Here is a 230,686-nt window from a genome sequence, read left to right as displayed (position 1 = left end):
CACACAGAATGGCGCCTGCGAGAATTGTCGCAACGCCGCCAGGCTGAAGGTCGCCTGATTCCTGTGCGATCCAACGCTCCAAATCCTCTTGGGGTAGTCCGATCCGCGACAAGTGTGATCCGACGACCCAAGGTTCCCCCTGCCCGGTCGCAAGCGCTAACACACCCGCCCAACGCTGCGCATTGAAAATCTCACGGAGTGCAGCGCGCGCCATCCCCGTCCGCTGTCGACCTTCTTCCTCGAAATCATCACCACGCGTGCGGATCGGCAGATCGACCCAGCTGTTGCGGAAAAGCCAAGCGTGCCGGACGATCAGATCCTCAGGCTCGACCGAGGCATAAATGACATCGAGTGGGTCGAGCAATGCACCCAGCGCCGCCTCGTCGCGCACCTCGTCGTAATTGCGATGCCAGTGGAGTGTATAGCGGAGCTCTCGGCGGATGTTCTCCTTCTCGAAATCACTAGCGTCGCGGCAGCCAGCAAGAAGTTCGAGAATTCTGCGCTGGCGCGGTTCGTCGAGCATCGCATATTTGCCAATCAACCTTGCAATCCGGCCGGGCTCACCTCTCGACATTTCGATTTGCCGGTCAATTGCTGCGACCATCATTTTGTGCCGCTCTGGCCCGGTCGCGCCGTAACCTGCACCGGCGTCGTCGCCACGCCATTTTGGCCGGGCGATGTGACTGGCGGAATCTGGTCCGGGACCGGTCAGGTCGTCGAGAAGCTCATAGGCGTGTCCTGGCGCTTTCTCGATGAGAAAATCCAGCGCATCGATCCGTTGTTCGATCGCAGCGGCGGTCTGGGGGAACCAGGAACGGTAGAGGTCGTGCAAAGAACTCTTCGGGTTGTTACCCCAATTTCCCTCGATCCTGACGTCGCAGAGCCACGCGAGAATCAGCGAGACCCGCTTCAGCCGGTGGGGTGCCCAAGCCAGCGTTTCGAGCGCCCATAGCATGCCGGCATGCCAGCAGCGCTGGCCGAAGTCTGTGCCTTTGCTCTCGATGAAGAGCGCACAGACACCGCCGTTAGGATCGCCAATGCCTTTCTCCACAGCCACGAGAAATTCATGAGGGCTCGCTTCGGCGAGCGCAGGCAGTTGGTCCGCAAGTGACATCCAGCGCACGCGATCCGCGCCGCGTAGCAGGCTGCGCACCAGCCGATCGATACGGAGTGAGATGTTGTTTGCCGCTAGGGAAGGGACTTCAGGCCCACGCACGGCGAGCTTCACAAGTGTGTCGCAAAGCGCCTCGAGCAAGAGAGCGCTGATCGGCCGGGTCTTGTTGTGGATTGCAGCAGCATAGCGCTGCTCTTCCGGCAGTCCTAGCTGCGGATCGGGCGCAACAAGGATGCCCTCAACTTCGCGGATGTAGCGATCAAGTGCGCTTTTGCCGATCTGGTCGCCGAAGATTGCAAGTAGCTCCAGCGCCGACTTTGCCTTCCAGACCGAGCCGATGTGAAGCAGCGGGGAATCGTCGAGGCGTTCGAGTTCGAGTAGGTCGGCCTCAATTTCCGCATAGGGCCTGCCCGCGATGCGCGAAACGAGCTCCATATCGGCCTCGTGCCCCGACGACCAATTGCCCACTAGGCAGACCGCCCCGAGCGCGCTGGATGCCGGATGATCAAGCCAGGCGGGACGTCGGATCGCCGGATTGGTGGCATGCTGCCGTCGGAAAACCGACCAGGAGCGGCCACACAAAACCGACAGACGCCTCGTCTCGTTTTCATCGAGACCGATCAGTTGGAGCGCTTTCTCGAACTCGGAATGCATCGCGCGCTCAAGCTGCAGTTCGTTGTCGTCGGGCTGACCGGCAACACCCCTGAACTGCCGCGCCATATCGCCAGACGCATATGGTATGATGATCACCAACTTCGGGCGGGAGGTTGGCGCTTCGGCAATCATGGGTGTGGCAGCGATTGCAATGCGTATGTTGGGATTTGCCTCCACGAAGCGCCAACCGTCGATCCCAGTGACCACGATCGCGGATGCTGCTAAAGCTGCGTTGCCAAGAAGTGACGCAGCCGCGAAAGCGGCTGCTTCTTGCACGCTGTCTGCCTTAATTGCCAATGGATCCCGCGATCCTCGGTCCAGCACGCGGCTAATTCGTTCTACGAGCTTAGCTGAATGTTCGGCGCGCCCGGCCTGCAACGCTTCAGGCGTGATCCTTGGAAAGGATTGCACGCACCATTTTTCAAGAAAGGTCGCGAGGCTTTCCACGCCCGGGCCGTAAATCCCTAATTCTTCTGCAAACCTAAGTGCGACAGCAGGACACTGTTCGAGCCACTGCTCGAGATCGTCTGCGTCATAGGCCCTGACATCTTTCCAGAGACCGCTTCCAATTTTGTCATGCTTCCAGCGCGATTTGCCAGACCAGCGACGCGCCGTGAGGGCGACATAGGTCCGATCGCTACGCGTATCGGCAGAAATGCCAAAAGCGCGCTTCTCGAAATCTTCGTTTGCCTTCACGGTCGTGTCCGCGCGGCAACTCATTTCCCAGCAGGAATAGCCAGCAGGAACCCAGGCATTTCCATGTTTGCTGTGCAGTTCACCGTCAAGTCCCGGGAGAAAAATAGAATCGCCGGCTGGAATTGCGATCTGTGTCACGCTAGTGGCGGCATGAACAAGCCGTCGGATCAATCTGGGTAGTCCGGCCTGAGCTTGGATAGTGTTTGCCCAGGTAGCGATCTGCGTGGCTGTTATCATGCTCCCTACACCGGTCAGATGCCTTGCGGAACGAAGTAAGAACGGAGTTTCGGAAAATGCCACGCAGAATGACATTTAGGCAATAGCGTTCTGATGTGCTTGTCACAGTGCGCACAGCTAGCGTCGTTAGTCCGTTTCGGGTGAAACTCGGTCGTAAGCAGGGTAGAGTTTCGACCGGCGCTACTCAGCATCATGCGTTCGTTTTGCCGCCACGCCACCAAAGAGGGCTTGCAGTAACTTTCTAAACAGCACCGACAGCTTCGGATCGGTTCCGTTTGACGACTTGCGGATCGCACCGATGATCTCCTGCTCGTTTTCGGAGAACTCGCCCACGATTTGCTGAAAAGCCGCCCGGTCTTTTTCATTGCCGTCCTGCGTCAGCGCCAAGATGAAAAGCTTTCGAGGATCGGTCTCTAGCGCCTTGGCGATGCTCACGACGCGATGAAGCGGCACCTTGGTTCTCCCGCTCTTGAGCATGGCTACAACGTTGTCGTTCACAAAACCGATCTCTCTGGCTATGTCCCGTTGGCTCTTACGATGGCTCAACTCGTAGATGCGCTTGTCCAGGAATTTAGCGATTTCGGATTTGTGGGACGTGCCGCTGGTATGGCTTTTCATGTGTTTTGCTCTTTTCTATAACTCATTGATATTGCTTTAAATATATCAATGATTGCTAGGGGAAATTCATTTCCCGTCAGCAACTGACATTCATGCATGGTTATCCAAGTCGCCGATCTGAAGCGCTCAAATTCGCGCGACACGTCGCGTCGCCGTTACGACTCGGATAATGGCCATCCGGTGTGGTCAGTCGGCCGCTCGATGGGTGGCCGCCACAAATGAACTACTCGACCAACGTCGTCCTTAGGGGCATCAAAGACCCGACGCGCCAGGTCGTGCTGGGATACAGCGCGGCTCCCACAACAGCGAAGCAGCGGCGGGTGGCCGGGAAGATAATCGTTCACCCGGTGATCGATTTAGCCGACTACACGTGCAGAGCGGTCATTGATTGGATCGACATCACCTTCTGGTTCGAACGCTCAACCCAGCTCCAATTCGTCCAAGAGGTTGTCGGGCCGATCATAGGTCGGACACCTTACGTAGAGCCGATTGACCCGGCACCTGGAAAAGTCAGCAACGAGTTTCGGATACGTTTCCAAGAGCCGCGGCTGGAAAAGCTGGTGAAGTGTGAAGAAGCTCTGGACAAGAAGTTCACACTGGAGATGCACGGCGTAGTCCGCTCCATCGAAATCAGCGTCGATTTCAAACCCCTCACGCCGTCGGCCGACAAGACTGGGAGGATGGTCGGCGTCCTGGCTCGGCATCTGTTTCCGGACCGGGATTTCATGACTGACAGCCTGGAGAGACCACGCTTTCTTTGGAGCCGTGAGGAGAAGCCCACCTTCTTAATTGGAGCGAACAACCTGCTCTCGTCCGATGCTGACAGACGTGCTCCCATCGACGCGACGTTCTGGGTTGGCAGAAAAGATGGACCGGTCAGTTGGCGTGTGATGGAAAAGACAATCGACAATCAGAACATTGAAGCCGACACGTGGGATGATCTACCAGTCAGTGAGCATCGAGCCAGGATCGAAGTGACCCTAGATCGGCAGGAGCTGATCGACCTCGGGGTGAACCACCTAAATCATCTCCAAGCCTTCAATTTCGCCAGGCTCCAGGGCCGATACTTTCAGTTCATGGTTCCGACGTTCGAGAACCGGTTCGGCAAGCACCCAGGTCATCGGGCGCTCGAGGCCGATCGATGGAAAAGGTTCGTCAACGCCGGCATCGTTGGTGTGGTTGCCATGGAGGGCGCCAGGCGGTCGTTCAGACAGGCCGCGAGGCCAGCGCTTAGGAACTTACTGCGAGCTAAGAAGCAGAAGATCCGCGCCCCATCCAGGCTCGGCACCGGGGCGTCAGGTAGCTTCCTCGCCTACGAGGCTCTCAATGGGCGGGCGGCGATGGCACTGGAAGACCTAAAGGACAGGAAAGGTGGATGAGGGTGAGGAACGCTACTCACTAGTGATCAAGTTATTAGGTGGCCAGAACCACTGATTGTGTCGAACCCTTGCGCCCAAAGCATCTGCTCACATCCGGATCCGACGATGAATAGAGTTTCCGGTGGGAAAAACCTGCCAAATCGGAATCGACGACGATTGATCCTCGGGTGGGTTTCAGACCAACCTGTGCTTCGCCATCAGGCCGGCTAAAGTCGCGCTCTCGGTGACCGCACTTTCTGGCACGATCGCATAGCCCCAGGCCTTCGACGCGGTGTCCGTCGATATCTGATTGGCGTGCTTGACCCATTCACAGGCCGCGCGAGATTTCTCCTGGACTGTCTGATCACTCATCTCGCCATCGGCCTTGATCTCGACGATCAATTTATGCGCCGAAAGCTCAATAACGAAATCCGGCTCATAGGCCTTGCCTGATCGATATTCGATCTGGAATTGCCCGGGACCTGGCTTTACCCAGCGCAGCACGTCTTTCTCGAATTCGTTGTCGATCAGTGCAGCGAAGCGGCGTTCGGTATCAGACTGGAACTTGTGAAAGTTGTAGGGACTCTTGCGTGTTCCCTTGAACACGTAGCTTCTGGTGTCCGACAGGGGCTTTGCGGCGGAGTTTATGTCGAGCATCTTCGCGATGCTGGTTATGCTGATGCTCAGCGGTTTCAGCGACCGAAACGACCTGACAAGCTTTGCCTGATAGTCCGCCGGCGTTTCGCGATAGTGGTCCTTCATCTGCGCAAAGATGAACTCTGCAATCGCCTTTCCGTGCGCGAGCGCGACATTCTCTACGTCGTCCTCGGTTAAGAGGTATGTTCGCAGGTGTGACACTGACTGACCGGCGAGCCTATAGAGAAGATCGGATTGCGAGTCATAGTCGACCTGGTCGTAGTCGATCAGATGCTTGACGACATAGTTTTCGAGCAGACCTTCTTTCGGCCCGGACATCGAACGGGCTAATTCGCGCTGGTTCTGGTCCCGTAGGTTGCGGATTAGGATCCGATCAGACAGCGGCTGATAGCGGATTGTCTGCAGGCCCGTCAGGTCGAAGGTGTCGAACCAGAAATTCACCTCCCGGCTCGGTATGACGACGATCTCAGGAATATCTATCGTATTCTCGGCAACGCTGGCGGTGACGATGCCGACGATCTCCTCGACTCTCAGTTGAGGGACTATGCCCTCCAGCGAGCCCTGGGCGGGCTGCAGGGCGCGTTTGATGTCCGCAGCGAGTTCCTTTCTCACCTCCGGCGTCAAAAGCTGCTGAACGCCACCCTTGAGCTGCCGCTCATACTTGCGGGTAATGAAATCGAGCGCGGACTCAACGACCTTGCGGTCGTCGACGTGATCGAAGGTCACGGCGCCTTCCTGCATCCCCGCGAACGCAGAACCATTACCAAGCAGGGTAGCCTCGAACGAGACAGGAATATCGACCACTCGCTCGGTTTCAGCCGGAACGTCCCCGCCTTTGCCGATCGTCAGCGTCTTGATCTGCACAAGCGAGTCAACTTCCCTTGCGCGCTTGATCACCTCATCGAAACGGTCATGCGCGATTACGGTCAGGGTATCGACCGACTCGACACCGGTGCGCTCGCCGTAGGGCAGGCGAAGCCCGCGGCCGAGCGTCTGCTCGGTGAGGATGTCAGAAGCAGACGCGCGAAGTGGGATGATCGTGTAGAGATTGTTGACGTCCCACCCTTCCTTCAGTTTGTTCACATGGATGACGATCTCGGTGAGATTGTCGGTTTCTAGACCAACCAGCCGCTGGATTGCCTCGTCGCTTTCGTCGCCCCGCAGATTTGAATGAACCTCTGCGACACGGCCCTTGTAGGCGCCCTTGAAGAATTCATCGCTTTCGATCCGGGTGCGCAGTGCGCTCGCGTGGGTCGTGTCCTGGGCGACGACTAGCACGAACGGATGCACCCGGTTCCGGCCTGATTGGCGGGCGTAGAGGTCGAGCTCAACCTTCACATGCTCATGATAATGGATGCCGTCTTCGAGCATGATGAGTTCGAGCTGGTGGTCGTCGAAATCATCCCGATTGAAATCCGCCCGGGTCGCCACAGCGGGTTCTTTCACCATCCCGTCGGCCATTGCGTTGCCGAGCCCATATTCGAAAACGACATTGCGAAACGCCGTCGATTTGGCCCCGACGGATTTCGGCGTCGCGGTCAGTTCGAGGCCGAGTGCCGGCTTCAATTCGTTTACTGCCCTCATGCCAGCGCTTGCGCGATAGCGGTGGGCTTCATCCATCAGCAGCACAAGATCGGGGAGGGCCGCCAGGTAATCAAAATAGGACTCGCCTATGGTCTCGCGCATTGTGCGGATGCGCCCTTTGTCCTTGTTGATTTTGTCGACGTTGAAGATATTAACGATGGCCTCGCTGCCGAAGAGGTCGGAGCCGCGCACACCCCGCCCCTCTTCCCAGGTATCGCCGGTGACGATGACCGGTGGAGTTTGGGCAAACTGAGCGATGCCGCGAAACACATACTTCAACGACGCCTGTTTCGAGAAATCGGCAACCAGCTTGTCGTAGATCGTCGTGTTGGGTGCCAGGACAAAGAAGTTCTTCGACCGACCGGCAAGGTAAAGCCAGGCAATAAAGGCACCCATCAACCGGGTCTTGCCTACGCCCGTTGCTATAGCGAAGCAGATCGAGGGAAAGTCGCGCTCGAAATCCAGCACGGAAGGATATGAGCCCTGGATTGCATCCAGCGCCGCGACTGGGTCTCCGCCCTTCGCCAGGCCAATGCGGCCGACTATGTTAGCCAAGATTTCAAGCGACTGCTCTTGCGGCGCGCGCAGTGAAAGGCGCTGTGCGATCTGACGGCGGATGCGATCCTCGCTCATCTTAGACCTCACCTTCGTCGGCGCTGAGGTTGAAAAGCGGCAGGTCTAAATCCTTCTTGCGCTTTCCACTTGAGATCCGCGGTTCTTCAGCTTCATCGGGCGCCAGCGGGAGGTTCTGGACGTTCAGTGAATAGTCGTCGCGGCCCCATTCGCATTTCGACAGGATCGCAGTCGGGATCTTCACAAGGGTCAGATTTTCAAACGAGTCCGGGTTCGCGTTGAAAGCCTTGCAGCAAATTAGAAGCGAGCGGTCCGGCCCTACGTCTTCCGAAATCTTGCGGCACGCGTCATGGGTCAGATTCTGCGTCGTGACGTATATAAAGTCGGTCTCTGTGGAAAAGCCGTGGTTCCAATATTCATCGGGGTTCTGGGAAGGGGCGTAGGTGAAATTCATGTGCCTGCACAACGCCTCAGCGAGCATTGCCGCGTTGTAGTCTTTCGCAATGACCCAATTGCTGTATTTGTCGTGGACAAGCAGCGACGGGGCGAGGCGGTAGTAACGGAACCCCCCGCCACCCTCCCACCCCACCGTTTCGGTAATGCCGCCGGCGTCGTCGCCGTCGATAACTTTCTTCAGGCGTGGCACGACATGGGTCTCGGCATGATCGCCGAGCTCGACCATTATCCAACGACGGCCCATCTTGTGCGCAACTGCGCCAGTGGTGCCAGAGCCGCCAAAGGAGTCGAGCACGAGATCGCCAGGGTTAGACGCGATATGAATAATGCGATGGAGCAAGCCTTCGGGCTTCGGTGTCGCAAAAGGTTCAATTCCGGGCAAGAGTTTGTTGAGATGATCCCGCTTTGCGCCTTGGTTGGTTCCAACTTCGTCCGCTGTCCACCACGTTCGAGGCGCCACGCCATCTCGAACTTCCGACAAATACCGCTTAATGATTGGGAGCCGGTCGCCGTCGGTGCCAAAATATGCACGGCCCTCGTTTCGAGCGGTTTCCAAAGTCTCTGGTGCAAATGCCCAGTAGCGTCCGGGCGGCGGGGTCACTTTTCTGCCAGATGGGAGTTCAACGGCAAACCGTTGCTTTTCAGTGCCGCTTTTCGCCGTGCCGTCGTCACCCTGCCTCCAGGGGCCGCGTGGATCTTGATCAGGATTTTTGAATTTACCCAGCTGTGTCTCAGTCCTAGGCAGGAGATTTCGGGCCGTAGCCCATCGCTCGCGATCTCTTGAGAATACGAGAATGTTGTCATGTGAAAGTGAGATGTCGGCGTCGCCACGACCGCCTTTGTCTTTCTCCCAAACGCATGTGGCGACAAAATTTGTCCGCCCGAAGATTTCGTCCGCCAAGACTTTAAGATAGTGACCCTCCGTGTCGTCGATGGTGATCCAAAGTGAACCATCATCTGACAGCAGCGTCCTGATCATCTCCAATCGATCGCGCATCAGGCTAAGCCACAGCGAATGCTCCAGCCCGTCATCATAGTGGGTAAAAGCGCTTCCAGTGTTGTAGGGCGGATCGATGAAGACGCATTTGACCTTACCCGCAAAATCCGCTTCCAACGCCTTCAACGCGAGCAAGTTGTCACCATGAATCAGCATGTTGTCGAAAATGTCCGCGTCCGACTTGCGTGCCGTCGCGTGATACGACAGCGACGTATCTTCGATCAGAATGCGCGGCTCGAGCTTCGGTCGCTCGTCCTTGCCGATCCAGGTCAGTTCAAGCTTGGTTTTCTTTGACATTGGGCTCAGTCTGCTTGAGATTTGCGATGGCGGATGCATCGATCTTCCTCGTCCTCCGCACGCCACCTCGCAAGCACTTCCTCTCGTTCGTCCGTGGAAAGGCGACCTGCCGACAGCTGCGATCTGACTTGCCCGTCTGACGTGGCATGGACAGGTGATCGGTCTGTAGCCACCTTGACGTCCATTGCCGTTTTCAGTTCGTCAGCAAGCCGAGCCCTTCTTTTCTCTGCTTGGCGTCGGCTTCGTTCGCGATGCCTCAAGGCTATTGCACGTTTCCGTTCCATTTCTGCAAGGAATTCCTCCGAATTGCCGTTCTCCGCATGCGTGCTGATGAGCAGTGCATGACCCGCAACGTCATCGTCGCGTGCTAGTTTGGCGCCAACATCGTCGACGCGCTGCCCCGGCGCGGATTCTTTCGGAATAGCTTTGGCACTCCTGACGATCACGGCCAATTTCTCGTCCCGTCGTTCTTTGAATGGAATGCGATCCACCTGTTTGCTACCAATCGTGTCACTGGCATCCTGTGATCGCCAACGCAGCCGCCTATGGGCGCAAACATCTCCATCAACATGAGCTTGGCGAAGATGGTCGGTCGGCGAAAGAAAAGAAGGCATGGACCGCGGCACCGATTCCCGAACATCCCGGCCATGCCGGACGTTCCAATGCATTGTATAGAGATGCTCGATTTCTCCGTGGTAACGTAGAGCTTCCATAACCTCAGTTTCAAAGGCGTCCCGAGCCTCTCGGATTTTGATCACCCTACTTTGCATCCACTGCTGAGCATCCATCTGCTTTCTCTCTAGCAGGTCGATTTGCGCGTTCACTCGCGCCTTTTGCTCTCCATCACGACGCTCGACCCGCAGCCAACGCCGGAGGTCTGCGACGTAATCATCAACCTCCTTTAGGCTATCGCGACCACGGTCTTCCAGCCTTCGAACAGCGCGGTCGATATCCGCTTCGCGCTGTTCAAGCATGGACAGATGCTCGAGGTCGCAAGCGCCTAAGAAATCCCAATAGAGCGCTTCAGACACCCATTCGAGTTCAACTGGAGGCGAGTCTTCGGGATCTCTTGGAAGTGAGCATCCCAATTCAAAGAATTTGGCGGTCAGCCATGGTGAGATTGGCTCACCATTGTCGTCGATACAAGCGACTAAGGGAGCAGTCCAAGTGCTGAATGAGGTCTCCATCGTAGCTCTCGACACCATCAGCCAGCCCGAACGATACCGAAGAGACCGGACCTCCCAGGCGGGACCTGAAAAAGTGTCAAGATACAAGTCACAAGCAATCGGCAGGTTTGCGAACTCACTATAACTTGAGCTCGACGCCCTTCTCATGTGAGCTACTCGACCGTCCAGCGGACAGTGAAAAGCAGGTTCTTCCTTGGCTGTCGGTTCAGACTCTCCGCCACGTCGTCGAGCATGTCAGACACTTGCTTGCGCACCTCGCGACGCCGCTCGTGTTTGGAGAGCTTCATATCGTCCATTTGGCCCTCCAGCCTCTTTATGGTGCGTCCAAGATCGAGCTTCTGCTCCATTGTGGCGTCCGGCGAACGCCGCTCTTTACGCAGCGCTTTGATCTCGGCGTCCACCACACCGATCTGCGCATCGAGTTCGATTTCGATGTCCTTTGCGTAGTTGTCCAAGCGTGTTTCCTCTTCCTCGAGCCAGCGGAAGTTCTGTTTCTTCACTCGGTCCGAGAAAGCCGCAAACTGGTTATCTTCGATGCCCTGAAGGCCAGAAGCATCAATGGGGTCCTGCAGTTCTTGAGCTCTTGACGGAACCATGAGCATGCGGTCGGCTGTTTCCGGGGGGATCGCAACTCCATCATCCGTCACGCACGAAAGCAGGAGCTCCTCCCGTGCTGAGTTGCGCGTTTGAATTTGCGCCTTTGAGACACGTAGCAGACCTGATTTTCCTACCAAATTCCTGACGTCGGCGAGCTGTCCGGGAAACGCATAATCTGACAGGTTGAACAGAACTGATGTAGGGCTAGATGGCTCAGCTCGCGCCTTTGCCTTTTCGACGATCTCGGTCGCGAGATTGCCGTCCGAGAGTTGAAAGAACTGCCAGTCATGGTCATCGGCGTCGGGCCATTTAGTCGTCCAAGTTTTGCCTTCGTAGTCAAACCTGAAGATCGCGTCGCGGTGGAACCTGGCACCCGGCAACTCGGCATGGGCAACAATGATAAGACGCCGCGTGAAGTCGTTTACGGCGTTATCCAGCTCGCCCTTACGACCCTTCAGTCGAGCGACGACATCTTGATCGAGATGCTCCAGCACCTTGGCTCGGGCTGATTGCATGTCGGAATCGATACGGTCCTGAAGGGTGGCGGTGAGCGCATCGAACTGCTGAACAATCTCGGCTTCAGTTCGGCTTGACTGGACAATCCCCAGGACGCGCTGCTCGAAATCGACGCCGCGCTCGATCGTGCCTAGAACTTCGTCGCTTGACCCGAACACGCCACTGAAGAGCTTGAATTTTTGGTCCAGTAGTTCGTAGATCCGTTGCTCGGCCTGGTTCTTGCGGTTCAGCATGTTGACCACAGTGACGTCGATCTTCTGGCCGTAGCGATGGCAGCGACCAATGCGCTGTTCGACGCGCTGCGGATTCCATGGAAGATCGAAATTGATCACGAGCGAGCAAAATTGGAGGTTGATGCCTTCGGCGCCGCTCTCCGTCGCTATGAGGATCGTCTTGTCCTTGCCGCGGAAGGCATCGACAACGGCGGCTTTCATGTCCGCAGTCCGAGACCCGGAAACCCGGTCCGTGCCGGCATGTTCGTCGCGCCAAGCCTGGTAGAGAGATTTGCTGACTGGGTCGTTATTCGATCCGTTGAGAAGAACGATCTGGCCGTCGTAACCGTTGGCCGAAAGCAGTTCGCTCAGGTATTTCTGTGTGCGAACGCTCTCCGTGAAAACTACGGCTTTGCGCTGGCCTCCTTTGCCTGAGATCGCATCGAGTATGCCAGGCAGCTGTGTGAGGAGCTTTTCGCCCTTCGCATTCTGGCCTATCGACTCTGCTAGGGCCAGGAACGACTTCAGCTCGTCCAACTCGACAGCCAACAAAGCTGCGTCAATCACCTGTTCTTCATCATCCTCTTTGTCCTCGAGCTCCTCCGCAATCTCCGCGATCGTCTCGATGTCGTCGGTAACGGTCTCGTCGACACGTTGGCGTTTCTCCAGACGCTCGATCAGCGATCGGAGGTAGCCTGTAACGGCAAAAGTCGATGACCCGAGGATTTTGCGGACCTGAAGCACTACGAGTTGATTGGCACGGTCGCCATAGGAAATGGTGTCCTTACGCTGCAGAAAGGTCGACACCTTCTCGTAGAGCTGGACCTCGCGGCTCGGCGGTTCAAAATCGAAGATCACTGCGTTCCGCTTGGTGAAGTTGATGTGACCGGCCTCTTGAACCTGCCGTCGCAGCGTGCGGTAGCAAACTGGTATAAGGCGCTCGCGTAGCGCCTCGAGAGAGGCTGGCGTGGCGCGAGCGCCGGTGTAAAGGGTCTTGAAGGCTTCCTCGCCGCCAAAATGATTGTCGTCAATCATGGACACGATCCCAAAGAGCTCCATAAGGGAATTCTGCAGCGGTGTGGCCGTTAGCAGCACCTTGAACGGATCCTTCAGGGCGTCTTTCAAGAGCTTCGATCGGAGAGCACCTGGTTTGTAGACATTACGCAACCGATGCGCTTCGTCGAACACCACCAAGTCCCACTTGGTCAACGCAAGTTCATCGGCACATCGCGCCGCGAACTCATAGCTCGAGATGATGATGCCAGGAGCATCGCGGAACGGCTTGGCGCGGCCCTCCTTTTTTAAGATCTTGTAGGTAGCCGACTCCAAAATCGTTGCCGGCAGCGAAAACTTTTCCCGCAGCTCCTGCTCCCACTGCTTGCGCAGCGAAGCAGGGACAATCAGAAGGATGCGGCGTCTCTGCTCGGCCCATTTCTGGCCCATAACGAGCCCAGCTTCGATCGTCTTGCCGAGACCCACCTCATCGGCAAGCAGCACGCCTTTCGAGAGCGGTGACTTCAAGGCGAACAAGGAGGCTTCGACTTGGTGCGGATTCATTTCGACCCGCGCTGCGGTCAGAGACCGTGTGAATGCGTCCTGCTCAAAGCCATCTAAAGTTATGCGATGGCTGTGATAGTGGCCTTGGATCTGCGAGTAAGAACCCAAAATTCCCCCAAATTGATTTCAATCGAAACCAGACTGCCAAGTCGGCTCGAGAATGCCCCAGCAATTTCTACTAAGCCGCTCAAAATATCGCAACGTAGTGATGCAGAATTCGATCCCCTTATTTTGCTCGCAGTCTTATTCGGCGCCGTTGGGCGTGCTTGGTGTGTATTTGGTTCAGCCGTGGCACATGGGAGCCGTCGAGGGGGGAGCCGTCACACCGTGGCTATTTTAGAATTCATACCTCGGCAGCCGCGCAATCGCTAACGCCTTCGCGGTGATGGTCACGTCCCCGTAGTCGTCGCCTGCAGTTCGGCCTGCGTGGCCCTGAATTGCATCAAGGGTCCTGTCAGCAATACCGATCTCACGACCGACCGTCTTGAACCGATGGCGCCAGCCGTGGCTAGGGCTCACGCCCTCAGGGATGACCTTCTTTGCCTGAAGCCATTGACTGACTCGGCCGGCCACGGTTTGCGCCGGAAGCGTTCCCTCCTTCTTCTTGGAGGGCGGATAGAATAGGGGACCGTCGGAAGCCGCGTTCACAAATTCTACAAAGCCCAGATCGATCAGTTGCTGATGCAACGGAACATCGCGATAATTGCCTGCCTTTACGGAACCGGCGTCAGGCGCAATCCGAAGCACCGGCACACCATTTTCATAGCGGAAGTCTTGTTTTCGAAGCTGAGTGATCTCGGTGATCCGCGAGCCCGTATGCGCGCAAAGGATCGGCGACCATCGCTTTGCGGCAGTTGTCTGCGGTGCTTCCCGCGTCTGCGGATTGGCAGAATGTTTCGGCTGATGATCGCGAGCGACCTTCAAAACCTCAACCGCCTCATCCAGGGTAAAGCCCTGCTCGCGCGACCGCTGCTTTTTCGAGACCTTGATGCGAACGTTTTCCGCCACGTTGGTTTCGAGCCGATCGTTGTTGACCGCCCACTTCAAGACCGTCCGCACCGAGGCCAAATACACGTCAGAGACGGTCTTGCTGGCGAGCGTCTTCAGGCTCGCATCTTTCCAATCGAGAAGGTTCTGCTTGGTGAGCTTACGGGCGTCGTTGTGGCCGATGAACTTGGACAGGTTGGCGAAAACAGGCGTCCAGCGCTTGCGTGCCTCCCGGCCCTTCCCGTCGGCAGCGCGTTCATCTAGGCAGGCGGCAAGCAAACCTTTCAGAGGAACCGGCTGGCGGTCTTCCTCGGTGGGCTGAGCCGTCGTTAGCAACGGATGCGAGGGATTGCCGTTGAAATCACCGTCGTTTCGTTCGTCTTGTCTCGCCATAGCCTCGTAGGCGGAGACGCAAAGCGCCTGCGCAATCAGGCGCCACTTCAGACTCCCCTTCGCCTCAGTGTGATTGCCAAGAGACCTAAAACGTTCGATACGATCGCCGACAAGCTGATCAAGGTCGTCATCGGACAGCGCTCCGGCATATCCCTTACGCAAACGCTCGCCCTTCTCATAGTCGACCTCAAAGCCCGCATATTGATGATAATGTGCCCGGATCTCTGCATCAAAGGCGAGAAGACCTTGATAGTCTCGGCTGGCGATTTGGGTTGGGGAAAGTGGATAGCGGCCAATGGTTATCGTCTGGTCGCCGGCTGCGAGTGCGCGGCGCTCGCCGAGTGCTATCTTGTGCTGGAGCGCGGCGACAGCACCAGGCAGCGTCTTCAAGGCTGTCCGGTAGTCGGGGCCGAGCGCTGTTCTTAGCTCGCTCTTCCCGTCCATATAGGGCCGAAGCTCTTTCGGGATGACAAGGCGGGCGAAATATCGACCGTCTCGGTTGAGTAGATTACGAATTCGGCCGGCCATCCGCTCCACCGATTTTGTTACGAAATTTGTAACATCAGAATGGACGGAAGACCGAAAAAGTCAACCGTTTCAATCGATTCAATGGTTTAAGTCGGAGGAATCTGGTGCTGCGAGAGAGGATTGAACTCTCGACCTCTCCCTTACCAAGGGAGTGCTCTACCACTGAGCTACCGCAGCCGCTGATGGCGGGGCTTCTGCCATATAGAACCGGCAAGCGCAAGGCGTCTGTGAAAGGCTTTGCCAGACAAGTTTCGCTGACATGGCGGCGCCACAATGCTAGCTATCCCTTGAACGGCAGGCCCTGCCAGTTGCGGGCGGGACGGAACGATGGACGAGAAGACAATTCCACCGAAAAAGGCTGATCCGGAAAAAAAGGACGGGACTGACCGCAAGGACCGTCTGGCCGAGCAGCTGCGCGCCAATCTCATGAAGCGCAAGACGCAAGCGCGCTCGCGGCGCACCGGTGATCCTGACCAGCGGCCCGAAGGACTGCCGGCTGCTGAAAAAATGCACAAGGACTGACCGATATCAGCCACACTGGCCGGTCACCTTGGCCAAAGGGGCTCAGAAATCCTATTTCTTGAACCAAGCCGGCCAATGGTCTAGACGGGCCGATACTCAAACTGACGAAAACCGGCCTTTCGGGCCGAGGGGACATTCTCTCATGGATCGCATCAGAATTGTCGGCGGCAACAAGCTCGCCGGAAGCATTCCGATTTCGGGCGCGAAAAACGCCGCTTTGCCGCTGATGATCGCCTCGCTGCTCACCGACGACACGCTGACGCTGGAAAACGTGCCGCATCTGGCCGATGTCGAGCAGCTGATCCGCATCCTCGGCAATCACGGCGTCGACTATTCGGTCAACGGCCGCCGCGAGAAGCAGAATGAAGGCTATTCGCGCACCATCAATTTCTCGGCCCGCAACATCGTCGACACGACCGCGCCTTACGAGCTGGTGTCGAAGATGCGGGCATCGTTCTGGGTGATCGGCCCGCTGCTGGCCCGCATGGGCGAGGCGAAAGTGTCGCTTCCCGGCGGTTGCGCCATCGGCACGCGGCCGGTCGACCTGTTCCTTGAAGGCCTGCAGGCGCTGGGCGCCGACATCGATGTCGACACTGGTTATGTGCTGGCCAAGACCAGGAACGGCCGCCTCGTCGGCAATCGCTATGTGTTCCCGAAAGTCTCCGTCGGCGCCACCCATGTGCTGATGATGGCGGCGGCGCTCGCCAAGGGCGAGACGGTGCTGGAAAACGCCGCCTGCGAGCCCGAAATCGTCAACCTCGCCGAATGCCTCAACGCCATGGGCGCAAAAATTTCCGGCGCCGGCACTCCAACCATCACCATCGATGGCGTCGAATCGCTGTCGGGCGCGCGCGTGCGCGTCATCCCCGACCGCATCGAGACCGGGACCTATGCCATGGCTGTGGCCATGACCGGCGGCGATGTCGTGCTCGAAGGCGCCCGCCCCGAGCTGCTACAGACCGCGTTGGATGTGATTGCCCAGACCGGTACCGAGATCACGCCGACCAACTCCGGCATTCGCGTTAAGCGCAACGGCGCCGGCATTTCGCCGGTCGACGTCACGACGGCGCCCTTTCCGGCCTTCCCGACCGATCTGCAGGCGCAGTTCATGGGCCTGATGACCATGGCCAAGGGCAAGTCGCGCATCACCGAGACCATCTTTGAAAACCGCTTCATGCATGTGCAGGAACTGGCCCGGCTCGGCGCCCACATCACGCTGTCCGGCCAAACGGCGATCGTCGACGGCGTCGCCAAGCTGAAGGGCGCACCCGTCATGGCGACCGATCTGCGCGCCTCGGTGTCGCTGGTCATCGCCGGTCTGGCGGCCGAAGGCGAAACGACGGTCAACCGCGTCTACCACCTCGACCGGGGTTTTGAGCGGCTGGAAGAAAAGCTCTCCAATTGCGGCGCGGTGATCGAGCGGATTTCGGCTTGACCGCACGGCAGTTGCTTCAGACAGACAGGCGTCTGGTGCTGCCTCCATTCACCGCCAACACTTCAAACCCGAGGCGCTAGCCTCGGGTTGAATTTGTGTCGCGGTTGCACCGACCGGAAAGACCGCCTAACAGAAGGCTGAAACCAACTTTCAGGTGTGCATTCGGCATGGCAGCCCTCAAACTCATTGCGCTCGACGATCAGGATCTGAGCATCGTCTCGGCTCACGTCCAGGACGCCGTGATGAAGGTCTCGGATCTCGAATACCTGCCTTCGGCCAAGCGTTTCATATTGACCATGAACCGCTTCGTCTGGGAGGCGAAGTCCGGGCTGTTCAGCAAGCACAATGAGCGGCGCCAGGCGGTGTTGCATTTCGACCGCGTGCTCGGCGCCAAGACCAGCGGCATTGCCCGCGATCGGCCGGCCGAGGTGCTGTCGCTTCTGGCAATCAGCTTTATCGAAATCAGCAAGCCGGCCGGCATCGTCGAATTGGTCTTTTCCGGCGGCGGCGCGATCATGCTCGACGTCGAATGCATCGAGGCGCGGCTTGCCGACATAGGCGGCGCCTGGGAAGCGACCTCGCGTCCGGTGCACAGGGTGTAGAGCATGATCCCAAAAAGTGGGTGCCGGTTTTTGTTGGACAAAACGGGAATCGTTTGTCCAGAGATCATGCTCCAACAAAGGGTTAGATCGTGATGAGATTTCAACCAAGTCTCATCACGATCTAGACGCAGCCGATGGCCATTACGCTTATCCAGTCCGATGCCGGTTTCGAGCAGCGTTTCGCCGCCTTCCTGACCACCAAGCGGGAGGTATCGGAGGACGTCGACACTGCCGTGCGCGCCATCATTGCGCGGGTTCGTGCCGAGGGCGACGCTGCCCTGGTCGACTACACGCTGAAATTCGACAAGGCCGACCTCAATAGCCTCGGCATCGCCGTGTCGAAGGACGACATCGCGCAGGCCTACAAAGACGCCGATCCGCAGACGGTCGAGGCGCTGAAATTTGCCCGTGACCGCATCCGATCCCATCACGAGCGACAAATGCCCAAGGACGATCGCTATACCGATGCCGCCGGGGTCGAGTTGGGTTCGCGCTGGACGGCGATCGAGGCGGTCGGGCTCTATGTGCCGGGCGGCACGGCAAGCTATCCAAGCTCGGTGCTGATGAACGCCGTGCCGGCCAGGGTGGCGGGCGTCGAGCGCATCGTCATCGTCGTGCCGGCGCCGGGCGGCATCATCAATCCGCTGGTGCTGGTGGCCGCCGATATATCAGGCGTTTCAGAGATTTACCGCGTCGGCGGCGCGCAGGCGATCGCCGCCCTTGCCTATGGCACCGAAACGATCCGGCCGGTCGCCAAGATCGTCGGGCCCGGCAATGCCTATGTCGCCGCCGCCAAGCGCCAGGTGTTCGGCACGGTCGGCATCGACATGATTGCCGGACCGTCTGAAGTGCTGGTCGTGGCCGACGGCAGCAACGATCCCGACTGGATCGCCGCCGATCTTCTGGCGCAGGCCGAGCACGACGTGTCGGCGCAATCGATCCTGATCACGAACGATCCTGCGTTCGGAAAAGCAGTCGAACAGGCGGTCGAGCGCCAATTGCTGAGCCTGCCGCGCGCCGAGACGGCGGCTGCCAGCTGGCGCGATTTCGGCGCGGTGATCCTGGTGGAGACCATCGAAGCCGCGCTGCCGCTGGTCGACCGCATCGCCGCGGAACATGTCGAGCTTGCTATCGACGATGCCGAAGGCTTCCTGGCCAGGATGCGCAATGCAGGTGCTGTGTTTCTGGGACGCCATACGCCCGAAGTCATCGGCGACTATGTCGGCGGCTCCAACCACGTGCTGCCGACGGCGCGTTCGGCGCGCTTCTCTTCGGGCCTGTCGGTGCTCGATTTCGTCAAGCGCACCTCGATCCTGAAGCTCGGGCCGGAGCAGCTGAGAGCACTTGCGCCGGCGGCGATTGCGCTGGCCAAGGCGGAAGGCCTCGACGCGCATGGCCGCTCCGTCGCCATCCGGCTGAACATGTAGGCGGCGATGGCGGACGGCGATCAAACCCGCGCAAGGCTGATCGATGTCGAGCTCGACGAGTCGATCGGCCGTTCGACGCCCGATGTCGAACATGAGCGCGCGGTGGCGATCTTCGACCTGATCGAGGAGAACAGCTTTCAGCCGGTCAATGATGACGGCGCCGGGCCTTATCGGCTGAAGCTGTCGCTGGCCGAATCCCGGCTGGTGTTTGCGGTCGCCCGAGAGGATGGTGCTGATGTCGTCACCCATATCCTGTCGCTGACGCCGCTCAGGCGCATCGTCAAGGACTACTACCTGATCTGCGAAAGCTATTACGACGCCATCCGCTCCTCGACGCCAAGCCATATCGAGGCGATCGACATGGGCCGGCGCGGCCTACACAATGAAGGCTCGCAGACGTTGATGGACCGGCTTGCCGGCAAGATCGACATCGACTTCGACACGGCGCGGCGGCTGTTCACGCTGGTCTGCGTGCTGCACTGGCGGGGTTAGACCTGACTGGGGCGCCCCGCTCGATCCTGTTTTTGTGCGGCATGAACGCCGTGCGCTCACCGATGGCCGAGCAGCTGGCGCGGCGCATGCTGCCGCCGGCCACTTTCGTCGCCTCTGCCGGCGTGCACAGGGGCGAGCGCGATCCGTTCGTCGACGCGGTGCTGGCCGAAGAGGGCCTGACGCTGGGCGAGCGCCAGCCGCGCTCGATGGACGATCTCGAGGACGATTATTTCGACCTGATCGTCACCCTGGCGCCGGAAGCCCACCACGCCGCGCTCGAACTCACCCGCTCGCTTGCCGTCGACGTCGAATACTGGCCGATGCCGGATCCGACCGATGTCGGCGGCAGGCGCGAGCAGATCATGGCCAGCTATCGCGACGTGAGAGAACGGCTGAGAGCGCGCATCAGCCGACGTTTTCTGCTTCCGGAGGTAAAAAACGCGGCGGATTGATGCATGTCGCTCAAAAGCGGTCCCGGTTTTGAGACAACGACATGCATAAAACGAAAGCTTGGAGCGCGTCGCATATGACGCGATCTAAGCGTGTTCACAAGCGCACGATTATCATATAGGTTCCGCCGAAATTCCGGCCTGGGCGCTCCAGGGCGCCGGAACTGCAATCCAAGCAAAGGTATCGAATGCCGAAGGAAGAAGTCCTCGAGTTTCCGGGTGTCGTGACGGAATTGTTGCCCAACGCGATGTTCCGGGTGAAGCTCGAAAACGAACACGAGATCATCGCCCATACGGCCGGCCGCATGCGCAAGAACCGCATCCGTGTGCTGACCGGCGACAAGGTCCTGGTCGAGATGACGCCCTATGACCTGACCAAGGGCCGCATCACCTACCGTTTCAAGTAACAGTCCGGCGCGAACCGCGATGAGCATCCTGCAGAAGCTCGTGCTTGCCTCTGGTTCGCCGCGCCGGATCGAACTGTTGCAACAGGCCGGCATCGAGCCGGACCGCGTGCTGCCGGCCGATGTCGACGAAACGCCGCTGCGCGCCGAACATCCGCGCTCGCTGGCCAAGCGGCTGTCGAAGGAAAAGGCCGAGAAGGCTCTGGCCTCGCTGAAAAGCGAGGAAGACTATGCGCCGGGCTTCGTGCTGGCCGCCGATACGGTGGTCGCGGTCGGACGCCGTATCCTGCCCAAGGCCGAGACGCTGGACGACGCCGCCAATTGCCTTGGACTGCTTTCGGGCCGTTCGCACCGGGTCTATTCCGGCATCTGCCTGATTACGCCGGGCGGCAAGCTGCGCCAAAGGCTGGTTGAATCCAGGGTTCGCTTCAAGCGGCTGCCGCGCGAGGAGATCGACGCCTATGTAGCCTCCGGCGAATGGCGCGGCAAGGCCGGCGGCTATGCCGTCCAGGGTCTCGCCGGGTCGTTCGTCGTCAAGCTGGTCGGCTCCTACACCAACATTGTCGGCCTGCCGCTCTACGAGACAGTGGCGCTGCTTTCGGGCGAAGGCTTCAAGGTCCACACCAGCTGGCATACCGCGCGGCCATGAGCCTGGACGATAAGGTCACACCACTGCGCCCGAAGCGCCCCTGCCCCGAATGCGGCAAGCCGTCGGCGCGCGAGACCTATCCGTTCTGTTCGAAGCGCTGCAAGGACATCGACCTCAACCGCTGGCTGAAGGGCGCCTATGTCATCACCGCGCGGGATGACGAGGACGAGAGCGACGAGCCGAAGTAGGGTTTGGGCGGTGCCGGCCGCGCAATTCCACTTCGCCGACCTTACGCAATTGCTGCTTTGCCGGCGTCGGTATTGTCTGCGACAATTGCCCCGGAAAATCAGCGCTTAGGCGCTGGACAGGCCGAATTCCCGTGCTATAACCCACGCGCTTTCAAGGGGTGCCCCACGGCGCTTTCCTGAAATCCGGTCGGGCGATGTCTCGTTTGCCGGCGAGGCCCAGATAGCTCAGTTGGTAGAGCAGCGGACTGAAAATCCGCGTGTCGGTGGTTCGAATCCGCCTCTGGGCACCATCCCCCCTTCTCCCGGCACTCCCTTTCACCGAACCTTCTACGCTGCAGCTTCTGCAACCGCTTGGAATTGTTGGTCTTTTGCAGTCGCATTGCGCGGTTAAGCGGGACACGGAGCGCTTCAGGAGCATTTGGTCCAACGAGGCGGGGGGATGGTATTTCCGTTGGTATTCGACATCCTGATGGTATCGAAACAGCCAAGGGAGACCTGACGAATGCCCCTCTCCGACGTGAAATGTCGAAATGCCCGCCCTGCTTCCAAGCTTGTGAAATTATCTGATGGGGGCGGGCTGCAGCTATGGGTACAGCCCACGGGCTCTCGCCTCTGGCGGCTCGCCTACCGCTTTGACGGCAAGCAGAAACTGCTCGCGCTGGGCAGCTATCCCCTTATCTCTCTCGCCGAGGCACGGGAGGCGCGCGATGACGCTAAAAGGCTTCTGCTAGCTGGCGTCGACCCTGGAAAGGAACGCAGCTTGCGGAAGGCCGATTCGGCAAAGGATACCTTTCGCTCAATCGCGGACGAATATGTTGACAAACTAAAGAAGGAGGGACGTGCTGACCGGACGATCAGCAAGGTCAAATGGCTGCTCGACTTTGCCTATCCGATAATTGGCGACAAGTGCATTCGGGAGATCGACCCGGCCACCATCCTTACCGCCCTCCGCCGCGTGGAGGTTCGCGGTCGATACGAGTCGGCCAGGCGACTGCGCTCCACGATCGGCAGCGTGTTTCGATACGCAATCGCGACCGCACGCGCCGAGACAGATCCGACCTTCGCCCTCAGAGGCGCACTCATCAGTCCGACGGTAACGTCTCGCGCCGCGATTACCGATCCGAAGGCCTTGGGCGGTTTGCTGAGGGCGATCGATGCATTTGACGGACAGCCTACAACCCGGGCCGGTCTGATGCTGATAGCGCTGCTGTTTCCCCGCCCCGGGGAGCTTCGCGTCGCTGAATGGGAAGAGTTCGATTTTGAAAGCTCGGTGTGGACCATCCCTGAAGCACGCATGAAAATGCGACGGCCGCACCGCATACCCCTATCAAAGCAGGCGATCAGCGTCCTGACTTCACTCAGGGAAATTTCTGGTGGTGGATCGCTGCTGTTTCCTAGTGTTCGATCGGCTTCACGTCCGATTTCCGACAATACGCTAAACGCCGCACTGCGTCGTATGGGTTACGGCAAGGAAGAAGCTACCGCGCACGGCTTTCGAGCAACGGCATCAACTTTGCTGAACGAATGCGGCGAGTGGCATCCGGACGCGATAGAGCGGCAGCTGGCCCACATTGAGAACAACGACGTTCGGCGCGCCTATGCCCGGGCAGAGCACTGGGAGGAGCGCATCAACATGATGCAGTGGTGGGCCGATTATCTGGATGAACTTAAGAGCAAAAACCCGCGGGTGAACTCAACCGAGGGACGCCGCAAGCCTGCTGTCCATACGATAACGCGACCATCCACTTTGAACCCAACAGCGGCCGTTCATCAAAGGCCGATACAAATCTCCAACCGCCGGAAATCATACTGACCGTCGAAAAACGCCGAAACTCGTCGCCAAGTCGTAGGCCCGGAGGGGGCAACTTTCTTTCCAGGACACTATTAAGGTTACCGGATGATGACGGTTGGTTTGGGGCCGAAAGCGGAAGGTCCGTTTTCGGGATTCCTGGGTCAAATTAACCCCTCAGGCCTCGAGCTTTTCGCCGTCAAAACGGCTGTGGAGGGATTGGCAGGCTATACCGCTGACGAAGCGCACATGTGAAGACCCGAGGATAAGTAACGCGCTTGGTCACGCGGGCGCTGCCGACCGGTTGGTCGAAACTGGCGCTGGTACTCGCTATTCACGAAATTGCCGATCACCCTGACGAGGTCCACTAAGCAATGGTGAACGTCATTTCTGAAGTCGCAAGCAACTCGGCCGCCCTGCTCCATTGAGGTCAGCCATGCCTTCGCGGAGCCGGCGCAATCTCTGCTGGAGCCTGCATGCTTCTTCAGGCGCAAGCGCTGTGTCTCAGTGCGGCATGAATCCTTTTCTCAGCCAAGCCAATATCTTGCTCCCATTGAGGACCCTGCGGACACGCCCGGCGGCCCAGCCAGCCTGCATGGTGGCGCCGGTGTGGCAACTGCAGACGATCTCATGCAACTGCCAATCGGAGAGTTCGAAGAAGCGTCTGGCTTCCCCGTAGGTATCCGATTGCATGCCCGATGCACGCAGCAGTGGATCGTCAAAGGCGACACTGATCGCCGATCCGACCGCGCGCGCTTCTCCGCGGACAGAGGGATGCAGATGCTCAGTCCCGGTGAGAGCCACAAGGGAGCGCGTCGGATTTCGATAGAGCAGTTCCGCCCACCGCTCTATCCGTTGCGTCCTTGTAGCCAGCAGAGCCGGCGATAGTGGACTGATGTCCGCGACTGACTGGAGTTGATCGAGTGTCTGGTGCTTCATGACTGCCTCCTGTTGGTCGTTCCAATCCCTAGGCCTTTGCTGCAGGATTGGCTCACACGCTAAGCCGCCTCGTAAAGGAGCGGCGGCCGATCAGGTGTTGCCACCAATCGCCCACAGGCACCGCGCGGCGGCATCTGCAGCGACACCAACTGCATTCCTTCGCCAATGTTCAGCGGGATGAAAAACTGTGCGGCCGGCCGACCCGACGGTCCCGGCTGGCGCACGCAGATCCTGGACTGCTGGACGATGATGACGCAGGCCTGGAAAGGCGGCTAGGTTGGACCTTGCTTTTCAGGCTTGACCATGATGTTTCACTACCCGCTCGGTCATCGCGGGAAGGCCAGGAGCAGAGCCGCTGGCGGCAACGATGAGTTGCGGACGAGGTCGGGCCGTGGAGGACGACGCCCTTGGGCCGCCAGGTCACTGAAGGACCAACCGAAGCGGCGCTTCGGGCGTAAAAGCGACGTCCTTGTAGGTCTGCAATGTCTGCTTATGGAGGAACGGCGGGCAAGGTCTCTTTGACCGGCATGAGGCGCATTTCTGACCGGCAGTTTTGGGGCCGATTCCAGACGGTCTGCTCTTGGATCATTGCTGGAGGATAGCTGTCGTTGAGCGTAACCTGGTTTCAACGGCGACTTCCAACCCCCGAAGCGGTCGTTCACTAGCTCGCATTAGCGACTGACTAAAATCTCGTCGTAGTTCTAAATCGCGATTCGAGATTTCAACTGTACTTCGCGACAGGTTCAAGCGCGGCGGCACCCTTGGAGCTCGCCCCGCGAGTAAATTGTTCCAGCCGGCGGTTTAAGCGGCTATGGTACTGACATCGCCAACAATCAGCATCTGCAGAGACCTCCGAGGCCGTACTTGATCCAACAGCGTGCAGCACTTGTCATTGGAAATGCCAACTATACCGGCCAGAACACAAAGAAGCTGAGAAACCCCGTCAATGACGCGACGGCGATCGCGAGGAAGTTAAAAAAATACGGGTTTGGTCTAACATCGGTTTCTGATGGCTCATTTGTCCAAATGCGCACCGCGCTGAGCACATTCCAAGGCACGATACAGCCGGGCGGCGTAGCTCTGGTCTTCTTTGCAGGTCACGGCATCCAGATTGACGGCGAGAACTTCCTTTTCGCCTGTGATACGGATGCAGGAGGTGAAAACCAGGCGAAATATTCGTCCCTTTCGCTCAACCAAGTCATCGATGTCCTCGACCGATCGAAGGCGGACACGAAGATCATCATTCTCGATGCGTGTCGTGAAAACCCGTTCGAGGCTGCGTGGCATCGATCGGGCGCAAATCGAGGGCTTGCCTCAGTTTTCGCTCCGCGCGGGACGATCATTGCCTATGCGACGTCGCCGGGTCATATAGCGGCCGATGGGTTGTCCAGCAATGGCGTGTATACCGGCGCGCTGCTGCAACATATTGACGTGCCGGATACTCCGATCGAGACTGTCTTCAAGCGCGTGCGCAACACCGTCGCCGCCGATACCGACGGGAAGCAAATTACCTGGGAACACACTTCCTTGGCCGGGGATTTCTATTTCAACACGAGCGCCATGAGCTTCGTAACCACCTATGCGTCGTCATCACTCGCGGACAGCCTTTTCGTGCTCGATCCAGGCAAAACCTCACACCAAATCATCCGAGGCCTGAAGAGCGTGGACTGGTACACGCAAAACCCTGCGATGGACCGTCTGACGCCGACCTTCGCGAACACGGTCAAGGACGAGACGCTCTTCGTCTTGGGCCGCAACATCTATCAGGCTGCGCATGGCGGCGCCCGATCGGCAGAAGCCTATATCCGGAATTTCTTAGGCAAGACTAGCGGGATGAAGCCTGAAAAAATCCGTCCGCTGCTCGATGGCATCCTTTACGAGATTTTCTTCGACTCGAGAGGTGAACTCCGTGAAGCCATTAAAGGCAATATGTTCAGCGATGCGTTCGAGCTAGAGAAATTCCCGCAGTTCAAGGACAGCTTCGAGTTCATCGCCGAAACCCTGATCGGAGCGCACGGTGATTTCTACAGGGTGCCTGGCAAAGGCCATATGCTATCCGCGTCGGTCGTCACGAAGGCCGAGAAGCGCGGCCGTCTGGTCACGGGCGTGTTCGTCGACACGGTGAACGTCTTTAGCCTGAGCGATCCTGAATATGCAGTGGAGGAAGGCGAACCGACGCCGGCGCGAAGCGTAAGCCAAGACGCTTTCGAGGAGGAACTCGCAAAGGAGCTGATCGTCCCGAAGGGATTGCTGCAGGTGAGATACACACCGGCGCTTCAACCCATCGATCCAATCCGGTATCCCTATGGCTGGGGCGTCTCAAAAAAATAGCCTGAGGAGCTGTGAAATCGTGTCAGCGAGCGCAGAACCCCAGTCCCGACAACTATGTCAGCAAACCACCCCGCGCTGGCCGTTGGCGTCGATCTGACCGATCGGCGCCAGGATGTGGATTTCCCGAGGCAGATTTGGGCCGGAAGCCGCCAGTCTGCTCCCGGGCGATATCTACGATAAGCTGCCTTGCAACACACGATCGTTCCCAATCGCATGGACCGTCCAGCGCGCACTCCGGAAGCGCGTTGAGGCCCCAATCTCGACGCGGCACGACTGCCCTGCTTGACATGAGCGATGCAGGCGCGCAGATCGCCGATTGTTAAGGCATCACGTCCGTCGACCATTTTCGCAAGGTCGCGGAGCGCCCCTGATCATTATATGTTCGCCGCGATGTCACAGGGGGAGTTAGCCAGCGTGGCCAGCCAGATCGAAGAACTGATGCGGCGGGGCACCAATCGGGCTCGAGACGAGCGCCTGGCGGTCGCGCGCTACCGCAAGCGCGCCAGGCGAGGCGTGAGTGTGTTGGTGCATGACATTGAGCCGCAGTCAAAGAGGATGCGGGACGCCGATCGAGACCGGTTCCAGACAGCGGTGTCTGAACAGATGGCGACCTTCTCGCGGGCACCGTTCAATGGACCCGTCGCGCTGAAGATCGACCTAGCGACCACCAGCCGAACTGCGCCGCAGGCGCACACGATCGCGAAGAACCTGCTGGATCTCCTCGGGAAACGGCGGGCGGGGGTGCCGGGAATGCGTCGGCACCTCCTCTACAAGAACGATGCTCAGATCCAGGCGCTCTCCGTCAGCTGCCGGCACGGCGAAGATTATCCGATGATCCATGTGGCCGGCCGGCCCTTGTCGGCGCTGCTCGACGATATGGAGCTTGCGGCCGAAGCGATCCGTGTCGACGAGATGGAGAATTATGGAGACGTCTACCGGTGGGACCAAGAGGAAGAGGCTATGGAGGATCTTCGCAACCTGATCCGCGATGAGCGTGGGCAGCGCGAGCGGCTGGGTGACGACTTCTACGACGCGTACTTCAAGATGCTTCGCTGGAGCGCGCAACGCGCTCTGCTCGGGTGTAGCGGCATCGACATCCCTGTCCTCGGTTGGATGTACGGGCGTCCGGAAGGGTCGACGCCGATTCTGCCGCCCGATCAATGGGCGCTGCTGATCGGCCGGTCCAAGCTGCGCCTTCAGCTGGGCGACCTTCCGATCACCCCGGGCAGCTCAGGGGCCTTCAAGCGCAGGGTTGAGGAAGAGATCGCAGCCTTCAAGCAGCGGTGGGACTGGGTCATCAGTCCGCTGGTGATCGCCGTCGCTCTCCAGGTGGTGGTACGTCCGAGCGCAGCGACCCCCGCAGCAGTGCTTCACGACCTGGACAACATCGTCCGCGATTACCTCCTGCCCCGGATCATCCCGTCATTCGGCACGGTGACCGATCATCGTTGGACGATCGACTTCGACGAACTGCGCCGACGTGATCCCGTTCTCGCGGACCGATGGGGTCCGAACCCAACGCCGCCTCCGGGCACGAAACAGGGTGTGACGCGGTACGAGGCGTGGCGGCTTCCACCGGTCGAGGGCGAACCCGGTTTCGTCAGCGTCGCGCTCGTAGCGGATATGGACGGACGCGGCGATACGTTCGACCGTATCGACGAGTGCTCGCGCAAGTGGGCTGATGCACAGTCGAGCACGTCTGGTAAGCGACAGCGATGGTGATGATCCGGGACAAGGACGACAAGCTTGGTTGATTTGTTCTGTCTCGGGCCCGGCCATGGATCGCGGTCTATGAGACCTTCGCCGACCCAAACTTCGTCGGCGAGTACGCGCGGGAGCCGGATACACGCTTCTGGGGGATGTATGTCGCCTGCCGGCTGCTCGATCCCGGCAAGACGCTTCTGCCAACTGCAGGTTCACATGCCGAGGCGACCGGGCACTACGTCAACCACATATTCCTCAGCGATACGGTGGACGGTGTAGTGAAGTGTGCGCCGACATAGTGTCTGAACCATAGTGCTACACGTTGACGGCTGCTCTTAGGATAATTAACCGATCATCGGAGCGGCCGAACTGAGGCTGCCGTTCAGACCGTAGAGAACTCGGGAGGAGATGCTGACGCCCGCGGAATACGTGCCAGAAGTCGATGCCTTCCGCACTATCAAAAGCCGAATCTAGTATCCTACTTTGTCCATAAGCACCCGCAACTCGGGCTGAGGCGCGACCCAGAAAGTTCGAAAAGCTTCCAGGAAACCCCAGCCCAAACTGGATGCCTTCTAGGCAGCCTTGCTCCGCGACCATTTTCGGTCGGCGCTTATCTCCCGTTTCTCCCAAGTTGAGCAGCGTCCGGGGATCTATGATCGACGTACCGATGACGCCAGCCTGGATGAGAAGCCATCAACTGTAGTCGACCCTTTGGGCGTCTGCTTCCTCCTAACCGCCGGAGGAGAAGCCGCAACACGAGGAATGGGCGGAGAACGTATCCAGACCCTCAATCGCCTGGGGCGGGTTCATGATTCGCTGAGCGATCGGATCGTCTCTCAGCGCCGGATCCGACGCGACAGCCAATTTCAACGCATTTACCGTATCCTTGGGAAGAAGGATCTCTAAGCTGCCGCCCGGGCCGTTTTTGTCCAACCAATCGCGAAAAACCTGTTCCTTGCCATGTCTGCGATACATATCGAGAACTTGAAATATATCCCGCGCCGCAAACGACACAGGCTCGTCAGCCGTCATGAACGTGACAAGATTGCGTGGATCCGATTGGTCGGACATGGAGATACCTTCCTAGTTAGTGTTTATCTGGACAACCGTCTGGAAAGCCTTTCTCGCAATCGAGCGGTCAACAGCGCGCGCGGCGTTTAGTGAAGTTGGGTCACCCGTTGCTGACAAGAACTGCCCCTCGTATTGGCCTCGGGCGTCCCGGAAATCACTGTTAGCAGACTCGGGTATCGACAAGCCGATGATAACTTTATGCGTGTCGATGCGCTTTGTTTCCGCAACAAGTCCTGCCTCTGCGAGCCGGAAGCTGCGTTCTGGCAGGGGATTGAACACCACCTTCGGGGAGGCCGTCCCGCTAATCGTCGTTTCGAAATTCAGGGTCTCAGTAATAGTCGGTGCACTTCCTGTTGCGTCTTTCTTAGCTGCCAAGTTGCCGAGCAGGCTTAGGTAGACAAAATTGTGCAGCATGCCCTCGACGCCTATTTGACCCGCGATCGGGTAAATGTAGTTGGGTCCGACGATCTTGCCTCGACAGCCCCCGTAGGGCGGATGAGCGATTAAGTTATCAACTTTGTCAGTGACGGTAAATTCTCGCGTGTTCTGACGGGAACGATCCAAACTGGCATCAACTCCGAGCTCGAACAATCTTGCGGGAAATTTATCGAGAAACGATGTAGATGCCGATAATTGGTTGTCCAATTTCATATCAAGTTCAAAGTTGTACGCGATACCACTTGACCAAAATAGAGACACCAGTTTTCTGGCATTGCCGGTAAGCGCCGAGGGGGAGAAGCGAGTAATTTCGTCGGGAGAGGCCTTCAGTTGGCGTCCGATTTGCCGCGAAGGATCGTCGACCCCCTCCCCGCCAGTCAAATAGTCGACAAGAGTATTGCGAATGCTCTGGCGCATTTCACAACGGATTTGATTCACGATTCCAAACGTATCAACGCCCGTCACCTCTTCCGGCAACGGTCTTATAGCACATCCGGAAACCATAGTTTGTGCTGCTATGACAGCCGTCAATATCCTTTTCAAGATAACGCCCGCCCTTGATTCGCCCTACATGATTGAATGAGGCATCAGGACATCTTATGGGCTCAGGAAACACTCTCTCTCTTTCTTTTCCACAGAACAGTTTGCTATACTGGCGATCAGGCTATCGATGTTCCATTCTGGCAGACGACGAAGTATGGGATAAAAATTGACCCATTGACATGCGAAAGCCCCGACCTACCGTTCGCATCTGGCATTCACACCGACATGCGCAAAGGGCACGATGGCCTCGCCACGCTGATCCAAGAACATCTGAAGAAGGATCCGTTCTCGGGGCATCCGTTCGTGTTCCGCGGCAAGAATACCTCGCTCCTGAAGATCCCTTTTGGGATGGCACGGGGCTTTGCCTGTTCACCAAGCGAATCGACCGTGGAAACTTCTGGTGGCCGGGTTGGCGGAGCCAGGTGGCTAGGTGCCGCTGTCGCCGGCGCAACTCGCGACGCTGCTCGAAGCGATCGATTGGCGTACGCCGGAGCGCTTCTGGCGACCGCATCTGGCCAGGTGAAATTCGCAGCAAAGACGCAGCAAATCGAGGGAAGTTGCTGCTCAGACACGGCTGATGTCGTCGAGGATCGCGACGGTGAGATCGAGCGTCTTCACTCGATCATCAAGCAGCTGCAGCGCGCGCAGGTCGGCTACCGTTCTGTGAATCGGCTTGGAAAATTGGAGGCGCCGATCGGGAGGGAGTTTTGGAAACCGTTTTACAGGGTAGCTGGCCTGCAGCGATCGTCACCACGGCAAGTTTGAGACTCGGCGCGGTCGCTAAAAAAGCAGTGGCTTGCCGGCTATCTCAACGAGGTCAACGAGGTCCGAAAGATCCGACCGTTGGGGATTGGTAGCAATAGTGCCCGAGGCGATAGGAACCTCGACACCGAGCTCTCTCCTAAACACTTGGGCGTCTGCCTCCACACTGACTCCGATGCGGCCGATTCTCAGTACCTTGAAACCACTTTGTTTCAATACGTCCGCAGCCAGTTTCATCCGCACTGGCTGGGAGCCAGTTTGTCCCGGCGGCATTCGAACACGTACCGTGGCCCTCGTTTTCATGACCAGTCACCTTTCATGGCGACCAAGCATACACGGTTGTCAGCCATATGGCAGGCGATTGGTTATCAAACTTGTGCGAGGGCTTTGGCCGCGTCGACGAGACCGTATCCAACCGCGTTGTTGGGCTGGCCTACGGCCGGGAATCCCATTGCATTGCGTCCTTGAGAAATCGGTGTGCATGACCCGGTAAGCATGGCTTTGACTTCGCTGGGCGACAGGGTGCGCCCCTTTGCCTTGGCTCGCTCAAGCATCAAAGCGACAACCCCAGCAATTTGCGGTGTCGCCGAGCTCGTCCCTGATGCGCCGACCCACATGGCGCTGCCTTGGCAGGCGGATTTCTTCGACTGTCGTGGTAACTGGTGGCCATCGCAGCGCCCCGATACCGTGCGAATTTCCGCATCGTCTCCGACTACGTTGCAGTGGGCGCGCGGGGTCACCAGCCACCTTGAAATGGTACACAATTTCTCAAAGTTGGGATTTGTCACTGCGCAAGTGGATCCGGCTGGCAACGTCGTATTCATCGAGACCCAGCGATCCGATCCAAACCTGTTCGCATGAGCAGAGAGCCGGAACTCAACCTCGATGCCCTGATCATCGGTGGCGGCCCGGCCGGCAGTGCCTGCGCAAATCGGCTGGCACGAGGCGGAGCTCGCGTCGCCATCGTCGAGTCAACGGATTATTCGGCCTTCCGTATCGGAGAAGTCATAGACTCTTCAGCCCAGTCGCACCTGTCATCTCTCGGTCTTGAAGCGCTGGAAACCCAAGCGTGGGCCTCTCGCTGCAGCGGCGTCATGGCCACGTGGGGAAGCGTGGCGAGCGAACCGCGGGTCCCGATGCTGGAGCTCCAAGGTCGAAGCTACCGTGTGGATCGCAATCGGTTCGACCAAGCTTTGTTCAATTCAGCAGTGCAGGCTGGCGCAGCAGGGTTTACGCGCAGCAGGGTAACAAATCTCGAAATCGACCAGCGCAAATGGAAATTTGCGCTGCAATCCGGCGAAGGCTTGGCTCAGGGTCGAACAGAATGGGTAGTGGCCGCTACCGGCCGAAATCGCCGGGCTCCCGGTACTCCGTCGCAGTCCAAACACCGGCTGGACCGTCTTATCGCAATCGCGATGATCGGCGGGGGCGAGAACTCGGGGGCGCATATCTTGCAAGAAGCACTGCATCTTCAAGCCGCGTCGAGCGGCTGGTGGTATTCGATAACAACTCCCAGCGGTCGTATCGTCGTGGTTTTTTTGACCGACGCAGACCTGCTCCCCGCGGGAAAACGAGCACAGTCCGAGTTCATGCTGACCCAATTGTCTCAGGTTGCGCTGCCGGTGCGTACAACGAAAATTGCCGAGACATGCTTGTTGGAGTACAGGTGGTCTGGGTTTGGCGCGGGATCCGGTATCCGAACTATCGGAATGGCGCAAAATTGGATAGCTACTGGTGACGCGCTCACCGCCTATGATCCGCTTTGCGGCAAGGGAATAGCATGCGCGCTTGGATCAGGCATTGAAACAGCCGACTTGATACTGGATTCCGGCTCACACGACGGCACGGCACGATCGAAGTGGGCGGATCGCGTCATGCGGGAATACAATACGCATGCAGTTGAACGACTCGCCAACTACGGGCTGGAGCGCAGATTTTCCGAATCGACGTTCTGGCGACGCCGGCAAGACTGAATTGTGGTGTGCAACGCTTGCGGGATGCGGCAGGGGCGCGACTTGCGGCAGATCTGAGCAAAAGTCGCGGGTGTCGGCCCCACCCAAATCTCCCATACCGAACACATTGCAAGTCTCAGCCAATGTGGCGAGCATGGCTGCTTCGGCTTGGCTGCTTGGCTTGTCCGCGAAACCGCGTTATTTGACGCGAGCCGATTGAAACGCAACATTTGCTACGGAAGTTTGGGGTAACTGCCTGTCACGCTTTAATCCACATTTCCCTAACGCGGGACAAGTGTTCGACGCGGACGCCCTTTGAATGTCCGCAGGAAATGGACTCCTGAGTCAGGGGAAATGAATGCATATACGTGCCGCCGCATCTGTTCAGCGCGCACACGACACGGGTTTGGTTGACACGGACTACCCAGTTCGCCGCAACACATACGGTTGGAAACGCGAGGTCGGTGCACGTCAGCCGGTCAATACGAGCGCTGTCGCCCAATCCGGGAAATCGATCAGCGGATTGCGGTTGCCTTGCATTTCGGAAATAGCCGCGTTGCGATGCAACTCCCATTCGTCTGGCGCCTCGTTCGTATGCCAAGCCAGCAGTGTCTTGAACCTACCGCCATCGTAGCGCCGGCCGATAACGCCCGGATAGCGCAGCATGAAATAGTGCGTCGCGCGCGCGACCGCGCCCTTGCCACCCTTTGGCTCGAATGTCTCCTCTTCAACACGGCCGCAGTCCTGCATCGTCCGTTCGAGTGTGTGCTGCACGAGAGGGAAGTTTGATCGGAAGCTGTTGCATCGTGTTTCGCAGGAGAACAGGTGGATGCAAATCGCCGCGCATCGGCTCCTTCTTCTCGAACCAGCTTTGTGGCACCACGTGCTCGCAATTGTACGGGAACTCGGCTTCGATCGTCGCCTCCAGCCCGGATGACTCCAACAAGCCTCGCTCAAGCAGCGCTTTTTTGGCTTCGAGCCGGTGGCGTTCGACTTCGATGTCCGCTTGTATGAAGATTTCGGGATCGGCTTCGAAGCCGGAGTAGATGCTTCGAACTTTGCCGTTCGGCCTGAGATCGACCCAAGGGTAGACGTACTTGGAGGGCTGGTAGTTCAGTGGCCTGGTGTGCGTCTGCGCAAGAAGCTCGACGACAGCCTCCGTGAAGTTTGGCAGTTCTGGCCTGACTCTCCCCCAATAGGCCACTCTCGCAACCTTGTCCGCAGCGCTGTCGTAGTACGGCCGGTCAATGTCATGCGGTGCAACGGAAGACCGAGCTGGCGTCTCTAGCCCGCGCGAAAGACGAGCACGCTCGTTGTCGGTGAGCTGGGAAGCAACCTCGGTATCCACGAGTTGAGGCGTCGATCCTCCCGAAAGCCTGACAAGGATCGGCCTGTGGTCCGATATCTCCAGAAACCTCTCCATCGTCCGGTCGAGTGCGATGATCATGAAATCGTCGTCGCTTGGAACCAAATTTGGCGATAGGAAAAGGTGGTCTATGAGGGATTTGAAAGGCGCCTTGATGTACGTGATTTGATTGTCAGCCGCATCCTTGGCAGTCAGCGGCACCAAGCCGGCACCAAGCAAATCATTCAAGTCCCCCGACTCGAGCGACGCGTTTGCGTCGCCCCCGATCAACCAATCGGTATCGTGACTCTCGTCATTAGCGAGTTCGGCCACAGCCGCAGCCAGCAGCCGCGACGCCATACGGCGGCGCAGGCTTCCCTCGTCCTTTGCCTTGAGGTGGATTGGGACGAAATTGAAACGTGACGCTGCATCGGGCAGCCTGGTGTTGACCTGAAAGAGAGCCGGAAACCTGTCGAATACTTTGCCATGCACCGCTTCGAGGCCGAGCGAACCGAAATCCCGGCTGGAAACATTAAACCAATGGTGGACTTTCTCGGGCCAGGCTAGCTGCGAGACCTCGACTGTCGCCGAATTCCACATGACCGTCGTGATTTGCAGCTCTGGTGCCGCGTCTTGGCTCGCGAATACTCGCCAGGTTGACACATTGTATTTTTCGGCGAGATGCCGGGCCAAAGCATCGGTCGCTTCCTGGCCCGATTCAACGAAAACCCAGACGTCGAGGTTCATCTCGACGACTATGCGCGCGACGCTGTCGAGCTTCTCCTCCGAGGGCTTGTTGAACCACTCGATATTCCAGAAGCCGATGTCGACGTCCTGATCCTCGCCGGAATATGCACTGACGACCCGCTCCATTCCACCGTTGCCGGAAACAGCCCTGCCAAGTGAGCCGAAGAACCCCATGAGTTCGTCAGCGCCGCGAAACAGCGTCATAAGTTGCCGAGCATTCTTGTCGCCATTTTGAGAATCCTGTTCGATGGCGGTCGCAAGCGCCGAGAATTTGATACCCTCATTCGACTTTTCTTGCGCCGCGTGGTGAAGCGCTACCGGCTCCCAAGCATCGTTGAAACCGGTGCCCCCGAGCTTCCCGCCTCGGTGTCCGATTCGTAACGAACGACACGAGCATCCTGCCAAGTTACCGTATTGTCCCTGATGGCGACTTCCTTCAGCCGGCCACTCGGATGCTAAATGATGTTTAGCTTGTCCTTGTCGCCAACGCTGAACGTTTGCCGTAACAGCGACATGTGGCCGAAGGTTGTGCCGGGATCACCGTCCACCGCGACAAGGCGTCAAGTCCACCGCTTCCATCCTCGGCTACTACTGGGCTTGTCCAAAACAACTTGTCCGGCCGTAACCTGACGGTTGACACTTGTCGCACGCTGCCGTCGGGAAGTGCCGCGAAGTCAAACAATCCTCGGCTCCGCGCCGCGACGTCGCGGTTGTTGATGACGTGATGGTTTGTGCAGAGAATTCCCGGCGCGACAAGAAAGCCCGTGCCACTCCACGAGCCAGAATTGCCCTCGTAGTCGATACCCCAAGCTTCGATCTTGCAAACCGCACGTGACCGCGCCGCCCCCTCTTCCAACCAATATGCCGGCCGCAAGTCGTTCGAGCCGAGTATTTGCTCAAGTTTCTCGAACATCGTGCTCGCCGTTTCCGTCAAGCCTTCGAATTTCTTCGGCCGTTTCTGACGGCTGTCTTCAATCAGCTTTGGGTCATGGGCGAGGTTGTCCAACCCCCAATTCTTGCTCGTAGCCACGCTTTTCGCCGCGGCCATAAGCGGCTGTACCATTTTCTGCTTCCGTGAAATGTTCTCACTGCTGCCCGACATTGTCCCTGCCCCCTGATAGTGTTGGATGGAGATGGTGGCCGCCATAATCGGCGACCAAACGTTGCTCGATGTGCTGGCTCACAACTCGGTGGTTGAAGGGCGTATTCGCCTTACGCAATTTCCCTGAGCGAATTCCACTGAGGAACCTGGGACGGTGCGCACTGTTGTCAGCCCTGCCCTCCGGAATAGCGTCGATAGCCGCCCCCATGCGTGGACCGTCGGAATATATGCGTTGCGTATGTCGCGGCGGTGTTGTCGATGTGGATGATCGTGGCATGGCCGCGGCCTCTGTCGGCTGTATTCAGCCGAACCAGCGCGGCATAAATCGCGCTCGTTTTCTTCGCGCCATACTTCGCGTCGAGCGCTGTGCGGTTGCTGACAATGACCTTGTCCACATTCGGCGTCAGCATTTTCAAGCCTCCTCGATACGAGACATTCTCATTTGCTGGTGACTACATGGCTTGACCGCCGGCGTCCCCTCGCGCCGCGCGTACAGGTTACGATCGACGTCATTTCGTGAATACTTTCGTGAGTGCCTTGGCGGTCCCCACGAACGCCGCCGCATCGTCCTCTGCCATGGAATCCGCCCCGAGCTTTCGAGCGCTGTTTCGGGCCTGAAAGAGTTTCGAGACGCCGTCGAGCAATTCCGCATCGTAGCCCCCCGCATCTCGAAGGATCTCGAGGTTTGTGTTGATCCGGCGCAAATCCTCGACCCCGCCGTGCCCGACCGCGGTTGCCGTCACGGCCGTCGCTAGTTCTCGCCACGCGTCCATCACTTGATCGTAGGGGGGCAGCCCTCGCCCGGGCGCAACCTCGATCGCGTCCGTTACTTCGATATTGGCGTTTTGTGTGGATTGCTTGGCTGCGTATGTCTGGACTTTGAATCCAGCCCCTTCGATCAGTCCGCCGTTCGGCATGACCTTGGTCAGCAAACCGGATTTGAGTTCCCGGAGACAGATCAATCCAAGCAGGATCGCGGTCGCTGGCCACGCCAAATGGCCGATGATGGCGGTCAAGTGTTCCATGGCTCACCGTTTTCAAACGACACCAGTTTCCTTGCTCGCCCCGCGCTAAACCAGGAGCAGCGGCTCGCGGTGACACGGTCAAAACGCATTTGAAGGGCTGGGGGTGCGGCGAGACGTGGGTTTGAAAATGGGAACCGAGCATTGAGCGGTGATTTGACCGGGCTCATCGAAATCCCCTCGTCCCGCGCTAGTTGTCGCCGACAATGCCAACCGTGACGTCAGCACTGTCCTGCTTGGTCTGGTTAACATTGCCGCCAACCGATGCACTGAGTTGAATTCTTGTCTCGATTCTGTAGACGCCGGGGCCATCGACTCGGACGTCGGCAACACCGTTTCCCGAAGCCGCGATCGGTCCGACTTCGCTGTCTCCCTTGGCGTCGCGCAACGACTTATTCTTCCAATCGACGATGCGTATTTCGCCGCCCGAACTTGGCATCCGCCGCCAATCAACCCGCAATATCGGGTTCCCCTCGGAACGAACCGTCACGAGGATTGTGCCAATCAAATCAGCGGACGCCGTCGCGGCGTTGTCATGACCGGTCTTGCCAATGACGCGGCCGGCCGCGCACGCTGCGGCCGTGACGTAATGCCCCCCGGTCGTGGCGATATCGTAGCTGAGCTTGAGCTTTCCATCCGCCACGGGGATGACGCTCGCCGTCGCTTTTGCAGATGAAATCTTGCGCTCAAAGTCATCGTCGCATTCGCTCGCCTCGGTGCCCGTGGCGAGCAACTCGGCGACTTGACCAATTGGCGCGCGGTGTGATGGCAGCGCCGGAATTTGGCCCCGTCCACCACCGCCGCCAACCGTAACGGTCGCGTTTCCGTCGGCCGCGAACAGTATGGTGTCCTCGCAGATCGGCTTTCCTTCGAAAACATCAACCGGCAGAAGCGTGACGCCGACAACGCGCGGTTCGGTCGACACTAGCGTGGCGCCGGTTGTTTGCTTGATATTTGAGCCGCCACCGATGGACGCGTCGAAAATGCCGCCCTTGGTGCCGGCGTCGAGCGTTATCACCGCGTTGTTGCTGTCGTAGAATTTGTAACTCAGTCCTTTCGCAACAAGCGAAGACGCGACGACCCTGTATTGCTTCGCCTTGATGCGCTCGACGCACAGTTCACGGAACGAGCAACTCCTCACCGCAGTCACCGCCAGGTTTTCGTCGAGATTGGTGAGCCATGCTTCGTCGATGGTCAGGTCGACCTTCTGGACGTCCGACCAGTCGGGTCCGGCTTTGATCGTGGCGCCGTCAAGTTGGGGAAGTTCGACCGCCGCGCCAACTTTCAGCCCGCCGTTTACTTCATACGACAAGCTCGGAATCGACACGCCGGATTTTTGCTCGGCTGTTTCCTTAAGCCCATTCGCGCCTGGCACCAAACAGCTGACGCCGGTTATGTCGGAGATTGGAAGCGGGAGCTTGTCGGAGCTGGGATTTGGGCTTGGTTGGTAGTTGATAATGGAGCCGGGGTGGACGAAGCTATCGACAGCCAAGCTGACCAAGCAGTCCATGCCCTGGGAGCGAACGTGGTCGCAGAGCCTGTCGGCAATGACAGTTGGTTTGCGCTCGTGGAAAAAATACCAGTAAGCGATTCCTGCCGCGGCTACGGCGATCACGCCAACGATGGCTGCTTGAGTTCGATTTGTCATCATTCACCCGCTTTGACCCGCGATTTCACGGTCACCGGCTTTAGTGATCGCGATGTTCGATTTGCTGCTTCGGGGCATCATTTTAAGTTGCGGCCGTCACATTGCGGCGACGTGAGTTTTCATTGGCCCCCAAAATCCAATCGGCAAGCGCGTCGCGCCGGCCGTCATGTAGGCGTGAGAACCCCGCTTTCTACAAAAGCGTCATTCGCCATAGTGCGCTTTTGTGCCGTCCACCCCTCATCCATTCTCCATCGCTCGCTTTCGGCTGGCGTTCATGTAACTGCCGAGCAACTCCGAAATCGCGGTGATCGCACTCGTGCCGCCGGCAAGCAGCCCGGCGGTCAAAAGCACGTCGACTGCCTTGAACGCGGCCAATTGGCAGCCGCTCGGCATTGGCGCGAACATTGGCGCCAGTATCCGTACGCCGACAAGGCTGACCGCCAACGAAATCAAAAACGACAACGCCAATCTCTCGAGATCAATCTTGCTCTCGGTAACCGCCAGATCAACATTGACGGTTTCCAATACTTTACCATGGTGATTGATTTGTTCCCGCGCTTCCGCGAGCATTGTATCCGGCCCAACGACAATGTCCTTAGCATGGGCCATCGCCGCAGGCTTACTTGACCGGAAAGCTTCCTTGATGACCTCTTCGCGAGTGTTGAGCGCCTTCTCCAAGGCGACGCGGTTGGCATTAAAAACCTTGCCGGCCACCCTGACCCTTTCCTCTTGCTGCTTGCGCTCCTCTCCAAACCAAATCTCACTCAGGACGGCCGTTGCTCGTTCCGTGACGGCCGCGATCGCAAGAAAACTGGCAAGGAGGTTCGGGATGACGCTGGTCAGGAGGTCGGCTTTGAAACCAACGCTTTGAAAACCGACATTCGTCGCCACCAAAACAGCCACCAACGCGGCTGCCGACGCACCCCATTTGCCAAGCAAAAAGCCCTTCATTCACCCCTCCATTTTTCGATATCGCCATCCCACGGCTGGCCGGTGGCGGGGCGCTGACGGGACAAGCGACGTTGCAACGCCCCGGACGACCGACCGACACCCCAATCGGCCTCGCATCACCAAGCCCCGCCTTGTCGCTGGTACTTGAGAAGCTGGCGAAACTTATTCGTGGGGGCGTCATCGCTCCCGAACTTATCGCGCTCCGCTCGCTCTATTTCTCCGACAATCGCCCTTGCGATCAGCGTAAGTTGGCGATCAAACGCGCTTGAACTGCCGCCTTCCTTCTCGATAGACCCGGTCCAAAGCAATTGTCCGGAAAGACGCGAAGATGGCTCGCTCCGTTGTCGTGGATTGACCATGCTGAGCCAGAAGCCAAGCTGTGTTGTCGTTCGAGGCGCAACGTGGAATGCGTACGCTTCGGCCGCGCTCGAGTGCGTGGGCCAGTTCCCTGCGCCGAACTCCACAATATTAAAGGCCCGATAGTTGGAGAGCGAGAAAACGATCCTCTCGTAGAGAGACGCGTCGACGGTATCCAGCCCGAACCCATTCAGCGCTCGCGTCAGCAGCAGGAGCGGTCGCTCGACCTTCCTTTTTGTCGTCGAATCTCCACAGTGTGACGCGGAAACGATGTCCGGCCGACCAGACAGGCGCGAGCGTGCCAGCTTGTCCCTCAGTTCTTCGAGTTGCGGTGGCGGAAAGCGCCCTCTCTCTCCTCGGTAGGCTTTGAGGCAGCGTGCATAGGTTAGCTCGGGCGTGTTGTTTCCACGGTTGGCTAGCGCATCCTTGAGTTTGTGGGTCCAAGCGGGCTCGTCCGCGGGATCATCATCAAGCAGTCGTTCGGCAATCGCGTCAGCCAACAACATCGGCAAGGTTGCTGTCGCCAAGATACGGCGCAAGGCGTTTAGAACCTGCTTCTTATACCACGCGCGTTCTATTGAAACCCATTCCACCAACTCTTCTTCGAGGCCACCCCCAAACTCAATGCCTTCAAGAAGCTCTTCGCGGTAGGTTTCGAGAAAAAGATTTGCATTCTCTTCCGCTCGATTCTCAATATGATTTGTGATCCCAACCAATTTCAAATTTTGCCGCAAACTGACAACGTCCAGAGAAATCTCGGAAAGCGCCAAGGACCGCATGGACCCGGCTGCTGGCACGATGTCTACCCCAGCAGTTTGCCGGCGAATACGAACTGATAGTTGCCGGAGCGCAGCCGCGGAAGCTCGTTCCGTGGACTGCGGCCAAAGGACGGACCTGATTTCCTGAACCTGCGCTGTAAAATTTCGGGTGGATGAAAGTAGGGCAATCAGAGCGTATCCCTTTGCCGGAATGCTGATCGAGCGGCCACCGATGCTAGCGGCAGGACGGCCCATAATTTTTACTTCGACAGCCAAGCAACAAGCCCCACATAATATTTAACCCGATGGCAAACATTACGCAACGTCAACCAATTTGCAAGAAATGATTCTATCACCTTCAAAATCTGGCTCAGAATAGCCAGCAATCAGATTTCCAGGTTGCAATTCGCCGCGTCCTGCCGACTATTTCAATAGTCACTCGCAACAACGACTAGCTGAGCGTGGGACTGCTCCTCCTGCGCGTGGATTGAGAATGACTTCAGGCCGTTTGCACTGCGGTCGCCACCTGCGGAAGCCATCGATAACTCTATCGATCCACCAACTCTGTTTCAGGTGCCGATTGCCCGCGCGTAGCCCTATTGGCTGTTATCGCATTTCTTCTCTGGATCGGGTTTCCATTCCGCAGCTTTGAGCAAGGTGCCCTGCTGGCAGGTGTCGGCGTCACCGCTCACAGTGCCCGTCACGATGCCGTACGTGCCAGGAACTGGCTTCGGGCTGGCATGCGTAATGTTGTAAAGCTTGTCCTTATCTTTCAGCACGACACAACCGCTTTCAACACCCTTCTCCGCACATCCTGAGACATTCACCTGCTGGGCTTGAGAACCGAATGTAAGCGCCGCCAACGCCGTGGTTGTGAAGATAGTTAGAGCGAGCTTTTTCATCTCATCCTCCTAAGGTCAGTTTTTGCTAAGCACATGCGCGTCGTTTGCCTTCAAGTGCCTGCATTCCTTCGATAAACGGTAGCTGCGTTCCGCGCCGGACCAGTAGCGAATAATCGATACCAAGGATCTTGCGGACGCTGGCAAGTGCGGCCTCATTCACCTCGATGTAGGCGACGATGTACCATTCGCCATTTTCTTCCCTGGCCATGCCCAGGGGCTCGGCTCGCCACTTCAGCGCGCCGTGGTGAGGCATGAAGTAGGTTTCCTGGACGCCGCCCACGGCGCCGAGGCCCTCGTCGAGCGCGTACTCCATCACCGCGCAGCACAGCTGTGTCAGCGTGCCTCTCAAGCCTGTTGAACGCTTGCCAGGAACGACGAAGGTGCGCGTCCACTCAGCCCAATCGGGACGTCGGGGAACACCCGACCTTTCACACATGTGAGGAAAGACCTCCGAGACCATGTGCGGCTCGCTCGTTGGGATCAATCGAGCTGAGGTCACCACACGACCATCTTCGAGACCCAGCAGGTACGTCGCCGCGTCCGTATCGAACTGGTCCAGCTCCCGACCGTCGGGGCTTGGAGGGCGCCAGCGCTTCTGATGCACGAAGAAGTCGTGCCGGCGGCGCAAAAACTCGTCGAACTCGCTTTCATAGAGGTGCTTATTAAGCGCATTGACGACATGAACAGCAATCATCGCGCGATCCCCTATCCTTCCCCAGAAGGATAGTTGCAGCCGCGCTAAAGTACGTCACCTGTCCGATCGGACAGTTGACAGGCCTATGGGTGGATTAGCCGCCTGCGAACCGCCTCAACGACCGCTTGCGTGGTTGTGCCGACGCCAAAGGCGTCACGTGCCTGCATTGCATGCCATTTAACCGTGCGCTCGGTCATGCCGAGGATTTGGGACGTCTCCGACAAGGTTTTGCCGGCCGCTGCCCACAGGAGCACTTCCTTTTCCCGCTCTGTAAGTACGCTATCAAACTCGCCATCGACGTGCGCCAACGCCTGGATTGACATGCCGGCGTAGACCGCCATCGTTACCAGTTGCACCTGTTGGCGGGGCGACAGACTGCACGCCTTTTGCGAAGAGGCGAAGGACAGCACTGATTGCCAATGATGGACGCTAAGCATCGGCACAGCGAAGCCGCTCCAGATGCCGAACTCCGTCGCCTCGCCTGCAACGCGTCGGGAAGCCTCTGTGTCAGACCATTTTGCCGGCACTTCGGCCCAGAGGAATGGCTTCAAAGTTTTTGCCGAGTAGATGCAGACGCCGTCAACTGCTGCATGCTCTGCCTCGATATAACGTTCGAACCAACCCTCAGGCCAGCCGTTCAGTTCAACCATTGGGGCAAGCTTTTGGCCGCCAAGGGGAACACCGCTCAGGATCAGGTGCTCGAAGCCCAGGTTTCGCACGGTATCGAGAAGATCGCTCAATAGCGGCCCGGTTGCCGTGTGCTTCCGGCAGCGTTCGACAAAGTCGAATACATCTGAATCGATCATCGAATAGACGCCCCAATTCGTATGCCCCGATGCAATTATGCGCCAACTTTGGCAGCTTGTAATATCTTATTAAAAAAGGGTAGTGGTGTTTCAAACTCACCCACTACGTTACATTGCGCCAAAATGACGCTCGAAGAACGCAAATATCCTGGTGAGCTTGCATCCGCACAGCAGGTTCACACCCTGGCGGAAGAATACCGTAGAGCAGCATGCCATCTCCTTCAACTCGGCCGACCCGGCAAGCCGCTTTCCCGAGCGCCGTTCAGAATGGCGGCAATCCATGCGATTGAACTCTATCTGACTGCGCTTTTGCTCCACTTTGGGCTCAATCCCAACCAGATCCGTAGGATGCAGCACGACCTGTCGGCGCGGACGGAACATGCTTTGGAGTCGGGGCTGCGACTTCGCGCAAAAACGGCCAAGCATCTTCAGTCCCTCAGCCAGAACCGAGAATATCTCGTTACCCGTTACTGCCCGGAACTCGCAGCAACCGCCTCGCAGTTAAACCGTCTGACCGCTACCCTCGAAGAGGTGGCGACAAAGGTCACTGTATTGATCACGCTGCCGCCGAGAAGGCCCAAGCAAGCACACTCGGCTATCGACGAGCTTGAAGGCCAGTATCCAGCCACCCTGTTGCAAGAACCGAAACCCAAGGACACGACAAGTGCGCGCCAGTAGCAACGGATCACACTGCAGCGGCAAATGGCATGCCACCGATGGGACACGCCAGCGTGCAATTCAACGTTGCTTTCCACGGTGATTTGAACATCTCAATCTCTCCGTGATAGGTCGGCGTCGGGATCTCTTATTTGCCGAGCGTATCGAGTGTGGCCTTGACAAGATTGCTATCTGGCCGCTTGCGCACCTACCGCCCTGGCTTCTTTGCGCGGTTGTTTTCGGCGGGAAAATGGAAGCTGACCCTGGACCCGAAACTGTCGGGACATTTCCGGCTGGCTCAAGATAGGGAAGTCGAGTTTAGCTGCCTTGACATTGTGGCGATTTCGACCGGCAAGGCCCTCTTGTGGCATACAGTCGAGATACGAGCTCGCGGCAGAGCAGTCACGCTGTCGGGCACTATCGGGTGACGCGGCCGCACAACTGCCCGCAGACCTTCACGCCTTCATCAACACTCATATCTTTGGTCTGATCGATAACGAGAGAGAGTGCTTCCTCGATGTCGACGACAGACTTCGGGGAGATCACCGAAGGCAATAGGCAGTATGTTGCCCAGGCCGATCTCGGCAGAGCCATTGCCAGCGTCCCTGGCGCCGCGGCAGGCGCCCTCTCTCACCCGCTTCTCAACCCAAACTTAATGCCTGCGGGGCTCAAAGCATCCCTCCCTGCCTCATTCGCCATGCTAACCGATCCGGCTGTTCGCCACGCTTACAATGAAGCGTTCGTCAGATCTGAATTGCCAAAGTTCCAGACATTCTTCGACGACCTCGACGGGGGTTCGTTTTCCCGCCAGCAGCGCGAGGCCTGCATCCGCCTGGAAGACAACAACCTGCTCGTTGCCTCCGCAGGGTCCGGCAAATCCGCGACGATGGTCGGCAAGGTCGCTGTTCTGGAGAAGAAGCTCTATCGGCCTGACGAGATCCTGCTTCTGGCCTACAACAAGAGCGCAGCCGATGAACTCAAACGAGGGTCATTGAGGCAATCGTCCAAAGCCTCGTCGATAGTGATCCGGAATTCGCCCGACTGTGGAGCGACCTTCTCGTGGTTCATCCCAAGGCCGACATCCCAGTCGAGTTTTTTGACGCCCAGGCCGACTACCGCCGCTATGTGTCGGATAGCCTCAGGAAGGGTAAGGCCACTATCGGCTCCCTGCCGGGCGTGATTGTAAAGTCGCTGCAGGAACAGAAGATCGCCAACTGGCTTTGGCAGCATTCCGTCAGCTTCGCGTATGAGCGGCAGATCGCGGTAGAGGACGATGACGGCACGGTCCGCCATCTACATCCCGATTTCTATTATCCGCAGACCGAAACCGTGCATGAGGATTTCGCGCTCAACGCCGACGGAACGTCGCCCTTTGCGGACTATGCCCTGCACGCCGAGCAAAAACGGCAGGCATATCGCCGCAAGGAGATCGATTTCTTCGAGACGAGCAGCCCAGGCCAGTAACGAGACGCTGCTTAGTACGCTTGAATCAGAACTGGCGCAGCGCTCCATGCCTTTTCGAGCGCAAGACCTACGCCGAAATCACCAAGGCACTCGACCCCGTCGTGATCAAGCACTACCACCAGCTGATATCCACCTGCCTGAAGTTTATCGAGTTTTAAATGGTAGTTGGAAGTTTCAACAACACCCAACCAAAACCGTAACGTGTTTCGCGTAGCGGCCATTGAATCACCGAAATTGGGCGGAGGCTGACTGGTACCTGAAACTGTGCAAGTTAGCTCCTTGCCAGAGTTTCAGTTGATCGATTTCTTGCAGACAACGCGCGCCGTGACGGTCAGATTGTCGGCCACCCGCATGATAGAACATGATCGGTGTATCCTTGACTGTTAGCAGGCAAGTTCACGTTAGTAACATTCCTTGAAATTCCTTCCGACTGAATATTCACGTCTTCATCGCTGGTTTCGCCATCGCTTTTTCTTAGCAGACGTGGAATTCTCCCTACATCGCAAGGGATTGCTCGCTCCGCCAAAATCATTCCGACTGGTGGCCGTCTTCGCGATTTGGAGGATCCTCAATGTCCGACGAGACGCAGCACGATCCAGAACAGGCGCCCTTCGAAGTTACCGACGTCTTGGGAGGTCCGAAGCTCGAACACGGCATCGGACTGTGTCTATCGGGCGGCGGTTTTCGCGCAATGCTGTTTCACCTTGGAAGCCTGATCCGATTGAACGAAGTCGGCTTGTTACCCGCCATCAACCGGATATCGAGCGTTTCGGGCGGATCGCTCGCCGCAGGCATCCTGGCTGCGGGTTGGTCAGAGTTGGGTTTTGCTAATGGCGTCGCCACTAACTTCAACGCGAAGGTTTCGGAGCCCCTACTCCGGCTCGCCAGGAAGCATGTCGACGTGCCGGCGATCCTGTTGGGCTTCATTCCGTTCGTGCACGCCGCCAACGTGGCCGCAGGCGCCTATGAGCGGACAGTGTTTCATTCGAAGACGCTGAGGGACCTTCCCGATCACCCCCAATTCGTCTTCACCTCCACGAGCCTGCAGACCGGCGTGCTGTGGCGTTTCGCTAAGGAATACGCGGCGGAATGGCGGGTCGGAAAATGGACTGAGCCCAATCTGAAGCTGACTCTTGCCGTGGCAGCCTCGGCCGGTTTTCCTCCGTTGCTTTCGCCCACGAGGATCAAGCCCCCCAAGTCCAGTATCAAATCGTGGGGCGAACCTTCAACGTTGACGGCGTCGGCCTTCACCAAACGACTGTTCCTGACCGACGGGGGTGTATACGACAATCTCGGTCTCGAACCGATTTGGAAACGTTATCGGACGCTCTTAGTCAGCGATGGCGGAGCGGCTACGCAACCGATCGCCCGACCGTTCACGAACTGGTACTCACAATTTCGCAGGGTGCTAGATGTCTCGCTTCAACAAGGTATCAACACCCGGGTTCGCATCTTGCATGGTCTTGAAAAATCGCAGGCCAGAACGGTGGCCTATTGGGGGATCGGCAAGACGGTAGACAGCTATGGCAAGGGCAATCCGCTGGAGTTTACGCCGCAGATGACCGCTGAAGCGGCCAGGGTACCGACGAGATTGACGAAGTTTCCGAGGGAGACACGGCAACTGCTGGTCCGTGCTGGGTACGCGCACACCGCAGCAGCGCTCGCGGCCAGCCGGATTCAGATACCCAATCCTCTCGCCCCGAATTTCGACCGGCTCCCAAACGTCGCTTAGCGGACAATCGATGTCTTTCGTCAAGCAGAATACCGCATACGAAGACTGGATGCGGACGGCGGCCGAAATCCCTTACGCATCGGACGTCCTGAGGCTCGCGGTCAGCGTGCGTCTAGCCGACTTCCGCATCCAAGACCACGAAGCCGCAACCGCGATTTTCGAGGGCTACCGTGCGGGACTGCTAGATCCTGGTCCGACGCTGCTCGACGAGAGGGAGATGTGGATGCGGGACTATGTCATGGTCAGCGACCAGGAGCGAAAGTCGTTCTGGGAAGAGATCGACAGGCGTCCCGACGCAGAACCTTCGGAGGATGCGGGGTCGGCGCTGCTCGCAGGTTTTCCCGTTGGTTCTTCGATCGAGCGTTACGCACGCATCACCAAGGGCGGAGGTAGCCTAGGCCGACCACGCTTCGTCGCCGTGGCGAGATGGCGCGGGGGACGCATCGCTCGCGAAGCCAAGGCGCTTCTTCCATCCGGATGGGATTTGGCAGTGGGGAACGCCGGCAGAGCGAACAGGTTCGACGACATCGTTAACGCCCCTACGCGCGCGCCGGATCCCTTTCTGCACACGGCACACGGATTCATAGTCAGGCGGATCGCCCCCGACACACGCAAGATCGAACGCGGCTCAGACTTCGCCCGCAGGCTCGACACGAAGCTCCTAAGAGCCATGGGTTCGGAGATCGGTTCGATTCACGCTTCGACGCCACGTCTCGTCGAAGCCATCCTCGACGATCTCGAACGCAGGGACGCAGATTGGCTACAGGCCGCGAAGGTCGCGGCTTCGGTCGTTGAAGCGGACTTCGCGAATGGAAGGCGCCGGCCGGCAGTGGCAAATCGACAAAGGGGGATTGATCTTCCCGGGAACAAGCATAGAATGCCTTTCTATTTAGAATGGCATATGATTATTTTTCCACGTCCAGTATGTTCTGGGACGGTGTTTTGCTCAATTGTTCGGTCATGCGGGTGTCGCGAAGGGCAGCGATCATGAACGGCCAAATTCAAGGGGGGGGATATGGTTCAGGTCGATTTCGCACGCTTGAAGAAGGTCGCTGATCAGGTCGACGCACTTCAGCAAGGCCAGTTGCTAGGGAAATTCCAGCCGACCCGCATTCCAAAGATCGATTTTCCAACCACCCCCCTCAGCGTCTCGTCATTCGAGGCGGGCGTGAGCCCCGATTGCACGTACCGATTGATCTCTGCGGCGCTAGAAGAGGCCAAGCATACGTTGCTTGTATACGTCTATGAGATTCATGCCGACTACATGGTCGAGCTCGTCAAGAAGGCACACGAAAAGGGTGCCAAAATTCGTCTCATGTACGACCGCGGGGGCACCCATCCCGAAGAACGCGAGGTGCTTGATGCGCTCGAGGACGACGGCTTCGAGGTCAGGCCGGCGCCGTCGAGCGGCGGGCGTGGTGTCTTTACGGTCTGCCACCAAAAATTCGTCGTGATCGACGGCAAGACCGTTGTCGTCGAGAGCGCGAACTGGGCCAAAACTTCGATACCACTCATTGAGCAGGGGGACCCTTTCAAGAAGGGAAATCGCGAATGGATGCTCCGCATGGACGACGCGGAAATTTCCAAGTTCTTTACCTCCGTGTTCGACGCCGACTGGAACATCCCCGATCTTGGTGGGCCCGGCGCACTAGTATCGGTCGACGAGGACGACATTGTCGAGGCGCTAATGGTGCCCGCAGAGCTTGTTTCCTATCCGCAGAAAGTTTTCGAGATCGACAAGTTCGACGGCTCCGTAGACGTCATGCCGATATTTTCCCCCGATAACTACTTCGATGTCATCTCGGATCGCCTGGAGAAGGCCGAAGAAAGCATCATTCTGCAACAACAATACATCCTGGCGGGCGACAAGGTCGACGATCTGCTCCAAATCGTGGCGGAGCGCCGCGACAAAGGAGTCGACGTGCGGATAATGGCGAGCGCCACGTTCCCGAAGAACTGGAATCTTACGGTGGAGACCTTGGACGCGGTCGGGCTCAAGGACTGTCTGAAGGCGCTGAACCTCAAATTCTTTACACACCTCCACAACAAGGGGGTCATAGTCGACCGCACACATGTGGCGGTCTCCTCGACAAATTGGAGCGCCAATTCGATTACGAAGGCGCGTGAGGCGGGCGTACTCCTGACGTCAAAGCACCTAGCCGGCTACTACGCCAAGGTCTTCGACGAGGATTGGGACGAAGGCATCGCTGCGGACGACGTCAAGAAGAAGCTGCTAGAAGTGAGCGGCGGGGAGATCGTCTGAACATGGACCTTCTGCGCCTGAGAAGGCGGGAGCTCGAGCGGCGAACAAAGGAACTGCCGGCGGAAGTCGCGGAGTGGAAGACTCTCGCCGAGACCGATCTCGACTCGAACTTGCACTGGAGCCAGATGGAGGCGATCGCCGATTTGATTGCCGCCTTTAGCAGCAGGTACGACACGCTGCTCGGCAACCTACCATCTGAAAACGACCAGTCCTTATACGAATCCGGTCTGTACGACATTTTGATGGCGATTGGGTCGGCGCAACGGGCCTGGGATTTCTTCCGCAGGAAGTTCGACCAGCGCAGGTCCGACCGCTTCCGCAAGCGTCTGCGGGCGGCCGACATAATCGCGATCGACTGCTATGACGCCGCGATCGGGGCTGCGAAGGCCAAGGGATGGATCGCCGCGGAAGACGTGAGAGAGCCGCCCCTCACCTACCTCAGTCCAGAACTTTCTGCGATGACCTGGGCTCGCGGTACCCGTCCGAATGACGGGCAAAGCGAGGAACTCGCAGGCAGTACCCTTCCGATTCCCGTGGTGGAAGTGCCTTATGACCAGACGGCAAACGTGTGGGAATTCCTCTCTATCTGTCACGAGGTCGGCCACGAGATCGATGCCGATCTGAAACTGCTCTCGGCGATCAAGACGAATCTTTCCAAGGCGTTCGAAGGCACCGCGTTGCCGCAGCCTCGCCAGAGGCGTTGGCTGGGGTGGGCCTCGGAGATATTTCCTGATCTGCTCGCGCTGCATTTTTCGGGTCCCGCCTTCGCGTACATGCTGCGCAATATACTGATCCTTCCTCCTAACCAGGTGATGCAGATCATCCCGGGTGACGCACACCCAAACCATTATATCCGAGTAATGCTGTGCACCCAATACATCAGGACTATGGGCGCGGCCTCGCCGGACGCGACCTTCCGCAGCGCACTCGAACAGCATGCCGACGCGCTGGAAGCCGATTGGAAGCCGCTGTATGAAGATTCCGCGGCCCTGAACGACTACCTGGCCGACATCCCGCTGGTCATCGCTGGAGTGATGGATTCGGCGATACCCGCCATGGAGGGCGCGACGTTGCGTTCCCTGGTGGAGTACTCGAAGGAGCACGAGGACGCGATCACGAAGGGCGCCACCTCGCTAAGGCAACTCAACTCCCAGTTCGGCATCGCCCCCCGCCACGCCGTTTCGGTGGTGAGGATCGCAATCAACGACGCGATCGTGAACAACTCCCTGGACAAGGAAATAGATGCCCTCTCGACCAACGCTATCCAGCTTCTCGAGCACAATGCTCCCAAGGGCAAACGCAGCATAAATGATCCCCTCGCCTCTTCCCCCTCAGCACGCAAATCCAGGATTGATCGTTTCGTATCGCAAGAGTTGAGTAGGTCGCTGCAACAATAGAAAGGATGACCAACATGGACCTGATCGTCCGCTTCACTCGCGAAAGCAGCCTGCCAAACGCGAGAGGCTCCTCCATATCTCCCGAGCAGGTTTTTGGCTCGGAAGAAGCCTATTTTGTCGCATGGGCCGCCTCAGAGGAGGAGATGTCCGCCCTGCCGGCATCGGAAGGAATGCTTGTCAGCCTGCCGCCGTGGTCGAGCGATCCGTCGTCGGGGCTGGCCTCAGACTGGCTGTGGGGATTGGTGCCACCGGAGGCCCAGCAAAAGGTCGCGATGGCGAATGAGCCGGTCCAACTCATGATCCAGAGTGGTAACGTGGGTGTCGACCTCCTACCTTGGGAATCGCTTCTGCGCTTGAATCTGAACCCGGTGGGATTCTCGGTCGCTCGTCTAGTGCCGTCGTCGCTCAGACCACCGCCGCTCACGGTCGTGCCGCCGCTCCGCATGCTGCTTGTTTCGTCTAATGCGCACGACGATATCGCCTTCAATGAGCGCGACAGGTCCATTCTGCGGGAATCTGCGGATTCGCAATTCTACGACGTGAGGGAAGCCAGGCGTGCGACCGGAACGAGCGTGATGGAAGTCGTGCAAGAATTCGATCCGCATATCATTCACTTCATGGGTCACGGAGGCATCGTGGGCGGCGAAGGCGCCGTAGTTCTCCGTGACGAGACAACCGGGCTGACGAACTGGATCCGCGCCTCGCAGGTCTCCCGCGGTCTGCCGGTATCGACCAGGCTGCTGTGCATCAGCACCGGTTTTTCGCAGCGCAACTACGACATATCCGGCCTAGTTGGCTTTGCGCATGCACCCCAGTCCGTTCGCCTGCCCACCAGCATCGTCAACCGGTCGGACGTCGACGAGAGCGGTGTCGCTGCGTTCTGGGGCGAATTCTATTCCGAGTTGATAGCCGAACGTGGAAACGTTCTCAGGGCATACAACACCGCCGTCGCCCGGCTTGCGCGCGCTGGGACGTTGACCCCAACAGAGAGTTTCTCGCTGGTGATTCGCGAGGACGGATACAGACCCCTGAGACTCGGAAGTACGATCGACCCGATGCAGCATGCGGCCGAGGTTCAGGCCCAGCTGGCTGCCAGGCTGGCGACCGACTTGCAGGAAAAATTGAAAACGTTCGGGGATACCGAGATGGGGAAGGCTTTGGGGGAAAGCTATGACGAAGAGCGGTCGCGCTTCTCCGACTTATCCTCGACTGCCGAGAGCTTTAAATCGGAGTGACTACAGATGCCGTATGACGAGTTCAGGCTGCAGATAACGCCAGGCATCGACGGACAGTTGGCGCTTCAGATACTCGAAACACCCATAGCCGCATCCGCTGGACCGAAGGGGCGGCCCGAAGCTGTGTTCGCGGCAGCGGACCTGGCAGCGATCCGCGACAAGGCAAACTTCGGCAATGGGGGCAATTTGGGGGAAATGCAACGTATCGGTGAAGCGGTCTACAAATCCGTCACCAATCCTGCCGTGCAGGCAGCTCTCGACGCAGCGCTTCAGATATCTTCCGACAACAATCGGACCCTTCGCATCGTATTTTCCACTCTTTCGCTAGACGGACCGCAGCAGGGCGTTCGCCTGTCCGAAATTCCCTTCGAGACCATCTACACACCCGGAAGCGGGTTCTACGCATCAGCCATGCGGACGCCTGTAAGCAGGACCCTCGTTGCCAAGCCGGATCGAAAGACCGTTCCGCTCTCACCGCCACTGCGCATCTTGGTGGTTGCGGCAAGCCCACAAGGGTGGCCGCCGGCCGACGTCGCGAAAGAAACTGCAACCGTCAGGGAGGCGTTGAAGGAACTGGACGCGAACCGCCTTGTGTCGATCGATCAGTGTACCCCACCGACGCGTGGCGAATTGAACAAGCGGCTGTTGAGTGGCGGCTACCACGTCCTGCACTTCGCAGGGCACGGGGGCGTCGGGCAGATTGGCGGTGATCCTACGCCGCGTGCGTTTCTTTGCCTCCAGGCGGAGGATGGAGGCCTGGATCCTCTCGACGCATTCACGTTCGACTCGATGTTAAAGAATTGCCCTTCTGTAAATCTTGTCGTCATCACCGGATGTTCGACAGCGGCGCTTCCGCCTCAGATTGCAGGAGCTCCGTATGCAACCACGGCATTCAACGGAATAGCGCAGCGGTTGGTCAGCCCGGGAAGTCTCTCGAATGTGTCGGCGGTCGTCGCGATGCAGTTCGATTTGGAATCGGCGGCGGCAGTATCTTTCAGCGGCAGATTTTACGGGGCGCTGCTCAATCCCGGTACCACTATCGACGAGGCTGTCACTGAAGCCCGATCGCAGATCGCCGCAACGACGTCGATAGGATCTCCTGGGTGGGCGAACCCGGTCCTTTACTGGCGTTGCAATGACGGTCGTCCTTTCGAGGTGCGAACCTATCAAGACGAAACACTTTCGCCGGACGATGAGAAGAAGATCATGGCGCTCAAAATCCAGGTGGAGGCCTATCTGAGCAGCCTGCAGGATCTCAGGATGCAGCCCGCGGCGGTACAGGCAGTCGCCTCGGACTTTCGGCAGTCGATCGTCGCGAAGATTGACGGCTTCCTGGCGCAGATCAGCGACGTTATGGGGAATGCGATAAGGTTGAAGGGCGGTCGGCCGGACGCGAACGACGAAATTGGGTTTGGTCTTTCCGCGAGGCTCAGCGCCGCAGCGCGAATCGATAAGGTGCGGGCAAAGATCAGCTTCGAGGAGGAGGCCTTCGACTTCACATCTGCGGCAAAGGGTGACAATGTGTCAAAGGCGCCGCTCTCCAACGCTGCGGCTGGCGTGCTGGAGATATTGATCGAGAACGTATCGGCCGGCGCCATATGGCCGGCGGGTGAGTACGAGATTGCGCGGTTCCGCATGAAGGTCAAGGACCGCACTCAGAGTGCCCGCGTCCTGACGGTCTTCGAATTGGATATCGAAGCAGACCCTGTTCGTTTCTATTCTAGCCTTGATGGGTATGCCTTTCTGACGTGAGCCGATTGAGCCGGCCGATGGCGCACCGCGGCTAACCGCTTGCCGAGGACGACAAGGTCAACCGCTCCCACCCATTTATGACCTCTTCGACCAGTGGGCTAACCAGCCGATCCTTGTCATCGGCGCCGCCTCGCCGCCATATTGTCCGCGTCAGGGCTTCGTATCTGCCGCCGCTGTAGAGGACCGTCCGGTCTGGGCGACGCTGCTTTGAGGGCTGCTATGGCCTGGGAGACTGACCGCGGCCCAGGCGAGGTGGGGACTGGCGAAGGCTATCCCGTGGTCGCCCTGAACTATTCGGCCGCCTGATAAGCGCTGGTAAAATCGTTAGCTTGGGAAGGAAGGCTGCTCCGGCCAAGAAACCTACCTCAACGCGTAAAGCGAAAGCCTGATCTCAATTTTGCGAAGCGCTCGCTGGGACCGGCCGCAACGCGGTCAGGATCAAGAACCTAGCGTGCGACCAAGCGACACCAAGCGCTACCCGTTGTCCAGCTTGGAAGATGATTGCCGTCGTGGTTTCTCCGACACGCCAGCGCCCGGCAGACCTTCTTTTCTGGCCTTGGCAAACGCCCGGTCGCCTTCCAGGAACCCGACCAGCATAAAGGGAATCAGTTCAGCCACGGTTTCGGACTCGCCATAGGTCTGACGGTAAAGTGCGGCATAGTCGTTGAGTGCTTGGCTCAAGTCGGCGCCAACGGTGATGGTGATCTTCGAAGGCGTCCGGTCCGGAAGTTTTCCGAGTTTCAAATTAGCCATCAAGTCCTCCTGTTCACCCCGTATATGGCCGCAACACGAGGTCCTTGTGCACGACGACGCGCAACGGCCAACCAGGGCGGACGGTGATCGTGGGTTGGACGTTCAGGTTCTTTTCCGTGATCCGTTGGCCGGCTTGACTGACGTTCTGCTGGGCGGATTCACGAATTGCCTTGACCAAGTCGCTTTCATTTTCCCCAAAGCTCAACTCGGTACCAACCCCCAGCAATGTGGCCACCGCGACGCCCTTGATCAGCTGCCAAGTATGGAAATCCACTTTGTCCTTGAGCCCGGCATAGCCGGCCGCGTCGGTCACGGGCAGATTGTCGATTTCGATAGATGAGCCGTCCGGCATCACGATGCGTTGCCACACCAACAGAGCGCGCCTTTGCCCAAAGGCTACAACGCTGTCGTAGGTGCCGATCAGCCGTGAGCCCTGCGGGATGAGCAGGATGCTGCCGGTGACGCTGTCGTGCACATTCTCGGTGATCTGGGCGACGACAAGGCCGGGCAGATCGGAATTGATGCCGGTGATCAGGCTTGCAGCGATCACGCTACCGGCCATGATCTGATAGGGCGAAGCCGGCGTCTGCAGTGTATGCGGGTTGTAGATCCCGCCGGTGTTCCGTTGATCGATGAAATCGAGCTTGCGCTGTTGATTGTTCGGGTCGCCCTCGGCCGGCGCGACGGAAGCTCGCTGGCCTTCTGTATTTGGCTGCGGAGACGCCGTCTCGAAAGGCGAACGTCCGCCCTGCCCATTGCCAAAAGCTTCCGTCTGCTGGGGCCGGTTTTCGATGCGGAAGAGGACTTGCGACTCGCGCGCCTCAACCGCTTGTTGTGCAAGCCGCTGGGCCTCGGCGGAAACGTCTTGCCCTGGTGCGATGCCAAGCTGGCGCTGGTGCTCGAGAATAGGACGGCCGAGATCCCCAGGCAGCGGCGGTCCAAGCACCGGAGCCTTCGGCTTGCTCCCGGAATAGTCCTTGGGCAGCGTTTCAAGTCCCTCGGCGGTCGGCTTGCGGTCCGTGCTGTAGAGCTCTTCGGCCTGCTGTTTCAGGCGCAATGCGGGTCCCCGCAGCGCCATCATCGTGACGCCAAAAACAGCGCCGGAACCAACAGCAGCGATCGCGACGATTATGCCGCGCCTGAACCGCACCGCTCGGCGGGGCGAGGCTCTCAGCTGCAGCTGTTCGGGATTGAGCTTCGGCAGAGCATTCGGATGGGAAGTATCGTTCATGAGCCTCCCCTTACCTGCCAAAACGCGAAAACAGCCAAACCCGCCGCGGCGGTTGCCGACCGTCGGTTCTCGTAATGCGCACCACCTGCTGTTGCTTGGTGCCAAGCCGCAGCTCGGCCGCAGCAAAGAGGCGATCGACGATGTAGTAGTTGCCGCGCATGCGATAGTTGACGAGGTGGTTGTCCCCGTCGGCTCCGACGATGAAGAGCGGCGGCGCCTCCCCTTGGTCGATACGGCTCGGAAATTCGATATAGACCCTGCTGCCATCATCAAAGGCGCGCGTCGGTCTCCACGGTGGCGTGTCGCCGGCGATCGAATACCGGAAGCGGATGTTTTCGAGTGCTACGTTCGAGGCCGCGGGCATTTCAGCCTCGGCCTGAGCGTTGCGCCGCCGAAGCGCCATGAGTTGGTCTTCGCTGTAAATCCAGGAGAGCGCCGCCATGGCAGTTTTCTCAGTGCTTTGAAGTTGCAGGTGATAGGATCGCCTGTCCGTCGTGATGACCAGATTGGTGGCAAGCCCCGGCGCGAATGGCTTCACCAGCACATGAGTGCGCTGGTCATCGCCTGAGCCACTAACGGTGTCACCGATCACCCAACGGACCGTGTCCCCGGCTGAGACCGAGGTCAGCTTCTCGCCCCTCTGCAATGAGATATCGGTGACGCGCTCCGGCGCGGCGTAGAGCTGGTAGAGCGCGCCGTCGGCAAAGGGGTAAACCTGCACCGCATTGACATAGCCAAACTTGGTGGGTTGTTGCGTCGCCGCCTTGTTGGCATCGGCGACCTGTTCTTCCGGCGAGCGCTTATCTGAGGCGGGCTTGCCGGGTGCGAGCATCAACTGACCAGGCAACGGCAACGGCTTCGGCACTTCCACGACCTTGACCGGCTTCTCCGGCGCCTTCTCGATCGCGGCTGGTTTGAAATCCTCGTGGTCATAGGGAATCTGAGGCGGCGGCACTGGCTTCGAGGCACAGGCCGAAAGAACCGCAGCAGACGCCGACAGCATGAAGGCAGCACGAAACGATGGGGCTCTATTTGTCATTGGCGGGCTCCTGAGGGGAAACGGGGGTTGGCGCGGCGCTGTCGAGCTCGCGCGACCAGTCGATGGCGTTGATGAAGACGCCGAGAGGGTTCTTGCGCAGCTGGTCAGTGTTCGTCGGCGAGCGGATCACTATGGTGAGGATACCTGTCCAGCGCGTCGTGCTCGCAAGGCTACCACGCTCAAAAATCTGCTCGGTCCATTTGACCTGGAATGAACTGTCGGAAGCCCTGACGACGCTGGTCACCTGCACCGACACGCTGCGCGTGCCGATCTGACTGAACGGGTCGTTCGCCTTGGCATGCTCGTTGAGGAAAAGCGCCGCGCGGTCGGTGGCGAAATCGTAGGCCGACAGCCAGTTCTGCCGCACCAGCACCGGATCGGTGGAGATGGAGCGGACATTCTGGATGAAGCGGCCGAGATGCCAGGCGATCTGGGCATCGTCAGGCTGGTAGTCCTGAATTGCCGGCGCGACGGCGCGCGCCTCACCAAAACGGTCGACCTCAACGACGTAAGGCGCAAAGCGGCCCTGCGCCGACTGCCATAGAAGCCCGCCAGAAAGCCCCGCGGCCAAGGCCAGGCAGCCAAAGGCCATCAGGCGCCAGTTCCTCGCCTGCACGCGCGCTGTGCCGATGCGTTCGTCCCAGAGCTGACCGGCCTTTTGATAAGGTGTTTCAGGCTCGGACGTCTTTCCGTAACGCTGAACGGGTCGCTTGAAGAGCATCTAATCTTCCTTGTCGTTGAGAGAGGGGTTGGCGCCGCTTCCGCCCCGATCGCCATCGCGCACCACCTGCGTGGCAGCATGGCGATGGGCGCGCGCGGCCTGTTCGGAGCGCAGACGCCTTGCCCATGGAGGCGCCGCGGTTGGATCCGCAGCGGGCGAACTTCCGCTCATCGAGCTGATCGGCGTGCCACCGGTCGCTGTCCAGCCGGCATCGCGGCCGGCGTCGGCGCTGCGTCGGAAAGGCTCTGAAGCAGATCGCATTCCCTGCATCGCGGCGCCGCCAGCGGCATTCGCAACACCCTGCAGCCCAGCAGCTACCCCGGAGAGGACGGAGCCAGGCGCTGTTGCACGGCCCATATGCCAGGCCGTGGAAGCAGCCGATCCCAAAGCTGTGCCGGCACGGATTGCACCAAGACTACCGCCGGCCGCCATGCGCGTGCCGGCAAACGCGGCGCCTCCGGCAACGAGCGTTGATCCGGCTGCGGCCCCCGTTGTTCCAAGTGCTGCGCCAGCACCGAGCTGCGGCGCGCCGGAAACAAGACCCGACGCAATCCCGGGGCCGAAAATGCCGAGCCCAAGCAGCGCAAGTGCACCCAACACCTGCGACATCGCCGCGGCCAGGTCCGGCTCCTGGCCCTGCAGGGCGGAAGCGAACTCGCCAAAGAGCGTGGAGCCGATGCCGACGATGACGGCAAGCACCATCACCTTGATGCCCGACGAAATCACATTGCCGAGCACGCGCTCGGCCAGGAACGCCGAGCGGTTCCAGAGCGCGAAGGGCACCAGGACGAAGCCGGCCAGCGTGGTGAGCTTGAACTCGAGGATGGTGATGAAGAGCTGGATGGAAAGAATGAAGAAGGCGATGAGGACCAAGAACCAGGCCAGAAGCAGCACGAAGATGGTGAGCGCGTTACCGAAAATCTCGGGGAAGCCTACTAGCTGGCTCGCTTGATTGAGGAGCGGCCAGGCGCCCTCGAAGCCGGCTGCGGCAATCCGGCCTGGCCGCAGGAGACTTTCGGCGGACAGATTGCCGGCGGACGCATTGATGCCGAGCCCGGCAAAGGAACGGTAGATGATGTCGGCGAGGTTCTTGAAGTTGTTGAGCATGAAGGCGAAGGCGCCGACATAGAGCACTTTGCGGACAAGCCGGCCAAAAACGTTGGGTTCGCCGCCGAAAGCCCAGACCAAGCCCGCGAGCGTGATGTCAATGCCGATCAGAATTGTGGTGAGAAAGGCGACGTCGCCCGAAAGCAGACCGAACCCGCTATCGATATAGCGGGTAAAGGTCTCCATGAAGCGATCGATGACTCCGAGGTCGTTCATGTAGCCGCCTTCCTCGTTGTCTTAAAAGAACTGCCGATCAGTTGCCGGGATAGGCCGTGCCGGTGCCCAGGAAACGCTTCGTCGTCTCGCGAGCGGCTTCCTCAGACTGCGCCTTGCGCGCCGCATCCTCGGCCTCGGCCCGGAACTGGGTCGCAAGCAGCGTCTGGATCTGCATCTGCTGCTTGGTCGAAAGCGCGATCAGCTGATTGGTAGCCTGGCTTGCCTCGAGGGCACCTGCCGCGCCCTGACTACGATTGACGAGATCGGTAAGTAGGTCGCCATCGGCCTGCACGTTCTCGACGATCTGCGACTGCGCGCTCATGGTCTGGCGGAACGCCTGCATGGCGCTCTGCCAGCGCTCGCGCGCAGCGCTCGCCACATCGCTGACCTTGATGGTGGCGTCGTAGCTTTCCGGATATTGCTGGCGCCACTGGTCCTGCAGCTTGTCGAGATCGAAGCTCAGGCCGCTCGCCTGGGTCATCAGACCGTCAATCCGTTGGAGCGAGCCGGTAAGCTGGCCCACGGAAGAGAAATCCAGGCGCTGAAGGTTGCGCGCCATGTTCTGCAGCATGGTCGCCTGATTCTGAAGCGACTGGATTTGGTTGTTGATCTGCTCCAATGCGCGTGCTGCCGACAGCACATTTTGCGTATAGTTGGACGGGTCAAACACGATCAGCGCATAGGCCGGCTGGACGTAGTCAGCCATCGGTTTGGCGATCAGGGAAACGGTGACCAGGCTAGTAAAAAGGCGGCGTCCGATCATGACGATTGCTCCTTGTTAGGTTGAGGAAATTGCAGGAGAAGCTCGGCAGCCCACTGAAGGCCGCGCGCATTGAAGAAACGGGCGGCAAAGCTGCCCTGCCCTTCTTCGGAAAGAACATTGTCGATCAAGGTCTGCGCGGCCGGGTCGGAGGCGCCGCAAAGCGCAAGAGCGATCGGGCCGAGTCCGAGCTCGAAAAGCCGGTTGCCGCGGCGCGACTGAAGATAGTAGTGGCGCTTCGGCGTGGCGCGGGCGACCAATTCGATCTGTCGCTCATTAAGACCGAAGCGCTCATAGGCTGCCCGTGCGTGCGGCTCCACCGCACGATCATTGGGGAGAAAAATGCGCTGCGGGCAGCTCTCGATGATTGCGGGTGCGATAGAAGAGCCGGCGATGTCGGCAAGCGACTGCGTAGCGAAGATCACCGACACATTCTTCTTGCGCATCACCTTCAGCCATTCGCGGATGCGGGCGGCAAAGAGCGGGTGGTCGAGATAGACCCAGGCCTCGTCGAGCATGAGCAGCGTCGGCCGCCCGTCAAATCGGTCCTCGAGGCGGTGGAACAGATAAGTGAGCACCGGCAGCACAGCGCCTCGGCTGTGCATCAGATCCTCGGTCTCGAAACACTGCACATCCGAGATGGCCAGCCGGTCGTCATCGGCATCGAGCAGCCGGCCGAATGGACCGTCGAGCGTGTAGGGCATCAACGCCGATTTGAGCGCATTGGACTGAAGCAGGACCGACAGGCCAGTCAGCGTGCGTTCCTGCGCCGGCGCGGTGGCGAGACTGGTGAGCGCCGACCAGATTGCCTCCTTCACCTCCGGGGTGACGGTGACATTCTCGTGGGCAATGAGGCCGGCGATCCATTCGGCCGCCCAGCTCTGTGTGGCCTGGTCGTCGATGTGGCGCAGCGGCTGGAAAGCAAGCCCACCATTCGCACCCAACGCATGGTGGTCGCCGCCCATGGCAAGCGCGGCGGCGCGGGCCGAATTGCCTTTGTCGAAGACATAGATTTGCGCGCCAGCGTAGCGCCGGAACTGCAAAGCGATCAGGGCAAGCAGAACCGACTTGCCGGCACCGGTCGGCCCGACAATCAGCATGTGGCCGACATCGCCGATATGGGTCGAAAGCCGAAACGGCGTCGAGCCGCCGGTTTCGGCGAAAAGAAGCGGCGGAGCGTAATCGCCGGTGACCTCGGCAAGATGCTCGTTCTCCGCTGGACCTGCCCACACGGACGACAGCGGCATGAGATGGGCAAGGTTAAGCGTGTGAACGAGCGGCTGGCGAACGTTGGCGTAGACATGACCCGGCAATGAACCAAGCCACGCTTCGACGGCATTGATGCTTTCGCGAATGGTGGTGAAGCCGAGCCCGTTGACGATCCGCTCGACGGCGCGAAGCTTTTCCGCGGCGGCTTTACGGTTCTGATCCCACACCGTCACCGTCGTGGTGAGATAGCCGAAGCCGACGTGATCGCCGCCCAATGCCTGCAGTGCTGCATCGGCATCGAGCGCCTTGTTGTCGGCGTCGCTGTCGAGGAGAGGCACAGGTTCGTTGGTCACCACCTCGCGCAGAATAGCCGCGACCGACTTTCGCTTGGCAAACCACTGCCGGCGCAACCGCGTCAACGTCTTGGTGGCTTCGAGTTTGTTGAGAGGGATGAAGCGCGTCACCCAGCGGTAGGCGAAATCCTGGTGATTGAGGGCATCGAGGATTCCGGGCCGGGTCACGTTCGGAAAACCGAGGATTGTGAGCGTGCGCAGATGCTGGTCACCCAGCATCGGCTCTAGGCCGCCGGTCAGCGGCGCGTCAACCAGGACGCCGTCGAGATACATTGGCGTTTCAGGCACGGCGACCGGATGGCGGCGGGTCGAGATCGTGCCGTGCAGATAAGTTAGCGTCTCGGCGTCATCCATCGCACGTACTTCAGGAATGAAGCCCGACAGAAGATCGAGAACCCGGTCAGTCTCATCGCCAAACCACGCCAGTTCCTCGCGCCAGTTTCTCGCGGCTCCCGAATGATGCGACTCGACCAAGGCGCTTTCCGCCCGCGCCTGGCCATCCGGTGGCGGCATGAAGACCAAGGTCAGATGATAGACGCTCTCGAAATGCGCGACCTTGCCCTCGAAGGCGCCGCGCCGTTCCTCGTCGACAAGCCAAGAGGCGGCGTCGGGAAACATCGAGCTCGGATAACCCAGCGCCACAACGCGCTCGGCCTCGAAGAACAGCGCCCAGCCAGAGCCCAACCTCCTCAGCGCATTGTTTGCCCGGGCGCAAACGCCGATGAGCTCAGCTTCCGTCGCGCTTTCAAGGTCTGGGCCACGAAACCGCAACGTCCGCTGAAAACTGCCGTCCTTGTTGAGCACGATCCCAGGCGCAACCAGTGCTGCCCAGGGAAGATGGTCGGCAAGCCGGTCGGCTTTGCCGCGGTATTCGGAAATATTCAGCATTCGAGCCAGCCCTTCTGGCGAACATGGCGGATAAGCACGCTGGCAAAGTCCGGGTCGCGCCGTGCGGCAAAAACCGCGAGCGTGTGTCCCGCCACCCAAACCACCAAACCGCTAATCCACTGCTGCAGGCCAAGGCCGACTGCCGCCGCCACCGTGCCGTTGAGGATCGCCACCGCCCGCGGCGCACCGCCGAGCAGGATCGGCTGAGTCAGAGCCCGGTGGACGGGCACCTCCAATCCTTCGGTATGCTGCTCTCCGACGGCCATCAGACGAGCGCCCCGCCACCAAAGGAGAAGAAGGAGAGAAAGAAGCTTGAGGCCGCGAAGGCGATCGACAGGCCAAAGACGATCTGGATGAGCCGGCGGAAACCGCCGGCCGTGTCGCCGAAGGCAAGGGTGAGGCCAGTGGTTATGATGATGATCACGGCAACGATCTTGGCCACCGGCCCCTGCACCGATTCCAGGATCTGCTGAAGCGGCTGTTCCCAGGGCATGCCGGAGCCGGCAGCGTGAGCCTGAGCCGTGAGAAGAAGCGCGACGACGGCGGACGAAAGAAAGCGAATTTTCCTGCGCATGAGATGACCTTTCAAAGCTGCTGGAGTTGCGGAAGGGTGAGCGGGGTGACGGCGTAATCGCCGCTGCCGTCGAGACCTGTGACCTCGGCGATCGCGTCAACGCGGCGCGCGGGTCCTCTTCCGGCAATAAAGATGACCAAGTCGACGGCATCGGCGATCAGCCGGCGGGGAACGGTGACAACGGCTTCCTGGGCGAGCTGCTCAATACGATAGAGTGCGGAGCGTGCCGAATTGGCGTGTACCGTGGCAATGCCGCCGGGATGTCCGGTGTTCCATGCCTTCAACATATCCAGGGCTTCCGCGCCTCTGACTTCGCCGACGATGATGCGGTCGGGCCTCAGCCGCAACGTGGAGCGTATGAGATCGGCGAGTGTGACGGAGCCCCGCCTCGTCCTCATGGCAACGCAGTCCTTGGCCGCGCATTGCAGCTCGCGGGTGTCCTCAATCAGGATCACCCGCTCATCGCATTCGGCGACTTCTGCCAGTAGAGCATTGGCAAGTGTCGTTTTGCCCGACGATGTGCCGCCGGCGACCAGGATGTTGCGCCGCTCGCGCACCGCCTTCCTCAGGGCATCAGCCTGCAGCGGGAGCATGACGCGATCCGCGACATAGTTGGCCAGCGTGTAGAGTTTTGCCGCCGGTTTGCGGATGGCGAAGCATGGCGCCAGCACGACCGGCGGTAGCAGACCCTCGAAGCGCTCGCCTGATGGCAATTCGGCACTGACAATCGGACTGTCTGCATGCGCCTCGGCGCGTACATGGGAGGCGACGAGCCGGATGATGCGTTCCGCCTCGGAAGGAAGCATATGCACGCCTGTATCGACCCGGCCTTCTCCCAAGCGGTCGAGCCTCAGCGTGCCGTCGGGATTGACCATCACCTCGATGACTTTCGAATCGGAAAGGGCCTCGGTGATCGCGGCGCCCATGGCTGTGCGCAGCATGGCTCGGCGGCGGTGATCCGCTGCGGGATGAGAGTTCATCCTTCGCCTCCGTTGCCCTTGCAGTAACCAAGAGAGCGCTTTCCGGAGGCTATCTGGCGACCGACCTGCTCGACGAATTTGTCAAAGCGATCTTGGGCGATCGCCTGTGTCGCCCGATCCGGAATTGGCGTGTGGGCATGAAGCGTGATTGAAAAGCGGATTAAGAGCGCCAGGCTCTCCAGAGTTATTTCGGCGTCGCGCCTGACATGGTCGAGATCGCGGGAAAGACGGTCCAGCCGCTTGCCGTAGCGCTGGTCGAGCTCGTTTTCGCCACGCCGTTCGATGAAGGCCTCGACCGCTTTCGCGACGATCGCCGATTTCGTGGTCGACGGGTTGCGGCTGAGGGTTTCCAGCTTCTCGCTCAATTCGGGTTCGAGCAGAAACTGGTGGCGAATGCGATGGGGCTTCATGCGTCTCGTTCCGACTGGCCGGCGCTGATGCGCCGGCGGTGCGGACGAACATCGCCGAGATCCGCAAAATCGCTTATGGGCGTTATCTACGCCGAGCTACGCCTCAGTTGCGGAAGGCGTTCAGAAGCCGGGGATGATGTCCTTGTCGTCGCCCCTTCCCTCGTTGATACCGTAGGCGCTCGCCGCGGTAGAAACCCGGTCCATGACACGCTTGTCTGCGAGTGCCTCGGCGTCATCGTCCGCCAGATTGAAGAGGTCGTCTTGATCAGGCTCCTGAGAGACGACGACGTGTTCTTCAGGCAGGCCGGGATGACGCTGCTGTTGCACGCCGCCCTCTTCTTCGATTGCCGCGCCGGCGTTTTCGTCATCGGCAGCGAGACGGCGGTCAACATTGCGGACTTGTCCGCTCCAATCGTCGGGGCGCGACGCAGGACAGTCCGCGTACACACCCTCCCGCAACACCGGCGCCGGCAGCACCCGTTCGGTGAAATTGGGATCCTGGTAGTAGCGCAACTTCTGGGCGCGGATCGGCGGCAACCCCGAAACAAGGATTAATTCGTCAGCTTGCGGCAACTGCATCACCTCGCCAGGCGTCAGCAGCGGGCGAGCGGTCTCCTGGCGACTGACCATGACGTGCGAGAGCCAGGGCGCCAGCCGGTGGCCGGCGTAGTTGCGCATGGACCTGAGTTCCGTCGCCGTACCGAGCGCATCCGAGATGCGTTTGGCCGTGCGCTCGTCGTTGGAGGAAAAGGCAATGCGCACATGGCAATTGTCGAGAATGGCGTTGTTCTCGCCATAGGCTTTGGAGATCTGGTTCAAGGATTGCGCGATCAGATAGGCGCGGATGCCGTAACCCGCCATGAAGGCGAGCGCGGTCTCGAAGAAGTCGAGGCGGCCAAGAGCCGGAAATTCGTCCAGCATCATGAGCAGTTGGTACTTGCGGCTCTTCTTCGGATCACCTTCCAGCCGCTCCGTCAGTCGCCTGCCGATCTGATTGAGCACCAGTCGCACCAGTGGCTTGGTGCGCGAGATATCCGATGGCGGCACCACTAGATAGAGCGACATCGGTCGTTCCGCATCCATGAGGTCGGCAATGCGCCAGTCGCAGGCCGATGTTGCCGCGGCCACGGTCGGGTCACGATAGAGACCGAGAAACGACATGGCGGTCGAGAGAACGCCTGAGCGCTCGTTCTCTGATTTGTTAAGCACCTCGCGAGCCGCCGAGGCCACGACGGGATGAACCCGAGGTTTGTCCGCCGTGCCGAGGTGGTTGGTGGTCATCATCCGCAGCAGTGTCGTGGCAAACGAGCGTTGCGGATCCGACAGGAAAGTGGCGACGCGGGCGAGCGTCTTTTCTTCTTCGGCGTAGAGCACGTGCAAGATGGCCCCGACCAAGAGTGAATGACTAGTCTTCTCCCAATGATTCCGCCGCTCCAGCGCGCCTTCCGGATCGACGAGAATGTCGGCGATGTTCTGAACGTCGCGGACCTCATCTGAGCCCCTGCGCACTTCCAGCAGCGGGTTGTACCGCGCCGACCTTGGATCGGTCGGGTTGAACAAAAGGGAGTACGAGAACTTCGACCGCCAGCCGGAGGTCAGCTGCCAGTTCTCGCCTTTGATGTCGTGAATGACGGCCGAGCCGGTCCAGGAAAGAAGAGTTGGAACGACCAATCCGACGCCCTTGCCCGAACGTGTCGGCGCAAAGGCCATGACATGTTCCGGCCCGTCATGTCGCAGATAGTGATCCTTCAGTTTGCCAAGGAAAACGCCGGCCGGCTCAAACAGGCCTGCCTTCTCGATTTCCCGAGCCGCGGCCCATCGTGAGGAACCGTAGGTGGTGACCAACCCCCTCTGCCGCGCGCGCCAGAGGGAGCCAGCTATTGCGGCCGCACACCCCAGGAATCCGCTGGCTCCGGCAAGCATGCCGGCCTTGTCGAAGACCTCAGGGGCGTAGGCGTCGAATTGAAACCACCATTCGAACAGTTTCCACGGCTTGTAGATCGGCCAGGCCGCCGCGACAAACCATGGCGCGCCAAGCTGCAGCTGATTATCCAGCATGTGGGCGCACCATTGAGTCGCTGTCCATACGCCGAGGATGACGATGGCGAATACAACTACGATCTGACCGACAAGGAGCTTCGTCGGTGTCATGGGCGCAGCCTCCGAGGTATTGTTAAACGGAAGCAGCATGGCGTGACGTTTCAGAGTATCGAAGATACCCAATATACGCGCCCGTGCGATCCAGCGACCGTTGCAGGCTTGGAAGACTGGGGCGCCAAGAAGTGTCATCGCGAAGGGCGACGAGCGAATGACTTGTATGGGGCCGTATCCGGAAGGTCTGCTTCTAAGAAGCGCTCGTCGGTAGGTGGCCGATCTATACGCCGTCGCGGACCTACCGCCTATTGTTGCATAAGGGAGGGTCCAACGTAAGCACGTCCGGGGTGGACGGATCTGCCATCCTGAGCAGCCCGTAGCCTATTCCCGCCAAACCCGTCATCAGGCCTGGCCTGAACGTATGGGTAGCGTTTGACGAAAATCGTCGCCAGGCCATGGAGTCCACTTGAGGTTTCCCGCCCATGTTCATCGCGCCAGCGGCAATGGCAATGTCCATAAGTCCCATGCTTCCGTGACAAAGTCCAGGCTCAAGCATGTCGTTCAATCGGACGAGATCGGTGGCGACGAGAGCCTGGCGTGCCCCATCGACCAACATCTCGGAGGGGATCGCTCGAGCTGCCGCAATACGGCAAAGGGCAATCCCGGGAGCGCCGTGACACCATGTTGCCTGATCACGATGGGCATCGTCCTCGGGATCAATCCAGCGGTCATTGGATGTGATATCGAGATCGATCGATGCGACCGCCTCGACAACCTCCCGAGGCATCAGCTTCGGCAGAGCCGAAGAAAGGCGCGCCGAGGCGAGCAGGACACCGCTCCAGCCATGCGCCGCGCCACGCGAGAACGGGAGTTTCGAACCGACCCGTGGATCCTCGCAATGCTCGATCGCATGACGCAGATGCCTTGCCGTAGCGTCGAGAAGACGCTCGCTCGCGGAAGAACTGCGGACTGCGTGCAGCGACATTCCAGCCAATACTAGTCCGGCCGTACCCGAAACCAGATCGGCGGTAAGCCGTGCACGGCCCAAGTGCAGCGTGATCTTTTCCGCTGCCTGCTCGGCCTGGTCGACAAGCTTGTCGTCGCCAAGCAGGCAGGCGAGATGCGGTAGTGCGTATACCACACCTCCCAGCCCGTCGAAGACCCCGATCCCCCCTTGGTCCACTGTTCTGCTTCGTGTTTCGCGAAGCGCCTTGTTCGCCAGCGTCGCAAAGCGACTTTCCCCCGTTACAGCGTGCAGTCGGCCCAGGAAGAGGGCGATGCCGAGGAGCCCGTCGTAGAGGCTTCCTTCGACTGGCTCGATGGCCCTGTGTGCGCCATCGTTCCCTGGTGAGAGGTGAAGCCAGCTCGCCGCATCGGAAGTCGTGATCGCCTCCGAAAGCAATCTCTCGCCGATCAGTCTTGCTTCATCCACCGCGCGCGACCGCAGCACGGAGTCGATGACGGTGCTAGGCCGGACGCCGAATGTCGCACGGATAAGACCAACCTGACGTTCAAGATCGTTCGCACCCATGTCCCCCAGCCGCTTCGCAGCGGCGTTCCTGCCGGAGCGCGCGAACCTTAAGCGAGCTCGGCCGAAGCCGATAGCAGTACTGGCTCCCCGAACGCTGAAGTACGGTATGTCTGCGGCGCGTAGTTGTCGCAATTCAGAAGGCGCCGCGGCGAGCCGAAGCGCATCCGGAGCGTCGGTCCAGGATGCCGCGAGAACATGGTCGGCCTGAACGGCATCGTTGAGCGCAGATGGATGGGTGCTCTCGCGAAGCATATCCGCGTAATAGGCGGTCGGCCTCAGCACCAACCGTACAACCTGTGCACCGAGCCGATCCAAGATACCTCCCGGAGCCGCGAGTGGTTGACGGATTCGTTGGAGAGCGAAATAGCCATCCGAATATCCGGATTCGATCTCAGCCACATAGTCGATAGCTGGCACCCGGACCCTCCCGCGGCGAGGCAGGCTGGCCACGTCGCCGAGTTGCCACGCGACGCGTTCGACTCTCGCTTCGGGCAAACCGGCGTCCATCAGCGCGAGAGTCATCAGCCGGGTACTCTGTCCCGGAGTGGCGGCCAAGGCCCCAAGTTCCGTACCGTCGATGGAAGGTAGCATGCCGACGCCGAGCACTGAGCTGTCCCTGACGGTTTCAGCGGTCGCTGATGCGGATCGGTCGGCGGTTTTGAGTTGAGGTGCCAGTAGGGTCTCCAGATCGACCACGATGGGCTGTTCACCGGCGGCTATGACATTCTCGAAGTGGCAGTCGCTGCCGCCCATGACGTGTAGAGCCGCGAGCAGGGAGCCTGTGCGACGGAAGTATCTGGATACCGCGCCGTCGCTTCGGCAAGAGTTGGAACGAACATGCTCCATCCAACCATAACTTGTTCGATCAACGACCCTTACGGTGCGTAACGAGGCTGGCAGACCAGCGCGGTTCATCGCCCCGATAAGGTCTTGGAAGACTTTCGTCGAGCCGACCGGTCGTGGTTTGTAGATCAACTCCGCTCCACTGGCGAAGCGAAGCCGAGTCGCCCTCCGTCCGCCGGAATGCGGGTCGCCTGACGTGGCGTGTGCCGCAACGAGGCGATCCGCGGCGGCTATCCCGAATTCCTCTTCGATACAGCCACGGTCGTCCTGGAGCCGTCGGACCACTTCCAAGCTCGCCGCAAACCACCGGTCGCAACGCAGATGCAACTGGCGGAGGAGCGCCGGGTAATTCTCGAAGAACTCTAGCTGAGAACCTCGATCGTCTAGGTGGTCGCGGAAATCGGCGTGCGCCCAATTCGTTCCTCGTCCCTCCAGATCCGCTATTCGCCTTTCCAGCGTCAGAGGTCTGAACAACAATTCATCGAGTTCATCGCCAAGCGCCTTGGCGAGTGAAGCCGAAACCTTCTCTGCCGAAAGGTTTGCGCTGATGATATGTCGATGAAAAGCTGCCGACACTTGGCATCGGAACGATCGGACTATGCTCTTGATCAACCCTCCGGTCGATCGGCCGATGATCCATCCTGGACTGGCCCAAGTCGGCGCACACGTCTGCTTGAGAATTCGGACGACCTCAGCGGTATGCGGCAAAAACGGAACATCTTCCGTCGCACAACCTTCCGTCTCCAGGAAACCGGGCGGAAAAGCGCGGTCTGCTCGATCGTTGCGTGGCAAAAATTCTTTCGCCGCGCTGGCGAGGAGCGTCCGTCGTTCACCGGTGCCGAGCGCTGCCGGCCAGCGATCGATGGATCGAGGTCCAACTGCAGGCTCGACATCGCTCAGCGTCTGCGCCCACGTGGGCGACAATCGGCTGCGACAGTCGAGCAACTGGTGGCTACCGTGCTGCACTTCGTCGAGACGGTGCTGCACGTGGTGGCAACGGTAGAACAGCTGCTAGACACACTGCTGCAAGACGTCGCAACGGTCGAGCAGGTTGTCGCCACCGTGGAGCAGGTCGGCGCGACCGTGGAGCATGCCGTCGCCACGGTGGAGCATTTGGTGGAAACGGTGGAGCACGTTGTGGCGACCGTTGAGCATGTGGCGGCGACAGTCCCCGCTTGGCGCTCGAAGGTGCCGGTTGTGCCAGGGCTGGTACGCAGCCAGCCGACCGGGTGTGCCGGGAGGGAAGCCAGTTCCTCTTCGCTCAACGAGGCAAGGAAATCGGCGTCACGCCAGGCGCGGATCACGAGAGCGGCAGGGAGCTCGAGTCTGCCACCATGGTTTCCAGCATGCTCCAAAGGAACCTCCCGATATCCACTTGCCAAGGCACGAGGCTTGATCCCCGTGCTCTGCAGCAAAACCCGTCCGTGGCACGAAGTCAAATACAATAATTATCGACGTGTTATTGTCGCCTACCGCTTGCATCGAAGTCGAACGAGATATACTGGCTGCCCTGATCGCGCTCGAACGAGTTGATGGATCGCTACGGCGGCAAGGAAGTGCCGACATCGCTCACATTCGGACCCACGTCTAAATCGGCTTTGGCCATACCTGCGCGCATGCTAAGCGTTGAAGCGCTACCGCCTCTGTTTATGGGACTTCGAAATAGCTTGCGGCAAATCATCGCTAGAATCGTTAACTTTCTTTGCCCCTCAAACGACGCGGTCGATGTACGATCAAAGTTTATCGATCTTGCCCCAACCGAGAAGGCAGACGAGGCAGGAGTATATTCCGATGCGCTTCTGTACGCGACGAGCAATCCCAGAGTTTCGAACATCGCTCTGACCGGGCCTTATGGTTCGGGAAAAAGCAGCATCATTAGGGCCTTTCTAAAAAAATACCGGCATCCAATTCTGCAGATATCGCTCGCCGCGTTCCTTCCTGAGGCAACCGCCCCCGGTGGCGCTGTGAGCAAACAGGAGATCGAGAGAAGCATTCTTCAGCAGATGCTCTATGGCGCGGACGCAAACCGGCTGCCACTCTCGCGCTTTAAGCGAATTAAGTCACCCAGTAGATGGTCGATCTTCCTTTCTCTGTACGTGATTCTTGGCGTTGTGGCCTGTTGGCATCTTTTCCAAAAGCGCGATGACGTCATCAGTGGCAGCTTTTTCCTGCCTCTTTCAATAAGTAACTGGCCCAATTTCATGTGGTTTGTCATGGGAGCATCGTTCCTCTGGCTGACAGTCTACCACTTCCACAAGCTTAGCTTCGGCCTGTCTCTCAAGAGTATTTCGCTAAGCGATATTGAGATCACACCTATCGCGGCCAGCCAGGAATCGATTCTTAATCGGCATTTGGACGAGATTATATACTTCTTTCAGTCGACAAAGTATGATCTCGTCATTATCGAAGATCTCGACAGGTTCAACAATTCCGAGATATTCATTACTCTCCGCGAGATAAATAGCCTCATAAATGCGAATGCTGGCGTGAAACGGACGATACGCTTCCTTTACGCATTGCGCGATGACATGTTCGCGAACACGGACAGAACGAAGTTCTTTGAGTTCATTATCCCAGTTATACCAGTCATCAACAGCTCTAACTCGATCGATAAAGTCCTGGAGCAGGGCAAGCGGCTTTCGCTGGACAGCCGACTTGATCGCCAGTTTCTGCGTGAGGTTTCACGATATCTGAACGACCTAAGGCTCATACAAAACATCTTCAATGAGTATGCCATCTATGTCGCTAATCTGGAGACGGATGGCGACAATGTGCTGGACGCAAACAAGCTCCTAGCGGTTCTGATATATAAGAATGTATTTCCGAGTGACTTCGAGAACCTTCATCGCGGCAAGGGAAATCTCGCGCAGATCCTTGAAAAGCATGATGAGTTTATCGCCCGCGGTGAAGCAGAACATAAGGCCGCTATTGAGCGCATCGAGCATGAGGTCGACATTGCTGAACGGCAAATTCCAGCCGACCTGCTCGATCTCCGCCGAATTTATGCGATGGCGTTGTTTGAGAAGCTATCTGCTCAAGCGACTCACGTCGGTCAGAGTGGTCAGAATCTGATCGAAATTAGCACACTCGCGAGAAGTGAAAATTTTGACCAGGTCATCAATAGCCAGACTATTAACTATCGTAATATCAACGGGTATCACCAGAACATCAACATCTCGGGCTTGCAGTCCGAGGTCGATAGTCTGAGGACGTTTGCGCAGCGCAAGGAAGAGGTTGAGCAGCGGGCCGCTGGGTCTAGGAGCTCTGCCTCTACAAGGCTGCGAGCGCTGCGCGAGAAGATCGCCACTCTGCGCTCTGCTAAATTCAATGAGGTAATTCGCCTGAACGCGAAAGAACTGAGCGGTCTTTTTGGCGCGTTTGGCGAAAATGGCGAGCTAGCTCGCTTTCTAGTAATGGAAGGCTATATCGACGACACCTATTACCAGTATACATCGCTGTTCCATGCGGGTCGACTGTCGCCCAACGACAACAAATTTCTCATTCAGATACGCGGCTTCATAAACCCGGACCCCAACTTCCCGATCGACAATGCGAAGGAAGTCGTGGCGGCTATGCGCGGCGAGGATTTCCGTCAACACTACGTCCTCAACGTCAAGATCGTCGATTGCCTCCTGGGTGACGACGCCGCTTATGCGGGACAAGGTGTCAAGATGTTTGAGTATCTGGCTTCTGAGTTCGAGAATTGCGACGCCTTCTTCACTAGTTACTACGCTGCGGGAAAGGAAGTGCCCAAGTTGGTTGCAGGGTTGCGAGCGGCTTGGGCAGGCTTCATTCCGGCTGTTCTTGCCAGTTCCGGGCATCTCCGTCATGTTGGTCAGATCATCGCCCATTTGCCTGAGCCGGCCCTCAACGCGCTGCCGGCCGCATATCCCGAGATCTCGCCATTCGTCTCCGAAAAACTAGCTCAGATTCTCGCGCTCGGGACCAACATCGATCCGTCTCGTCTAAAGGCCCTTGGGATCGAGCTGGATGACTTCAGAAGTATAGAAGGCTTTCCTGGAATTGCGCGCTTCCTCTTCGAAGAGGGCTTCTACACGCTCTCCGTTGAGAACCTAGAGTTCATCTTCCAAACCGTTCTAGGAATTGACGATCTCGAGCCCTTTCGCACGCGGAATTACACGACGGTCACGGGAGTCGGTAATGCGGTCCTGAGTTTCAGGATCGAGCGCGGCTTCGTTGACTATCTAAAGAACGTGCTCCTGCGGCTTGAGGACAATTCGCGCGAGAGCGTGGCCACCGTTCTGTCCATTATCGGTCGAGAGGATGCCGATTTTGACGATCTGAGTCGGTTCCTCGAAAGGCAGTCGGCGACTATCTCTTCCTTCGGCGATGTGCCAGTCCGTTTTCACTCCCTCGTTTTCCAGCTGAGCAGAATTGAACCTTCGTGGGAGAATTGCCTTGCCTTCATGGGCAGCGAGGCCTTCGATGCGGCAACTTTGACCAGTTTTCTCGAGACGAAGGCAGCGCTGGCGGCACTGCCACAGCAGGCCATTCCCTCCGACGATAAGGCAGCCGTCCTGCGCCAGTTCCTGATCAACGACGACGCCCTGGAAGACACTACGTATCGAATCTATGTCCAAAGGCTACCGAGGACCTTCATTAAATTTCCGAGCAATCTTGGCCCTGGTAAATTGCGGGTATTGATCGAGGAAGCGAGGGTCAATTTTACGAAAGAGAATGTGGATGCTCTTCAAGAGCAAATTGACCTCCAAGTCCTATTCGTGGTCGGAAACATTGATGCATATTTGAAAGACGAGGCGACGTTCGCGCTCGAAGACGATTTCCGTGAGTTGCTCCTAGGCGAGGATATCGGTGACACCCGTAAACTGGCGATCATCCGGTCAATGGATCTCACCTTGCTCGGTGGCCTGCAATCTCGGGCGGGCAAAGTGGGCGCGATCTTGGAGAGGAATGGGGCGGACGTGAGCGCCCTGAATGTCGAAGCCGCGCGCGCGGTTATCCTGAACTCGGCACCAATCCGGGTCCAGATATCACTGTTCACCAAATGCCAGAAAATCTTGAGCGACGGTGACGTGCGCGAAATCCTCGCTGCCCTTCCAGACCCGTTCTCCGAAATCAAGACCGGTTATCATTCCCCAAGGATCGACAAGACGGACATCAACATCGAACTCGCAAAGTGGCTCGATGAGCGCAACATCATTTCGTCGTGGGGCGATACGTTCTTTGGCGATGCCATCCGTATCAATCTCTATCGCCGTGACGCCAGTTCGTGAGTTTCGTGGACAATAGTCAACTAATTGACGCCCTTGCGCGCGAATCCAACGCAGCCTGCGAACGAACGGCAGCTCTTAGGACAAAGTAGGAGTGCAGCGAACGGCACAAATGCTGAAGATCCTATGGGGATGGAAGGCGACCCGCGCTCTGCCGGAGTGAAGTTGCCAAACATCACCTGGAGGTCAGCATGCAAGCCAACACCACCAAAGCCCCGGCCGCTATCCGCGTCGATCTTGCCGCAATATTTGTCTCGTTAGAACTGTCTCGTTCAAAATGGCTCGTGACTTCGCTTTCGCCAGGTGGGGGCGAGAGAATGTCGAGACACCTCGTGTCTGGGGGCGCCATTCCGGGTTTGCTCGATCACGTCGCAGAGCTGCAACGAAAGGCGGAAGTGCGGACTGGGCAGAGCTTCCGGGTCATATCAATCCAGGAAGCTGGTCTGGATGGATTCTGGATACACCGGGTTCTCGAACGCGAAGGCATCGAGAGTTATGTTGTCGACCCGGCATCCATTGCCACATCGCGTCGCCGCCGGCGGGCCAAGACCGACAGGATTGACGGGGAAGCACTGGTTCGAGCGTTGTTGGCCTACAACCGCGGCGAGCCTCGGGTTTGCGCGATGTTGCGAGTGCCAAGGCCCGACGGTCAGTCAGGTGCGCCATCGATCCGAAGAAGGCGAACCGACCGGCGTCGTGCAGCGCGACCAGCCGGGTCAGGAACAGACGCCGGAACAGCTTGCCCAGTACTCTGACCGGGAGAAGGAAGGCCGGCCGCGACGATATCCAGCGTGACCCGTCCGGCGCGATGCCGCCGCCCGGCACGATCATGTGGACATGAGGATGGTGCGTCATCGCCGATCCCCATGTGTGAAGCACGGCCGTGATGCCGATGCGTGCGCCGAGGTGCTTGGGATCGGCGGCGATCGTCAGCATCGTCTCCGATGCCGCCGTCGTAGACGAGCGCCTTGTTCTGGAACGCGATGTCGGCGACCTCGGCGGGCAGCGTGAACACGACATGGAATAGCCGACCGGCAGCAGGTCGGCTTCGCGCTCGGCGAGCCATGTACGTGCGGCCGCGCCATGGCATCTGGGACAGTGCCGGTTGCGGCAGGAGTTATAGGCGATCCGCCATTGCCCGCAGTCCTCGCAGGCCTCGACGTGACCGCCGAGCGCCGCGGTGCGGCAATGCTCGATCGCCGACATCACCTTGAGCTGGATGAGGCTCAGGTGACCTGCATGGGCGGCCCGATAGGCGGGGCCGGCAGCACGGAAGATATCGGCGACCTCGATCGAGGCGCGCACGGCTCAACCGGGCGGCGTCTTGCCTTCCATCAGCGCCATCAACCGATCGAGCGGCCCTGCGACCGCATGGATCGTCCGCGTCGAGACCTTGATGTAGAGCGCAGTCGTATCGAGTTTGCTGTGACCAAGCAGCACCTGGATGACGCGGATGTGGACATCCTGTTCGAGCAGGTGGGTGGCGAAGCTGTGGCGTAGCGTGTGCGGGCTGACGCGTTTGCGGATGCCGGCGACCTCGGCAGCCTCCTGGACTGCGCGGTGCAATTGCCGCGACGAGATCGGCGCCGTGCAGCTGCGCCCCGGGAACAGCCAGCCATGCGGGAGCATCACCCCGCGCCGCCTGCCTTCGCGCCACCATAGCCGCAGCAGCTCAAGCAGTTGCGGCGAGAGCATCGCATTACAGTCCCTACGGCCCTTGCCCTGCTCGACGCGGATCAGCATGCGTGTGCTATCGACATCGTCGACCTTGAGATGTGCGACCTCGGACACGCGCAGACCAGCGCCATAGGCGACGCCGAGCGGGGCCTTGTACTTGATGCCTGGTGCGGCTTCGAGCAGCCGCGCCGCTTCCTCCATGCTCAGCACGTAGGGAAGCTTGCGCTCATGCCTCATGATCACCAGCGCACGCGCCAGATCCCGCCGCTTCAGCGTCACGAGGAACAGGAACCGCAATGCCGAGACCGCGCCATTGATCGTCGCAGGGCCGACGCCGCTCTCATGCTGATGCAACTGGAATCGACGGATGTCCTCAGCGGTCGCAGTGTTGGGCGAGCGGCCAAGGAACGCAGCGAAGCGCCGGACGTGACGAACGTAGTCCTGCTGGGTATGGGAGCCCAGGCCACGCATGAGCATGTCGTGCTGCATGCGCTGGCGAAGCGGAGAGATTGGTGCATCGGTCGACAGAGTAGCCATGGCGAGTTCCTCTCGTTGAAGGGAACTCCATGGTCAGGTCGACGCCTCTACCCGCTCAAGTCAAATGCCTGTCGCTCCATCACAGGCCGAGGCGCCCCTCCCGCGAAGCGGGTTCGTGCATGAGGCGCCAAGCTGCCCGACAGCCTTGTGGCCGCCTGCTGATGGTCTGGTTTCGGGCCACGGCCGAGAGAAACCTGCCGTTTCGCCACGCGACTCCGACTTAGCCGCTTATTGGCATATCGCGGACTCTCATGAGCCGACCATGAGTTGGACAGAGGCAGCGTGTCAAACACGACCCCATCGAGGCTGATTGGGCGCCAGCAAGGAACCCACCGAAGTATTGACAGAGGGGCCCGCGGCGGTGCTGGGCTGGTGAGTTGCTAATCAGAGAGCTGTTGTGGGCGTAACAAACTCTTCCAGGATAGTCGGAGGATTACTGACATTCGGATGCCCACGAGCACCTGATGTTCCTTCCAGCGTTGGGCAGTGATTCCGATCAAGCGCGGCACCGGAGCGATCTCCTCTCGGAACACTCGCAAGTCGGATGGGCGGCCTGCGTCGATGATTGCGCCGCCGCTCAAGCCGCGGAGATGTACGGATCAGACCTTGATTACCTTCGTCCGACCGGGAGTGCTTCTTATAACCCAGGAAGACGTGGTGCTCGCCCTTGCCTTGGCCTGCCAACCGCTTCGCGATTTGGTCGTCGAACCGCCAGGTGCTGGAGTAGCTCAAGACCTTCGCCACCGTCTTTCTCGTTGTCGGATCGGACCAGCGATTCTTCGAGCTGGGGAAGCCGACCGCGGTGTAGAGATGGCCCGCCTGCACCTCGGTTGTTATGTCACCCTCAGTCACGTACCCGGTCCCGAGTTGCGCGATCATCTCTTCAGGCAGACGGCAGACCGCAAAGTCGTATTGGTCCTTGTCCCGGTCGCCATTCGGTTTTGACGTCGTTCGGACGGTTCCGCCGACGTAAACGGTGGTGGCCATCTCCTCGTTCGCGTCTATGACGTGGGCGGCGGTCAGCAGCAGCTTCATGCCGCGGATAGCGAAAAGGACCGCAGATCCGATGTGATTAGGGGTGCCGTTCTCTGTGGCTCCGTAGATCGGCCGAACAGCGCTGCGGAACCGCTCTGCCGCGCCCTTGGCTAGTTCGTTCATCCGGGCCCGCAGTTGATGCCGTTAGGCAGCGGATAGCTGGCGTGAAACATCTGGCTCTAGGTACATGTTACTTCCATAGCACATAGTGAACCGGAAGTTGCTCATCGACGGTACCGCACCATCCCTGCAATGGAGACCCGCTACGCGCCTCCCTTTGCATCCCTCCCGACTTCTCTGAACTTGCCAGGCATTAAGCTCATCTGCGAAGCGGACCGATGGCCCGCTCGACCAGCGACAGGTTGACGGCCGTGAGCAGCTGGTCGCAAAAGCACTCGACCGACTGCAGGTGATGAAGCCTGACGTCGAGCGGTTGCCCGGCCTCGAAATCGAAGGTCAGTGAGTTCTGCGTGTTGCTCAATGCCGCCAGCCGGTCGGACACCACGGCCGCGCCATGAACGACCAGGTGCCGGAGCTCGGTAATCATCTCGAGTGTACTCGCCCAATCGGCGACTTCGGGCGAGCGCCGGCGATCTGCACCCGCGAGCCGATCTCGCGAGCGAGCGCCTAGGCGACGTCGCCAGGAGAGGGCGAGAGCGGGCCCAACCCCAGGCGCGTTATTCCAAAGGAGCAGGGACAACTTGCGGGGGTATTGCCGACTTCCACGTTGGATACTGCGGCATGGGTCCATTTTGCATGTTGCCAACTGAATCACCAAGTGCCCGAGTTGCACGCGGCCAGTCGAATGAGCAAGCTGCGGCGGGTTCATGAATAGGTATGGGGCCGGTATTTCGCCAATGCTCTAATCGATTATAGTTGTGAAGAGCAGTTTCGGCGGTTTACTTGCCCCACAAGTCCCCATAAAAGGAGACAGCATCGATTCGATGTTATCCCTTGTCTTTCGCGCACTCGCGGTCCGTGGCGCCGAGTGGACGATTGAGGACCGCCAGCCCGCTCACCAGCAGGTCTGCACTGGCGGCTTGGGGCCCGTTGGTAAGCCACAGGAGTAGGACAATGTCGAAGGATTTGGGCAAGGGCGAAAATCACGGCGGCGGCCCCGGGAAGATCGAGATCACGGTGGTGGTGAACGGCCAGCCCACCCAGGTCGAAGCCAATCCCAACCAGCCGCTTCACGTCGTTCGCACCAAAGCACTTGAGAATACGCAGAACGTCGCCCAACCGGCCGAGAATTGGGAATTCAAGGATGAGGCCGGCACCTTGCTCGACGTCGACAAAAAAGTTGGCGATTTCGGTTTCGCGACCCCTGTGACCCTGTTCCTCAGCCTGAAGGCGGGTGTCGCAGGTGCCTGAACTCCAAACTGTGGACCCAGGGGTGTCCCGAGCGAAGTTCGATCGGCAGATCGGCTGGTTCCAAACACAAGCAGGTATTTACCGAGCTCAGGGTTGCTTCCTGATCGAGGCGAGCTTCCCGACGGCCTTCTTCATCTTCGCACCACCGAAGATAAAGCCACAGTTCATCGGTGCAGCTGTCGAGATCGACTTCTCCAATTACGACCTCCGACCTCCGTCGGTGGTCTTCGTCGACCCCCTTATACGCCGGCCGATTGCCCGGAAAGATTTGCTGCTTAGGATGCAGAGACGGCCGCATCTACCCGGAACCCCACCGGATATGATTTTGGTCCTCATGCAGCAGAACGCTCTGTCGCTGTCGGACTTCATCCAGGCCAACAGTGCGGAACACACGCCATTCCTGTGCATGGCAGGCGTCCGGGAATACCACGACAATCCAGCCCATTCAGGTGATTCATGGCTTCTCCACCGGGGTTCTGGCGAAGGCTGTTTGGCGTTCATCCTGGACAAGATCATCAAGTACGGGACCGGTCCCGTGGAGCAGCTTCAGTATCAGTTTCAAATCTCAGTGGGAGCCATGATAGCGCCCTTACCCGCCATTCCAGAATGACCGCGCTGGAGGATGTCAGGACAGTCACTCTCCCTCGAGACTGCGTTTCGCGTGTGCAGGCGCATCTGCGCTCAGTTGGTCGCGAGGGCAATGAGGGAATGGCGCTCTGGGTCGGCGTTCAGCAAGACCAGCACTTTGGCGTAACGGAGACAGTTATCCCAGCGCAGCGCCACATCCGAACAAGCGATGGCGTTTGCGTGATTGTTCCGGCCGAAGAACTGCACCGGCTCAATGTCTGGCTCTATAAGCGCGGCTTGAAACTTTTGGCCCAGATCCATAGCCACCCGGGCCGCGCCTACCATTCGACGACCGACGACGCTTATGCGGTCGCTACTACCGTTGGGTGTCTGTCGCTGGTGGTGCCGAATTTCGCCCGCGAGCCTTTCGATCTTGCTCGGGTCGCCGCCTATCGACTTGACGCCAAGGCGAACTGGAATGAGGTCCCATCCGCGGCACTGGCGCGAATGATGACGATAACGAGCTAACGATGGCACTTGCTAATTTCATCGACCGCGCCGCCACGGCAGCATCTCAGGTCCTGGCCGACTTTCATCTCGCTGACTTCAAAGCGGCTCTCGAAAAGCAGGTCGTGGCTGTCGCCTTCGACAGCCAAGCGGCATCGTGTGCCGAGGGCCAGGCGACGCTTGACCTTACGGTCAGGTTGCTTGCCAGACTGTATCCGGTTCTGGCCATACTCCCCCTGGATATGGCCGCGAGCTCTCAAGCACAAGCACTCGAGCGCTTGGCAAAGTCGATCAATCCAAAAATCAGCATCCGGCGTTCCGGCAAGTATGCGACGGTCTGTGTAGCTGCAGGCGCGGTGCACCCATCACTTCGGTGCCCAACGTTTTTCATGGGATCCCAGGGTTGGGCGGCAAAGCTGTCGCGGACGGACCCGGTGGGCTCTGGCTCGAGCTTGCTGCCTTATGGAGCTGGCGCCGCAAGCTGCTTCGCCGCGGCCAACGTCTTTCGAACCATCTTTGCTTCCCAGCTGACCGGCGCCGAGCTGGACGAGAACATCGACCTCTCTTTATGCACCTACAACAAGAGCAACGCCGGCGATTCCAGCCCCTTAAATTTCGCTGTCAACCTTGGCGAAACGCACCTCGTTGGGCTCGGCGCGATAGGCCATGGCTCGCTCTGGGCGCTGGCGAGGCAATCCGGTCTGTCGGGGCGCCTGCATGTAGTTGATCACGAAGCTATCGAACTCTCAAACCTGCAGCGCTACGTGTTGGCAGGTCAGGCGGAGGTCGGCCTCTCTAAGGCGGCCCTCGCAACCAACGCCCTTCGGTCCACCGCCCTTGAAGTCGAGGCGCACCCTATGAAGTGGGCAGAATATGTTGCGCGCCGGGGCGACTGGGTATTCGACCGAGTGGGTGTGGCGCTTGACACCGCCGCCGACCGTCTGGCTGTCCAAGGTGCTCTGCCCCGATGGATCGCGAACGCCTGGACTCAGGAGCAAGATCTAGGCATCTCGCGGCATGGTTTCGATGACAGCCAGGCTTGCCTTTGCTGCATGTACATGCCGACCGGGAAATCCAAGGACGAACACCAACTGGTCGCGGAGGAACTCGGAATGCCGGAAGCACACGATGAGGTAAAAACGCTCCTGCAGACTAATACAGGAGTCCCCAATGAGTTCGTAGCTCGGGTGGCTACGGCGATGGCTGTGCCGTTTGAGCCGCTCGCCGCGTTTGTTGGCCAGCCCCTCCGTTCCTTTTATCAGCAGGCTATCTGCGGCGGTCTGGTGTTCCAGCTTAGCGATGGAAGTCGTCTCGTTCGAACCGTGGTTCCGATGGCCTTTCAATCAGCGCTTGCCGGGATCATGCTTGCCGCAGACCTGGTCAAGCATAGTGCGGGTTTTCCGATGAGTCCGACAACCAGCACTCGCGTGAACCTACTGCGCCCCCTTGGTTCTCACCTCCATGATCCGAAAGCCAAAGATTCCAGCGGCCGCTGCATCTGCAGCGATGAGGATTTCATCGCCGCCTACAGGCTGAAATACGGGCTGTGCCGTTGAACAGCTGAGCAACGGGTCCGCCTAAGAAAGATCTGAAGTCTTCGTTACCGCGGACGGCGCGCTGTCAAGCGCTCACCGACGTTTTCGACCACGATCGAGTGCCTGATGAGAGCGCGGGGCGGATACTATGACACGCTCGGCCCGCTGCTTGCCAATGTCAGGCCCAGAACCCACGACAGAGATCCTTGAGCGACGCCTCGTCGTGTAACTTTTTTGTACTGTTATCTACGTTCGACCATATTCGTCGTCGAAGCGAACGATATCATCCTCGGCGAGATAATCGCCGCTCTGCACTTCAATGATCACCAGGTCAATTCTGCCTGGGTTCTCGAGCCGATGCTTATGGCCGCAGGGGATGTAAGTAAATTCGTTTGTCCCCAGGAACAACTCCTGCTCGCCATTGACGATCTTGGCGGAGCCGCTGACCACGACCCAGTGCTCCGAACGATGATAGTGCATCTGCAGGCTCAACTGGCGACCGGGCTTCACCTCGATGCGTTTGATCTTGAAGCGCTCGCCTTCCTCCAGAACCGTAAAGGTACCCCAGGGCCGGTGTACCGTGCTATGGACCAGATGGGCTTCATGTCCCGAAGCCTTGAGGCTCTCGAAGAGCTTCTTAACGTCCTGAACGCGGTCGCGGGATGTGACAAGCAAAGCGTCCGGGGAATCAACGATCATCAGGTCGCTTACGCCCACCGTGCCGATGACGCGTTTGTCGGAGCTCACATAGGTGCCGGACGTGTCGACCATGTGCACATCGCCGCGTATCCTGTTCCCGCTTTCGTCGGGGGCGATTAAATCGGCCATTGCGTTCCAAGATCCGATGTCGTTCCAATCCATGTCGCAGGGAATCACGGCAAGTTTGTTAGTTTTCTCCATGACAGCGTGGTCGAGCGAGATCCGCGGCGCGGAACCGAAATGCTCAGGCGCGAGTTCGATTTTGGCAAAGCCTTGGCATTGACTGGCGCGGCCGTTCTCGTAGCTGTCGGCGACGGCCTGGAGCACCTCGGGACAATGCAAAACCATCTCGTCGAGCATGGTTTGCGCACTGAAGCAGAAGATGCCGGCGTTCCAGAAGAAGCGTTGAGACGCGACATAGGCTTTGGCTGTATCCAGATCCGGTTTTTCAACGAAACGGACGACGTTCTCACCATCTGCTTCGATGTAGCCGAATGCCGTGTCCGGTCTGGTTGGGGTGATGCCCAATGTGGCGATCCGCCCGAGCTTCGCATGTTCCATGGCCAGGCCCATGACGTCTAGAAACGCAGGCAGGTTGCTAATCAGGTGATCGGCCGGGAAAACGCACAGGATCGCGTCAGGGCCTTGCGTTGCCCTCGCATGGATCGCGGCTGCAGCCACGGCGGCGGCCGTATCCCGAGCTTCGGGCTCGAGCAGAAACGTGCGTGGCAGGACCACGGAATCCAATTCGTCAAATTCGTCCTTGGTCAGGAAGAGGTGTTCCCCGGATGTCACAGCGACGAGTTCCACGACACCTTCTATCGAAGCGGCGCGCAGCACAGTGTGCTGAATGAGAGAATATCCATCCGCTACTTTGAGGAAAGGTTTGGGGTGCGATTGCCTTGAGGCGGGCCATAGCCGCGATCCGGCTCCGCCGCTGATGATCACGGGAATCACTTTCATAACTAACCTCGATTTCGTCTCTGGAGTGATCGCCCGCGTTCTTTCGAGCGTCAGCGTCACGATCGCCGTCGCTCTGGCTTGTCTGCGGCCCCGGCGTAACAGCGAAGTTCTGGCGCGTTGCGGGCGGCGCCAGATGACGACCCTACCGGTAATGTACGACGCCTCCACTGGCGTCGATGAGAAATGCGCATTCAACTAAGCCTGTTGGTTGCCTCTGCCGAATTGCGCAAGGTCGCGGGTCTTAACTGAGATCAGAGACTTGGCTGTCTTCTATCAAAGTCAAACGACTTGGCTCCTTCAGATCGAATTCAATTACCCGTGGTGCGAATAGACGTGCATATCGTGTAAAGGCGCTCGTCGGGGGAAACCGAATTACGGTATCGCAGCGCCCGAGAAGATACATCTCAACGAGGGCGGAAATTCCGCCGTCAATCCCGAGTGCTGCAGTGTGTAAGGGGCCACCTTGATTGGATCCGAAGTGCTTCGGGACAGTGAGCAGATCGGGAAACCTGGCCGACAGAAGATCCAGTATCCGCGCGCTGTCCGTGCATAAGAACAGCCGCACAGGCCTAGGGTGCGGTAACGCCTTAGCCTTCTCAATTGCAGCGCACACTTGCCGAACGGCGAGCTCCGGATCGGCCCAGTAGGGCGCATGCTCCATGATGTCTTCACCGTTGCCGTGCCGAACATGAATCCCGATGATGCTGTGCCCCTCAAAACATTCCTGATAAATGGCATCTATGCGGGCTTGAATTTCTGGCCGAGGCTTGACACTCTGGAACACCTGCCGCTCTGCTTCCTCATCGCACCGCCACATCAGACAAGCGTCACACACTACTGTGTTCGCTTCGACATCGTGTTCGGCCTGAAAGAGCTCGCCCAACTCATCGCGCTCTTGGAAAATCTGCTCATCTGGCCGGTAAAGGCACTCGATCGCCGGCCTGTTCCACCACTCTGGGAAGAATGGACCAGGGAAGGAAACGTCCTTGATCCGGTCGTCGGAAATAGCCGGCACCCCAGCGATGTCATTGATCGGCTGGAAGAACACCGGAAACGCATTTGTGAAGGGTTGGTCGAGGTAGCAGGCGCCCCGCCAGTCGATGGCTAGAGTTCGTCCCGACCGCTGCGCGTAGCGCCAAGCGGCCGCCAACGACCACAGACAATCACCGAACCCCGTACGCCTCCGAGAGACGACGAACCGGCGCTTTTCCAATCCACTAACATGCATTTTCGGAAATCTCGTTTCGGAGAGGAGGTTGCATCCGGTTTAGAATCCTTAGTCGACACTAGTAGACCCTGACGCCGGGCCCTTGGCAGAGGCCGGGCCATAGGGCAGAAGAGCTCACTCAGCACTGCCCACTAATCCCGTGACGCTCGCAAAGCTTGAAGCCGATGCCCTCGCTTCCGGTTGCCCTCGCTTCCGGTTCAGCCTTCTCTACTGGGCCTCCGCGGCATATGTAAAATCTATTGAGTGGATGCCGGCCATCCATGTGTTGGATGCCATGATGAAGGGGCTCGGCTGACGCGGGCCCGGTCAAAAGAGCCGAAATAGCCGGGAAACGCTGCGACACTGCCTGCCGAAGCAAATCATTCCGTCGACGCCGTACGCCAAGGGTGCAAGGCTGCATACAGCAACCGATACCGGGCGAGATGAGGTCGACGGCTCGACGCGCCTGGAACCAGCTGATCGACAGAATCCGCAGTCGGCTCCCAAAGTTCTGCACGACCTGTGCCGGATGCTGTGGTGAGGGCTCGCGGCCACGAACTTTGTCCTCACCCCGAACGGAAGCTCGCGCTACGACTCCGGGCCGGCGATGCGCCCCGCTGCTCGCTCAGACCATCCATTCTGTGGATGCACTTTATCCAAACAATCGATTTCACTGATCCAAACAATTCCCATTAGAAGACGCTGAAGCAAGAAAGAAAGGCGTCCTCACTCGCTGATAGAAGAGCAAATCAGCTGCAAGGTGCTTGGAGTACAGTCGCTCACGGCGTGAGCTGAGCGGTACTCTGACCGCATGTACGAATCCGACAGGTGAGCGGCGCAACTCTATTTTGCTGCGACTCCAAGCAAGAGCAGGTGTGCTCGGCTGGCGGACTGTCAATGACGAGCCGCGCGCCGCATCTGTCGAGTGCTCCATAGGGCACGGGGCGGGCCGCACATTGTGTCGGCGTGGCGAGCCCGGAGCCGAAACTTTAAAATTTATAGAGCAGGAATAGAATGGGTGATAGCAGGAAAGTTGCTCTTATTACGGGCATAACTGGACAGGATGGTGCCTATCTTGCCCGTCTTCTTCTCAAAAAAGACTACATCGTTCATGGGATTAAGCGACGTTCCTCTTCCTTCAACACCGGTCGTATCGAAGACCTCTACCAAGACCCGCACGAATCCGATCCGCGCTTAATCTTGCATTACGGTGATCTCACCGATTCGACAAACCTCATCCGCGTGGTTCAGGAATCTCAGCCAGACGAAATTTACAACTTGGCTGCTCAGAGCCATGTCCAGGTGTCGTTCGAAACACCTGAGTACACAGCAAACGCGGACGGTATCGGTACATTGCGACTTCTTGAGGCGATTCGCCTCCTCGGTCTGACGGACAAGACCCGCTTCTATCAAGCCTCGACTTCAGAGCTATACGGCCTCGTGCAGTCCGTACCGCAGAACGAAACGACGCCCTTTTACCCGCGCAGCCCTTACGCCGCCGCCAAGCTCTACGCCTACTGGATGGTCGTGAATTATCGCGAGGGCTATGGTATGCACGCTTCCAACGGCATTCTTTTTAATCACGAAAGCCCCCTTCGTGGGGAAACTTTTGTGACGCGCAAGATCACCCGCGCTGCCGCTGCTATTTACCTGGGCAAGCAGGACAAGCTTTATCTCGGCAATCTCGATGCTCAACGCGATTGGGGGCATGCGCGTGAGTACGTGCGAGGTATGTGGATGATGATGCAGCAGGATCAACCGGATGATTACGTGCTGGCTACGGGCAAAACGACTCCTGTCCGCCAATTCGTCGAGTGGGCTTTCGAAGATGTCGGCGTCGAGATCGAATGGCGTGGCAAGGGTGTCGACGAAAAGGGCCATGATGTAGCGAGCGGCAGATGCCTAGTCCAAGTGGACCCACGCTACTTCCGCCCCACGGAAGTCGATCTTCTCCTGGGTGACGCTACCAAGGCAAAGGAGAAGCTCGGCTGGGTGCATGAGATATCCGTGCGCGACCTTGTTGCGGAAATGGTCCGCGAAGACCTGAAGGTCATGCAGACATCTGTAGTCATGAAGGAAGCGTAATGTATGATCTGAACGGAAAAACCGTGTGGGTCGCTGGCCATAAAGGTATGGTGGGCAGCGCTGTTGTACGCCGCCTCGCGTCCGAAGACTGCAAAGTTGTGGCCGCCCCTCGGGGAGAGCTAGATCTCAAGCGACAGACCGAAGTTGAAAACTTCGTGGCAGTGATGAAACCGGACGCTATCGTTATGGCGGCAGCAAAGGTAGGCGGTATTCTCGCGAACGCCACCTATCCGGTCGACTTTCTTTACGACAATCTGATGATCGAGGCCAATATCTTCGCGGCAGCCCACGAAAACAATGTCGACCGCGTCCTCTTCCTCGGCTCGTCTTGCATCTATCCGAAGATGGCACCACAGCCCATTCCTGAAAGCGCGCTATTGACCGGGCCACTAGAGCGCACCAACGAATGCTACGCCGTCGCCAAGATCACCGGCATCAAAATGGCTCAAGCCTATCGCCAGCAATATGGCCGTGACTACATCTCCGCTATGCCGACGAATCTCTACGGGCCAGGCGACAATTATGACTTGCAGTCAAGCCACGTCATCCCAGCGCTGATCCGGAAAGCGCATGAAGCTAAGCTCATAAGTGATAAGCAAATCACCATCTGGGGCACGGGCACACCACGTCGGGAATTCATGCACGTCGACGACTGCGCCGACGCATTAGTCTTCCTTCTGAAGAACTACTCTGACCATGATCACGTGAATCTCGGCTGCGGACAAGACATCACGATCCTAGAGCTGACTAGAATGATCTGCCGTGTAGTCGGATTTACCGGGGAGATCGCGCATGATCACTCTAGACCTGACGGTACACCGCGAAAGCTGATGAGCGTCGACAAGCTGCGCACTTTGGGATGGGCAGCAAAGATCACTCTCATGGAAGGCATCGAGAGTGTCTATCATGCATTTCTGAACGGGAGCTACACCGAACGGCGATAGATAAGAGGATTTGCTGCGTCTCAGGCCTGTACGCGCTTTCGGGACCCAGAGCTAATGTGGACTGAGACAATCACTCGATGGCGATAGCGCTCATGTGAGCCAGCCGCGAGGAGCCCTGCCGGACCCGGACCCCATCCGCTCCAACCTCGTCGCTATGAAGGTCACGGTGCGCTGCCCACGCCGGCGCCGACTGCGTCAATCCTCACAAAGGGTAACCGTCGAGAACCGAACGCGTCTACGGTAACCGAATGTACTTCTTGTTCTCGTCCGAGGGATCTGTCGATGGGCATTCCGGACGAGCCAAAGTTTGAGCATGTTACCTTCAAAACCCGGTTAGCAACGTCGGATTTGGTATGAAATTCGGAACAAGTGGATTACGGGGCCTGGCGACAGAACTAGCAGGAGCCGCCTCTGCCCTATATGCAACGGCATTCGCGACATTCCTGCTGGAATCCGGCCTGGCTAGAATTGGCGACGAGATACTCATAGGGCGCGACTTTCGCGCCTCGAGTCCGGCCATCGCCGCCGTCTGTGCGGCGGCACTGTCTGCGCTCGGCTTCATCGTAGTCGATTGCGGCGCAGTCCCCACCCCTGCCCTGGCACTGTATGCTCAGGCGCGTAAGAGTGGTTGTTTGATGATCACAGGCTCGCACATTCCGGCCGACCGTAATGGAATAAAATTCTATCGACCCGACGGTGAGATCGACAAGGGTGATGAGCGGGAGATAACGCGCATCGCCTTGCAGTTGGAGAAGCGCGGACACGTCCTTGAAGGTGCTGTTGCACGTCGGCAGCACCGGGAGGCCGAATGCAAGGCCTTTTTCATGGCGCGCAATCGAAAGCTTATGGAGATTAATGCTCTAAAGGGCTTAACGGTGGGCGTATATCAGCACAGCACAGTCGCGCGCGATCTCTTGGTTGACATTCTCTCATATCACTGTGCGACGGTCGTAACCCTGGGACGTTCGGAAGGTTTTATTCCTGTCGACACTGAAGCGGTCTCTGACGAGACTGCTCAACAGTTCAAGCTCTGGGCCAAAGAGCATCGGCTTGATGCGGTCGTCTCGGCAGATGGCGATGGTGACCGCCCACTGGTAGCTGACGACCACGGAGACCCCCTTCGCGGTGATTTGTTAGGCCTGATTACGGCGAACTTCCTGCAAGCGAAGGCAGTCGTCACGCCGGTCACATCAAACTCTGGTATCGAGACCGCAGGTTCTTTTAAAGTCGTGCGTACCAAGGTTGGATCTCCATTTGTTATTGCTGCCATGCTCGATTTGGTTGCGTCGGGTCACGAGCGCGTGGTTGGTTTCGAAGCAAACGGTGGTTTGTTGACCGGCACGGACTTTGACCCGAACGGAACTAAACTGCCAGCGCTACCTACACGCGACAGTTTTCTCCCCATCCTTGCGGCACTTTCCCTTGTTAATACAAGTGGGCAGCCACTGTCGGAGATTGGCAGTTCCTTTCAAATGCCGGCAGCGGCGGCGGATCGCTTGGAAAATTTTTCCGTCGAAAGCAGCACTCGCCTCATGACATACCTTCGTACAGCGGAAACTAACATCGCCGCCTTCGTCGGGTCGATTGGAGTGGTAAGCAAGGTTAGCGATGTTGACGGACTTCGTATCACTCTCGCGGATAAGCGTGTCTTGCATTTGCGTCCATCCGGAAATGCCCCGGAAATGCGGTGCTACGTCGAAGCCGAAAATCGGGAGGACGCGGAGCTTTTGCTCCGGACTGGATTGGATCGAATTCGTAATTGGACCCAAGGCTAAATAAAAGCCGCCTCCCTGCGTATTCCAGGTGACCCTGGGGGTCGCACAAGCTACTCAAGCGCGATCAGAACGTCCACAGTGTCCCGGCCCTGTCCGCTTTGAAGCGAACCGGAACGCCTGTGGAAACAGCCGATCCGTACCAGCCACGGAGCATCCGGTAGCTCATGGTCAAGGCAGCGCCTTCCGGTAGCGAACAGCCGGTCCCGCACTGACCGCATGCGCCGCATGTACGATGGCGTTGGTGTCCAGGCCGTGGTGACGGTATAGGTCCGCAATAGTCCCCGTCTGGCCGAACTGCTCGACCCCGAGCGCCTTCACGCGATGCCCGTTAACCCCACCGAGCCACGCGAGCGTCGCCGGGTGGCCGTCGATCACGGTGACGATGCCGCAGTCACGCGATAGCGGCGCGAGCAGCCGCTCGATATGACTCAGGGCGCCAATCGCGCCACGCTGCCGGGCACGTTCCGCCGCCTGCCAGCCCGCATTAAGCCGGTCCGCGGAGGTGATCGCGAGCAGCCCGACATCGCGCCGGTCCTCCGCCAGAAGACCCGTCGCGGCAATCGCCTCCGGCGCGACGACGCCTTGATAAGCAATGACGACACTCGCGTTGGGCCCAGGCGGACGCAGCCAATAGGCGCCATTGACGATGTCCCGCGCGAGCGCCGGGTTCATGTCGCGCAGCGGCTGCTCGAGCGGCCGGGTTGACAGGCGAAGATAGACCGATCCTCCGGTCTGATCACGCAGCCACGTCGTCTCATCCGGATCCCCCTCGCCATTACGTTGCATGTAATCGAAGGCAAAGCGCATGATCACGGACAGTTCGTCGACGAAGGCCGGTTCGAAGGCGCAAAGCCCATCCTGCGCCATGCCGATCAATGGGGTGCCGATCGACTGGTGTGCTCCGCCCTCGGGCGCCAGCGTCACGCCCGAGGGCGTTGCGACCAGCATGAAGCGCGCATCCTGATAGCAGGCGTAGTTTAGCTGGTCGGCCGATCGGTAGATGAAGGGATCATAGACTGTCCCGATCGGCAGCAGGCGCACGCCATTGATCGAGTGCGAGAGACCGAGCGCCCCGAGCATGATCATCAGGTTCGACTCGGCGATCCCGAGCTCGAGGTGCTGCCCCTTCGGCCCAAATTCCCAGGTAAAGGTCGACGGAATGCGTTCGGCCTTGAAGGTGTCCGTCATGGTCTCCCGGGCGAAAAGGCCGCGCCGGTTGACCCAGCCACCGAGATTGGTCGAGACCGTCACATCGGGCGAGGTGGTGACAATGCGGTCGGCAAGCAGACTGCGCTCGCGTGCGATGTCGTTCAGGATCTGGCCGAACCCCATCTGGGTCGAGAGCGGCTTGCCGGGCTGCCCCGGTGACGGAAGGGTTTCAGGCACCGGCACCGACGGCGCAGACAGCCTCCTATGCCCCTCACTGAAGAACGGCGCGTTTGCGAAGAAGGCGTCAAGTTCCGCTTCCGGCAAGGTGGCGGCCGCCCATTTGTCCCACTCCTCACCCCGCTTTACGCCCATTTGCAGGCGGTAGTCTTCCATCTGCGTGGGCGTCATCTGCCCCGCGTGGTTGTCCTTGTGTCCGGCAAGCGGCAGACCGTAGCCCTTGATGGTGTAACAGATGAAGCAGACGGGACGGTCATGCCTGGACGCCGCCTCGAAGGCTTCGAGGAGGCTCGGCATGTCATGCCCGCCAAGGTTCGTCATCAACGCCTGCAACTCGTCGTCGGAGCGGCGTTCGATCAGAGTGGTGACCGGCCCTTGGTCTCCGATCTCGTCGAGCAGCCGCTTGCGCCAGGCAGCACCCCCTTGGAAGGTCAGCGCCGAATAGAGCTGGTTCGGACAGCGCTCTATCCACTCGAGCAGCTTCTCGCCCCCCGGCTCGGCAAAGGCAGCCTCTTGCAGAGCGCCGTGGCGCAGGACCATCACGTCCCAGCCGAAGTTGCGAAAAATCTGCTCGAACCGCTGCCAGAGGCCCTCCCGGATCACGGCGTCGAGCGACTGGCGATTGTAGTCGACCACCCACCAGCAGTTCCTGAGCCCGTGCTTCCAGCCTTCGATCAGCGCCTCGTAGATGTTGCCCTCATCCATCTCGGCGTCGCCGATCAGGCTGACCATTCGGCCCTCGGTACGCTCCTTCATCCAGCCGTGACCCGAGACGTAGTCCTGCACCAGCGACGAGAACAGCGTCTGAGCAACGCCGAGACCCACCGACCCGGTCGAGAAGTCGACATCGTCGACATCCTTCGTCCGCGAAGGGTAGCTCTGCGCGCCCTTGTAGCCGCGGAAGTTCATGAGCTTTTCATGGGTCTGGTTGCCCGCCAGATACTGAAGTGCATGGAAGATCGGCGCCGCATGGGGTTTGACCGCCACCCGATCCTGCGGGCGCAGGACCGAACCGTAGAGCGCGGTCATGATGGTGCTCAGCGACGCGGACGAGGCCTGATGCCCCCCGACCTTGATCTCATCGCCCTCGCGGTGGTGGTTGGCGTGGTGGATCGTCCAGGCTGCGAGCCAGGAGACGCAGCGCTCGATCTCGTTTAGATATTCCAGTTTCCTCGTCATTCAGTTTCCCGCAAATCAGCTGCCGGTCTCACAGGACCCCCGCCCAAATGGTCAAAGATCGAGCTTCAACACACCTGTCGCGCGCGACACGCAGGGGATGAAGCGGTGGCCGCGTGCCTCTTTGGACAGGACGGCATCCCGATGGATCGGCTGTCCCGCCAGCATTGCGCATTCGCAGGTCCCGCACACCCCGTTCTCACACGAGGCCATCAACGGCACACCGGCCGCACGCAAGGCGGCCAGTGCCGTGGTCTCAGCCGAAACCTCAACCACCCTGCCCGCACGGAGTTCTATGACGAATGGTTCCGGTGGCGCGCCATCAAACTCGGGAGGCTGGAAAGTTTCGAAATGAACCGTGCCCTCGGGCCAGGGTTCAGCCGCCCGCCCCACGGCGGCCATGAATCCAGGCGGCCCGCAATAGTAAACCTGAGCCTCGACCGAATGGTTCGCCAGCAGCGCGGCGATGTCCTGGCGGGTCGCCGGCTCGTCGTCGAAATGGAACCGAACATTATCGCGAGGAAGATCGTCCTCGATTACCTCCAAGAGTGGCGTGAGCGCCCGGCCGCGGGTGAAATAGTGCAACTCGAAGGGCTTGGCCTGCCGGGCGAGCGCGCGCGCCATGGCCAGAACCGGGGTGATCCCGATCCCCCCTGCCAGCAGCAAAGTCGGCCCCTCGCCTGGCTTGAGAGCAAAATGGTTGCGTGGCGCGGAGACAGGCAGTGTGGAGCCGACGACAATGGTTTCGTGGATCCACGCCGAGCCGCCACGGCCGTCATTCTCGCGCTTCACCGCGATGGTGTAGCAGCTGAGCTCGGTCGGGTCGCCGCAAAGTGAATACTGACGTACCTTTCCTTCGGGAAGATGGACATCAACGTGAGAACCCGCTTCGAACGCCGGCAGCACAGGTTTGCGTGGGTGTTTCAGGTCGATGACCAGCACGTCGCCCGGCTCCTTGCGGACAGCGGTCACGGTCAGCTTCATGATAATACGCGGCGAGGCCATGGCGTTTCACTCGTCGATGGGCAAGATCAGATCACCGGGGCGGATCACGCCCCCGACCTCGATTGTGCAGTTCAGGCCGGAGCGGTTCAGAAGCCCCTCGTAGAGACCCGGAAGCCCCAGCAACTCCTCGATATACTTGCACGGCACATTCATCCGGGCGGCTCTGAGGATCGTTTCCCCGACCCGGAAGCGTTTGCCGACAAGATGGCCAAGCGGAACGCCTCGTGTCGTCAGATTGCGCCGGTGATCTTCGGGTGCGAGCTTGGCCTTGAAGCCCGGAATCCTGGGCTCGCCCTTCGCGATGGCGTCCAGAACTTCAGCTTCGATCAGTGTCACCTCCCGAACGTCAGGACGCGCCGAATAGGTCCCCGTCCCCAGGTAGTAGCGGTCTCCGACAATGCCTTGGCCGGCAATAAGCTGCGCCTGCGCCAGCTCCTCCATTTCATAGGAGGCAGCGGGCGCGATATGGACGTGAAGCAGCTTTCCTCGCCAGGTCATCATCGCTCTCGGAATTCGTCTCGTGGAACCTGCTGCAAAACTGGCCTGATCAACAGCGCCAGTTGCATGGCATTTTCCCGGTCCAGTTGGCTGTCTGGAAAGAAATACGAGGGGTCTCGGACCGTTTTCAGCGCCAGCTTTCGACGTCGCCCCGTCTCAGTTGTTCCGCGCCGGCATCGCGTCTTGCACCTGCTTGACAACCTCTCGCAGGATCTCAACGCCCTTCCCGATCTGCCGAATGCTCAAGGCGGCATAGCCCATGACAAGTCCGACGCGATCGGTGCGGCCTTCGTCCGATGGCCGTTCGTAGAGCGGCGAGATCAAGTGTAGCCCCAGGCCAGCGTCGCGGGCGGATTCGACCAAGGCCGTTTCCCGCGATCGTGGCAGGTCATTGAACCAAACCGCGACGTGCAGTCCCGCATCAGCTCCCTGGACAGTGATGCGATCCCCGAAGCTGTGCTGCAAGGCACCCAACAACGTTTCCCGACGCTCGCCGTTCAGCCTGCGCACACGGCGCACATGGCTTTCGTAGCCGCCGCTCTCGATCAACGATGCCAGCGCTTCCTGTTCAGCGACCGGCGAATGCCGGTCTGCGAATTGTTTGGCGGTTGCGAAGACCTCCTGCAATTCGGGCGGGAGGACGAGGTAGCCGATGCGCAGCATCGGCGAGAGCGTTTTGGAGATCGTGCCGAGATAGATGACAGCCCCGTGGTCCTCGAGACTGTGCAGCGGAGGGACCGGATTGATGTCGTAGCGATATTCGCTGTCGTAGTCGTCCTCGATCACATAGGCGTTGTTGTGCCGCGCCCATTCCAGAAGCTGATGGCGGCGCGCGATCGGCATGACGCCGCCCAGCGGAAACTGATGCGATGGCGTCACATAAGCCAGTCGTGCTCCGATCCCCGCCAGCAACTCGGTCCTCATGCCGTATTCATCGACGATGACCGGGATGGGTGAAGCACCCGTACTGGCAAAGACCTGACGCGCCATCCTGTAGCACGGATCCTCGATGACGAAGCTGTCGGCGGGATCGAGAAGCAGGCGCGCGCACAGATCAAGGCCCTGCTGCGAACCGCTGACGATGACGATCTGGTCGAGGTCGCAGCTGAGGGTCCGAGCGCGCCAGAGATATCCCTGAAGCGCCTGGCGGAGCCGGCGCGAGCCGCGAGGATCGTCATAGGCAAGACGCAGCGGGCGCTGCCCCATCGCCTCGTTCATCGCGCGTTTCCAGACCAATGATGGGAAATCCGACGGTGCCAGGTCCCCATAGCGGAACTCGACCTTCAGCCCAGTCGGCAGATAATCTGGCCAGGGTGACGTCGCGCGCAGCCGCTCGCCATATGCGGACAGGTGGATTGGGCCGACCCGTTTCGCGTGAGTGCGGCCCGTCTCATGGCCGATCAACGAAGACGCAACGCGAGGTCGCGCGCCTTGACGGGCTTCGATGAAACCCTCCGCAGCCAGTTGCTCATAGGCGACCGTCACCGTGGTTCGCGAAACGCCGAGGTCATTTGCCAGGGCCCGGGAGGATGGCAACTGACTGCCGGTTTCGTAGACGCCGCCGAGGATTTGCTCGCGAAGGGCTTCGTATATCTGGCGTGCACCCATCGCATGCAAGCGCGCTGCAGACCCGGCACTTGAAGACTGGACCATCTCTTTCATCGCCAACTGGATATTTCACATCGGCCAGTTTGCCGTCAATGTTTTCGGAGCCTAAGAAAGATCTCAGAGGCCGAATGACCCGCAAATATCAATCCGAAACCGATGCTCCAACGGGGTCTCTCAACCGCACCAGCCCCGGATTTGCCACCCGGGCGATCCATCATGGCTACGATCCGGCCGGCTTTTCCAATGCCGTCCAGCCGCCAGTGTTCCTGACGTCAACCTATGGGTTCGAAAGCGTGGCAGCAAACGAGGCCGCCGCCGCTCTTGGTGGACGGCTCTATGCGCGCGAATACAATCCGACGACCGAGATCCTCGAGCAGCGGCTCGCCAATCTGGAAGGAGCCGAGGCGGGGCTGGTTGTTGCCTCGGGGATGGCGGCCTTCGGCACGCTGATCCTGTCGCTCCTGTCCCAAGGCGATGAACTCATCGTCCACAAGACGCTTTATGCGAACACGCTTGCCATGGTCGAACAGGCGGTCCCCCGCTTCGGCATCAAGGTCGTCGCGGTCGATCTGTCCGATCCCCAAAATCTCGATGCCGCGATCACCGAGCGGACGCGGCTGGTTTTCTTCGAGACGCCGGTCAATCCGCTGAGCCGCATCCTCGACATCGCGGCAATTGCCGAGCGCGCTCACGAGCGCGGTGTAAGGGTTGCAGTCGACAGCACCTTCGCCTCGCCCGCGCTCCAGCGACCGCTTGAGCACGGGGCGGACATCGTGCTCCACTCGCTGACCAAGTACATCAATGGTCATGGCGATGCCCTTGGCGGAGCGCTTCTCGGCGACGCGCAAACGCTCCGCACGCTGCATGAAACCGGCCTGCGCTACATCACCGGCGCAGCGCTCTCGCCCATGTCAGCTTTCCTGATCCTGCGCGGTCTGAAGACGCTGACGCTGCGCATGGAACGGCACAGCGCCACGGCCCTTGCGGTGGCTCGGGCGCTGGAAGCGCACCCGGCAGTGGCATTTGTGAGTTATCCCTTCCTCGACTCGCACCCTGATCAGGTGACGGCGCGAAAACAGATGTCCAACGGATCGGGCATGTTGGCCTTTGGCCTCCACGCTGGATACGAAGGAGCGCGCCTGATGATGGACCGGCTCAACCTGATCACTCGCGCCGTCAGCCTCGGCGATGCCGACAGCCTTATCTATCATCCAGCAAGCCTCACCCGTGCTCGGCAGCCGATCCGCAAGGATGCCCATTTGGCCGATGGAGTGGGCGAGGACCTCATGCGTCTCTCGGTGGGTCTTGAAGACGCCGATGACCTCATCGCAGACCTGCGGCGGGGTCTGGACGGCTTATGATGACCTGTCGTGTGGCCACCCTTGCGCTCACGCATGAACCTGGAGCCTTGCCATGGCATTCCTGAGCGGTCTTTCCGCGTTCCCCATTACGCCGACCGATCGTGACGGCCGTGTCGATAGCGTTGGTCTGCGCAAGCTGATTTCTCGGCTTGGCGCCGCTCAGGTCCATTCAATCGGTCTTCTCGGCAGCACCGGCACATACATGTATCTGTCGCGGGAGCAACGGCGGCGGGCGCTCGCCGAGACCTTGGACGAAACCGCAGGGCGAATGCCGGTCGTGGTGGGTATAGGCGCGCTGCGCACCGACGAAGCCGTGAGGCTCGCGCAGGACGCCAAGGCCCTTGGAGCTGCCGCGGGTTTGCTTGCCGCCGCCTCCTACACCCCGCTTACTGATGACGAGGTGTTCGAACATTTCTCCACTGTGCCGCGTGAAAGTGGCCTGCCGATCGTCGTCTACGACAATCCAGGAACGACGCATTTCCATTTCAGTCCACCCCTTGTCAGCCGCCTGGCAAAGGTGGCTGGGATTGTCGCCATCAAGAATCCGACAGACAAAAGCGATGCGATCAAGAACCACCTGACCGCCCAGAGGCGCACACTGCCGGAAGGGTTCTCGATTGGCTACAGCGGCGACTGGAACGCCGCCGAGGCCATGATCGCCGGCGCCGACACATGGTACAGCGTCCTCGCGGGCATCCTGCCCGAGGTCTGCATGACGATCGTCACAGCGGCGCAACAGGGCGATGCGGCCGAAGCGCGACGGATCGATGCCGCGCTGGTCCCGATCTGGAGCCTCTTCAAGGAGTTCTCGAGCCTTCGCGTCGTCTATGCACTCGCTGAATTGCTCGACATTTGCCGCGCCGACCCCCCGCGTCCCATCCTGCCTCTGCCCCCAGCAGCGAAGCGCCAGATCGCCGCCGCGTTGGAACGCTTGCCATCGGATGCCAGCCGGTGAACAGCAAACCCCGTTCGGCAAGTGAAAGGAAGTGTCATGTATTTACCCGCTCATTTCGAGAACTGATCGAAAACAACGCACTCGGCGTGCTGATAGCCATGGCTGGAGCGGTCTCGACGCCAATCACACCCCCTTCGAACTCGACAATCGACTGCGGAGGTACAGACTGCGCAGGGCACTCCGCCCATGCCGCACCGTTCGCCTTCAAACTAGGAATCGGTGGTTTATCCATTGGAATGGCATCGAGCCGGCGCTTTACTTCCGGCCCGGTGCGCGCATTGAAGCCGGTGCCAATGCCGCCGGCGAACACCAGATTTCCGTCCTCGACATTCGCCAGAGCACGCTTCCCGACCGCCGTAACTGTTGCCGGGTTCGCAGCCGATGACGATGAACTCATCACTCAGCACGCATTTTGTCTCACCCATTCTTGGCGCCGGCCGGATCGATATGGACTGACACGCAGCTTGGAGACGATGCCGTCGAGGCCGAACTGGGAGACTTGCGCGAGAATGTCGCTGCCGCCGCTGATCTCGTCGCTCAGAACGATGCCGTTTGGCGGCGTCTCAGCAGGTTAACTAGCGGTTTGCGCCGATCGACGAGTGGCCGATCGCGAAGACCCTCGCCGTCGATCTTGAGCAGGTCGAAGCCGGCAAGCATGGTCCTGACGTCTCCCGCCGCGGCCAAGAGCCCGCTGAAGACTGGGAATGCGCGACAAGCCTTCTGGTCAACGACGAACGCCTCACCGTCTATTATCGCGTCCGAGGCGCCGAGCTCGGCCACCGCCCGGGACGATAGCCGGAAACCTGAGGGTCCAGTCGTGGAGGTTGCGGGTCGAGGTAGGCCCCCATCGATAGTCGTCCCATTTCATTTCGTGTAGCCAATCAGGGCCCTGCCGGACGCGGCCGACCAGCGGTCGATGTTCGCGACGACCCGAATGTCCAGTCTCGTGTAACCCAGCCTAAAGCGGCCTGTCCGCCCAAAAAATGACATTCAGTTGCCTCCAGCCTTTCGACACGACCCACTTCACGATCTCGTAACTCGCCAACCTAGCGGCTTGTTGCTTGAGCTGCGCGTTCCTAGGGTGTGGTCGGCTAGGCCTCAGCAACAAGAGCTCGGTTGCCAGGCGGGCGGAGGCTCAACGAGATAGCCAGCTCAGGACAAGGAGAGCAAGCAATGGTCGCTTTTACCCTCAATGGCGAGGCGCGAACACTCGACGTCGATCCAGAGATGCCGCTGCTCTGGGCGGTCCGTGACGTCATCGGACTCACGGGAACGAAATTCGGTTGCGGGCTTGCCCAGTGCGGCGCTTGCACGGTTCACGTTAACGGCATGCCGACGCGCTCGTGCCAGACCGCAGTCGGCGACATCGAAGGAGCCTCGATCACCACCATTGAGGGTGTGTCGGGCAAGATAGGCGAAACGGTCCAGGCCGTGTGGGCCGAGTTCGACGTACCTCAATGCGGCTATTGCCAGTCTGGCCAGATCATGTCGGCCGTGGCCCTCCTTACAGAGACGCCTAAGCCGTCGGACGATGATATTGATTCGGCGATGAGCGGCAATCTCTGCCGCTGCGCCACCTATCATCGCATCCGCGCGGCCATCCACGAGACCGCCAACCGGCTGGAGACTTGAGGCATGTCGCAGTTTCTCTCGAAGCATAACTCCGTGCGGCCCACGCGCCGCCGGTTCCTCGTCGGCGCGGGCGTCACCACCGCTGGCCTCGCCGTGGGCTACCGGCTAGTGCTGGCGGCGTCCGACATCGCACAAACGACTACTGCAAAGGTTCAGGCGAACCCCTTCCAGACCTATGTCGAGATCACAAAGGAGAACCGAATCATCATCTACTCCTCGCAGTTCGAGATGGGACAAGGCTCCTATTTCGGCATCGCCACCCTGGTTATGGAAGAGCTCGACGGCGACTGGGCGCAGGTGGACGTGGTCGGCGGATATGGCAATACCGCGCTCTACGGCAATCTCGCCTGGGGCGGGGCCGCACAGGCAACTGGTGGCTCCACGTCGATGAGTTCGTCGTGGGAACGCTACCGCAAGGCGGGTGCTGCCGCACGGGCCTTGCTGGTGGCGGCCGCGGCGCAGCGGTGGGATGTGCCAGCCGGCGAGATCAAAGTCGCTTCCGGGGTCGTGTCGCACGCCTCAGGGATGCAGGCGCGCTACGGTGACCTGGCTGAAGCCGCAGCGGGAATGCCGGTTGCCGACGACGTGCCGCTAAAGCCGCGCGACAAGTGGGCCCAGATCGGATCGGACAGCCTCAAGCGCTACGATTCCGCCGGCAAGACCAACGGCGCGCAGACCTACACGATCGACCTCGTGATGGAGGGACTCCAGACGGCCGTTATGATCCATCCGCCGAAGTTCGGCGCCGAGATCGAGAGCTTCGACGCAACCAAGGCCAAGGCACTCGACGGCATTGTCGATGTCGTCCAGACGCCGCGAGGCATTGCCGTGGTTGGCAGGGACACCTGGACGGCGCTCAAGGGCCGCGACCTCGTGGAGGTGACCTGGAACGAGGAGAAGGCCGAAGGGCGCGGCACGGCCGAGATCATGGCCGAATACAACAAGGCAGCAGACGATCTGGGCGCGGCCACCGCGCGCGACGACGGTAACACTCCCGCAGCGTTCGCCAGTGCTGAGAAAATCATCGAGGGGCACTACGAATTCCCCTATCTTGTCCATGCTTCGATCGAGCCACTCAACGCGGCCGCCCGAATCAACGAAGACGGCACCATCGACGTCTGGGGCGGACACCAGATGCCCGACCTTTATCAGGCGGCTGCCGCTCAGGTAGGCGGCACCACGCCGGACAAGGTGAGGCTGCACGTGATGAAGACCGGCGGCAGTTTCGGCCGCCGCGCGGTCTTCGATGCAGATGTCATTATCGAAGCTGTTTCCACAGCGCGTGCACTGGGACGCGGCAAGCCGGTGAAGGTGCAGTGGACCCGCGAGAATGACATGCGGGGTGGGCGGTACCGGCCGGCCTATGTGCACGCAGTCAAGGCGGGGCTCGACAAGAAAGGCAATGTCGTCGCTCTCCATGACCACATCGTGGGCCAATCGGTCTTGGTCGGTTCGACCTCTGCGGCGATGATCAAGAACGGCATCGATCCAACCTCCGTAGAGGGCGCCACCAACCTGCCCTATGCGATCCCGAACCTGAAGGTCGAGCTGACCACCACGGACGTGAACATCCCGGTGCTGTGGTGGCGTTCGGTAGGCTCCACCCACACCGCTTACGCGATGGAAACCCTGATCGATGAGCTCGCCGCCGCTGCGAACCGTGATCCGGTCGACTTCCGCTTGTCAATGCTCGGTCACCATCCACGGCATGCCGCCGTGCTTAAAGTGGCTGCTGAGAAGGCAGGCTGGGACAAGCCTCTGCCGGAAGGCCGTTTCCGCGGCGTGGCCCTGCATGAAAGCCTCTCGACCTATGTCGCCGATGTGGTGGAGATCACCCTCAACGATGAAAATGGTTTCAAGGTCGACCGCGTCGTCTGCGCGGTAGATTGCGGCACCGCGATAAATCCTGACCAGATTCGCGCTCAGATGGAGGGCGGTATCGGCTTCGGGTTAGGCGCGATCCTCCAGGAGGAGCTGACCCTGAAGGGCGGTGTCGTAGACCAAGAGAACTACGATACCTATACACCGCTCAGGATCGAGCAGATGCCGCGAGTCGAGGTGCACATTGTGCCGTCCGAGGAGCCGCCCACGGGAGTTGGTGAGCCAGGTGTGCCGCCGATCGGCCCGGCCGTCGCCAACGCGCTACGGGCGGCGACGGGCAAGACTATCCGCAAGCTGCCGATTATAAAGAACATGTCAGGAATGACACCATGAAACAGCCGCGATGAAGATCGCGCCGTTTTCGAACGCCTCCTGACAGGCGCTCATCTCCATGGGTCAAATTCCGGCGGCTGCCCGCTCCAATATCCGGTTTGGAGACGGCACCCCGTGTTCTGAACGACCACAGACGGGCCTTGGCGCCGGTTCCACTGAAGAACCGCTTTCGAGACGCAAATGCGTCCACTCCATGAAGAGCACAACCGTATAGCACCAGGAAGGCTAGCTACCTCCATCGCTTCGGAGACCCAGGAACCCTCAGAAAACCGAACCTCCCGAGCTCAGAGGCGCTCGTGATCACAATCGCGCTGGTGCGTGGATCATTGTTCAAGGGTTTGCCGATAGGCAGGCGAGATGGCCGATCGACATGATCTTCGCCCGATGCCCTACAAACACAATGCCAGCCGCTGTCAGGGAGTCACGAAGACGAAGGCAATGAGGGTCGACGCCGATACTCATCGTTTAGTTGACAGAGCGCTTGGAATGCCATGCGCTTCACATCGGAGTAGCCATCCGGGAAGCCTGAAGCGCTTTGAAACGCATGTGCTGCGGCTGTTATTCATAGCGTGGATGACTTTGATCAAAACAATCGATTTCATCACTCTTCCGGAATCGTGCATGGACAAAAAAAGAGCCTCACGCACCAATCACACGCTGCTCTATCGCGTGACGAAAGCTGCCTTAGGAATAATCCAAAGGAGAAAATCTTCGATGCGCACTGACGTGCAGTGGAGGTCGTGCCGAGAAAGTGAGTTGCAACTGGCCGACAATGTCGGGCGGTGCGACCATGGTCGCTTCGGAGAATGAAATCGGGCCAGTTCAAGGAGGCGGTACTGTTATTCGTCGACGGCCGCCCTTCCCAAGAACAGGCGGCATCGCAAGTTGGTTCTGCCGATGAAAACGACAGCGCCGGATACATGTCAGCAGCCGCTCAGGATTGGATGATCCAGCCAAGCTCTCGGCGTGATGGCACCGTAGGTGTCACAGTCGAAACATCTCATTGATCGTTTATGAGGCTTTCTTCGATGCCGCTGATGCCGGACGGGCGGTCGCAGCTGCAGGCGACAACACGGCCTATTTAGTTGGAAACAGTCGAGGTAGGCCAATTTGGCTTCCCGTTACTATTTGGAGAAAGAAATGCTGTGTCTAGGAATCAGCGGCGGACTTGACCAAGTCCATGAAAACCGATTCGAGCGTCCGAACGCCTTTATGCACGATGGCGCCGCGGTGCTCGTCCGAGACGGAAAGGTGATAGCCGCCGTAGAAGAGGAACGCCTCAATCGAATCAAGCACTCGAACAAGCTGCCAAGTGGTTCGATTCAATACTGTCTTTCGACGGCCGGGGTTCAGCTCAGCGACATTGATCGTGTCGCGGTCTACGCCAGCGAGACCTACGCCAACGCCATGCTTGAAGGTATGTCCGCTTCCCAACCGGACATTCTCTCCATTCCGTTGGATGCTAAAATGTTGGTGCAGAAGCTGTTAGCGCGTGAGTTCGACACTAAGTTGGACAGTTCACGTATTTCATTCGTAGGTCATCATCAGGCGCACGCCGTGAGCGCCTTTGCAATGTCGGGCTTCGAACAAAGTCTCATTCTAGCGATTGATGGCTGTGGTGATTTCCTGTCGGGCCTTGTGGCGGTAGGGTCTGGCACAGAAATTACGCAAATCGAGGCTTTCCCGGAGGACAATTCTCTTGGGCTGTTTTATCTCGAGACGATCCGCTGTCTCGGCTACGGCCTGTTCGACGAGTATAAGGTAATGGGACTCGCGCCCTATGGCGACCCCGCTCCCTATCGCGAGCTCTTCGAGCAGTTCTACGAGCTCTCCGCCAACGGTAGCTACCGTGTTCACCTCGACCGCATCGGTCCGGCGTTGCTCCGCAACATCGAGATCAGGCGAAAGGGAATGCCTTTCACCCAGCAGCATCGAGATGTGAGTGCGTCACTGCAGGAAGCGCTTGAGCGGATCGTGTTCCACATTCTCCGGCACCACCGTGAGGCCACCGGCATGAAGCGGTTGTGTCTGGCGGGAGGGGTAGCCCACAACTGCACGATGAACGGCAAGCTGCTGTATTCAGGGCTTTTCGAAGACATCTTCGTGCAACCCGCGTCTCACGACGCTGGCTGCGCATTGGGAGCTGCGCTGATAGTCTCTAACGAGATGGGCCGCCCCGCGCCGCGTGAGCGACTGCAGGAGGTCTATTGGGGTCCTGATCTCGGGAGCGACCGCGCCGTGGAACAGGAACTGAATGCATGGGCCGGACATCTCGAGGTTGAACGCTCTGACGACGTAGCGAGCAGTGCAGCCGACTGGATCGCCAACGGCGCCGTGATCGGCTGGGTGCAGGGTCGTTCGGAGTTTGGGCCACGTGCGCTGGGCAACCGCAGCATTCTTGCCGACCCTCGGCCCGCTGCAAACAAGGACCGGATCAATGCCATGGTCAAGAAGCGCGAAGGCTATAGGCCTTTCGCACCATCTGTGCTGGAAGAGGATGCGAGCGAATTTTTCGACCTCCCGGACGGTAAGCACGAATTTCCATTCATGAATTTCGTCGTTCGCGTGCGTGACTCAAAGCGCGCCTTGTTGGGTGCCATTACGCACGTCGACGGTACGGCTCGGCTGCAAACAGTATCGCGCGATGCCAACCCCGCTTACTGGGAGGTCATCAATGCGTTCAAGAAGCGGACAGGCACTCCAATTCTGCTCAATACGTCCTTTAACAACAATGCTGAACCGATCGTGGATACGGTTGCAGACGCGATTGCCACATTTTTGACGACAGAGCTGGATGGACTTGTGGTCGGGCCCTTCCTGGTAAAAAAACGGGCTGCAACGCTGCAGGATTGGACTGCGCTTGCGATTTCATTGCCTCCCTCAGTCTCCCTCCATCAAACCCGTGCTTACACAGCGCGAGATCATCAGGAGACTGTCTGCGAGATTATTCCGAACCACTTCAGCATTGACAGTGTGCGAATTTCAAACGACCTGTTTAATCTGCTGATGCGGATTGAGGGCGAAGCCGTGTTAAGCGAACACCTCAATATAATTGCGCCGGATCAGGCTGAGCATGAAGCTCTGATGGAGGACCTGCGAAGACTGTGGGAGCAGCGCCTGGTTCGGCTGCATCCCTCCCAAGCTGCTCGGATGGATGATGGGTCCGATCAAACGCTGGACCAGCCTAATAGGCTATCAATGTGATAGAGATGCCGCTCAAGCTCGGCCAATCAATAGTGTTCATCGACCCCGCCTGCGAGCTCACCGCTGTGATTAGGGGGGTCGAGGTCGCCCTGGTCAGTATGCTTAGGAATGCTATTGAATGGGTCGTGTGCTAGCGTTCTCTACTCGATTTTGCCTACTCTGACGAGAAGGTCACGTGCCGACAGCAGCACCCGCACGACACAGGTGCCGTGGCTCTTGATGCGAACCTGCTTAAACCATCCGGTCCGTCCGATCTGAGCAAGGGCCGCCGCTCGTGGCGGCCCGATTTGTCCGGCATCATCGAGAGGGCGGCGCTTGACACGATCGGAAGTCCGCGCTTCCTTAACTCGTTCCAGAGCCAGATCGCAAGCGGTCACGGCTCCATGCCGATCCGCTCCGTCTCCTCAGCTCCACAGTCCCGCCCGGATCTCCCAGTCGCGCCCGGGTAGCCATTGCGCTGCAAGGCGGGTCTGATCGCTACGGCGGCGCCGCCACCATCTCCATCAGTCGGTTCGGCGACAAAGCCAATCATCTCCCGTAAGAGAAGTGCTTTCGGGCAAGTTCCGCAGGTTCAAGGAGATCGTTGACGGCGCCGCACTTGGAGCTGCGTCGAGCGCATGGTCGAGCTTGCCGCCCCAAGTACGTGGCTTCGAAACGCGTGCGATTGCGCCTCATTCAAAACCGCTGCGCGGCTGGTCGCCGACATACGAGGGGGCGCAGGCGCCTGAAACGAACCCGTCGGTCACGACGGAGCAATCCTGCCGCCTGACCAGGCGCGTGGAAAAGTATCACAACGGTGACCACAGCGTCGCTTCAGGCCGTCAAAAGCTATTGCCGTGCGTCAAGGCGGGCTAGGTGACCCGTCGGAAGCCGGCACCAGCGGCTTTGTCGGGACAAGACACATGCTATTGGGATTTGGCCGCCGCAGCCGCGAGCATCGCTTCTCCCATCGCAATGGCCCCTTGGGCACGCAGCATTTCACCAGGGTTCTGAATGTCGCGCACCTCTTTGTTCTGGCTGAGTTTTGATTTTCCAACCAGGCCGGTGATCTCGATCTCCAGGGCGACGATTGCCTTGACCATCGTGTCGATGAAGTCCCTCGGCGCGTCGCCCATCTTCCATGGGACCGGCTGCGAGGTTTCTTGCACATGAGTGAGCTTCGCCACGTTGCGGCGCACATACCGCTCATCATCCCGGACAGTGATGCGTCCGTGGGCATGGACGACGAGATAATTCCACGTCGGCACCTGCTTGTGGAATTCATGCTTGCTTGGATACCAGTTCGGCGAGATGTAAGCGTCGGCCGCACGGAAGATTACGAGAACCTCATCGCCATTGGCGACTTCCTCCCAGACTGGATTCTTGCGGGCAACATGGCAATTGAGGACGCCCTTGTCTCCCTTCGAGCGGTCGAGCTCAAAGGGGACGTGGTTCGCGTCGAGGATGCCTTTGCTGTGGGTGACCAGGATACCGAGCGGGTGTCTCTCGATAAGCTCGAACAGGGCGTTCTGATCGGGGACGGCAAAATGGGGCGGAACGTACAACGCTAAATCTCCTGTCGTGAATGGCGGCTGTTAGTGATCGGCGAAATCTTACGGAACGGGCCCCTAAATCTTCGCTGCCGTCGACGAATGCCCCGGATCTCGGTGTCCACCACGCTCAAGCACCGCCATCGTGAAGTGGGCGGGCACATCAGATGCCGCCGCATATGAGTGCGGTTGGTCAGTGACAAGCCGCGCACTCTCGCCTTCGCTTAAAATTACCACATGGGCACCTACCACAACGCTCAGGGCACCCTGACTGACCGAGATCAGCTCGCGCGTATCCGGACTATGAGCATCCGCGGAAAACACGTCGCCCGGCATCATGACCCAGCTCCACAGTTCGAACATCGTGCGTCCCGAGGTCGACGAATGCAGTTGCGCAGAGCTTCCCTTGGCGCTCGTCCAAAGCCTCCTGGTCTCTGTCCGCTCGATGGGAAGGCGCACCGTGGAAGGGTGCTCGTTCAACAAATCGGCCACCGAGAGCGAAAACGCCGCCGCCAGCCGACACAGTATGCCGATACTGGGGTTCGCCCTACCCTGCTCCAGCGCGACCACAGTTCCCTTCGATAGGCCACTTAGTTTGGCCAGGCGATCCAGGGTCAGGTTTTGGTCACGCCTCAGGTCTCGGATCCGGGCAGCTATCGCTTGCCCAAGCGCCTGCTCGGCATCAAACGCTGTTGTAACATCGGTCATTATATTGACTTGGGTCCTCGGCTCACGTATTGCGGTCAGTATAATGACCGGCGCGAAATTGCAACTGCCCGTTAGGAAGGAACTAACCGATGCGTTTTGAGACGAAGGCGATCCACTGCGGCCGAGGTGTCGACGCGTCCACGGGGGCCGTATCCATGCCGCTGCACACCAGCACGACGTTCGAACGAGGCGCCAACGGGTCATTTCCGTCCGGCTTCGAATACACAAGGGATGGAAATCCGACACGCAATGCGTTCGAGGCGGCCATGGCGACGCTTGAGGGAGGGGAAGACGGCATCGCGTTCGCGTCGGGCATGGCCGCAATCGCTGCAGTGTTTGAGAGCCATCCGTCGGGGGGTCGGATCGTTCTGCCGGATGACATGTATTTCGGCATTCGTTCGCTGATCGAAGAGACCGACATTGGGTCTCGCTTCGACTTTGCCCCCGTCGACATGCGCGATTTGGACGCTTTGCGCGCGGCGGTGACATCGAAGCGGACTGGCCTCGTCTGGGTCGAGACGCCGTCAAACCCGATGATCCGCGTTGTCGACATTGCGGCCATCTGCGCAATCGCGCACGAGGCAGACGCCTTGGCGGTGGTGGACAATACGTGGGCCACCCCAGTGCTTCAACTGCCACTCGAAATCGGGGCAGACGCGGTGATCCACTCGGCGACAAAGTACATTGGCGGCCACTCGGATTTGATGGCCGGTGTCGTCATTGTCCCAAACGCGTCACCCCTCGGTCACCCATTGCGGATGGTCCAGAAACACAAGGGCAGCGTCGCAGCGCCCTTCGACTGCTGGCTGGCGTTGCGGGGCCTGCAGACATTGCCGGTTCGCATGCGCGCCCATTGCGAAGGCGCCCAGAAAGTGGCCGAGGCCCTGGCGTCTCATCCGCGCGTCGAAAAAGTGCTCTTTCCTGGTTTGCAAACTGATCCGGGACACGATCTTGCTACGCGCCAAATGAGCCATTACGGAGCGATGCTATCCTTTATCGTCGAGGGCGGAGCCGATGCTGCAATGGCCGTGGCCGGCCGCCTGAAGATTGTTGTCCGGGCGACAAGCCTTGGCGGGACGCATTCTCTGATAGAGCATCGCGCATCCGTTGAAGGTGCGAAGTCCAAAGCGCCAGCCGGATTGCTGCGAATTTCTGTAGGGCTTGAACATCCTCAGGACATTATCGATGACCTGATGCAGGCCCTAGGCGAAACCTGCAAAGCGGGAGTCCAATGACGATGGCGACGCTTTACGTGGCGGCTGGCGCAGCCGACCATCGGTAGAACAATGTTCCTGCTGAGTAGAACGCAGGTCCTCTGGTGAACCGCTACCGCCGTGTCGCGGGCGTGTGGTCGCCTGGGTGATGAACGTCTTCGGGTTTCCGGACGATGGCCACGCCCTCGACCGGAAGCGCAAATACCCAGATTTGCCGTTGACCTACTGCTGCTGGACCTCGTCGGAGATCGCGGTCAACAGATGAGATGGATGTGCTGGCACTACGGCAGTTTGACAAGCCGGCCATCGGGGCGCTAGCACCGTCCCGAGCCAAGAGTCGCAGGGCAGAACTGACCGCACCCAGCGGGCTGCGGGACCCATCAGCTAACGGCCCGGTTGGTACCACGCGCATCAGCACCGTGGATGCCACATTGTCCTTGTTGCGAGCGCGATCTCGGACCTTCGTTGTGGCTGTGCAGAGAGCGCACCGCTGCAGAATGAGCGGAAGAACGACATCCAGGGGAGGTGAGAAGTGATGCTGCGTCAAGATCCTCCGCGCTTTGCGGCAAACACACTGATCCCTCTTCACAACCCAGTCTTTCGTTCTATCTGGACAGCCACGCAAATATCCAGCCTTGGCTGGCTGGTGCAGAGCGTGGCTATAAGCTGGCTCATGGCCACGATTTCAGCCTCCGATCTAATGGTTGCGCTCGTGCAGGCTGCATCGACACTGCCCGCGTTCTTCTTGTCGGTCCTTGCTGGAGCCATTGCAGACAGCTTCAGCCGCCGCGGCGTGATGCTTGCCGGACACTGCCTTATCGCACTGGCATCCACGGCGCTGGCACTCTCTGTGGGACTGGGCTTTGTTAGTCCATGGCTGATCCTGGGACTGAGTTTCTTGGCCGGATGCGGCTTTGCCTTGAACGATCCAGCCTGGCACGCCTCGGTAGGCGATATCCTGGAGAAGCGCGACATACCCGCCGCAGTGACGCTGATGTCGGTGGGGTACAACGTGGTTCGGAGCATAGGACCGGCGCTGGGCGGTGTAATCTTAGCTTTGCTGGGCCCCCTTACGGCTTTCGCCCTCGCTGCGCTCAGTGACCTGGTCCCGTTGAGCGCTGTTCTGCGCTCAAAGTGGCAAGTTCGCTCTTCGCCTCTTCCGCGCGAGCGGATGGCTACGGCCATTCATGATGGGATGCGATTCACGGCAATATCCTCAGAGATCAGAGTGGCGATCGTGCGTGCAACCCTGTTCGGGCTGTCAAGCATCTCGATCCTTGCTCTGCTCCCCCTCCTGGTTCGCGACCAGCTGGCGGGAGGGCCAATTGTGTACGGCGTGCTATTGGCTGGCTTCGGCACAGGCGCCTTCATAGCCGGCATTGGCAGCAGCTACTTGAGACGCATTACGTCCCAGAACCGATTGATCACGCTCGCATCCGTTGCTTGCGCAACGTGCTGCCTTTTGATGGCCCTCACATCGTCGGTGGCTGTGGCGGCGATCGCGCTTGCAATCGGTGGCGCTGGCTGGGTCGTCACCTGGACCGGAACCGACGTGTGTGTGCAGTTGGCAAGCCCAAGGTGGGTCGTTGGTCGCACCCTGTCCATCTATTACGCCCTTACCTACGGCGGCATGGCAGCGGGCAGCTGGATCTGGGGTGCTGTCGCGCAGTACTATTCGCTGACGTGGGCTTTGGAAGGTGCTGCAGCGGCACTGTTGCTGGCCGCGGCTGTGGGAAAGCTATTGCCGGTGCGGCTATGGGAGGAATCGGATCAAGCGGCCGTCGACTTCAGGCCACCAGAACTGGCCCTCCCTTTGAGGCCCAGGAGCGGTCCGATCGTGGTCAAGGTGGAGTACTCGATACTCGAAGAGAGTATCGATGAATTTCTGAGCTGCATGCGCGAAAGGCGGCGCGTTCAGAGCCGCGCCGGTGCGCGGGACTGGACCCTCCAGCGCGACCTTCAGAAGTCGACGCTTTGGACCGAGACATTCCGCACGCCGACATGGACGGACTATCTTCGTCTAAACCATCGGCTAACGGTGAATGACAGGGAGGTAGGCGAGCGCCTTGCCGCTCTGCACTTGGGTGATTCTCCGCCTCGCATCTCACTTTCAATCGAGCGGTCGACAAGCCCCGCCCCCGGCAGCCAAGTCCAGCCTGTGCCTTTTGTATCGCGCCCTTAGGAACCAAGACTTGTCTGGCTTGGACGCAGACGAGCTACTCCTCCTTTTGTCGAGTCTGCCCGGATTGCAAATCGTTCCGGCCGGTTAGGCGAGCATGAGACTTCGCGTGGCAATTGTGTCCATCACGGGTTCCATGTTCAGCCCGACCGCCTCTGCCGCCAGATCAGGTCGCCTGTCCTCTGCATAGCGGCGAGCAACGAAGTGCAAGGGGGCGGAGGGGTCTCCCCCGTCTGCTCAGCGGGCAGAGGAGGAATCCGCAAGGCGGCTTGCTGGGGCGCGGGGCTCCTGCGCGACAAGCAGGTTTTCCCCCGGCCTGATCCGACTCGACCCCACATGCTGCAATGACCGTGCGGCACGGCGCGATTGATCGGGTCTCATGCCCAAAGCTGCCTTGGTGCCCAGCGCGCGACCCGATGTCCTTCGGGGGCCTGATCGCGCCGGCACCATGGCGCGGCAGAAGGCTGCCGAGCTCGTCTGGCATGGTCGCTGAACGCGTCGTCGCCCGACGACCGAAATCTTCGGCATCGCAGCGAGCTTTTTCCCGTTACAAGATCCTCAGCGGGACGGGCTGCCAGTTCACGCGAGCCAACAGCATGCTTGCCCGCAGGGGCGACCGCCGCTTCTGCTGGAGCAGAATAACAACAGCCGGCTTCTCCGTACCGCGGCTGCCAAAAGCCCCTGGCCCTGACACGAGGCGTCAGCCACCTTTCTAGCTGGTGGCCGATTTGGGAGCGGCGCCGATGCGCAACCAGGGCGGCACGCTTTTGGGACTCAGGATCATGGATCCTGATGCATAGTCGCTTTTTTGGCAGACACTGAATTCTCCGCCAAATGAATGGTCCGGGCAACTAGCAGGCGGAGGAACTCCGTCTGGGCTGAGTACTAGTTTTAGCGCGAACAAGAAGGTTCTTAGCCAGATCACGAAACGCCAGGCCCGCTCCTTTGCCGTCCGATCGTCCAGGAAATCCCCTCGGCGCGCACCATGCCAGACACCTCCTTGCCGATATGATGCTCAAGCACCGGCCGCCAGGGCACCAGCGTGAACTCGCGCGATTTCTCGATGACACCGTATTTTCCGCCGGCGAGCTCGACGCAGCGGCGCAGCGTACCGTCTATTCGATTGCCATGCTGTGCTTCAGAATACGAGAGCCCGAGTTCGTCCGAGAGCTGACTGGCAACACGGTTCAGCTCTCGTTGGCGCAGCATTGAAAGCATGTTGGCGCGATAGATGACCCGATCCTGCGCATCATGGGCAAAACCTTGCGCGATCAGCCACTGCTGTCGGCGGGCCTGGACCTGACGTACTTCGCGACCGAAGCCAGAGTCGCGCAAGGACTCAGGGTGGGCTGATACCAGCTCCTGGTCGATCCAGGTGGCGCCGTCGAAGCCTACTTGGCTCTCCAGCGGCATTGATGAGAGCTTGTCGACGACAACAGGCTGGGCCCTCGCTCGCTGACGCTCGTAATCCGCGACGCGGTTGAGATGGTCGGGCGCGACTGTCCATGTGCCGTCCGGCTCGCGCTCGACGCCACCGGTCGCACGGCGGATCGCCTCCAGTCGCCGCACGTGCGTTTCGGCAAAGCGTTCGGTGGCCGAGGGGTCATGCTTGAGATGGATATCGATGCTGTAGCGCCCGTCGTTGACCGTGGCGATGCCGGCAATTGTGCGGTCGACTTGCCTGGGCCCGGTGTCCCTCGGCCTGACCCGCACTATGCAGCCCTCTGGCGTGGGTTGGGTAGCCTCGCCTTTGCCGATATCAACATAGTGGCTTTTGCCGTCCACGCCGTCGACGACGAGGTAATGGCGGTCAGTGATTTCGTCGGCCAGCCCGCGCCCGACGACACGTCCGACCACGGTTTGGGCCGACCCGTCGGATCGATCGTGGATAAGATAGTCGGCGGCACTGCGGACGAGCCCATTGCCGGTCAGCTCGCGATGGATGGTCTTGATAATGTCGCCGCGCTCGCCGATGCGACGTAGCGTGGCTTCGAGCTCATCTTCCAGGCGCCAGCGACCCGCAGGCATCTCCTCGGCGAGGCCCATCCGCTCGAGCTTGCGCAGGCGGCCCTGGTGCAGCGTCTGGCGAAAGGTGTCTCGGCTGGCCGGTGAGACACGCCCCTCATCGTCGCGCATGCGCATCAGCTGCCGGTCGATGCTGGTGAAGCGTTCCTGCTCCATCTCCTGGCGCAAGCGCTGCTCGATCTCGCGGTCGGTGCGCGGGCCAAGGTCGAGGCTAACCAGTTCGGCTGCGCGCTCGCGCAGGCCAGAGGAAATGTAGTCCCGCGCGATGACGAGGTTTTCGCCGTAATCGTCCCTGCCGCGCACGATGATGTGGGTGTGAGGATGGCCGGTGTTGAAATGGTCGACGGCCACCCAGTCTAGCCTGGTGCCGAGGTCTTCTTCCATTTGCGCCATGAGGCGCCGGGTGAGCGGCTTCAGGTCATCATACTCGATACCGTCTTCGGGGGCGACGATGAAGCGGAACTGATGACGGTCACCGTTCGCGCGATCGAGAAAGGCCCTGCCGTCGGCGCGGTCATTGTCGGCAGCGTAGAGCTCGCCACGCTCGCCTTCCCGGGTGACGCCGTCGCGCTGGAGGTAGCGGAGGTGCGCACGAGCCCCGTCGACTCCCTTGCCGGCCAGCTTGACGACGCGTGCCTTGACGACTGCGCGCCGCTGCCGAAACGCCGCGTGAGGGTCGCGCGCTCTAAGAACGGCGGCAGCAGCCCCGCCGCGCCCCACCCGGCTACCGATGAAGCGGCTGCCGCGTCCGCTCCTGCCGCCTGCTCGGTTGACCGCGGCCCGGACCTGGCCAGCGTAGCGTTTGCCCGCCTTCGAGCCGCGCGACCCAATTTTGCCGAGCCTCGGCGTGAATTCGTCATCCTGCATGCGGCCTCCGATGAACCAGCAGCAAAATCAGAGGCTTGCGCGCCAGACCCTCCTGGACCCGCAGGCAACCTCCTGGGAAAACGATGTGCAGACAAACACTTCGCCGCCTCCAGGAGGCGATGCCTTTATCTTGCCTTTCGCGGACCTGCCTCCCTGCCCCCCGCCCGAACCACGGTAGCCGCTGCCCTCACCTGCGATCCGGCCGGCCTGACCTTGCTCGCTCCGATCCGAGCGGCACCAGGAGTTGGCCATTCGGGCCGGTCACGGAAACACCGTTTCGGAGGAAAAACAGCGACTGCCCGGACGGGATTCCCGGCGCGGTTTTGGAACGGGATTTGTCGGTGAGCGCGTCCATATCGGCGGCCGAAATGCCCGCCGCCTTGACCTCTTCCAGATACGAAACCGTCTCGCTGGGCAGTGGCCGCCCACGCTGCAAATGCTGTTCGTAGCGCTCCGGCCCGGCGTTATAGGCTGCAAACAGGCCTGGAAATCCGAAGCGGTCATACATGGCGCGCAGATAGGCAGTGCCTGCCAGAATGTTGTCGCGAGGGTCGTGCGGGGCGGCTCCCAGGCCAAGCTCTACGCGCAATTCCTCGTAGGTGCCTGGCATCACCTGCATGAGGCCAATGGCGCCGGCGCTCGACGTGACAGGCCGCCCATTGAGCGTCGTCTGCCCCCGGCTTTCGGCATCCATGACGGCATAAATCCAGGTTTGTGGAATGCTGAAACGCCGGCTTGCTTCGGCTACCAAGGGCTGCCATCTTGCAAGCTGCGGACTATGGGAGATGACGACCGGCTTCGTGTTGGTCGCGGCGGAACAGGAGCATGGTGCGAGAGACACCATGCCCAGCATCAGGAGGGTCACTCGGTCCATAGGGGCACGAGCCTCCCGATGATATTTTCGGTCGGCACCGGCCCGAAATAGCGGCTGTCGAACGAGCGATTTTTATCGCTGCCGAGTAGGAAAACCTCGGCAGCGGCGAGCTTTCGGCAGGCATTCCACCAAGGCAGCGGACGGTGCTGCGTGTCGGTTGCAAGCCGGCGCGCGACAATCTCGCCGCTGATGATGATGGCGTCGCCGAAGGCGCAGACATGCTCGCCAGGCAGCGCGGCAAGGTGCTTGACCAGCGGCACGTTGCTGGGCAGATAGAAGCGTTCGGCGGCCAGATCAACGACCGGTTTTGGCGGGCGGACGAGTACGAGATCACCAAGAGCCGGCGATCCGGATGCGACGCGATAGAGGCCGACCGGCGCACTCGCCGAGGCGTTCCAGACCAGCCTGGGCGATGGTTTGCAGAAGGCGGCGAAGCCGATCAGGGCAAGGCCCATCGTGGCCACGGCGATCGTCTTGCGCGCCCGAATGCGCCGCAGATGGCTGCCGATCAGATGGATGGTGGGACGCCGGCTCATGAGCGGCCTCCCTCGCCGGCCGAGCCGGAATCGTGCCCGCCGTCCTCGGGCCCGGTCTCCTGCGCGTGCCCCTTCGACCAATCGTCGAGTTCGTCGATGTGATAGCGGACATAGCGGCCGTGCTTGCGGAATTGCGGGCCGCCGCCTTTGAGGCGCATCTTCTCCAGCGTGCGCTGGGACAGCCCGATATAGAAGGCCGCCTGCGCGGTATTGAGAAACGGACTGCCCTTCTTGGCGCGGGCTGCGCGTTCGTTTTCGTCGTCCATGATGATCCTCGTTTCGCTACGGACAAGCCAAGGCGAGGATCGGCGAGCGAGATCGTTTTGGGGACGGGCGAAGAGTAGGGGGGCGAGTTTTCGCCGCCCCCTTCGGCGGCCTCACGGGTCCTGAGAGAGGCCCCGCGCCGGTGGCGGCGCGGGGCTTTCCGGATCGGCCGGTCAGTCGACCGGGTTCCAGATGATGGCGTAAGTGTCGTCGTCATCCTGGCCGGCGGCGCGGCCGAGATTGGCGTAGAGCTTGCGGGGGCCAAACTCGGGGGCGGCAATCGACAGGCTCACATAGTCCTTGCCGGAGGTCTCGCCGGTGCGGATCCAGCCCGCACCCACTTCGATCCCTTGCGTCAGCACCCGGAAGTCGGGATGGGTGTCGGCGCTCTTTGCCTGATTGGGCACGATATCGATGTCGGCGCGGACGCTGAGCGTCTTGAGCTGGCCCTTGTAGCCGCCGTTTTCCTGTTTGGTGACGTATCCGATCGCGGTCATTTCCAGTCTCCTCTTGGTGCTCGCAGGGGACCATTCCCCTGCGATGGCGGACCGTGATGGGCGCGTCCGGACCGCCGGAACCGGGACGGCCGCAGCGATAGCGGAGGACCCGCGCGGGCAGCTTTTTTGAAGCGAAGCGGCGCGAGGAAGCCGCCGCAGGCGGCGGGGAAAAAAGCTGCCGGCGAGGGTTTCGGGCGGGCCGGATCCGCCCATAGGTCGACAGCCAGCCGCAGGGGAATGGTCCCTGAGACACAATGGAGACAGGTGGCGCGATCGGTGACACAAGAAGCCGGCGGCAATGCAGAGCGCCGGCTGCGCGGGCTCTGTCGGCAACCGGATCGGACAATTGGCCCCATGCGCCTTTGGCGCCTCAGCAAGCAACCCGGCGCGGTGCGGGGCTGCCGAAATGGGGCGAACTGGCGTCGGAATTTCTCGCGCGCGGCACTGGCTCGACAAGACGCCCAATCGGCAGCCGGCGTGGCCCGTAGCGGCGCGCGCGACCTGAGCGGCGGTAATCGAGAGAACCGCCGCTCGGGCCCTGATCGACTATTCGCGCACGAACAGCGGCTGCACCTGTGTCCACTGATCGGCGGTGCGGAAGCCGCCGCGGCTGGTGTAGCTTTCGGCCGGGAATTTCATCCAGCGCGGCAGCCAGGTCTCGACCCTGGGGCGGCCATTCTCGCCCGCCAGGAAGTCGCGGATGATGTTCTTTTGCGTCTTGACCTTCTCGGCGACATTGCCGTCCGCGACCAGCTTGCCGCCGACGTCGGCCAGCATCGAATTGGCGATTTCCTTGTCGCGCAAGAGGTCGAAGAAGGCATCGTCCGGTTGCCACCATATGCCCATGTCGACGTTCAGGTGGTTGCCGAGCGCCTCGATGACGGCGCTGCCGGCTGCAAGCGTCTCGGCCATGACAAGGGTGAGAACGCGCATGACATCGTCGTCGCAGAGCGCCAAGAGGCGCGCGAACACGCCGGCGATAGCAACGGCGTCGCCATTGCCGCCGGCGACCAAGCTATCCTCATCCGGTGATCCGAGCAGGGCCAATACCTCGCGCCGCTTTTTGCCGAATGCGGCTTCAGCCTTGCAGCCGGCAAGGCTGGCAGTCACCGTCTCGTTGGCTGCGCGCTGCGGCTCGGGCCGCACCTGCCACAGGCCCGAACCGGTGATGGCGTGCGCCACCACGAGGCGCAGCGCCACGGCGGGATGGTCGAGCATGGCCGCGCGCACGGCGGCATGGCGATGCAGATCGATATAGTTCTGCATCGGGCCGGTGACTTCGGGGCGCGGCAGCTTGGCGGCTGTTTCTTCTTGCTCGCCGCCCTCGCGGGCGCGGCGGGCTTCCTTGCGTGACAACCAGCCCTCGTGACACTCGACCTCGCCGCGATGCGAGACAGTGATGACGATCTTGCCGCCCTTCTTCTTCGGGGTCTTCTCGTGGTCCCATGCGTGGAAATACTGGCCCGGTTCCAGCAGCACAACCTCGCTCCAGCCCTCGTTTAGATAGGTGTCGCGTTTGGTGGCAATCGCTTCGTTCTGCTTTTGCCAGAACAGGTCGGCATCGGCGAAATAGCTGTCCTCGCCGAACAGGTCCGAGGTGATCAGGCCGGGATACTCCTCGATGGCAAACAGCGCCACCTTGGTGGAAATCGACTGGCCGCCGAACAGCCATTGCTTCAATTGATAGCCACGCGGCGCGTGTTGATCGGGATCGGCACAGAGTGCCAGCCAGTCCTTCTGCTGCGCCTTGGAAGCCATGGTGAGATGGCGCACCGTCTCGGTATCGATCTCCTCGCGCCGATAGGCTTCGCGGATATTGGGCAAGAGGTCGCCAAGCGCCAGAATGCGTTTGACCTTGAGATCAGTGATGCCGAAGGTCACAGCGATGTCGGGAACGGTGCGGCCTTGCCTGACAAGCCGCGAAAACGTCTCCCATTGCGATACTTCGTCAGGATCGAGGCGGGCGAGGTTTTCGATCAGCGAAGCTTCCAGCGCATCGGCGTCGTCACCGTCCTCCATGATGGCGCAGGGCAAGGGATCGCCTTCGCCGCGCTCGTCGGCAAGCGATTTCGCGGCGAAATAGCGCCGCCTGCCGGCGACGATCTCGAAGGTTTCCGGCTGGCCGTTCGGCCGCACAAGGAGTGGCACCAGCACGCCGCGCGCACGCACGGAGGGCAGGATGTCGGATATGTCGGGCGCGCGTTTTCCACGGCGCATGTTGAGCGCGGAAATGTTGAGCTGATCCAAGGGAATGTGGGCAAGCTGCATGGTTACTCTCCTTTTGCCTTGGTTAAGGTTGTCCCCGCCGCAGAGGCCGAAGGCCGGCGCGGCGGGACGGTTTTTGCGCCTATCGGCGCTGCTGTTCCGCCGTGTCGGGCGGAAGCTCGGAATGGGGCTTTGATAGGGCGTCTGCTGCTTGCCGCAGCAGTCGCTCGGCCTCGCTGACGTGGCCGCAAATGCGGGCGGCTTCGGCATAGACGGAGAGCGGAAAGCGCGCTTGGAAATGCAGGTCGCGCTCTATGCCGAGGCCAAGCGGACCTTTTACGGATGCAAGCTCGGCCAGACTGACGCTGCCAAGTTCGGGGAAGCCGAAGCCGAGATCGCAAAGACCGAACAGCGTGTCGCCATCGGCGTCGAGTTCGCTCAGAAGCCAGGTCGCGGCACCTGTCGGATTAAACAGTTTCACAACGGGAAAATGGTCGATGTCGGCGCCGGCGGCGCCATGGGCGAGCAGTCGTGCGCGCAGTGGATTGGTGATCAGGATCATGGAAAGACTCCTTGTCAGAACGTGTCGCGTTGATTTTTTGCGTCCGGCGGGAGAAAGGCTCCCTGGACCTTCCTCTGATCCGCCTCACCATTAAGAGGCCGACTTCGAGCAGCTTTGCGCCGCGCGCGGACACATCGGCGCGTCCATCAGGAGGGTTTGCCCGCGTGGTGATGGGCTGGACGCCGGGAATGAGCATCTGCTCCTTTGCGGCGTCGGCTCGGTCGCGGCCAGTTGAGGATCGCGCATCGTCATGCCGCAATCCCTTCTTGCGCCTCGCCTTCGGCATCGGCCTGAAGGCCAAGCAGGAAATCGGCGGCCTTCGAGGCGAGGCTGGCGGCACGGAAGATGGCGCGGTTGTCCTCGCGCAGCACCTTCAGCCATGAGCCGATGTAATCGGCGTGACGCACGATCGGCTCGATACCGAGATTGCCGCAGACGAAGGCGGCAGCGATTTCGGCGACCAATTCTTCACGCGCGTAGGCCTTGGAGCCGAACGAGCCGGAGAGGTCGCGAGCAAGCCGCGTCGGGTGGCCGGTCCAGTGGCCAAGCTCGTGAAAGCAGGTCCGGTAATAGTCGATCTGCTGATGGAACGCCGGCTGCGGCGGCACCTGAATGTGGTCGCTGCCCGGCATGTAGAAAGCGCGATCGCCGCCGACCCTGAAATCCGCACCGCTGGCGCGAATGAGCGTCTCGGCCTGCGGCACGATCTCGCACTGAGGCAGCGGCTCGGCGGCGGCATGGAGCTCTTCCGGAAGATTTTCGCACTGCGCGACATTGAAGACCGTGAAGCGCTTCAAAAAAAGGACCGCCAGTGGTTCATCGCCCTCGTGGCGTGCGCGCTCCTTCTCGTCCTTGGGGACAAAGCGGTCGGCATGCACGATGGTCGTGCCGCGCTCGCCCTTCCTGACGTTGCCGCCAAGGGCAAGCGCCTGCCGGAAGGTCAGCCAGTTCTGGCTGGGATAGCTGCGCTCGATGACGGCGCCCCACAGGATGAGGATATTGATGCCGGAATAGGTGCGCCCCGTGGACGCATTCCTCGGCAGGCCAAAGCCTGCTTTTGCGCTGCCCCATGGCTTGACCCATGGCACGGTACCGCGCTCCAGTTCGGCAATGATGCCGTCGGTGATCTCCTGATAAAGGCTGGCGCCCGGGCGCCGGCCCTTGCCTGCGCCAGCCTCTGTGCTGGTGGTACGCTTGCTGTTTGCACGCATGTGTTATCCTCCGCTCACCAATCGCCGCGCTTTCCCCGGAAGCGGGGTGGGCGGCGAGTCGCGACCGGAAAGGCCCGCCGTGGTAGGCGGACCGCATCCGACGGACCGGAACGAAGAGGAGGACCCTGAGCGGCACGCGAAGGGTTGCGGGCTGCCGCGGCGGGCCTAGAAGGGAGTGCCGCCCACCCCGCGCCCACCGGGAAAGGCCAACCGACAAACCGCGCCGCCCGCAAGGGCGGCGGCCGTCTCAGCCCGAAGGGCTGCCCACGCCAAGGGGCGAAGCCGAATGGCCGAGACCGCCTGAGCTTGCCGAAGAAAAGCGGGCTCGGTTCACGAGCACCTGATGCGCGTCGTCAGGCGCGCGGGCGCCCGCTAGGACCGGAGGCTGGACAGAATCTCGCACGGATCAGCGTCAAGGGCCGCAGTTATGTCGAGAAACTCGATGACGTCGAGACGCCGCTCTGCGCCCTCGTACTTGGCCACGAAGGATTGGGGACGACCAAGCTTGTCAGCCAGCTGCTTCTGGGTCAGGCCTTTGGTCTTGCGCAGCAAAACCAGCCGGGCCAGGAACCGCTGGTGGCGGGGCGATCGAAGGGATTTAGGCATGGAGGCGAACCGGTCGGGTAAAGACCGGATCAGCGACTAATCCCGGTTTCGGATTATCCCAGTTTGGGATATACTGCGTGCGCTCACAGGCGAGATCCGCAGGCATGAATGGACCAATGGGAACAGATGAGACGCGAAGCTCAACTTTGAGCGATGAAGTCCCCTGGTCGGAGAACCTCACGAGCTACGACAGGGAGCATTTCAAGATCTACCTGCGGATCCTGGATGCCTGCGCCGACAATGCCAGCGAAAAGGAGATGGCCGAGCGCATTCTCGGCATAGACCCGTCCATTGACCCGGTCCGCGCCCGCAAAGCTCTTCGCAGCCATATCGACCGTGCGAACTGGATGGTGACGACCGGCTACAAGGAACTGTTCGCCGGCTGATGCACAGCGCCCACTGCCACGTGTTTCGAGCAGGCAAGTCTCTGTAGCCAAATTCGGCGGCGCACGGCCGCGACAGCCGGCGCTGCGGGAGCGGTCACAACTGGTTCGCGTGCTGTTTGACTGCCATTTCCAGTGCTTGCATCAAAGGCACAGCCTTGGAGAAGAGGAAGCCTTGAGCGGTTCGGCAGCCAAGCTTGTGCAGGGTTTGCCGATCCGCCTCTGTTTCGACGCCCTCGGCCATGACCTCGATCCCGAGCATGTCACCGAGTTCGATGACCGATTTGACAAGCAGTCGGTCCTCTCGGGACTTGGCCAAGCCGCGAATGAAGCCCTGGTCTATTTTCACCTTGCGTATCCGACGGTCCTTGAGAGATGCCAAGGTAGAAAAGCCGGTGCCGAAGTCGTCGAGCGCGATGGAAATACCGGCATGTGAAAGCCGTCCGAGCTTTTCATCCACTCTGTCCGGGTCCACCGGCGATTCTTCGGTAATCTCGATTTCGAACATCGTTGCAGGCAGGCCTCTTGCCGCCAGACCATCCAGAACCATGTCGTCGATATCGCCGGCTTCCAGTTCGCGCGGGGAAACATTCATCGCCACACGAATGTTACGACGGTCAGCTTTCACCAAGCCGTCGATAAAAGCACAACAGTCGGCGAATACGGTTTGCGTCAGCAGCTGAAGCATTCCGGTTTCGCGTGCGGCTGTGATGATTTCGGGTGGAGAGATGGCACCATGTGTCGGATGGGACCATCTCAGCAAGGCTTCAAAACCGACCACGGCCTCGGTGTCGAGTTTCACGATCGGCTGGAACCAAGGTTGCAATCTTCCCGTCTTTATCGCCGAATGAAGGTCCCGTTCGATGGACTGGCGGCGTTGGAGTTCCCGGTCGAGTTCGGCATCGAACAGGCAAAATTCGTTCCTGCCATGGCGCTTGGCCGTATAAAGGGCGATATCGGCCCGCAACAGCATTTCAGTCAGGCTCGACGTCTGCGCCAAGTATATCCCTATCGATGCCCCGACGCGCACGGACGCGACCCCGATATAGGGGCGAGCAATTTTGGCTATGATATTGGAGGCGAGATCACTGGCAGAAAGCGAAGCTCTCGTTGAGGGAAAAACCAGCACGAATTCATCGCCGCCGATACGAGCGAGCGTTGAGCCTTCCGGTGCTTCCTGCTCTATGCGGCGGGCGATCATGACAAGCAGTTCATCACCGGTCCTGTGACCGTAGGTGTCGTTGACAGATTTAAAGCCGTCCAGATCAATCAGCATTGCCACGAAGGGGCCATCCGCGGTCTTGAACCGACCGATGGCGTGTTCAAGGCCCCGCCTGTTGAGAAGGGCGGTCAAATGGTCCTCCCTGGAGTTGCGCTCCATTTCCGACGCAAGTCGCTCTGCCTCATGTCTCAGGCGGCTTGCTTCGCGGAAGCGCGCCTGCCCAACAAACGAAGCGCGGACCAAGCCGCCCATGAAGAGCAGAACGGCAAAAGCCAGAATGTAGCGTTCAAAATTGCCTTTCGCCAAAAGGCACGCCACCGTGATGAGGAGTGGAGGTGTGATGAAGCTGGTCGCCGCAGCGGCATACGAACTGCCATATGTAACCGCACCAGCTGAAATGCCCGCCAGTATGACCAGATGCATCGGTGCTTGTGGTGTTGTGTATCCAACAGTCAGCACGGCCGGGAAGGACCAGGCAAACCCTGCCAGAAGGGCAAGGACGCCAAACATGCGAAGGCGCGGCAAAACGCCAAGCAAATCCTGATGGCGCCCCGTTTCCTTTAGCTGAAAACGCGCGAGTGCAAGCCGGGCGGCATTTAGCGCATTGACGACCAGGAACCAGCTTGCAGCGGCAAAGCCGCCGCCAGAAAGGGCCTGCACCCCGCAAATCAGGCCTGACAGGATCGCGCTTATCGGCATCGACACGAAGAGCCCGGCCCTCAGGTCAGCAAGCTGATCCTGACGGATTTTGGCCTCCAGCGATTCTTCTTTCTTTAGGGGTGCCATGAATGGACCAGTTTGCTTCCGCCATTGTTCGCGAGGACCAAACCTATGCAAGCCCACTGAAGGACGGGTTAACTACCCAGCGAGGGTACCCAGTGCGCTCACCATGCTTCGGGTCACACCTTTGGCTTAGCATTGCCGAATCATCAAGGTTTCGCCCGCGCGCGTGCCTTGATCCGAATCAAGCCATGATCGGCAACGTCACCAGGAAGCAGCCTTGCCCGCGGCGCCGCGAGCCAGCAAGACAAAGAAGCCGTGCCGAGACAGCGCTCCAGAGCGGTAGCGCTCTGTGCGATTCACCGCCTGAGCATGGCCGAAATGCCATGGCGGACAAAGGGAAGATGTTGGGCAAAGCGGAGCCCAGCATGTCTTGCAAGCCCTGCCGCCGGGTGCTCGCTTGAGTAAAGACCGACAAGCATGTTGGTGGCATGATAGAGCGGCGCCGCCGACAGCCGCAGCCGGTTTTCGTATCTGCCGAGCATGTCGGGATCGGCAATGTCGCGGCGGGCGCGACATGCTGTCAGTATTTTATGAGCGAGTTGCTTCTGGCCGCTGAGGCCGATGTTGAAGCCATGCGCGGTCACCGGGTGCATGCCGATGGCAGCGTCTCCTATCAGTGCCGCACTCGGTGCCGAGAACTTGTGCGCCCAGGTCGTGACCAGCGGATAGGCATGGCGGGTGCTTGCCAGGGTCATCTGCCCGAGGCGTCCTCGACACCGGTTCATCAATTCCATGAGGAACAATTCGTCATCGAGAACAGACAGTCTATCGGCCTCGATTGAGCGCAAAGTCAGAAGCAGCGACGACACGCCTTCCATGAGCGGCAACATCGCTATGGTCTGATGGTGGTCGAACCATTCGACCGCGATCTGGTGATGGAAGCGCTCGTGCCTCACTCGGCAAATCAGCATGGAGTGGCCAAGCGGATGGATGTTGGCGCCAATGCCGAGCAGGTCGCGCATCGCGGACAAACGCGAATCCGCTGCGACGAGCAGCCGAGCGGCCAATTGCCTGCCATCAGAAAGCGCTATGACCGCCTCGTCGTCGCTGGTTGTTGCATTGACGACCGAGTTGCCGCACAGCAGCCGGGCATGATCCTGGAAGCAGACAACTTTGAACAGGGCATCGCGGATCCGACAATTTGGGACCAGCAATCCGAGTGGTTCCCCAGATCCGCTGGGAGTATCGAAGCACAGGGCGAAAGGGCTCGATCCGTTGAGCACGCGCGCGCCATGAAGCGGTGATTTGTCCGATACGGGGATGGCATCCCAGGCGCCGAGCTCGCGAAGGATTCTCACTGATGCGTGGGTCAGCGCGATCTCGCGACCGTCGAAAGCCGGATTCGCCAGGCTGTCGAGCGACTGCCGTTCAACCACTGCCACCTTGAGTCGGCTCCGGGCGAGCGATGCTGCGAAGGCAAGTCCGACCGGCCCAGCTCCGACGACAATGATGTCGAATGTCTCGACAGAGCCGGCCATCAGCGTGCCGCCATAGCGGCTATCTGCGATACGAAGCGCTCTTGAAGCATCGCAATCACCCACGGTTGCCGCTCATCTCCCTCGATAGACATGCGTTCTCCGTTGGAAGCCTGGTCAATGAAACCACGCCGACGAAGAGATAACGCTGATCTGGATCAACCAGGCTCGATAACCCGGCAACGGCGGGTTCACGGTCGAGTGGTCGATTGCCGCGAAAACGTTGCATGTCTAGGCATTCTGAATGGTCGGCTTCCCAATCGCGTGCCCCTCCTGGGCAAAGGTTCGGCAACGTATTGTGGCTGATCCGTTCTTCGCACGCGCGCCGATATCATCATGACGAGGCAATCCAGCAAAGACTCGGTCGACTGACGACCAGCATCCGCACAGTCGTTGGGCGCCGCCAACCGGTTCAGCCTCGCGGCTCTTCCCGATCGATAAGGATCCGCTGGGCGGAGCCGTCGAGATCTTCGTATTGGCCGCTCTTCAAGATCCAAACAGGAAGCCCCGGTCAAGCCCCACCAAAACAGGCAGCGGCCATCGCATTCCGTCAGGACGGGCGTCTTCGCTGACGACAGCGTGCTCGCCAACCATGACGGGCGCTATACGCCGAAGGAACTCGCCGACGGCCTCATGTCCAAGTGATGTGGGAAGGGAGCAGAACCCAAAGGGACGCTGCTTGGCGTCCCCGCTTTTTTCGCAGCTATGAAACCATCACCGAGAGCGGATCTGTACGGAGGAAGAGGCTGTCCTTGACTTGTCCGACGCCGGCAACGTTCTCCGCCGCAACGATCGCGGCTTTCCGTTGACGCTCGTCGACAATCGCCCCGGTCAGTTCGACAAGGCCGTCGCTGACCCTCACATCGATCAAGCCACCACAGCTCCACGATTGTCCCTGCAGTTCGGCAAGGATAGCCTTGCGAATCACGTCGTCATCGGGTGGCGTAGTGCCCTCTTTCGGCATTGCGCGGATCAGGACAAGCAGCAGATCAGTTCGCGTGATGATGCCGACGACCCTTTCCTGATCGACAATCGGCACATTGTTGATGCGGTGTTGCATCATCAAGTTGACAATCTGTGCAATCAAGGCGCCAGGAGGCGCCGAGATGACTGGTGTGGTCATCACCTGATGGATAATCCGTCCATTCGAGCGCGCATAGTCATTGGCGGTTGTGCCCGGGCCAAGATCAAGCTCCAGCCAGCGCGGACGCACACGCTGGGTCCCGAGTTCCTCTCGGCGCAAGAAGTCGCTTTTGCTTACAATTCCAACCAGGGTGCCGTCGCTGTTCGCTACCGGCAGGCAGCTGACCTTTTTTGAAAGCATGAGCTCGACCGCTTCGGCTATCGTCGCGTTCGCATGCGTCGTGATGACTGGCTTTGTCATTATGGATTCGGCTTGCATCCTCACCCTCCTGATCTTTCGTGACGACGATAGGACATCCCGACCCGCGGCGCGTTGATCTAAGTCACTTGGAACGAGGAGGATTCTCCGCGCCGTCGTCGCGGTCGATAAGAATGCGCTCCGCCGCGCCATCGAGATCATCGTACTGGCCGCTTCTCAACGCCCACAGGAAGCCGGACAGGCCGAGTGCGCCAAGGAACAGCGCCACCGGAATGAGATAGGCGAGCGTCGTCATGAGGATCGGGCCAAGGTGCCGGCCCGCGCGGGCCTGTCCTGCCGCGCAGTTTCGGACGACGCACCCGTTGCGAAGCCTTGCAGACGCATTGCATTTCCAATCACAAGCAATGACGAGGCAGACATCGCGACCGCCGCGATGAGAGGCGTAACATGACCCAGAATGGCGATCGGCACGGCCACAGCATTGTAAACGATCGCAATTGTTATGTTCTGTCGGACCAAGCTTCCCGCCTTGCGCGACACGTCCAGCGCCAGCGGGATCGCCAAGAGGCTTTCGCGCAGAAAAACGAAGTCGGCTGCATTGCGGCCAATGTCGGCGGCGGTGGCGGGTGCGATCGAGACATGCGCGGCGCTCAGCGCCGGCGTGTCGTTGAGCCCGTCGCCAACCATCAGAACCTTGTGCCCGTCTCTCGCCAGGCTCTCGATGCGTTCAACCTTGCCGGACGGCAGCAGGCAGGGAACGAAGTCATCGACACCAAGCATGTCGGCAACCTCGGCGCAGGCTTTCGCGGTATCGCCCGACAGCATTTCCACGCACATACCAGCGTTGCGCAGTTGATCGATCGCTGCCCTGGTGTCGAGGCGTAGCGCATCTTCGAAAACGAAGGATGCGACAATCATGCCGTTTTTCGTCAGCACTGTTCCGCCGTAGCCATGTTTGCCTTCGCCGCCGGTTCGCGCCTTCCAGCCAGCCCATCCGCGTCGACCCAGCCGCCAGGTGATACCGGCGGCGGTGGCTTCGATCCCGAAACCCGGGTGCTCGGTCACCGCGTCGAATTTGTGCTGGCTGCTGCTGACGGCAAAGCCGGCAATGGCCTTTGAATATGGATGACGCGAATGCGCGGCCAGGTCGGCAGCGATTGCCAGCATGGCGGGATCGATCGACGACGTGTTGACGAGCCTGGGCTGGCCAAGCGTGAGCGTGCCGGTCTTGTCGAACACGGCTGTATCGATCGCTGCCAGGCGCTCCATGGCCGAGCCGTCCTTGACCATGATGCCATTCTCAAACAGGCGCCGCGCGGCGACCACCTGAACGATTGGGACGGCGAGGCCAAGCGCGCAGGGGCATGTGATGATGAGAACAGCGATGGCAATCGTCATCGCCCGATGCCAGTCGCCGGTCGCCGCCATCCAGCCCGTGAATGTTACCAATGCGGTGAGATGAACCACGGGCGCGTAGAGTGCCGACACGCGGTCGGCGATACGGCGATAGCGGGCGCGACCACCTTCGGCGGCCTCCATCAGCCGAACCATTTCCGCCAGGAACGAATCCTTCGCGGCGGCTGTGGCCTCTACCGTCAGCGGACCGGTAAGGTTGAGGACGCCGGCCTGCACGGTGTCTTCCGGCGCCACGCTACTGGGCGTGCTCTCGCCGGAGACCAGGGAGCAGTCGACGTCCGATGTCCCGCGCACAATTTTGCCATCGACAGGGATTCTTTCGCCGGCGGCGATCAACAACAGCATGCCCGGTTCGATCTCGGCCACCGGCAGATAGCCCCGAGCGCCATCGCCGCGCAGCACCATGGCGCCGCGCGCGGCCAATTGTGACAGGCTCTTCACAGCGGTGCGGGCGCGTTCCCGCATCACGTGATCGAGCGTGCGACCGATCAGGAGGAAGAACAGCAGCGATACCGACGCGTCGAAATAGGCGTGGTCGCCATGGGTGATCGTCTCATAGAGGCTCATGGCGTAGGCCAGCGACACGCCGACGGCGATCGGCACGTCCATGTTCATGTGGCCGTGGCGCAGCGCATTCCACGCCGACTTGAAGAAGATCCCGCCGGCGAAGGCCAGCGCAGGAATGGCGATCAGAGCCGAGACCCAGTGGAACAGGTCGCGGGTGGCGCCCTCGGCGCCGGACCAGACCGACACCGAGAGCAGCATGATGTTGCCCGCAGCAAAGCCGGCAACAGCGACGGCGCGGATAAGCTCCGAAAGCATCTTGTCCTTTGCATCAATCTCGGCTTCGAACAAATGCGCCTGATAGCCGAGCCGGCCGAGCACAGCGACCAAAGGTGGAGCCTCGTCGCCGCGCCAGCGGACTGAGACCCGCTTGGTTGACAGGTTCACGCGAGCTGCCTCGACGTGATCGAGTTTTCCCAACGCCGTCTCGATCGTCTGGATGCAGGCGCCGCAATGAACGGTCGGCACCGAAAGGTCGGTCTGATGAAGGTCGTCGCCAAGCGATCGGCTGGCCAGCCTGACCTCCTGGCTGGACGGCAGAACTGAAGTGGCGCTGACAAGATCCAGCGCGACTTCCGCGCCCGGTGCACAGCAGCTCATTTTAGCGCTCCATTGGAAATCATGATCCTGCGCACGTCGCGATAAGGCTTTGCCAGGCCGGTATCGGCGTCTATTTCGATGATCCAGACACCATCCCTTGGCACGTGTTGTGCTGCAAACTCCTGGCCCGAGGCGAGGGCGAGCGTGACGGACTCATCCTCTTTCTCGTAAGCGGGATGGCGAAACAGCACCTTCACGCCATGCAGGGAAACCGGTTTGCCCGCGGCGTCGATGATGCCATAGCGGACTTCACCCCATGCGATGGTCAACTGGCCGGTCCAGCCAAGCGCTGCCTGCGCACGGCCTTCTTCAGCCTTCTTGTTGAATTGCTGGCTCGCGACATAGGTATTTTCGACGACAAGGCCGGTCCAGCTTGTGTTGGCAAGCGTCGCCATCGTCAGATTGACCGCGATGACCACGCCGAAAAAGGCAAGGACGGTGGCCAACATGTGCCTGCCGGTGAACTCGCGGGGTTTTCGCGTGGTGGCGTTCATCTGGCGATCTCCGGCGAGTTGAAGGTGGCGGTGTATTCGTTGGACTCGAAGCTGACCTTGTCTTCGACGCGGAATGTGAAGGTCTGCGCCTGGCCATGAATCTGGTCGGCGGGCAGGCGCACGAAAACCTTCAACATCTTCAGCCGGTCGGGTTCGACCTGGACTGCAAAGGAGCGATCGGCGGGGAGATCGACGCCAACGATGCTCATCTCCGCGCCTGGCAAACCCCCGAGGGTGACGATAATCGTTCTCGGTTCGGGGATCATGTTCAAGAGCTTGACGGTATAGCCATTGCGGATCGAGCCGTCCGAGAGCGTCACGAATTGCGGGTTGCGGTCGTGCAGGACATTGATTTCGAGCCGGTCGCGCGTCAGCAGCGAAAAGAGCAGGCCCAGCCCGATCAGCGACCACATGGCCATGTAGACATAGGTTCGTGGCCGAAAGATCTTGCTGATATGGAAATGCGCCACCCTGTCCGAAAACAGGCCGTCATCCGTCCTGACCAGTGATGGATTGACCGAGCTGGCGCCGCCGGCGGTGGCCAGCATCATGTTGGCGTTGTAGTCGGAGAGCGTCGCGTAGGAGATCAGTCCTCGCGCCTTGCCGAGTTTATCCATGACGCCGTCACAGGCATCGATGCAGAGCGCGCAGGTGATGCATTCGAGTTGCTGACCGTCGCGTATGTCGATCCCCATCGGACAGACGGCGACACAGGCATTGCAGTCGACGCAATCGCCGACGGGATGCCCTGCGGCAAGAACCTTCTTGGCGTGACGCGTGCGCGGTTCGCCGCGCCAGTCATTGTAGGTGACAGTGAGCGAGCTCTCGTCGAGCATGGCTGCCTGGATGCGCGGCCATGGGCACATATAGGTGCAGACCTGTTCGCGCATCAGCCCGCCAAACGTGTAGGTCGTCGCCGTCAGGACCGCGACGGTGATGTAGGCGACAGGCGCTGCCGTGCCGGTGAAGAGTTCGCCGAGCAGGGTCGGCGCATCGGCGAAATAGAAGATCCATGCGCCACCAGTCGCTGCGCCTATGACCAGCCAGATGACGTGTTTCGATGCCCGCAGCACAAGCTTACGAGTGGTCCAGGGACCGGCATCGAGCTTGATGCGTGCGTTGCGGTCGCCCTCGATCGCGCGCTCGACGACCAGGAACAGATCGACCCATACGGTCTGTGGGCATGTGTAGCCACACCATGCACGGCCGACGGTTGACGTGATCAGGAAAAGACCGACGCCGGCCATGACCAGAAGGCCGGCGACATAGTAGAATTCCTGGGGCCATATCTCGATGAAGAAGAGATAGAAGCGCCGGTTGGCGACATCGAGCAGCACCGCCTGGTCGGGGGCAAACGGACCGCGGTCCCAGCGCAGCCACGGCGTGAGATAGTAGATGCCGAGCGTGATCGCCATCACGATCCATTTGAATCGGCGAAAGCTGCCAGAGGCCCGCTTCGGGAAGATCTTCCTGCGCGCGGCATACATTGGCTGACGCACCTTGGCGGAGTTGACCGTCGTGGGTTCGATCCGTTCTATTTGCGTGTTATCGAGCACGAGAAGCTCCAGTCACCAGCGACGATTTCGCCGGAAGCCGACTCATCGGTTCTGGATGATGCCGAGGCCCGGCTTGCGCCGGGCCTCGTCGCTTGGCGGGAGGGGGAGGACGAGAATAGGCTTCTTTCCTATTCTCCGCCGCCAAGCGAATGGATGTAGACCGCCAGTTCCTTGACCTTGATCTCGCCGAGGCGCGCGCCCCAAGCCGGCATCACGCCGTGTTTCGGTGCGGTTACCTGGGCGGCGATGGCCGCTTCGCCTGACCCGTAGAGCCAGATGGCGTCGGTCAGATCTGGAGCGCCGAGTTCCTTGTTGCCTTTTGCATTGTCGCCATGACAGGCCACGCAGTTTTCGGTAAAGACCTTTGCGCCCGGCGCGACCAATGCTTGATGGACGACGGCCCCCGACAGACTGGCGACGTAGGCGCTGACCTGTTTGATCTGGTCGGCGGTGATGATGTCGGCAAAAGCGGGCATTTCCGACAGGCGCGTATCCGGATCGGAGGCGAAGCGAATGCCATGGGTGATCGTCTGCTGAATCTGGTCCGCCTTGCCGCCCCACAGCCAGTCGTCGTCGTTGAGGTTGGGGAAGCCCTTGGAGCCCTGGGCGCCGGAACCATGGCACTGCACGCAATTGAGCTTGAACGCGGCACCGCCGGCGGCGACGGCGAATTCGCGCAGCGTGTCGTCCGCCGCGATCTCCGAAACACTTTTCGCTTCTATAGCGGCGACATATTTGCCCTTGGCCGCTTCAGCCGCGGACAACTCGTTCCCGACATCGTTGCGGCTGGAGTAGCCGAGCACCCCCTTGGTTGCCGTGTGCAGCAGAGGCCATGCCGGATAGGCGATGGTGTAGCCGATCGCCCAGACTATGGTGATGTAGAACGTCCAGATCCACCAGCGCGGAAGCGGGTTGTTGAGCTCCCGGATGCCGTCCCACTCATGACCGGTGGTTGAGATGCCGGAAACCTCGTCGATGTGATCGCTGCTCATGATCAGTCCTCCTTCAGAGGAATTTGAGCTGCTTCGCCGGCTTGCCTGCGGCTTCCGGGACGAACTGCAAAGGCAACGGATCCGATGAAGAAAAGAGCCATGGCAAGTAGGCCCCAGCTGTCGGCAAACTCCCGCATGAAATTGTACGTCATGGCCATTGTCCTCAGCGGTAGCCGGCGGTCTCATCGTAGTTCTTGAAATCGGCCAGCGTGCCCAGCATCTGGAGATAAGAAACCAGCGCGTCCATTTCGGTGACTTGCTGCGGGTTGCCGTCGAAGTCGCCGATCTTGGCCTTGGGGTAGCGGGCCTCGAGGCCGGATGTGTCGGCGTTGGGATCAGCCTGCGCCATCAAATCGGCATTGGCGTTGGCGATCATGTCGTCGGAGTAAGGGACGCCGACGCGCCTGTTGGCGACCAGATGCGTCGAGAAGTCCTTCACCGCGATCGGCTTGTCCTTCAGGAAGGCATAGCTCGGCATGATCGATTCCGGCACCACGGACCGTGGATCTGTCAGGTGATCCACGTGCCACAGGTTGGAATAGCGGTCGCCAACGCGGGCGAGATCCGGTCCGGTGCGCTTCGATCCCCACTGGAACGGGTGGTCGTACATCGACTCGGCCGCCAGGCTGTAGTGGCCGTAGCGCTCGACCTCGTCACGGAACGGCCTGATCATCTGGCTGTGGCAGAGGTAGCAGCCCTCGCGGACGTAGATGTTGCGCCCGACCAGTTCGAGCGGCGAGTAAGGCCGCATGCCTTCCACCTTCTCGATCGTGTTATCGAGATAGAAGAGCGGCGCGATCTCGACGATGCCGCCGATTGTCACGACCAGCAGCGACCCGAGGAGAAGAAGTGTAGCGTTCTTCTCGATCAGTGCGTGTCTGTTCATCAACCTCATTTTCTGTCTCATCATCGCGCAAGCTGGAGGGCGGGGGTGGAGCGCGGCAGCGGATCCTGCTCGCGCCGGTAGCCGAGGATGGTCATGGCAATGTTCCAGGCCATGATCAGGGCGCCGGAGAGGTACATGGCCCCACCGATGGCGCGCATGATGTAATAAGGATGCATGGCGGCCACGGTTTCGGCGAAGGAGTAGACCAGGAAGCCCTGCTCGTCGTATTCGCGCCACATCAGGCCCTGCATGATGCCGGACACCCACATGACAGCGGCGTAGACAACGATGCCAAGCGTCGCCAGCCAGAAGTGCCAGGTAACGAGGCGAAGCGAGTAGAGCCGTTCACGGTTCCACAGCTTCGGCACCATAAAGTAGATCGCGCCGAACGAGATCATGCCGACCCAGCCGAGCGCACCCGAGTGAACGTGGCCAATGGTCCAGTCGGTATAGTGCGACAGAGAATTGACCGTCTTGATCGACATCACCGGGCCTTCGAAGGTCGACATGCCGTAGAAGGCGATGGCCATCACCATCATGCGGATGATCGGGTCAGTGCGCAGCTTGTCCCAGGCGCCCGACAGCGTCATCAGGCCGTTGATCATGCCGCCCCATGACGGCATCCACAGCATGATCGAGAACACCATGCCGAGCGTCTGCGCCCAATCGGGCAAAGCGGTGTAGTGCAGGTGATGGGGCCCGGCCCAGATGTAGAGGAAGATGATTGCCCAGAAATGGACGATCGACAGGCGGTAGGAATAGACCGGCCGGTTGGCCTGCTTGGGCACGAAATAATACATCATGCCCAGGAAGCCGGCGGTCAGGAAGAACCCGACGGCATTGTGGCCGTACCACCACTGCGTCAGGGCGTCCTGGACTCCGGAAAATGCGGAATAGCTCTTGGATCCGAGGAAGGAGGCCGGCATCGAGAGGTTGTTGATCACATGCAGCATCGCGATGGTCACGATGAACGAAAGGTAGAACCAGTTGGCGACGTAGATGTGCGGTTCCTTGCGCTTCAGGATCGTGCCGAGGAACAGGATCAGGTAGGCGACCCAGACGATGGTCAGCCAGATGTCGACATACCATTCGGGTTCCGCATATTCGCGGCTCTCGGTGATGCCGAGCAGATAACCTGTCGCGGCCATGACAATGAAGAGCTGGTAGCCCCAGAACACGAACCAGGCGAGATCGCCACCGAAAAGCCGAGCGCGGCATGTGCGTTGGACGACATAGAGAGACGTGCAAAGCAACGCGTTGCCGCCGAAGGCAAAGACGACGCCCGAGGTGTGCAGAGGCCGCAAGCGGCCGAAGTTGAACCAGGGCTGTATGTTGAGATCGGGATAGGCAAGCTGCAGCGCGATGACCACGCCGACAAGCATGCCGATGACACCCCAGAACATGGTGGCGATGGCGCCATAGCGGATTGGACCATCCATGTAGACGGACGGGTCGATCGGAACGGCAGGCTTGAACTCAGTGTTACGCAGTAGGATCGCAGTGAAGCCAGCCAAGGCGAAGAACAAGACCCACATGTGCTGGCGAAAGGGTTCATCCACCCCAGCGCCAGCCGCCACCAAAGCCGCGAATGCGAACAGGCTTAGAAGCACGATTTCTTTGCCGAATTTCATCGCAAGCCCCGATTTCCAATTCCGGCGGATGCCAAACCGCGGTGCCTTATTGCGCAGCCGTCGCCTGCTCGCCCTGATCCATGTCAGAGCCGCACCATTTTGCTCGAGCAGCATCGAGTTCGGTGCGATCAGACTGCGACGATCGAATGTGGAAGCGCACCACCGGCCGCCCGTTTATGGATGGGGCCTGGTGTCCCCGGTCGGGCCCCGGGCTGCGGAGGCGACCGCGGGCGTGTGGGGGAACGCACCTTCTGCGACGCTGGAAAGCAGGTCGATGCCTTACCGAACGCCGATCGTTCAATGCCTTGGAACAGCCAGCGCCAGCGTTACGCTGCCGTCGTGACATTCATGGCTTGGGGAGACGGCGATTTTCCCCTGCGGATGAGGCGAATTGACTTCGGCCAAGTGTGGATGCTTCGCCGACGAGCCGAAACGCAACTGGCGCATACGATCGGATGGAGAACGGTCTGTCGCTACGCGACTTCTTCTGAGCCCAACGCGAGCATGCCCTGCCCCGAATGAAGTAAGTGACGGGGCCATGCAGCTTCTGCGTCATTCAAACGGCTGTAGCGCCTCGGCCGCCGCAGCGCCGTTCCAGCCGGCTCATGCTGTCCACGGTGACGCGGCGGTTGTTCTCGATCCGAATCACGCCGTCCATTCTCAGGCTGGTCAGCTGACGGCTCACGGTCTCGTTTGTGATTCCAAGGAAATCAGAAATGTCGGCACGCGTCATCGGCAGCTCGAAGCACGTCGAGCTAGCCGTCGGGTCAACATTGGAGTCGATGTTCCGGGCAATCATGAGGAGAAAGCTCGCCACCTTCTCTGGTGCGGTCTTGCGCCCCAGAGTCACCATCCATTCGCGTGCCTCTTCAAGTTCGTTCAGCGCCTGCTTGAGCAGGCGATGCACAAATTCGGGTGACTGCTTCATCATCCGTTCGATGGCCGCTCTGGGAAACGAGCATAGCGAGACAGCTGTTGCCGCTTCGGCATTGATCGCACTTTTCATCTTGAAGGGCCGACCCAGAAAATCCGGGGCGAACTGCAGGCCGACAATCTGTTGGCGTCCATCTGATAGGCTCTTCGTGAGCTTCACCACGCCTGAAAGCACGTTCGAATAACAGTCGACCGCCTCGGCGTCGCCGATCAGTTCGACCCCCGGCTCGATATTGTGCCGCGACGACGTCTTGGCGAGCTGAGCCAAATGGTCTGGCTCTAGCGCGCCACAGACACCGCGGCGCCGTGCCTCGCAAGACAGGCAAAGAACGGGGATGCCGGAACTGTGAATATCCTGCCGTAATGTCATTCGATCGCTCTACCGGTCCGTGCGGGCAGGATAGCACCCACGGTAGAAAAATCCTTGCGGCAGTTTGTCCGTGCTGAAGGTTGATCGAAATCAGGGCTTAGGCTCATCCAAGCATCCACAGTTCGGGCGACGCAAACACGGTGGACCACGACATGCGACAAAAGCTAGTTGCCAGATTTGGCGAGAACGTCCCGCGCTACACGAGCTACCCGACCGCGCCGCATTTCCATCCAGGCGTTGATGCTGCCGTTTGTCGTGGCTGGCTGCAAGCGCTCGGCGGTGGTGACGAGATCTCGCTCTATCTGCACATCCCTTACTGCGACAAGCTTTGCTGGTTCTGTGCCTGCCATACCAAGCAGACACGCCATTACGAACCGGTGACCACATATCTGCGCTCACTGCATGCCGAGATCGCCACCGTCGCCAGTCTTGTCGCAGGCAAGGGTCGCGTCCGTGCCGTCCATTTCGGTGGCGGTTCGCCGACCATCCTCAAACCCGAAGATATGGTGGCGCTGGGAACCGCCCTGCGCAACAGCTTCGGCTTTCTTCCCGGCGCCAAGATCAGCGTTGAAATCGAACCCAACGATATGGATGGAGCCCGCCTCGATGCGCTTGCCGAAATCGGCATGACTCGTGGGAGCCTCGGCGTCCAGGACTTCGATCCGAAGGTTCAGAAGGCAATCAACCGCGAGCAGAGCTTTTTGCAGACCAAAGCGGTAGTCGACGGTGTTCGTTCGCGCGGCGTCGAATCCGTCAATCTAGACCTGCTGTACGGCCTGCCGCACCAGACCAGGGCGAGCGTTTCCTCAACGGTCGCGCAGGCACTGACCCTGGAGCCGGACAGGATAGCGCTTTTTGGCTACGCCCATGTGCCGTGGTTCAAGAAACATCAGACGATGATAGACGAGGCATGGCTGCCCGGTCCCGCGGAGAGATTTGCTCAATCGCAACTGGCGGCGCGGGCGATCGTGGACCAGGGGTACGAAGCAATCGGCCTCGACCATTTCGCCAAACCCGGCGATGCCCTGGCCCTTGCCGCCCGCGCCGGAACACTGCACCGGAACTTTCAGGGTTACACCGACGATTGCTGCGAAACCTTGATTGGGTTAGGCCCATCGTCCATCAGCCAGTTTCGGCAGGGCTATGCGCAGAACATGCCTTCGACCAGCGAATATCGATGCACGGTTAATGACGGCGGGCTGGCCGCTGTTCGGGGTATCGCATTTTCCAACGACGACCGCGTTCGCGGCTGGATCATCGAACGTTTGATGTGCGACTTCGCCTTCTCGGCCATCGATCTGGTGGAACGCTTCGGCGAGGCCGGCCAGAGGCTCCTCCTTCAGTCAAGTTCCATGGCCCTCCACGATCCGGTTCGATTGCTTGAACTTGATGGCGACAGATTCGTTGTGCCGGCTGAAAGTCGCCCTTTCGTCCGAAGCATCGCGGCCAGGTTCGACAAATATTTCGAAGCTGGAACGGCCAGGCACTCGGCGGCAGTCTGAGCACTCAGAGGACCGGTCATGCCTCTCAGTCGATCATGGACCGCGGTACGTTTGTTGATCGGCGACCGTCGTATCGAGACAAGATTCGGAGCGGACCAGACGCGTCTTGGCGCAGCGACGATATCGTCCGCTCGAGCCCTGCCTGTCGGATCATGGTTGTCGGCGACAGCTCCCTTCGACCTGAACCACCCGTTCACCCGAATTCTGCCGGCGCAGTTCCAGTGGAAAGGGCCTGGGCTAGACGGCTCTCTTGTTACCCCAGAGCACAACGTGCAGCTGCGGTAGCACGCGAGCCTCGAACCATCTGTCGCGGGTCACGCTGTCAACCAGCCACTCCATGCGCTTCAATATTCCGTCAAGGTCGACAGGCGCGTCATCATTTCTGGGGTGTGGCGGCGTGTGATTGCCGGGCTGCAGATAGATCGGAAGTTGCGGAAATTGCGCAGCGGCGTCTTTCGCGTAGGTGTAGTCCCTTTCGTCGAAAACAATGAGCTTGAGCACGACTTGGGGCTTGCCTTGTGCCGCCTGGAGGCACGCCTCGACAGCGGCCCAATCTGTCGTCATTTGGCTTGACGGCGGCTTTGGGCTGAGGATCAGCACGTCAAGCTGCGCAAACCAGTCCCTGGCAAGCGACCCTTGGGTTTCCAGCGCAAAACGGTAACCGTCACCATGGCCCCGGTCGATGAGCGCGCCGAGCGGCTGGATGGCCGGATTGCCGCCTGATAGCGACACCATCAGCGGGCGGCCACCGGAAAGGGCAAGCACATTTTTCCACACCGCCCCAACGGACATCATCTCCCATTCATGGCGGAATTGGCTGTCCACAGCATGGAGGCTGTCGCACCAGGAACAGCGATAGTCACACCCGCCGGTTCTGACGAAGATCGTCGGCAAACCTATGAGCACGCCCTCGCCCTGGATCGTCGGCCCGAAAATCTCGCTAACGCGGATTGCGGGATGAGTATTCGTCATGGCCGGTATTCCGCCCAGGTTTTCGGCGTTTCGCTCACCCGCACGGCCGCGGTTTCGCTCAGGCGTGCCTTGCACCAGTCGTAGAAATGTCTGGCCAGATATTCCGCCGTGACTTGCTCGTGTCCCAGCACGTCGTTGAGATGTCGGTGGTCGAAGCTCTCGTCGATGTAGCGTTTGAATGGCGCCAAGTCGTGGTAGTCGCGCACGAAGCCGTGATCGTCCAGTCCATCCGCTGAAAGCTCCACTTCGACGATGTAGTTATGTCCGTGCAGGCGCGCGCATTGGTGATCGGGTGGCAATGAGGTGAGCTGATGCGAGGCTGAGAAGTGGAATTCCTTGGTGATGCGGAACATTACGCCGTGGTCCTTCGCAGCGCTCCGAGCCAGAAGTCGGAGTCCTCATACTCGGTTGGGTCCGGGTGCCCAGCGATGTGAAACGCCTCACGCCGCTCGACGCAGGTCCCGCACCTCCCGCAATGACGCTCGGCGCCCTTGTAACAGGACCAGGTCTGCGCAAACGGCGTGCCGTATGTGGCTCCATCCGTAACAATGTCCGCCTTCGCCAGGTTCACATAGGGTGCATAAAGGCGAATCTGCGCGTAGCCGTCGAGCGCGTGGTCCTGCATCATCTGGAAAGCGTCGATGAAGGCCGGACGGCAATCGGGATAGACAACGTGATCCCCACCATGCACGGCCGTCGCCACTGCGTCAGCGTCTTGCGCTGCGGCGAGGCCGAAGGCAATGGCCAACATGATGGCGTTCCGGTTGGGCACCACGGTTATCTTCATCGTGTCTTCGGCATAGTGCCCGTCGGGCACGTCCACATTGTCGGTCAGCGCGGAGCCGGAAAGGCCGCCGCCGATCTCGTGGATATCGATGATTCGCTGCGGGACACTCAGGCGCTCCGCGCAAAGGGTGGCGTAGCCCAATTCCTTCCTATGCCGTTGGCCGTAATCGAACGATAGCAGGCCGGTAAGCTGGTGCTCCGCTGCCACCTTGTGGGCAAGAGTAACGGAATCCAATCCGCCGGAGCAGACGACGAGAGTCTTCATCGTTGGGTCCTTGTTTTAACCGGGTAGGCTGCGACCGGAGATTTCTCTGCGCTCCAGTACTTCAGGAAAACCATTTTGTGAAGTGAACGGAGACCAGTTCGTGCGCTTGCGTGCGATGCGCAAAAAGCCCTCGCGGTGAGCTGCAAGGACACGGACTGGCGAGACGTCACCCTTCAGCGGAATGCTCAAAGTCGAACGCTTCTCGGGGACAAAGTTCTCGACGAGCAGAGCCTGGCGGTCCCGAGCGCCGAGCGACGCCGGTGCAACGGTTTCGGGGTACAAAGCCGAGATGGGCTGGCCGCAAACAGCTCACTTACCAGGGATGTTCAGCGATGCCGAAATCCAGATATCGGGATGGATTATGAGATCAATTGTCGCGACAGCTTTGGCTGGCTTCTCCTCGCGCTTCGTAGATGCAGCGCATTCCACTTCAGGATTATTTTGATGAGCACGCCCTCAATGGATGACCGGCGAACCCTGAATAACCGGTCGGAGCCGACATCTGTGAACAAGCGGTGTGGTCGATTGCAATCACCCATGTCTTGCGCACAGGTACCTCATGGCAGTGGATGAACTGAACTTGATGGTTTTACAGATGGCAGTCGAAAGCGTCCGCTCGCTCTCGTTGAGCTTCGCTGAAAAAGCCGCCGAGATAGCCACCAGGAGCCGCGGCAGCCTGCTTTTCGACGTTCGGATCGACGGTGACGCGCAGGTCCAGCGGGTCGCAGCCATCCGATATCACGGCGGCCAATTCGGCGTGCTGGCGTTAGACGGACACGGCCTAGTTACCCACTATTGCATCGTTAACGGTATGTTCTCACATTACATTGCGGCCTTGGAGAGCTGGCACAGGATGCCCCTGTCGATGCAGGCCAAGATGGATGCCAACGGCAATGCCCGTCTTTTCGTAGCGGCGTTGCGGGATGCCGGACATATGCTGGGCACCTAGCATATGGCCAGAGTGCATCTCTGAATTTGCATGTGCATCACTGCGATGGCGCCGGCATGATCGTGATGCTCGAAAAGGGCTGCGGCGGCCGTGGCAAAGCGGTCGCCGCGATGATGGTGTCAACGGCGTTGCATCGATGCGAGCATTTAGACAGAGGTCTCCTCCTGGCATCGCGCGCATGCAAGGAGCTACGCAAGCGCAAATGTATCAAGTATTTTGAAGCGACGACCCCTCATGCATATGGAGCTGCGATGCACGGGCGGCATAAGCCTCGTTGCCATCTAGCCGCCTTGATGCACGGCGATGAGCTTTCGGCGGCCTGCATCGGCGATCTGGCCGCCCTGTGCATTTTGACAAGCCTCGTCGGGTGCCGGCGATGATCCGTCGTGATGGCAGGCGGGGGTTTACAGGTTGCGGTCGACGGGTTCGTTTCGGGCGCCTGCGCCCATCGTTATGTCGCGAGTTGGGGGATGCGATCGAGGACGATGCGCAGGATGCGCTGGTCGGGGCACGATGTCGGCAGGTGCAGGCGGATTTGCGATTTCATCTCGACCACCCGCGCAGCGATTTTGATGAGGCGCAATCGCAGCGTGTCGAATTGGGCGACGGCAAAGCTCGAGCGCCTCGGCATCGCGGCCCGCAAGCCCCACATGAGCCAGTAGGCGCCGGCATGCAGGAATAACCGGAACTGGTTGGCCGTCGCTCTGGTGCAGGATGTGCGGTCGGCGGCAAGATGCGTCTTCCACGATGTGGTTCTCGGCCGCGCCGCGCCGACAGTAGACATTCTCGTAGAGCGCCTTGGCCTTCCCACCTGCAAGGTTGGTGACGATGAAGCGGATATCGCCACCGTGGGCGCCGACCTCGACCCGCGCGATGATGCGCTCGACGCGGCTCCAACTAGCGGCGCCGTCAACGAGCTCCTTGAACCTGCGGACCTTGCCTGTCTTGGCCGACGCTTCCAAGCGTGCCGTCGTGCTGGCCTCCAGATCCGCGACATGCTTGCGCAGGGTCGTGGTGGGCGCGAGGCCAAAGATGAAGTCGACGTCGTTGGCGCGGCACCAGTCGATGACCTGCGGGTTGCAATAATGGCTATCGCCGCGGAGCAGGATTCGAATGTTTGGCCAGTTGATCCGGATCGCCCGCACCAGACGGCGCAGGTGGGGGCGGATCTCAGCCCCACTCGGCCGCTTGGCCGGTCGCAGGATCGCGCTGACGAACCGTCCCGCACCATCGAACACGACGATCGGCTGGAAGCCGTACTCGTCATGGTGGGCATTGAACAGGCGAAGCTGTTGGCCTCCGTGCACAGCGTCGAAGGTGTCGAGAGCGCGGCGCAGCCGGTTGGCGTCGTTGTCGTCCTCGTAGCCGCGGCGATCATCTTCATGCGAAAGCCGATCATGTCCGCCAGGCTGTGGACGACCTGGTCCGGGCAGCGCGGATCGTCGATGCAACGCGCCAGACGCTCGGCCATCCGCAACCGCTTTTCCACCTCGGCCAAGGCCAGAACGCCACTGTTGGACGACAGCATGCCGCCGTCGAAACGGGCGACGACGGACTTGCCGCCGACTGATGACAAACCGCTCAGCGGCAGCGCAAGATCGTTCATGGTGGGTGTGGTCTCGGGAAATGGTTCGGATCGGCTTAAGCAACCAAATCCTACGTCATTTCAACGGGCTTGCGCCACATCCACCAACCCCCATGAATTTGGCTAGGTTGATGCGGCGTGCCGCCGCCGTGAGGCTGCGCTCGCTCAGCAGCGCGTCGAGAACGACGAGAAGATTCAGATCGAGCCCTTTGAAACGCATGTCTTAGCTATCCATAGCGTGGATGAATTTGATTGAAACAAAGGATTTTACCAATTTTCCGGAATGTCGCATGGACCTGGCAGGATCTCAAGTGCGCCGATCAGTGCCCCTATCGCGTGGCGAGTCCCTTGAGAAGAGCCCGAAAGAGGAAATCTGTCGCGTGCGGTGGAGATTGTACTGGAAATGAGAGGCAGCGCTCCGATCATGTCGAACTCTCCGACGAATGGCGGACCGGTACAATAGTTGATCGCAACTGGTCCGGAGCTATGAAACATCTCGATTACATATGAGGTGCCGAGTGAATACGCTGACAGCACCCACCGTCGCAGCGTTTAGCTGACGTTTGACGACGGTTCCTATCCATTTACACGCAGATTCTTGATGTGCTGACGCAAAAGCGGGAGGCCGGCGACTTTTCTTCGTCATCGGGCTGACGCCGCAGAAGCCGGAACTCGTCCGGTTCCTATGGGCATTGGGCTTGGTCGGCGCACAGGGCTCCATGAGGGGCAATTTTGGCAACGCGACGCGATTCGGGTTTTGAACGACGCCGAAAACGCAAGCTGGAAAGGAAACAAGATGGCAGATCAACTCGCCAACGAAATAATCGCCATGATCAAGAAGCGCGCCGCGTCGGAGGGCGGCATAGCGCCTGCCACAGGCGGCGAGATAACGGCTGCCACGAGACTGACTTCGCTCGGTATCGATTCACTGGGATTGGCGGACGTTCTCTGGGACCTGGAGCAGGCCTACGGCATCGAGATCGAGATGAATACGGCCGAGGCATGGTCGGATCTCCAGAATGTTGGGGACATGGTGGAAGCCGTGCGCAGCTTGCTCGCTACGGGGGTGTGAATGGACAGGCGCGTCGTGATTACTGGGATTGGCGGGATTTGCGGGCTTGGGACCAACACCGCCGCCATTTGGACAGAGATGCGAGAAGGCCGCTCCGCCATCGGCCCAATCGTCAACTCCGAGCTCCATGAATTGAGGGTCAGGATTGGTGCCGAGATCAAAGCGCTGCCGGAGCATGACATCGACCGCAAGCAACTCATCTCCATGGACCGCTTCAGCCTGCTCGCTGTTCTTGCGGCGCGCGAAGCCATGCGTCAGGCCGGACTTTCCTCCAAAGAGGGAAATAGCTATCGCTTCGGTGCGACGGTGGGCGTTGGCGGCTGCGGGTGGGATGCGATCGAGCAAACCTACCGCGCCATCCTGCTGGGCGGTAAGCGTGCCGCTCTCTTGACTGTACCCAAGGCGATGCCGGGTGCCGCTGCCGGCCAGGTCAGCATGAGTCTCGGCCTGCGCGGGCCGGTCTTCGGCGTCACGTCCGCCTGTTCCTCGGCAAACCATGCGATTGCCTGCGCGGTGGACCAGATCAGGCACGGCCGGGCCGACGTGATGCTTGCCGGCGGCAGCGAAGCGCCGCTCATATGGGGTGTGCTGAAGGCATGGGAAGCGATCCGCGTGCTTTCGCCCGATGCTTGCCGGCCATTCTCGGCCGATCGCCAGGGCCTATCGCTTGGTGAAGGCGCCGGCATGGCGGTGCTGGAAAGCTACGAGCATGCCCTGGCTCGGGGCGCCACCATCCTTGCCGAAATTGCCGGTGCCGGCCTTTCCGCCGATGCGTCCGACATCGTCGCGCCGACTGTCGAGGGGCCGGAGGCAGCAATGCGGGCCTGCCTTGCCGATGCCAGGCTGGACGCCGAGGATGTCGACTATCTCAACGCGCACGGCACCGGCACAAAGGCCAACGACCAGATCGAGACGGCGGCGATCAAGCGAGTCTTCGGTCAGCACGCCTTCTCAATGTCCATTTCTTCTACCAAGTCCATGCACGCGCATTGCCTCGGCGCGTCCGGCGCGCTCGAGTTGATCGCCTGCGTGATGGCTATCCGCGAGAGCGTCGTGCCGCCGACTGCCAATTATCGTGAGCTGGACCCCGATTGCGATCTCGACGTCACGCCCAATGTGGCACGCGAGCGCAAGGTGCGCGTGGCACTGAGCAACTCCTTCGCCTTTGGCGGCACGAACGCGGTTCTGGCGTTCAGGCAGGTGTAGAAGCCATGAGAGATGCCTCCGGCAACATTATCTCTCGCATCCAGATGCTTGCCAGATAACTATTGTGAAGGGCGGGTCATTGACCGCCTCGGCGAATGCGGGAAGTGGCAGCGGAAGCTCGACGATCCGGGGGTATCGTCTTTGCGAAATTCTTAACTGTTGAAGCGGCTTGGACGTACCGCCGCCCCGTAAAAGGTAAGCGAGGCCCTGCGGGCTCGGCTTGAGGGTCTGAAGCTGTACACGACAATGTCTGGAAGCCTCAGGGTCGGCTCTGCGCCCGTTATAGCCGCCTGAGTGCTGCCGGCCCGGCCGCGCCGCGGGCGCCGTCAACGAACTCCTTGAACCTGCGGACCTTGCCTGTCTTGGCCGACGCTTCCAAGCGTGCCGTCGTGCTGGCCTCCAGATCCGCGACATGCTTGCGCAGGGTCGTGGTGGGCGCGAGGCCAAAGATGAAGTCGACGTCGTTGGCGCGGCACCAGTCGATGACCTGCGGGTTGCAATAATGGCTATCGCCGCGGAGCAGGATTCGAATGTTTGGCCAGTTGATCCGGATCGCCCGCACCAGACGGCGCAGGTGGGGGCGGATCTCAGCCCCACTCGGCCGCTTGGCCGGTCGCAGGATCGCGCTGACGAACCGTCCCGCACCATCGAACACGACGATCGGCTGGAAGCCGTACTCGTCATGGTGGGCATTGAACAGGCGAAGCTGTTGGCCTCCGTGCACAGCGTCGAAGGTGTCGTCAATGTCGAGTACGATCCGCTTCGGCACCTGCCGGAACGAGGCGCAATAGAGATCGACCATCGCCCGTCCCATCGACCAACTCCCGCACGCCGGGTAGGTTCTCCAGCCGGCACAGCGTCGATTTCGACGCCAGATCCCGACCCGACGGCAGCGCATCCTGGGCCATCTTGAAGACCGGATCGCGGCGCAGCCGGTTGGCGTCGTTGCCGTCCTCGTAGCCCGCGGCGATCATCTTCATGCGAAGCCGATCATGTCCGCCAGGCTGTGGACGACCTGGTCCGGGCAGCGCGGATCGTCGATGCAACGCGCCAGACGCTCGGCCACCCGCAACCGCTTTTCCACCTCGGCCAAGGCCAGAACGCCGCTGTTGGACGACAGCATGCCGCCGTCGAAACGGGCGACGACGGACTTGCCGCCGACTGATGGCAAACCGCTCAGCGGCAGCGCAAGATCGTTCATGGTGGGTGTGGTCTCCGGGAAATTTCGGATCGGCTTAAGCAACCAAATCCTACGTCATTTCAAGGCTTGCGCCACATCCACCAACCCCCATGAATTTTTCAGGCTAGCAGAGAGGGTGCTTGCGGTGCACTCACTGAACGAGATCGCAAATGGACGCGCGTAACCACCAGAACTGGCGACACCCATGGTGGTCCGCTGGACCCGCAGGAGGAACCACAAGGTGTGAGCGGGCAGAGCGCAAGCGAGTGCCTACTTCGATCTTTCTAGAAGCGCGCCGGCAGCCTGGGCGGGGGGCTTGGGGGTCAGACTGCCGGCGCACGCCACTCACGAAGAGCGGCCCCTTTTCGTGGTTCGAACGCCCATAGTCAACCCGGAAACGTCAGGATGCCCGCCATGTTAATTTCAGAGCGGCGCGACTCGCCATGTTGGACGATTCAGCCCGTAGGCCGAGTTGATGCTCAAGCCAGCATCGCCTTGCCGAACTAGGAAGAGTTCGCCGTTACAATCCTTCGTCGCGAGCCGATGCCGTCGTACACGTTTCGTAGCACTCCGGGCGGCTATATCGCTTTGTTGTTCGGCGAGCTGCGCCAGAAGGCATTCGCATCCAATGGAATCAAAAGTCGACATCAGCCGCAAGCTTCACATCACAACAGCTAGTCCACCCATTGCAGATCATCCGACTGATCAGGCGGCGTCCGAAATGTCCAACTCCGACTCAAGAATTCCCACAGGTATGGAAAGCGATTTCGCTATCCGATCCCGATAGCCCTTGCTGTACCTCAGACCTCGCTCGATGTTTTGGATTTCCTCAGCGGCCAGCCCGCACGCGACCGCCAGGTCGTCGATCGAATATCCAAGGTGCTCGCGATAAGCGCGGACGATGTGGGTTCCCTGGGACATAGCCGTCAAGACTGGTTCGGGAATGCGCGAATCCTTCATAGACATCTCCAAGAACTGGGAGCTCCCTCGGAGATTCCTCCCCGCGGCGCACACCTAGCAAATAAAAAAAATGGTCGTCCATTCGGCCGAACCGGCCTCCTGCATGGGATGGGCCGCTGAACTGGCCGGGCCGGAATATGGCGGCTCACCTGCTTCTGATCAAGTATCAAGGCTACCCGTGCTGAGAGCCTGGTCGGCGTAGCGCATGCGACCTGCGATCCTTCGTAGAACATTCTCGCCGATGGCTTTCTTGAACAGCAACTCGAACTTTCGGCACGGACACTGCCAGCTTCGGCAATCTCCACCGGCGAGGCAGCGAAAGACCCGCTCGTAACCGCTACCGAGTTTCGCAATTGCAGCAAACAATGGTCATCTGGTTTGATCCGGGCTTCGGATCCAGACAAGGGGTACCGCTTTCCTGGAGGCGCATCGCCACCTGTACAGGTTCACAATCATTCGACCGTGACCGATTTTGCGAGATTGCGCGGCTGGTCTACATCCGTCCCCATGAAGAGCGCCGTGTGGTAGGCTAGAAGCTGTATCGGGAGCGAGAAGATCATTGGCGCGATAATCTCGTCGACAACCGGCAGCACGAGCGTGTGCATGGTTTCGAGTTTCGATACGGCTGCCCCTTTTTCATCGGTGATGAGGATAATCCGCCCTCCACGGGCAGCCACTTCCTGCATGTTGGAAACGGTCTTGTCGAAAAGACGGTCATGGGGCGCGATGACGATCACTGGCATGTTCTCGTCTATCAATGCGATCGGCCCGTGCTTCAATTCACCCGCTGCATAGCCCTCGGCATGGATGTAGGAAATCTCCTTGAGCTTCAGCGCACCTTCCATCGCTAGCGGGAAACTGGTGCCACGGCCGAGATACAGGACGTCACGACACTTTGACAGTTCGCGCGACAAGAACTCGATTTCCGGCTGGATGCTCTCGAGTACGTGGCCCATCACGCGCGGCAATTCGGCGAGGCTCCTGACGAGCCACTGCAGCTCGTCTTCGGGGACGGTCCCGCGGGCTCTGGCCGCGCCGATGGCGAGTGCTGCTAGAACGGCAAGCTGGCAGGTAAAAGCCTTGGTAGAGGCGACGCCGATCTCCGGTCCGGCAAGGATCGGGAAAACCGTATCGGCCTCCCGAGCGATGGTCGATTCGCAGGCATTGACGATAGCGCCAATTTTCAGCCCACGCTCCTTGCAGTACCTCAATGACGCAAGCGTATCGGCGGTTTCGCCGGACTGCGAGATGAAAAGAGCCGCCGACTGCGGCGGCAACGGGATCTCGCGGTAACGGAATTCGGACGCAACGTCGATTTCAACCGTCAGGCGCGCATAGCGCTCGAACCAGTATTTTCCGATCAGTCCGGCGAAATAGGCGGTCCCGCAGGCAGAGATCGCCAAGCTCGGGACCTTGGCGAAATCAATGCCAGGAACCATGTCGCGACTGTCTATGATGTTAATGTAATGACGGAGAGCATGGGCGATGACCTCGGGCTGCTCGTAAATCTCCTTCTCCATGAAGTGGCGATGGTTGCCCTTGTTGGCCAGATCGGCCGCGGCCGTGGAGATATGGCGCGGACGCTCGACGGGACGGCCGTCGATATCGAAGATATGGGCGCCCGAATTGCCGACGACGGCCCAGTCGCCGTCGATGAGATAGGTAATTTCATTGGTGAAAGGAGCAAGGGCGATCGCGTCGGAGCCCAGGAACATCTCGCCGTCGCCGTGACCGATCGCGAGCGGTGGTCCGTTGCGCGCCGCCGTGATGGTCGTCGGTTCATCTTCGAAGAGGATGGCAAGCGCATAGGCGCCCTTGACGCGTTTCAGCATGGCACGCGTGGCCTCTTGCGGCCTCATGCCCTCTCGGCGGTATCTTGCCAAGAGATGCCCAACGACCTCGGTGTCGGTGTCGGTCTGGAACTCGGCGCCATCCGCCGCCAATTCGTCCTTCAGCTCGGTGAAATTCTCGATGATGCCGTTATGGACTACGGCGACACCGTCGCTAAAGTGCGGGTGCGCATTGCGTTCGGTCGAGGCCCCGTGGGTTGCCCAACGCGTGTGGCCGATGCCGACGTTGCCGCTCAGCGGCTCTTCCTTCAGTCGCGTCTCGAGATTGACGAGCTTGCCCTCGGCGCGCCGGCGGTGCAAGGCACCCTCGATGATCGTCGCAACGCCGGCGGAATCATAGCCGCGATATTCCAAACCCTTCAACGCGCCGATCAACCGATCCGACACCGGCTGTTGCCCAACGATGCCAACAATCCCGCACATGTTCGTCTCCGCATCTTTGCGGGCAGCACCAGCCCACGCGAGACGGATACCCGTCCGGCCGCTCTAAGTGGCGGCCTTGTAGTAGTAATCCATAATATTGGTAAAATTGATTGTTGTGATAACTACCATCCACCCGATGGATAGGTCGGCCGCTGTGGGGCCACGACCCAAACTTCTATTCGCGCCTGACGCTCTTATGAGGATCGCAAACTCACACCCGCGGCAGGATCACGGCCTCAGAAAGGCCAGGAGGCCTTGGACAGTGGACGGACGACGGGCCTGCGGGTAGGAGCATTGTGCCGCCGACTTGGGCATCGGCGATGGTCTGTCTTGGCGACAGCCTGAGTTCGCTTCAGGACCGTCGTCGTCTCGCGCGGCTGCCGGTGTCAGTTGACGATAACAAAATGTCCGCCGGGGGCGAGCGCCTCGCGCACGGCACGTGCCAGCCGCGGTCGGTCCGGGACGCCGTCGAAGGCGTTGGCCGTGAAGACGAAGTCGACGGGGCGTGACACCAGAGTAGCGAGTTCATAGCGCATAGCCGGCGACGAATTCGCAATTGGTCGCGCCGGCGCCGGTCAGCCGGCGCTGCGCGGCCTCCAGCTGGTCGGCGTAGTGCGACGACATGGCGGGCGATTGTGGCGATCGGCACAGCCGCCCCGCAACAGAGGTCGACCACCTCCAAGCCCGGCTTCAGCCCGGTCGTCGCAAGCGCCATCTTCGCTGCGGTCGCGCTTGTCATGCTGCTCTTTCCTAGCCTTTGCAAGAACACGAACCTCGGCTTCGGTCGGAATGGCAACGTGGCGAAGGGCGACCCGATCTGCGTCAAGCTCATCGCCACGGAAGAGGCGAATGATAGGCAGCCCCACTACCGCCTGATCACCACCGGCGGCCGCCGATGTTCCCAGCATTCGCGTTCCAAGGTCGGCATGTCGTGCTCCTCGCTGGCATAGCCGAGGCAGAAATAGCCGATCAGCGTCCATTCGGGCGGCGTGTCGAGAATTTGGGCCATCTCGGTCGCATCGAGGATCGACACCCAGCCCATGCCGATGCCCTCCGCCCGCGCCGCCACCCACAGTGTGTGCACTGCCATGACGGCCGAATAGTCGATGGTCGCCGCCATGGTCATGCGACCGAGCCCATGGCCTTGTCGGGTCGTGTGGTCGGCGAAGACCGCGAATTGACAGGGCGCCTCGTCGAGCCCGGCAAGCTTCAGCCGGGCATAGAGTGCGGCGCGCTCTCCCGAAAAGCGCGTGAGCGCCTCGGCATTGCAGCGCTCGAAGCAGTCTCTCACGGCAGTGCGCCGCTTGAGGCTCTCGACCACTACGAAGCGCCAGGGCTGGCTGAGGCCAACGGAGGGCGCAATGCTGGCGAGCTCGAGCAGGCGTTCCAGCGTACCCTCTGGCAGAGCCGTTGGCTCGAAGCGCCGCACATCCCTGCGCCAGCGCAGCAGCGTGATCAGCCCGGAGCGAAAATCGTCGGTGAAATCTGGAGGTGACGGCATGGCGGTCTCGTTAGGTATGGATTGGGCACTAGGGAGTACAGTGTGGACAGCCTCTGCCTATTGCCAAGCTGGCTTGTTGCGTCCGACAATCGCGTCATGCGACCCCAACCGCAAACGATAGAAAAATCTTTCCTGGTGGGCGGCGCTATTACGATGCAATCGACCAAGCCAGTTTCGATCAGCTCGCAGGGCGGTAAATCGTGTACCAGGCCGTTGCTAAATGCGCCATTGACACTCAGGCGCACCCGTATCGCTCACCAAGCCTCGGAACGAGGAGAACGTCGGCCTGGAACGCGGAGACGGCGACAGGCGTCTCAGCTTGCATATACTCGTTCCTACAGCACCGCCTGCAACTCAGTTTGCTTCCGACCACGACCGGCCTCGACGTCCCCGAAGATTCCCAGGTCATTCGGCAGATACCATCGTCTGACGTCATAGCGCCGCAGCGGACAGCACCAGCTGCCCAATTTCATTTGGGGCATCGCTGAGCTTCCAGTCGCCACCGCAATTTCGTCTTCCAGCAGCGTCAGGCATGACCCAAAATTGGAGCTCATCCCTCTCACGGTCAATTCGCGCTTGAATTACATGTTCTACTTTCGTTCACTGTTCGGACGACACATTAGAAAGAGCTGGAATGGAACCTATCATCAGCCCTACGACAGCCGCCAAAGGCGGCCGCTGTTCAAGCCCGCCGAAAAGTTTGGATGCCGTTCACAAGGGGAAAGCATTGGTGGGACCATGCCGGAACCATCTACCTCTTTGTTCTTCTCGGAGAAACATCGCCCGGGCCAGTGGTCTCTCGGAGAGTAAAAATAACTGACGCGCATCAGGGCTCGCGCATGTGGAACGCGATGAGCATCCCCAGTTACTGGCACATTCTACAATCAGCTACCAACTGACAAACGTATGGCAGGAGACGGATGAGACGTGGACGGTGTTCGACCGTCGTACCGCAGAGTCGCCATGTCGCATTTAGAAGGTCCTAACATTTGATGCAAATGGCTGGGAACGTTGCTCACCCTCAACTCGGAGGTGACCGTTGCCATAAACAGCGGATGGGCTGGTGCCGTCATGAAGTTGGAGGGCGACTTGCCTCCTCTAGCCGTTTTCGCAACCTATTCCGTCGCCGTCTCGGTCAAGATCATAGATATCGGTGCCCACGACAGAGACCGGCCCGTGTACGTATGCGGGACCATTGCCCTTTCCGGAGGAACAGTCGACATCGCTGGCGATTGGAACACAGGCGCCTGTGTAGTTAGGGTCGCAGGATTCTTGGCCATGAGCGCTGCTGATGAAGGACGCCAGACCCAGAGCGACCGCGCCTAGAAGACCAAACCCCATCAAATACCCGCCAGCTAACACCCAAGAAATCTTAGCGGGCATTTTAGCTCCACGCAATATTAGCGCTGGCTTGGGCGCCTATATATCACCACCAAGCTCCAAAGAGATGAGTTATTGCCCGACTGCAATGATCAAGATCGCGTTGAGGGTCGCGCGATGGCGGGCTACTTGATTTCGGTTTGGCAGATGCGCGGCCAAAGACCGACGCGTGCTGCCAGGCATATGCATCTGCGGCGGGGTTTGACTTTTGATATTGCGAGGCAGGAAGGTCGCTTGCTGTACAGAGGAGCTTATTGCCGAGGTCGAGAATCTTAGTGCCGATCGATGGTAGTGCATCCACATCAGTCTGATTTTCGACAGCCGTCGTCGAGCCGGAGTGCGCATCTCCCTCTGCGGTGAGGCCTCCGTAAGCGTCTGCGACGACCGACAGAGTCGACAAGCACGCGCTTCGTTCAGCCCCCCGAGGTGATCATGGCTGAAAGCGGTCCTACAAGGGCGGGCGATGTTAGCCGTCAAGGCCGACAAAAGGCAAACGCTGTGGGATCGTGTGCAGGGCGAGGTCGGCGTCCCGGTCCCGAAGGAGCATAAGAAGGACAAGGCGGAATGGCTGAAGCCGGGACTGGTCGGCCGGGTCAGGAGGTCGAAGAGCGAAGAGAAGCTGCGCCACGCAAGGCTACCGGATTTCTGGGAGGATAACCAAAGAGCGCGGTCAGTCTTGGGTATATTGTACGATTGTTACCCAAGCGGCGGCCGGCATGGAACTCTCATCCTCGTGGAGCTAGGGTTGTGCTATGGCACAGCCCTTTCAATCCGCCCCAATGAGCGCTTCATTTCAGATGATCGTGGACCACTATGAGACAGCGGTTTCACTCCAGGAGCGCATTGTAACTCGCGCTCGACAAGTCGGCTTGGCGACCAAAAGCGATGACGAATTTCTGAAGCATCTGAATGCCGCGTTAGAGCGGGTGCGCCAAAGCTTGGCTCGGGCCGATCAATGCAATTAATTAAGAATGGGACATCCGCGGTCGGCAGGCATACAGTGTGCCATCGACGGCAACTCTAAGGGCGTCCGTCGGCTGTGAGCGATCAACATGCTTCCGCCCCAATAGGGAGAGGGAGCTATGACAGACTCCAGTTCACAAACTCACACTGCCGCGCAACGCGACACCGGCCAAAATTCGATCTATCGCAATTCGCTGCTGCTACGAATGTGCTCGGCAGATTTGGCATTGCTGCAACCTCATTTCGAAAGCGTCTCCCTTGGGCTGAAGACGCATCTCGAAGTGGCGGGGTCACCAATCAGCACCGTGTACTTCTTCGAGAGCGGTCTCGGGTCAGTGGTGGGCGAGCTGCGGCCTGGTATCGAAGCTGAGATCGGAATCATTGGTTGTGAGGGCATGACCGGCTCAGCGCTTATCATGGGCGATGACCGGTCAACGCACGATTGTTACGTCCAATTAGAAGCCCGAGCCTTTGTTATCGACGCGGGCCTCTTCACCAAGGCGCTTCTGACAAGCCCAACCTTGCGAACCTTTCTGCTCCGCTACGTTCACTACTTTCACCTCCAGGCAAGCTTCACCGCGCTCAGCAATGCCCGGATGAACATAGTCGACAGGCTCTCAAGATGGCTGGTGATGTGTGATGATCGCGTCGACGGGAACAGCTTTGCGATTACGCACGAGTTCTTATCAGTTATGCTCGGTGTCAGGCGGCCCGGCGTCACCATAGCGCTGCAAACCTTGGAGGGCCAAGGTCTGATACGCTCAATGCGAGGAGAGGTAGTCATTCTTGATCGCGCGCGTCTAATTGCGCTGGCAGATGGGTCATATGGCAGGGCTGAAGCCGAATACGCTCGGCTAGTCGGCAAACTGCATTGATCGCAGGCGCCGCGGCGTCCGTAGCGCCGCGACGGTGATCGCCAACGAATGTGCTCGACAGGAGATGGTCGATCTCCTGCATTGGAGTCACGTAAGCCGCCTAGACAGAGCCTTCACCGCCGACGTTGCCGAGCATCGGGATCCAAGACGAAGCTGTCATGCCGGCACCGCTGCATGCGCCCCGCGAGGAACAAACCGCCCCTCGCCTTCGTTCAGGATCCCGAAGCACGATACGGCTGTGCACCACCTTCCGGCCACTCAAAGAGAGACCCGAGACGACTTGGTCCGTAAAGGAGGTTTTCGAAGAGCATCTGAGGCTTCGCGCGGCAGGCGATATCGAGGAGGATCTCTTGGGCGCACTGCCATCTAACCTCGATTAAACAGGCACTGATGCGCTGGCTGGAGCAATGGCGAGACTCATTGCACCAGCCAAGTTCAGGGCATGTGCAGACAACCGCTTTTGGCCCGGAACAGATCGATTGGCGGCATAGCCTTATCTTTCCCTCACAACGGGAAGGCTGTTTCGGGACTTTTCGAAATCAGCGGATCACAGGCTCGCCATGGAAGCGGCGGCGCGATGGAGGAGAAACGCCGAAGCCAACTTCCATCATCAGCCGTGGCCTGTGCGACGGCACGGTGCCCATATGGAACCCGAACGGATCCTCGACGAAACCGAAACCGGCCTTGCCGGTCAGCGTGACCGGACTCTGCTTGCCGTAGACGTCCAGAATCTCTTGCGCTGGATGGCCGACGACAAGCGTAAATTGGTGCTTGAGGGCGCGGCGATCATGGCTGCCGCGAACATAGATATGCGGGCCGGTCCCCTCGTCGACGGGCACCAGATAGAAAAAGAACTTCAGCATCCGCCAGTCGTCCAGGTCGAAGTGGTATTTGCCGAGAGAAGCCAGGTTCTTGTCCGCGTCCGACGCCTGGCCGGTCGGGAAGCTCCACCAGACGCGCGTCGTGATCAGCGTCGCCTGGCCGCCGAGATAGTGCGCCGCGATATCCATGAGCAGCGGATCGTTTTGGATGGCAACGGCCGACTTACAGCCCAGAATGCGCTCGAAATAATGGCCGCTGAGCAACGGACGGCCAAATCGCGCCTCAGCCTCCGCATGCTCCGCCGGCATGAACTCGAGTCGGCGATCGAAATTGCCGAAACAAGGTGTGCACCTGGCGAATGCGGCTACATCTTCAGCCACCATTGCAGGCAGGACAAGGCCGGGAAAAAGCCCATCCATCCGCAGCGCGTCGACAACGTCGTGGCAATTGACACCGGCAAACATCGTGTCCTGGGCTCTTTGCGGCCTTCGGACCGGCTTTGCACCACGCCAGTGCATTCTCCGTGCCGGCATGGTGCGCGCCAACATGAACATGGGCAGCCACGCCGGGTTCTCGCGAATATCCGACAGGTAGGTCGGAATGCGTACGGCTATGCGACGCAGCATGCTGCCGTTTCGCGCGATTGTCTCAAGGCTTGCAGCGCCGGCTTTGTCGGAGTTCATAACGGTCATCGGGGTCCTCAGGTCATGAATGCACTTATCGACGAAGTTGGGTCCCGGTGTTTCGCCGAAACCCGATTCGCCGCGGAAGAACTAGGCGCTTGCCACGTTTTGTGCAACGCACCATTGCAGTGAGAAAATGGAGGTTGCGCGTTCGTATAAGACAATCGCAACCACTCCAATTACCTCAGGAACTGTCTGTAGCCGCCGCCCATCAGGTAGCGGCCGCGTTGGATGGCGCGACGTACCTGATCGCGAAGATGGCCGCCTGGATGACGCCAATCTTCTTCGACACGGCGTCTCCCGAACAAGGCAATGGCGACCTCCTGATGAGATGCTCCCGCCAGCGAGCCATCCAAAGCCTGCAGTACAATACGCAGACGCGCTCCGCGGTGTTCCGGCGGAAAGCAAGCAGCTGACACGCGGCGGCAATCATTGATGTCGTTCAGGAACTGAAGGGCAGCGACATGGAACTTGAGGTGCTGCGGCTGAAGGATCGCGTCGACATATAGCCGCAACGGGCGCAGGACGGACGCACCGGAAACGGCGATCTGCAGACTCCGGCAGTTCTCCCTCAGCAGCACGTGCTGCATGCCCGCAGCTGTCAGCAGGATGTCCTTGCAGCATGAGAGCGAAGAAAGGTGAAGCGGTTCAAAATCGTGGTCGAGCCCCAGCGGCTCCGCGGCCGCTCGTAGAATACAGGCGCAATCGCGCGGATCCCAAAAGACCCTCGCCGATGTAGCGTCCGACTGTGGCGCGTCCGCGAAAAAGGAGGCTCCATTGTCTTAGGAAAGCTGATTCTGTCGTCAACTCGATTATCTTCATGTCGGCCTGGGTTCCGACGAAGCAGGCGGACGGTGCCATTTTGGCGTGGTCGCGCTGGAATTGTGGATTGCGCCGAAGAAACTCCCAGGCCCAGCCAGTGCGTGGCAATCGTCTGGCGTAGTGGTAAGCGTCCTGGCGACGCCAGTCCGGCCAGCATACAAGGCCGACCGTCGCTTCCTTGGGCAAACCAGCATCCTTCATGGCACAGGTGTCCACAATGGCGCTATGCTGACGGGCCTAGAACCGGTTGCCACAGTACCGGTCCGCTCAGACGTCCCCTGCTGCGGATGCGCAAAAGGCTCGCGTGGGAAATCTCGAGAAACCCAGCCACCGCCTCCGTTTTGCCGACGCACTTGGGTTCTCCGATGCGCGACAATGGCCACGTAGCAAGGCGGAGGATCCGCTCCATGCGCGTGTCCGTCACCGTTACGATCCGGGTCAGATCCTTGGCCAAGCCGAACTCGATCATGCCCGCGAAGAGCTCGTAGGTCGCCTGAGCCAGCCCGCCCGCTGCCTTGGGCGCCGACGGAGGAAGATCGAGCGCGAAACGACTGCTCTCCCATATGTCGCTGGTCGAGGGCACGACGTCAGCACCCAGCAGCACCGGGAAGGTGTCGCGCAACATTGTGGGTCCGGTGCTGGGCAAAAGACGCACGCAACCGCGAATTCGCCAGTCGGATCCTTTGAGGAGCAGATAGACAGGCTTGAGAGCATCAAACGGATCGGATTCCATCTGGTCTTCGGTATCAACTTCCCAATCGAGCCTTTCCTTGAACACCCGAAACCTGAGCCCGTGCATCTCTTTGAGCTCGCCTGCAAAATCACTGTAAAAGTCTGGTGCTATCAGTTGCATCATGGTCGCCTCCATGTGGGATGTGTTCCCGCCATCGAAGGGCAAAGCTGACAGCGATGCAGCCTGTAGAGGTTTACAGGTATCGTGGCTGAGAATCAGGATCTCGTCGGGCCGGAGGCAGCCATTCGTGCAACGGCTTGGTTGATCGTTCGAACGCCAAACTTTGCCTTGGCGTTTTCCAGATGAAAGGTCACGGTGCGCTTTGAGACGCCGAGAAGCTGGCTAGTATCCCAAGCCGACTTGCCGCGCGCCGCCCATTTCAGACACTCGAACTCCCGCGGGGTGAGCGTTACACCATCCACCACGCGATGATCGGCGAGCCTTCGCCGGACATGGATATGAAAGTTGATGGCCACCAGCTGCAATGCTTTTTCGTAACGTGCCAGTGACCGCAACAGAGGCGGACGGGACTCGTCGGAAGCAAAGGTCAGGGCAGCAAACCGGCCGAGATGATCATGCATGGACATCGTCAGGCCGCCGCAGATGCCAAACTCAGCCGCACTCTCTAGAATTTGTTGCTGCGAATTCGGCAGACCGTGCCGAGCGCGATCCACACCCCAATCGAATGTATCCCAGCCTTGCAGCCCGCGCAGGATGACCGGATCGAGACTGTGGTACCGCTGTTGCAGATAACGTGACGTCCAGGATGAAGGATAGTTTGAAATCAATTGGGGGGCGTCGCCGGAGGCTGACGGGTAGGTGAAATAGGCGAATAGCGGGAAGTCGAAGCCGGCTGCAGCGGAGGCCATTGCCTCACAGAGATCGGCAGCATCAACACTTGCAGACAGTTGCTCGACGAAGTTCTCAAACACGCGATGCATGTGTCCTGTGCGTAACCTCCGTAACGCTCAATGCCAGGCAGAGACCTTGTTTTAGATGATCCCGGACGAATACGGCGCGTGCCGAGAACGTGGCTAATCTGTTGAACCAATCCGAAATAGTCTGACGTTGTCTATGAGCCGTGTGCCGCCGAGCCAGGCGGCGGCAAGCAACCGTGCCGGTCGATCGAGGCTTGTTATCGGCTGCAGATCTGCCTCATCGCGAAGTTCCAGGTATTCGACCTCGCGATAGCCTGCAGTCAGAATTGCTGCGCGAGATTCTGCAAGCGTTGGCATGATGGGTGAGCCGCGCTCAAGCCGCTCAGCCGTCTTGAGCAGGACTGATGATAGCTTGGGAGCAACAGCGCGTTCCGCTGGCGAGAGCCGCACATTGCGCGATGATAGCGCAAGACCGTCGGCTTCACGGACTGTCGGACAGGCAACAATGGTGATTGGAATATCGAGATCCCGGGCCATGCGCCTGACCAGGTGAATTTGCTGAAAGTCCTTTTCGCCAAAGAAGCCGAAGTCAGCGCTGGTCTGCAGGAAGAGCTTGGCGACGACGGTCGCCACGCCGTCGAAATGCCCCGGCCGGAATGTACCGCACAGGCCTTCGCTGACACCGCAAACCGAAACGGTGGTGGCGAAGCCCGCCGGATACATCTCCTCTGCATCTGGCGCATAAAGCAGGTGCGCGCCAACCGGTGCCAGTTTGGCGGCATCCTCGTTCTCGGTGCGGGGATACGCGGCAAGATCGGCCTGGCTGTTGAATTGCTTCGGGTTGACGAAGAGCGTCACTATCACACGGTCTGCCTTCTCGAGTGCAGCGCGCACCAGGCTGAGATGGCCCTCATGCAGGACGCCCATCGTTGGCACCAGGGCTATCCTCACACCTTCGCAGCGCCATGCGGCGACGCTTTCGCGAAGCTGGTCAACGCTCCTGACGATCGGCACGCTCACGCTGCTTCTCCGCTCTTGGTGGCGTCCGTGTCGGCGGGCTTGGGCGCATCGGCAAACACGTGCTCTGCGGCGGGAAACTGGCGCTCCTTCACCTCGCGCGCATAGGAAGCGATCGCAGCCGCAGCCGCCTCCCGGAGTTCAGCATAGCGCTTGACGAACTTGGGCCGGAAGTCGCCGAAGAGGCCCAGCATGTCGTCCACGACGAGAATCTGGCCGTCACAGGCTGCCGAGGCACCGATGCCAATGGTCGGGGTCGCCACCTCCTTGGTGATCCGGCGGGCGAGCGCCTCAGGAACCTTCTCCAGGACGACAGCAAAGGCGCCCGCTTCGCCCACCGCAATTGCGTCGCGCCTGATGCGCTCGGCATCCCCGCCCCTGCCCTGTACGCGGTAGCCACCGATGGTGTTGATGGCCTGCGGCGTCAATCCGACATGGGCCATGACGGGCACGCCGCGTGCGGCGAGGAAGCCGATCGTCTCTGCCATCGCTTCGCCGCCTTCGAGCTTGACGGCCGTGCAGCCGGTCTCGGCCATGACGCGCGCGGCATTGCGGAAAGCCTGCTCTGGGCTTTCCTCGTAGGAACCGAACGGCAGGTCGACCACCATCAGCGCCTGCTTGATGCCACGGCGCACCGCCTGGCCGTGCGTGATCATCATCTCCAGCGTGACACCGAGCGTCGAGGGCAGGCCGTGGAGAACCATGCCGACGCTGTCGCCGACCAGCACCACATCACAATGGGGATCGACAAGCCGGGCGACTGGGGTGGTGTAGGCGGTAAGGCAGACGAGCGGCGTCCCACCTTTGCGCGAACGAATATCCGGCGGTGTGATCGCCCTGGTGTCACCATAAGCGCTCATGGGACCCTCCTTCCCCTACGTTACCAGCTGCGGCTGTCGCCTTTGGCACATTTTTGTGCAGGTGCGAAGAGCAAAAAAATGGCCATGCAGCTGCGGGGTGTTGACGTGCCAATTGGCACGCTTACACTAAATCGATTAAGGTGCCCCCGAGCTGGCCGAATAATGGACGATCAGGCAATAGGACTCAGGAAACACAGAGCCGCCGGCAAGGCCGACAACGTCAAAGTGGACTTGATCGCCTTTGTGGTCGCCGTAAACGGCAGTCAACCCTGTGTCCTCACCATCGGCCAGGCGGACACCTTGCCCTCCGGTCCCTTTGCGCTTGAGCACCGATCGCTGCAATCCGGCTTGAGGGGGTGGGTCGAGCAGCAAACCGGCCATCGGCTGGGGTACATTGAGCAACTCTACACGTTCGCGGATCGGGATCGCATCGGCGCCGAGCGCCAGCAGCGCGTCATCTCCATCAGCTATCTCGCATTGACGCGCAAGGAACAGGCAGCGGGCTCGCCCAAGTGCGGATGGCAGAGTTGGTATGAATATTTTCCATGGGAGGACCACCGCTCCGGCACGCCTGCGGTCGTGCTGGACGTTCTGCGGCCGCGCCTGATCGAATGGGCAAACGGCGTTGGCGATTCGGCCACGCGACGTGAACGCTGGCAGCGGGCGACGATAGCCTTTGGCTTCGACGACCGCCTTTGGAACGAGGAACTCACGCTTCAACGCTATGAGTTAGTCTACGAAGCAGGCCTGGTCCAAGAGGCCGTAAGAGGGCGGGACGCAGGACCCCCGCCGCTGGTGCCCAGCAAGTCCATGGTCGCCGATCATCGCCGCATCGTGGCGACCGGCATTGCGCGGCTGCGCTCCAAGATCAAATACCGCCCAGTCGTCTTTGAGCTGATGCCGCCGGTCTTCACGCTTTTGCAGCTGCAGCGAACCGTGGAGGCGCTCGCCGGCAGGCTCATCCACAAGCCGAACTTTCGCCGACTGATCGAACAGCAGGAGCTGGTCGAGGAGACCGGAGAGGCCACCACTGAGACCGGCGGCCGGCCAGCGAAGCTTTTCCGTTTCCGCCACGCCGTTCTCGACGATAGGCTCATCGCCGGGACAAAATTGCCGCTGGCGCGGGGTTGACATCCCTTATACTCACAGCAAGTATATGCTGGTTATTTTCAATTAGAGTATAAGCGGGAGGGGGTCGATGGGCGCCATGCTGCCTACGGCCGCGTTGCTCTACGAGCGCGTCCGACGAGTGATCCCGCCGATCGAATGGCCGGCTTTCGCCGAGGATATCGAGGCGATCCTTGCGCTGAAGCGCGAGCGCAACGCGATCATCCTGGCGCACAACTATCAGACGCCCGAGATCTTCCACTGCGTGGCCGACATCGTCGGCGACAGCTTGGCACTAGCCCGCAGGGCTGCGACGGTCGAGGCGCAAGTCATCGTGCTGGCCGGCGTCCATTTCATGGCCGAAACGGCCAAGCTCCTTAATCCGGACAAGACCGTGCTCATTCCGGATCTCAGCGCCGGTTGCTCGTTGGCGGAATCAATCACGGCAGAAGACGTGCGCTTGATGCGCCAGCGTTATCCCGGCGTTCCGATCATTACTTATGTAAACACGTCGGCCGAAGTGAAAGCCGAGTCGGATATCTGCTGTACATCCGGCAACGCCAAGGCGGTCGTCGAATCCCTTGGGGTTCTCCGGGTGATCATGTTGCCGGACGAATATCTGGCCCAGAATATCGCCGCCCAGACCGATGTGCAGATCATCGCCTGGAAAGGGCATTGCGAGGTGCATGAGCGCTTTACACCGGCCGACATCCGCGAGTTGCGCGAAAGCCATCCCGGCGTGGTCGTGCTCGCCCATCCCGAATGCCCGCCCGGCGTCGTGGCTGAAGCAGATTTTTCCGGCTCGACGGCTGCCATGTCCGACTATGTCGAAAGGCAAAGGCCGCCACGTGTCGTGCTGATGACGGAATGCTCAATGAGCGACAACGTCGCGTTAGCGCACCCAGAGGTCGAGTTCATCCGGCCCTGCAATTTGTGCCCGCATATGAAGCGGATCACGCTTGCCAACATCCGCACGGCGCTCGAGCAGAACCACCATGTCGTAACCGTCGAACCCGGGATCGCCGGGCGCGCGCGGCTAGCGGTCGAACGGATGCTGGCAGTTTGAGCGCCGACCTCCGCAGCTTCTTCGGGCGGCCCATCATCATCGGCGGCGGCATCGCCGGACTGATGACCGCGCTTCAACTGTCGCCGGAGCCGGTGCTTCTTCTGTCAAGGTCGCTGCTGGGAGCTGACAACTCGAGCACCTGGGCCCAGGGGGGCCTGGCTGCAAGTTTCGGCGAAGACGACGATCCGGCAATGCACCTGGCCGATACGGTTGCCGCAGGGGATGGTCTCTGCGACAGAGACGTGGCGAGCCGCATCCTCCAAGCCGCGCCCAAGGCCATAGAGGGGCTTGCGGGCTTTGGGGTTCGCTTTGACCGCACGCCGGAAGGATCACTGTGCCTCGGATTGGAGGCCGCACACAGCCGACGTCGCATCGTTCATGCGCATGGGGACGGCACCGGGCGTGAGATCATGCGTGCGCTGATCGCGGCTGTGCGTTCCACTCCGTCGATAGTTGTCGTGGAGGGCGTGGAAGCGCGCCGGCTCGCCGTGCGAGAGAATGCGATCCGAGGCGTCTGGGCGAGCTGTTCGATCGCACCATTCTTCTTCGGCTCACGGCGGGTCGTCCTCGCCACCGGTGGCATCGGGGGACTGTTTCTCGACACCACGAACCCTTGGGGCAGTTGCGGACAAGGTCTTTCGCTTGCGGCCCGCGCTGGAGCTGTCCTAGCCGACCTCGAATTCATCCAGTTCCACCCGACCGCCCTTGACGGCCCAGAACGCCCTATGGCGCTGGTCAGCGAGGCTGTGCGAGGCGAAGGTGCTGCCCTGATCGATGAAACCGGCCAGGCTTTTCTCCAGAGCGTGCCAGGGGCGGAACTTGCGCCTCGCGATGTCTTGGCCCGCGCCGTGTGGAACCATCTTGCGGACGGCCACCATGTTTTTCTCGATGCCCGACAACGGCCAGGCCCGGCATTCGCTCGACATTTCCCGACAATCGCATCAGCCTGCCTTGGAGCGGGCATCAATCCCGCGCGCGATCTCATCCCCATTCGTCCGGCCCAACACTACCACATGGGTGGCGTTGCCGTGGACTGCTCGGGCAGGACCTCCGTCAAGGGGCTGTGGGCCTGCGGCGAAGTCGCTTCGACAGGACTGCATGGCGCCAACAGGCTCGCCAGCAATTCCTTGACCGAGGCAATCGTGTGCGCCCGCTGGGTCGCTGAAAGCGTCGCCGGAACGCCTGCGCGCAGAACAAGGCCTGCGTTTGCGAACGTCTACCCACCGCCCGCTCCGATAGCCGTGCGCGTTTTTCTGTCGCGCGCACTCGGCATCGTCCGGGATGGTCAAGGGTTGAAAGCAGCCGCGCGTGCCTTATTGCCGCTCGCCGAAAGCAAGGATGCGGTCTCGGATCCGGCGGCTGTCGGGCTAATGATTGCTGTTGCCGCCTTGTTGCGCGAAGAAAGCCGCGGCGCTCATTACCGGACAGATTTTCCTCATCATGCGACTGCCGCCCGACGGTCCGAAATCACGCTCGAAGCCGCCTTGGCGGCTGCGCGGGAACTCGGACACTCGCCAAGCTCCGAAGGTGCAAAGTGATGATGCTCTCACCGCTCCCCACTGTCCTGCTTGAGCCGCTTGTCCGGGCATCTCTTCTTGAAGACCTCGGCAGAGCCGGCGACTTGACCACGGACGCCATCGTCCCGAAGGAATACCAAGCGGGAACCGTGTTGGTGGCGCGACAGTCCGGAGTTGTCGCCGGCATCGATCTGGCGATGCTCGCTTTCGGCATGATTGATCCTGGTGTCGAAATCTCCGTGGAGCGGGCAGACGGCTGCAATGTCGTGGATGGAGAGGTCATTGCATCAGTGGTTGGCCCGGCCCGAGCCATTCTCACAGCGGAAAGGACGGCACTCAATTTTTTGTGCCATCTGAGCGGCATCGCCACAGCAACGGCATCGATCGTCGCTGCGGTTCGTGGATATGGCGCGAAGATCGTCTGCACCCGCAAGACAACGCCCGGATTGCGGGCAGTCGAAAAGTATGCCGTGCGCGCAGGTGGCGGGTCCAATCACCGCTTCGGCCTGGACGATGCAATTTTGATCAAGGACAACCACATCGCCATCGCAGGCGGCGTCCGGCCAGCGCTCGAGCGAGCACGAAGAGCGGCCGGTCATCTCGTCAAGATCGAAGTCGAAGTCGATACTCTGGCCCAGTTGGAGGAGGTACTTGGCTTCGCTCCCGATGCGGTTCTGCTCGACAACATGTCCCTCCCCGATCTTCGCCGCGCCGTCGCAATGGTCGGTGGCCGCGCTATCACCGAGGCTTCTGGCGGGATCACGTCGCATACAGCGCGAGCGGTTGCCGCGACCGGCGTTGATCTGATTTCGGTCGGCCGACTCATCCACAGCGCGCCGATCCTGGATATCGGCCTCGACCATCGGGGCTCATGATTGTCTGAGTAACGAACAGGATTGGGTCAACTGTCCTTTCCGATCATCATAGTCAGATAGCAAAGACCCGCAAGTCATACCGGAGGAACAGCATGGAGATGCAAACGGCAAGTTCAACGCAGACATCGCCACCGGCTCAATCCCCTGACCCGCCTGACCCTGGAGCGTGGACCTTGGAGAAGGCTCAGGCACTTTTCCATGCCCCCTTCAACAATCTCCTCTTCTTGGCGCAAACGGTGCACCGCCAGAATTTCGATCCAAACAAGGTCCAGCTCAGCCGGCTGCTCAGCATCAAGACCGGAGGATGCCCGGAGGATTGTGGCTATTGCAGCCAGTCGGCGCGTCACGAAACCGGGTTGGAGGCGTCCAAGCTGATGGAAGTCAGGCGCGTCATCGCCGAAGCGACCAAGGCGCGTGATGCCGGCGCCACCCGTTATTGCATGGGCGCGGCCTGGCGAAACCCCAAGGCGCGCGACATGGATGCGGTGGTGGCGATGGTCGAAGGCGTCAAGGCGCTGGGCCTGGAGACCTGCATGACACTCGGCATGCTCGATCTTGAGCAAGCCGTGCGACTGAAGCAGGCGGGTCTCGACTACTACAACCACAACATCGATACGTCAGAACGCTACTATAGCGAGATCATCGGTACGCGGAGCTTTGCCGAGCGGCTCGAGACGCTCGAGCACGTTCGCAAATCCGGCATCAAGGTCTGCTGTGGAGGCATTGTCGGCATGGGCGAGGAGCCGGTGGACCGGATCGACATGCTGGTGACGCTGGCCAATCTGCCGGAACATCCGCAAAGCGTTCCGATCAACATGCTGATCCCGATCGCCGGCACGCCGCTTGCAGACGCCAAGCCCATTGAGCCGATCGAATTCGTGCGCGTGATCGCGCTGGCGCGCATCATGATGCCGAAATCGCATGTCCGTCTGTCCGCCGGCCGCACCGCGATGACCGACGAGATGCAGGCGCTGTGCTTTTTTGCCGGCGCCAACTCAATCTTCTTCGGCGACACGCTGCTGACGGCGGACAATCCAGGTGAGGACAAGGATACCCTGCTGTTCCGGCGCCTTGGCATCGATCCGATGGAACTCGAGGCGCAATGAACGGGGCGCCTCTTGCCCGTTATGATGCGACCTTGCAGGGCCTAGCGCGCAAGGACCGGCTGCGGACGCTTTCGCCCCGCGCCGGGCTGGACTTTTCGTCGAACGACTATCTCGGGCTGGCCGCGTCCAGAAGACTTGGCGATGCGGTTGTGGCGGCGATTGCGCGGGGCACGCCGGTTGGCGCCACCGGGTCCCGGCTGTTGCGCGGCAATGCACCGGAACACGAGCAGCTCGAGGCAGACGCGGCGGCATTCTTTGGAGCCGACCGCGCGCTGTTCTTCGGCAGCGGCTACATCGCCAACTTCGCTCTGCTGAGCGCCCTGCCGCAGAAGGGCGATCTTTTGGTCCTCGATGAGCTCGCCCATGCCAGCATGCATGAGGGTGCGCAGGCCGGGCGCGCACAGTTCGTGCTGGCCGCGCACAACGACGCCACCGCTGTCGAGGATGCGATTACACGTTGGCGCGTCGCAGGCGGCATGGGATGCGTCTGGATCGCGGTGGAAAGCCTTTACAGCATGGATGGCGACTGCGCGCCTTTGGAGAGCCTGGTCGCGCTTGCCGATCGGCACGGCGCATTCATCGTCATTGATGAGGCGCATGCCACCGGCGTCTGGGGACCGGACGGCCGGGGGCTCGCCGCCGCTTTCGAGGGCCGCGACAACATCATAGTGCTCCACACCTGCGGCAAGGCGCTCGGCGCATCTGGTGGGCTCGTGACCGGGCCGAGGGCACTGTGCGAATATCTGATCAACCGTTGCCGGCCATTCATCTACGCGACCGCGCCATCGCCACTGATGGCGGTCGTGGCGCGCGAGGCACTCGCAATGCTGGCCGACGAGCCTATGCGGCGTGTTCAGCTGCATGAACGCGTCGCCAGCGCCGGCCGGTTGGTCAATCGCTGGGGTGTGACACCAAGTGGCTCTCAGATCCAGCCCTTAGTAATCGGCGATGTCAGGCGCACCATGGCAGTGGCGGCGCGCCTGCAGGCCCGCGGCTTCGACATACGCGGCGTTCGTCCTCCGACCGTGCCCGAGGGCACGTCGCGGCTGCGCATCTCACTGACGCTCAATATTGGCGAAGCCGACATTTCCGCCATGGTCGAGGCGCTGGTCGAGGTGTTGGCCCAAACATCACCGGAGGCGATATGACCCAACGCATTGTCATCACCGGAACGGATACCGGAGTTGGCAAGACCGTGTTTGCGGCTGGGCTCGCCGGTTTGCTGGACGGCTTTTACTGGAAACCGGTGCAATCGGGCCTCGACGGCGAGACCGACAGCGAGGTGGTCGCGCGGCTTGCCGGCTTGCCCTCAGAGCGCGTGCTGCCGGAAGCCTACCGCTTGCGGAGCCCGCTGTCGCCGCATCGTTCGGCCGAGATCGACGGCGTGGCGATCAAGGCTGCCGATCTTGCTTTTCCCGTCCTACCGACGCCGCTCGTCATCGAAGGCTCCGGCGGCCTGATGGTGCCGCTCAACCGGCGCACAAGGTTCATCGACATCTTCGCTGAATGGCGGCTGCCCGTTATTCTGTGCGCCCGCACCACGCTCGGCACCATCAACCACACCTTGCTCTCGGTCGAGGCGCTCCGCGCCCGCTCCATCCCGTTGGCGGGCATCGCTTTCATCGGCGATGAGATGGCCGATACGCAACGGACCATCGTGGAATTCAGCGGTGCGCCGCAGCTCGGCAGGCTGCCGCACCTGGATGTGCTGACGGGCAAAACACTGAGGGACGCAATGGTTGCCGGCTTCGCCTTCGCCTCGATTGCTGGAGGTGACTGATGTCGCGGTCTCATGTGTGGCATCCCTTCACCCAGCACGCGCTCGAGCCTGCGATCCCAGAAATCGTCCTGACTGAGGGCGCCTATCTCCACAGGGCCGACGGCGCCCGCATCCTGGACGCCATCTCCTCCTGGTGGGTCGTCACACATGGCCATCGTCATCCCCGGATCATGAAGGCAATCGAGACAACCGCGTCGAGCCTCGACCAGATTATCTTTGCGGGCTTCACGCACGAGCCGGCAGAGCGCTTGGCCAAGGCGCTTGTCGGCCTCGCTCCCGCTGGACTCGACTGGGTGTTCTATTCCGACAGTGGCTCGACCTCAGTCGAAGTCGCGCTGAAGATGGCGCTCGGTTATTTCCGCAACATCGGCGCGCCGCGCTCGCGCATCGTCGTCATGGAGCACAGCTATCATGGTGACACGATCGGAACGATGAGCGTCGGTGCGCGTGGCGTGTTCAACGCCACCTACGAACCCTTGCTGTTCGAGGTCGACATCATCCCCTTTCCGGCCGCGGGGCACGAGCAGGAGACGCTGGATCGTTTCCAGGCTGTGACCCGCGATCGACGAGCCGCAGCCTTGATCGTCGAGCCGCTGGTGCTGGGCGCCGGCGGCATGCTGATGTATCCAGCATCGGTTCTGGCCGAATTGAAGAAGATCACTGAGGCCTCCGGCACGCTGCTGATCGCCGACGAGGTGATGACCGGCTGGGGACGCACCGGAACCATGTTCGCCTGCGAGCAGGCATCGATTTCTCCAGATATCCTGTGCACCTCCAAAGGCTTGACCGGCGGCACCATCCCGCTGGCCGTAACGCTTGTCACCGATGCCATCTTCCGGGCGCACTATTCCGAGGACCGGAAGAAGACGTTTTTCCATTCGAGCTCCTACACCGCCAATCCGATTGCCTGTGCGGCAGCACTCGCCAATGTCGAGATCTGGCGCGACGAGCCAGTGGCCGAGCGGATCACGGCCTTGAGCGTGATGCAGGCCGTCGGGCTGCAACGCTTTCGGGACAATCCATATTTTGCCGGCTGTCGAGCCACGGGAACGATCGCGGCGCTCGACCTGCGAACCGGTTCCGCAGGTTATCTCGCCGAGATTGGTCCGAAGCTGCGCGCTTTCTTCCTCGAGCGCGGCCTGCTTGTGCGCCCGCTCGGCAATGTCCTCTACCTTCTGCCACCCTATTGCATCGCAGACGACGAGCTCGAACGAGTCTATGACGCCATCGAGGAGGCCGGGGAACGCTTCGGGTCCAGGCCATGAGCAAGTCGTCGCGCATTCTCGGACTTGGCCATCACGTGCCTGGGCGCAAGGTGGCCAATGCCGAGATCGAGAGCAATCTCGGCCTCGAGCCGGGCTGGATCGAAAGGCGTACCGGAATCCGTTCGCGCTTCTGGGCAACGGACGAAGACACGCTGTCGGGTCTTGCCACCCGGGCTGGCGACATGGCGCTGGTGAACGCCGGTATTGCGCGCCACGACATCGGTCTGCTGTTGCTTGCCACCTCGACGCCCGACCATCTTCTGCCGCCCAGCGCGCCGCTGGTCGCACACAAGCTTGGCCTTGGCCGCGCAGGCGCGGTCGATCTGACCGGCGCCTGCGCTGGCTTCATCTATGCGCTCATGTTTGCGGACGGGTTCACCCGCCTGCATGGCAAACCAGCGCTGGTCATCGCCGCCAACATTCTCAGCCGCCGCATCAATCCAGCCGAGCGCGCGAGCTCAGTCTTGTTCGCCGATGCCGCCGGCGCCCTGGTGATCGGTCAGTGCGATGATGCTGATCGGGGCATTCTCGGTGCCTCGGTGGCTTCGGACGGCTCGCGCTACGGGCTGATCCAGATTCCCGCAGGAGGAAGCAACACGCCGTTCCATGGCGACCTCGACCTCGGGCAGACCCGGATGACGATGACCGACGGGCCCGAAATATTCGCAAAGGCCGTCGAGATGATGACCGATTGCTCGACAACCGCGCTAGCCGCTGCGGGAGTGCGGCCACACAATGTCGGCCGGTTTGTGCCGCATCAGGCCAATACTCGGATTTTCGGCGCGGTCGGAAGAAACCTCGGCATTGCTGACCAAGCAATTGTCAAGACGATTGCCGAATACGGCAACTCTTCGGCCGCGACGGTCCCGCTGTCGCTCTCGCTCGCCAACCAGATGAAGCCATTCCAGCCAGGAGAGAAAATCCTTCTGGCGGCGGCCGGTGCGGGTCTCAGCGGCGGCGCTCTCGTGGTTGGAATCTAGTCGGCCGGCTCACGCGCGCAGGACTGGTCATGAATGGCAATAGGTGCAACAGAACCAATGCCAAAATGGCCTTCTGAAGCTCGACATGACCAAGCTGACGCAGCACGACCCGTGCGAGCCTCTGGATGAGTTCAAATGCAACACCCGTTGCACCAACCGTACCATCTGAATAAAGCTCAATTACAAAGGGTGAGCCGCCCCATATATGTCGGATACCCGACATTGTTCACATAAAAAGGCTCGATGCTTACACGCTCTTTTCTGGCTGCTCTTTGCTGTCTTCTCTTTTCTCTTTGCTCTTTGCTCTTCCGTCTTGACTAGCAGGAGCCTGCGGCTTATCTCATTGCCGCGTTAGCACTCGCTTCGGCTGAGTGCTAGGCATGCTCCGGCAACGGAGCACCGTTCAACATCCGCACCAAGGAAATCCAAAAATGGCAAAGTCGAATTTCCGGCCGCTGCATGACCGCGTGGTCGTACGCCGGGTCGAATCCGAATCCAAGACCGCCGGCGGGATCATCATCCCGGATACGGCGAAGGAAAAGCCGCAGGAAGGCGAGATCATCGCCGTCGGTTCAGGTGCTCGCGACGAAGCCGGCAAGCTGGTCCCGCTGGACGTCAAGGCCGGCGACCGCATCCTGTTCGGCAAGTGGTCGGGCACCGAAGTCAAGCTCAATGGCGAAGACCTTCTGATCATGAAGGAATCCGACATTATGGGCATCATCGGCTGATTATCGGCCTCACCGTCAACTGAATTTCGGGCTTGATCGCAAGCCCCTGCCAGGAGCTAAAAAATGGCTGCTAAAGACGTAAAATTCTCCCGCGATGCCCGCGAGCGCATGCTTCACGGCATCAACATCCTCGCCGACGCGGTGAAGGTCACGCTCGGTCCCAAGGGCCGCAACGTCGTCATCGACAAGTCGTTCGGCGCACCGCGCATCACCAAGGACGGCGTCACCGTCGCCAAGGAAATCGAACTTTCCGACAAGTTCGAAAACATGGGCGCGCAGATGATCCGCGAAGTTGCTTCGAAGACCAACGACATCGCCGGTGATGGCACCACGACCGCGACCGTTCTGGCGCAGTCGATCGTCCAGGAAGGTAACAAGGCCGTTGCCGCCGGCATGAACCCGATGGACCTGAAGCGCGGCATCGACCTGGCCGTGACCGAAGTCGTCGCGGCTCTCGGCAACGCTGCCAAAAAGATCAAGACCTCCGAGGAAGTTGCCCAGGTCGGCACGATCGCCGGCAATGGCGACGAGTCGGTCGGCAAGATGATCGCCGAAGCGATGCAGAAGGTCGGCAATGAAGGTGTCATCACGGTTGAAGAAGCCAAGACCGCCGAGACCGAGCTGGAAGTCGTCGAAGGCATGCAGTTCGACCGCGGCTATCTCTCGCCCTACTTCGTCACCAACGCCGACAAGATGGTTGCCGAGCTCGAGGACGTCTACATCCTCCTGCATGAGAAGAAGCTGTCCAACCTCCAGGCCATGCTGCCGGTTCTCGAAGCCGTCGTGCAGACCTCCAAGCCGCTGCTCATCATCTCGGAAGACGTCGAAGGCGAGGCTCTGGCCACGCTGGTCGTCAACAAGCTGCGTGGCGGCCTGAAGATCGCCGCCGTCAAGGCGCCCGGCTTCGGTGATCGCCGCAAGGCCATGCTGGAAGACATCGCCATCCTCACCGGTGGCCAGGTCATCTCGGAAGACCTCGGCATCAAGCTCGAGAATGTCGGCCTCAACATGCTCGGCCGCGCCAAGAAGGTGTCGATCTCCAAGGAGAACACCACCATTGTCGACGGCGCCGGCAAGAAGGACGAGATCCAGGGCCGCGTTGCCCAGATCAAGCAGCAGATCGAAGAGACCACGTCGGACTACGACAAGGAGAAGCTGCAGGAACGTCTGGCGAAGCTCGCCGGCGGCGTTGCGGTGATCCGTGTCGGCGGCGCGACGGAAGTCGAAGTCAAGGAAAAGAAGGACCGCGTCGATGACGCCCTCAACGCGACCCGCGCGGCCGTGGAAGAAGGCATCGTTGCAGGCGGCGGCGTCGCACTGCTGCGCGCTTCGGCCAACATCAAGGTCACCGGCGTCAATGCCGACCAGGCTGCCGGCATCAACATCGTTCGTCGTGCACTGCAGGCTCCGGCCCGTCAGATCGCTTCGAACGCAGGTGCTGAAGCTTCGATCGTTGCCGGCAAGATCCTCGACAACAAGGGCGCGACCTACGGCTACAACGCCCAGACCGGCGAGTATGGCGACATGATCGCCATGGGCATCGTCGACCCGGTCAAGGTCGTTCGCACCGCTCTCCAGGACGCGGCTTCGGTCGCCGGCCTGCTCGTCACCACCGAAGCCATGATCGCGGAGGCTCCCAAGAAGGAGTCGGCAGGCGGCGGCATGCCTGGTGGTATGCCCGGCGGTGGCATGGGCGGCATGGGCGGGATGGGCGGTATGGATTTTTAATCCAGGCCCTATCAACTTACAGCGGACAGGTCGGCAGCAATGCCGCCCTGTCCTTGTGTGCCGAACATGATCGACACCTGGGAGGTGCAGTCCCAGAGGATCTCGTTCGAACCTTACGCACCAACGCAATAGGAGGAAAAACGCTCGGCCGATTTGGAGTTGAAGGATTTCGCTCAGCAGCGGAACAGTTGGGTAGGAACCAGGACAAGAGGTGGCCTCGACCTACAAATTTGCTGGCCTTCAGCGGTATGGATGTCTCTGAGGCGTCATCTGAGGAGGACGAGAAACGAGGCGATCCCTGCCGACACCATGCTCGACCACGCGGCCCTTTCAGGCCAATAGCGGTCATGCAGCGTCAGCCATAGCAGCGCCAGGCCAGTCTCCGATCTTGCCCTCGCGATAGTCGAGTCAAGATTTTGGCGCCCACGCCGCCGCAAATCCTGCGGCCGAGTGCCGATTGTGACGCAACCCAGCACCACAGGATGGGCGGCTCGTTCTCTCGGGCAAAAGATACTCCCTGTGTTAGCTCCCGCGTTGTGTGCTTGCCCTCACTTGGGGGGTATACATCAGGCCCTGTTTATCGAGAAAGCATCGAATGCGGCAGCGACAGCGCGAATCCCAAAGCGATGCTCCCGCCGTACGCGGACAGAACCGTTTTCGCAGTCCACAATTCCGTCCTCGGCCAGCATCGCCAAGCGCTCAGCTGAATCGAGAAGACGGATCGGATCAGATCCGTGGGCGGCACAGATTGCCGGCACGTCAGCCTCGAAATGGCACATTAATCGCTCGATGATTGCGGCTCGCACGCGGTCGTCGTCTGTGAGGCGATGGCCCTTCGATGTCGCCAGTCGGCCAGCTGCGATGTGCTGGATGTAGAAATCCCGTGTAACTTCGTTTTGGACGTACCCTTCGCCCATGCGGCCGATCGCGGACGCGCCGAACCCCATCAGAGTTCTGCAGGTGTCGGCCGAGTAGCCCAACGAGTTACGTCGCAGGCGACCTGTTTCCTGTGCCAGCGCGAGCTCGTCCTGCGGCAAGGCGAAATGGTCGAGCCCAATCTCTCGGTAGCCGGCGGCAATCAGCGTCACGGCGACAGCCGCATACTGTTCAGCGCGGGCAGCGCTGTCGGGAAGAAATTCCGCATCGATGAGGCGCTGATTCTTTATTTGTGATGGGATGTGCGAGTAGCCGAACAAGGCAAGCCGGTCGGGGCGCATGGCGACCGCCGCTCTCGCCGTCTCGACGCACGACTCCACCGTTTGACGCGGCAGGCCGTAGATGAGGTCAAAGTTGATCCGGTTTACTCCATGCCGGCGCAGCATTTCCACGGCAGCCGATGTCTGGGCCTCGCTCTGGATTCGGTTGACCGCTTTTTGAACAATGGGATCGAAGCTCTGTACGCCCAGGCTCGCGCGGTTCACGCCGGCCGCTCCCAAGGCTTCCGCCATCTCGGGCGTGAGCGTGCGTGGATCGATCTCGATGGCGACCGTAGCTGTTTTCGAGATGGCGAAGCGGCGTCGCAGGAACTCCATCAAAGCGAGGAACTCGGCGGGTCCGATGAGAGACGGCGTTCCGCCGCCGAAATGTATGTCGCTCACGGGCAGCCTCTGCGGCACTCGCTCCGAAACCAGACGGATCTCGTCACGCAGCGCCGCCAGATAGTTGAGGATGGGCGCATCATGGCGGGTGATGGTTGTGGGGAAGCCGCAATACCAGCACGCTGATCGGCAGAACGGAACGTGCAGATAGAGTGACACCGGATCATCAGCCGGCAAGTTCCCGAGCCATTCCTGATAAGCCTCGGCCCCGACCGCCGCAGAGAACTCCGACACAGTGGGATAGATAGTGTACCAAGGCAGCCGGGCCTCTCGATATTTCGTGGTCTGCAAAGGCACAATCCCATACTGATAACAACCAACCCTACCCACCGCGCCCGCCTGGGTCCTTGCGCTATGTCAGTCCGTTCCGTTTGGGCTCGAATCTAGATCTTTTTAGCAATGGGCGCCGTTCAGTCTTAGGCTGGACAGCGATGGTCTGAGCACCTGGTCACCAACTGATGATGGTGATCCGTCAGACCCTCACATGCCCCTTTTGTTCGACTATCCCATCCCTTCCCTTCACCTGCGCCTCGGAGATTCTGCTGAGCGCAGCTGCCGCAATGGGCGAGACATACGGGCTTGGGACCAGATTTTGCTCGCCAGATAGTGCCGGCCCCCTTAGTGAACTCTGCCATGTCGATGAGCTCGTCGTTTGAATTGCTGGCAAGATGCATTAGCTGTGGCGCGCCGCTTTCAGGACGAGAACCTGCTCGGCGCGACAGTCCTGTCCGCCGCAATGGCAAGGCAGCGCCCTACTGGCTTTGGTGCAAGGCTGCAGCGCGTAGTTGTTGACCATCAGCTCGCCAAAATGAGGGCGTGGTGCCGAGCGGTGCCGCCGCATGATGCCTCATCGTCGGGCTCACCACAAACAATGCTGTCCCATGAACGAAACTGTCGCGAAGCGAACAGTCGAACTGTAGCCGAAACGTTTGCCGTTCGTGCTTGGGTGGATCCGCAAGGCAAAAACAAGGAAGTGCGAACCAAGGTCCGCCCGCACAATTGAGCTTCAAGCCGCAGCTGGTCGTCAGGCTGGCACGTCATTTGCGGTCGGATGCAGGACCCTTTGTGACGCCTACCTCTACCAGCTGAGTTGACTGTGATGATTGTACAAAATTTGGCATACCTCCATTACGGCCGCAATTATGTTATCGGCAGCTAAAACAAATATTCGACAACAATGACCAGACTACATTCTTGGCCTTCCTTCAGGGCTTAGCTGACGGCGCAGCAAAACTGCGCGCGTTTCAAAGTTGTTCACAGAACCACTCTCGTCCATCACTTTATTATAAAGCGGAGATCGACAATGACCATTAGGAGCCTCCTCCTCGGCTCAACTGCGGCACTGATTGCCGTTTCCAACGCTCGCGCCGTCACCACCGCCGCCGAGCCTGACCCGACTGAGTACGTCAAGATCTGCAACGTCTACGGCTCGGGCTACGTCTACATTTCAGGCACCGAGACCTGCCTGCGAATCGGCGGCTCTGTCCGTTACAACGTCGGATTGTTTGACCACTCAAGAACCTCGGATGTGAGGACTGGTGAGCATCTGAGCGCGTGGCAAAACAACACACGCTTCACATTGAAAACCTGGACCGGCCAGGAGACCGAACGCGGGACGTTGAAGACCTACACCGAAACCCGCGTGAACTTCGGCAGCCACCAGACATCGGTTTCGGACAGTTCTCGGTCCTATGCCTTGAACGGAGGCAGCAGCCTGACTGTCGCCTGGATTCAGCTTGGTGGCCTGCGAGTTGGTAAGGACCGGTCGGCTTTCGACATGTTTATTGGCTGCGCGGGTGATGTACTGAACCAGACGCCGGCTCCGTACGGCGCTTTCGATACCAATGTGGTTCAGTACTACTTGGACGCAGGGAACGGCTTTTCGGCCGTGGTTTCGCTGGAACAAGGCTCGGACGTGGTCGGCACAATCGACAGCTACGCTCCCCACATGGTAGGCGGCTTGAAATACGCACATGGCTGGGGAGCGATCACCGGCGTTGCAGCTTATGATAGCAACTACGAATCGGTGGCCGCCAAGGTCCGTGTCGACATCAATGTCACCAACGAACTGTTGCTATCCGGAATGTTCGGCTACGCTTCCCATGGCCAGCTCAACTACGGCTCGACGAATTCGGTAGACGCTCATGGTCGCGGTTTCTATAAACCTTGGGGCGGGAACTGGGCTTTCTGGGCTGGCGCCGCTTACGAGCTCACCGAGTCAGCTTCGTTCAACCTTCAGCTCTCGGGTGATCAGCTCAAGAACTATGGTGTCGCTGCGAACGTCGCCTATGCGTTCCTTCCAGATTTCACAGTTACGGCTGAACTCGACTATGACCGCTACGGAGGCTCCGCCGTCGGAAAGGTGAAAGCTTCCGAAGTGAACTGGCCCAATGCCAACAAGAAGAGCAGTGTCGGCGGTATCCTGCGTTTCGAACGCTCATTCTAATGCGATGAAGCGTTGAGCCCGAGGTCCAGTTGATGCACGGACATTCCCCATACATTCCGTTGATTGTGGATGCACGGCTCGGACGGCCGTCGTACGCGGCGACCGTCATGGAGCTCGGGTTTGACGCCGTGCTCCTGAACACGGCGGTCCCGAGGGCGGCCGATCCGGTCGGCATGGCGCGTGCGTTCGGCAAAGCGGTCGATGCCGGTGGTGACGCTTTCAGCTCGGGAATGCTCGACCGCGCTACCCATCGACGATCGGCAGGGCCGTCTTCTCATGAAGTCGTGGACGTGCCGGCTCGATTGACCGGCTGGTGCCGCTCGGCGTGAGTCTGGTGCAGCTCCGGATAAAGGATATGGACGAGAAAGGACTGCAGACGGAAATCCGCCGCGCGAACGACGCCTGCGCGGTCCATGGTTGCCAAGTGAGTCAACGACAATTGGCGCACGGCAATCGAGGAAGGCTGCGACTTCGTCCATCTTGGTCAAAAGATTCGGCTGCGGCCGATGCTGACGATGAAATACGTCGGATTGAAGCTCGGCCTGTCGATCCACGATCACACCGAACTGGAAACGGCGCCAGTGGCCGAACCGGAGTATGTGGCGCTCGGCCCATCGCGCCGATCCCATTGGTCTCGATCGGCGGCCTCAACCTGACCGTCTCGAAGGCGTTTTTCGAGGCTGGCGCGGAAAGCGCAGCCGTGGTCACCAACTTTGCGCTGAACGACGCCCCAGAAGCGCGCACGCGAGAAGGATCGAAAGACAGAGCAATGGCGCCGAGGCGAGGACCGCATGTGCTCGTTGCTGTCGGGTCAGGCTCCAGCGGTGGGGCTGGAATTGCCCGTGAGATCGAGACGATCGCTTCCATAAGCGTGCGCACCTGCCTTGCTGTCAGCGCGCTGACGGTGCAAACCCATGAACACGCCAGGAAATCCAAGTTACGCAACCCGGTCTGGTGGCGGATCAGATGCGCGCTACGCTTCAGCCTAACAGAGTGGCCGCCACCAAGATCGGCATGCTCGCAACGGCTGAGATCGATCGTCGCTGCGGTTGCCGCTGTGCTGCGCGAATATCCGCGCATACCGACAATCCGGATCCGGTGCTGGCCTCCACGTCAGGCCGAGCGGTGCTTGAAACAAGCGCCATCCCGCATCATGAAGTAGCATCTGATGCCGCTTTGCCGTGTCACCCAATGTCATTGAACTGGCGCTTCTTGCCGGCTCAGTGCTACTGGTGAATGAGGCCGGCGCACTTCAACAAGGACCACAAGCCACCCCGTCTGCTGGACTCCTCCAAATTCGAAAGACGGATGGTTACTATCCAGACAATTGATTTTATCAATGTGCGACAATACCGCATAGCGGCGCCGGCGGAATGATCACCGGTAGCAAGACGAGCTGTTTTCGGTGGCCTGTAGGACGCGCACCGCGAACGAGGTACAAGCCAGCCCGTCTGCGGCCATGTTCGGATCGGCCGCATCGGTGCGCCGAATGAGATTGCCGGCGGAACGTTCTATTCGTGCAGCCGTGACGGCAGTCATCTCACCGGCGCCATCCTGCCGATGGATGGCCGGCAGTCAGCATGGGCTGACACTGTTCGGAATGAAGCCGCTCGCGCTTCGGACAGTTGAAATGGAGGACATTAGCTTGGAACCGATCAGTCTCAACGAGCTTCTGGCCGGCGTCGGCAAGGAAGTCGGCGTGTCGCCGTGGCGGGTGGTCTCGCAGCGGATGATCGACCAGTTCGCCGAGGCCACCGATGACCGCCAGTTCATCCACTGCGATCCGGAGCGCGCCAAGCGCGAGACGCCGTTCGGCGGCACCATCGCACATGGCTTCCTGTCGCTTTCGCTTTTGTCGGCGATGACTTTCGAGACCATGCGGCCGCTCGAAAACAGCAAGATGGGTGTCAACTATGGCTTCGAATCGCTGCGCTTCCTGGCGCCGGTGAAAACCGGATCTAGCATCCGCACCCGTTTCGTACTGGCCGACGTCAAGGTCAGGCCGTCGGGCTGGGTGCAGACGGCGCTGGGCGTGACGATTGAGATCGAGGGCTCGAAAAAGCCGGCGCTGACCGCGCGCTGGTTGACGCTGACGCTGATCAAGCGCCAGCCGGAGGCGGCGTGAATTGCTCAACGAGCGTCAGCAGAGACGATCTTCACCTGCCGGGGCGATGTAGGCGACCAGTGCGCACCGATCGGCAACGCGGCCACGGGGGTCGGCTAAGTAGAGTGGCAGGAATGCCTAAACGGGGCTCCGTCTCGGAAGAGGCGTCGATGTATCGGAAGCGCTTCGGCTTTCGACGCTGCATTCCTTCTTCACGAAGGTTCATGGAGAATTCCCAACCACGGGGTCGAAAGATCGGCTTTTGATCGGAGTGGGCAGATCCTCCCGGACTGAAACTGCCAATAGGGTGTTATCGAGTCAACCGGGTCGAACTTGAGGGTCGCGGGTGTCGCTGATCGGCTGCTCGTCGAGCTCGAGAGCTGCCAGCTAAAGGCAGAACACGGCTATGGCAAGAGCTCCGCAGTTGATGTAGACGCCCAGAGCTGGGAGTACAGACCGACAAGTTCCCGGCGGGCGAACTTGCCATTGGTAGCGCGCCAGACCAGTCGCGAGAAAGCCTCGATGAGGGCCCCCCAGCCGCACGCGGGATCAACTACAGCGGCGTTTGGCGAAAGGCCTTCGAAGGCGAGATCGAGTGTCGAGCTGACTAGATGAACCGGGATGGCATTAAAGCGGAACTGGAAGAGACGCCCTGGCCGAACTAAGCAAGATCAATCCAGCCATCGCTAAAGGTAGGCGAACACGAGACGTTCGGACTCCGTGCGCTGAAATCCTCAAATTGTATCGGCCGGACCGTTGGAGCTATCATCACCCGCTTGGCTTCCAGAGCTACGGAGCGGGTTGATTATCTGAACGTCCTCGAAGTCCTTTTCATTGTCGGTCACTACGACACACTCGTTGGCTTCGGCTACAGCGGCAATGATTGTGTCTAGGGCGCTCCGCGAACGGCCTCTGGCTTTGCCGTTGGCCATCAGCCGCGCCCACACGAGGCCAGCTTTCTCGTCGAACGATAGCACGCGGCCAGCGAACAGCGCTTGCGGGCCTTCGGAGCCCTCGAACCAAGTTTCAAGGCTGCTGCGCTTTTTCCCCTTCGGCTTCTCTAGGATGCCTCGGCGAATTTCGGCGACAGTAAGCGAAGCAATGAAGAGGTCTTCGTCCTTCTGCGCGCCCATCCAGGCCAGCAACGAGCCCGAAGGCTCCGGCTTTATGACGTTGCTGATGATATTGGTATCAAGAAGGTAGCGCGTCACAGGTCGATCTTGCGCCCCTCTTCGCGCGGCCGGCTGAGGTCGAGATTGGAGCCAACCAGAGGCGAGCGACGCAACGCGGCGAGAATGCTGCCCGCTTTCGGTGGCTCACCCGCCACGGCTTGCTGTATGGTCCGACGAAGCTGTCGGGCATCCGGCCCGCTCTCCGTTAATTTTCGGGCAAGAGTTCGCAGTAGATCGCGGTCTGCGTCGAACGCCTGGATCTCGAACCGCGCGATGCCGCGCTCAGCCAGGCGAGAGCGATAATTCTCGATGGCTCTCTTCTGTGCAGTGTTGCCCATCGCGTGCCTCCGTTCTCTATCCGGATATATAGCCATGGCTTCTTCGGAGCACAAGGTGCCCCGTCATCGGCCAGCACTGGCTCCTGCGCGACGCGCGTTATTGATAGAATTCCAGCTTGTCGAAGCACTGACTTGGCATCATTGTCGCGAAACGGAGTATTTCGCGTCAGGACAGGAACGCGATCATAGCGCGCCGAAACGGCAACAGCCGAAAAGCTTCGTGTGGTCGCCGGCGCGGCCCGCGAATCGGCTGTGTCTGCGTCGCCGAAGCCCGATCGACGCTTCGTCAATCTGGTCCGGCTGCTGGCACGACAGGCCGCACGGGATTTCGTTCAAGCCGAAACGGATAGCCAGACGCGAGACCGCGTCCCGGAGTAAGGGGCCGCCTCATGAAGGTCGCGCTTGGCGCTCGCTACTCAACTGACAATCACCGAGACGCCTCGATCGAGGATCAGTTGCGGCTCTGCTGCTTGCGTGCTGAAAAGCAAGGCTGGACAGTCGTCGACAGCAATACCCACCGCGCGATCTGCGGCGGGTCGCTGTTGCGTCCCGGCCTTCAGGAGCTGATCAGCGATGCGATGCAGGGCAAATTCCTGATCGTGCTCGCAGAGGCGATGGATCGCCTGACCATGACCGCTGCAAACCGGGAGCAGGCCAGGCTGGGCAAACGTTGCAACAGATCCTTCAAGGAAATTCATAGACTCTTAGCAACTCCGGCTCGCTGTGAATGGTAGGCTTATTGCAACGTCTGAGGTCAGTGGTTCCAAACCGTGGCCCCGCTTGTCTTCGACTGGCCGAACTGCTTGCAATTTCGGCTAAAGGCAAAAGAACGCCCTTTGTTGTTCGACAGGGCGATATCGGCAGTCGCCACAGCCACCGAGATTTGTCCGGTCGTTGGACAACCTTCAAAAGCTGCGACTTCTGTGGAGGACGCGAATGAGAAATTCGGTAGGACTTGGTCCTGAGCCATGATGACACTGGTTAGTCGCCTACGCATGGCAGCGCATCCTGACCGCCTTCGAATCCTGGGCCTTTGTGCGCATGCGGACCTAACTGTCTGCGAGCTAGCGGAGATTCTGAGCGTGTGTCGAGAGCGGGTTGCGCGACACGTCCGGCTGCTCGCCAGAGCCGACTTTCTTTGCTGCAACGAACAGCCTCCGTGGCGCTCGTACCATCTCAACGCAGGATCCAACGACGGCGGGCTGGTTCAATTATTGGTCGATCTCCTGCCCCATCGCGACGGCTATCATAAACAGGACCTGCAGCGGCTCGAAGCGGTACGAGACACGCGGCCGAAAGGGACCGCGTGCTTGATCGTGAAATAGGTCAATCCAATTGGAGCGCGAAGCTACCATGGACAACTCCGCAGACGGCGCGATCGCACAGCCGGACACCCACGGGCGGTCTTCCTTGGCCGCGGTTGATTGCCGCGTCCACGAGCTGCTTCTGAGACAGGAGCGGCAGGAGCGGACGACCCTCAAGCTCATCGCCTCAGAGAACTTTGCGTCCTCGGCCGTGCTGGAAGCGAACGGCTCGATTTTCACGAACAAGTACGCCGAGGGGTACCCCGGCGCGCGCTACTACGCTGGAAACGAGATCGTTGATGAGCTTGAGGATCTGGCCATTGAGCGCCTGAAAACGCTATTTGGCAGCGAGCATGCCAACGTCCAGCCTTATTCCGGCTCGCCGGCCAACCAGGCTGTCTATCGTGCGCTTTTGAGTCCCGGTGACAAAGTCATGGGCTTGCCCCTTCCGGAAGGGGGCCATCTGACTCATGGTTGGGCCATCAACTTTTCCGGAACTGACTATCAACGCGTGCCCTATGGACTAGATGAAAAGACACAGCAGATTGACTATGACCGCTTGCGCGAGACAGCCAAGCGGGAACGGCCGCGGCTCATTTGGGTCGGCGGAACCGCTTACCCGCGTGTCTTTGACTACGCGGCAATGGCAGAAATTGCCCTGGAAGCGAACTCCTATCTCGTAGCCGACATTGCGCACATCAGCGGCCTGATTGCCGCGGGAGCGCACCCGAATCCCGTGGGCCATTGCGACGTGGTCAGCAGCACGTCCCACAAGTCGATCCGCGGTCCCCGCGGTGGCTTCATTTTGTCAAGGAACGAAGATCGCTATCAGGCCCTGTATCATACAAAGAGCAAATACAATCTCGCCAGACGAATAGACCGGGCGGTCTTCCCTCACCTGCAAGGCGGACCTCACATGAATGCCATCGCTGCGCTAGCGGTTGCCTTGCACGAAGCCGCGAACCCGTCCTTCCGAGGCTACGGCCAACAGACGGTCAAGAATGCCAAGGCTCTGGCACATGCACTGCTTGAGCGAGGTTATGACCTGGTTACCGGGGGGACGGACAATCACATGCTGATCCTTGATCTTCGCGATCGGCCACTATCGGGCAAGGCCTATGCCGAGCGACTAGCAAAGGCAGGAATCATCACAAACTTTAATATGGTGCCTGGCGACCCGCGGCATCCGGCGGTCACAAGCGGAATTCGCCTGGGGGCGCCAGCAGTGACGTCAATGGGCATGCGCGATGTGGAAATGGTGCAAATTGCTGGCTTCATTGACTCCGTCCTCCAGCGGCCAGACGACGAAGATCTCCATGCCTGCGTGCGAAGAGACGTTGCCGACTTGTGCGCTGCGTTCGAGGTCCCGGGCATCTCGACAAGTAAGGTGGGCCAAGCAAAATGCCCATACCACATCCAACATCCGAAGCGAGGTATTCATGGCTAGGCAGTTCGTGTTCTCTTCCGAATCGGTTGGCGCGGGGCACCCGGATAAGTTGGCCGACAACATCTCGGATGCCATCCTCGATGCCATCCTCCGCACAGATCCCGAGGCGCGCGTCGCCTGTGAAGCGTTGGTAAAATCAGGGATAGTCGTTCTGGCTGGCGAGATCACCAGCGATGCCCAGGTGGATTACAGCCAAGTTGCGCGCGATACGATTCTCGACATTGGGTACGACGACGAGGCCGTCGGCTTTGACGGCCGGCGTTGCTCCGTCGTTCATGCCCTCACCGAGCAGTCGCCCGACATCAGCCAAGGCGTTGACGAGGGAAGAGGGCAAGACCTCCAGCAGGGAGCGGGAGATCAGGGCCTCATGTTCGGCTACGCATGCCGCGAAACCGATACCCTGATGCCTTTGCCGATCCAGCTCGCTCATCGCTTGACGAAACGGCAGGCGTATGTCCGGAAGGCACAACAGCTTGGCTGGTTGCGTCCTGACATGAAATCCCAAGTCTCAGTGCGCTATGAGGGGTTGCGCCCGGTCGCCCTGGATACCATCGTCGTGTCGACGCAACATGACGAGCAGGTCTCGCAAGAGACTGTCCGCGAGGGCGTCATTGAGGAAATCATAAAGCCTGTCCTGCCGACCCACCTGGAGACGGAAGGCATCAGAATTCTGGTCAACCCGACGGGGCGGTTCGTAGTCGGCGGGCCGCGCGGCGACTGCGGTCTCACTGGACGCAAGATCATCGTCGATTCCTATGGCGGGATGGGTCGTCATGGCGGCGGCGCCTTCTCGGGCAAGGACCCGTCCAAGGTTGACCGCTCGGCTGCCTATGCAGCCCGCTATGTCGCAAAGAACATCGTCGCTAGCGGACTTGCGGACGTGTGCGAGGTGCAGCTTGCTTACGCAATCGGCGTGGCCAGTCCGGTTTCCGTCATGGTCAACACGTTCGGGACAGCCAGGGTTGAGGAAAGCAGGATCGAGCGCCTCATTCTTGAGTTGTTCGATCTCAGACCGAAAGGCATTATCAAGATGCTTGATCTCTTACGCCCTATATACCGCAATACAGCGACCTATGGCCATTTCGGCCGTGAAGAGCCTGATTTCACCTGGGAGAAGACAGACAGGGCGGACGAATTGCGTCGCGAGGCAGGACTCGCCGCCCCGTGAGAGCCGCCGGCGAACGGATTGGCAAGCGGAAAGCCCATTTCCACCGGGCAGACCCGCGCCTGGCAGGCGTGGCGAGAAGCCGGCTCGGGTTTTTTGGCGGAGACATTGATGCCGGATTATGACGTGCTTTGCATCGGCAATGCCATTGTCGACATCATCGCCCAGTGCGACGAGGCATTCCTCGAGATCAACGGCATCATCAAGGGTGCGATGAACCTCATCGACACCAAGCGCGCCGAGCTGCTCTACAGCCGCATGGGGCCGGCGATCGAGGCCTCGGGCGGCAGCGCCGGCAACACGGCGGCGGGCGTCGCCAGCTTCGGCGGCCGCGCCGCATTCTTCGGCAAGGTGTCGAACGATCCGCTCGGCGAAATCTACGCCCACGACATCCATGCCCAGGGCGTTGCCTTCGACACCAGGCCGCTCGAGGGCCAGCCGCCGACGGCGCGCTCGATGATCTTCGTCACCCCCGACGGCGAGCGCTCGATGAACACCTATCTCGGCGCCTGCATCGAACTCGGGCCGGAAGACGTCGAGGCCGACAAGGCGTCGGGCGCCAAGGTCACCTATTTCGAGGGCTATCTGTGGGATCCGCCGCGCGCCAAGGAGGCGATCCGGCAGACGGCGAAGCTCGCACACGAGGCCGGGCGCGAAGTGTCGATGACGTTGTCTGATTCGTTCTGCGTCGACCGCTACCGGGACGAGTTCCTCGAGCTGATGCGCTCGGGCACTGTCGACATCGTCTTTGCCAACAGCCACGAGATCAAGTCGCTCTACCAGACAAAATCCTTCGACGAGGCGCTGGCGGCTATCCGCAAAGACTGCAAGATTGCCGCCGTCACCCGCTCCGAAAAAGGCTCAGTGATCGTGCGCGGCGACGAGACCGTCACCATTCAGGCGACGACGATCCGCGAACTGGTCGACACCACCGGCGCCGGCGACCTCTATGCCGCCGGTTTCCTCTACGGCTACACCTCGGGGCGCAGCCTGAAGGATTGCGGCGATCTCGGCTCGCTGGCCGCCGGGCTGGTGATCCAGCAGCTCGGGCCACGGCCGCGGCAGAATCTGCGCAGCGAGGCGGAAGGGGCTGGGTTGCTGTAGATGCGCCGGCAACTAACCAGCCGCCCTACTGACGCGATGACCGCAGTGGCGGAACTGTGTCAAAGCTCGCTGATAGCGACAGCCATTCGCTTCGGAGAACTGACCCATGCTGCTGCCGTGAAGCTCGCTGGAGGAGCGGTGCAAGGCGTGCTTGCCATGACGGCATTCACCGTCATCCAGATCGTCACCAGCATTTTCCAGAAGCTCAGCTTGGGGAAGGCCAGTAAGGTTCCTGAGGTAACGGAGAACTCGCGGCGTCCGTCGGACTTGACTTGCGATCACGTCCCACGATGCCGAATGCGGGCAGCAGACTGAATATTTCACAATGCTAGACAAAGGCGTAAAAGCGCGATCACATAACTACATAAACATTTCGTTATGCGTCATTGACAAAAGAGCGAACTGCTGTGATTGTCTGCGTGTCGTGGTTCTCGCGTGCGGCGCTGCCGCAGCGGAGCTAAGAGGGAAGCCGGTGCGATGCCGGCGCTGCCCCCGCAACTGTTAGCGGCGAGCCAACCCCGCGAGCCAGGAGGCCTGCCACGCGAATTACGTCCACGGGCGGGGTGTCTCGGTGGCCGCTGCAACCCGGCGTTGATGCCGGCCTGCTAGCGCCTTCCTTGTCACCGACGCCCCAATCACCGGGGTATGACATGACTGTCTCTCAGCAAATTCCTGTAGCAACGCTCGGCGTGCCGCGCTTCGGTCGTCGGCGAGAACTGAAATTCGCGCTTGAAAGCTACTGGTCCGGAACATCGTCCGCTGGCGACCTTCTCACGACGTCGAAGGCGCTCCGTGCCGCTAGCTGGGAAGAGCAGCGCGATCGCGGCGTGTCGAAAATCCCGTCGAACGACTTCTCGCTTTACGACCATGTGCTCGACACCGCAGCCATGGTCGGGGCCGTTCCGTCCCGTTACGGCTGGAATAGCGGCGAGGTCCCACTTGACATCTACTTCGCAATGGCGCGCGGCAACCAGGGTCAGACGGAGGATTGTGGACACGCTGGTTACCAGGAGGAGGCTCATGGACCTGGTGTAACCGCGATGGAAATGACCAAGTGGTTTGACACCAACTACCACTACATTGTGCCGGAACTCGATGATGATCAGACGTTCGCCCTCTCGTCATCGAAGCCGGTCGATTACTTCCTCGAGGCTAAAGCTCTCGGCATTCACACACGCCCAGTCATCCTTGGACCCATCACCTTCCTCAAGCTGGCGAAATCGCCTGCCGAGGGGTTCGGTCCCATCGCTCTCCTACCGCGGCTGCTGCCGGTTTACGAGCAGCTTCTGGAGAGGCTGAAGCTGTCGGGAGCCGACTGGGTGCAGATCGATGAGCCAGCGCTTGTCCTCGATCTGAACCCGAACGAACGAGCTGCGTTCGAATTCGCCTATGGCCAGCTGTCGAAAGCCGCGCCCGAGCTGAAGATCATGCTGGCTACGTATTTCGGGTCGCTGGGAGACAATCTCGAAACCGCGATTTCTCTGCCCCTGGCCGGCCTGCATATTGATCTCGTGCGCGCTCCCGAGCAGCTGGAAACGGTGGCTCGGCTCGCTCCGAAGGATCTGGTGCTCTCGCTTGGCTTGATCGATGGCCGCAACGTCTGGCGTGCGAACCTGCCCGCCATTCTCGACCGCATCAAACCGATCGTCGCCGGCTGGCCCTTGGACCGCGTCGAGATCGCGCCTTCTTGCTCGATGCTGCATGTGCCGATTGATCTGCGCATGGAGACGGAACTCGACGCGGACATCAGGTCGTGGCTCGCCTTCGCGGCCCAGAAGACCGACGAGCTGGTCTTGCTGGCCCGGGCCCTGTCCCAAGGCAGGGATGCGGTGGCAGGCGCGTTGAAAGCGTCTGCCGAGGCTGCCGCCACGCGCGTGACATCCACGAGGATCCATGACCCGCTTGTTCAGGGGCGGATCGCTAGCATTCAGGACAGCGCGAAGCGACGAGAGAGCGCTTTTGGCGAGCGCTCCAGAGTCCAGGCCGGCTCACTCGGGCTGCCGCCGTTCCCGACGACGACCATCGGGTCCTTCCCGCAGACGCCGCAGGTACGCAAGGCGCGGGCCGCTCATGCGAAGGGCCAGCTGAGCTATGTCGACTATGAGACGTTCCTGAAGAAGGAGATCGAGGCTGCAATTCGCTGGCAGGAAGAGATCGGGCTGGACGTGCTGGTGCATGGTGAGTTCGAGCGAAACGACATGGTACAGCATTTCGGCGAGCAGTTGTCCGGCTTCGCGCTCACCCAGCATGCCTGGGTACAAAGCTATGGGTCGCGCTACGTGCGTCCCCCCATCATTTTCGGCGACGTATCGAGGCGCAATCCGATGACAGTGCGCTGGTGGCAATTCGCCCAGTCGCTTACGGAAAAGCCCGTGAAGGGAATGCTCACAGGCCCAGTCACCATTCTCAACTGGTCTTTTGTTCGCGACGACGTACCCCGCTCCGAAGCCTGCCGCCAGATCGCGCTCGCCATCCGCGACGAAGTGACGGATCTCGAAAGATCCGGCGCAAGGATGGTCCAGATCGATGAGGCCGCGTTTCGCGAAGGATTGCCACTGCGCCAATCTGACTGGAAAGTCTATCTCGACTGGGCTGTCGAATGTTTCCGGATCGCTTCAACGGGTGTAAAGGACGCGACTCAAATTCATACCCACATGTGCTATTCGGAGTTCAACGAGATCATTCACGCGATCGCTGGAATGGATGCGGATGTCATTTCGATTGAGACGTCGCGCTCGAAGATGGAACTGTTGGACGCCTTCACGAGCTCCAAATATCCGAACGAAATCGGTCCTGGCGTCTATGATATTCACTCACCACGCGTCCCGGAAGTCGGCGAGATTTCGGACTTAGTCATGCTTGCCCGCGAGCGACTGTCCGACGGCCAACTGTGGATAAACCCGGACTGTGGCCTCAAAACACGCAAATGGGAGGAGGTCCGCCCTGCCCTCATTAACATGGTCGCTGCAGCACGCGCGCTCCGGCAGAAAGTGCAGGCGTGAGGCCTCTCTTCCTCACCGTGTGGGGAGTTGCCGGCTGGCGGATGTCGGCCGGGAATATGCCAAACCGATCACACTCTTGGAAATGAGCCACTCGGCGCAAATGTGCAATTTCCTACGGCACGTGTCTTAATCCCGCAGAAATATAAATGTGGCACTACGCTATAACATCGGTTCCTTGGGGAAATACAGGCCCCGCGCCTCGAACAAATCGGACTGGCGTCGTTTCTCAAAGTAGACTGCTTGGCGCGTTCGCTCAGGCAGCGACAATATATGGTGCTGCGTCTGTCCGCCCCCAGTTGATCGCGCAGACTACGGGCGAGGTGGCAGGGTTCGGGTATCGCTAGCGTCCCGCCAATTCGGAGATGGACGTCGCAATTCGTGTCGCCAAGTAAAAATCGCCAATCATTTTCGATTGCAAGTCCGCAGCCAGTTGGCCCTTATTTTCCTGAGATCTGCGTTACAGGCCGGGGCGTTGTCGCCGTTTCTGAGGGTAAGATGGGATAGGCGACGTCAGGTGCCTCTCCGGTCAGCGAGTTGAGGAAGGCAACAAGCAGGTCAACTTCTTCGTCCGCCAGTACTACGCCGAGCTGGGTGGTCCCCATAATGGCGACGGCCTGTTTCAGATCCCAAACCTTGCCCGAATGAAAGTATGGCGCGGTGAGTGCAACGTTGCGCAGCGGCGCCACGCGGAAGACATAGGAATCGTCGGCTGCATTGGTGACCTCAAATCGGCCCTTGTCTTTGTCCGGCAGGACTTCGGCGCTGGGCCGTTCCACGAGGCCGAATGGGTAATAGGCTTGCCCACCAACGTTGATGCCGGCATGGCAGGACGAGCAGCCTTTGTCCATGAAAAGCACTAGGCCCTGTTTCTGTTCGGAAGTCATGGCAACCTCATCACCATTCAGGAAGCTGTCGAACGGGGCAGGTGTGACCAGTGTCGCCTCGAAGGCTTCGATCGCCTTGGCGAAGTTGTCGAAGGTGACCCGATCGGCTTCAGCCGGAAAAGCTGCATCGAACCACTCGACATATTGCGGCATGGACTTGAGAGTGGCGATGAGTTGGCCCGGTGTATTGGCCATTTCGATCCCGGCTTGGACCGGTCCCTTCGCCTGAGCCTTCAGGTCTTCGGCACGACCATCCCAGAACTGGGCGATGTTGAAGACAGCGTTCAGTACAGTCGGCGCGTTGCGCTGTCCCTTCTGCCAACCATGGCCAATCGAGGTTTCGTGATTGTCGTCGCCGCCGGTGGCCAGGTTGTGGCATGAATTGCACGACAAGACGCCTGACGCCGAGACGCGTGGATCGAAGAACAGTGCCTTGCCGAGAGCGATCTTTTCCGGGGTGATCGGGTTGTTGGCGACTGTCGGCGTGGTGGATGGCAAAGCCGTGAAGGTGGCCAATGCCGTATCTCTGAGGTCGGTGGGGATCGAATCCGCAGCAAAGGCGGTGGGTGCCAGCAAGGTGACAGCCATCGTACTGAATAGGATTTTCATAATTGGTCTTCCTGCGTCGTCCACGCAGCCATTATGCGATCTGCGGCTCATGAACGCCCTGAGCTAGATCAGCTTGAGGGAGAGGACGGGGTCTCACACCTGTTTTCGCAGCTGAGCTGGGACCCTCTTGGAAGCGATCGCTCTTCTCGATTGGACTTCAGGGAGGAGGAGTATCCCTGGTTGGCAACCGGTTTTATGCATCAAAGCACGCCCTGAGGGCGGCTTCGTAGATTCGGTCACTGCGATCTTTCAGCCAAGGTTGAGAAAGTCACAGCATGCGCAAGACTGGCAATCTCTTGCACGAGGTGCGCTGCACGCCTTGCGAAAAGTGAGCTTCTGAACCGTCAGGGTTCATTCGTTGCGTGAATTGGCCTTATCGACACACGCCGACTGCACATTGTGATGTCACCAGCGATGGCGGTTTCAATACCTAAGCAGCGACGGTCTATGTGACAGTATGGATGTCGTATCGGAATAGGCGTTCCGCCTTTGTGGACCGTCACACCGGCATATAGCTCCGCTTCCACGAACATCCCATCACGCGAGGAAAGACATGGCCAACACGCGCAGTATCGCCAATCTAGCCCTTTGTGTCGACGGCGCCGCGATCGAGCAGGTCCACCCGCTGTAACTGCCTCACCTTGATCCACAGATCCTAGGCGCTGACCAGTTTGTCGTCATCATTTGACGGGCGGGGGGCATTGGCCCATAAGCGAGCCAACGCAAACTGTGCGGTTGCCAATGCGTAATGAAGTGAATTGCAATGATCTTCGGTTTGCGAAACACGCACTTCCGACGCAGCTTGCGTTGACAGAGGCGCTTTTAGGCGCAATAGCACTTCCGCTGGCCTATTTTGTGGAGTTCAACTGTGGTTCGGCCAAGGGCGCGGGGCGCCGGACCGGCCCCTTGTAAACCTAATCAAAGAGAGAGAGACCCTGCATGGAAGAAATCTTACCGCGCATCGCCACTGGTGCCGGCATCGGCCCGGCTCTCGCAGAGAAGGCCGTTGGGTTAATGCTGGGGTTCCTGCGGAGCCACGCGGCCGACGGTCCCGGCGCGCGCATGATCGAGGCCATTCCGGGAGCTTCGGAATTAGTAGCGAAGTATCATGGCGACGACCCAGAGGGTGGCGGCCTTATGGGGCTCGGGCAGCAATTGATGGGTGAGGGTCTCAGCATGGCAAAGATCGCCGCCCTCGCCAACGAGACGATCGCCTGCGCCAAGGAACATGCCGGCGACGAACTCGTGGACGAGGTCCTCAATTCCGTTCCTGGCCTTCCCCAGTTCGTCTGATCAGCGGCAGCCGGGGCGCATGACCTTGTGCGCCCGTGCCGGCCCGTCTGCGCAGCAGGCATTCTCCGCCGAGCGTTCCGCACCGATCTCGCCAGACCACCAACCGCTGGGCACGCGAATCGCGCGTTGGAGTACTTCATTCGTCTATCGAAAAATCAACTTCAGGCGATTCGATGTGTATAATTTCTGGCGGTAAGGGTTTATCCTGAACGCTTTCGATGAAGCCCGCGAGATAAGCAAACGTATTGTATTTCTCGAGGACTAGCCGTTTCGCCTCTCTTATTGCGCCGCGACGTTCCTTCCAGAGGTCTGAGTTGATGATTTCTTGAATTTTTTGGATTACGTTCTTGTCCTCTGGGTCAATCAGAACCATAGAGTCCGAAGGGAAGAACCTCGTGATTGCCGGGCTGCCGTAATAGATCGGCATTGTTTCAGCGACGAAGCAGTCCATAAGCTTCTCTGTAAAATAGTAATCAGCACGAGTATTCTCGAACGCTATACTGTAACGATAAGGTGCGAGCGCGTTCCATTTATCTCCAATCAGCCGAAAACCTCGGCCGAACAGGTCAAAATCGAGCTCCTTTCTTAGCCGTTCCAGAAACGCCAGCCGATACCGATGTCCTTTAAGCAGGGCGATGTTACTGGTAATCCATGAGAGCCGAAGTGGCTTATCCATGACTTCGCTGACCAGAAGTTGGTCATATGTCTTGTTTACAGACCAAGACCGAGTGATCGGTGGAGACAAAACGAATCGGCGAGCTGCATTCTGCCGAGCAACCAGCTCTGCGTCAGACGTCAGGACGATAGTATTTTTCCCCTGCCCTTCATGAAATGCACGATGAGCTTTCGTCGGCGGTTCGCCGATTGCAAAAATTGTCCTGTTTGGGCTCGCCTCGATATCAACAGGGAGCCCAAAAAGAGAAGCAGAGTTAAAGACAATATGCCAATCGGGCACGAAGGATGTCGTGCGTACAAAAGCGACATTGTTCCAGATTCCACTGCCCTTTGGAGTGAGCTGGTGGATTGCATCATCCAAAACGCCCCAAGAATCTAGACATGTAGCAACAATGGGCGCCGGGCGTTCCGTCAACAATTTGGCCGACAAGCAGTTCCACTCCCTTCACTCGTGAAGGTACTCAATCGCCATTCAGGATTGCGGTAACATCGGGCAGCATAAACCTTCCGAGACCTGCTGTCGAGGCAATTGTCGCTTTGCACTTGACCAGGTTCTTCCTCGCTTCGTGTGGTGATTAGGCCGGCTGAGTGGCAGCATGCGTGCCTAAGGAGTTCGCAGCCGGCGCTGCCTAATGGTACGTTTGATCGTCTTCAGGCGGTTGATCAGCCCTTCCGCTTCGGCCGTTCTCCACGGCAGTTCAATGGCATCGCGAACGGAGTCACGGCGTAGGACCAGACCGAAACGCGTGATGGCAATGAGCCGGGTGACGCCAAGTCGATCGAAGTGCCGAGCTTGCCCAACTCACAGGCCCCGCAAAATGCCGCGGAAGGGCATGGCAAACCTGCGCATAGTGGCAAACTCATGTCATCCCTGCTTCAGGACGTCGACCTTTCTGGCCTGGTTGATCGTCAGCACATCCGGAGGCTTCATGCAGAGGGCCTCGGCGACTACCGGCGAGATCACACGGCCGGTCGCGGCATTCTGTATGAGGACGCGTCGCTGGCTGGTTGATGCGTATGATTGATGCAGGCGGCTCACTGTCCTTGCCCGGCCTCTCGGCGCGGCGCCAACTTGCGAGAAGCCGCTCCAGATTCGAGAAGCTGCCGGTCGCCGCGCTGTTTGATATCGTGGAACAGGTGTCATCCGCAGCCATTGCCGCCTCTCCAGGACCGGCTAAGAAACGCCTCGAAATACATTGATGTCCTAGGTTTATCAGCGGCGGTTCCCAGCCCCTTGCAAGAGCGGCTCACCGGCGATGAACTTACATCACTTTGGCCGTTGCCAATGAACGTTTGTTCCATCGTCCCTGACGCCCACCATCAAGCGACCACTATCGCTCGATTTCACAGTCCAAAGAAGCAAAGCGCGACAAAAACAGCGCGCTTAGCCTCGAGGCTACTAGGAACTTCGGCGCAAAGTTAGAGCGGAACGCGCCACGCACCTCGGCAGGGTCGCCAACAACGAGTGGCTCAGCGGTCACAACGCGAAATATGGCGCATCGATGTCGCTTCTGGACGAGCATTGGCAATAACGCAGTCAGAGACATTGTTGCTTTCAGCGGCAACCGGCCCTATGAAGCGACGCTTCGCTGACTATGTTTCACCGCCTGGAGAGTTTCATGACAGAAGAAGCCGGAAAAAACGTCGACACCCTCATTGAGCTTGCCGCCGACGTCGTGTCGGCCTACGTGTCCAACAATCCGATCCCGGTGGGGGATCTCCCTGCCCTCATCGGCCAAGTGCATGCGGCTCTGAGAGCGACGGCCGGAGGTATCCCTGCACAAGAGCCGGTTGCCCTTACGCCCGCAGTCCCGATCAGGAAGTCGGTGACACCGGACTACATCATCTCCCTTGAAGACGGGAAGAAATTCAAATCTTTAAAGCGCCATCTGTCGACCCACTATGGGCTGACGCCGGGTGAATATCGGGCCAAATGGGGCCTGCCGGTGGATTATCCCATGGTGGCGCCGAACTACGCCGCGAAGCGTTCGTCACTGGCGAAATCGATGGGGCTCGGCCGCAAACCGAAAGCGCCGAAAGAGCCGGAAGCGCCGGTGCCGACGAAGCGAACTCGCAAGAAGGTCGCGGCTTGATTGCGGCAATTGAAATCCCTTCTGCAGCGTTGCAGCCGTCGGCTTAATCGTCGCATAAAAAAGGCGGGGCCAACCCCGCCTTCCTTTCCAACAACTTGTTTCATGAGGAATTCGCGACCCATGCAGCAATCTGCTGCCCTCACTTTTGCTCGTCCCTATCGAGCGGCCGTGAGCACTTCCGGGCCTACACGCCCACCCTTGCGACTTCGCAGGAGAAAATTCAACCAGCTTTGCTCAGGCTGCCAGCGGAGGACTTGCCAGTGCGGCGATCCTGCTCGATTTCATAGTTGATCTTCTGGCCGTCAGCGAGGGTCGAGAGGCCCGCGCGTTCGACAGCGGAAATGTGGACGAAAACATCCGGCCCGCCATTGTCGGGCTGGATAAATCCAAACCCCTTGGTGCTGTTGAACCACTTTACCGTTCCAGTCGTCATATACTTGTTCCTTCTTCTACAATGCAACGTGGGCAGGCCATTAGGCCTGTCCGAGTCATAGCCGAGAGTTGGGCGCAGCAAAAAGCGAAAAATTGTTAAGCCCCAATCAGCTGGCGCACTCCATTGTTGGCGTAGCCGCCAGCAAGCACTGTCCACACTACCGCTCGACCAGGCCGGAAGCGCTCGATCTTCCAACGCTCCTCAGCGCCCAGGTCTATGGCTCGTGCTTTGGCACGAGACGTAAGGCCGATTGCTGCTCGTGCCGTCAGGTCAAAGGCCGGGTAGTTCACGGAGCTGCCTTCGTGCATAACACCTTGGGAGCGCCTTAAGGAGTTTCGAGTTGGATTGTTTCAAGAGGGTCGAGGGGTTGATCGATGCGACCAGCGTGGAAGCGATCGATAGCGCGCGCGTTTTGCTGGACCAGTTCAAGGGCAAGTCAGAAACAATCGCCCAAGCGATTGACGACTTCCTGCTTGATTTCATGACCTTGCTGTTTGTGGTAGAAGCCACGCGCGAGCAGTTCCACAATCCGGCGAGGCGGTTAGCGCGCATCAGGTTGAGCAAGGTAAGGCTGTTACTCACGCGATGCTCTTGACCTAAGCGACCACTCCGCCAGGCATGCATTTGCAGCCGAGCGCACCGGGCGGTATTTTACGCACATGAAATCAATCGCGACCGCTAGATTCTGCTGTTTGGTTCCCATGGACGACGGCAAGCGCGGACAGCTTCCGTGCTGCTGTCCTGCAGCGGCAAATGTGCTGCATGCCCCCATCCAAGGCGAGCTCGACGTTTGTTTCTTACGTTGACCAAGGTCCCGCGAAAACACTCCCCTTTCCGCAGCAACTCATCACTGTTCAACCGCCTCGCGGCAGGCCATCACGCCAGAAGACAGCAACGGCATCGTTTTTCCCGCCCAGTCCTACGACCTCGTTTTCCAGCGCCTCGCGAATGTCGCCACCCGCCGTTTTTTTTCAGGTCCGTCTTCGCGCGCGAGCTGGGTCCGCGCCCACTTAGCTACGCTGCTCACGCCTCTACCCTTCAGCACCGCCCGGTCTGACTGTCGAGGACATCGGTCCGCTGGAGCGACAACATTTCAATTCTGACCGTCGGTGCAGCGGCCTTCGAAGCGCATCCCGTCCCCCTTCCCCAGCAGCGCGCCCAATCGTCTTCCAATGAAGAAGAGTATTCTCAGCCGTGCTCGCGTCGCCTTCAGCCCTGTTCGATGGCCCACAATGTCGGATGCACAACATGTCAGACTGACTTGTCCACATGCCTCGAATGTTTTCTGATCTGGCACGGTGCATGCGTGGTCGTCCGCAAGGCGTCGCGGATCAAGGAAAATCCCCCCATTACCATCCCCCCAAGAACACCGCCGCCGGTCTCCTGGGCTCATCCCAAGATGAGGCTCGAGTGAGCCCTGGCCGCATGATTCATCTGGCTCGGCCTGCCCGCGATCCTCCCACGGGATCGAAGACGCAGCCCGTTCATGAAAATGAGGAACAAATCACTGCCTCGAAACTTGCCTTTCCAACCGGAGCCATCGATCACCCCCTGGCTGCGCAAGCCGTTCACTGCCACCGCCCTGGCCTGGCGACGACCGCTCCGGCTCTGGCCGCCACCGACGGCGGCAAGATTTCCTGCTCGATGATGGCATGGAACGGTCGACATGACCCCGCGCAAATCGTCACTCACATGATCGTTGCGGCCGAATCAGCCCTACCGCATTCCGGTGAACGGCTGGACGCAGGAGATGGAGAAGCTGAACGGCACCGATCGGTTCACGATGTGCAACGAATACCGCCGACCGAACAACGCCGTGCTGGTGGTGGCCGGCGACGCAGAGCCTGAGACGGTGAAGGCGCTGGCCGCGAAGACCTATGGCAAGGTTGCGCGCGGGCCGGACCTGCCACCGCGCAACCGACCGGTCGAGCCCGACTAGTAGAACCGCTAGGCGTCTTGTAGCGTATTCTCCCTCCCACTTGGGTACCGTGGTCTGCTAGCTGTATGGCCGAGGCCCTATAAGGAACCTTTACGTCCGGAATACACACCGCACCTGCTATGGACACCTGCCGCGTTGAGGAGGAATCGGATATTGCCCCTGTGCCTGCCGATGATCCGTCACCTGCGATCCCCTGACCTGTTTGGACCCATCGATCGCCTGCCGGCACTTGGCACGCGGATGGGCGAGCGGACATTTGAAGTTCTCAACCCGTCGACCGGCGAAGTGCTGGCAGAACTACCCGATATGGGTGTCGAGGAGACATGCGCTGCGATCGACAAGGCCTATGTCGCGCAGCCTGGATGGGCAGGGTTTACCGCACGTGAGCGCAGCGACGTTCTATGGCGATGGCATCAGTTGATCATCGACCACGCCGACGATCTCGCTGCAATTCTCACCGCGGAGATGGGCAAGCCGCTTGCGGAAGCCAAGTCGGAGATATCGCATGCTGCGGCGTATCTGCAATGGTACGCCGAGGAGGCAAATCGCGTCTATGGCGAGACGATCTCCGCACCATCGGCCGACCGCCGAATGCTGGTGATCAAGCAGCCCATCGGGGTCGTGGGCACGATAACACCATGGAATTTCCCGGTGTCGATGGTGGCGCGCAAAATCTCGCCAGCCTTGGCGGCGGGCTGCACGATCGTCCTCAAGCCCGCTGAACAGACGCCGCTGGTGGCTGGAGCAATGTTCGCCCTCGCCCATCAGGCAGGCTTTCCCGAAGGCGTCGTCAACCTGATCTACGCATCCGAAGGTGACGCGGTCGGCCGCGAACTTTGCACAAATCCCAAGGTCCGCAAGATCAGCTTCACCGGGTCTACTGAGATCGGGCGCCTACTCATGCGCCAGTGCTCGGCCCAGATCAAAAAAGTCAGCCTAGAGCTCGGCGGCAATGCACCTTTCATCGTCTTCGATGACGCGGATATCGATGCCGCGGTGGACGGTGCCATCCAGGCGAAGTACCGCAATGCCGGCCAGACCTGCGTTTCAGCGAACCGCCTTTACCTCCAGTCGGGCGTTCACGACGAGTTCGTCGAGAAATTCGTTGCACGGGCTCGCCAACTTCAAGTTGGTGACGGTTTCGCGCTCGGAGTGGACATAGGACCCCTCATCGACATGAAGGCTTTGGCCAAGATTGAATCCCATATTGCCGATGCCGTAGCTAAAGGCGGCGCGATTCGATGCGGGGGCAAACGCATCGGCACGAATGGCACGTTTTTCCAACCAACGGTCCTGACCGGTGTCACCAGCGAGATGACCGTCGCGCGCGAAGAGACATTCGGGCCGCTCGCACCGATTATTCACTTCAAAGATGCGGATCAGGTCGTGCGTGATGCCAATGAAACGATCTACGGCCTCGCGGCCTATTTTTATGCGTCCAACCTGAAGCGTGTCTGGCGTGTCGCCGAGGCCTTGGAATATGGAATGGTCGGGGTAAATACCGGCCGGATGTCTTCGGAAGCGGCGCCGTTCGGTGGGATAAAACAGTCCGGCATCGGGCGGGAGGGATCCCGCCATGGGCTCGAGGATTACCTCGAAATGAAATATCTCTGCATGGGCGGCATCTGAAGCATCGGCTTGCAAGGTTCACAGACGGGGTAACCTAGCGAGCGATCTCCAAATATGTGAATTGTAGGATCGATTGGGAACTGAGGGGGGCTCCGTACCCGAGCAACACGCAATCCTGAGGAGCGCCTCTCGACGAGACAAGCGTCTGCATGTCGGCGAAGACGGCGCGCAATCTACGGTGGATACGTTTGCGATTTAGCGGCCCTCGCCGACTATCTACAGGCGACGGGCTGTCGTTGCGCAGGTATGGTTGGAAGCTTGTGCACCATAGCTATCGTGAACGCTGGTTGTGGCAATATCCGTTTTCGTGGGCAGAATTCGACCTGCCATATTCAGATTGTCAGTAGCTCAGTTGTTCTTCGGCCGACGGCCGCGCCGGTACAGGCTCGGACAGAACCGAAGATACCATCAGGCAGGCATTCGCATTGGTGATCGGCGCACGATCCAAGGCGCCAGGTTGACCAAGCGGGTCGAATCGCATGACAGCCTTGACCGGCTGGAGGACGGAATGCCGATGCCGCAGAGGTTGTCAGCGCAGTCGAGCCCACACGGCATTGCGGCACGAACAGCAAGGGATGGGAAGCGATCGGCCGAGCGGCCCTCGAAGGCCGGGGCAGGGGATCGACGATGCGTTGGTTCAGGTCCGCCAATCTGGTACCCTTTGATAGCGGCTTCGGTCGCCAGTGACAGCGAGTAAAGATGTTTGGCATCATCGGCTTTGATTGCCGCGCAAATCTGGTCGAGATTGGGACAGCTCACTGGTGCACCTTCGGGCTCATAGTGCTTCCTCCTCATCGAGATGAGGATTGCCGGACTTGGCGTAGAACACCAACACGGGTCTGAGATCAAAGCGCGTCCCGGGTGCAAGGCGCTGGACGGACCGGGGCCATGTTTCGGTTGAGACGCCATCGATGCCTCGCGCCAGCGTTCTGGCGAACCGGGGCATTAACGGAGCGACTGTCGGTGCCATGATCGCAGCGGCCGTCGTCTGAAGGGCTAGCGAAGTTCGATTGCGGGCGGGGTAGAAACATCGCGCAGCCGCATAGTCTCGCGCCCGACGGTAGATCACGCAATCGCGCACGAAATCGCAGGCCTGAGCGGCCGCGCGCCGGACCGAGAACCCTTCGTCCGAATATGCCCGCTCCATCGCCGCGCGATAGATCTCTATCCGAGCAAAGAAGGCGCGGTCGACTGGGCTCCAGTCGCCTGCATCCGGTACACGGCCGGCAAAATCCTGCTTGATTTCCTGGTCCAACGCATCAAGCCAGTTCAGCCAAATGCCTTGGAAGACCTCCTTCTCGGTGCGGCGCAGCGCGTCCAGCGTGAAATCCGTCCGCTCCCCTTCCGGGCGTGTCAGGCCTAAATGAAGGCGCACGACGTCGACTGTCTTTGGGCTCAGAACCTCCTTGCCCCAGACCGCATGGCGGCAGCTGGTTGAGAACTTCTTGCCCTTGAGCAGGTAGAACTCGTTGACGTGATAGCGAATGCGTGGCGTCCAGTGGGAGAAGACCTCGGCGTAAAGAGCGGGGTAGAGTAGCGCGTGGTAGAACGAATTGTCGAAGCCGAAGAAATGGACAATCTGCCAATCGCTGCCGGGCATCTCCGCATTCCAGTCGCGACCCAGCGAGCGGCCGAGCGCCTGGATGTTGTAAAGAAAACCGAAGGCCATCTCCGGCCAGACCCAGATCACTTGCCCCGGGAACCCTTCGGCCGGCAGGCCCCAGTCCGAGGGGTGGGTAATGGGTACTGAAAATCCGCCGCGTTGGCGTAGGCGCGCGAAGAGATCCAAGATGCGTAGCGGGACGCCTGATGCCCTTAGATGCCGGTCGATAAGGTCGTAGCAGCGGTCCAGGGCAAGTTCCGGACGGCGGAGGGAGCCGACCAGCGGCGCTTCGGCAGACTGCCGTGACCGCGCTGCACCCAAGTCGTGGCAAAGGTTTGGGGCGCCGCATTCCTCGCAGATGTTGCCAGCGGCGGAGTCGCCGCAATCGGGGCAGAGGCCTCTAACATCCGGCTCATAAAGATAGTGGCCTGTCACAGCATCGAAAAGCGCGGGGCTCTGGCGCAGATCTACCGCCGTGCTGCTCAGAAGAGTTCGGAAACACGCGGCTTGAAATTCGCGGTAACCGTCATCGCCCATTGTGGCTTGGAAGCTGTGGACGTCACAATCGAGAAGTGCAAGCGTGGCGCGAATCTCGTCCGAGTAGTAGCGCGCCACGTTTGCAGGCGTCCATTGATCGGTAGCGGCGCGTGTCGCGACGTAGCTCTGGTAATCGTCGCTTCCGGTCAGGTGATACGCCTCGACCCCTTTCATGCGCAGGAAACGGGTATAGACGTCCGCGCCGAAATAGGGGCCAGAAAGATGCCCCAGATGCAGATCGCCATTTGGCGTTGGCGGCGCGGAGAAGACGAAGGTCGGCCCGCGTGGAGCCGTGGTCTTTGCAGCGGCATCAAGGGCGGCCTCGCCGTCTCGCCAGTAGACATCGACGAAATCCAGGTCTTTGTTCCCTTCGTTGCGCAGCACATGCGCTTCAAAAGGATGGAACAGAACGACGTCGCCGGCCTCGACCGAGATTTCCCCAAGGTCAGTGGTGACCTTGCCCGCACCAGACAGAACCACGAAGGCCTCGATTTCGTCGTGCCGATGGGGCTCGGATGTGACCCCGGGTCCAACCTTTCCGAACGAAAACCCCGTGCGAGCGCTGCCCGTTCCAAGCGTGGCCGTGTCGATGCCGAACGCTTGCGACAGCTCCGTTCGAGAAAACGTGTATTTGCGCATGACAACGAACCTAAGGTGTTGAAGAGTGGGACGGACCTTCGGCTGCCAACGAACAGCCTCAAGTGCACTTCACGGAGAGAAACGGCAGTCCGACCCGTTGGCGGCCCGGCCAGGATAGTGCAGCTCTGGGCCGGCAGCGGGCGACCAAGGGGGCGCTAGTCGGGCTGTAGGCACACAGAAGACCGCTTGCGACCACCTCCACAAGCCACGTGCCAAAGCGTCCGATGCTCCGCGAGCCCGCAAATCAGACCGCCATACCGTCCGCGCATTTTTGAGCGGTCGATCAGTTTCGTGCGCATGCCTCCGCCTGGCTGCGTGAGCTCAATCGCGATAGAAGATGGCATTTGGGGGCTTGAGATTGTCGAGATCGGCCACTTTGCCCTCGGGCGGGTTAAGGGCGCGCTTAAGCACGTTATATTCAGCGCGGGTCGGCCCACCGGTTGAGGCACGCTGGAACACCAAGTAGAGTGTCCGCCGAGAACGATTGCTTTTGTTCGGTCGTGAGTAGTGCGGCGCGTAATCGTCGAAGATGAAGATGTCGCCAGCCTTCCATACTACCGGTTCCCAGGAGAACTTATCGGCGACTTGAGGATAGATCACCCCACCGGCATCCATGGGAAAGACCCCCTTTTTGTGGTTGCCGGGGCTGAAGAAAAGCCCGCCGTTTTCCGGGTCGGAGTCGTCGATGCCTATGGCAACCACGGCATGGACCATCCGGTCGGGGAGTTTGTGTGGAATGTGACAAATGTCCTGATGCGGGAGATAGCCGCCGCTGTCGGGGTAGTGGAAAATAAGCAACTCCTTGAGCCTGCGCGAATCTTCGCCAAGCAAATCTTCGACCGCTGACTTTATGCGCTGATCTTCTAATAGCAAACGACGCAATGGATCATGGAAGTCGAGAAAATTCTCGATCTTGGATATGATCTTTCGATTGTCCGTCGTCTTCTCGAACCACATGAGCCATTTATCATCGCTGACATCCCAGCGTGACACATCTTCGACAAAATTAGAGATATCTTCCTGAGCCGCTGGCGCAAAGAAGCTTTCGAGCCTGACGTATCCGTCTTTCTGCCACTTGTCTCTTTGTGTATCAGTCAGCATGCGAAAAGGCTCCTGTTGGAAAGACTGGTTGGTCGGACCCCAATTAGGGCAGTCGGGCGCTGGCAAGTTGCGGTCCACGGAAACGGTCCCATGCATGTGGGACGGCGATGCTAAGTGCGTTCCGCTCCGACGGATTTTGTCCGCAGAAGCTCGGCGCGAGACTGCCTATGTCATGCTCAACCGGGTCCAGGGCTTCGGTAAACTGGGCCGGATCAATCGGTTCACCCGGTCTAGCCGCTACAAGCATCGCTAAAGGCCTGCACCATCCGCTGACCGCCGACCCAGCCATGGCCCCCAAGACCACGGCGCTCTTTCGTGTGAGCGACCTGGTACGGTCTTGACAACCGTAGGGGAAATGCACGCCCGCAGAATAATGCGATGCGCCGCTTGGTCCAAGAACTTGCTCCGTCACGATGATTTCGGAGAAGCCTCCGGCCTTCGCCGCAGCGGAGGCGGACAACGTTCCCAGGATACCGCCGCCGATGATCAGAAGTTTACGAGTCATATCCCGCTGCCCATTTCTTCGGCTACGGGGGCGGGCCAGCTCTCGATCGAGGTATGGCTAATGAAGCCAGGATGCTCGGGGTTCGCGCATGGCGCGCGCCCAAGAAGGCTATCGAGGATGCGGCGCGCGCGCCAGGCCAGCAGACTTAGGTTCGGATCGGCCAGGCCGCGCTGCCCGAGGCTCGCGTTTTGTACGAAGATGCGTCTGTCACGCGGTCCGTCCCAGCTCACCGAAAAATCCTCGCGAATAGCTAATTCATTGTCGATATGCTCCAGCCGGTGCGCGATAGGTTCCAAGAAGTCTGGCATCGCGTTCTCGTAACCGGTGGCCAGCACGACGATATCAGCCCTGACTTCTTCGACCTCGACCATGCCGGGCTGCAGGGTCAGCCTGTGACCCGCGCCGGCGTTGATGCAGTGCGAGACGGTGCAGCCCGGCCGCAGTGTGATGTCGGATCGGTTTGGCTCGAAAAATGCGTGGCGGTAGAGCGCCTGATAGATCGCCCGCAACGTGCTTTCTGAAATGCCGTCCGAGGCAAGCACGAAACGCCGCAGGAGCAGCTTACGCTGCGACTCGCTCATCGCCGCGAAACGATCCGAAAAGCAGGGCATGAACAACTCGTTTGTGAACGGGCTGTTGTCCAGAGGCAGGTAGTTTTCGCGCTGCGAGACCCAAGTGATCGAGGCAGGCCGCCGTTCTTTCGGCAGGCCGATAAGATGCAACATCACCTCGGCTCCCGATTGTCCTCCGCCGACCACGCAGACATGCTTTCTCCGAACCTCAGGGTGGATGTGCAGTAAAACAGATGAGTGGAACAGGTTGCGTCCAGTCCAGCCCTGGAACTGAGGCGGAATTTGCGCCTGCTTGCCAATGCCCACCACGACGTCTCTGGCGCCGAGAACCGCCTTATCCGTCCGCACCCGAAACTCGCCGTCAAAGCGGATTTCGCGTACTGTCTCACCGCCACGCACAAGTGGGTTCCTGTGGAAGACCCAGTTTAGGTATTGTTCGAACTCCATTCTGAGCACGGCTTCGAACTGTGCGTTCAGGAAGTGATACAGACGCCCGTTCTCGTGCAGGAAGTTTACGAAAGTGTAGGCTGATCGCGGATTCACTAGAGTGATCAGGTCCTTGAAGTGGCTGACCTGGAGCTCCGAGGAATCGAATGCACTGCCTGGATGCCAGCGGAAGTCGACCTGCCGATCCAGGAACACCGCCCCTTTCCCGACTTGCTCGTGTAGCTGACACGCAAGGCTCAAATTGGACGGGCCAGCACCGATCCCAACGCAAGATAACTCCACTGCTTCCTCCTATAGAGTCTTCCCACTAGGCTGCTTGTTCGCGGCGAATATCGGCCACAGCCATTGGGCCCCCTCGCGGACGTTCGGAGCACCGGTCCCGACCGGGTTTGCGAGAATTTGCCCAGCGCGTTCGCGTCGTCGAATGTAGACCGGAGCATTCCAGCGCGGTGAAATCGAGGGGTCAGGCCGGCGACGTGGGGCAACGACGTATGTCTTTCCGTTCGTCTGGATGCCCGCGTCGCCGTCACGCGAGACGCTTTGCAGGCCCATTAAGGTGTTTGAAGCCGGCCCAATCGCCGGCCCGACCATGACGCGCCGGCCTTTCGGCGGCTTGATGGCAGGCGAGAGCGCGGTGTTCACTACGGCGACGGCATTTTCGGTGCGCTTGATCATGGACGACGTCTCGCTGATGCGTTCGCAGAGTCCCATGCATGGGCCGTGCCAGAGAAGGATTCTTTATTAAACAACGGGTTGGCGGATTTACGATCCTGTCCGACATCCGACATTGAGGGGGACGCTTCAGGGCGGCGCCCGATTTCCACTTCGGATAAAATAGTTTTCCGAATAGCTAATCGGGCACCCTCTGCATCAGAATACTTCTATCTTATGGGGACCAGCACAGTCTTCATGAACGGACAGTGCAGAACCCTGCGTCTCTGTCGGACAGATCACGATATGCCGTGTCCATCGAGCTCAGCAGTTGCAAGAGCTGCCAGATCCTTCGCCCTATCGTGCCGTTGCACTGGCTCGATCCCGACATCCTCGGAGGCCGCGATCACGAAGAGTGACGCAAACTCATGTCCGCCGCGAGGCCTCTCTCATGGGAAGCAATTCTCTTTCTTGGTGAAGGATCGATGCTCATGCTCAGATGGTCGCGGATGGGCGGATGCCCGGCCTAAGCGCATCAATGAATCTCTGTACAGATAGCCGGAACAGAATTGGTTATTCTGCCGGTCCAAAGCACGACGCCATTCCATCCCTGCGGCTCAATCCAGGCGGAGGGATGAGGCAGCAGTCTTTTGCGCGCCTACCGGTCGGCCAGGAATGGGAGCCCTCGTAAACGCAGGCATTCGATGATCGCTGCCGCGGAGCTCCTCAGGCCGTGCCGTGCCCGACACCGGCAACGTGGTGGTCGTCAATCGTCCCGTCGCCGATGTCGATCCGAAGCTCGGCCAGTTCGCGGTGAGCTTCACTGCTATTCCGCAGTGCCCACGAGCTCGCACACGAGATTCTATCAGGGCGGTCACGGCTGCACTCGTTGTCGGGTCTGCGACAAAGTCGACATGAGGCACACGGCAGTCAGAGCCATGTCATTGTTGTGAAATGGTTTTCTCGTTTGGCACGACACGTGCAAGACTATCCGCAAACGCGCTGCGGCAAGGACTGAGGAGAAATCATATCATGATCGAGCCCGCCGAACATGCAGTCGCAGCTGCGAAAACTGGGCCTTTCCGAGCCGACATGACGTTGCGGTTATTTTCCAGTCGACACCATACTTCACGATATCCGGACATGACCGTATTCGATTTCCAACCAACGCTGAATGCCCCGCACGATGATCCCTATCTTTGGCTCGAAGATGTGGAAGGAGAACAGACAATTGCCTGGGCCGCCAGCCAGGCCAGGACCCTGGGGCAGCTCGGTGGAACACAGTTCAATCGTGACCAAGACGCGCTGACAGCGATCTTCGACCGTCCCGACAAGATTCCCGTGTTCATGCGGCGCGGTCAGTACCTCTACAATTCTGGCAAGACGGCCAGAAATCCGCCCTCGCTGTGGGGCCGGGACCACCATTGCCGCCTACGCAGATCCTGCTCGCCACCACGAAGCGAGCCGAACGCGCCCACCCAGGCCACGCGCGTAAGATGGTCGCAAAGCTGCAGGCCTCTGGTTATCCCGCTTACTTCTAAGTGAGTACAGGTGGATGATTGCGAGCACGGCGTAAATGTGTGTGCGCGGTCCCACGCACACTGCGCATGAGCGCTCCGCCAATATCACGCAATTCGAGCAAGACTTTTCGTAGTTCAATGCATTTTTTCTGAAGAGCAAGGAGACAATATCATGGCGAGAAACAAAATGCGGGCCGCGCGGGGAGTAACAGCGGCCGTTGTCCTCATCGTGATGGGACAGCAGGCCGTTGCGGCGGACCTTGCGCAAGCTGCTACCGTCCCGAAGGCAGGAGCCTTTGTCACGGAAGCGCCAAGCCCTTGGCAGATCCGGCTGCGTGGGTTGGGGGTCATCACTGAGGATTCGGGTCACGTCAATGCGGTGCCGGGCTCTGGTCTTTCCTATTCGGACACGTTGACGCCGGAACTCGATATCTCCTATTTCTTCACGGACAACATCGCCGCCGAGCTTATCCTCGGCACCACCTACGCCAACATCGAGGGCCAAGGAGCGATCGGCGCGCTGGGCAATATCGGCAAGGTCTGGCTGCTGCCGCCCACGCTCACATTGCAGTATCATTTTACCGATTTCGGGGCGTTCAAGCCCTATGTAGGCGCCGGCGTGAACTACACGATCTTCTATGACCAGGATGCCGGCAGCGCCGATGCTCTCAATGTTGAGAACACCTTCGGCACGGCGCTGCAGGTCGGATTCGACTACATGGTGGATCAGCACTGGGGTGTTAACTTCGACGTGAAGAAGCTGTTCCTCAAGCCAGACTTCGACGTCACCGTCGACGGCGCGAGGCAGACGGGGAAGGCGGAGCTTGATCCCTGGCTGATAGGCGCAGGTGTCACCTACCGCTTCTGATGCGCGACGCAAAGGTGCTGACAGCCGATCTGAGATGAAAGGGCGCCTCAGGCGCCCTTTCCACGCCGACTCTCCACGGGCGGAGTCGGCGTGGAACAGTAGAGGGTGGGGTGTAACCCCTCGGGCGGGGACAACGTCCGAACCTGAGGAACGGTCCTGATCAACTTTATGCAAATCTTCATCCAGCGCATAACAGCCGATTGTCGGGAGACTTGAAGAAGCCGTTATTCGGAGTCGGCGTCACCGATAGGCTGCCCGGCGCCAGGGGCCCGAAGCCGAACGGGACAAGATGGCTGGGCCTGCGAAGAAGACCGGCGCGGTTCCGCGATGTCACGCACGCGGGCCCGTAGCAATTACTTGAAAGTCGGGTGGGTCAGGTCTGTTTGTCGGGCCGAACCAGATCCGTGTGGCTGACGCCGAGAGCCAATGCCAGTTCATAGATCGTGATGATCGTCGGATTTCTTCGGCCTTTCTCTAAGCCGCTGATGTACTGCTGGCTGAACCCGGAAATCTCGGCAAGCTGCTCCTGCGTCAGACGCTTCCTTAGCCTGATGCTCTGCACATTACGTCCGACTAACCTGCGCATATCCATGCACGACAGCCAGCGGATTACGCAGCTTGAGTTTATCAACTATAATATGTAATCCACGTTGAGCATCTAAATCCGCTGGCGGAGGGCTTCGCGGAGGCCGTTTTCCGGAGGTATAACCAGCGATGTTACAGCCTAAGTCGAACACGCCAATTGCCGACGAAGTGCACTGGTCGGACAGCCTCACGGTCTACGATAAATCGCATTTCACGACTTATATGCGGCTCCTAGACGCCTCCGCCGATGATGCAAGCGAAGAAGAGATGGCCCACGTCATCCTCGGCATCGATCCAGCACGCGAACCGGAGCGCGCCAGGAAGGCTCTTCGTAGCCATCTCGACCGTGCGAACTGGATGGTCACTACTGGCTACAAGGAATTGTTCGCCGGCTGAACAATTACACCGTGCGCTCCATGTCCTGGATGGCGCGGCGAACGCCTCCACGCAGAGTCGGCAGGATGCTCACCGGCCGGCCTGAACCTGGCTCGCCGATCATGGTTTCGGCATTTCCCGTTCCACCCCCGGCAGGCGAACCGCCGAGGGCCTGGAGGACGAGGCAGAGGCGACGGCCACGCGCTTGCGGTGGACACAAGGATCTGGCAGTCGGTTGTGTGCGTCAAGTTCTGCAAAATGGGCGATCATGAAACTGGTCATGCGGCTTGGCGTAGAGCGAGCTTCTTGTGCTCGCGCAGATCATCCATGTTGATATAGCGGTTGGCCTCCATCCAGTTTTCGTTGGTTTCGACGGCCAGCGCCCTGACCAGGCGCAGGCAGCTTTCGGCGTTCGGGAAGATGCGCACGACATAGGTGCGCCGGCGGATTTCCTCGTTGAGCCGCTCCAGCATGTAGGTGGACTTGAGGTGCTTGTGATGCTGACGCGGCAGCCGGAAGAAAGTCAGCGTCTGTTCTATGGCTTCTTCCGCCCAGGTGGTCAGCCGCGGGTAGCGGGCGGACCATTTGGACAGCCACGCGGCGAGATCGGCCTTGACCTCGGCGAGATCGCGCCGGTCGTAGAGCCAGCGCAGTTCCTGCAGACAATCGTCGCCGTGCTTCCTGGGCAGGTGATCGAGCGCGTTCCTGAGGAAGTGGACGTAGCAGCGCTGCCATGCTGCTTCCGGGATCACCTCGCCGATCGCCGCGACCAGGCCGGCATGGTCGTCGGACACGGCCAGTTCGACGCCCTTGAGACCGCGTCGTTTCAAGCCGACGAGGAAGTCCTTCCAGGCCGAGCGGCTCTCGCGATTGGCCATCTCCACGGCCAGGATCTGCCGGCGCCCGTCCCAGTCGATGCCGACCGCGATCAGCACCGCCTGGCTCATGACAACACCGGCTTCACGCACTTTCTCGTAGCGCGCATCGAGGATGAGGTAAGGAAACGGCTCTTGAAGGGGGCGCCTGGCAAAGGCAGCGAGGCTCTCGTCCAGCCGCTTGTTGATGGCCGAGATCGACGAAGCCCAGAACGCATGACCGCACAGCTCTTCCGTGATCGCCTTGACCTTGCGGGTCGACACGCCCTGCACATACATCTCCGCAAGCGTCGCAACCAAGGCCCGCTCCGAACGCTGGTAGCGCTCGAACAGCTCGGTGGAGAAGTGACCCGCCCGGTCCTGTGGAACCCGCAGCTCAAGCTTGCCCACCCGGGTGACCAGGGTGCGGCCGTAGTAACCCGAGCGATACCCAAGGCGCTCAGGCGTGCGTTCGCCCTTCGAAGCACCCAGCGCCTCCTCCATCTCGGCCTCGAGAACCTCCTGCATTACCGCACGGATCACTTCGTGCAGCCCCTCCGGGTTCGAAAGCAGAATGTCTTTGACGGCAGCGCTGGTCGATTTACCTTCTGTCTTGGTCATGGTGGCGTTCCTTCCAGGGAATCGGTGACGTTGAACATCACCAGCCTGCCATGACCGCCCTCTATCAGCGAATTTGCAGAACTCTCAGCACACTACCTGGCAGTCATCCGGGCGTAGCTAAAAAGATGATATACATTAAAGGCCCGCAGCCGGTGTCTCAACTGCCAGGCGGGCAGATCGATAGGGTCCTTATGGCGACGTACGGATTGAGCACCACTCCTCGAACTCGGGGGTTGGAGATGTCGCCCATCACGCCTGAGAGAGTCCGCGAGACAGAATCGCCTCAACGCGCTAGGTCGACGCGCGACGCGACGATGGTGTGGTAGCCTTCCACCGGTCCGGCCGGCCGGCGGCGCTGCCTTCTGCCCAGTTCATGGCCCGGGCCCGCCAAGATCACGACGGCCCGACATCACATCGCCGCCTCATGAACCCGCCATAGCCGAACGGCATCCACCGTCTCGTTGGAGCCGTTGATATGCGGCCACGCCGCGGGTTTTTGTGTGGGTTCTCCGGTCCGCGCGGCCGGCGCGGCGAAGCATGCGCTCCATGGACAGATGGGTGACGGTGACAATTGGGCCGGCACAGCGGGACGGGCCGAACTCGATCATAGCTGTGAAGAGCATCGAGCGCACGGCGGTGCTTTCCCAGACGCTCGGTTCCTTGGGCGCCGTCTTTCCTTCCAACAGCACAAACAGTATCGCAAAACATGGTCGCCCCGCCCGACATTCGTCCGCACATCCGTGGGGCCTCCCCTTGAAAACGCGGTATCGTAGAGGGTGCATGTAATTCGTTGCCAAGTCAGTACCAACCAGCCGCAATAAGTGCATCATGATGCGTCTAGAGGAAAGGATGACCTTGCATTGGAGGCGAATGGCCAGCCGAAAACAGCCTTTGCTCATGCTCAATAGAACCAAAGACGAATTCAGCTTCTCAGAGAATTGAAGATCGTGATGAGGCCAGCAGGGCTACGGCCTGATCCTTGGTGTGCACGCCGAGCTTCTTCTTCACATTGTCGAGGTGGAAATCGACGGTACGCGGCTTGATGCCCAAGATGCAGCCGACAGCCCAAGAGGACTTGCCGCGCGCGGCCCATTGAAGGCATTCATATTCACGAGGTGTCAACGGAACGCCGTCCACTGTTCGATTGCCGGACAGCTTTCGACGAGCATAAATGTGAAAACATGTCGCCATGAGTTGGAGCGCCTGTTCGTATCGCCCAGCAACGCGCAGGGAGGCGGAATTGGGCTTATCAGCGGCAAAGGTCATAGCTGCAACACAGCCTCTGCGATCGATAATCGGGATTGTCAAACCGCACCGGATGCTGAACTGGGCCGCCTCATCGAATAGCTTCTCTTGAGCCGGCAACATCTCAATGCAACGCAAATCCGACCCCGGCCATTGAAACGGGGAGCCGCCACACCGCGCACGTATAATGACGGGATCGACTTTCTGATACTGGTTTTGCAGATAGTGAGCGGTCCAGGGAGGTGGATAATTTGAGATCAGCTTGGGCTCGCCACAAGACTGCAACGGCAAAGACAGATAGGCAAAGGTGAGTAGATCAAGTGCTGCGGCCGCCCCAGCCATGGCATCCCGGAAATCTGTTTCATCGACACTCTCCGACAACTTTTCCAGAAATGTCTCGAAGAGAGGCGGCATGTTCTTCGTCATTGTCCTCGCTCAATCGCTTTGTCCATCTGCTGCGCGCCATTCTGACCTGGAGACTCCGCCATAAGCCGAGCCTGCATAACTGCGGCCGGTCTTAGCAAGCAGAGCTGACGGCTTTAGAATGCCACAAGGCGCTGCGTGATCTTCGCATAGTCGTCACCAACCGCAGCTGCGCTGGACTGTTCGAACGGCCGTCACGGAGAAGCTACAGCATCTTCCCAACGCAATAACGCAATCGGAGAGATCTTCTTGCGAAATGAAATCCTCGCCACCCCTGCATGGTACAATCGTGATCGTCCTGCGCCACCATCATCGGGGCGTTATCAAAAGCCCTCAATCAAATGGTCGCCCGGTGAACTTGGGTCGACAGAGAAGAGGACAACGGAGTAGGCGCATGTCGCCGTTTTGAGGCCAAAGATCCGGGCGTATTGTTGCAACGCTATCTGATTGTTGCTGGGCAGATCGACTCCGAACATTTGCCATGGATAGAGGGGGCGCTGTTCTCCGCTAAATTCAAACACCAATTATCATCTTAAGCCGGGCCCAACCCAAGGCGGCACTATCGCTCGACACTGCTGCGGAGACATTCGATTGAAGGCTCTGAAGCACTTTGCGAAATGCGAAGCAGACGTAAACCCGCAGGCCATGGCAACGTCAATGATGGGCATTCGTGTGCCTTCGATCAGGCGCTTCGCATGGTCTGTGCGAATGCGGAGATAGTGACGCACTGGCGGAACTCCGATATGGGAAGCGAACAAGCGCTCCAGCTGGCGCCGCGATACTCCGGCCCGTTGCGCGACCTCCTCCATTGTCAGCGGGAACTCTACATTTTCCTCCATGATCCGCATTGACATCAGGAGCTTGTCGCTGACACCCGCAAAGGCTAGACCCGACGGCCCGGTCTGGCGGTTTGATCCTGAGCGCTGACCTTGGACAGTCGAGTGGCGGCAGACCTCCTGTGCAATATACCCGCCGGCATGGCTGCCGATCAGATCGACGGCCAGGTCAAAAGCTGCCAGTTCTCCTGCGCAGGTTGAAAACTGGCCGTCCTTGACAAACAGGGAATCGCTTATGCGGGGTTGGTTGAATACTTCGGCAAAAGCAGCGAGCCGCGACCAGTGTATCGTGCAGCGTGTACCTGCCAGAAGCCCCGTACGAGCGAGCAGCCATGTCGCTGTCCCCACCGCAGATATCGGCACCGCGCGACGCGCCATCGTTCGCAGAAATCCGTTGAGCTCAGGCGTCAGTTGCTGTTCTACCGGTTCGCCCGTTACGATAGCGAGCTGGTTCGGTCTTCGATCGTCGGAGCCGAAAACCAGTTCGTCTATCGTGACATCAACAGCAACCGAAAGGCCGTTGGCGCCCTCGATCGGCCGAGCGTCAAGCCCCGCGATGCGCCACCGGAACAGCGGCAGGCTCGACACCGTGTTTGCGATGCGAAAGGGTTCAATATAGGCGTGAAGCGCCAGGTGCGAGAACCCGGGTAAGACCAGAACCACCAGGTCAAACGGTCGATCGGCCGCCGCCGGTTTCTTCGGCGTGGCCAACGACGTGATTGCTCTAACGTTGGCGGGTGCGTTCACTAGGATCCGTACGTGGCTACTGGCTGACCGAACATGCCGGGTTCCGGTTTGATGCCGAGGCCGGGCAGTTGCGGTACGGCGATGTGACCGTTTTCGATGACAATCGGATTCTTCGCGTCGAAATGTCCTTCGATATATTCCTGCGCGATCCAGGCGCCCTCAAAACGGCGCGGCTCCACAGTGGAACCTAAGTGCACGCAAGCCGCCGCGATTATGTCGCCACCCCATGCGTCATCACAACTGTGCGGTAGCGAGCGGATGGCGCAAACGTCGCGGATTGTCGCCATTTTGGTGAGGCCGCCGAGACGCGTGACCTTGAAGCCGAAGCCGTCCGCTATGCCGAGGGAGATCGCCCTGAGTACTGCGTTCTGATCTTCGGTGCTCTCGTCCAAATATACCGGATGCGTCACCCTGCCCTTCAGGGTGGCGATCTCATCCATAGTATTGCAGGGTTGCTCGAAAACGAAGGGGATCGCGTGGCAAAGCCGGTCAAGATGAATGGCGGCAGCGACAGTGAGCCCCCTGTTGCCATCCACTGCGAGACGCGCTTTGTAGCCTACCGTTTCCCAAACCTTGTGAATCGAGGCCACATCCTGTTCGAGATTCCGCCCCGAGATTTTGACCTGCAGGCGTGGATAACCTGACTTCACCTTGTCGGCGGCTATCCTGGCCGTTTCGTCAGGCGGGCCAACAATGAGCGAATAGTAGGCCGGAACACGGTCGACGAGCGCGCCTCCCAGCAGTGTCGAGACCGGCACTCCAAGCCGCTGGCCGAGAACGTCAAGGAAGGCTATGTCGAACGCTGCCTTGGCATAGCCATGCCCGTTCAAGCGCTCGTCCATGCATTTGGTGAGGAGCCTGATCGAGGCAATCTCGGCACCCATAAGACCTGGGGCGATCTCGGCAATCGCCGCGCGTGCGCCGAGCGCGTGATGCGGCTGATAAACCGGCCCGACCGGGCAGGTTTCGCCCCAGCCAGTCAGTCCGTCATCGGTGCCAATCTCGACTATAGTGCTGTCAAGCGCGTCTACGTCGTCGCTGGCCATTCGGTAGGTGCCACCTTTAACGGGTAGCTGGACCTTATAGACGTTGATCTGGTCAATGCGCATGAGGATGCTCAGTATTCCTCGTTGAGCGCGTCGACAGCGGGGATTTCCCGCGAGCGCCGATCGATATACGCGCGCAATTCCTCGTCCTTGGCGATGTCGAGCTTTGGTTCTTCATATTCGGCCAGAAGGCGGCGCGCATGCTCCAGGGCACGCTGCTTGATGTCCTTTGAGCCATCAGCGTACCACTGCTCAACCGAGTTATTGTCGAAGAGTTTCGGAATAAAGAAAGCCTTCTCGAAGTTCGCCTGTGTATGCGGATGGCCAAAGTAATGGCCGCCTGGCCCGACGTCGCGGATCGCAGCCAGGGCTTCATCGAAATCGTCCCACTGGATGCCTTGTGTCATGCGATAGCCCATCGCGCAGACTTCGGCGTCGACAACGAATTTCGCGATCGAGCAGTGCATGCCGGCTTCATTCCAGCCAGCAGAATGCCAAATGTAGTTTGCACCTGACAGCAGCACGGCCATCATGGTCATCGCACTTTCATAGCCAGCTTGCGCATCGAAGATCTTGGCGCCGCCAAGCAAGTTCGAAGTGCGCCATGGCACGTTATAGCGACGAGCCATCTGGCCGATCATGAAATTCATGAGCGAAATCTCTGGCGTTCCCGCCATCGGCGCTCCCGATTGCATCGACACGGTCGATAGGTAATGCCCATAAATCGCAGGGCAGCCCTCGCGCACCACCTGCGTGTAGGCAAGTGCGGAAAGCGCTTCCGCATTGAGCTGCGCCACTGCCGCCGCGGTCGAGGCTGGCGTGTTCGCGCCGCCGAGAACGAAGGGCGAGCACAAGACGGGCTGATTGCGCCGGCAGAAAGCTCGCATGCCGCCCAGCATGACCTGGTCCCACACCAGCGGCGAGTTGCCATTGCAGTTTCCGGTGGTGACTGCATGGTTCTCAAGGAAGCCTTCACCGAAAAGGATTTCGCACATGTCGAGCACGTCCTCGGCATTCTTGGGCGAGGTGGTCATGCCCATGAAAATCTTGTCGGAATGCTTTATTGACGAATAGGTGATGTGCAGGTGCCGGTGCGCGACGACAATGTCCATCGGTTCGACGATGTGGTGAGCCGACGAATGTAGCGCCGGCATCATATGGGCAAGCTTGTGGAAGGTCCCAAGGTCCGCGATCGTCGGGCCACGCCTCACATCATCGAGATCGCGCATGTACGGCGCGCCTGTCATGGGCACGAAGATTGATTTGTCGCCTCCGAGTTCGACATTCTTCGCCGGATCGCGCGCGAAATATTCGACGTTGGGGGGAATGGTCTTGATGAGCTCCATGACCAGGCCGCGGTCGAGATGAACGCGGTCATCGGCGCGCACGTCCGCTCCGACTCTCTTCCAGTCCTCAATCGCGATCGGATCGCGAAACACCACGCCTACTTCTTCCAGGATAGAGAGAGAAGCCTTGTGAATGCGTTCGACCTGCTCGGCATCCATCGGCTCTACCACCGGCAGGCCGCGCTTGAGCGTCGGCAACATGTCGACCTTTGGTGCGGTGCGGATCGTCCGCCTCGCTTCCCGCCCGCCTCTACGAGAGAGCTGTAGTTGAGCAGTCATGCCGGCCTCCAGACAAATATGTCGCGACCGAAACCGGACCGCACTCAACCATTGCCGGAGCTTTGAGCCTTGACCTACTGCAAAAGTCTCATGCGAGTGTTGACTAAAGGGCAGGCTGGGCCGCCGGCTCACTCACCCGGACTCGAGAGATGGTCGGGTGGAGCAGCGGCGGAGCTTTCCACGTCGCAGCTCAGCCTTACGGATACCGCGGAAACTTGGACGTAATCGGCCATGACCGTAGGCATCCCGACAGGCAGAGATGATGATGCATTGCCGCAAAGCGAGCGAACTAAAGTCAATCGGGAGGCGACTTTTTTGCGTCGGCTGGCTCCCGCGGTTCCGTGGTAGCACGTTTCTTGCTTGGTGCCGGGCAAGAACAGAATAGCCCATTCCCGGATCAGACGAGGTGAACAAAAACGACAACCTCGGACTCATCTAGGCATCAGATGAGTAGCGACAGGAGGATTTGAATGCCAAGGCCAAATCTCGTCAATAATGTACTCAGCGCGAGCACGTCGCGCAGAACCTTGCTGAAAGCAGGCGGCGCCGCCGCGCTTGTCATGAGCGGCCTGACGACGGGCGCCAGGGCCGACGCGTCCCGGCCGCTGGTCTATGCCTTCGCGGCATGGTCCGACGCGCTGGCAATCACCTATGTCGGCGCGAAGCTCATCGAGGACAATTTCGGCTACAAGGTCCAGCCGCTGCAGGCGGAGCCAGGCGTGATCTATGCCTCGCTTCAAACCGGGAAGGCCGACCTCTATTCGAACTCCTATATGCAGGGGATGGGCCCGCTGAAAGGCGCCTATCACGGCGGCCAGGCGGACTATGTAAAGAAAGTCGCCGGTTCCATCAAAGTCGTCGGCGTTGCGGAAGGCCCGATGACGCAGGGCCTTGCCGTTCCGGACTATGTAGACATCAAGAGCATCGCCGAGCTCAACGACCACGCCGACAAGTTCCCAGGCGGCATCATCGGCATCGACGCCGGCTCCGGCCTCATGCAGTCCGCGGATGCAACGGTGAAGGCTTACGGTCTCAAGCTCAATCTGGTCCCGGGCAGCGAAGCTGCCATGGAAGCGGCCTTCCAGCGGGCTTACTCGAAGAACGAACCAATCGTGGTCACCACTTGGGAGCCGCTCCCGATGTGGAGCAAATTCAAGATGAGGTATCTCGAGGATCCCAAGAAGACGATGATGTCAGAGCCCTTCTACTGTTTCCACGTTACGTCGAAGGACTTTGAATCGAACTTCCCGAAGGCCCAGGCATTTTTGACAAGGTTCCACATCCCGAATGGCGAGGAAGCCAAGATCATGGGCTGGATCGACGGCGGGATAAAGCCTGAAGACGCCGCCTCAAAGTGGATCGGCGAAGTGAAAGGCAAGGGCATTATCGAGCCGTGGCTCGCCTGATCCCGAAGCACGCATCCTCCCAAGAGTGCGGGGTCCGCGCCGACCCTGCATCACCACCTGTATTATGCGCGGGAGCCTCGAATGAGCACGCGAAAGCCGGCCGTCGAGATCAAGGATCTCTACAAGATTTATGGCGGCAACCCCGAAGTGAAACTGGACAGACTGCGTTCGGGCGCCTGCGGCCCCGACGAGGGCGGCGGTTTCGTCGCGCTCAACAACATCAACATGACCATTGAAACCGGGAAAATCTTCGTCGTAATGGGTCTCTCAGGCAGCGGGAAATCGACCCTTCTTCGCTGCATCAACCGCCTTGTCGACCCCACTGCCGGCCAGATAGTGGTCAATAGGCAGGACATCACGAAAGCCGGCAAAAAGGAACTCCGCCAGATCCGCTCCAGCATGATCGGAATGGTGTTTCAACATTTTGCGCTCCTGCCGCACATGTCGGTCATCGAAAATGTTGCGTTTGGGCTCCGTGTCGCCGGGGTCGGACGCAAGGAGCGACGCGAGCGCGCAGGCAAGGCACTCGAACTCGTAGGGCTCAGCGGATGGGGCGACCGAAAGCCGTCCAACCTTAGCGGCGGCATGCGCCAGCGCGTTGGCCTGGCGCGTGCCCTGGTGATGGACACGCCGGTGCTACTGATGGATGAGCCGTTCAGCGCGCTCGACCCGCTCATTCGCGAGGAGATGCAACAGGAGTTGCTTCGGCTTCAGAGCACTCTGAACAAGACGATTGTCTTTGTGACACACGACCCAAACGAAGCGGCAACGATCGGTGACCGCATCGCTATTCTCCTCAACGGAGAGGTCGTCCAGGAAGGCCAGCCGATCGATATCGTGCTCTCCCCCGCCAGCGACTACGTCAGGGACTTCGTGCGGGGCATCGATGTCTTCAAGGTGCTGTCGGCTGGCCAAGCTATGGACGCCGTCTGCCCGCCGGTGGAACTGGCGAACAGGCCGATCTCGGAATGGACGAAACATCTGTCGAAAGACTTCGTAAAGCTCGCGCCCGACGATCTGGTCGCCCCCTATCTCGATGAGCTGGCGAAAGAGCAGCGCGCTTTTATCGTGGTTCAGAACGACGGAACGCCCGTCGGGACGGTTACCCCTAAGTCCGTTCTCAGAGCGCTCGCGGCCCATTCCTCGTTAGCCGGCGCGACGCCGAAGATCGAGAAACCGAAAGCTGCCGACACGACGAGGGCAAACGCCGTGGCAGAACGCGCGACACAATAACGATTCAAACGACTCTAGCTGAGGATCATGAGGATGGATTTTTCGGAGTTTGCAGGCACGGTTGCCGCGTCAATCGACGAGTTCACGTCCTACCTCTCAATGCATTTCGGATTTGTCTTCGATTTCATCTCGACCGTGATCCTGGGCATACAGCAGCCCTTGGCCACGGTCCTGACGAGTGCGCCGCCCTGGCTGAGCATCACGACCGTTATGGCCGCTGGTGTCCTGCTCGCGCGGCTCTCGCTGGCTATCCTCAGTGGATGTGGGCTGGCCTTCATCCTCGTCATGAATCTCTGGGCGCCGGCGATGGTGACACTGTCCCTGGTGCTTACGGCAGCCGTTGTCGCCCTGGCCATCGGGATACCAATCGGCATTCTCATTGCTGAATCGAAGCGCTTGAACGCGGTGGCTGAGCCAATACTCGACTTCATGCAGACGATGCCTCCGTTCGTGCTGCTCGTTCCAGCCGTGTTCTTCTTCGGCGTTGGAACGGTTCCGGGCATCGTTGCGACGATCTTCTTCGCCATGCCGCTGCCGATCAGGCTCACGGCCCATGGTCTCAAGATGGTTGAGCCGGAAATGGTCGAGGCGGGGGAGGCCTTTGGCGCAAGTCGCCTGGCCGTGCTGTTCCTGATCAAATTGCCGCTGGCGTTCCGCTCGATTATGGCAGGCGTCAACCAATGCGTGATGATGTCGCTATCCATGGTCATCATCGCCTCCATGATCGGCGCTGGCGGCCTGGGCGACGAAATCATTCGGTCGATCTCTCGTCTCCAGGTTGGGAGGGGCGTCGAAGCTGGCCTTGCGGTCGTTGTTTTGGCAATCCTGATCGATCGCATCACCAGGCGGATTAGCGAGAAAGTTGATCCGAGGGCCTGACAAACATGAAGCCCGGTCAATGGCGGGCTTCTCCTCGTCACGCAATCGGCAGTGGCAACTTCTTGGTGCGTCCCCCATCGATGACGTAGACCTGCCCGGTCACGAAGGAGCTTTCTTCCGAGGCAAGCCAAACGGCAAGGTTTCCGACATCAGTCGGCTCACCAAGACGTCCAACCGGATGCATTGCGAACAGTTCCCTGCGGACACGCGAACCGTCAGCCATGCTGTCGATGTAGATCTCACTGAGGTCAGAATTGATCCAGCCCGGCGCAATGGCATTGCACCGGATACCCTCGTGCCCATGGTCCACGGCGACGGCTGCTGTAAAGCCGTGAATGCCAGCTTTCGAAGCGGAATATGCAGGGTGACCCGGATTAGACGCCAAGCCTTCAATCGAGCCGATGTTAACAATGCTTGCAATGCCTCGCTTGCGAAGATGCGGCATTGCCGCCTTCGTTAACAAAAATGGGGCCTTGAGGTTGATCTTCATCATCTGGTCCCAGTCCGTCTCGGTCATTTCCTCGACGGTCTTCTCGAACATGATCCCGGCGTTGTTGACGAGGATGTCAAGGCCGCCAAATCGCTCGACGACGGCCTGAACGGCCGAAACGATGTGCTCGGAGTTCGCAAGGTCCGCCTTCACGTAAAAGGTGCGATCGTTGAGGATCTCGTCGGGTGGCGGGTTCCTCTGCACAATGGCAACCTTGGCCCCTTCCTCCACGAAACGTCGCGTGATGCCGGCGCCGATGCCACGGCCGCCGCCAGTGATGATGGCAATTCTTCCTGCAAGTCTGTCAGCCATGGGGTGTCCTCAATAGACCGGCTTGGCGCCGTTCACTTCAACGGCCGTGCCGGCGATGTAGCGGGCGGCATCGGAACTCAAGAAATACACCGCATCGGCGATGTCTTCCGGCTCAGCAATGCGCCCGAGCGGAACCGTCTTGTTGAGCTCCGCTATGGCAGTGTCGGGATTGAAGCCGCGCTTGGCGAAGCCCGTGCGCAGCATCGGCGTGTTGACCTCATTTGGACACACCGCGTTGACTCGTATCCGGTCACCGGCATGATCGCGGCCAAGGCACTTCGAGAACGCTGCTACTGCCGCCTTGCTGGTGCAGTAGGCGGGATGCCCGGGTCCGGGATAAAGTCCCCAGCACGATGCGATGTTCACGATCGCGCCGCCGCCGTGGCCCGTCATATGGCCGATCGCCCTTCGGCATGTGTAGAATATCGATGTGAGGTTGATGTCGAACGTCCGCTCCCAATCCTCATCGGTCGTCTCGAGGATATTGCCCCTCGTGATGATCCCCGCATTGTTGACGAGCACGTCCAGCCTGCCTGTGATCTGGATGGAATAGTCGATCAAATCTTCGCAATAAGCCTTGTTCCTGAGGTCGCCGGCCTTGCTCCAGACATTCTGTCCGATTCGATTGAGTTCGGCCTCGAGCTGGTCTAGGCCAGCCTGGTCGGCGTCTCCGGCAATCACATGAAAGCCGTTCGCGACGAACTGCTTGGAGATCGCTTGGCCGATACCTCCCGCCGCGCCTGTGATCACCGCCGTTTTCTTTTCAATGCCAGTCATAGCTCAAGCCATCTCTGAGAGGGGAAGTTAGGCTCATAATCTCTCAACGGCGGGCGAAGACCAGTGGGGCGGCCCTGCAAAAGTCTCACTCCCTTGTTGAGTAGTTGAGCCCAGATATTGCCATGGACATGCTAAGGTGTAGCTGCGTCGGACATGGGCTTGGGCAGCGTCGCAGATCGCGCAGCAGGGTGCGTACCGTTTCCCTATGTTGTGGAGATGGCTCGGGGATCGCAGCCATAGTCCGTCACTTATAAATGATTTGCCGATATCTTGGGGTTCGCTTGCCCAATCTGTCGCGCCGGGCGAATATTGAAGTGTTTGGAGCTTGAGATGGTCCGCCGCTACTATGACCTTCCGTCCCTGACTGCTTTGGCTGTTTTCGAGGCGTCTGCCCGGCACTTGTCATTCAAATTGGCTGCTGCGGAACTGAACGTTACTCCCGGCGCCGTGAGCCGGCAGATCAAGGCGATCGAGGACGAACTCGGAGTTCCGCTGTTTACCCGATTAGGAACCGGTGTGGCGCTGACAAGCGCCGGCGAAGACCTTTACGGCGTGTTGGCTACCGGTTTTTCGCGGGCCGCAGATATCGTCCGAAATGTGAAACACGGTGACCGTTCCAAGAACGTCACGCTGGCATGCACGGACGCCTTCGCGTCAACGTGGCTGATCCCGCGAATGCCGGATTTTTGGACGAGGTACCCGGATATCGCTGTTGACCACCTTATCTCGGACAATCCCCGCGATTACCGCCGCGCCGAGGTCGAATTGCGCATCCGCTACGGGTTCGGATCGTGGTCGAATGAAGATGCTGAGCTCCTTTTCAATGAAACAATCTACCCGGTATGCGGGCCTGGGTTTGCAAGCAGGCACCGCGATGCAACGGCGGAATCCTTGGCCGATCTTCCCCTGCTGCATGTAGATTGGGTGGATCCCGACTGGGCTGGCTGGGACGAGGTCCTCCGACGCGCGGGGGTCTCGAATGGTCCGACCCGCGGTCGGCGCTTCGGCAAGTTCTTCGTTGCGCTTCAGGCAGCTCAGGCCGATCAAGGGGTGGCTGTTGGGTGGCATCGCCTTGTCAAGGCGCAGATTGACGACGGAAAACTCGTCAGACTGACGGATCTCGAGCTCCCAGCCCCTGGCAGCTACTATCTCACATGGTATCAAAATCGTACGCTTTCCCCTGCCGCCCAGAGCCTGCGTAGCTGGATCCGGGAAGTGGCGGCGCAAGAACGAGAAAGCTACTAGAGCTCTCTGCCGGCGCGCTTCTGCATCGCCCACAACTTCATCGGCGCGCCGATCGAAATCAGCGGTTCTGGATAAAGCTGAATCGGGCTTGGCTCTTTCAGGGCGTCTGCAACCATTGGCTCGTTACTGCCAACGGCAAGATCGGCAGCCAGCATCCCGTAGAGGGTGCCCTGAACCGTTCCCAGGCCATTGCAGCATCCGGCAACGAAGACTCTGTCTTCAATCTCGCCGAATGCTGGCGCGGAATTGAGAGAGAGACACAAGTGGCCTCCCCAGCGAAATTCCATCGGTGCTTGACCCAGCATCGGGAAGCGCGACTGGAATGATCGGTCGTGCACGGCGCCGATCCGACGGATCTGCTTCTCACTGGTGGACATGTCCGGATTATAGGTGAAGGTGTTGCGGACGACGATCCGATCGCCGATCCTCCGGATGGTTGATCCCATCGGATCGGCCGGGATCAAGCCCCAATGCGGCTCACCTCCGACCGCTGTCTGTTCGCTCTTGGAAAGCGGCCTCGTCATGCTAGCGTAGGTGAACACGTGCAGCAGGCGATTCTTAAAGTAACCAAAACTTTCGAGATGACCATTGACTGTCAGTATCAACCGCGGCGCGGTGATCTCGCCCTCAGCCGTCTTGGCAGTATGCAGTTTGCCGGTCTGTAAAGATGTGACCGGGGAATTCTCGAATAGCTGCACACGCCTCGACAAGCCTTGGGCGAGTCCACGTATGAAGCCGGCCGGCTGTGCCATTACCGTTCCCGGCGTGAAGGTGCCGCTGAGGAAGAAGTCGGTACCGGTGATTTCCTTCAACTGCGGCCCGTCGAGCCGCTTGAATGGCTCGCCTAGCCCGGTCAGGTGCTTTTCGAATTCGCGCAGGACCGCAACACCGTGATCAGTTGCAGCTCCATGGTACTTGCCGGCTCGAACGAAGTATTTCTGCAACCCGTATTCGTCCGCAGCCGAAGCAGAGAATTCGATCGCGGCCCGGTTCATGCGGATGCGCTTGCGGTCTTGATCCTGCCTTCCGCCGTAATGCTCCCCACCGAGCTCGTGCGGAAGGTCGATCATGAAGCCGGAGTTGCGCCCGGCAGCACCCCAGCCGACGCGCTGAGCGTCTAACACCACTATGCGCTCGTTCGGCACCAGTTGTGAGAGGCGCCGCGCGGCCGCCAAGCCAGCAAATCCAGCTCCTACAATGAGCCAGTCCGCCTTATGACGGCCGCGCAGCACCTCAGGTGCCTTGGGAGGCGGCAGAATACCGTACCAACCGGGCATGGATGTATCCGCAGGCGTGCGGACAGCCTCATAATCGCTCATCGGTGCGACCAGGCTAGTCTACCGAACGAGAGACTTTAGGATCGGAGATGTCCGCCCAGATGGTCTTCAGTTCAGTATATTGGTCATGGGCATGCAATGACTTGTCTCTTCCCCCGAAGCCCGAAAGCTTGAAGCCGCCGAAGGGAGTCGAGACATCCCCTTCGCCGTAGCAGTTGATCGTCACCGTCCCGGCGCGAATGTCCCTTGCGATGCGATGCGCCTTGCCGAGATTGGCGGTAAAGATTGAAGCTGCAAGCCCGTATTGAGTATCGTTAGCGACCCGGAGCGCCTCGTCAGCGTTGGCCACTTTGATTACCGACAGCACTGGACCGAAAATCTCCTCTCGCGCAATCGTCATTTCGGGCGTGACATCGTCGAATACGGTCGGCTCGATGAAATAGCCTTTGCCATGCTTGTGGGCGTTGCCGCCCGTGACGATCCTGGCGCCTTCCGCCCGCCCCTTCTTGATGTAGCCCATGATGCGGTCGAACTGCTCCTTGGACACAATGGCGCCCAGCCGATTGCCCGGATCCAACGGCTCGCCCATGGGCCATTCCTTGAGCTTGTGGAGGACCGTTTCCACCAAGCGGTCCTTGATCTTCTCGTGCACGATCACGCGGGAATTGGACGAGCAGTTCTCGCCCATGTTCCAGAAGACGGCCTGGGTGACATGCTGCGCCACAACATCGAGATTCTCCGCGTCTTCCAGCACGATGCATGGGTTCTTTCCCCCGCATTCGAGCACGATGCGCTTAAGATTGGACTTGGCGGAATATTCCAAGAATTTCCGGCCGACGTCAGTTGAACCGGTGAAGGCAACCATGTCGACATCGGGATGCACGCCGAGTGCCTTGCCGGTCACTTCGCCCGGACCAGTGACGATTTGCAGGACGCCTGATGGCAACCCGGCCTCATGCGCCAGTTCGGCGATCCGCAACGTCGACATGTTGGTCTGCTCGGCCGGCTTGACAATGACGGAGTTGCCCGTCGCAAGTGCCGGACCGATCTTCCAGGCCAGCATGAGGATCGGGAAATTCCAAGGCAGAACGCAGGCGACTACGCCCAGCGGCTGGCGCACGATCATCGACACGACATCGTCGCCCGAAGGTGACGTCTGGCCATAAAGCTTATCGGTGGCTTCCGCATGCCATTCCAAGCAATGCAGGGCTTCGGGGATGTCTATGGTTTCGACGTCGTAGATCGGCTTGCCGCTTTCGAGCGTCTCAAGCACGGCAAGCTCATGGGCGTTGCGTTTTATCAGCTTTACCAGGCGCCGCAGCACGCGCTTGCGCTCGCTCGGATGCGCACGCGACCAAGCGCCCGATTCGAAGGCCAGTCGTGCCTTCTCGACAGCGAGATCGACATCGGCCTGGCCGCAGGAAGCGATCTTGGCGATGACCTGCCCTGTCGCGGGATTGATGGTCTCGAAAGTATCCCCAGATTGTGCCGCCCGCGCTTTGCCGTTAATTACTGCGCTGGTCGGCAGTGGCAGGCTGTCGGCTAGGTTCTGGTACTCATCACGCGTTAATAGCGATGACATTCTCGGAAGCCCTCTTCTGGGATTTTGCAGTGATTGACGCGATGACTGCCTTAAGGGTGCGGATCGTCGACTCGAGTTCCCGCTTCTGTTCGTCGCCGAGTGCCCGCATCGGCAGGCGCACGGGCCCAGCGGGCAATCCAGCCAGCTCGCACCCGAACTTGATGCTCTGGACGAATTTGCCGCCCTGTTCGAGAAGCCTCATCAGTGGCAGAAGCGCCGACATGATCTGCCGGCCCTTGGTGAAGTCCTTCTCGATCACGCAGGCTTCGTACAGCGCGAGGTGCTCTGCCGGCAGGCAGTTGCCGGCGCCACAGACCCACCCTTTTGCGCCCCAGGCGAAGAATTCGAGCGCCTGATCATCCATGCCGCAGAACAGGTCGATATGCGGATAGTCGCGAGCCAAGGCATGCAGCTGGTTCATGCTGCCGCTAAATTCCTTGATGGCACAGAAATTGGAGCTGCGACCGACGCGGTCCAGGAACTCTAGATCCATCATCGTTCCAGTGCGACCGGGGTAGTTGTAGAGCATCACCGGTAGATTGGCGGCCTTGTCGATCGCAAGTGCATGATTGGCAAGTTCGAGCTGCGTGGGAACAGCGTAATACGGCGAGCCGATTAGAATGCCGTCGTACTTGAGGTCCTTTGCAATTAGCCCGTATTCAATGCAGTCGTCGGTGCGAATGGAGCCGACGCCGGCGATCAGGGGCATCTTCCCCTTCACCACGCTCCTCGCAAGCTTAAGCAGGCTAACACGCTCGTCGCGTGACTGGGCGTAGTACTCTCCTGTCGTACCACCAACGATGATACCGTGGACCCCAGTTGAGACCAAGTGCTCGACCATGACGCAGAAGCCTTCACGGTCGATCGATCCGTCCGCATGAAAGGGCGTTGTGACGGGCGGAATAACGCCTTTGAACGACATCTGCCTGACTCCAATTCGGGCTATTGGCCAGTGTTATATGCAAGCTGAGGAGCGGCGGCAGTCGAATTAAATTCACCTGGCAGGGAACTTTTTTGCGGCTCGGGCTGATCGAGCATACCTGCGAGAACCGGCGTATGGCCGCAGCCGCCTGACACGAGCAAGTCGCTCATCGACGGCTACTAACCCTTGGCCAATCGGGGATTATGATGGTACATCGTCTTGGCTCGAGACTGTTGAGAAACTCCAGAAGGTGGTATCGTCACCTCAAATCCGGGGTTTTGTTTGATATCTAGTCACGAGAGCACGCAGTATCGTTCGATTGTCTCGAGCCGCGATCGAAGTACGCTTGAGAGCCTGTTGAAAACAGTCCCATGCCGCGGCGAAGCGTGAGCTCATAACGTGTCATTGGAGCATCGACCAATTCGATGCGTAGCAACTCCGCGAGCGCTCCGCCGGTCGTCGCTTACGGCGACGGTGAAAGGTCGCGCAGGTCGTCCATATTGATGTATCGGTTGGCCTCCATCCAGTTTTCATTGGTCTCGACGGCCAAAGCCCTGACCAAGCGCAGGCAGCTTTCGGTATTGGGGAAGATGCGCACGACATAGGTGCGCCGGCGGATTTCCTCGTTGAGCCGCTCCAGCATGTTGGTGGGTTTGACGTATTACGCAATCTAATCTACCGATCCACCTCGAGGAGCCACTCGAATTAAACTCAATCGGCAAGCTATATTTTTGCCTCTCCGCAAGGTTTAGATACGTGCTAGTCGTCCCTAACCCTTTGATCGTGCGCTGCTAATCGGCGAGTCCAAAAGCTGACGACTAAACGGCCCGCAGCCAAGTAATTTGCCTGTTGGCAAAGGAACAAAACATGAGCGTCACAAACCGTGAACTTGATAGCAGGCGCAGAGCGGCGGTTCCCAGTGGTGTAGCGTGCGCGTTCCCAATATTTGCTGATAGAGCTCTTAACGCAGAGCTTTGGGACGTTGACGGACGACGTTACATCGACTTCGTGGGTGGAATGGGTGCCCTCGCTGTTGGTCATTCGCATCCTGGAATCGTAGCAGCGGTTCGCGATCAGTTGAATCGCTTCACTCACACCTTTTTTGGAACTGCCCCATATGAAGGCTATGTTGCCTTGGCCGAGCGACTAAATGCTCTTGCACCGATGGCTCCAGCCAAGACCCTGCTCGTTACAACAGGCGCGGAAGCAGTCGAGAACGCAGTTAAGATCGCTCGTTACCACACGGGCCGCCGGGGAATTATTGTGTTTAGCGGAAGCTTTCATGGCCGAACGCTCCTGACGCTAGGAATGACAGCCCAAGTAAACCCTTACAAGATGGGTTTTGGTCCATTTCCAGGAGACATTTATCGTGTTCCGTTCCCGTACGCTTATCGCGGAATCAGCACGCAAGACGCCCTGTCAGCCCTCCATGCTCTGTTTGAAACAGAACTCAATGCCTCAGAAGTAGCCGCAATTTTCATTGAGCCGGTGCAGGGCGAAGGTGGATTCCTGCCGGCGTCCTCTGAATTCCTTAAAGCCCTTAGACAGATCTGCGACACTCACGCCATAGTTTTGGTCGCTGATGAGGTCCAGTCGGGTTTCGGACGGACGGGCAGGCTTTTCGCCATAGAAAACTTTGACGTTCAGCCGGATTTGATAGCTGCCGCCAAGAGCCTTGCGGGCGGCCTGCCACTTGCAGCCGTGATCGGCAAGGCCGAGATCATGGACTCGGTTCACCGAGGGGGGCTTGGGGGCACTTACGCGGGTAATCCATTGGCATGCGCAGCCGCACTGGCAGTCCTAGACGTTGTTGAGAACGAAGGATTGCTCACTCGGGCGGAAGAAATCGGTGCGCGCCTACAAGCGGGATTCGAGCGCCTCCGAATTAGAAGCAACCATGCAGAGATCGGCGAGATCCGGAGGCTCGGCGCAATGATTGGCATAGAATTGGTTACGGATAGCGTCAGCCGCGAGCCGGCGACAGATGTCACCGCGAGAATCATCCAAGAAGCCGCTCGAAACGGCCTGCTGCTGGCCTCGGCAGGACGCTTTCACAACGTGATCCGCTTTCTTGTGCCGCTCACAACTTCGAACGACATTTTGGACGAAGCCATATCTATCCTTGGTCGATCAATGGAAGATATGTCTGAACTCCAAGCCTAGCGCGAAGGCGAGGGACGCGGAGGTAACCAGTGGAGCCGCCGACCGCCTCGTAATTCTGATCTGGCGGGTCGGATTCACACCGCCCCCTTTCGGCACAGTTGATCTATGAGTGCTGCGCCGATTTGGCAGCGCCCTGTCGTCGGGAAGCACGCCTTGGAGATCGGGCGCCCAAAGTTGTGTGCCCGGAAGCGAATGTTGTGTTCCTCCGACGCCGACCCAAGGTACGTCCCCTGTATTGAGGCAGGGCAACGTAAATTCGCTACTCGGCGCGCCGAGTAGCGGAGGAATAACTGGGGTTTCGCGGCTGGCTCAGGCTTGCCGCAAACAAACGAAGCGCAACATCAACCGCGAGACGAAAAAACATGAGTCTGGTTGCAGAACTCGAGATGAAAGATCGGGTGCCAGCAGAGCCGCGTCGCGGACGTCGGCGACCGCTACCCGACAAGGTCAAGAACATCGTATGGGGCCGCGCTGCGGGACGGTGTCAATATGCGGGATGCAATGCCCTATTGATCGGCGACGAGGTGTCGGGAGCTGTCAACGCTAACGCGGCTTATATCGGGCACATCATTGCGGACTCGGAGGATGGGCCGCGAGGCGATCCGATTCAATCACCGAAACTTGCCCAGGAGCCGGATAACCTGATGCTCGTCTGCGACCGTCACCACCGCGTTTTCGATCGCGAGATGGTTGCTGAGCATCCCGCCGATCTCTTGATGGCAATGAAGCGTCGCCACGAAGACCGAATCCGGACGGTCACAGCCATCGACGAGGATATGAGCAGTCATGTCATTCGATACGCTGCGAAGATCGGGACCAACGAATCTCCCGTGGCCAAAGGCGACCTCAAATGGTCGATGATCCCGGATCGCTATCCGCTTGACGACGGCTGGATAGATCTCGATCTCGCGACGCTCGATCTATCCGATCACGAACCGGATTTCTGGCGCATACAGATCCGCAACCTGCGGGCCGGCTTCGCCGAGAAAGTTCGTGGGCGGATGGAGCGGCAGGAAATCCGTCGCCTAACAGTGTTCGGATTGGCGCCGATCCCGCTCCTGATCGAGTTAGGGCGTCTGATCTCCGACATCGCAACTGCAGACGTCCGGCAGTTGCTGCGCAGCCCCAAGGGCTGGAGGTGGGACCCGAACGCTCCGCCGCTCAAGTTCAACGTCCTGCGGCCGTCCGGTCTGGCCGGAAAGGTCGCGCTGAAGCTGGCGGTCAGCGCACCCGTCGTAGACGATCGGATCCACGCAGTGCTCGGCAACGATGCGGCGATCTGGTCCATCACGGCCGACGGCGCTCATAATGACATCATGCGCAGCCAGGCTGATCTGGCCGAGTTCGCGCGTCTTTTCAGAACAACGCTGGATGCCATAAAGATCGCCCATGGCGAGAACACGATGGTACACGTGTTTCCCGCCGTTCCAATTTCCGCGGCTGTCGAAGCTGGTCGCGCTTGGCAGCCGAAGGCGCACCCCGCTCTCAAGATCTACGATCAAAACAAGAAGCTCGGCGGCTTCATTTTCGCCCATGAACTTGGACACGCCAGCTAATCAGGAGTTTTTTATGAACATGCATTTGAGCCCGACGATCACCCCAGAGGCTGACGAAGTTCTCGAAAACCTCGCCAAAGAACTCGAGATTCCCGAACATCGATACGAACAGGCGGAGACGAGCTACAAATCGCTGGGTGACTGGCTCAACCGACCGGAGTCGACAATTCGGAAATACGGGCCCCAAGTCCACGTCCAGGGGTCGTTCGGTCTCGGCACCGTCACGCCACCGCTCACCGCGGACGAGCACTACGACATCGATGCCGTCTGCGAGTTTCAGCGCCTGACGAAAAACGATACCACGCAGGCCAATCTAAAGCGCCTGCTCGAAATCGAGATGAGGCTGTACGCCCGCAGCAAGAAAATGATCAAGCCGTTGGAGGAGCATCGCCGCTGCTGGAGGCAGCCGTACGCGGACGAAGCTCAATTCCACATGGACGTCACGCCCGGAATTCCGAGTGGCGGCGAACTGACCCAACTCCTGAAAACGCGCGGCTTCGATGTTTCGCTCGCCGAGACCGCGATTTCGATCACCGACAACCGCCACCCGCACTACCAGATTATCGCGGCCGATTGGCAGCGTTCGAATCCACGCGGCTATCTGAAATGGTTTCTGACACGCATGGCCAAAGCCTACGAAAAGCGCAAGAATGAGCTTCTTCAGAAAGGCGTGAGGGCCGGCACTGAACCGATTCCGGACTACCGGATCCGCACCGCGTTGCAGTACGCAATCATGATCCTGAAGCGCCATCGCGACATCATGTACACCGACCGCAGCGACGACGACAAGCCGATCTCGATCATCCTGACGACGCTCGCCGCCCACTCCTACGACGGAGAGGAGAAGATCGCTGAGGCGCTGTTCGTGATCCTGACGAAGATGGACAGCTTCATCGGTACCGCGGCGGACGGCAGCCGTCTCATCGCCAATCCCAGCGATCCGCTGGAGAACTTCGCCGACAAGTGGAAGGAGCATCCAAAGCGGGAGAAAGAATTCCACAACTGGCTGCGAAAGGCCCGCGCCGACTTCACGGCGTTGGCGCAGTTGTCGAACAAGGAACTGATCACCGAGCAACTTGCCAAGGGCGTTGGTGTCGGCATTGCGGACCAGACGCGGCGACGTTCGGCCGCTCGGCTCAGTACACCGGCCCTGCTGACCGCCGGTCTCGTCCGCAGCGAGGCGCAGGCGCGGAATTCGGCCGTCCGGATCGAGGGAGATCGCCGGAATGCCTGAGGGTGTCGACCCTCTCGCTCAGCGCTTCAACTCAGCCGTCAACGTCGTTGAATCATGCTGGCAGCAAGCTGGCTTGCGCCCGCTAAGGCTCGACGCCAGACAACTCGCTAGCTACGGGGGGCGCTTCCCCATCGGCTGGCGATTCGACTGCGACTTTTTCGATCGGCGGCGCCGGCTCGACGTTCTGGTGACCGCGGCCTTTCCCTTTGCGCCCGCGCGGATCGCGCTGGTCGACCGTCCTTCCTTTTTGACTTGGCCCCATGTCGAACGCGACGGCGTGCTCTGTCTGGTGCCGGATCACGCCACGTTTCCCATCGACGATCCGTACGCTGGAATCGCCGAACTGCTTGAGATGACGTTCGATCTGATCGAAGCGCTGATCCGCGGCGAGCGCAAGGGCGACTTCCGAAGCGAGTTTCTCACATATTGGCATCATGCAGGACGCGGACGGGCCCGGACCATCCTGTCGCTGATCGAACCCGCGCCGCCATCGCGGATCGTCAGGATCTGGGAATGCGCACGAAGAACTATCATCGCCGACAATGACGACACGTTGCGCGATTGGCTTCGCAATTTCGCTCCGGCAATCCCCGCAGCCGAGCTCCGCTTCAATAGCGGCTTGCTGGTCTGGATGGACGTCGTCCTGCTGCCGTCCGAATATCCTTCCTCGGCGAAGGACGTCCACGATATCGCCGCCCGCGCCGGCATCGCCGACCATCTCGACGAACTTGCCCGCGAGATGCGTCAACAGCTGATCGTGATGCTGGGCTCGAGAACCGAGAACGGGCCGGCGCTCGCAACCACGGTCGTCAATCGACCGAAGATCGTTCGTGGATCGGATCCGCTGATCGCCGGGTTTCGCCCCTCGTGCGTGCCCTATAACGTGCTGCACGCCCGACTGTTCGGGGGAAATGCCGCCGAGCGCACCTTGGTCGAACGCGTCGATCCGACATGGGTCCATGGGCGCGACCGCGATCCGCGGATTCCCACGCTGCGCGGGGCGACCGTCGCCGTTCTCGGATGCGGATCAGTCGGCGGACCGGTTGCGATGACGCTTGCCCGAGCCGGCGTCGGCAAGGTCATCCTCGTCGACAAGCAGACCTTCACGGGCGCCAATGTCGGCAGACACCCTCTCGGAGTCGGCTCGGTCGGCGCAGCCAAGACAATCGAACTCGCGAAGCGTATCCGCTCGGACCTTCCGCACATCAATGTGGAGTGTCATAACTCGCTCGTGCAGGACCTTCTGCTTCGCGCCGACTGTCCCCTCGCCGGTGTCGACCTCATCGTCTCGGCACTTGGCGATTGGCCGAGCGAATCCCTTCTCGACGAATGGCAGGCTGTCCAAAAAACGCGACGCTTTCCGATCGTTTACGGTTGGACGGAGCCGCATGCCGCCGCCGGACACGCGATCGTCATCTCCGGCGTCGAAGACCGCTTGCGCGACGGGCTGGATGCCACTGGATTGCCGCACCTCGTCGCCACGCGCTGGGCACAGGAAACCCGGCGGTACGAGCCCGCCTGTGGAGCGGCGTTCGATCCCTACGGCCCTGTCGAGTTGGGGTTCATCACCTCGATGGTCGCGCAGACCACACTCGACGCCCTTCTCGGTCAGGCTCCATCGGCTACACATCGCATCTGGCTCGCGCGCCGCACCTTCGTTGAAGCTGCGGGAGGCGCATGGAGCGACGAACTGCGAGCCATCGCTCCGCAAGCGCTCGACGGCGCAACCATGGTCGAAAGACGATGGAGCCGGGCCGCGAAGGATCTGGCGGCGTGATCTCCTTCGACATTGGACAATCGGGACAATCGCTCGCGTTTAGTGACAGCGTTCTGGAGCACTTCAACCAACACCGTCAAACCCGCTTTTGGCACAAGGAGGCCGGTGGACTGCTATTTGCACGATTTCAGCTTCCGGTGATCGACATCGACGTTGCTACCGGCCCGAGGTGCGGAGATCGACGGACCCGCTATTCTTATCGGCCCGACGAGCGGGCCGAACAGCGTGAGGTCAATGACATGTTTTCGCGAGGGCGGCATTTCGTAGGCTGCTGGCATACGCACCCAGAGGATATCGCATCGCCTTCGTGTATCGACCGCCGAAACATCGCCGATTCCGTGCGCCGCTCCTACCACGCGTTGAATGGCTTCATCATGGTGATCGTCGGCAGGAATCCAATTCCGGACGGAATGTGCGTTTCTGTGTGCGACAAATCTTCCGTCTACGAGTTGGCATTTTCGCGAAACGCCGCGGCGATCGATTCTTCATTGACTTCATCTACCCGCAGCTTGGCGCACCTTGAATGAAGCTCGGCAGATCTCGAATGCAGATGGCAGAGATATAAACCGAACGACAAACCTCCACCTAGAGCAATAGCCGTTCGTCACTGGCGAGTGTGTTCTTGCGAGGCTCAGTAGCGTATTTTTTCCGGTGCCACGCGGGCCGCGCCATAAGGGCCAGTGTTCCCTTCTGACAAGAGCTTCAGTGCACTAACCATGCCCTCCAATAATATTTGGCGAAAGCTCGCGCCGGGGTTGTGTGCGTCAAGTTCTGCAAAATGGGGCAGCCATGATGCTGGTCATGCGGCTTGGCGCAGCGCGAGCTTCTTGTGCTCGCGCAGGTCGTCCATGTTGATGTATCGGTTGGCCTCCATCCAGTTTTCATTGGTCTCGACGGCCAAGGCCCTGACCAGGCGCAGGCAGCTTTCGGTATTGGGGAAGATGCGCACGACATAGGTGCGCCGGCGGATTTCCTCGTTGAGCCGCTCCAGCATGTTGGTGGATTTGAGATGCTTGTGGTGCTGTCTCGGCAGCCTGAAGAAGGTCAGGGTTTGTTCGATGGCATCCTCGGCCCAGCCTGTCAGGCGCGGATAGCGTGCCGACCATTTTGCAAGCCATGCGGCAAGATCAGCCCTGGCCTCTGCGAGATCGCGCCGGTCGTAGAGCCAGCGCAATTCCTGCAGGCAGTCGTCGCCGTGCTTCCTCGGCAGATGATCGAGCGCGTTCCTGAGGAAGTGCACGTAGCAGCGTTGCCAGGCGGCTTCGGGGATCACCTCGCCGGTCGCTGCCACCAGGCCGGCGTGATCGTCGGACACAACCAACTCGACGCCCTTGAGGCCGCGCGCCTTGAGGCCGACGAGGAAGTCCCTCCAGGCCGAGCGGCTCTCGCGATTGGCCATCTCCACGGCCAGGATCTGGCGCCTTCCGTCCCAGTCGATACCGACCGCGATCAGCACCGCCTGGCTCATGACAACACCGGCTTCACGCACCTTCTCGTAGCGCGCATCGAGGATGAGGTAAGGAAACGGCTCTTGAAGGGGGCACCTGGCAAAGGCAGCGAGGCTCTCGTCCAGCCGCTTGTTGATGGCCGAGATCGACGAGGCCGAGAAGGCATGGCCGCACAGTTCTTCCGTGATCGCCTTCACCTTGCGGGTCGACACGCCCTGCACATACATCTCCGCCAGTGTCGCCACCAAGGCCCGCTCGGAACGCTGGTAGCGCTCGAACAGCTCGGTGGAGAAGCGCCCGGCCCGGTCCTGCGGAACCCGCAGCTCGAGCTTGCCGACCCGCGTCACAAGGGTACGGCCGTAATAGCCCGAGCGATAGCCAAGCCGTTCGGGCGTGCGCTCGCTCCTGGAGGCACCCAGCGCCTCGTCCATCACGGAGCACTTCGTGCAATCCATCCGGGTTCGAAAGCAAAATGTCTTTGACGGCAGCGCTGGCGGTCTTAACTTCAGTCTTGGTCATGGTGGCGTTCCTTCGCGGGAATCAGGTGACGTGAACAATCACCAGCCTGCCATGACCGCCCCCTCTCAGCGAATTTGCAGAACTCTCAGCACACTACCTCGTCAGAGGCGGCTCATCGAACGCGATCTGGCACCCGAAGGGTCATGAGAGGTTGACAATTAGGCTACCAGATATCTGCCTTAAGCGGCTGCCGCGATTCAGTCAGGCATTTGGAAGGGTGTCGGATCGCGAAAGCGGCGTAACACGTTCTCAGATATGCGTGCGACATTGTTGAGATAGCCGGCGTGCGGGAGGCAACTGCCCCAAGCTATCGAGCCTACAGAAAAGATCGCGCCGCCTGCGGGTGTCTCAAAGAATGTCATATCCGCACGAATGGGCTCCCTTGGGGCATCATTCCATAGTCTGGTGAAATAGTTAAGGCCACCAAGTATGCGCGCGTAAGAACTGCCGTGCTGCTCGGAAGCGGCTACCACGAGTGCGTGACGTGGTGTACCGAGCTCCTCATTGACCACATCGATCTCGAGCCCGGCGGCTCCACCGATGATGCCGAAATCGCCAATGACATCTTCTGTTACCCCCTCGAAAATGAAACGAGCTCGGGCATCGTCACTGACGGCGAGACGACGATAATAACTACCCCGATCGAAAGCTTCTGTCAGATATCCCACGCCTACCAGCGATTGTTCGGGTCTGCCTAAGTCCGGCCACATGCCGCAGAGGCGGCCAGTAAAACTGCTATGGGCTTCGCCAGCACCAAAGCGGCCGTTTCCTGAATGGCGCCGCCTGAATTCAACCAGGCCTTTTCGTTTAGGATGATAATCG

The 230,686-nt window shown here is 59.8% G+C and carries 185 protein-coding genes, 2 tRNA genes, 12 pseudogenes and 1 riboswitch (2 of these 200 cut by a window edge); of the genes and pseudogenes, 86 read left to right on the top strand and 113 right to left on the bottom strand.

Annotated features, from left to right (window positions below; translation table 11 throughout):
* Together AC3EML_RS10220 and AC3EML_RS10215 are read right to left on the bottom strand one after the other, a co-directional pair.
* Window positions 1-2,635, bottom strand: the 5' portion of a protein-coding gene (locus AC3EML_RS10220) for a hypothetical protein (protein ID WP_488505197.1). The gene continues 1,082 nt to the left of window position 1, outside the view; 2,635 of the gene's 3,717 nt are visible here — the first part of the coding sequence; it begins with the start codon at window positions 2,633-2,635; the stop codon falls past the left edge of the window.
* A gap of 246 nt (window positions 2,636-2,881) precedes the next feature.
* On the bottom strand, window positions 2,882-3,319 hold the full coding sequence (locus tag AC3EML_RS10215; protein WP_352522136.1) for a helix-turn-helix transcriptional regulator: 438 nt from the start codon (window positions 3,317-3,319) through the stop codon (window positions 2,882-2,884).
* A 218-nt stretch (window positions 3,320-3,537) separates the two neighbouring features.
* Here AC3EML_RS10215 and AC3EML_RS10210 point away from each other — a divergent pair, with 218 nt between their 5' ends.
* Window positions 3,538-4,698, top strand: a complete 1,161-nt coding sequence (locus AC3EML_RS10210; RefSeq protein ID WP_352522137.1) for a hypothetical protein — start codon at window positions 3,538-3,540, stop codon at window positions 4,696-4,698.
* Between the two features lie 174 nt (window positions 4,699-4,872).
* On the opposite strand, the gene AC3EML_RS10205 is transcribed toward AC3EML_RS10210, so the two are convergent.
* From AC3EML_RS10205 to AC3EML_RS10180, 6 genes are all read right to left on the bottom strand, one after another.
* Window positions 4,873-7,551 (bottom strand): DEAD/DEAH box helicase, encoded by a 2,679-nt coding sequence (locus tag AC3EML_RS10205; protein WP_352563477.1) that lies wholly within the window; start codon window positions 7,549-7,551, stop codon window positions 4,873-4,875.
* A 1-nt stretch (window position 7,552) separates the two neighbouring features.
* Entirely contained in the window at window positions 7,553-9,241 is a 1,689-nt protein-coding gene (locus AC3EML_RS10200; RefSeq protein ID WP_488505196.1) for a site-specific DNA-methyltransferase, read from the bottom strand.
* Window positions 9,242-9,246: 5 nt separating this feature from the next.
* Window positions 9,247-10,428 carry a hypothetical protein gene (locus AC3EML_RS10195; RefSeq protein ID WP_488505195.1) on the bottom strand — a complete coding sequence of 394 codons (1,182 nt, stop codon included), beginning with the start codon at window positions 10,426-10,428 and terminating at the stop codon, window positions 9,247-9,249.
* Window positions 10,429-10,580: 152 nt separating this feature from the next.
* Window positions 10,581-13,418, bottom strand: a complete 2,838-nt coding sequence (locus AC3EML_RS10190; RefSeq protein WP_488505194.1) for an SNF2-related protein — start codon at window positions 13,416-13,418, stop codon at window positions 10,581-10,583.
* 228 nt (window positions 13,419-13,646) lie between these two features.
* The gene (locus AC3EML_RS10185; RefSeq protein WP_352522142.1) at window positions 13,647-15,218 is read right to left on the bottom strand and encodes a tyrosine-type recombinase/integrase; all 1,572 of its coding nucleotides are present in this window, start codon (window positions 15,216-15,218) and stop codon (window positions 13,647-13,649) included.
* A 102-nt stretch (window positions 15,219-15,320) separates the two neighbouring features.
* Window positions 15,321-15,395: transfer RNA gene (locus AC3EML_RS10180), tRNA-Thr, on the bottom strand.
* A 150-nt stretch (window positions 15,396-15,545) separates the two neighbouring features.
* Between AC3EML_RS10180 and AC3EML_RS10175 the strand changes: the two genes are divergently transcribed.
* The 11 genes from AC3EML_RS10175 (at window position 15,546) to AC3EML_RS10125 (ending at window position 23,199) form a co-directional block, all read left to right on the top strand.
* Window positions 15,546-15,740 carry a hypothetical protein gene (locus AC3EML_RS10175; RefSeq protein WP_023669287.1) on the top strand — a complete coding sequence of 65 codons (195 nt, stop codon included), beginning with the start codon at window positions 15,546-15,548 and terminating at the stop codon, window positions 15,738-15,740.
* Between the two features lie 142 nt (window positions 15,741-15,882).
* On the top strand, window positions 15,883-17,175 hold the full coding sequence (gene murA / locus AC3EML_RS10170) for a UDP-N-acetylglucosamine 1-carboxyvinyltransferase (protein ID WP_023727782.1): 1,293 nt from the start codon (window positions 15,883-15,885) through the stop codon (window positions 17,173-17,175).
* Between the two features lie 167 nt (window positions 17,176-17,342).
* Window positions 17,343-17,777 carry a DUF2948 family protein gene (locus AC3EML_RS10165; RefSeq protein WP_023681909.1) on the top strand — a complete coding sequence of 145 codons (435 nt, stop codon included), beginning with the start codon at window positions 17,343-17,345 and terminating at the stop codon, window positions 17,775-17,777.
* A 134-nt stretch (window positions 17,778-17,911) separates the two neighbouring features.
* Complete coding sequence (gene hisD / locus AC3EML_RS10160; RefSeq protein ID WP_023747218.1) at window positions 17,912-19,204, top strand: histidinol dehydrogenase; 1,293 nt, start codon at window positions 17,912-17,914, stop codon at window positions 19,202-19,204.
* A gap of 6 nt (window positions 19,205-19,210) precedes the next feature.
* The gene (locus AC3EML_RS10155) at window positions 19,211-19,696 is read left to right on the top strand and encodes a UPF0262 family protein (protein WP_023669283.1); all 486 of its coding nucleotides are present in this window, start codon (window positions 19,211-19,213) and stop codon (window positions 19,694-19,696) included.
* Complete coding sequence (locus AC3EML_RS10150; RefSeq protein ID WP_084567121.1) at window positions 19,684-20,148, top strand: arsenate-mycothiol transferase ArsC; 465 nt, start codon at window positions 19,684-19,686, stop codon at window positions 20,146-20,148. Before AC3EML_RS10155 ends, AC3EML_RS10150 begins: the two co-directional genes overlap by 13 nt.
* A 185-nt stretch (window positions 20,149-20,333) precedes the next feature.
* A complete protein-coding gene (gene infA, locus AC3EML_RS10145) occupies window positions 20,334-20,552 on the top strand; it encodes a translation initiation factor IF-1 (RefSeq protein WP_006200926.1) in 219 nt (72 codons plus the stop codon).
* Between the two features lie 19 nt (window positions 20,553-20,571).
* On the top strand, window positions 20,572-21,198 hold the full coding sequence (locus tag AC3EML_RS10140; protein WP_023747220.1) for a Maf-like protein: 627 nt from the start codon (window positions 20,572-20,574) through the stop codon (window positions 21,196-21,198).
* Complete coding sequence (gene yacG, locus AC3EML_RS10135) at window positions 21,195-21,386, top strand: DNA gyrase inhibitor YacG (RefSeq protein WP_023669280.1); 192 nt, start codon at window positions 21,195-21,197, stop codon at window positions 21,384-21,386. Before AC3EML_RS10140 ends, yacG begins: the two co-directional genes overlap by 4 nt.
* A gap of 214 nt (window positions 21,387-21,600) precedes the next feature.
* Window positions 21,601-21,676, top strand: a tRNA-Phe gene (locus tag AC3EML_RS10130).
* 212 nt (window positions 21,677-21,888) lie between these two features.
* Window positions 21,889-23,199, top strand: coding sequence for a tyrosine-type recombinase/integrase (locus AC3EML_RS10125; RefSeq protein WP_031204573.1), 1,311 nt, complete (start codon window positions 21,889-21,891; stop codon window positions 23,197-23,199).
* A gap of 480 nt (window positions 23,200-23,679) precedes the next feature.
* Here AC3EML_RS10125 and AC3EML_RS10120 read toward each other — a convergent pair whose 3' ends face one another.
* Complete coding sequence (locus AC3EML_RS10120) at window positions 23,680-24,114, bottom strand: hypothetical protein (RefSeq protein ID WP_023671095.1); 435 nt, start codon at window positions 24,112-24,114, stop codon at window positions 23,680-23,682.
* An 864-nt stretch (window positions 24,115-24,978) separates the two neighbouring features.
* On the opposite strand from AC3EML_RS10120, the gene AC3EML_RS10115 reads away from it, so the two are divergent.
* Window positions 24,979-26,445 carry a caspase family protein gene (locus tag AC3EML_RS10115; protein ID WP_352461193.1) on the top strand — a complete coding sequence of 489 codons (1,467 nt, stop codon included), beginning with the start codon at window positions 24,979-24,981 and terminating at the stop codon, window positions 26,443-26,445.
* A gap of 414 nt (window positions 26,446-26,859) precedes the next feature.
* On the top strand, window positions 26,860-28,167 hold the full coding sequence (locus AC3EML_RS10110) for a RusA family crossover junction endodeoxyribonuclease (protein ID WP_352461192.1): 1,308 nt from the start codon (window positions 26,860-26,862) through the stop codon (window positions 28,165-28,167).
* A 711-nt stretch (window positions 28,168-28,878) separates the two neighbouring features.
* Here AC3EML_RS10110 and AC3EML_RS10105 read toward each other — a convergent pair.
* Together AC3EML_RS10105 and AC3EML_RS10100 are read right to left on the bottom strand one after the other, a co-directional pair.
* Window positions 28,879-29,220 (bottom strand): hypothetical protein, encoded by a 342-nt coding sequence (locus AC3EML_RS10105; protein WP_023685868.1) that lies wholly within the window; start codon window positions 29,218-29,220, stop codon window positions 28,879-28,881.
* A gap of 12 nt (window positions 29,221-29,232) precedes the next feature.
* Window positions 29,233-30,189: a hypothetical protein gene (locus tag AC3EML_RS10100; RefSeq protein ID WP_352521988.1), complete on the bottom strand. Its 957-nt coding sequence runs from the start codon at window positions 30,187-30,189 to the stop codon at window positions 29,233-29,235.
* Window positions 30,190-30,237: 48 nt separating this feature from the next.
* On the opposite strand from AC3EML_RS10100, the gene tnpB reads away from it, so the two are divergent.
* On the top strand, window positions 30,238-30,966 hold the full coding sequence (tnpB, locus tag AC3EML_RS10095; RefSeq protein ID WP_352461190.1) for an IS66 family insertion sequence element accessory protein TnpB: 729 nt from the start codon (window positions 30,238-30,240) through the stop codon (window positions 30,964-30,966).
* Window positions 30,967-31,331: 365 nt separating this feature from the next.
* Here tnpB and AC3EML_RS10090 read toward each other — a convergent pair whose 3' ends face one another.
* Window positions 31,332-31,517: a hypothetical protein gene (locus tag AC3EML_RS10090; RefSeq protein WP_352521989.1), complete on the bottom strand. Its 186-nt coding sequence runs from the start codon at window positions 31,515-31,517 to the stop codon at window positions 31,332-31,334.
* Between AC3EML_RS10090 and AC3EML_RS10085 the strand changes: the two genes are divergently transcribed.
* Together AC3EML_RS10085 and AC3EML_RS10080 are read left to right on the top strand one after the other, a co-directional pair.
* Entirely contained in the window at window positions 31,459-31,824 is a 366-nt protein-coding gene (locus AC3EML_RS10085) for a LodA/GoxA family CTQ-dependent oxidase (RefSeq protein ID WP_352521990.1), read from the top strand. The two genes, AC3EML_RS10090 and AC3EML_RS10085, sit on opposite strands and share 59 nt — an antisense overlap.
* Window positions 31,821-32,936 (top strand): NAD(P)/FAD-dependent oxidoreductase, encoded by a 1,116-nt coding sequence (locus AC3EML_RS10080; protein WP_352521987.1) that lies wholly within the window; start codon window positions 31,821-31,823, stop codon window positions 32,934-32,936. The genes AC3EML_RS10085 and AC3EML_RS10080 overlap by 4 nt, the downstream gene beginning before the upstream one ends.
* A 450-nt stretch (window positions 32,937-33,386) precedes the next feature.
* On the opposite strand, the gene AC3EML_RS10075 is transcribed toward AC3EML_RS10080, so the two are convergent.
* The 11 genes from AC3EML_RS10075 to AC3EML_RS10025 form a co-directional block, all read right to left on the bottom strand.
* Window positions 33,387-33,689 (bottom strand): endonuclease, encoded by a 303-nt coding sequence (locus tag AC3EML_RS10075; RefSeq protein ID WP_352521986.1) that lies wholly within the window; start codon window positions 33,687-33,689, stop codon window positions 33,387-33,389.
* On the bottom strand, window positions 33,643-35,412 hold the full coding sequence (locus AC3EML_RS10070; protein WP_488505193.1) for an endonuclease/exonuclease/phosphatase family protein: 1,770 nt from the start codon (window positions 35,410-35,412) through the stop codon (window positions 33,643-33,645). Before AC3EML_RS10070 ends, AC3EML_RS10075 begins: the two co-directional genes overlap by 47 nt.
* Before the next feature lie 61 nt (window positions 35,413-35,473).
* Window positions 35,474-36,109 (bottom strand): trypsin-like serine peptidase, encoded by a 636-nt coding sequence (locus AC3EML_RS10065; protein WP_352521984.1) that lies wholly within the window; start codon window positions 36,107-36,109, stop codon window positions 35,474-35,476.
* Between the two features lie 167 nt (window positions 36,110-36,276).
* On the bottom strand, window positions 36,277-36,519 hold the full coding sequence (locus tag AC3EML_RS10060; RefSeq protein ID WP_352521983.1) for a hypothetical protein: 243 nt from the start codon (window positions 36,517-36,519) through the stop codon (window positions 36,277-36,279).
* 99 nt (window positions 36,520-36,618) lie between these two features.
* Window positions 36,619-37,125: a hypothetical protein gene (locus AC3EML_RS10055; protein WP_352521982.1), complete on the bottom strand. Its 507-nt coding sequence runs from the start codon at window positions 37,123-37,125 to the stop codon at window positions 36,619-36,621.
* 196 nt (window positions 37,126-37,321) lie between these two features.
* Entirely contained in the window at window positions 37,322-38,779 is a 1,458-nt protein-coding gene (locus AC3EML_RS10050) for a hypothetical protein (protein WP_488505192.1), read from the bottom strand.
* 237 nt (window positions 38,780-39,016) lie between these two features.
* Window positions 39,017-39,730 (bottom strand): hypothetical protein, encoded by a 714-nt coding sequence (locus tag AC3EML_RS10045; RefSeq protein WP_352521980.1) that lies wholly within the window; start codon window positions 39,728-39,730, stop codon window positions 39,017-39,019.
* 116 nt (window positions 39,731-39,846) lie between these two features.
* The gene (locus AC3EML_RS10040) at window positions 39,847-41,121 is read right to left on the bottom strand and encodes an AfsR/SARP family transcriptional regulator (protein ID WP_352521979.1); all 1,275 of its coding nucleotides are present in this window, start codon (window positions 41,119-41,121) and stop codon (window positions 39,847-39,849) included.
* Window positions 41,122-41,441: 320 nt separating this feature from the next.
* Window positions 41,442-41,747 carry a hypothetical protein gene (locus AC3EML_RS10035; protein WP_352521978.1) on the bottom strand — a complete coding sequence of 102 codons (306 nt, stop codon included), beginning with the start codon at window positions 41,745-41,747 and terminating at the stop codon, window positions 41,442-41,444.
* Between the two features lie 25 nt (window positions 41,748-41,772).
* Entirely contained in the window at window positions 41,773-42,441 is a 669-nt protein-coding gene (locus AC3EML_RS10030) for an acyl-homoserine-lactone synthase (protein ID WP_352521977.1), read from the bottom strand.
* A gap of 83 nt (window positions 42,442-42,524) precedes the next feature.
* Window positions 42,525-43,247, bottom strand: coding sequence for a LuxR family transcriptional regulator (locus AC3EML_RS10025; protein ID WP_352460397.1), 723 nt, complete (start codon window positions 43,245-43,247; stop codon window positions 42,525-42,527).
* A gap of 123 nt (window positions 43,248-43,370) precedes the next feature.
* Between AC3EML_RS10025 and AC3EML_RS10020 the strand changes: the two genes are divergently transcribed.
* The 9 genes from AC3EML_RS10020 (at window position 43,371) to AC3EML_RS09980 (ending at window position 53,747) form a co-directional block, all read left to right on the top strand.
* Window positions 43,371-43,925 carry a hypothetical protein gene (locus AC3EML_RS10020; RefSeq protein WP_352460396.1) on the top strand — a complete coding sequence of 185 codons (555 nt, stop codon included), beginning with the start codon at window positions 43,371-43,373 and terminating at the stop codon, window positions 43,923-43,925.
* A gap of 496 nt (window positions 43,926-44,421) precedes the next feature.
* A complete protein-coding gene (locus AC3EML_RS10015) occupies window positions 44,422-45,084 on the top strand; it encodes a UvrD-helicase domain-containing protein (RefSeq protein WP_488376736.1) in 663 nt (220 codons plus the stop codon).
* On the top strand, window positions 45,081-45,368 hold the full coding sequence (locus AC3EML_RS10010) for a hypothetical protein (protein WP_488376737.1): 288 nt from the start codon (window positions 45,081-45,083) through the stop codon (window positions 45,366-45,368). The genes AC3EML_RS10015 and AC3EML_RS10010 overlap by 4 nt, the downstream gene beginning before the upstream one ends.
* A 571-nt stretch (window positions 45,369-45,939) precedes the next feature.
* Entirely contained in the window at window positions 45,940-47,100 is a 1,161-nt protein-coding gene (locus tag AC3EML_RS10005) for a patatin-like phospholipase family protein (protein WP_352521976.1), read from the top strand.
* Between the two features lie 10 nt (window positions 47,101-47,110).
* Window positions 47,111-48,091, top strand: a complete 981-nt coding sequence (locus AC3EML_RS10000; protein ID WP_352460395.1) for a hypothetical protein — start codon at window positions 47,111-47,113, stop codon at window positions 48,089-48,091.
* A 24-nt stretch (window positions 48,092-48,115) separates the two neighbouring features.
* A complete protein-coding gene (locus AC3EML_RS09995) occupies window positions 48,116-49,363 on the top strand; it encodes a phospholipase D-like domain-containing protein (RefSeq protein WP_352521974.1) in 1,248 nt (415 codons plus the stop codon).
* Window positions 49,364-49,365: 2 nt separating this feature from the next.
* Window positions 49,366-50,760 (top strand): hypothetical protein, encoded by a 1,395-nt coding sequence (locus AC3EML_RS09990; protein WP_352463430.1) that lies wholly within the window; start codon window positions 49,366-49,368, stop codon window positions 50,758-50,760.
* A 14-nt stretch (window positions 50,761-50,774) separates the two neighbouring features.
* The gene (locus AC3EML_RS09985; RefSeq protein ID WP_352460392.1) at window positions 50,775-51,995 is read left to right on the top strand and encodes a CHAT domain-containing protein; all 1,221 of its coding nucleotides are present in this window, start codon (window positions 50,775-50,777) and stop codon (window positions 51,993-51,995) included.
* Window positions 51,996-52,001: 6 nt separating this feature from the next.
* Window positions 52,002-53,747 carry a CHAT domain-containing protein gene (locus AC3EML_RS09980; RefSeq protein ID WP_352460391.1) on the top strand — a complete coding sequence of 582 codons (1,746 nt, stop codon included), beginning with the start codon at window positions 52,002-52,004 and terminating at the stop codon, window positions 53,745-53,747.
* Window positions 53,748-54,221: 474 nt separating this feature from the next.
* Here AC3EML_RS09980 and AC3EML_RS09975 read toward each other — a convergent pair whose 3' ends face one another.
* The 14 genes from AC3EML_RS09975 to AC3EML_RS09910 all read right to left on the bottom strand — a co-directional run bounded on the left by AC3EML_RS09975 (window position 54,222) and on the right by AC3EML_RS09910 (window position 69,760).
* On the bottom strand, window positions 54,222-54,500 hold the full coding sequence (locus tag AC3EML_RS09975; RefSeq protein WP_023685997.1) for a DUF2274 domain-containing protein: 279 nt from the start codon (window positions 54,498-54,500) through the stop codon (window positions 54,222-54,224).
* A gap of 13 nt (window positions 54,501-54,513) precedes the next feature.
* Complete coding sequence (locus tag AC3EML_RS09970) at window positions 54,514-55,731, bottom strand: TraB/TrbI/VirB10 family type IV secretion system protein (protein WP_352521973.1); 1,218 nt, start codon at window positions 55,729-55,731, stop codon at window positions 54,514-54,516.
* Between the two features lie 10 nt (window positions 55,732-55,741).
* Entirely contained in the window at window positions 55,742-56,770 is a 1,029-nt protein-coding gene (gene trbG / locus AC3EML_RS09965) for a P-type conjugative transfer protein TrbG (RefSeq protein WP_352445730.1), read from the bottom strand.
* The gene (gene trbF / locus AC3EML_RS09960; RefSeq protein ID WP_023704090.1) at window positions 56,760-57,491 is read right to left on the bottom strand and encodes a conjugal transfer protein TrbF; all 732 of its coding nucleotides are present in this window, start codon (window positions 57,489-57,491) and stop codon (window positions 56,760-56,762) included. Before trbF ends, trbG begins: the two co-directional genes overlap by 11 nt.
* A complete protein-coding gene (gene trbL / locus AC3EML_RS09955; protein ID WP_352460389.1) occupies window positions 57,492-58,814 on the bottom strand; it encodes a P-type conjugative transfer protein TrbL in 1,323 nt (440 codons plus the stop codon).
* Window positions 58,815-58,851: 37 nt separating this feature from the next.
* Window positions 58,852-59,577: a P-type conjugative transfer protein TrbJ gene (trbJ, locus tag AC3EML_RS09950; protein WP_023669263.1), complete on the bottom strand. Its 726-nt coding sequence runs from the start codon at window positions 59,575-59,577 to the stop codon at window positions 58,852-58,854.
* A complete protein-coding gene (gene trbE, locus AC3EML_RS09945) occupies window positions 59,574-62,024 on the bottom strand; it encodes a conjugal transfer protein TrbE (RefSeq protein WP_352460388.1) in 2,451 nt (816 codons plus the stop codon). Before trbE ends, trbJ begins: the two co-directional genes overlap by 4 nt.
* Window positions 62,018-62,290 carry a VirB3 family type IV secretion system protein gene (locus AC3EML_RS09940; protein WP_023704093.1) on the bottom strand — a complete coding sequence of 91 codons (273 nt, stop codon included), beginning with the start codon at window positions 62,288-62,290 and terminating at the stop codon, window positions 62,018-62,020. The genes trbE and AC3EML_RS09940 overlap by 7 nt, the downstream gene beginning before the upstream one ends.
* Window positions 62,290-62,598, bottom strand: coding sequence for a TrbC/VirB2 family type IV secretion system protein (locus AC3EML_RS09935; RefSeq protein ID WP_023704094.1), 309 nt, complete (start codon window positions 62,596-62,598; stop codon window positions 62,290-62,292). The genes AC3EML_RS09940 and AC3EML_RS09935 overlap by 1 nt, the downstream gene beginning before the upstream one ends.
* A gap of 11 nt (window positions 62,599-62,609) precedes the next feature.
* Window positions 62,610-63,578 (bottom strand): P-type conjugative transfer ATPase TrbB, encoded by a 969-nt coding sequence (gene trbB, locus AC3EML_RS09930; protein WP_352460387.1) that lies wholly within the window; start codon window positions 63,576-63,578, stop codon window positions 62,610-62,612.
* Window positions 63,575-63,988: a CopG family transcriptional regulator gene (locus AC3EML_RS09925; RefSeq protein ID WP_352521972.1), complete on the bottom strand. Its 414-nt coding sequence runs from the start codon at window positions 63,986-63,988 to the stop codon at window positions 63,575-63,577. The genes trbB and AC3EML_RS09925 overlap by 4 nt, the downstream gene beginning before the upstream one ends.
* Window positions 63,989-64,108: 120 nt before the next feature.
* Window positions 64,109-66,139 (bottom strand): conjugal transfer protein TraG, encoded by a 2,031-nt coding sequence (locus AC3EML_RS09920; RefSeq protein WP_352460408.1) that lies wholly within the window; start codon window positions 66,137-66,139, stop codon window positions 64,109-64,111.
* A 241-nt stretch (window positions 66,140-66,380) separates the two neighbouring features.
* A complete protein-coding gene (lanM, locus tag AC3EML_RS09915; protein ID WP_352460386.1) occupies window positions 66,381-69,443 on the bottom strand; it encodes a type 2 lanthipeptide synthetase LanM in 3,063 nt (1,020 codons plus the stop codon).
* Window positions 69,353-69,760, bottom strand: coding sequence for a mersacidin/lichenicidin family type 2 lantibiotic (locus tag AC3EML_RS09910; protein WP_352460385.1), 408 nt, complete (start codon window positions 69,758-69,760; stop codon window positions 69,353-69,355). Before AC3EML_RS09910 ends, lanM begins: the two co-directional genes overlap by 91 nt.
* Window positions 69,761-70,105: 345 nt before the next feature.
* Between AC3EML_RS09910 and AC3EML_RS09905 the strand changes: the two genes are divergently transcribed.
* Complete coding sequence (locus AC3EML_RS09905; RefSeq protein ID WP_488376752.1) at window positions 70,106-73,711, top strand: YobI family P-loop NTPase; 3,606 nt, start codon at window positions 70,106-70,108, stop codon at window positions 73,709-73,711.
* A gap of 188 nt (window positions 73,712-73,899) precedes the next feature.
* Window positions 73,900-74,415, top strand: a pseudogene (locus AC3EML_RS09900) (IS110 family transposase); the annotation flags it as partial.
* A 1-nt stretch (window position 74,416) separates the two neighbouring features.
* Here AC3EML_RS09900 and AC3EML_RS09895 read toward each other — a convergent pair.
* The 4 genes and pseudogenes from AC3EML_RS09895 to AC3EML_RS09880 form a co-directional block, all read right to left on the bottom strand.
* Window positions 74,417-75,013, bottom strand: a pseudogene (locus AC3EML_RS09895) (IS91 family transposase); the annotation flags it as partial.
* 3 nt (window positions 75,014-75,016) lie between these two features.
* Window positions 75,017-75,922, bottom strand: coding sequence for a tyrosine-type recombinase/integrase (locus AC3EML_RS09890; protein ID WP_352521971.1), 906 nt, complete (start codon window positions 75,920-75,922; stop codon window positions 75,017-75,019).
* A gap of 384 nt (window positions 75,923-76,306) precedes the next feature.
* Window positions 76,307-77,080 (bottom strand): hypothetical protein, encoded by a 774-nt coding sequence (locus AC3EML_RS09885; protein ID WP_352460382.1) that lies wholly within the window; start codon window positions 77,078-77,080, stop codon window positions 76,307-76,309.
* Window positions 77,081-77,276: 196 nt separating this feature from the next.
* On the bottom strand, window positions 77,277-77,504 hold the full coding sequence (locus AC3EML_RS09880; protein ID WP_352460381.1) for a hypothetical protein: 228 nt from the start codon (window positions 77,502-77,504) through the stop codon (window positions 77,277-77,279).
* A gap of 527 nt (window positions 77,505-78,031) precedes the next feature.
* On the opposite strand from AC3EML_RS09880, the gene AC3EML_RS09875 reads away from it, so the two are divergent.
* The 4 genes from AC3EML_RS09875 to AC3EML_RS09860 all read left to right on the top strand — a co-directional run bounded on the left by AC3EML_RS09875 (window position 78,032) and on the right by AC3EML_RS09860 (window position 80,958).
* Window positions 78,032-78,328: a DUF2604 domain-containing protein gene (locus tag AC3EML_RS09875; RefSeq protein WP_352460380.1), complete on the top strand. Its 297-nt coding sequence runs from the start codon at window positions 78,032-78,034 to the stop codon at window positions 78,326-78,328.
* A 22-nt stretch (window positions 78,329-78,350) separates the two neighbouring features.
* On the top strand, window positions 78,351-78,938 hold the full coding sequence (locus tag AC3EML_RS09870) for a putative metal-binding protein (RefSeq protein ID WP_352460379.1): 588 nt from the start codon (window positions 78,351-78,353) through the stop codon (window positions 78,936-78,938).
* Window positions 78,939-79,036: 98 nt separating this feature from the next.
* Window positions 79,037-79,423: a Mov34/MPN/PAD-1 family protein gene (locus AC3EML_RS09865; RefSeq protein ID WP_352460378.1), complete on the top strand. Its 387-nt coding sequence runs from the start codon at window positions 79,037-79,039 to the stop codon at window positions 79,421-79,423.
* A gap of 2 nt (window positions 79,424-79,425) precedes the next feature.
* Window positions 79,426-80,958, top strand: a complete 1,533-nt coding sequence (locus AC3EML_RS09860; protein WP_352521970.1) for an E2 ligase fold family C protein — start codon at window positions 79,426-79,428, stop codon at window positions 80,956-80,958.
* A gap of 225 nt (window positions 80,959-81,183) precedes the next feature.
* Here AC3EML_RS09860 and AC3EML_RS09855 read toward each other — a convergent pair whose 3' ends face one another.
* Together AC3EML_RS09855 and AC3EML_RS09850 are read right to left on the bottom strand one after the other, a co-directional pair.
* Complete coding sequence (locus AC3EML_RS09855) at window positions 81,184-82,599, bottom strand: mannose-1-phosphate guanylyltransferase/mannose-6-phosphate isomerase (RefSeq protein WP_488505396.1); 1,416 nt, start codon at window positions 82,597-82,599, stop codon at window positions 81,184-81,186.
* A gap of 241 nt (window positions 82,600-82,840) precedes the next feature.
* Window positions 82,841-83,827, bottom strand: a complete 987-nt coding sequence (locus AC3EML_RS09850) for a nodulation protein NodZ (protein ID WP_352460376.1) — start codon at window positions 83,825-83,827, stop codon at window positions 82,841-82,843.
* Window positions 83,828-84,820: 993 nt separating this feature from the next.
* On the opposite strand from AC3EML_RS09850, the gene gmd reads away from it, so the two are divergent.
* From gmd to AC3EML_RS09835, 3 genes are all read left to right on the top strand, one after another.
* The gene (gene gmd, locus AC3EML_RS09845) at window positions 84,821-85,891 is read left to right on the top strand and encodes a GDP-mannose 4,6-dehydratase (protein WP_352460375.1); all 1,071 of its coding nucleotides are present in this window, start codon (window positions 84,821-84,823) and stop codon (window positions 85,889-85,891) included.
* Window positions 85,891-86,835, top strand: a complete 945-nt coding sequence (gene fcl / locus AC3EML_RS09840) for a GDP-L-fucose synthase (protein ID WP_352445705.1) — start codon at window positions 85,891-85,893, stop codon at window positions 86,833-86,835. The genes gmd and fcl overlap by 1 nt, the downstream gene beginning before the upstream one ends.
* A gap of 353 nt (window positions 86,836-87,188) precedes the next feature.
* The gene (locus tag AC3EML_RS09835) at window positions 87,189-88,610 is read left to right on the top strand and encodes a phosphomannomutase (RefSeq protein ID WP_352460374.1); all 1,422 of its coding nucleotides are present in this window, start codon (window positions 87,189-87,191) and stop codon (window positions 88,608-88,610) included.
* A 168-nt stretch (window positions 88,611-88,778) separates the two neighbouring features.
* Here the strand turns inward: AC3EML_RS09835 and AC3EML_RS09830 are convergent, their stop codons facing one another.
* From AC3EML_RS09830 to pdxR, 4 genes are all read right to left on the bottom strand, one after another.
* The gene (locus tag AC3EML_RS09830; RefSeq protein WP_352521969.1) at window positions 88,779-91,175 is read right to left on the bottom strand and encodes a transketolase; all 2,397 of its coding nucleotides are present in this window, start codon (window positions 91,173-91,175) and stop codon (window positions 88,779-88,781) included.
* Between the two features lie 51 nt (window positions 91,176-91,226).
* Window positions 91,227-92,156, bottom strand: a complete 930-nt coding sequence (locus tag AC3EML_RS09825) for a PDR/VanB family oxidoreductase (protein WP_488505191.1) — start codon at window positions 92,154-92,156, stop codon at window positions 91,227-91,229.
* Window positions 92,157-92,183: 27 nt separating this feature from the next.
* Window positions 92,184-92,675 carry an MOSC domain-containing protein gene (locus tag AC3EML_RS09820; protein ID WP_352460406.1) on the bottom strand — a complete coding sequence of 164 codons (492 nt, stop codon included), beginning with the start codon at window positions 92,673-92,675 and terminating at the stop codon, window positions 92,184-92,186.
* Between the two features lie 156 nt (window positions 92,676-92,831).
* Window positions 92,832-94,337: a MocR-like pyridoxine biosynthesis transcription factor PdxR gene (gene pdxR, locus AC3EML_RS09815; RefSeq protein WP_352460405.1), complete on the bottom strand. Its 1,506-nt coding sequence runs from the start codon at window positions 94,335-94,337 to the stop codon at window positions 92,832-92,834.
* 74 nt (window positions 94,338-94,411) lie between these two features.
* Between pdxR and AC3EML_RS09810 the strand changes: the two genes are divergently transcribed.
* A complete protein-coding gene (locus AC3EML_RS09810) occupies window positions 94,412-95,644 on the top strand; it encodes a trans-sulfuration enzyme family protein (RefSeq protein WP_023692489.1) in 1,233 nt (410 codons plus the stop codon).
* Window positions 95,645-95,696: 52 nt separating this feature from the next.
* The gene (locus AC3EML_RS09805) at window positions 95,697-96,599 is read left to right on the top strand and encodes a dihydrodipicolinate synthase family protein (protein WP_352460371.1); all 903 of its coding nucleotides are present in this window, start codon (window positions 95,697-95,699) and stop codon (window positions 96,597-96,599) included.
* A gap of 34 nt (window positions 96,600-96,633) precedes the next feature.
* Here AC3EML_RS09805 and AC3EML_RS09800 read toward each other — a convergent pair whose 3' ends face one another.
* Window positions 96,634-96,996: a hypothetical protein gene (locus AC3EML_RS09800; RefSeq protein WP_352460370.1), complete on the bottom strand. Its 363-nt coding sequence runs from the start codon at window positions 96,994-96,996 to the stop codon at window positions 96,634-96,636.
* Between the two features lie 776 nt (window positions 96,997-97,772).
* Between AC3EML_RS09800 and AC3EML_RS09795 the strand changes: the two genes are divergently transcribed.
* The 3 genes from AC3EML_RS09795 (at window position 97,773) to AC3EML_RS09785 (ending at window position 103,649) form a co-directional block, all read left to right on the top strand.
* The gene (locus AC3EML_RS09795) at window positions 97,773-98,231 is read left to right on the top strand and encodes a (2Fe-2S)-binding protein (protein WP_023708041.1); all 459 of its coding nucleotides are present in this window, start codon (window positions 97,773-97,775) and stop codon (window positions 98,229-98,231) included.
* A gap of 3 nt (window positions 98,232-98,234) precedes the next feature.
* Window positions 98,235-100,445, top strand: a complete 2,211-nt coding sequence (locus tag AC3EML_RS09790; protein ID WP_352460368.1) for a xanthine dehydrogenase family protein molybdopterin-binding subunit — start codon at window positions 98,235-98,237, stop codon at window positions 100,443-100,445.
* Window positions 100,446-101,585: 1,140 nt separating this feature from the next.
* Window positions 101,586-103,649 (top strand): carbamoyltransferase family protein, encoded by a 2,064-nt coding sequence (locus AC3EML_RS09785; RefSeq protein WP_352460404.1) that lies wholly within the window; start codon window positions 101,586-101,588, stop codon window positions 103,647-103,649.
* Between the two features lie 905 nt (window positions 103,650-104,554).
* On the opposite strand, the gene AC3EML_RS09780 is transcribed toward AC3EML_RS09785, so the two are convergent.
* Both AC3EML_RS09780 and AC3EML_RS09775 read right to left on the bottom strand, forming a co-directional pair.
* Window positions 104,555-105,193, bottom strand: a complete 639-nt coding sequence (locus AC3EML_RS09780; RefSeq protein WP_352445693.1) for an FMN-binding negative transcriptional regulator — start codon at window positions 105,191-105,193, stop codon at window positions 104,555-104,557.
* A 63-nt stretch (window positions 105,194-105,256) separates the two neighbouring features.
* A complete protein-coding gene (locus AC3EML_RS09775; protein ID WP_488505190.1) occupies window positions 105,257-105,886 on the bottom strand; it encodes a helix-turn-helix domain-containing protein in 630 nt (209 codons plus the stop codon).
* 89 nt (window positions 105,887-105,975) lie between these two features.
* On the opposite strand from AC3EML_RS09775, the gene AC3EML_RS09770 reads away from it, so the two are divergent.
* Window positions 105,976-107,121, top strand: coding sequence for a trans-sulfuration enzyme family protein (locus AC3EML_RS09770; protein WP_352521968.1), 1,146 nt, complete (start codon window positions 105,976-105,978; stop codon window positions 107,119-107,121).
* Window positions 107,122-107,635: 514 nt separating this feature from the next.
* Window positions 107,636-109,282: an MFS transporter gene (locus AC3EML_RS09765; protein ID WP_352460367.1), complete on the top strand. Its 1,647-nt coding sequence runs from the start codon at window positions 107,636-107,638 to the stop codon at window positions 109,280-109,282.
* Window positions 109,283-110,200: 918 nt separating this feature from the next.
* Here AC3EML_RS09765 and rlxS read toward each other — a convergent pair.
* The 9 genes from rlxS to AC3EML_RS09720 all read right to left on the bottom strand — a co-directional run bounded on the left by rlxS (window position 110,201) and on the right by AC3EML_RS09720 (window position 118,926).
* Window positions 110,201-112,171, bottom strand: a complete 1,971-nt coding sequence (gene rlxS / locus AC3EML_RS09760; RefSeq protein WP_352460366.1) for a relaxase/mobilization nuclease RlxS — start codon at window positions 112,169-112,171, stop codon at window positions 110,201-110,203.
* A 187-nt stretch (window positions 112,172-112,358) separates the two neighbouring features.
* Entirely contained in the window at window positions 112,359-113,015 is a 657-nt protein-coding gene (locus AC3EML_RS09755) for a lytic transglycosylase domain-containing protein (protein WP_352460403.1), read from the bottom strand.
* A 17-nt stretch (window positions 113,016-113,032) separates the two neighbouring features.
* Window positions 113,033-113,581 (bottom strand): S26 family signal peptidase, encoded by a 549-nt coding sequence (locus AC3EML_RS09750; protein WP_023694853.1) that lies wholly within the window; start codon window positions 113,579-113,581, stop codon window positions 113,033-113,035.
* Complete coding sequence (locus AC3EML_RS09745) at window positions 113,578-113,847, bottom strand: helix-turn-helix transcriptional regulator (RefSeq protein ID WP_023672373.1); 270 nt, start codon at window positions 113,845-113,847, stop codon at window positions 113,578-113,580. The genes AC3EML_RS09750 and AC3EML_RS09745 overlap by 4 nt, the downstream gene beginning before the upstream one ends.
* Window positions 113,848-114,018: 171 nt before the next feature.
* Window positions 114,019-114,342, bottom strand: coding sequence for a DUF736 domain-containing protein (locus AC3EML_RS09740; protein ID WP_023747246.1), 324 nt, complete (start codon window positions 114,340-114,342; stop codon window positions 114,019-114,021).
* Between the two features lie 546 nt (window positions 114,343-114,888).
* Window positions 114,889-116,610: a ParB/RepB/Spo0J family partition protein gene (locus AC3EML_RS09735; RefSeq protein ID WP_352521967.1), complete on the bottom strand. Its 1,722-nt coding sequence runs from the start codon at window positions 116,608-116,610 to the stop codon at window positions 114,889-114,891.
* Between the two features lie 79 nt (window positions 116,611-116,689).
* Window positions 116,690-117,109 carry a DUF2958 domain-containing protein gene (locus AC3EML_RS09730; protein ID WP_023694855.1) on the bottom strand — a complete coding sequence of 140 codons (420 nt, stop codon included), beginning with the start codon at window positions 117,107-117,109 and terminating at the stop codon, window positions 116,690-116,692.
* 248 nt (window positions 117,110-117,357) lie between these two features.
* On the bottom strand, window positions 117,358-118,320 hold the full coding sequence (locus tag AC3EML_RS09725; protein WP_023694856.1) for an ArdC family protein: 963 nt from the start codon (window positions 118,318-118,320) through the stop codon (window positions 117,358-117,360).
* Window positions 118,321-118,692: 372 nt separating this feature from the next.
* On the bottom strand, window positions 118,693-118,926 hold the full coding sequence (locus AC3EML_RS09720) for a helix-turn-helix domain-containing protein (RefSeq protein ID WP_023694857.1): 234 nt from the start codon (window positions 118,924-118,926) through the stop codon (window positions 118,693-118,695).
* Between the two features lie 104 nt (window positions 118,927-119,030).
* On the opposite strand from AC3EML_RS09720, the gene AC3EML_RS09715 reads away from it, so the two are divergent.
* Window positions 119,031-119,312 (top strand): DNA -binding domain-containing protein, encoded by a 282-nt coding sequence (locus AC3EML_RS09715; protein ID WP_352519782.1) that lies wholly within the window; start codon window positions 119,031-119,033, stop codon window positions 119,310-119,312.
* 94 nt (window positions 119,313-119,406) lie between these two features.
* Here the strand turns inward: AC3EML_RS09715 and AC3EML_RS09710 are convergent, their stop codons facing one another.
* The 13 genes from AC3EML_RS09710 to AC3EML_RS09650 form a co-directional block, all read right to left on the bottom strand.
* Window positions 119,407-121,317: a putative bifunctional diguanylate cyclase/phosphodiesterase gene (locus AC3EML_RS09710; RefSeq protein ID WP_352521966.1), complete on the bottom strand. Its 1,911-nt coding sequence runs from the start codon at window positions 121,315-121,317 to the stop codon at window positions 119,407-119,409.
* A gap of 293 nt (window positions 121,318-121,610) precedes the next feature.
* Complete coding sequence (gene ubiM / locus AC3EML_RS09705) at window positions 121,611-122,792, bottom strand: 5-demethoxyubiquinol-8 5-hydroxylase UbiM (protein ID WP_352519783.1); 1,182 nt, start codon at window positions 122,790-122,792, stop codon at window positions 121,611-121,613.
* Window positions 122,793-123,201: 409 nt separating this feature from the next.
* Window positions 123,202-123,282 (bottom strand): cbb3-type cytochrome oxidase assembly protein CcoS, encoded by an 81-nt coding sequence (ccoS, locus tag AC3EML_RS09700; protein WP_352519784.1) that lies wholly within the window; start codon window positions 123,280-123,282, stop codon window positions 123,202-123,204.
* Window positions 123,283-123,492: 210 nt separating this feature from the next.
* Window positions 123,493-124,191, bottom strand: coding sequence for a CBS domain-containing protein (locus tag AC3EML_RS09695; RefSeq protein WP_352519767.1), 699 nt, complete (start codon window positions 124,189-124,191; stop codon window positions 123,493-123,495).
* A 64-nt stretch (window positions 124,192-124,255) separates the two neighbouring features.
* The gene (ccoS, locus tag AC3EML_RS09690; protein ID WP_023697810.1) at window positions 124,256-124,426 is read right to left on the bottom strand and encodes a cbb3-type cytochrome oxidase assembly protein CcoS; all 171 of its coding nucleotides are present in this window, start codon (window positions 124,424-124,426) and stop codon (window positions 124,256-124,258) included.
* The gene (locus AC3EML_RS09685; protein ID WP_352521965.1) at window positions 124,423-126,711 is read right to left on the bottom strand and encodes a cation-translocating P-type ATPase; all 2,289 of its coding nucleotides are present in this window, start codon (window positions 126,709-126,711) and stop codon (window positions 124,423-124,425) included. The genes ccoS (AC3EML_RS09690) and AC3EML_RS09685 overlap by 4 nt, the downstream gene beginning before the upstream one ends.
* Window positions 126,708-127,205 carry a FixH family protein gene (locus AC3EML_RS09680; protein ID WP_352521964.1) on the bottom strand — a complete coding sequence of 166 codons (498 nt, stop codon included), beginning with the start codon at window positions 127,203-127,205 and terminating at the stop codon, window positions 126,708-126,710. Before AC3EML_RS09680 ends, AC3EML_RS09685 begins: the two co-directional genes overlap by 4 nt.
* Window positions 127,202-128,761: a cytochrome c oxidase accessory protein CcoG gene (ccoG, locus tag AC3EML_RS09675; RefSeq protein WP_352521963.1), complete on the bottom strand. Its 1,560-nt coding sequence runs from the start codon at window positions 128,759-128,761 to the stop codon at window positions 127,202-127,204. Before ccoG ends, AC3EML_RS09680 begins: the two co-directional genes overlap by 4 nt.
* 128 nt (window positions 128,762-128,889) lie before the next feature.
* Complete coding sequence (gene ccoP, locus AC3EML_RS09670) at window positions 128,890-129,753, bottom strand: cytochrome-c oxidase, cbb3-type subunit III (RefSeq protein ID WP_352521962.1); 864 nt, start codon at window positions 129,751-129,753, stop codon at window positions 128,890-128,892.
* Between the two features lie 2 nt (window positions 129,754-129,755).
* Entirely contained in the window at window positions 129,756-129,905 is a 150-nt protein-coding gene (locus tag AC3EML_RS09665) for a CcoQ/FixQ family Cbb3-type cytochrome c oxidase assembly chaperone (protein ID WP_023690689.1), read from the bottom strand.
* 11 nt (window positions 129,906-129,916) lie between these two features.
* A complete protein-coding gene (gene ccoO, locus AC3EML_RS09660; RefSeq protein ID WP_352521961.1) occupies window positions 129,917-130,648 on the bottom strand; it encodes a cytochrome-c oxidase, cbb3-type subunit II in 732 nt (243 codons plus the stop codon).
* Window positions 130,649-130,659: 11 nt separating this feature from the next.
* Window positions 130,660-132,270 carry a cytochrome-c oxidase, cbb3-type subunit I gene (gene ccoN / locus AC3EML_RS09655; protein WP_352521960.1) on the bottom strand — a complete coding sequence of 537 codons (1,611 nt, stop codon included), beginning with the start codon at window positions 132,268-132,270 and terminating at the stop codon, window positions 130,660-130,662.
* Window positions 132,271-132,826: 556 nt separating this feature from the next.
* The gene (locus tag AC3EML_RS09650; protein WP_352521959.1) at window positions 132,827-133,573 is read right to left on the bottom strand and encodes a Crp/Fnr family transcriptional regulator; all 747 of its coding nucleotides are present in this window, start codon (window positions 133,571-133,573) and stop codon (window positions 132,827-132,829) included.
* A gap of 152 nt (window positions 133,574-133,725) precedes the next feature.
* Between AC3EML_RS09650 and hemN (AC3EML_RS09645) the strand changes: the two genes are divergently transcribed.
* Complete coding sequence (gene hemN / locus AC3EML_RS09645) at window positions 133,726-135,075, top strand: oxygen-independent coproporphyrinogen III oxidase (protein ID WP_352521958.1); 1,350 nt, start codon at window positions 133,726-133,728, stop codon at window positions 135,073-135,075.
* A 237-nt stretch (window positions 135,076-135,312) separates the two neighbouring features.
* On the opposite strand, the gene queE is transcribed toward hemN (AC3EML_RS09645), so the two are convergent.
* Genes queE through queC form a run of 3 tightly spaced genes read right to left on the bottom strand, consistent with a single transcriptional unit; the run spans window position 135,313 to window position 137,098 of the window.
* Window positions 135,313-136,047, bottom strand: coding sequence for a 7-carboxy-7-deazaguanine synthase QueE (queE, locus tag AC3EML_RS09640; RefSeq protein ID WP_352519785.1), 735 nt, complete (start codon window positions 136,045-136,047; stop codon window positions 135,313-135,315).
* Complete coding sequence (gene queD, locus AC3EML_RS09635; protein WP_023673552.1) at window positions 136,044-136,400, bottom strand: 6-carboxytetrahydropterin synthase QueD; 357 nt, start codon at window positions 136,398-136,400, stop codon at window positions 136,044-136,046. Before queD ends, queE begins: the two co-directional genes overlap by 4 nt.
* Complete coding sequence (gene queC, locus AC3EML_RS09630; RefSeq protein WP_031209007.1) at window positions 136,400-137,098, bottom strand: 7-cyano-7-deazaguanine synthase QueC; 699 nt, start codon at window positions 137,096-137,098, stop codon at window positions 136,400-136,402. The genes queD and queC overlap by 1 nt, the downstream gene beginning before the upstream one ends.
* Window positions 137,099-137,657: 559 nt before the next feature.
* Here queC and AC3EML_RS09625 point away from each other — a divergent pair.
* On the top strand, window positions 137,658-138,047 hold the full coding sequence (locus AC3EML_RS09625) for a hypothetical protein (RefSeq protein WP_023747260.1): 390 nt from the start codon (window positions 137,658-137,660) through the stop codon (window positions 138,045-138,047).
* A gap of 451 nt (window positions 138,048-138,498) precedes the next feature.
* Here AC3EML_RS09625 and AC3EML_RS09620 read toward each other — a convergent pair.
* Window positions 138,499-139,653: pseudogene (locus tag AC3EML_RS09620) on the bottom strand (IS1380 family transposase).
* 97 nt (window positions 139,654-139,750) lie between these two features.
* A pseudogene (locus AC3EML_RS09615) lies at window positions 139,751-139,852 on the bottom strand (LysR family transcriptional regulator); the annotation flags it as partial.
* A 576-nt stretch (window positions 139,853-140,428) separates the two neighbouring features.
* Here AC3EML_RS09615 and AC3EML_RS09610 point away from each other — a divergent pair.
* Window positions 140,429-140,704 carry an acyl carrier protein gene (locus tag AC3EML_RS09610; RefSeq protein ID WP_031206078.1) on the top strand — a complete coding sequence of 92 codons (276 nt, stop codon included), beginning with the start codon at window positions 140,429-140,431 and terminating at the stop codon, window positions 140,702-140,704.
* Window positions 140,705-141,910, top strand: coding sequence for a beta-ketoacyl-[acyl-carrier-protein] synthase family protein (locus tag AC3EML_RS09605; RefSeq protein WP_023808085.1), 1,206 nt, complete (start codon window positions 140,705-140,707; stop codon window positions 141,908-141,910). It abuts the gene before it with no gap.
* Here AC3EML_RS09605 and AC3EML_RS09600 read toward each other — a convergent pair.
* The 5 genes and pseudogenes from AC3EML_RS09600 to bluB form a co-directional block, all read right to left on the bottom strand.
* Window positions 141,897-142,061, bottom strand: a pseudogene (locus AC3EML_RS09600) (LysR family transcriptional regulator); the annotation flags it as partial. The gene AC3EML_RS09605 and the pseudogene AC3EML_RS09600 overlap by 14 nt on opposite strands.
* A gap of 168 nt (window positions 142,062-142,229) precedes the next feature.
* Window positions 142,230-143,111: pseudogene (locus tag AC3EML_RS09595) on the bottom strand (IS1380 family transposase); the annotation flags it as partial.
* Between the two features lie 684 nt (window positions 143,112-143,795).
* Window positions 143,796-144,050, bottom strand: coding sequence for a helix-turn-helix domain-containing protein (locus AC3EML_RS09590; RefSeq protein ID WP_031197535.1), 255 nt, complete (start codon window positions 144,048-144,050; stop codon window positions 143,796-143,798).
* 452 nt (window positions 144,051-144,502) lie between these two features.
* Window positions 144,503-146,323 (bottom strand): glutamine--fructose-6-phosphate transaminase (isomerizing), encoded by a 1,821-nt coding sequence (glmS, locus tag AC3EML_RS09585; protein ID WP_352522165.1) that lies wholly within the window; start codon window positions 146,321-146,323, stop codon window positions 144,503-144,505.
* 865 nt (window positions 146,324-147,188) lie between these two features.
* Window positions 147,189-147,824: a 5,6-dimethylbenzimidazole synthase gene (gene bluB / locus AC3EML_RS09580; RefSeq protein ID WP_023808081.1), complete on the bottom strand. Its 636-nt coding sequence runs from the start codon at window positions 147,822-147,824 to the stop codon at window positions 147,189-147,191.
* A gap of 2,462 nt (window positions 147,825-150,286) precedes the next feature.
* On the opposite strand from bluB, the gene AC3EML_RS09575 reads away from it, so the two are divergent.
* On the top strand, window positions 150,287-151,042 hold the full coding sequence (locus AC3EML_RS09575) for a Crp/Fnr family transcriptional regulator (RefSeq protein ID WP_023731597.1): 756 nt from the start codon (window positions 150,287-150,289) through the stop codon (window positions 151,040-151,042).
* A gap of 539 nt (window positions 151,043-151,581) precedes the next feature.
* Here AC3EML_RS09575 and AC3EML_RS09570 read toward each other — a convergent pair.
* The 7 genes from AC3EML_RS09570 to panB form a co-directional block, all read right to left on the bottom strand.
* Window positions 151,582-152,556 carry a hypothetical protein gene (locus AC3EML_RS09570; protein WP_023708080.1) on the bottom strand — a complete coding sequence of 325 codons (975 nt, stop codon included), beginning with the start codon at window positions 152,554-152,556 and terminating at the stop codon, window positions 151,582-151,584.
* 170 nt (window positions 152,557-152,726) lie between these two features.
* Window positions 152,727-153,137 (bottom strand): DUF2285 domain-containing protein, encoded by a 411-nt coding sequence (locus AC3EML_RS09565; RefSeq protein WP_023673629.1) that lies wholly within the window; start codon window positions 153,135-153,137, stop codon window positions 152,727-152,729.
* A gap of 58 nt (window positions 153,138-153,195) precedes the next feature.
* On the bottom strand, window positions 153,196-153,570 hold the full coding sequence (locus tag AC3EML_RS09560; protein WP_352461172.1) for a transcriptional regulator domain-containing protein: 375 nt from the start codon (window positions 153,568-153,570) through the stop codon (window positions 153,196-153,198).
* A 22-nt stretch (window positions 153,571-153,592) separates the two neighbouring features.
* Window positions 153,593-154,225: an acyl-homoserine-lactone synthase gene (locus AC3EML_RS09555; RefSeq protein WP_352522164.1), complete on the bottom strand. Its 633-nt coding sequence runs from the start codon at window positions 154,223-154,225 to the stop codon at window positions 153,593-153,595.
* A 92-nt stretch (window positions 154,226-154,317) separates the two neighbouring features.
* A complete protein-coding gene (locus AC3EML_RS09550) occupies window positions 154,318-155,043 on the bottom strand; it encodes a LuxR family transcriptional regulator (protein WP_352461170.1) in 726 nt (241 codons plus the stop codon).
* A 93-nt stretch (window positions 155,044-155,136) separates the two neighbouring features.
* Window positions 155,137-156,000: a pantoate--beta-alanine ligase gene (gene panC / locus AC3EML_RS09545; protein WP_023808077.1), complete on the bottom strand. Its 864-nt coding sequence runs from the start codon at window positions 155,998-156,000 to the stop codon at window positions 155,137-155,139.
* Window positions 155,997-156,857 (bottom strand): 3-methyl-2-oxobutanoate hydroxymethyltransferase, encoded by an 861-nt coding sequence (panB, locus tag AC3EML_RS09540; protein WP_023707031.1) that lies wholly within the window; start codon window positions 156,855-156,857, stop codon window positions 155,997-155,999. Before panB ends, panC begins: the two co-directional genes overlap by 4 nt.
* A 162-nt stretch (window positions 156,858-157,019) precedes the next feature.
* On the opposite strand from panB, the gene AC3EML_RS09535 reads away from it, so the two are divergent.
* The 11 genes from AC3EML_RS09535 (at window position 157,020) to groL (ending at window position 169,009) form a co-directional block, all read left to right on the top strand.
* On the top strand, window positions 157,020-157,988 hold the full coding sequence (locus tag AC3EML_RS09535; protein ID WP_023807054.1) for an NUDIX hydrolase: 969 nt from the start codon (window positions 157,020-157,022) through the stop codon (window positions 157,986-157,988).
* Between the two features lie 67 nt (window positions 157,989-158,055).
* Window positions 158,056-159,030 (top strand): quinolinate synthase NadA, encoded by a 975-nt coding sequence (gene nadA, locus AC3EML_RS09530; protein ID WP_352522163.1) that lies wholly within the window; start codon window positions 158,056-158,058, stop codon window positions 159,028-159,030.
* Window positions 159,027-160,568: an L-aspartate oxidase gene (locus AC3EML_RS09525; protein ID WP_352522162.1), complete on the top strand. Its 1,542-nt coding sequence runs from the start codon at window positions 159,027-159,029 to the stop codon at window positions 160,566-160,568. Before nadA ends, AC3EML_RS09525 begins: the two co-directional genes overlap by 4 nt.
* Window positions 160,568-161,422 (top strand): carboxylating nicotinate-nucleotide diphosphorylase, encoded by an 855-nt coding sequence (nadC, locus tag AC3EML_RS09520; RefSeq protein WP_023807057.1) that lies wholly within the window; start codon window positions 160,568-160,570, stop codon window positions 161,420-161,422. The genes AC3EML_RS09525 and nadC overlap by 1 nt, the downstream gene beginning before the upstream one ends.
* Window positions 161,423-161,520: 98 nt before the next feature.
* On the top strand, window positions 161,521-162,528 hold the full coding sequence (gene bioB / locus AC3EML_RS09515) for a biotin synthase BioB (protein WP_488376753.1): 1,008 nt from the start codon (window positions 161,521-161,523) through the stop codon (window positions 162,526-162,528).
* The gene (locus tag AC3EML_RS09510; protein WP_352445632.1) at window positions 162,525-163,676 is read left to right on the top strand and encodes an 8-amino-7-oxononanoate synthase; all 1,152 of its coding nucleotides are present in this window, start codon (window positions 162,525-162,527) and stop codon (window positions 163,674-163,676) included. The genes bioB and AC3EML_RS09510 overlap by 4 nt, the downstream gene beginning before the upstream one ends.
* Complete coding sequence (gene bioD, locus AC3EML_RS09505) at window positions 163,673-164,308, top strand: dethiobiotin synthase (protein WP_352447895.1); 636 nt, start codon at window positions 163,673-163,675, stop codon at window positions 164,306-164,308. Before AC3EML_RS09510 ends, bioD begins: the two co-directional genes overlap by 4 nt.
* A complete protein-coding gene (locus tag AC3EML_RS09500) occupies window positions 164,308-165,573 on the top strand; it encodes an adenosylmethionine--8-amino-7-oxononanoate transaminase (protein WP_352522160.1) in 1,266 nt (421 codons plus the stop codon). The genes bioD and AC3EML_RS09500 overlap by 1 nt, the downstream gene beginning before the upstream one ends.
* Complete coding sequence (locus AC3EML_RS09495) at window positions 165,570-166,553, top strand: beta-ketoacyl-ACP synthase III (RefSeq protein ID WP_352445627.1); 984 nt, start codon at window positions 165,570-165,572, stop codon at window positions 166,551-166,553. Before AC3EML_RS09500 ends, AC3EML_RS09495 begins: the two co-directional genes overlap by 4 nt.
* A gap of 431 nt (window positions 166,554-166,984) precedes the next feature.
* A complete protein-coding gene (gene groES, locus AC3EML_RS09490; RefSeq protein WP_019863563.1) occupies window positions 166,985-167,281 on the top strand; it encodes a co-chaperone GroES in 297 nt (98 codons plus the stop codon).
* Between the two features lie 63 nt (window positions 167,282-167,344).
* Window positions 167,345-169,009 (top strand): chaperonin GroEL, encoded by a 1,665-nt coding sequence (gene groL, locus AC3EML_RS09485; protein ID WP_352447897.1) that lies wholly within the window; start codon window positions 167,345-167,347, stop codon window positions 169,007-169,009.
* 566 nt (window positions 169,010-169,575) lie between these two features.
* Here the strand turns inward: groL and hemN (AC3EML_RS09480) are convergent.
* A complete protein-coding gene (hemN, locus tag AC3EML_RS09480) occupies window positions 169,576-170,898 on the bottom strand; it encodes an oxygen-independent coproporphyrinogen III oxidase (RefSeq protein WP_352519486.1) in 1,323 nt (440 codons plus the stop codon).
* Window positions 170,899-171,910: 1,012 nt separating this feature from the next.
* Here hemN (AC3EML_RS09480) and AC3EML_RS09475 point away from each other — a divergent pair.
* The 5 genes and pseudogenes from AC3EML_RS09475 (at window position 171,911) to AC3EML_RS09455 (ending at window position 175,178) form a co-directional block, all read left to right on the top strand.
* On the top strand, window positions 171,911-173,053 hold the full coding sequence (locus AC3EML_RS09475; protein WP_352522159.1) for a porin: 1,143 nt from the start codon (window positions 171,911-171,913) through the stop codon (window positions 173,051-173,053).
* A 47-nt stretch (window positions 173,054-173,100) separates the two neighbouring features.
* Window positions 173,101-173,333 (top strand): annotated as a pseudogene (locus tag AC3EML_RS09470) (thiazole synthase); the annotation flags it as partial.
* Between the two features lie 21 nt (window positions 173,334-173,354).
* Window positions 173,355-173,829: pseudogene (locus tag AC3EML_RS09465) on the top strand (thiamine phosphate synthase); the annotation flags it as partial.
* Between the two features lie 190 nt (window positions 173,830-174,019).
* On the top strand, window positions 174,020-174,289 hold the full coding sequence (locus AC3EML_RS09460) for a hypothetical protein (protein WP_352522158.1): 270 nt from the start codon (window positions 174,020-174,022) through the stop codon (window positions 174,287-174,289).
* A 394-nt stretch (window positions 174,290-174,683) separates the two neighbouring features.
* Window positions 174,684-175,178, top strand: a complete 495-nt coding sequence (locus AC3EML_RS09455; RefSeq protein ID WP_352522157.1) for a MaoC family dehydratase — start codon at window positions 174,684-174,686, stop codon at window positions 175,176-175,178.
* A gap of 713 nt (window positions 175,179-175,891) precedes the next feature.
* Here AC3EML_RS09455 and AC3EML_RS09450 read toward each other — a convergent pair.
* Together AC3EML_RS09450 and AC3EML_RS09445 are read right to left on the bottom strand one after the other, a co-directional pair.
* Window positions 175,892-176,368: a type II toxin-antitoxin system VapC family toxin gene (locus AC3EML_RS09450; RefSeq protein ID WP_352522156.1), complete on the bottom strand. Its 477-nt coding sequence runs from the start codon at window positions 176,366-176,368 to the stop codon at window positions 175,892-175,894.
* Window positions 176,365-176,667 carry a hypothetical protein gene (locus AC3EML_RS09445; RefSeq protein ID WP_023671839.1) on the bottom strand — a complete coding sequence of 101 codons (303 nt, stop codon included), beginning with the start codon at window positions 176,665-176,667 and terminating at the stop codon, window positions 176,365-176,367. The genes AC3EML_RS09450 and AC3EML_RS09445 overlap by 4 nt, the downstream gene beginning before the upstream one ends.
* A 389-nt stretch (window positions 176,668-177,056) precedes the next feature.
* Between AC3EML_RS09445 and AC3EML_RS09440 the strand changes: the two genes are divergently transcribed.
* The 5 genes and pseudogenes from AC3EML_RS09440 to metE all read left to right on the top strand — a co-directional run bounded on the left by AC3EML_RS09440 (window position 177,057) and on the right by metE (window position 184,689).
* The gene (locus tag AC3EML_RS09440; protein WP_023690648.1) at window positions 177,057-177,401 is read left to right on the top strand and encodes a recombinase family protein; all 345 of its coding nucleotides are present in this window, start codon (window positions 177,057-177,059) and stop codon (window positions 177,399-177,401) included.
* 619 nt (window positions 177,402-178,020) lie between these two features.
* Window positions 178,021-179,331 (top strand): annotated as a pseudogene (locus AC3EML_RS09435) (serine hydroxymethyltransferase); the annotation flags it as partial.
* A gap of 79 nt (window positions 179,332-179,410) precedes the next feature.
* The gene (gene metK, locus AC3EML_RS09430; RefSeq protein WP_352522154.1) at window positions 179,411-180,586 is read left to right on the top strand and encodes a methionine adenosyltransferase; all 1,176 of its coding nucleotides are present in this window, start codon (window positions 179,411-179,413) and stop codon (window positions 180,584-180,586) included.
* A gap of 108 nt (window positions 180,587-180,694) precedes the next feature.
* Complete coding sequence (locus tag AC3EML_RS09425; protein WP_352522153.1) at window positions 180,695-181,687, top strand: adenosine kinase; 993 nt, start codon at window positions 180,695-180,697, stop codon at window positions 181,685-181,687.
* Window positions 181,688-182,095: 408 nt separating this feature from the next.
* Window positions 182,096-182,243: riboswitch (cobalamin riboswitch) on the top strand.
* A gap of 94 nt (window positions 182,244-182,337) precedes the next feature.
* On the top strand, window positions 182,338-184,689 hold the full coding sequence (metE, locus tag AC3EML_RS09420) for a 5-methyltetrahydropteroyltriglutamate--homocysteine S-methyltransferase (protein ID WP_352522152.1): 2,352 nt from the start codon (window positions 182,338-182,340) through the stop codon (window positions 184,687-184,689).
* 437 nt (window positions 184,690-185,126) lie between these two features.
* Here the strand turns inward: metE and AC3EML_RS09415 are convergent, their stop codons facing one another.
* Complete coding sequence (locus tag AC3EML_RS09415) at window positions 185,127-186,182, bottom strand: cytochrome-c peroxidase (protein WP_023685632.1); 1,056 nt, start codon at window positions 186,180-186,182, stop codon at window positions 185,127-185,129.
* 939 nt (window positions 186,183-187,121) lie between these two features.
* Here AC3EML_RS09415 and AC3EML_RS09410 point away from each other — a divergent pair.
* Window positions 187,122-187,475, top strand: coding sequence for a hypothetical protein (locus AC3EML_RS09410; RefSeq protein WP_023690586.1), 354 nt, complete (start codon window positions 187,122-187,124; stop codon window positions 187,473-187,475).
* Window positions 187,476-187,611: 136 nt separating this feature from the next.
* Here AC3EML_RS09410 and AC3EML_RS09405 read toward each other — a convergent pair whose 3' ends face one another.
* Window positions 187,612-188,580, bottom strand: coding sequence for a glycosyltransferase family 10 domain-containing protein (locus AC3EML_RS09405; protein WP_352522151.1), 969 nt, complete (start codon window positions 188,578-188,580; stop codon window positions 187,612-187,614).
* A gap of 1,189 nt (window positions 188,581-189,769) precedes the next feature.
* Between AC3EML_RS09405 and AC3EML_RS09400 the strand changes: the two genes are divergently transcribed.
* The gene (locus AC3EML_RS09400; protein ID WP_023690583.1) at window positions 189,770-190,243 is read left to right on the top strand and encodes a Ros/MucR family transcriptional regulator; all 474 of its coding nucleotides are present in this window, start codon (window positions 189,770-189,772) and stop codon (window positions 190,241-190,243) included.
* A 220-nt stretch (window positions 190,244-190,463) separates the two neighbouring features.
* Here AC3EML_RS09400 and AC3EML_RS09395 read toward each other — a convergent pair whose 3' ends face one another.
* On the bottom strand, window positions 190,464-190,676 hold the full coding sequence (locus tag AC3EML_RS09395) for a cold-shock protein (protein ID WP_023671852.1): 213 nt from the start codon (window positions 190,674-190,676) through the stop codon (window positions 190,464-190,466).
* 367 nt (window positions 190,677-191,043) lie between these two features.
* Between AC3EML_RS09395 and AC3EML_RS09390 the strand changes: the two genes are divergently transcribed.
* The 3 genes and pseudogenes from AC3EML_RS09390 (at window position 191,044) to AC3EML_RS09380 (ending at window position 194,244) form a co-directional block, all read left to right on the top strand.
* Window positions 191,044-191,271 carry a hypothetical protein gene (locus AC3EML_RS09390; RefSeq protein WP_245260682.1) on the top strand — a complete coding sequence of 76 codons (228 nt, stop codon included), beginning with the start codon at window positions 191,044-191,046 and terminating at the stop codon, window positions 191,269-191,271.
* Window positions 191,272-192,372: 1,101 nt separating this feature from the next.
* Window positions 192,373-192,612: pseudogene (locus AC3EML_RS09385) on the top strand (insulinase family protein); the annotation flags it as partial.
* Between the two features lie 174 nt (window positions 192,613-192,786).
* Window positions 192,787-194,244, top strand: coding sequence for an NAD-dependent succinate-semialdehyde dehydrogenase (locus tag AC3EML_RS09380; protein ID WP_488376738.1), 1,458 nt, complete (start codon window positions 192,787-192,789; stop codon window positions 194,242-194,244).
* A gap of 775 nt (window positions 194,245-195,019) precedes the next feature.
* Here the strand turns inward: AC3EML_RS09380 and AC3EML_RS09375 are convergent.
* The 4 genes from AC3EML_RS09375 to AC3EML_RS09360 all read right to left on the bottom strand — a co-directional run bounded on the left by AC3EML_RS09375 (window position 195,020) and on the right by AC3EML_RS09360 (window position 200,323).
* Window positions 195,020-197,023, bottom strand: a complete 2,004-nt coding sequence (locus AC3EML_RS09375) for a class I tRNA ligase family protein (protein ID WP_352522149.1) — start codon at window positions 197,021-197,023, stop codon at window positions 195,020-195,022.
* A 321-nt stretch (window positions 197,024-197,344) separates the two neighbouring features.
* Window positions 197,345-198,124, bottom strand: a complete 780-nt coding sequence (locus AC3EML_RS09370; protein ID WP_352522148.1) for a phytanoyl-CoA dioxygenase family protein — start codon at window positions 198,122-198,124, stop codon at window positions 197,345-197,347.
* Between the two features lie 501 nt (window positions 198,125-198,625).
* Window positions 198,626-199,930 carry a lysine N(6)-hydroxylase/L-ornithine N(5)-oxygenase family protein gene (locus AC3EML_RS09365; protein WP_352522147.1) on the bottom strand — a complete coding sequence of 435 codons (1,305 nt, stop codon included), beginning with the start codon at window positions 199,928-199,930 and terminating at the stop codon, window positions 198,626-198,628.
* A gap of 9 nt (window positions 199,931-199,939) precedes the next feature.
* On the bottom strand, window positions 199,940-200,323 hold the full coding sequence (locus AC3EML_RS09360; RefSeq protein ID WP_352522146.1) for a hypothetical protein: 384 nt from the start codon (window positions 200,321-200,323) through the stop codon (window positions 199,940-199,942).
* A 1,008-nt stretch (window positions 200,324-201,331) separates the two neighbouring features.
* Between AC3EML_RS09360 and AC3EML_RS09355 the strand changes: the two genes are divergently transcribed.
* Window positions 201,332-201,844 carry a hypothetical protein gene (locus AC3EML_RS09355; RefSeq protein ID WP_352522145.1) on the top strand — a complete coding sequence of 171 codons (513 nt, stop codon included), beginning with the start codon at window positions 201,332-201,334 and terminating at the stop codon, window positions 201,842-201,844.
* A gap of 147 nt (window positions 201,845-201,991) precedes the next feature.
* Complete coding sequence (locus AC3EML_RS09350) at window positions 201,992-202,687, top strand: OmpW/AlkL family protein (RefSeq protein WP_352522144.1); 696 nt, start codon at window positions 201,992-201,994, stop codon at window positions 202,685-202,687.
* Between the two features lie 373 nt (window positions 202,688-203,060).
* On the opposite strand, the gene AC3EML_RS09345 is transcribed toward AC3EML_RS09350, so the two are convergent.
* Window positions 203,061-203,279 (bottom strand): helix-turn-helix transcriptional regulator, encoded by a 219-nt coding sequence (locus AC3EML_RS09345; protein ID WP_023690571.1) that lies wholly within the window; start codon window positions 203,277-203,279, stop codon window positions 203,061-203,063.
* Window positions 203,280-203,401: 122 nt separating this feature from the next.
* On the opposite strand from AC3EML_RS09345, the gene AC3EML_RS09340 reads away from it, so the two are divergent.
* The gene (locus tag AC3EML_RS09340) at window positions 203,402-203,668 is read left to right on the top strand and encodes a DNA -binding domain-containing protein (RefSeq protein WP_352522143.1); all 267 of its coding nucleotides are present in this window, start codon (window positions 203,402-203,404) and stop codon (window positions 203,666-203,668) included.
* Between the two features lie 257 nt (window positions 203,669-203,925).
* Here the strand turns inward: AC3EML_RS09340 and AC3EML_RS09335 are convergent, their stop codons facing one another.
* From AC3EML_RS09335 to AC3EML_RS09315, 5 genes are all read right to left on the bottom strand, one after another.
* Entirely contained in the window at window positions 203,926-205,122 is a 1,197-nt protein-coding gene (locus AC3EML_RS09335; protein ID WP_352563475.1) for an IS256 family transposase, read from the bottom strand.
* 930 nt (window positions 205,123-206,052) lie between these two features.
* On the bottom strand, window positions 206,053-206,781 hold the full coding sequence (locus tag AC3EML_RS09330; protein WP_435053462.1) for a LuxR family transcriptional regulator: 729 nt from the start codon (window positions 206,779-206,781) through the stop codon (window positions 206,053-206,055).
* 536 nt (window positions 206,782-207,317) lie between these two features.
* Window positions 207,318-208,337: a GlxA family transcriptional regulator gene (locus tag AC3EML_RS09325; protein WP_023690620.1), complete on the bottom strand. Its 1,020-nt coding sequence runs from the start codon at window positions 208,335-208,337 to the stop codon at window positions 207,318-207,320.
* Window positions 208,338-208,372: 35 nt separating this feature from the next.
* A complete protein-coding gene (locus tag AC3EML_RS09320; protein WP_352522263.1) occupies window positions 208,373-209,482 on the bottom strand; it encodes a mandelate racemase/muconate lactonizing enzyme family protein in 1,110 nt (369 codons plus the stop codon).
* 8 nt (window positions 209,483-209,490) lie between these two features.
* Window positions 209,491-211,044, bottom strand: a complete 1,554-nt coding sequence (locus tag AC3EML_RS09315) for a trimethylamine methyltransferase family protein (RefSeq protein WP_352522265.1) — start codon at window positions 211,042-211,044, stop codon at window positions 209,491-209,493.
* A gap of 470 nt (window positions 211,045-211,514) precedes the next feature.
* Between AC3EML_RS09315 and AC3EML_RS09310 the strand changes: the two genes are divergently transcribed.
* From AC3EML_RS09310 to AC3EML_RS09300, 3 genes are all read left to right on the top strand, one after another.
* On the top strand, window positions 211,515-212,450 hold the full coding sequence (locus AC3EML_RS09310) for a glycine betaine ABC transporter substrate-binding protein (protein ID WP_352522262.1): 936 nt from the start codon (window positions 211,515-211,517) through the stop codon (window positions 212,448-212,450).
* A gap of 81 nt (window positions 212,451-212,531) precedes the next feature.
* Complete coding sequence (locus AC3EML_RS09305; protein ID WP_352522261.1) at window positions 212,532-213,683, top strand: quaternary amine ABC transporter ATP-binding protein; 1,152 nt, start codon at window positions 212,532-212,534, stop codon at window positions 213,681-213,683.
* A gap of 33 nt (window positions 213,684-213,716) precedes the next feature.
* A complete protein-coding gene (locus AC3EML_RS09300) occupies window positions 213,717-214,562 on the top strand; it encodes an ABC transporter permease (RefSeq protein ID WP_023690615.1) in 846 nt (281 codons plus the stop codon).
* Between the two features lie 37 nt (window positions 214,563-214,599).
* On the opposite strand, the gene AC3EML_RS09295 is transcribed toward AC3EML_RS09300, so the two are convergent.
* Together AC3EML_RS09295 and AC3EML_RS09290 are read right to left on the bottom strand one after the other, a co-directional pair.
* Window positions 214,600-215,364, bottom strand: coding sequence for an SDR family NAD(P)-dependent oxidoreductase (locus AC3EML_RS09295; protein ID WP_352522260.1), 765 nt, complete (start codon window positions 215,362-215,364; stop codon window positions 214,600-214,602).
* Between the two features lie 9 nt (window positions 215,365-215,373).
* Complete coding sequence (locus AC3EML_RS09290; RefSeq protein ID WP_352522259.1) at window positions 215,374-216,141, bottom strand: SDR family NAD(P)-dependent oxidoreductase; 768 nt, start codon at window positions 216,139-216,141, stop codon at window positions 215,374-215,376.
* A gap of 330 nt (window positions 216,142-216,471) precedes the next feature.
* On the opposite strand from AC3EML_RS09290, the gene AC3EML_RS09285 reads away from it, so the two are divergent.
* The gene (locus AC3EML_RS09285) at window positions 216,472-217,386 is read left to right on the top strand and encodes a LysR substrate-binding domain-containing protein (protein ID WP_352522258.1); all 915 of its coding nucleotides are present in this window, start codon (window positions 216,472-216,474) and stop codon (window positions 217,384-217,386) included.
* Here AC3EML_RS09285 and AC3EML_RS09280 read toward each other — a convergent pair.
* The 4 genes and pseudogenes from AC3EML_RS09280 to AC3EML_RS09265 all read right to left on the bottom strand — a co-directional run.
* The gene (locus AC3EML_RS09280; RefSeq protein WP_352522257.1) at window positions 217,383-218,705 is read right to left on the bottom strand and encodes an NAD(P)/FAD-dependent oxidoreductase; all 1,323 of its coding nucleotides are present in this window, start codon (window positions 218,703-218,705) and stop codon (window positions 217,383-217,385) included. The genes AC3EML_RS09285 and AC3EML_RS09280 overlap by 4 nt on opposite strands.
* Before the next feature lie 13 nt (window positions 218,706-218,718).
* The gene (locus AC3EML_RS09275) at window positions 218,719-220,245 is read right to left on the bottom strand and encodes an aldehyde dehydrogenase (RefSeq protein WP_352522256.1); all 1,527 of its coding nucleotides are present in this window, start codon (window positions 220,243-220,245) and stop codon (window positions 218,719-218,721) included.
* Window positions 220,223-221,167 carry a dihydrodipicolinate synthase family protein gene (locus AC3EML_RS09270; RefSeq protein ID WP_488505189.1) on the bottom strand — a complete coding sequence of 315 codons (945 nt, stop codon included), beginning with the start codon at window positions 221,165-221,167 and terminating at the stop codon, window positions 220,223-220,225. Before AC3EML_RS09270 ends, AC3EML_RS09275 begins: the two co-directional genes overlap by 23 nt.
* A gap of 463 nt (window positions 221,168-221,630) precedes the next feature.
* Window positions 221,631-221,828, bottom strand: a pseudogene (locus AC3EML_RS09265) (transposase); the annotation flags it as partial.
* A gap of 206 nt (window positions 221,829-222,034) precedes the next feature.
* Here AC3EML_RS09265 and gabT point away from each other — a divergent pair.
* The 5 genes from gabT to AC3EML_RS09240 all read left to right on the top strand — a co-directional run bounded on the left by gabT (window position 222,035) and on the right by AC3EML_RS09240 (window position 228,424).
* Window positions 222,035-223,330 carry a 4-aminobutyrate--2-oxoglutarate transaminase gene (gene gabT, locus AC3EML_RS09260; protein ID WP_352522255.1) on the top strand — a complete coding sequence of 432 codons (1,296 nt, stop codon included), beginning with the start codon at window positions 222,035-222,037 and terminating at the stop codon, window positions 223,328-223,330.
* 362 nt (window positions 223,331-223,692) lie between these two features.
* Window positions 223,693-224,886, top strand: a complete 1,194-nt coding sequence (locus AC3EML_RS09255; protein WP_352522254.1) for an SAVED domain-containing protein — start codon at window positions 223,693-223,695, stop codon at window positions 224,884-224,886.
* A 13-nt stretch (window positions 224,887-224,899) separates the two neighbouring features.
* Window positions 224,900-226,120 carry a nucleotidyltransferase domain-containing protein gene (locus AC3EML_RS09250; RefSeq protein ID WP_352522253.1) on the top strand — a complete coding sequence of 407 codons (1,221 nt, stop codon included), beginning with the start codon at window positions 224,900-224,902 and terminating at the stop codon, window positions 226,118-226,120.
* Window positions 226,113-227,897, top strand: a complete 1,785-nt coding sequence (locus AC3EML_RS09245) for a ThiF family adenylyltransferase (RefSeq protein ID WP_352522252.1) — start codon at window positions 226,113-226,115, stop codon at window positions 227,895-227,897. Before AC3EML_RS09250 ends, AC3EML_RS09245 begins: the two co-directional genes overlap by 8 nt.
* Window positions 227,894-228,424: a Mov34/MPN/PAD-1 family protein gene (locus tag AC3EML_RS09240; RefSeq protein ID WP_352522251.1), complete on the top strand. Its 531-nt coding sequence runs from the start codon at window positions 227,894-227,896 to the stop codon at window positions 228,422-228,424. The genes AC3EML_RS09245 and AC3EML_RS09240 overlap by 4 nt, the downstream gene beginning before the upstream one ends.
* Before the next feature lie 272 nt (window positions 228,425-228,696).
* Here AC3EML_RS09240 and AC3EML_RS09235 read toward each other — a convergent pair.
* Window positions 228,697-229,864 (bottom strand): annotated as a pseudogene (locus tag AC3EML_RS09235) (IS256 family transposase).
* 197 nt (window positions 229,865-230,061) lie between these two features.
* Window positions 230,062-230,686, bottom strand: the 3' portion of a protein-coding gene (locus AC3EML_RS09230) for a N,N-dimethylformamidase beta subunit family domain-containing protein (protein WP_488505188.1). The gene runs 1,580 nt beyond the window's last position; the window shows 625 of its 2,205 coding nt (coding positions 1,581-2,205); the start codon falls outside the window, past its right edge; it ends in the stop codon at window positions 230,062-230,064.

The sequence above is a fragment of the Mesorhizobium sp. P170090 genome, from assembly GCF_057786115.1.
The sequence above is the reverse complement of the archived record's forward strand: the minus strand, read 5'-3'. Positions and strand labels throughout refer to the sequence as shown.

What these genes read in the sequence shown, in the direction of transcription:
- AC3EML_RS10215 (WP_352522136.1), bottom strand. Translation starts at nt 3,319, where the DNA reads ATGAAAAGCCATACCAGCGGCACGTCCCACAAATCCGAAATCGCTAAA.
- AC3EML_RS10210 (WP_352522137.1), top strand. Translation starts at nt 3,538, where the DNA reads ATGAACTACTCGACCAACGTCGTCCTTAGGGGCATCAAAGACCCGACG.
- AC3EML_RS10205 (WP_352563477.1), bottom strand. Translation starts at nt 7,551, where the DNA reads ATGAGCGAGGATCGCATCCGCCGTCAGATCGCACAGCGCCTTTCACTG.
- AC3EML_RS10200 (WP_488505196.1), bottom strand. Translation starts at nt 9,241, where the DNA reads ATGTCAAAGAAAACCAAGCTTGAACTGACCTGGATCGGCAAGGACGAG.
- AC3EML_RS10195 (WP_488505195.1), bottom strand. Translation starts at nt 10,428, where the DNA reads ATGGAGACCTCATTCAGCACTTGGACTGCTCCCTTAGTCGCTTGTATC.
- AC3EML_RS10185 (WP_352522142.1), bottom strand. Translation starts at nt 15,218, where the DNA reads ATGGCCGGCCGAATTCGTAATCTACTCAACCGAGACGGTCGATATTTC.
- AC3EML_RS10175 (WP_023669287.1), top strand. Translation starts at nt 15,546, where the DNA reads ATGGACGAGAAGACAATTCCACCGAAAAAGGCTGATCCGGAAAAAAAG.
- murA (WP_023727782.1), top strand. Translation starts at nt 15,883, where the DNA reads ATGGATCGCATCAGAATTGTCGGCGGCAACAAGCTCGCCGGAAGCATT.
- AC3EML_RS10165 (WP_023681909.1), top strand. Translation starts at nt 17,343, where the DNA reads ATGGCAGCCCTCAAACTCATTGCGCTCGACGATCAGGATCTGAGCATC.
- hisD (WP_023747218.1), top strand. Translation starts at nt 17,912, where the DNA reads ATGGCCATTACGCTTATCCAGTCCGATGCCGGTTTCGAGCAGCGTTTC.
- AC3EML_RS10155 (WP_023669283.1), top strand. Translation starts at nt 19,211, where the DNA reads ATGGCGGACGGCGATCAAACCCGCGCAAGGCTGATCGATGTCGAGCTC.
- infA (WP_006200926.1), top strand. Translation starts at nt 20,334, where the DNA reads ATGCCGAAGGAAGAAGTCCTCGAGTTTCCGGGTGTCGTGACGGAATTG.
- AC3EML_RS10140 (WP_023747220.1), top strand. Translation starts at nt 20,572, where the DNA reads ATGAGCATCCTGCAGAAGCTCGTGCTTGCCTCTGGTTCGCCGCGCCGG.
- yacG (WP_023669280.1), top strand. Translation starts at nt 21,195, where the DNA reads ATGAGCCTGGACGATAAGGTCACACCACTGCGCCCGAAGCGCCCCTGC.
- AC3EML_RS10125 (WP_031204573.1), top strand. Translation starts at nt 21,889, where the DNA reads ATGCCCCTCTCCGACGTGAAATGTCGAAATGCCCGCCCTGCTTCCAAG.
- AC3EML_RS10120 (WP_023671095.1), bottom strand. Translation starts at nt 24,114, where the DNA reads ATGAAGCACCAGACACTCGATCAACTCCAGTCAGTCGCGGACATCAGT.
- AC3EML_RS10105 (WP_023685868.1), bottom strand. Translation starts at nt 29,220, where the DNA reads ATGTCCGACCAATCGGATCCACGCAATCTTGTCACGTTCATGACGGCT.
- tnpB (WP_352461190.1), top strand. Translation starts at nt 30,238, where the DNA reads ATGAGGCATCAGGACATCTTATGGGCTCAGGAAACACTCTCTCTCTTT.
- AC3EML_RS10085 (WP_352521990.1), top strand. Translation starts at nt 31,459, where the DNA reads ATGGCTTTGACTTCGCTGGGCGACAGGGTGCGCCCCTTTGCCTTGGCT.
- AC3EML_RS10090 (WP_352521989.1), bottom strand. Translation starts at nt 31,517, where the DNA reads ATGCTTGAGCGAGCCAAGGCAAAGGGGCGCACCCTGTCGCCCAGCGAA.
- AC3EML_RS10080 (WP_352521987.1), top strand. Translation starts at nt 31,821, where the DNA reads ATGAGCAGAGAGCCGGAACTCAACCTCGATGCCCTGATCATCGGTGGC.
- AC3EML_RS10065 (WP_352521984.1), bottom strand. Translation starts at nt 36,109, where the DNA reads ATGTCGGGCAGCAGTGAGAACATTTCACGGAAGCAGAAAATGGTACAG.
- AC3EML_RS10060 (WP_352521983.1), bottom strand. Translation starts at nt 36,519, where the DNA reads ATGCTGACGCCGAATGTGGACAAGGTCATTGTCAGCAACCGCACAGCG.
- AC3EML_RS10050 (WP_488505192.1), bottom strand. Translation starts at nt 38,779, where the DNA reads ATGACAAATCGAACTCAAGCAGCCATCGTTGGCGTGATCGCCGTAGCC.
- AC3EML_RS10045 (WP_352521980.1), bottom strand. Translation starts at nt 39,730, where the DNA reads ATGAAGGGCTTTTTGCTTGGCAAATGGGGTGCGTCGGCAGCCGCGTTG.
- AC3EML_RS10035 (WP_352521978.1), bottom strand. Translation starts at nt 41,747, where the DNA reads ATGAAAAAGCTCGCTCTAACTATCTTCACAACCACGGCGTTGGCGGCG.
- AC3EML_RS10030 (WP_352521977.1), bottom strand. Translation starts at nt 42,441, where the DNA reads ATGATTGCTGTTCATGTCGTCAATGCGCTTAATAAGCACCTCTATGAA.
- AC3EML_RS10025 (WP_352460397.1), bottom strand. Translation starts at nt 43,247, where the DNA reads ATGATCGATTCAGATGTATTCGACTTTGTCGAACGCTGCCGGAAGCAC.
- AC3EML_RS10020 (WP_352460396.1), top strand. Translation starts at nt 43,371, where the DNA reads ATGACGCTCGAAGAACGCAAATATCCTGGTGAGCTTGCATCCGCACAG.
- AC3EML_RS10015 (WP_488376736.1), top strand. Translation starts at nt 44,422, where the DNA reads ATGTCGACGACAGACTTCGGGGAGATCACCGAAGGCAATAGGCAGTAT.
- AC3EML_RS10005 (WP_352521976.1), top strand. Translation starts at nt 45,940, where the DNA reads ATGTCCGACGAGACGCAGCACGATCCAGAACAGGCGCCCTTCGAAGTT.
- AC3EML_RS10000 (WP_352460395.1), top strand. Translation starts at nt 47,111, where the DNA reads ATGTCTTTCGTCAAGCAGAATACCGCATACGAAGACTGGATGCGGACG.
- AC3EML_RS09995 (WP_352521974.1), top strand. Translation starts at nt 48,116, where the DNA reads ATGGTTCAGGTCGATTTCGCACGCTTGAAGAAGGTCGCTGATCAGGTC.
- AC3EML_RS09990 (WP_352463430.1), top strand. Translation starts at nt 49,366, where the DNA reads ATGGACCTTCTGCGCCTGAGAAGGCGGGAGCTCGAGCGGCGAACAAAG.
- AC3EML_RS09985 (WP_352460392.1), top strand. Translation starts at nt 50,775, where the DNA reads ATGGACCTGATCGTCCGCTTCACTCGCGAAAGCAGCCTGCCAAACGCG.
- AC3EML_RS09980 (WP_352460391.1), top strand. Translation starts at nt 52,002, where the DNA reads ATGCCGTATGACGAGTTCAGGCTGCAGATAACGCCAGGCATCGACGGA.
- AC3EML_RS09975 (WP_023685997.1), bottom strand. Translation starts at nt 54,500, where the DNA reads ATGGCTAATTTGAAACTCGGAAAACTTCCGGACCGGACGCCTTCGAAG.
- AC3EML_RS09970 (WP_352521973.1), bottom strand. Translation starts at nt 55,731, where the DNA reads ATGAACGATACTTCCCATCCGAATGCTCTGCCGAAGCTCAATCCCGAA.
- trbG (WP_352445730.1), bottom strand. Translation starts at nt 56,770, where the DNA reads ATGACAAATAGAGCCCCATCGTTTCGTGCTGCCTTCATGCTGTCGGCG.
- trbF (WP_023704090.1), bottom strand. Translation starts at nt 57,491, where the DNA reads ATGCTCTTCAAGCGACCCGTTCAGCGTTACGGAAAGACGTCCGAGCCT.
- trbL (WP_352460389.1), bottom strand. Translation starts at nt 58,814, where the DNA reads ATGAACGACCTCGGAGTCATCGATCGCTTCATGGAGACCTTTACCCGC.
- trbJ (WP_023669263.1), bottom strand. Translation starts at nt 59,577, where the DNA reads ATGATCGGACGCCGCCTTTTTACTAGCCTGGTCACCGTTTCCCTGATC.
- trbE (WP_352460388.1), bottom strand. Translation starts at nt 62,024, where the DNA reads ATGCTGAATATTTCCGAATACCGCGGCAAAGCCGACCGGCTTGCCGAC.
- AC3EML_RS09940 (WP_023704093.1), bottom strand. Translation starts at nt 62,290, where the DNA reads ATGGCCGTCGGAGAGCAGCATACCGAAGGATTGGAGGTGCCCGTCCAC.
- AC3EML_RS09935 (WP_023704094.1), bottom strand. Translation starts at nt 62,598, where the DNA reads ATGCGCAGGAAAATTCGCTTTCTTTCGTCCGCCGTCGTCGCGCTTCTT.
- trbB (WP_352460387.1), bottom strand. Translation starts at nt 63,578, where the DNA reads ATGAACTCTCATCCCGCAGCGGATCACCGCCGCCGAGCCATGCTGCGC.
- AC3EML_RS09925 (WP_352521972.1), bottom strand. Translation starts at nt 63,988, where the DNA reads ATGAAGCCCCATCGCATTCGCCACCAGTTTCTGCTCGAACCCGAATTG.
- AC3EML_RS09920 (WP_352460408.1), bottom strand. Translation starts at nt 66,139, where the DNA reads ATGACACCGACGAAGCTCCTTGTCGGTCAGATCGTAGTTGTATTCGCC.
- AC3EML_RS09905 (WP_488376752.1), top strand. Translation starts at nt 70,106, where the DNA reads ATGGGACTTCGAAATAGCTTGCGGCAAATCATCGCTAGAATCGTTAAC.
- AC3EML_RS09890 (WP_352521971.1), bottom strand. Translation starts at nt 75,922, where the DNA reads ATGGCTACTCTGTCGACCGATGCACCAATCTCTCCGCTTCGCCAGCGC.
- AC3EML_RS09885 (WP_352460382.1), bottom strand. Translation starts at nt 77,080, where the DNA reads ATGAACGAACTAGCCAAGGGCGCGGCAGAGCGGTTCCGCAGCGCTGTT.
- AC3EML_RS09880 (WP_352460381.1), bottom strand. Translation starts at nt 77,504, where the DNA reads ATGATTACCGAGCTCCGGCACCTGGTCGTTCATGGCGCGGCCGTGGTG.
- AC3EML_RS09875 (WP_352460380.1), top strand. Translation starts at nt 78,032, where the DNA reads ATGTCGAAGGATTTGGGCAAGGGCGAAAATCACGGCGGCGGCCCCGGG.
- AC3EML_RS09865 (WP_352460378.1), top strand. Translation starts at nt 79,037, where the DNA reads ATGGCGCTCTGGGTCGGCGTTCAGCAAGACCAGCACTTTGGCGTAACG.
- AC3EML_RS09860 (WP_352521970.1), top strand. Translation starts at nt 79,426, where the DNA reads ATGGCACTTGCTAATTTCATCGACCGCGCCGCCACGGCAGCATCTCAG.
- AC3EML_RS09855 (WP_488505396.1), bottom strand. Translation starts at nt 82,599, where the DNA reads ATGAAAGTGATTCCCGTGATCATCAGCGGCGGAGCCGGATCGCGGCTA.
- AC3EML_RS09850 (WP_352460376.1), bottom strand. Translation starts at nt 83,827, where the DNA reads ATGCATGTTAGTGGATTGGAAAAGCGCCGGTTCGTCGTCTCTCGGAGG.
- gmd (WP_352460375.1), top strand. Translation starts at nt 84,821, where the DNA reads ATGGGTGATAGCAGGAAAGTTGCTCTTATTACGGGCATAACTGGACAG.
- fcl (WP_352445705.1), top strand. Translation starts at nt 85,891, where the DNA reads ATGTATGATCTGAACGGAAAAACCGTGTGGGTCGCTGGCCATAAAGGT.
- AC3EML_RS09835 (WP_352460374.1), top strand. Translation starts at nt 87,189, where the DNA reads ATGAAATTCGGAACAAGTGGATTACGGGGCCTGGCGACAGAACTAGCA.
- AC3EML_RS09830 (WP_352521969.1), bottom strand. Translation starts at nt 91,175, where the DNA reads ATGACGAGGAAACTGGAATATCTAAACGAGATCGAGCGCTGCGTCTCC.
- AC3EML_RS09825 (WP_488505191.1), bottom strand. Translation starts at nt 92,156, where the DNA reads ATGAAGCTGACCGTGACCGCTGTCCGCAAGGAGCCGGGCGACGTGCTG.
- AC3EML_RS09820 (WP_352460406.1), bottom strand. Translation starts at nt 92,675, where the DNA reads ATGACCTGGCGAGGAAAGCTGCTTCACGTCCATATCGCGCCCGCTGCC.
- pdxR (WP_352460405.1), bottom strand. Translation starts at nt 94,337, where the DNA reads ATGAAAGAGATGGTCCAGTCTTCAAGTGCCGGGTCTGCAGCGCGCTTG.
- AC3EML_RS09810 (WP_023692489.1), top strand. Translation starts at nt 94,412, where the DNA reads ATGACCCGCAAATATCAATCCGAAACCGATGCTCCAACGGGGTCTCTC.
- AC3EML_RS09805 (WP_352460371.1), top strand. Translation starts at nt 95,697, where the DNA reads ATGGCATTCCTGAGCGGTCTTTCCGCGTTCCCCATTACGCCGACCGAT.
- AC3EML_RS09800 (WP_352460370.1), bottom strand. Translation starts at nt 96,996, where the DNA reads ATGAGTTCATCGTCATCGGCTGCGAACCCGGCAACAGTTACGGCGGTC.
- AC3EML_RS09795 (WP_023708041.1), top strand. Translation starts at nt 97,773, where the DNA reads ATGGTCGCTTTTACCCTCAATGGCGAGGCGCGAACACTCGACGTCGAT.
- AC3EML_RS09790 (WP_352460368.1), top strand. Translation starts at nt 98,235, where the DNA reads ATGTCGCAGTTTCTCTCGAAGCATAACTCCGTGCGGCCCACGCGCCGC.
- AC3EML_RS09785 (WP_352460404.1), top strand. Translation starts at nt 101,586, where the DNA reads ATGCTGTGTCTAGGAATCAGCGGCGGACTTGACCAAGTCCATGAAAAC.
- AC3EML_RS09775 (WP_488505190.1), bottom strand. Translation starts at nt 105,886, where the DNA reads ATGACCGATGTTACAACAGCGTTTGATGCCGAGCAGGCGCTTGGGCAA.
- AC3EML_RS09770 (WP_352521968.1), top strand. Translation starts at nt 105,976, where the DNA reads ATGCGTTTTGAGACGAAGGCGATCCACTGCGGCCGAGGTGTCGACGCG.
- AC3EML_RS09765 (WP_352460367.1), top strand. Translation starts at nt 107,636, where the DNA reads ATGCTGCGTCAAGATCCTCCGCGCTTTGCGGCAAACACACTGATCCCT.
- rlxS (WP_352460366.1), bottom strand. Translation starts at nt 112,171, where the DNA reads ATGCAGGATGACGAATTCACGCCGAGGCTCGGCAAAATTGGGTCGCGC.
- AC3EML_RS09755 (WP_352460403.1), bottom strand. Translation starts at nt 113,015, where the DNA reads ATGGTGTCTCTCGCACCATGCTCCTGTTCCGCCGCGACCAACACGAAG.
- AC3EML_RS09750 (WP_023694853.1), bottom strand. Translation starts at nt 113,581, where the DNA reads ATGAGCCGGCGTCCCACCATCCATCTGATCGGCAGCCATCTGCGGCGC.
- AC3EML_RS09745 (WP_023672373.1), bottom strand. Translation starts at nt 113,847, where the DNA reads ATGGACGACGAAAACGAACGCGCAGCCCGCGCCAAGAAGGGCAGTCCG.
- AC3EML_RS09740 (WP_023747246.1), bottom strand. Translation starts at nt 114,342, where the DNA reads ATGACCGCGATCGGATACGTCACCAAACAGGAAAACGGCGGCTACAAG.
- AC3EML_RS09735 (WP_352521967.1), bottom strand. Translation starts at nt 116,610, where the DNA reads ATGCAGCTTGCCCACATTCCCTTGGATCAGCTCAACATTTCCGCGCTC.
- AC3EML_RS09730 (WP_023694855.1), bottom strand. Translation starts at nt 117,109, where the DNA reads ATGATCCTGATCACCAATCCACTGCGCGCACGACTGCTCGCCCATGGC.
- AC3EML_RS09725 (WP_023694856.1), bottom strand. Translation starts at nt 118,320, where the DNA reads ATGCGTGCAAACAGCAAGCGTACCACCAGCACAGAGGCTGGCGCAGGC.
- AC3EML_RS09720 (WP_023694857.1), bottom strand. Translation starts at nt 118,926, where the DNA reads ATGCCTAAATCCCTTCGATCGCCCCGCCACCAGCGGTTCCTGGCCCGG.
- AC3EML_RS09715 (WP_352519782.1), top strand. Translation starts at nt 119,031, where the DNA reads ATGAATGGACCAATGGGAACAGATGAGACGCGAAGCTCAACTTTGAGC.
- AC3EML_RS09710 (WP_352521966.1), bottom strand. Translation starts at nt 121,317, where the DNA reads ATGGCACCCCTAAAGAAAGAAGAATCGCTGGAGGCCAAAATCCGTCAG.
- ubiM (WP_352519783.1), bottom strand. Translation starts at nt 122,792, where the DNA reads ATGGCCGGCTCTGTCGAGACATTCGACATCATTGTCGTCGGAGCTGGG.
- AC3EML_RS09695 (WP_352519767.1), bottom strand. Translation starts at nt 124,191, where the DNA reads ATGCAAGCCGAATCCATAATGACAAAGCCAGTCATCACGACGCATGCG.
- ccoS (WP_023697810.1), bottom strand. Translation starts at nt 124,426, where the DNA reads ATGACGACGCTCGCCTATCTCATTCCGGTGGCGCTGTTCCTTGGCGCA.
- AC3EML_RS09685 (WP_352521965.1), bottom strand. Translation starts at nt 126,711, where the DNA reads ATGAGCTGCTGTGCACCGGGCGCGGAAGTCGCGCTGGATCTTGTCAGC.
- AC3EML_RS09680 (WP_352521964.1), bottom strand. Translation starts at nt 127,205, where the DNA reads ATGAACGCCACCACGCGAAAACCCCGCGAGTTCACCGGCAGGCACATG.
- ccoP (WP_352521962.1), bottom strand. Translation starts at nt 129,753, where the DNA reads ATGAGCAGCGATCACATCGACGAGGTTTCCGGCATCTCAACCACCGGT.
- AC3EML_RS09665 (WP_023690689.1), bottom strand. Translation starts at nt 129,905, where the DNA reads ATGACGTACAATTTCATGCGGGAGTTTGCCGACAGCTGGGGCCTACTT.
- ccoO (WP_352521961.1), bottom strand. Translation starts at nt 130,648, where the DNA reads ATGAGGTTGATGAACAGACACGCACTGATCGAGAAGAACGCTACACTT.
- ccoN (WP_352521960.1), bottom strand. Translation starts at nt 132,270, where the DNA reads ATGAAATTCGGCAAAGAAATCGTGCTTCTAAGCCTGTTCGCATTCGCG.
- AC3EML_RS09650 (WP_352521959.1), bottom strand. Translation starts at nt 133,573, where the DNA reads ATGACATTACGGCAGGATATTCACAGTTCCGGCATCCCCGTTCTTTGC.
- hemN (WP_352521958.1), top strand. Translation starts at nt 133,726, where the DNA reads ATGCGACAAAAGCTAGTTGCCAGATTTGGCGAGAACGTCCCGCGCTAC.
- queE (WP_352519785.1), bottom strand. Translation starts at nt 136,047, where the DNA reads ATGACGAATACTCATCCCGCAATCCGCGTTAGCGAGATTTTCGGGCCG.
- queD (WP_023673552.1), bottom strand. Translation starts at nt 136,400, where the DNA reads ATGTTCCGCATCACCAAGGAATTCCACTTCTCAGCCTCGCATCAGCTC.
- queC (WP_031209007.1), bottom strand. Translation starts at nt 137,098, where the DNA reads ATGAAGACTCTCGTCGTCTGCTCCGGCGGATTGGATTCCGTTACTCTT.
- AC3EML_RS09625 (WP_023747260.1), top strand. Translation starts at nt 137,658, where the DNA reads ATGGCAGTGGATGAACTGAACTTGATGGTTTTACAGATGGCAGTCGAA.
- AC3EML_RS09610 (WP_031206078.1), top strand. Translation starts at nt 140,429, where the DNA reads ATGGCAGATCAACTCGCCAACGAAATAATCGCCATGATCAAGAAGCGC.
- AC3EML_RS09605 (WP_023808085.1), top strand. Translation starts at nt 140,705, where the DNA reads ATGGACAGGCGCGTCGTGATTACTGGGATTGGCGGGATTTGCGGGCTT.
- AC3EML_RS09590 (WP_031197535.1), bottom strand. Translation starts at nt 144,050, where the DNA reads ATGAAGGATTCGCGCATTCCCGAACCAGTCTTGACGGCTATGTCCCAG.
- glmS (WP_352522165.1), bottom strand. Translation starts at nt 146,323, where the DNA reads ATGTGCGGGATTGTTGGCATCGTTGGGCAACAGCCGGTGTCGGATCGG.
- bluB (WP_023808081.1), bottom strand. Translation starts at nt 147,824, where the DNA reads ATGCCGTCACCTCCAGATTTCACCGACGATTTTCGCTCCGGGCTGATC.
- AC3EML_RS09575 (WP_023731597.1), top strand. Translation starts at nt 150,287, where the DNA reads ATGACAGACTCCAGTTCACAAACTCACACTGCCGCGCAACGCGACACC.
- AC3EML_RS09570 (WP_023708080.1), bottom strand. Translation starts at nt 152,556, where the DNA reads ATGACCGTTATGAACTCCGACAAAGCCGGCGCTGCAAGCCTTGAGACA.
- AC3EML_RS09565 (WP_023673629.1), bottom strand. Translation starts at nt 153,137, where the DNA reads ATGCAGCACGTGCTGCTGAGGGAGAACTGCCGGAGTCTGCAGATCGCC.
- AC3EML_RS09560 (WP_352461172.1), bottom strand. Translation starts at nt 153,570, where the DNA reads ATGAAGGATGCTGGTTTGCCCAAGGAAGCGACGGTCGGCCTTGTATGC.
- AC3EML_RS09555 (WP_352522164.1), bottom strand. Translation starts at nt 154,225, where the DNA reads ATGATGCAACTGATAGCACCAGACTTTTACAGTGATTTTGCAGGCGAG.
- AC3EML_RS09550 (WP_352461170.1), bottom strand. Translation starts at nt 155,043, where the DNA reads ATGCATCGCGTGTTTGAGAACTTCGTCGAGCAACTGTCTGCAAGTGTT.
- panB (WP_023707031.1), bottom strand. Translation starts at nt 156,857, where the DNA reads ATGAGCGCTTATGGTGACACCAGGGCGATCACACCGCCGGATATTCGT.
- AC3EML_RS09535 (WP_023807054.1), top strand. Translation starts at nt 157,020, where the DNA reads ATGGACGATCAGGCAATAGGACTCAGGAAACACAGAGCCGCCGGCAAG.
- nadA (WP_352522163.1), top strand. Translation starts at nt 158,056, where the DNA reads ATGGGCGCCATGCTGCCTACGGCCGCGTTGCTCTACGAGCGCGTCCGA.
- nadC (WP_023807057.1), top strand. Translation starts at nt 160,568, where the DNA reads ATGATGCTCTCACCGCTCCCCACTGTCCTGCTTGAGCCGCTTGTCCGG.
- bioB (WP_488376753.1), top strand. Translation starts at nt 161,521, where the DNA reads ATGCAAACGGCAAGTTCAACGCAGACATCGCCACCGGCTCAATCCCCT.
- AC3EML_RS09510 (WP_352445632.1), top strand. Translation starts at nt 162,525, where the DNA reads ATGAACGGGGCGCCTCTTGCCCGTTATGATGCGACCTTGCAGGGCCTA.
- bioD (WP_352447895.1), top strand. Translation starts at nt 163,673, where the DNA reads ATGACCCAACGCATTGTCATCACCGGAACGGATACCGGAGTTGGCAAG.
- AC3EML_RS09500 (WP_352522160.1), top strand. Translation starts at nt 164,308, where the DNA reads ATGTCGCGGTCTCATGTGTGGCATCCCTTCACCCAGCACGCGCTCGAG.
- AC3EML_RS09495 (WP_352445627.1), top strand. Translation starts at nt 165,570, where the DNA reads ATGAGCAAGTCGTCGCGCATTCTCGGACTTGGCCATCACGTGCCTGGG.
- groES (WP_019863563.1), top strand. Translation starts at nt 166,985, where the DNA reads ATGGCAAAGTCGAATTTCCGGCCGCTGCATGACCGCGTGGTCGTACGC.
- groL (WP_352447897.1), top strand. Translation starts at nt 167,345, where the DNA reads ATGGCTGCTAAAGACGTAAAATTCTCCCGCGATGCCCGCGAGCGCATG.
- AC3EML_RS09475 (WP_352522159.1), top strand. Translation starts at nt 171,911, where the DNA reads ATGACCATTAGGAGCCTCCTCCTCGGCTCAACTGCGGCACTGATTGCC.
- AC3EML_RS09460 (WP_352522158.1), top strand. Translation starts at nt 174,020, where the DNA reads ATGCGCGCTACGCTTCAGCCTAACAGAGTGGCCGCCACCAAGATCGGC.
- AC3EML_RS09455 (WP_352522157.1), top strand. Translation starts at nt 174,684, where the DNA reads ATGGAGGACATTAGCTTGGAACCGATCAGTCTCAACGAGCTTCTGGCC.
- AC3EML_RS09445 (WP_023671839.1), bottom strand. Translation starts at nt 176,667, where the DNA reads ATGGGCAACACTGCACAGAAGAGAGCCATCGAGAATTATCGCTCTCGC.
- AC3EML_RS09440 (WP_023690648.1), top strand. Translation starts at nt 177,057, where the DNA reads ATGAAGGTCGCGCTTGGCGCTCGCTACTCAACTGACAATCACCGAGAC.
- metK (WP_352522154.1), top strand. Translation starts at nt 179,411, where the DNA reads ATGGCTAGGCAGTTCGTGTTCTCTTCCGAATCGGTTGGCGCGGGGCAC.
- AC3EML_RS09425 (WP_352522153.1), top strand. Translation starts at nt 180,695, where the DNA reads ATGCCGGATTATGACGTGCTTTGCATCGGCAATGCCATTGTCGACATC.
- metE (WP_352522152.1), top strand. Translation starts at nt 182,338, where the DNA reads ATGACTGTCTCTCAGCAAATTCCTGTAGCAACGCTCGGCGTGCCGCGC.
- AC3EML_RS09415 (WP_023685632.1), bottom strand. Translation starts at nt 186,182, where the DNA reads ATGAAAATCCTATTCAGTACGATGGCTGTCACCTTGCTGGCACCCACC.
- AC3EML_RS09410 (WP_023690586.1), top strand. Translation starts at nt 187,122, where the DNA reads ATGGAAGAAATCTTACCGCGCATCGCCACTGGTGCCGGCATCGGCCCG.
- AC3EML_RS09400 (WP_023690583.1), top strand. Translation starts at nt 189,770, where the DNA reads ATGACAGAAGAAGCCGGAAAAAACGTCGACACCCTCATTGAGCTTGCC.
- AC3EML_RS09395 (WP_023671852.1), bottom strand. Translation starts at nt 190,676, where the DNA reads ATGACGACTGGAACGGTAAAGTGGTTCAACAGCACCAAGGGGTTTGGA.
- AC3EML_RS09380 (WP_488376738.1), top strand. Translation starts at nt 192,787, where the DNA reads ATGATCCGTCACCTGCGATCCCCTGACCTGTTTGGACCCATCGATCGC.
- AC3EML_RS09375 (WP_352522149.1), bottom strand. Translation starts at nt 197,023, where the DNA reads ATGCGCAAATACACGTTTTCTCGAACGGAGCTGTCGCAAGCGTTCGGC.
- AC3EML_RS09370 (WP_352522148.1), bottom strand. Translation starts at nt 198,124, where the DNA reads ATGCTGACTGATACACAAAGAGACAAGTGGCAGAAAGACGGATACGTC.
- AC3EML_RS09360 (WP_352522146.1), bottom strand. Translation starts at nt 200,323, where the DNA reads ATGATCAAGCGCACCGAAAATGCCGTCGCCGTAGTGAACACCGCGCTC.
- AC3EML_RS09355 (WP_352522145.1), top strand. Translation starts at nt 201,332, where the DNA reads ATGATCGAGCCCGCCGAACATGCAGTCGCAGCTGCGAAAACTGGGCCT.
- AC3EML_RS09350 (WP_352522144.1), top strand. Translation starts at nt 201,992, where the DNA reads ATGGCGAGAAACAAAATGCGGGCCGCGCGGGGAGTAACAGCGGCCGTT.
- AC3EML_RS09345 (WP_023690571.1), bottom strand. Translation starts at nt 203,279, where the DNA reads ATGGATATGCGCAGGTTAGTCGGACGTAATGTGCAGAGCATCAGGCTA.
- AC3EML_RS09340 (WP_352522143.1), top strand. Translation starts at nt 203,402, where the DNA reads ATGTTACAGCCTAAGTCGAACACGCCAATTGCCGACGAAGTGCACTGG.
- AC3EML_RS09335 (WP_352563475.1), bottom strand. Translation starts at nt 205,122, where the DNA reads ATGACCAAGACAGAAGGTAAATCGACCAGCGCTGCCGTCAAAGACATT.
- AC3EML_RS09330 (WP_435053462.1), bottom strand. Translation starts at nt 206,781, where the DNA reads ATGCCGCCTCTCTTCGAGACATTTCTGGAAAAGTTGTCGGAGAGTGTC.
- AC3EML_RS09320 (WP_352522263.1), bottom strand. Translation starts at nt 209,482, where the DNA reads ATGCGCATTGACCAGATCAACGTCTATAAGGTCCAGCTACCCGTTAAA.
- AC3EML_RS09315 (WP_352522265.1), bottom strand. Translation starts at nt 211,044, where the DNA reads ATGACTGCTCAACTACAGCTCTCTCGTAGAGGCGGGCGGGAAGCGAGG.
- AC3EML_RS09310 (WP_352522262.1), top strand. Translation starts at nt 211,515, where the DNA reads ATGCCAAGGCCAAATCTCGTCAATAATGTACTCAGCGCGAGCACGTCG.
- AC3EML_RS09305 (WP_352522261.1), top strand. Translation starts at nt 212,532, where the DNA reads ATGAGCACGCGAAAGCCGGCCGTCGAGATCAAGGATCTCTACAAGATT.
- AC3EML_RS09300 (WP_023690615.1), top strand. Translation starts at nt 213,717, where the DNA reads ATGGATTTTTCGGAGTTTGCAGGCACGGTTGCCGCGTCAATCGACGAG.
- AC3EML_RS09295 (WP_352522260.1), bottom strand. Translation starts at nt 215,364, where the DNA reads ATGGCTGACAGACTTGCAGGAAGAATTGCCATCATCACTGGCGGCGGC.
- AC3EML_RS09290 (WP_352522259.1), bottom strand. Translation starts at nt 216,141, where the DNA reads ATGACTGGCATTGAAAAGAAAACGGCGGTGATCACAGGCGCGGCGGGA.
- AC3EML_RS09285 (WP_352522258.1), top strand. Translation starts at nt 216,472, where the DNA reads ATGGTCCGCCGCTACTATGACCTTCCGTCCCTGACTGCTTTGGCTGTT.
- AC3EML_RS09280 (WP_352522257.1), bottom strand. Translation starts at nt 218,705, where the DNA reads ATGAGCGATTATGAGGCTGTCCGCACGCCTGCGGATACATCCATGCCC.
- AC3EML_RS09275 (WP_352522256.1), bottom strand. Translation starts at nt 220,245, where the DNA reads ATGTCATCGCTATTAACGCGTGATGAGTACCAGAACCTAGCCGACAGC.
- AC3EML_RS09270 (WP_488505189.1), bottom strand. Translation starts at nt 221,167, where the DNA reads ATGTCGTTCAAAGGCGTTATTCCGCCCGTCACAACGCCCTTTCATGCG.
- gabT (WP_352522255.1), top strand. Translation starts at nt 222,035, where the DNA reads ATGAGCGTCACAAACCGTGAACTTGATAGCAGGCGCAGAGCGGCGGTT.
- AC3EML_RS09255 (WP_352522254.1), top strand. Translation starts at nt 223,693, where the DNA reads ATGAGTCTGGTTGCAGAACTCGAGATGAAAGATCGGGTGCCAGCAGAG.
- AC3EML_RS09250 (WP_352522253.1), top strand. Translation starts at nt 224,900, where the DNA reads ATGAACATGCATTTGAGCCCGACGATCACCCCAGAGGCTGACGAAGTT.
- AC3EML_RS09245 (WP_352522252.1), top strand. Translation starts at nt 226,113, where the DNA reads ATGCCTGAGGGTGTCGACCCTCTCGCTCAGCGCTTCAACTCAGCCGTC.